This window comes from Dactylosporangium sp. CS-033363 (assembly GCF_050942475.1).
GTDB lineage: Bacteria > Actinomycetota > Actinomycetes > Mycobacteriales > Micromonosporaceae > Dactylosporangium.
Genome location: NZ_CP192032.1, coordinates 7784117 through 8012527 on the forward strand (window position 1 = coordinate 7784117; position 228411 = coordinate 8012527).

Sequence of the window (228411 nt, forward strand, 5' to 3'; positions counted from 1 at the left end):
GTGCCCCTCGGCCACCCCGGCCACCACCACCGGCGGGCGGCGCAGGCCGGCCGCGCGCGCGGGCGTGGTGAGGACGACCGCGGCGGCGCCGTCGGTCTCCAGGCAGCAGTCGTACTTCTGGTACGGGTCGGCGATCATCGGCGCCGCGTGGTACTCCTCGGCCGTCAGCTCCCGGCCGTACATGTAGGCGTCCGGGTTGAGCTGCGCGTGCCGCCGCATGGTGAGCGCGACCGCGGCCAGCTGGTCCTTCGTGGTGCCGTACTCGTGCATGTGCCGGCGCGCCATGACCGCGTACCACTGGGCCGGCCGGGACCAGCCGTACGGGTGCTCCAGCTGGGTGCGGAACTGCTGCCCCGGGATGCCGGGATGGGCCCGGAACACAGCCCGGTCGGCCCGCTGGGCACTGGCGGAGAACACGAGCACATAGCGGGCCGCGCCGGCCGCGAGCGCCAGCGCCGCCTCCTTGAGCGACGCCACCGGATAGGCCCCGCCCATCGGCTTGAACGAGGTGTGCCGCAGCTCGCGGAAGCCGAACGCGGTCGCCACCTCCTCCGCGCTGACCCCCGGCACGTAGGTGTGCACGGCGTCCAGCTCGGCCGCGGGCAGGCCTGCGTCGGCCAGCGCGGCGCCGATCGCCTCCGCCGCCAGGGACTGCGGTGTGCGGCCGCTGCCCCGCCAGGCCGCGGTCTGCCCGATGCCGGCGATCACGGCCGCGCCTGCGATGCCGTCGCCCATGCCGCCTCCTGCGCCTGCCGTGGCCGTGCCGCCGGTTCTTGACCGCCCCGCCGGTTCTTGACCGTCCCGCCGTTTCTTGACCGCCCCGCACGGTTCTTGACCGTGCCGCCGGTCGCACACTACCGTGCAAAGTCTAATCTTGTAAAAGATAGCAAACATCGCAGTTTCCGGGAGCGGCCATGCCGGGCATGATCGATGGCGCCATCCACGTCTGGGATCCGAACCAGAACTCACCGGGCCACAGCGCCCGGGAACTGCTGTCCACGCTGGACGCGGCGGGCGTGCACGGCGCGGTCTGCATCCACTCCCGCCGGGACTCCGGCTACGACCACGGCTGCACGGCGCGGGCCATCCGGGACCACCCGGACCGGCTCACCGGCGTGTGCGTCGTACCCCCGGCGTCGCCGACGGCGCCGCAGGAGCTGCGGGCCTTCGTGGACCGGGGCTTCAAGGGCGTGCGCATCCTGCCGTGGTCGGACCGCGACGGCACGCCGTGGCTGGACGGGCCGGACGGCGACCCGCTGTGGGACGAGGCGGCCCGCCTCGGCGTGCCGGTCGACGTCATCCTGCGCCCGGAGCAGCTCGAGCAGGTCCGGGCCCGGGCCGTGCGCTCGCCGGACGCCACCATGATCATCGACCACATGGCGCTCATCGGCGCCGACGACCCGGCCGACCGGCTCGACCTGCTGGTCAGCTGCGCCGAGCTGCCCAACGTGGTGTGCAAGATGTCGTCGCTCATGCACGCGTCGCGGGAGGACTTCCCGCACCGGGACATCCACCACCTCCTGCGGGCGGTGGTGGACGCCTACGGCCCCGGCCGGGTCATCTACGGCTCGGACTGGCCCAACATGCTCGGCACGTTCCCCTACGACTACGCCATCCGCACCATCGACGAGGCCCTCGGCCTCGGTGCGCACGAGCGCGAACAGCTCTTCGGCGGCACCGCCGCCCGCGTGTGGAAGATCGCCCAGTCCTGAGCCGGACACCCCCGGGCCGCATTCCCCGGCCCCGAACCGGCCGACACCCCATCGAAGGATGAAGACATGAAGCGTACCTGGGCCTCCGCGGCGTTGGCCGTCGCGGTCACGGTCGGCTTGGCCGCCTGCGGGTCGGACTCGGGCGGCGACGCCAAGACCGGCGCCACCGAGGACACCTCGAAGCCCATCACGTTCGGGCTGCTGATCCCGCTGACCAACTCGCTGTCCGACCCGAAGCTGTTCGTCAGCCCCTCCCAGATGGCCGTCGACGAGATCAACGCGGCCGGCGGCATCAAGGGGCACAAGGTGGTGCTGAAGCAGTACGACGCCGACTTCACCACCCAGGGCGCCATCACGGCCATGCAGAAGGCGATCGCCGACAAGGTGGACGCGGTCGTCGGCCTGCCGGTGCCGGACCAGGTGCTCGCCGTGCGGCCGCTGCTGGACCGGGCCAAGATCCCGCTGCTGTTCCTCGGCGGGGGCTACGCGGCCGCCTACGACCCGAACTCCAAGACCGGGGCCAGCGAGTGGTCGTTCCGGGTCGGGCCGCCGAGCGAGCTGACGGTGAGCGCCGGGGTGCAGTACGCCATCAAGACCCTGGGCGCGAAGACCCTCGGGGCCGTCCTGCGCGACGACGCCGCCAAGGGCACGAACGAGAAGGCGGCCAAGGACGCCGCCACCGGGGCCGGCGGCGAGCTCACCGTGTCGCGCACCAACCCGCTCAACTCGACCGACGTCACCACCCAGATCCTGGCCATGAAGGGCGTGAACGCGGTCGTCACCACCGAGTACCAGCCCGGGATCGTGGCCGTGCTCAAGGCGGTGCAGCAGCAGGGCCTGAACATCCCGACGATCGCCGGGCAGACCGGCATGCAGGTGTTCCTGCAGAAGCTGGCGCCCGACCTGGTCAAGAACATGTACAGCGCGGCCCCGTGCAACCTGGCCGACCCCGCGACCGACCGGGCCAAGAAGTGGGTCACCGACTTCCAGGCCAAGTACAACTTCATGCCCGACCCGAACGCGGCCACCGCCTACGACGCCTTCTACCTCTACAAGACCGCGTACGAGGCGGCCAGGTCGAGCAGCTCCGACGACCTGCTGGCGGCGATGGAGAGCGTGGAGTACAAGGGCGGGGTCTGCGTGCCCTACAAGGCCGACAAGCAGCACTTCATGTCCGGCACGGAGGTCGTGATCAGCTTCGCCTCCGGCACGCCGAAGACCGTCGCGACGTACGACTTCCAGCAGCAGTAACCCGGGACCCGCGGCGGGGGCGGCAACGGCGCCGCCCCCGCCGCGAGCAGTCCCACCAGTCCCGCGAGGAGGGCATGCGGCGTGGGTACCTTCGTGAGCGTCTTCGTCTCCGGGGTGGCGCTGGGGTCGATCTCGGCCCTGGTGGCCCTGGGCTTCCTGGTCACCTACAAGGCGACCAGCATCGTCAACTTCGCCCAGGGCGGCATGGTCACCCTCGGCGGCTACCTGGGCTACCTGGCCGTGGTGCAGATCGGGATGCCGTGGTGGATCGGCTATCCGCTCGCGATCGCCGCCATGTTCGCGGTCGGGGTCCTGGTCGAGCGGATCGTCCACGCGCCGCTGCGGCACCGGCCCGAGCTCGTGGTCGTCATCGCCACCCTCGGCGTCGGGCTGGTCATCTCCGCCATCCTGCTGGAGCTGTACGGCACCGAGACCCGCAACCTGCCGGCGCTGCTGGCCGGGCGGGTGGTCCACGTGGCCGGGGCGAACATCGCCGCCTACGACCTCATCGTCATCGGCGTCACGGTCGTCGCCGTCGCCGCGCTGACGCTGCTGTTCAACCGGACCCAGCTGGGCCGGCAGTTCCGGGCCGCCTCGGCCGACCCGGAGGTCGCGCAGCTGCAGGGCATCCCCGTCAAGGCGTTCGGGATGTTCGCGTTCGGCCTGGGCGGGCTGCTGGCCGGCGTGGCCGGGATCATGCTGGCCCCGCGGGCGTCGCTGGACACCGGGTTCGGCTTCACCGCGATGATCACCGCGTTCGCGGCGGCCGTCATCGGCGGGTTCGGCCGCTTCTCCGGCGTCATCGTCGGCGCGCTCGTCCTCGGGCTCGTACAGCAGCTCGGCACCCAGTACATCGCCTACCAGTACGCGGCGGTGTACCCCTTCGCCCTGATGATCCTCATCGTCGCGATCGCACCGCGCGGAGTCCTAGGGAGCACCTCACGTGTCCGTGTCTGAGATCGCCGCGCCCGGGAAGACCACCGGCGTGACGGCCGGCCTCATCTGGCGGCACCGGCGCCGGGCCGACCGCACGCGGCTGGTCCAGATCGCCGTCGTGACCGCCGTGCTCGCCCTGCTGCCGCTGTTCGCCGGCAACGACTACCAGCTGACCGTGCTCGGCCTGCTGCTGATCTACACGATCGCCGGGATCGGCTTCTACGTGATCCTGGGCCTGTCCGGGCAGTTCGCGTTCTCGCACGCGGCCACCATGGGCATCGGGGCCTACTGCGCCGCCTACGCCGCGCGCACCCAGGGCTTCTGGGTGAGCCTGCTCTTCGCCGTCGCGGTCTGCGCGGTGCTGGCCGCGGTCGTGAAGCTGCTGCTGTGGCGGGCCTCCGACTTCTACTTCGGCATCGCCACCCTGGGCCTGGCCTCGGTCACCATCATCACGTTCCGGGCCTGGGAGTCGTTCACCGGCCCGGCCAGCAACGCCGTCATGGTCACGGTCCCGACCGTCTTCGGGGCCGAGGTCACCACGCCCGGCGACTACTACTGGCTGTTCCTGGCCTTCTTCGTGGCGGGCATGCTGGTGGTGCACCGGCTGCGCGCCTCGGCCCTGCACCGCGAGTCGATCGCGGTGCGGGACAAGCCGCTCACCGCGGCCGGCCTGGGCATCCACAACACCCGCAACCAGCTCGTGGTCTTCGTCGTCGGCTCCTGCTACGCGGCCGTGGCCGGCGCCCTCTACGCCCAGAGCCAGGGCTTCATCTCCTCGCCGAGCTTTGACCTCAACCTCGGCATCAACCTGTTCGTGGTGGTCATCGTCGGCGGCATGCAGTCGATGTGGGGCCCGCTGCTCGGCGCCGCCTTCGTCATCGTGCTGCCCGAGCTGATCCGCCCGGCCCAGAACCACCGGCAGCTCATCCTGGCCGCGGTCCTGGTGCTCACCATCGTGCTGCTGCCCGAGGGGCTGATGGGGCTGGCCGCGCCGATCCGGCGCGCCGCCGCCCGGCTCCGGCCGCGCCGCGACCCGGAGGGGGGCCGGCCGTGACCCTGCGACTCGACGACATCCACGTCTCGTTCGGCAACGTCCGCGCGGTCGCCGGGGTCAGCCTGACCCTCGGCGCCGGCGACCGGATGGGCATCATCGGGCCCAACGGCTCCGGCAAGAGCACGCTCATCAACGCGATCAGCGGCATCGTGCGGGCCACCGGGGCGATCGCGGTCGACGGCCACCGGCTGCGCAGCGGCTCGGCCCGCACCGCCGCCCGGCGCGGGGTCGGCCGCACGTACCAGACCCCGCAGACGTTCACCAAGCTCACCCTCATCGAGAACGTCATGCTGGGGGTGCCCACGGCCGAGCGGCGCGGCGGCACCGGCTCCGCCTGGTGGCGGCCCCGGGAGCGGCGGCGCACCGCCGAGGCCCTCGACGTGCTGGTCACCGTCGGCCTCGACGACCTGGCCGAGCAGCCGGCCGCCATCCTCACCTACGGCCAGCAGCAGCGCCTGGCCCTGGCCCGGGCGCTGGCCACCCGGCCCAGGGTGCTGCTGCTGGACGAGCCCGCGGCCGGGCTCAACAGCGCCGAGACCCAGGCCCTCGGCGAGACCCTGCGGGCGGTCAACGCCGGCGGCGTCGCGCTGCTGCTGGTCGAGCACAAGATGGACTTCGTCTCGGCGCTGTGCCCGCGGGTCGCGGTGCTGGCCGGCGGCCGGCTCGTGGCCGACGGGCCGCCCGGGGACGTGCTGTCCCGCCCGGACGTGATCGACGCCTACCTCGGGGTGCCCCATGCTTGACGTCACCGACCTGTCGGTCAGCTACGCCGCCATCACCGCCGTCACCGGCCTGTCCCTGACGGTCGCCGACGGCGAGTGCGTCGCCCTGCTCGGGCCCAACGGGGCCGGCAAGACCTCCACCCTCAAGGCGATCGCCGGCCTCGTCCCGCACACCGGCGCGGTCGCGTTCGCCGGGGCCCCGACCGCCCGGAATTCGACCGCCCGGAATTCGACCGCCCGGAGGCCCGCCGCCCGGATGCCGGCCGACCGGCTGGCCCGGGCCGGGCTGGTGCTGGTCCCGGAGGGCCGGCGGCTCTTCGCCGAGCTGACCGTGCACGAGAACCTCCAGGTCGGCACCACCGCCCGGGGCGGGCGCACGCCGACCTACGACCTCGACGCCGTCTACGAGCTGTTCCCCCAGCTGCAGGCGCTGCGCGGGACCCGCTGCTGGTCGCTGTCCGGCGGCGAGCAGCAGATGGTCGCCATCGGCCGGGCCCTGGTCGCCGCGCCCCGGCTGCTGATGCTCGACGAGCCGAGCCTGGGCCTGTCCCCGCGCAACGTCGGCGTCGTCGCGTCGGCCCTGCGCACGATCAAGGCCACCACGTCGGTACTGCTGGTCGAGCAGAACACCCACGTGGCCCTCGACATCGCCGACCGCATCTACGTCATGGCCCAGGGCGGGGTGCGGATGCAGGGCACGAGCCGGGAGATCGCGGACGACTCGGCGCTGCTGGACGCGTACCTCGGCCAGCGGGTCGCCGCCTCATGACGGCGTTCCCCCGCACCGCGGCCGTGGCCGGCGTCGGCGCCACCGAGCTCTCCCGCGACTCCGGCGTCCCGGTCGCCGCCCTGGCCACCCGGGCCGTGCTGGCCGCGCTGGCCGACGCCGGGATGACGGTGGCCGACGTCGACGCCGTCATCGACTACCAGGTCGGCGACTCCGTCTCGGCGGTCGCGCTGGCCAAGACCCTCGGCGTCGGCGAGTTCGGCTGGGTCGAGGACGTGTGGGGCGGCGGCCAGCACGCCGCCTCCATCCTCGGCCGGGCCGCGATGCTCGTCGACTCCGGTGCGGCGCGGACCGTCGTGGTGTACCGCGCGCTCAACGGCCGCAGCGGCAGGCGCATGGGCCAGGTGGCCGTCGGGCAGCCGGGCGAGGAGCAGTTCTACGGCCTCTACGGCCTGGCCGGCCCGCCCCAGCTGTTCGCGCTGGCGGCCCGCCGGTTCCTGCACGACCGCGGGACGGGCGCCGACGACCTGGCCGCCGTGGCCATCCAGATGCGCACCCACGCCATGGCCAACCCTGGCGCGCTCATGCGCGAGCCGCTGGACCGGGCCGGCTACGACGCCAGCCCGTTCGTCGCCGAGCCGCTGCGCCGCCTCGACTGCTGCCAGGAGACCGACGGCGCCTGCGCGCTGGTCGTGACCGGCCTGGACCGGGCCCGCGGCGGGCCGCACCCGGCGGTGACCATCCGGGCCGTCACCCGCGGCGGCGGCCCCGGATCGTCCACCCAGGACCGGGCGACGGACCTCGGCGCGCTGTTCTCCCGGTACCTCGCCGGGCGGCTGTGGGCGGCGGCCGGCCTCGGCCCCGGGGACATCGACCTGGCGCAGCTGTACGACGCGTACACCTGGGTCGTGCTCGGGCAGCTGGAGGACTTCGGCTTCGCCGAGCGCGGCGGGGCCGGTGACCTGATCCGGGCCGGGGGCGCCACCCACGGCGGCCGGATCCCGCTCAACCTCAACGGCGGGCTGCTGTCCGAGGGGTACGTCCACGGCTTCAACAACGTCGTCGAGGCGGTCCGGCAGCTGCGCCACGAGGCCGCGGGCCGCCAGGTGCGCGACGCGGCCACGGCCCTGGTGACCGGCTTCAGCGGCAGCTTCGGCAGCGCCGCCGTCCTGCAGCGGAGTGACGCATGACCAAGCCCACCCCGAGCCTCGACGGGCCGGCCGCCCGCTACTGGGAGGCCGCCCGGGAGGGCCGCCTCGAGCTGCAGCGGTGCCGGGACTGCCGGCACTGGATCCACTTCCCGGACCTGCGCTGCCCCGCGTGCGGCTCGGCCGAGCTCGGCTTCGAACCGGCGGCCGGCACCGGTGCGGTGGAGACGTTCACCGTCGTGCACCGCGTGTTCGTGCCCGGCTTCGAGCCCGACGCGCCCTACGCCGTGGGCTGGATCGCCCTCGACGAACAGCCGGGCCTGCGCGTCTTCGCCGACCTCACCGGCGTCCGGCCGGAGAACGTCCACATCGGACAGCGGGTCACGGCCTGCTTCACCGAGCGGGCGGGCTGGGGCCTGATGCTGAGCTTCGCGCCCGACCACCCAGGAGAGTCAGCATGACCGATCTCGACCGCCTGTTGCGGCCCCGCGCCATCGCCGTCGTGGGCGCCTCGCCGACGCCGGGCTCGCTGGGCGCGACGGCCCTGGCCACGCTGCGCTCCTACGACTTCCCGGGCGCGCTGTACCCGATCCACCCGGCCCGCGCCGAGGTGTCGGGGCTGCCCGCGTACCCATCGCTGCGCGCGGCCCCGCCCGGCATCGACGTGGCCGTGGTCGCGGTCGCCGCCGAGCGGGTGCCGGGCGTCATCGAGGACTGCGGCGCGGCCGGTGTGCCGTTCGCGGTCGTGCTCACCTCCGGCTTCGGCGAGGTCGGCGGCGACGGCCCGCAGCGGCAGGCCGAGCTGGTCGCCGCGGCCCGGCGGCACGGGGTGCGCCTGGTCGGCCCGAACTCGCTGGGCTTCCTCAACCAGACCGACGGCGTGGCGGCGGGCTTCGGCGTCGGCATGGCGGGCCGCTCCCGCCCCGAGCAGGGCGCCCTGGCCATCGTCAGCCAGAGCGGCGGCATGGGCCTGTCCATCCTCAACCGGGCCACCCTGTCGGGCCTCGGCGTCAGCACGTTCGTGTCGACCGGCAACGAGGCCGACCTGGCCCTGGCCGACTTCGTCGAGGACGCCCTGGAGGCCGGCGACACCCGGGTCATCGTCGCCTACGCCGAGACGGTCCGCCAGGCCGGCCGCCTGGTCGCCGCCGGCCGGCGCGCCGCCGAGGTCCGCAAGCCACTGGTGATCGCGAAGATCGGCGCGACGGAGGCGGGCGGCCGCGCGGTCCGCTCCCACACGGGCTCCCTGGCCGGCGCCGACCGGGTCTTCGACGCCGCGTTCCGCCAGGCCGGCATCGTCCGCGTGCACGACCTCGAGGACATGTTCGACCTGGCCACGTTCCTCCTGCGCGGCCGCGTGCCGACCGGCGACCGGGTCGCCGTGGTCACCCAGTCCGGCGGCGGCGGGGCCTGGCTGGCCGACACCCTCGAGCGCGAGGGCCTGGTCCTGCCCCAGCCCTCGGAGGCGCTCAAGGCGACCCTGCGGGCGTTCGTACCCGACTTCGGCTCGGTCCTCAACCCCGTCGACCTCACCGCGTCGGGCATCTCCGTCGAGGCGTTCGCGTCGGTCATCGGGGCGATGTCGGCCTCGGGCGAGTACGACGCGATCGTCGTCCTCATGCCCCTGCTCGACGTGGCCGAGGAGGCGATCGCGGGCATCGCGGCCGCCACCGAGCTGCCGATCCTCGGGTTCAGCCACTGGCTGCCGACCCCGGCGCTGCGGCCGCGGCTGGGCGCGCTGGCCGTGCCCTACGTGACCAGCCCGGCCCGGGCGGCCCGGGTCCTCGCCGCCGCGCTGGGCGTGGGGCGGGCCTGGCAGGCCCACGCGGCGGCGGCCGCGGACCCGCCCGCGCCGCCGGAGCCGGTGACGGTCGCCGCCACCGGGGCCGAGGCGGCGTCCGACGCGGCGACGTTCGCGCTGCTGAGCGCGGCCGGCCTGGCGATGGCCGACTGGCGCATGGCCGGCTCCCGCACCGAGGCGGTGGCCGCGGCCACCCGGATCGGGTTCCCGGTCGCGATGAAGCTCTCCGCCGACGGGCTGCTGCACAAGAGCGACGTCGGCGGGGTGCGGCTCGGGCTGACCTCGGCCGGCGAGGTCGGGGCGGCCTGGGATGCCCTGGCCGCGGTGGCCGACGGGCTCGGGGTGCCGCGGCGGGCCCTCGTGCAGGCGATGGCGCCGGCCGGGGTGGAGATCATCGTCGGGACCGCGGTCGACCCGATCTTCGGGCCGGTCGTCATGGCCGGCGCCGGCGGGATCCACGCCGAGGTGCTGCGGGACGTGTCGCTGCGGCTGGCCCCGGTCGGCGTCGACGAGGCCCGCGCGATGCTGGGCGAGCTGAAGGTGGCCCCGCTGCTGGCCGGGGCGCGGGGGCGGCCGCCGGCCGACGTCGACGCGCTGGCCGCGGTGGTGTCCCGGCTGTCGGCGGCCGCGGCGGCCTGGCGGGAGACGATCGCCGAGATCGACCTCAACCCGGTCGTCGTGCTGGCCCGGGGCGAGGGCGTCCGCCTGGTCGACGCCGCCCTCGTGGCCCGTGCGCCCTCGGAGCAGACCTCGGAGCAGATCTCAGAGCAGCCTGCGTAGTTCGGCGGTGACCTCGTCGAAGGCCTCGTCCACCACCGGGTGCATGGGCGAGGGCAGGCTCATGAAGCCGTGGAAGGAGTCGGGGTACGTGCGCACGAAGGTGGGCACCCCCGACGCGCGGAGCCGGGCCGCGTAGGCGAGGGCCTCGTCGCGCAGCGGGTCGTACTCCGCGACCGCGATCACCGCCGGCGGCAGCCCGTCCAGCCGCTCGGCCCGGGCCGGTGCCGCGAGGGGGTCGGCGCGCGCGGCGGGGTCCGGCGCGTACTGGTCCCAGTACCACGCCATCGAGGCCGAGTCGACGCCGCAGCCGTCGCAGTCGCGGTAGCTGCCGGTGTCCATGGCCGCGTCCAGCACCGGGTACAGCAGCAGCTGGGCGGCGAGGGCCGGACCGCCGCCGGCGCGGGCCCGCAGTGCGGCCGCGGCGGCCAGGTTGCCGCCCGCGCTGTCCCCGGCCACGGCGAGGCGGGCCGGGTCGACGCCGAGCTGCCCGGCGGAGGCCGCGACCCAGTGCAGCACGGCGCTCACGTCGTCGAGCGCCGCCGGGAAGCGGTCCTCGGGGGCCCGGCGGTAGCCGACCGACACGACGGCGGCCCCGGTCCGGTTGGCCAGGATGCGGCACATCGGGTCGTGCGAGTCGAGGTCGCACAGGACCCAGCCGCCGCCGTGGGCGAACACGACGGCCGGCATGGGCGTCGGCCCGGCGGGACGGTAGAGGCGTACCGGTACACCCGCGGCGGTGGTGTTCCGCACAACGGCCACGTCCTCGACCACCCGCACCTGCCCCGCGCGGCGGTCGTCCGAGGCCTGGCGGGCTCCGGCCGGGCCGAGGACCTGCGGGGGTGGGGCGGCGGCCCGGATGGCGTCGACAATGGCCTGGGACTGCGGTGAGAGCGGCATGGGCGGGTCCTTTCCTAGAGTTTCCAGCCCCCGTCGACGTGCCAGACCTGGCCGGTGACGGCGGCGCCGGCCGGGGACGCCAGCAGGACCGCGACCGGGCCCAGCTCGGCGGCGTCGAGGACGCGGCGCTGGGCGTTCTCCGCCTCGGCCCGCTCCCTGGCCCCCGGTGCGGCCAGGTCGACGCCGGAGGTCGCGGTCCAGCCGGGGCACAGGCAGTTCACGGTGATGCCCTCGGCGCCCGTCGCCTGGGCCAGGGCGCGGGTCAGGCCGGCGAGGCCGTGCTTGGCCGCGGTGTAGCCGAACGACGCTCCGGCGCGCTCGGACAGGCCGGAGCCGATGTTGATGATCCGGCCGTACCGCCGGGCCCGCATGACCGGCAGCGCCGCGCTCGTGGTCCACCAGGCCGTCGTGAGGTTGAGCGTCAGCAGCCGCTCGAAGTCGTCCGGGCCGGTTCCGCCCCGGCCGCCGACGTTGTTGACGAGGATGTCGAGCCGGCCGAAGGTCTCCACCGCCCGCCGTACCGGAAGCCGGGCCTCCTCGCGGTCCAGGGCGTCGGCCACCACCGCCTCGGCGGTGCCGCCCCGGGCCGCGATCGCCGCCGTCACCGCGGTCAGGTCGGCGGCGGTACGGGACGAGACCACGACCGCGGCGCCGGCGGCCGCGAGGGCCTCGGCCAGGGCCCGGCCGATGCCGCGACCGGCGCCGGTGACGACCGCCGTGCGGTGCTCGAGCGGGCCCGCGCTCACGCGAGGGCGTCCCGCAGCAGCGCCCGGGCCGCCTCGGTGCCGTCCAGGGGGCGGTTGACGCGGTCGGTGACCCGCCAGCCGGCGGGGGTGCGGGTCCAGGTCCAGCGGTTGGCGGTGGTGCGCCAGACGCGGTACTCCCCGCTGCCCGGATCGTGCCGCAGCAGCTGCGAGTAGCAGACGCTGACGGCGGTGTCGCCGTCCACGGTGATCCGCGGGGCGCTCACGATGTGCGCGCAGCCGCCCCGGACCAGGCCCTGGTGGGGTTCCGTCCCGACCATGCGGCGCACGCCCTCGGCGCCGTGGAAGACCCCGTCGGTGCCCGCCGGCATGCCCGCCCAGGTGCCGGCGTCGTAGCGGCCGTCCGCGGCCCACAGTCCCGCTGTCACCTCGGCCGAGAGGCTGTCGACCGACGGGCCGTAGGTGGCCATCTGCCGGGCGATGGCCAGCTGGTCCTCCAGGGCGGCCACGCGGGCGGTGAGCGCGTCCAGGCGCGCCTCCAGGCCGGCCGTCCGGCCCTCGTTCTCGTCACTCACATTGACATGATAGCCATCATTAATATGATGACGGAACAACCTACCGGAGGCCCGCGTGAGCTACGACGTCATCGTGATCGGGGCCGGGTTCGCCGGCCTGGCCGCGGCCCACCGGGCCCGGCGCGCGGGCCTGACCGTGCACGGCTTCGAGGCCGGCGACGACGTCGGCGGGACCTGGTACTGGAACCGCTACCCGGGGGCCCGCTGCGACGTGGAGAGCGTCGACTACTCGTACTCCTTCGACGAGGACCTCCAGCAGGAGTGGACCTGGAGCGAGCGGTTCGCGGCCCAGCCGGAGATCCTGGCCTACCTGCGCCACGCCGCCCGGCGCTTCGGCCTCTACGACCTGTTCGAGCTCGCGACGCGGGTCGCGGCGCTGCGGTACACCGGTAGCGCCTGGGACGTCACCACCGCGGACGGCCGGACCGAGCGCGCCCGGTTCGTCATCCTGGCGACCGGGAGCCTGTCGATCCCCAACATCCCCGCGATCCCCGGCGCCGGAGACTTCCGGGGCGAGGTGTACCGCACCGCCCAGTGGCCGGCCGCCCCGGTCGCCTTCGCCGGCAAGCGGGTCGGCATCATCGGCACCGGCTCGTCCGGCATCCAGACCGCGCCCGAGGTGGCCCGGGAGGCGGCCGCGCTCACCGTCTTCCAGCGCACGGCCAACTACAGCATCCCCGCGGTCAGCGCGCCGCTGCCGGCCGAGGAGATTGCCGCGGTCAAGGCCGGCTACGCGGCCCGGCGGGCGCGGACCCGGCGCGGCCTCTACGGCTCGCCCGCCCACGACCCGCACCCGGTCCCGGCCCCGCAGCTGACGCCGGCCGAGGCGACCCGGGTGCTGCAGGAGCGCTGGGCCTACGGCGGCGTGTACTTCGCCCGCACCTTCCTGGACCAGATGTCGGACGCGGCCACGAACCGGATCGCCGGTGAGTTCGTGCAGGGCCAGATCCGCCGGATCGTGCGCGACCCGGCGGTCGCCGAGGACCTGGTGCCGGCCGACCACCCGATCGGCACCAAGCGGATCTGCACCGACTCCGGGTACTTCGAGACGTTCAACCGCCCGAACGTCCGCCTGGTGAACCTGCGCCGCGACCCGATCGAGCGGATCGAGCCCGGCGGCGTGCGGACCGCCACCGGCCTGCACGAGCTGGACGTGCTCATCTGGGCCACCGGCTTCGACGCGTTCACCGGCGCCGCCGCCCGCATGGACATCCGCGGCCGCGACGGCGTGGCGCTGTCGGCGATCTGGTCCGGCGGCCCGCTGACCTACCTGGGCCTGCTCGTCCCCGGCCTGCCGAACCTGGTGCTGCTCAACGGCCCCGGCAGCACCGGACCGCTGGCCAACATGGTGCTCTGCGCCGAGCAGCAGATCGACTGGGTCTTCGACCTGCTCGCCGCGGCCGGCCAGCGCGGGGCAGCGGCGTTCGACGTGGCCCCGGGCGCGGCCGAGCGCTGGTCGGAGGTCGTCGACGAGGCGGCCCGGCGCACGCTGTTCCCGAAGGCGCGCTCGTGGTACCTCGGCTCGAACATCGAGGGCAAGCCGGAGCGCTTCATGCCGTACGCCGGCGGCCTGGGCGCCTACGTGGACCTGTGCGCCGCCGAGGCCGACGCCGGCTACCCCGGCCTGACCTTCGGCTGAGGCCCGCGGCCGGCCGGTTCCCCGGTCATCGGATGAAGGCGCCGATCAGGTAGGCGTTCAGCGCGGCCACCACGGCGGTGACGGCCCACATCAGCAGCGTCGTGCGGCGGCGGTTGGCCATGCTGCCCATGAGCCGGCGGTCGGCGGTGACGAGCGTGAGCGGTACCAGGGCGAAGGGAATGCCGAACGAGAGGACCACCTGCGACAGGATCAGCACCGTGGCCGTGTCGTCGGCGAGGGCGAGGACGGCCAGCGCGGGCACCATCGTCACGGCCCGGCGCAGCAGGAGGTTGATGCGCAGGCCGAGGAAGCCGCTCATGACGACCTGGCCGGCGTAGGTGCCGACGCTGGCCGAGGCGAGGCCCGAGGCGGTCAGGGCGATCGCGAACGCGGCGGCCGCGGCGGGGCCTGCCGCAGTACCGAGGAAGGCGTGAATGTCCTCGAGACCGCCCGGAAGGTCCAGGCCCGGGCGGAAGAACAGGGCCGCGGCCACGCAGAGCATGGACAGGTTCACCAGGCCGGCCGCGCCCAGGCCCAGACCGACGTCGAGGCGGTTGGCGCGCAGGAAGCGCCGGCGCTGCTCCTCGCCGTGCGGGGCCGGGCGGTCCTTGAACAGGGCCGAGTGCAGGTACACCACGTGCGGCATGACCGTCGCCCCGACGATCGCGACCACCAGGGTGGCCTGGTCCGCGCCGGCCACCCGGGGGACCAGGCCGGCGGCGAACCCGGCCGCCGACTGCCCGCCGACGGCCAGCACCTGGAACAGGAAGCCGCCGAGGACGAGCAGCAGCAGGCCCGCGATCGCGGCCTCGAAGCGGCGGTGGCCGCCGCGCTGCAGGGCCAGCACCGCGAAGGCGACGACGGCGGTGAGCAGCCCGGCCGGCAGCAGCGGCAGGCCGAGGAGCAGGTTGAGCCCGACCGCGGCGCCCACGAACTCGGCCAGGTCGGTGGCCATCGCGACCAGCTCGCCCTGCAGCCACAGCACGATCCGGGTGCGGCGGCCGAAGCGGTCGCGGCAGACCTCCGGCAGCGAGCGGCCCGTCGCCAGGCCGACCTTGGCCGCGCAGTACTGCACCAGGATCGCCATGAGGTTGGCCATCACGATGACCCAGACGAACCGGTAGCCGTACTGCGCGCCCCCGGCGAAGTTGCTGGCGAAGTTGCCGGGGTCGACGTACGCGACCGAGGCCACGAACGCCGGCCCGAGCAGCGGCAGCCAGCGTCCGGGCGCGGCTACAGCCGGTACCAACCGCGGGCATTCTCGGCCATGGTCCTGGGCTTCATCGTCTCCGGCAGCGCCGCGAAGAGGTCGGCGGCCCGCTCGTCGTAGCCGTGCGGGTAGTCGGTGGCGTGCATCAGGACGTCGTCGGAGCCGAGCCACTCCAGGCACTGGGCGACCATCTCGACCGGGCCGCCGTCGAACGGGGCGGTGGAGAAGCGGAAGTGCCGGCGGATGACGTCCAGCGGCGCATCGTTGAGCCAGGGCACCTCGCGGCGCAGGCCCTTCCACTCCTTGTTCATCCGCCAGCCCCACAGCGGCAGCCACAGGAAGCCGCCCTCCAGCACGGCACAGCGCAGGTCCGGGACGGCCTGGAACACGCCCTGGCTGACCAGGCTGGTGAGCTGCCCGGCGAAGGACTGCCACTCCGCCGCGTACTCCTCCACGAACCACGACGCCGGCCCGGTCGAGGACGGGTGGCCGTCGGTGGTCCCGCCGTAGTGCAGGCCCGCGACCAGGTCGTGCTCGGCGATCTCGCGCAGCACCGGGTGGTACACCCGCTGCCCCCACGGCGCGTCGTTGCGCACCGGCAGCAGCACCTGGACGAAGCCGGGGTGGTCGCCGACGCGGCGGATCTCGCGGATCATCGCCTCCGGGTCGCGGGCCGGGACCACGAGCGAGGCCCGCAGCCGGGGGTCGCGCTCCAGCCACTCCGCGATGATCCAGTCGTTGAGCGCGCTGACCAGCGCGGCCGCCCAGTCCGGGTGGCGCAGGCCGTCGAGGCCGTAGTAGCAGTTGACGATCGCGTGGTCGACGCCCCACGGGTCGAGCACGTGCTCCTGCAGCAGGGTCACGTCGGACGCGGGCGGCCGGCCCTGCGGGCGGTAGCGGGGGTGGCAGGCGCGCAGCGAGTTCGGCGGGTAGTGGGCCGCGACGACGCCGGTGCCGCGGTAGCCGCGCTCCTTGGTGAAGTCGATCCACATGCGCGACAGGTACGGGTACAGCGCGGCCAGCGACGGCACGTTGGCGTGCACGTCGGCGTCGATCACCGGGCCGTCCCAGGCGACGTCGCGGGCCAGGGTCGGGGTCGTCATCGGGCGGGCCTTTCGCGCTTGGGCCGGACCGGGGCCAGGTCGACCACGAGGTAGTCGTCCTCGACGGTGACCGCGAAGGTCTCGACCGAATAGGGGCCGGGCTCGCGCAGCCGGAATCCGTCCTGGACCAGCCGCGCGTACTCGCCCGGCGTGAACGAGCCGGGCGAGGGCTCGACCTCGACGGCGTACGTGCGGGTGCGCGTGCCGGTCGGGTCGAAGTAGGACTGGCCGGTCGCGATGTCGAACTCCCAGCCGTGCCAGGGGCAGGTGACGTACCGGCGGTCGGCGTCGTAGCTGAACTCCCCCGGCCGCGGCGAGGAGAGCTCGCCGACCAGGACGCCGCGGCACATCTCGGCACCCTTGTGCGGGCAGCTGTTGGGCAGGCCGTAGAACTTCCCGCCGACGTTGAAGATGCCGATCGAGCGCCCGCCCACGGTGACGATCAGGCGCTCGCCGTCGGCCAGGTCGGCGGCGCGGCCCACGACGTACTTCCGGCCGGCGCTCACGGGCGGGCGTAGCCGGTGCCGGGGAGCAGGTCCACGTGGTACAGGTCGCTCGCGTTCTGCCCGAGGATGCGGCGCAGCTGCTCGGGGCCGAGCGTCTTGGGCAGCGCGGCCGGCTCGTCGAAGTCCCAGTGCGGGTAGTCGGAGGAGTACAGCAGGTTGCGGCTCATCCCGGACGCCTCGAACTGGGCCAGGATGTCGTCGAACCACTTGTCGTTCTCCGGCTCCTCCATCGGCTGGGTCGTGTAGTAGACGTGCTCGGCCAGGTACTGCGACGGCAGCCGGTCCAGGTGCGGGACCTCCTGCCGGTGCATCCGGTAGGCGTGGTCGAGGCGCCAGGCGAACGGTACCGCCCACGACCACGCCAGCTCGACCAGCACGATCTTCAGGCGGGGGAACCGGTTGAACACGCCCTCGAAGATCAGGCTGGAGATCAGCGGGAAGTTGAAGAGCGCGAAGTCGCAGTGCTCCTCGAAGTAGAAGTCGGGCGAGCCGGACGGCGTGATGCGGTGCCCGGCCAGCACGTGGAACGCGACCGGCAGGTCGTAGTGCTCGCACGCCTCGTAGATGTCCCAGTAGCTGGGGTGCCCGGCCGGGCGGAGGTTGTCGGGGGCCAGGAAGACCTGCTTCCAGCGGTCGTTGTACTCCCCCATCTCCTCCTTGCAGAAGCGGATCTCCTCGACCGCGGCCGTGGGCAGCTCGTACGGCACCGTGATCGACCCGTACCAGCGGGGGTCGCCGGCCAGCCAGAAGTCGCGGCGGTACTCGTTCATCGCCCGGCAGTACGCCCCGGCCATCTCCGCCGGCTGCCCGCCCGCGCCCGCCATCACGAACCCGGCGATGTCGTTGATCATCGCGCCGCTCATGTCGTACCGGTCCAGCAACTGCTCGGCGGCGAAGGCCGGGTCGCTGCCGGGCGGGCCGCCGTCGGGGGTCTGGGCGTCCCAGCGGCTGGCGAACTCGCGGTGCCGCGGCCGCTCGCCGCGGGCCTTGTGGAACGGGCCGAACTCGCCGACGTAGCGCCGCCACCGCTCCGGCAGGTACGCCACGAGGTCGGGGGCCGGGGCGAAGGTGCGCGGGTGGACGTCGGCGTCGAAGATCCCGTACCTGGTCTCGCCCTCGATCTCCGTCATCATGCCTCCGCCAATCATTTATAAGATAAGCATCATTGATGGCATCGTAGGTCAGCCCGGCGGGGGTGACAAGGCTCGGACCGGCACCGGCTCCCCGGCCCGCAGCAGCAGCCCGGGCTCGAGCTCCTTGAGGTCGGCCACGCCGATGAGGGTCATGACCCGCGCGATCTCCTCGCGCAGGATGCGCACGACGTGCTCGGCGCCCGCGGGCCCGGCCGCGCCGAGGCCGTAGACGTAGGGCCGGCCGATGCACACGGCCTTCGCCCCCAGGCAGAGCGCCTTCACCACGTCGCTGCCGCGGCGGATGCCGCCGTCCAGCAGCACCTCGGCCCGGCCGCCGACCCGGGCCGCGATGGCCGGCAGGGCGTCCAGGGTGGCCACGTCCCCGTCGAGCTGGCGCCCGCCGTGGTTGGACACCACCACCCCGTCGGCGCCGAGATCCACGGCCCGCTCGGCGTCGTCGGCGTCGACCACGCCCTTGATGAACAGCGGCCCCTTCCACTGCTCGCGCACCCAGGCGAAGTCGTCCCAGTTCAGCTCGGCCCGCATCATCCGCAGCTGCGCCCCGACCGAGTCGACCGCGGCCCGCGCGCCCGCCGCCTCGGTCAAATTGCGCAAGGACATTCGCCGGTACCGCATGAAGTTCCACCACCACCGCGGCTTGACGGCCGCGTTCAGCACCCGGCCCGGCGTCATGATCGGCGGGTGGCCCATGCCGAGCCGCTTCTCGACCTCCCGGTTGCCGGGCACGGCCACGTCGACCGTGACGAACATGGCCCCGTAGCCGGCCCGCCGCGCCCGCTCGATCAGCGCCAGGGTCAGGTCGTGCCGGCCGGAGCGGGGATCGGCCCACGGGTAGAGCTGGACGAAGTGGTCGCGCTCGGTGGCCGCGGCGACCTCCTCGAAGGAGTACGTCGACGCGGTACTCACGATCGACACCGTCCCGGCCCGCTCGGCGGCCTGGGCCGCGCCCCGCTCGCCGGTCCAGTGCGACAGGCCGACCGAGCCCAGCGGCGCGAGCAGTACCGGCAGGTCGAGCCGCTGCCCGCCGACGGTGGTCGACAGGTCGGTGGCCTCGTTGCCGGTGAGCACCCGGCGGCGGAAGGCGTACCGGTCGAACGCGGCCCGGTTGGCCAGCAGCGTCTTCTGATCCTCGGCGCCGTGGTCGACGTAGGACCAGACCATGTCGGGGATCCGCCGCCGGGCCAGCCGCCGGTAGTCCTCGACCGTGACCGGCCCGATCCGGTTGGACAGCTGGTACTTGAAGGACGCCACGACAGCCATCCCCTTCTACAGGTCGAGCACCAGGAGCGGGGTGAGCGAGCGCCCGCAGCAGATCATCATCGTGTCGCCGGCCGCCCGCTCCTCGTCCGTGAGCACGGAGTCGCGGTGCAGCGGCAGCCCGTCGAGCACACTGGTCTCACACGTGCCGCAGGTGCCCTCGCGGCAGGAGGTGACGACCTCGACCCCGGCCGCCTCGACCGCCTGCACGATCGACTGCCCGGCCCCGACCGTCACGTCGATGCCGGTGTAGTCCAGCCGCACCACGAAGCTCACGTCCCCGCCCGCCTCCACCGCGCGGGGCCGGAACCGCTCGGTGTGCAGCGCGCCGGGCGGCCACCGTTGCTCGACGGCGGCGATCAGCGGTTCGGGGCCGCAGCAGTACACCCGGAAGCCCTCCCGCGGCTCGCCGAGGGCGGCCTCGAGGTCGATCAGCCCGAACTCGTCCTGCGGCCACAGCGTGACTGTTTTTTCGTCTGTGGGTAGCTCGTCGGTGAACGCCATCCCGGCCGCGCGGCGCCCGCCGTACACCAGCCGCCAACGCCTCCCGCGGGCCGCGACCGCGCGCATCATCGGCAGCAGGGGCGTGATGCCGATGCCGCCGGCGATGAAGAGGTACTCGTCCGCCTCCACCAGCGGGAAATGGTTGCGCGGGCCGCGCACCTGGATGCGGTCCCCCACGGCGAGCGTGTCGTGCACGTAGGCCGAGCCGCCCCGCCCGGCCCGCTCGCGCAGCACCGCGACCCGCCACACCCCCCGGTCCTCGGGGTCGCCGCACAGCGAGAACTGCCGCTCCAGCCCCGGTCGCAGGATCAGGTCGACGTGCGCCCCGGGCGCCCAGGCGGGCAGCTCACCGCCGGCGGCCGCGGTGAGCTCGAGGACGACGACGTCCTCGGCCACCACGGCCTTCACGGCGACAACGGCGTCGAGCTCCACCCCGGGCCCCCTCTCGCTCGCTATCTTTTAAAACATAGCAAGCTTCATAGCGAAGGGCGAGAGCCGACCGGCGTGGTTACGGGGTCAGGTTGTGCCAGCCGGTGGTGGAGCAGCGCTGCCAGCCGGACGTCGTGGAGTTGTTGAAGTAGAGGCTGATGCAGCCGTGCGTGTTGATCTGGGTGCCCGAGGTACCACCGATCACATGGGTGTAGGTGTAGCTGGTGCCCCGGTGGGTCAGGGCCGCCTTGCAGTTGATCGGGTACTGCTTGCTGGACCACGGCGAGGAGCCGGCCTTGTCCAGCTCGGCCCAGACCGTCACCACGCAGTTGGTGGCACTGGTGGCGTTGGCCCCGATCGCCACCGAGGACTGCAGCCAGAAACCGTCGTCCTCGTTGACCAGGGTCCACCGGTCGTAGATGCACAGGCCGATGTAGTTGTTGCTGGCGTAGCTGCCGGCCAGAGCGCCGCACGAGCTGCCTTCGGCCGACGCCGCCGTCGGGGCGAGGAACACCGCGCCGGCCATGGCCAGCAGCACGGCGGCGATCCGGATCGCCATCTTCATGGACATACCTCCACAATCGTCGATTGCCGCGATCCTCGCAGACCGCCCTCGCCCGTGGGGGGCGGGTTTCGGGGATGCTGTGGGGCGTGGAGTACGTGTCCAGAGTGCCGCGACCCCCGCTGGACGGGCTGATCGACGACCTCTACTACCTGGAGGGCTCGCCGCCGTACGCCCGGCTCATGCTCCCGCCCATGCCCGCGGCCCTGCTCATCGTGAACCTCGGCGCGCCCTTCCGCGTCCGCGGCGGTGCCGACCGCGAGGCGGCCGACTACGCCGACGGCTGCGTGGTCTCCATGCCCGCCAGCGCGCTCGAGTTCGGCTACCCGCCGCGGACCAGGTCCGTCGGGGCGCACCTCAAGCCGTGGGGCCTGGCGCCGTTCCTGGCGATGCCCGCGGCCGAGCTGTGCGACCGTCCGGTGACGATCGAGCAGGTCTGGGGCCGCGCCGCCGCCGAAGAGCTGCGCGAGCGGCTGGCCGAGGCCGGCGGACCGTACGAGATGCTGACGCTGTTCGAGGATGCACTGCTGCGGCGGCTGGGCGGGACCGGCGGCCTCGGGCTGGTCCGGCACGCGAGCGGCGTCATCGCGGCGAGCGGCGGCACCGTGGCGATCGGGGGCCTGAGCGTGGCGGCCGGCGTCAGCAGTACCCATATGGTGCAGCGGTTCAAGGAGCTTGTCGGCGTCACGCCGAAGCGGCTGGCGCGGACGCACCGGTTCACCGCCACCGTGTTCGCCATGGACCCCGCCGGGCCCGTCGACTGGGGGGAGCTCGCCGGCAACGCCGGGTACTTCGACCAGGCGCACTTCGGGCACGAGTTCCGGGCGTTCACCGGGCTCACGCCCAGCCGGTACCTCGAGGTCCGGCGGCGGTTCCTGCGCGAGCATCCCGGCCACGTGTTCGACGGGTGGTCGCTGCCCCTCGATTGATTTCTTACAAGAGCGGGCGCTCGCGGAACGCTACGTTGAGGGGCATTCCAGCAGCGAGAGGAGTGCCCCGTGGGCAAGGTGGTCATGTACGGCTCGGTGTCGGTGGACGGCTTCATCGCGGACGCGGACGACCGGCCGGGGCCGCTGTTCGACTGGTTGACCAGTGGTGACGTGCCGTTGGACGACAGCGGTGCGCTGCAGGTGTCGCGGGCTTCCTACGACTACACCAGGCAGTACTGGGACCAGATCGGGGTGACCATCGCCGGCCGGCACGTCTTCGACATGACGGACGGGTGGGACGGGAAGCCGCCGAGCGGGATCGATCACGTGGTGGTCGTGACGCACCGGCCGGCGCCCGAGGGCTGGGACCCGGCGGCGCCGTTCCACTTCGTCGACGGGGTCGAGGCCGCCGTGGCCAGGGCGCAGGAGCTCGCCGGGGACCGGATCGTCGAGGTCGCGGCCGGTGACGTCGGGGGTCAGGTGCTGGCCGCGGGGCTGGTCGACGAGGTGCGCATGGATGTCGTACCCGTCGTGCTCGGGTCCGGCAAGCGCTTCTTCGGGGCCGTCGGCGGGCAGCACCTGCTGGAGGATGCCGACGTGGTTCAGGGCGGCCGGGTTTTGCACCTGCGGTATCGGGTGCGGATCAAAGAATGAGATCGAATACGGGCCGGAGTTTGCGTACTCAGCCCAATTGAGTACGCGGACGCATCCCGCGGGGTTGGCGTGGATTCACACTGTGTGCATCCAACCCGTCCAACCTCGTAGGGGGATGTCGTGCGCAATCTGCGAATCTTGGTATTGATCGTGGCAATCGTTTTTCTGGTGGCCGGTTGTCAGATTCCGGCCAATTCCGGCAAGCCGCTGGCGGCCGATTCAGGAGCCGACAACGGGATCGCCGATCTCCCGGCCGAGCGGATCGCCGAGGCCGCGGTCAGCTCGCTGACCCACAACTACCCGATGCGGATCAAGGGCAGGTTCGCCGATGACAGCGGTGCGGCGGTCCTGACGTTCGACATGGTGCGCAATTTCTCGGACGGCCGCGGCACGGTGCAGGTCGACGGCTACAGCCTGGAGATCATTCGGCTGCGTGGCCACGACTACGCGAAGGCGGACGCCGCATTCTGGATCGCCCGGGGGCCGGCCGAGTTGCAGCATTCGGATGCGGCCGCGCGGGTGGGCGGGAAATGGGTCCGGGGCGAGCTGTACAGCTCGAAGCTCCCGGTCGGAAGATTCCTCGACTTCCACGACAATTTATGGGAAGCGCTGGCGAATGACACGACGTTCACGAAAGGCGAGCGAACCGTCGTGAACGGCGTGCCGGCCATCGCCTGCGCGTCGGGGAACGCCGGCACGATCTACGTCGCGACGCAGGGCGCGCCGAACGTGATCCGCACGGAGTCGCCGGACGGCCGGGCCGTCATCGACTACTCCGAGTACGGCGCGCCGGTGACGATCGAGGAGCCGCCCGCCGACCAGGTCGTCGACCTGTAACCGGGCGCACACCGCACCGCCCGGGCAGCCAGTCGGCCATGTGACACCCTTGGCACGGCGGGGCTGATAGGAACGAATCGGACGTCCCGGCCGGCCGAATGTGATGTTGACGAGCCGGCCTGAGGTGGCGCCGGGCGGGCGGAGGGGGCATCGTCGTGGCTATGAGATCTTCTCACCGTTGGCGGGTGGCGGCGCTGCTGGTCAGTCTCGGGCTGGGCCTGGCGGCCTGTGGCGGGGACTCCAAGCCGGAGGCCTCGTGGTCCGGGGCACCGGCCTCGGCCGAGCCGGGCGGCGGCGGGGCGGGCTCGTCGCCGTCCGTGTCGCCGGCGCCGACCGGGAAGCCGGTGCACGTGCGGCTGTACCAGAGCGACGGCGCGACGTACGGCGTGGGCATGCCGATCATCGCGTACCTCTCGGCGTCCATCACCAGCGCCAAGGACTTCGACGCGGCGACGAAGGTGACCGTCAACGGGGAGGCGGTCGACGGGGCCTGGTACTTCCAGAAGTCCACGATCTACTCCGGCTACCCGATCGAGGCGCACTACCGCCCGAGCGAGTTCTGGCCGGCGCACGCCGAGATCGCGATGAACCTCGACACCAAGGGGAAGTCGGGCGGCACCGGGCTCGTGTACGACAACAGCCTGACGCTCGACATGAAGACCGGGGCGGCGAACATCGGCAAGGTCGACGGGAAGACCCTGCACATGGTCGTGACCTCCGACGGCAAGCAGGTCTTCGACTTCCCGGTGTCGCTGGGCAAGGCGAGCACCCCGACGTTCAACGGCACCAAGGTCGTCATGGAGAAGAAGGCCGTCGAGCACATGGTCGGCGACGGGTACGACGAGCAGGTGCCCTGGTCGGTGCGGGTCACCAACTCCGGCGAGTACGTGCACTCGGCCAGCTGGAACGGCGGCAACATCGGCCAGCGCAGCACCTCGCACGGCTGCACCAACCTGACCGAGGCCAACGCCAAGGCGTACTTCAACTTCGCGCAGGTCGGCGACCCGATCACGTACACCAACACGGGCGGGCCGACGATGCCGACGTGGGACGGGTACGGCGACTGGAACGTGGCCTGGACCACCTGGCAGGGCGGCGGCGCGGTCCCGGCAAACTGACGAAACTTTCGAGAGTTTCATCGGTACCAACTGCCCGTTCCGAGCACCCGCCAGCCCGGAGGCTCTCCTGAGCTGCCAATAAGCAAGGCCAGCCGACGGTACCGTCCGGAAGTTTTCCGGAAATTCTTGTCAGGCTGGCTTCAGCGTGCGCATAATTCGCTCACTCGGCGTTGACCGATATCGATCCGTCGAGCGACCTCGCCCGCCCGATCGAGGAGGAATGCGTGCACAGAACGACCGCAAGGCGGCTGCTCGTCAGCCTGGCCAGTGCCGCCGCGCTGGTGACCGCCTCGGTGTTCGCCGCCGGCACCGCCCATGCCGAGGCCGACCGGACCGTCACCGGCAACACGACCGGCACCCACAACGGCTACTTCTTCTCGTACTGGAAGGACAGCGGCAACGTCACCATGAACCTGGGCGCCGGCGGCAGCTACAGCGTCCAGATGAACGGCATCAACAACTCCGTGGTCGGCAAGGGCTGGAACCCCGGCTCCACCACGCACACCGTCAACTACTCCGGCTCGTTCAACTGCGGCGGCAACTGCTACCTCGCGCTGTACGGCTGGACGACGAATCCGCTCATCGAGTACTACGTCGTGGAGAACTACGGCAACTACAACCCGAGCACCGGCGCGCAACGGCTCGGCTCGGTGACCACCGACGGCTCGACGTACGACATCTACCGCACCCAGCGGGTCAACCAGCCCTCCATCATCGGCACCGCCACGTTCTACCAGTACTGGAGCGTCCGGCAGAGCAAGCGCACCGGCGGCACCATCAACGTGGGCAACCACTTCACCGCCTGGCGCAACGCCGGACTGCAGATCGGCACCCCGAACTACCAGATCATGGCCACCGAGGGCTACCAGAGCAGCGTCAGCTCCAGCATCACCGTCAGCGAGGGCACCGGCGGCGGTGGCGGAGGGGGCGGTGGCGGTGGCGGAGGCACCGGCGGCTGCACGGCCACCCTGTCCGCGGGCCAGCAGTGGAGCGACCGGTACAACCTGAACGTCGCGGTCACCGGCTCGAGCACCTGGACCGTGACGCTCAACCTGCGCTCGCCGTCGGTCGTCAGCTCGACCTGGAACGTCAACGCGACCTGGCCCAGCCAGTACGTGATGGTCGGCAAACCCAACGGCAGCGGCAACACCTTCGGCGTCACCATCATGGCCAACGGTCAATGGACGTGGCCGTCGGTCTCCTGCAGCACCGGCTGACGCCCGGAGCCCCGTGACACGGCGCGGGAGGTGCGGCGACTGGCGGACGCCGCACCTCCCCCGCGCCGCTCGGCGTCCCGGCGCGCGCTGCCCCGCGTGGGAGACTGGAGCGCGGCCGCTGCGAGGCCGGGAGCGAAGGGACGCGATGCATCAGCCAGACGACCGCCGCCGCGATGCGGAACGGACCCGGCGGGAGATTCTCGACGTCGCGACCCAGGAGTTCGCCGACCGCGGCTACGACGGGGCGCGGGTCGACGAGATCGCCGAACGGACCCGGACCACCAAGCGAATGATCTACTACTACTTCGGCGGCAAGCGGCAGCTGTACATCGCGGCGCTCGAACGGTCCTACGCCCGCATCCGCGAGGCCGAGCACCGCGTGAACCTCGACCACCTGGCCCCGGCCGAGGCGATCCGGCGGCTCGCCGAGATCACGTTCGACCACCACGAGGCCAACCCCGACTTCATCCGGCTGGTCAGCATCGAGAACATCCACCGGGGCGAGCACATCGCACAGCTGGAGAGCCTGGCCGCGCTGAACAGCCCGGCGATCCGGCTGATCGAGCAGATCCTCAAGCGCGGCCGCGCCGACGGGGTGTTCCGCGAGGACGTCGACGCGCTCGACGTGCACCTCGCGATCAGCGCCTACTGCTTCTTCCGGATCGCCAACCGGTACACGTTCAACGCCATCTTCGAGCGCGACCCGGTCGACCCGGCCCGCCGCGAGCACTACCGCATGCTGCTCGGCGACATGATCGTGTCGCACCTGCGCCCGGCGGCGGGCTCATAGCGCCAGGGTCAGGCCGTCCGCGGCGATCTCGACCGGCCCGACGGCCCCGCCGTGCGCATACGGGTTGGTGTTGTTGAGGTGCCCGAAGAGGCACCGCGTCCCCGGATGGCGGCGCACCGCCTCGAGCATGCCGGCGATCGGCAGGTGCCCCATCTCCCGCGGCGTGCGCGCGAGCCCGGCCACGCGGGCGGGCTCGTCCGCGGTGGCGAACGTACCGTCCAGCAGCGCCGCATCCGCGCCGGCGAGGAACGCGTCGAACGCCTCGGTCCACTCCGGCAGGCAGGTCGCGTAGACGAACGCCCGGCCGCGCGCGTCGCTCACCCGCAGCGCGCAGACCCGTTCGCCGGCGGGTTCCCCGCGGGCGTACCGGGGCCGTTTGGATCCCACCGCGAGCGCCCGCACGGTCAGGCCGCCGTCGAGGTCGAGCGGCTCCCCCGGCGTCAGGCACCGCACGCGCAGGCTCGTGTACCGGGCCAGGGCCGGCAGCAGCGGCAGGTCGGTGCGCAGCGTGTCGAGCACGGCGCCGGTGCCGCACACCGTCAGCGCGCCGGCCTCGCGGAGCATGAGCAGGCCCGCGGCGTGGTCGAGCTCGGCCGTGGTGAGCACGACACCGCGGACCGGGGTGTCGCGCCGGCCGGGGCCCGGGGCGAGCTCGGGCGCGGCGAGCAGCTGGGCGCGCACGTCCGGCGAGGCGTTCAGCAGGTACCACGCGCTGCCGTCGCCGGTGACCGCCACGCCGTCCTGCGTGCGGTGCACCCCGGTGGCGCGGGCCGTGCGGCAGCCGGCGCAGGCGCAGTTCCACTGGGGCACGCCACCGCCGGCCGCACTGCCGAGAATGCGCACCCTCACCGGGCCCGCCGCGGAACGGGAGCCGGGCACGGGCCGAAGATGCGCACCCTCACCGGGCCCGCCGCGGAACGGGAGCCGGGCGCAGGCCGAAGATGCGCACCCTCACCAGGCCCGCCGCGGAACGGGAGCCGGGCGCGGGCCGAGGATGCGCACCCTCACCGGGTCCGCCGCGGAACGGGGGCCGGGCGCGGGCCGGGCGCCGCGGCGGCCCGGACGGTCGCGTGGTGCGGGGAGAGGCGGCACGCGGGATCGGTCGCCGCCGCGTCGCCGGTGAGCTGGAACGCCTGGCAGCGGCAGCCGCCGAAGTCGACCTCGCGCAGCTCGCAGGTGCGGCAGGGGTCGGGCATCCAGGCGGTACCGCGGAAGGCGTTGAACAGCGCCGAATCCAGCCAGGCGGCGGCGAGCGAGCCGGTGCGCACCGACGGGACGGGCAGGCCCGGCAACTGGGCGGCGGCCGCGCACGGCAGCAGCTCACCGGTCGGCGTGACGACCAGCTGGCGGCTCGCCCAGCCGTGCATGCAGGGCTTCGGGCGGCCGGTGTGGTGGTCCGGCTCGACGTACACGATCTCGACGCGGTCCCCGTAGCGGCGGTGCACGTCGGTGGCCGCCACGCCGGCCGCGGCGACCTGGGCCGGGCTCGGCATGAGGGCGGCCCGGTTGCGCAGGCCCCAGCCGTAGTACTGGGTGTGCGCGAGCTCGAGCCGCTCGGCACCGAGCCCGACGGCCAGCTCGGCGATCCCGGCCAGGCGGTCCACGTTGCCGGCGTGCAGGACGACGTTGACGGACAGCGCGATGCCGGTGTCGCGGACCAGCGCGGCCGCGGCGAGCTTCCGGTCGTGGAAGCGGCCGCCGGCGACCCGGTCCGCGTGGTCCGCCCCGGCGTCCTGGATGGACAGTTGCAGGTGGTCGAGGCCGGCGCCGGCCAGCGCGGCCAGCCGGGCCGCGGACAGCGGGATGCCGCTGGTGATCAGGTTGGTGTACATCCCGAGCCCCCGCGCGTGCGCCAGGATCTCCGGCAGGTCGCGGCGCAGCAGGGGCTCGCCGCCGGAACAGTGCACCTGCAGCACGCCCGCCGCACGGGCCTGGTCGAGCACGCCGAGCCATTCGGCCGTCGTCAGTTCCGCCGTGTACCGCCCGAGCTCGATCGGGTTCGAGCAGTACGTGCACCGCAGCGGGCAGCGGTACGTCAGCTCCGCCACCAGGCCCGTCGGGCGCGGACGGGGCCACGGCGTCCCGGCGGCGCCGCCCGCCGGGGCGCCGCCGGGACGTTCGGGGGTCGCGGGCGGCCCGTCGCCCAGCAACCGGCGCCGCGTCAGGTCGGACAGCAGCGCGTCGACGTCGGCCGCGGCGACGCCGTCGTAGTCCTCGGCGAGCCGCGCGACGATCGCCGCGGCGTCCCGGCGGCCGTCGCAGGCCTGGACCACGTCGGCGGCGACCGGGTCGAGCAGGAGCACGCCCTCCGGGTACAGCAGCGCGTGCTGCCCGCGGACCCGGTCGAGCACGAGCCGCACCCCGCGGCGCAGCGCCGGGGCGCTCATGCCGTCACCCACGCCGCGGCCGCGTAGTCGATGGCGTCGAGCATCGCGCCGAGCACGTCGCACTTGAAGCGCAGCGCGGCCAGGGCGGCCCGCTGCTGCTCGGCGCCGGTGCAGTGGGTGAGCACGAGGTCGAGGGTGCCGGCGCCGTCGTGGCGGGCCACCGGGATGCGGGTCTCGAAGTAGGTGAGGCCGTCCGGCTTGATCCAGTCGTAGTGCCGCTGCCATGCCCGCACCCGCTCGGCCATGTGCTCGGGCGAGAACAGCTCGGTGAGCGCCGCGGCCACGCCCTCGGTCCACGGCCGGGTCCGGCAGAAGTGCAGGTAGCCGTCGACGGCGAAGCGCACGCCGCGCAGCACGTGCCGCTCGTCGAGGACCTCCGCGCGGGACAGCCCGACCGCCTCGGCCAGGATCAGCCACTCGGCCAGCCCGCCCTCGCCGTCGCGCGTGCCGTCGTGGAAGCGCACCCGCGCCAGCCAGTCCCGGCGGACCTCCGGCAGCGGGCACTGGGCGATGACGGCGGCGTTCTTCTGGGCCAGGCAGCGCTGGTAGTACCAGCGGTTCGCCACCCAGGAGCGGATCTCCTCCGGCCGGCCGCGCCCGTCGTGCAGCCGCCGGTGGAACGGGTGCCGGTCCCAGTAGTGCTCGCCGAGACCCCGCAGGGCCTCGGCGAACGCGTCGCGGCTCAGCGGGGCCGGCGCGACCACGGGTCCCCCGCGCCCGTGTACGCCGAGATCTCGGGCCGCGTCTCGAGGCACTCCACCCGCGGTGCGGTCCACGGGCGGCGCGGGCGCGCGGTGGCGGACATGGTGACCACTCCCTTCCTCCGATCCATTCAGCGGTCCGAATGGGCCACTGGATGGACGAACGATATTCCGCCCGGAGGATCGATCGCAACCCCTGAATTCCTTGTTTCCGGATTGGGGCGGGCCTATATTGAGCCAGCCTGATTCGGTACCACAGGTCCGCTAGATGGACCTACCGCCCGACACCCCCCGAAGGAGTACCGGCATGCAGTGGAAACGCCCCGTGCTGCTCGCCGCCCTCGTCGCCGCCGCGACCGCCGTGCTCGGCGTCGTCGCGGTGCTGCCGAGCGCGGCGCAGCCGTCCAGAGACCGCGACACCGGCGCGCGCGAGCTGGGCAGCCCCGACTACGGCGTCTGCCGCGGCACCGACGAGCGCTGCTACCACGACTGGGGCAACTTCGACCCGGCCAAGGGGTACCGCGTGCTGCTGGTGACCCGCACCGCCGGTCCCCGCCACGCCAACCTCGGCCCGGCCCTCGCGCCCGGCCTCAACCCGCCGCTGACCGCCGCCAACGTCGTGCAGAACGGCGTCGTCGCGTTGGGCGGCAAGAACGGGTTCGCGGTCGACTGGACCGAGGACCTCGCCCAGCTGGCGTCGCCGAACCAGCTCTTCCGGTACAACGCCGTGATCTTCTTCAGCACCTCCCGCGACGCCCTGGACGACGCGGCGCAGACGGCGCTGCGGCAGTACATCCGCGGCGGTGGCGGCTTCGTCGGCGTGCACAACGCGTTCGGCACCGAGTACAACTGGCCGTGGTACGAGGGCCTGCTCGGCGGGGCCAACTACTACGACCACGGCCCGGCCCAGCCCGGCACGGTCAAGGTCGTCGACCGGCGGGACGCCTCGACGGCGGGCCTGCCGGAGCGGTGGCAGCTGCGCGACGAGTGGTACAACCTCGTGCCGTACCCGAGCAAGGTCCGCGTCCTGGCCGAGGTGGACGAGAGCACGCTGGCCGAGGGCGTCGAGGGCTCGATGGGCCACCCGGGGCACGGCAAGGACCACCCGGTCGCCTGGTGCCAGTACTACGACGGCGGCCGCGCGTGGCTGACCACGCTCGGCCACGACGCCCTGCTGTTCGGTGACGGCAGCACCTTCCCGGGCGCGCCGCAGTTCCAGCAGATGCTGGTGGGCGGCATCCGCTCGGCCATGGGCGCGGCACCGTTCTGCCGCTGAGGACCGCGCGGGCGGCGGGCACCCGGCCCGCCGCCCGCGCCACCCGTTCACAGCCCGAGGTACACGCGGCGCACCCGCGCGTCGTGGCGCAGCTGCGCCGAGGAGCCGGACATCGCCACCGCGCCGTTCTCCACCACCAGGCAGCTGTCGGTGGCCTCGAACGTCAGCTTCGCGTTCTGCTCGACCAGCAGCATGCTCAGCCCGTCGCGGCCGAGCCGCTGCAGGGCCGCCAGGATCTCCTCGACGAGCTTCGGCGACAGCCCCATCGACGGCTCGTCGAGCAGCAGCAGCCTCGGCTGTGACATGAGGGCCCGGCCGATGGCCAGCATCTGCTGCTGCCCGCCGGACAGCGCGCCCGCGAGCCGCTCGCGCATCTCGCCCAGGACCGGGAAGAGTGCGAACACGTCGTCGAGCTTCCGGCGCGTCTCGCGGTTCCACGGCCGGGCGTAGGCGCCGAGCAACAGGTTCTTCTCCACCGTCAGTCCCGCGAAGACGTGCCGGCCCTCGGGCACGTAGCCGATGCCGTGGCGGACCATGTCGCGCGCCTTCACCCGGGACATGTCGCGACCCTCGACCCGCAGCGCGCCGACCGTGCGGGGCACCAGTCCGAGCACCGCCTTGAGCGTCGAGGTCTTGCCGGCGCCGTTGGCGCCGATGATGCCCAGGCATCCCCCGGCCGGCACGGCGAAGCTCACCGACCGGACCGCGCAGACGCCGCCGTAGTGCACCGTGAGGTCCTCGACCTCCAGGGCCGGTGCGCTCATCGGTTCGCCTCCTCGATGAAGTCCTCGCCGACCGTGTCGGCCATGGAGTCGCCGAGGTACGCCTCGATCACCTGCGGCGCGGTGGCCACCTCGGCGGGGGTACCGTCGGCGATGACCCGGCCGCTCGCGAGCACGGTGACCCGCTCGCACAGCGACATGACCAGGCCCATGTTGTGCTCGATGAGCACCACGGTCACACCGCCGGCGCGGATGGACCGGACGATCTCGCCGAGCTGGCGGACCTCGTCGCCGTTGAGGCCGGCCGCGGGCTCGTCGAGCAGCAGCAGCCGCGGCCGCTGGGCCATCGCCCGGGCGATCTCGACGCGGCGCTGGATGCCGTAGGGCAGGGCGCCCGGCAGCGCGCCGGCGAAGTCGGCCAGACCGAACCGGGCCAGCAGCCCGGCGCCTTCGGCCCGCAGCGCGCGGTCCCGCCGCCACACCCCGAGGGGGCGCAGCAGGTACCGCCAGATGGATCGCGTCCGGGTCTGGTCCAGGGCCACGAGGACGTTCTCCTGGACCGTGAGCGCGCCGAAGAGCCGCAGGTTCTGGAACGTGCGGGCCATCCCGGCGCGGGCCAGGCGATGCGGGCTGGCCCCGGTGACCGGCCGCCCGGCGAACGTCACCCGGCCGGTCGTGGCCTTGTAGAGCCCGGTGACGACGTTGAACAGGGTCGTCTTGCCCGAGCCGTTGGGCCCGACGATGCCGCGGATCTCCCCCGCCGCCACCGTGAACGACACGTCGTCCAGGGCGCGCAGGCCCTTGAACTGCTTGCCGAGGCCGGCGATCTCCAGCAGCGGCGCGCCGTCGCCCGGGACGTCCGCCGCCTCGTACGGCTGGAACGGCCGCAGCTCGTGGCGCGGGCCGGCGCCGCGGCGGCCCAGGCGCTCCCGCAGCCGCCGGGGCAGCCCGGCCAGGCCGGTCGGGGCGAACACGACGACCAGCACGACGATGCTGCCGTAGGCCACCTGCGCGTACGTCGGGTAGTCCACGAGCAGCTCGCGCAGCAGGGACAGCGCGACGGCGCCCGCGACGCAGCCCAGCAGGCTCTGCCGCCCGCCGATGATGACCATCGCGAGCAGCAGGAACATGTTGCCGATGCTGAACGTCTCCGGTGCGACGTAGCGCACCAGGCCGGCATAGAGCACCCCGGCCGTGCCGCCGTACACGCTGGCCAGCAGGAACGCGGTCATCCGCACCATCGGGACCTCGACCCCGACCGCGCCCGCGGCCAGGGGATCGTCGCGCATCGCCCGCATGCGCCGGCCCAGCGGCGTGTGCACGACGAAGATGCCGAAGGCCAGGGCGACCGCGAACACGATGAGCTCGACGTAGTAGAAGAGGTACTCGCTGGTGAGGTCGACGCCCGGCAGGTGCGGCACCGGGATCGCGTTGATGCCCTCGGCGCCCCCGCTGACCTCGGCGTTGGTGACCCAGTTGGTGAAGGCGACGGCGAGGCCGAGCGTGACGATGCCGAGATAGTGCGACTGCACCCGCAGCGCGGGCACGCCGACGAACAGCCCGGTCACCGCGGTCGCCAGCAGCGCCAGCAGGGCGGAGACCCAGAAGCCCAACCCGGCGGAGGTGGTCAGGATGCCCACGGTGTAGGCGCCGACGCCGAAGAACGCGACCTGGGCCAGGTTGACCTGCCCGGCGATGCCCATGGCGAGGCCGAGGCCGACCGCGAGCAGCGCGAAGATGAGCGTGACGTCGACGACGTGGATCGCGTAGGAGTCGACGGTGTACGGCAGCAGCCACAGCACGGCCGCGACCGCGGCGAGGATCGCCAGGCGGCGTTTCATGCCCGGTTCACCGTCCTCTCGCCGAAGACGCCGGTCGGGCGGACCATGATGATGGCCGTGAAGACCAGGAACACGACCAGCTCGGAGTAGCCCTGGAAGTGCCCGGCGGCGAACGCGTCGAGCACCCCGATGGCCAGGCCGCCGACGATGGCGCCGGGGATGCTGCCGAAGCCGCCGAGGATCGCCCCGGCGAAGCCCTTGATGCCCAGCGCCGCGCCCATGGTCGGGTAGACGTACTGCAGCGGCCCGACGAGCCCGCCGGCCAGGGCGGCGAGGGCGGCGCCGATGACGAACGCGACGGAGTTGCTGCGCCCGACGTGGATGCCGACGGCGGTGGCGGCCTCGTGGTCCATGGCGACCGCCTGCATGGCCGTGCCCCGCTTGGTGCGCTGCAGGAACAGCATGAGCAGCAGCATCGCGGCGGCGCCGATGGCGAGCACCAGCAGGTCGTACGTGCGGATCTTCAGGCCGAACACGTCCAGCGGCGGGCTGGAGATGGGGGAGGTCACCGCACGGCCGGTCGCGCCCCAGATCATGATCGCGATGGCGTCCAGGACGATGCCGAAGCCGATCGTGCCGATCAGCATCAGGTCGAAGTCCTTGTTCTCCAAGGGCCGCAGGACGAACTCGATGACGAACCCGACGAGGCCGGTGACCACGATCGCGACGATCATCGCCAGGGCGAAGGGCAGCCGCGCGGACATGTAGAAGGTCGACGCGACGTAGGCGCCGAGCGTCACGACGTTGCCGTGCGCGAAGTTGACGAGGCCCATCGTGCGGTACACGAGCGAGAACCCCATGGCGACGAGGGCGTAGACGGCGCCGAGGCTCAGCCCGCCGATCAAGGTTTGCAGCGTGACTTGCATGGCTCTCCCGATGCCGGAACGGGGCGCCGCGGCTCGGCGGCGCCCCGGTTGATGGGCAGGCTCAGCTTGCGGCCGTCAGTTTGCCGCCGGTGATCACACCGATGGAAGTGGCGAAGATCCCCACCCCGGTGTCGTCGAAGGCGAAGTCGCCCAGCAGCCCCTTGTACTTCGTGGCGCGGATCGCGTCGGCGAGCGCCTTGCCGGTCGCGGCGCCGGACGACTTGAGCGCGGTGAGCACGATCTGGGTGCCGTCGTAGGCCTTCGCCCCGTGCAGCTCCGCGTCCTCGTTGTAGGCGGCCTTGTACGCCGCCGCGAACTTCTTCGACGCGTCGTTGATGTCGTTGCTGAGGTACGGCGAGCTGACGATCGTCCCCTCGACGTTGGCGGCGCCGGCGGTGTTGAGGAACACCGGCGTGCCCTGCGGCGCGGCCCCGGCGAACGGCACCGTGATCCCGAGGTCGCGGGCCTGCTTGACGATCAGGCCGGACTCGACCTCCTCGGCCCCGAGGAAGATCAGTTGCGGGTTCTTGCTGCGGATCGTGGTCAGCGCCGCGGAGAAGTCCTTCTGGTCCGTGGTGACGACCTGGTCCGCCACCGGGGTCACGCCGCGGCTCTGCAGGGCCTTCAGGAACGCGTCGTGCTCGCCCTTGCCGTACGACCCGTTGTTGGTGATCATCGCGATCGTCTTGATGCCCTTGGTGTCCACAATGTACTTCGCGAGGGTCTCGTCGTAGGTGGTGCTGGTCGGGCCGTTGAGGAACAGGAACGGGCTCTTGACCGCCACCAGGCCGGTGGACTGCCCGGAGGTGATGTTGGGAATCGCGGCCTGCTGCAGGATCGGTGCCATCGCGATCGTCACCGCGCTCTCCGCCGTGCCGATCATCGCCACGTAGCCCTCACTGGCGATCTTCCGGGCCAGGTTCGTGCCCACGGTCGGGTCGCCCTGGTCGTCGAAGACGTCCAGCTGGACCTGCCGGCCGTTGACGCCGCCGGCCTTGTTCCACTCCTCGACGGCCAGCTTGGCGCCCTTGAGCTCCCACGCGCCCAGCGAGCTCAGCTGCCCGCTCTGCGCGTCCACCAGCGCGAGCTTGATCGGCCCGGCGGCCGCCTGGCCGCTGCTGTCGTCCTTCTTCTCGCCCGGCGCGCTGCAGGCGGACAGCGCGAGGGCGAGCACGGTGGCACCGGCGAGTCGTCGGATGCGTTGCGGGGTCATGCGCATCACCTCATCAGTTAGTCGAATAGACCGTGATAGATGTCCTTGATGTTCCAGTGCCCGGGGGTCGGCACCGGTTCGTTGACCATCGCCACGTCCAGCACCGCCGGTCGGCGGCGGCGATGGGCGGTGAGCAGCGCGCCGCGCAGGTCGTCGGCCCGCTCGATCTGGTAGCCGTCGGCGCCGCAGGCCCGGCCGAAGGCGGCGAAGTCCGGGCTGTAGGGGTTGCCGTCCGGGTCGGTGAACGCGCAGCCGTACTCCCGGCCGAAGTTGGCCTCCTGCAGGTCGGCGATGGTGCCGTGGGCCCGGTTGTTCATGACCACGAACAGCACGGGCAGGCCCCGCTCGACGGCCAGCGGCACGGCCGGCAGCTGCGCGCTCATCCCGCCGTCGCCCACGAGCGCCACCACGGCCGCGTCGGGCCGGGCGAGCTGCACACCCAGGGCCGCGGCCGGGCCGAACCCCATGGTGGAGGCGCCGCCGGGGGTGATGAACCGGCCCTCGGGCGGCAGCGGGTAGCACTGGGCGACGCCGTTCTTGTTCCAGCCGACGTCGGTGACCAGGACCGTGTCGGGCGGGAGGGTCTCGCGCAGGTCGAGCAGGATCCGCTCGGGGCGCAGCGGGAACTGCCCGCTGCGGCCGCGCTCGGTGCTGCCCTCGAACAGCGCGGTGCGCGCGGCCCGGATCTGCTCGCGCAGCGCCGGGCGGCGGCGCGGCCGCGGATCGGTGTGGCGCACGGCGGCGTCGATGGCCCGCACCGCGTGGGTCGCGTCGGCCACGATGCCGAGCTCCACCGGATAGTTGCGGCCGATCTCGGCCGGGTCGATGTCGATCTGGATCAGCCGGGTCGGCGGCATGCGCCAGGTGTAGGCGGGGTTCCAGGAGCTGGCGTCGGTCTCGGCGAACCGGGTGCCGATGGCCAGCACGACGTCGGCCTCCAGGGCGTAGGTGTTGGTCACCTCGAGGCCCCAGAACCCGGTCATGCCCATGACGAGCGGGTGCCGGTCGGGCAGCGCGCCCTTGGCCATCAGCGAGTGCGCGACCGGGATGTCGAGGTGCTCGACGAGCGAGACCAGCGCGTCCCGGCCCGCCCCGGCCCCGAGGCCGCCGCCGAGGTACACCAGCGGCCGCTCGGCGCCCAGCAGCAGCTCGGCGGCCCGCTGCGCGTCGGCGGGGTCCAGGGCCGGGGCGCTGACCAGCACCGGCAGCGGGTGGGCGACCGGCGCGGGCACCGGGCGGGAGAACAGGTCCATCGGGACGTTGAGCAGCACGGCACCGGGGCGGCCGGCGGTCGCCGTCCAGAACGCGCGCTCGGTGAAGCGGGCCAGGTCCTCGACCCGGTGCACGTGCCAGGCGCGCTTGACGAACGGCCGGTAGATCGCCGTCTGGTCGGCGTCGGCGTGGAGGTTGACCTCCTGGTGCGGGTGCCGGCCGTACATGTAGGACGGCACGTCGCCGGCGATGGTGACCAGCGGGACGGAGTCCAGCGCGGCGGTGGCCACGCCGGTGACCGCGTTCATCATGCCGGGCCCGACGTGGACCAGCAGCACGCCGGCCTTGCCCGAGGCGCGGGCGTAGCCGTCGGCCGCGTGCGCGGCGGCCTGCTCGTGGCGGGCGATGACGAAGTCGATGCGGCTGCGCCCGATCGCGTCGAGCAGGGCGATGTTGGTGTGCCCGCACGTGCCGAAGACGTACTCCACACCGAACGCCTCGAGCTGGGCGACCAGTGCCTCGGCGGCGGTCAGGGTCTTCGTCTCGACGCTCATCGCGGCGCCACCTCCAGGTGCTCGAACGTGATCCAGGTCTTGCCGGGCAGCTCGCGGGCCTGCGCGAACGCGTCCGAGACGCGGGCCAGCGGGAACCGGCCGCGCAGGATGCGCCCGGGGCGCAGCTCGCCGGCGCGGGCCACGGAGGCCGCGAAGTCCCCGGGATGGTCGTAGATCAGGCAGCCGAGCAGCGACAGGCGCCGCTGCACGACGGTGAACGTGGACAGCCGGGCCGGTACCGCGCTCTGCCCGATGAGCACGATCCGGCCGTCGGGCGCGGCCCGCTCCACGGCGGTCTCCAGCGCGGGCGGGGCGCCGGACGTCTCGAACACGACCGGGAAGAGCCCGTCGGCGGGCATCGGGGCGGCGCCGAGCTCGACCGCGGTGGCGAGCCGGCCCTCGTGCGGGTCGACGACGACCGGCACCGCGCCCAGGGCCTGCAGGGCCAGGCAGACCAGCAGGCCCTGGGAGCCGGCCCCGACGACGAGGCAGCGCTCGGCGGGGCGCACGCCGGCCCGGCCGAGGGCGGCCAGCGCGACGGCGAGCGGCTCGACGCAGACCAGGTCCTCGTCGGGCAGGCCGCGCGGGGCGGACCAGGCGAACCGGGCCGGCACGGCGACGAGCTCGCGCAGCACGCCCGGCTCGTTGATGCCCAGGATGCGCCGGTCGGGGCAGACCGCGGTACGGCCCGCGGCACACGCGGGGCAGCGCAGGCACGGGAAGTTCGGCTCGATCGCGACCCGCTCGCCGACCCGCGCCGGGGCGACGTTGGCGCCGACCCGCACGATGTCGCCGATCGCCTCGTGGCCCAGCGCCCACGGCAGGCCCGGCACGGCCCGCTTGCCGTCGAACACGGTGAGGTCGGAGCCGCAGACGCCGACCGCGCGCACGGCGAGCACGACGTCGTCCGGGCCGCAGTCGGGCTCGGGCCAGTCGGCGGCGACCTCGACCACGCCCGGCCCGGTCAGCACGGCGGCCCTCACGGGCGGGTGCCCCAGATCGACAGGCCGCGCAGCAGCAGCGTCTTGACCACGGTGTAGTCCTCGATCATGTGGGCCGGCGACTCGCGGCCGAAGCCGGAGTCCTTGACGCCGCCGAAGGGCACGTGGTCCAGGCGGAAGTTCGAGGAGCCGTTGACGATCAGGCCGCCGACCTCCAGCTCGCGCCAGGCGGCGACGATCCGGCCGATGTCCTGCGTGAACAGGCCGGCCTGCAGGCCGTACCGGCTGCCGTTGCAGGCGGCCAGGACGGCGTCGAAGTCGTCGAAGGGCAGCACGGCCACGAGCGCGCCGAACACCTCGCGGGTGACCACGGCCGCGCCGGGCGGCGGGTCGAGCACGATGGTCGGGGCCAGGGTGGCGCCGTCGCGGGTGCCGCCGAGGGCGATCGTCGCGCCGGCCGCACCCGCCTCGGCCGCCCAGCCGGCGACCCGCGCGGCCGCCTCCTCGTCGACCATGGAGCCCACATCGGTGGCCGGGTCGAGCGGATCGCCGACCTTCAGCGCCGCGACCTCCTTGCCGAACGCGGCGGCGAACTCGTCGAAGCGGGAGCGGTGCACGTACACCCGCTGCACGGATATGCAGCTCTGGCCGGAGTTGGTGTAGCCGGTGCGGGCACACACGGCGGCGGCCTGGGCCACGTCGGCGTCGGCGCAGACGATGGTGGCCGCGTTGCCGCCGAGCTCCAGGACGAGCCGCTTCGCGCCGGCCGCCCGGGCCACGGCCGCGCCGGTCTCGACGCTGCCGGTGAAGCTGACGACGGCGACCTCCGGCGCGGCGCACAGCGCGGCCCCGACGGCCCCGCCGCCGTGCAGCAGCTGCACCGCCTCCGCCGGGGCGCCGGCCTCCAGCAGCAGGGCGACGACCGCCGCGGACACGGCCGGGGCCTGCGGCGGCGCCTTGACGACGGTCGTGTTGCCGGCCGCGAAGGACGCGCCGAGCTTGTGCGCCAGGAGGTTGGCCGGGGCGTTGAACGGGGTGATGGCGAGTGCGACGCCGGCCGGGGCCCGGTAGGTCAGCGCGGTGTTGCCCACGCCCCGGGCCCATCCGGCGACCGGCAGCACGTCCCCGCCGATGCGGCGGGCCTCGGCGGCGCAGATCGCGAACGTGTCGGCGACCCGGTCGATCTCGCCGCCGCCGTCCTTGAGCGGCTTGCCGAGCTCGAGGGCGATCAGCCGGGCCAGGGCGTCGCGGTGGCGGTTCGCGGCCGCGGCGGCCCGTTCGAGGACCTCGGCGCGGGCCGCGGGCGACGTCGCGGCCATCGCCTGCCGCGCGCCGTCGTGGGCGTATCGGACTGCGGTGCGGACCATGTCGTCGTCGGCGGCGACCGCCCGGCTGACCACCCGCCGCACGTACGGCCCGACCCGCTCCACCTGCTCACCCCCGGTTTTCCAGGCGCCCGCGAGCAGGGCCGGGGCGACGGCCGGGGACGGGCCGAGGATGGCGTCCAACATGTTCCACTCCTCGCTGTAAACCACTTAGCGGCACATCTGGACCGCTATGCGGACTGGGTGTAACGTACGGGCGGCCGACGCCGCTGGCAAGAGCCCGAGCGGAGAAAGTTCCGACCGCCGAACCGGGACAATCGACTGCGACCGAGTTGCACCGGGCCGACGCTGATGGAGTGACAGACATGACGAAGGCACCCACCGCCGCGGAGACAGGGGCCGAGAGCGAGTCGCAAGGCGTGCGCAGCGTGCAGCGGGCGCTGGACATCCTGACCCTGCTGACCGACGACCGGCCGCTGGTGTCGATCCGCGACATCGTGGAGGAGACGGGCCTGGCCAAGACCACCGTGATCCGCCTGGTCCAGACCCTCGAGCAGTGCGGCCTGCTGTGGGGCACCGCCGCGGGCTACATGGCCGGCCCCGGGCTGTGGCGCTGGGCCCACCTGGCCAGCCGCAGCTGGGAGCTGCCGCCGGAGACCCAGCGGATGATGCGCGACCTGGCCGCCCGCCGCCGCGAGACGGTCAACGTCTACGTGGCGCGGGACATCCACCGCATCTGCATCGCCCAGCGGGAGAGCCCGCAGCCGCTGCGCCACGTCGTGCACATCGGCGACGAGCTGCCGCTGTGGGCCGGCGCCGCGGCGAAGGTCCTGCTGCGCAACGCCAACGCCGGGCGCCTGCTGCGCGTCGCGCGCAGCTCCCCCTACGGCGAACCGCACACCAAGCGCCTGCAGGAGTGGATCGAGGAGGCCACCCGGCAGGGCTTCGCGGTCAGCCACGGCGAGCGCGAGGAGGGCCTCTCGGCGGTCGCGGTGCCGATCTTCTCCCGCTCGGGCGCCATCGTGGCCGCGCTGTCGCTGAGCGGGCCGACCCTGCGCTTCACCGACGAACACGTCGCCGAGTTCGCCGCGGACCTGCGCGACGTGGCCCAGCGGATGACCGAGCGCGGCTTCGACCACCCGCTGGGCAGCTCGTTGTGAAAGGAGCCCCGCATGCAGGAGCGTCCACTGACGGGCATCCGCGTCCTCGACCTCACCAACGTCCTCGCCGGGCCGTACTGCAGCTACCAGCTCATGCTGCTCGGCGCCGAGGTGGTCAAGGTGGAGGTACCGGGCCGCGGTGACCTCGCCCGGCAGCTCGGCGCCGACCCGGAGCTCAACCGCCGGGGCCTCGGCGCCTCGTTCCTGGCCCAGAACGCGGGCAAGAAGTCGGTGGAGCTCGACCTCAAGGACCCCGCCGGCCGGGCCGTCTTCGAGGAGCTGATCGGCGCGGCCGACGTGCTGCTGGAGAACTTCCGCGCCGGAGTGCTGGCCCGCCTCGGCTACGACTGGCCCCGGCTGCGGGAGCTCAACCCGCGGCTCATCGCGTGCTCCATCACCGGCTTCGGCCAGACCGGCCCGATGAGCCAGGCCCCCGCGTACGACCAGATCATCCAGGGCCTGTCCGGGATGATGAGCGTCACCGGCACGCGCGAGACCGCGCCGCTGCGGGTCGGCTTCCCCGTGTGCGACAGCCTCGGCGGGCTCTCCGCGGCGCTGGCGATCGTCGCGGCCGTCGCCGGGCGGCACCGCAGCGGCGTGGGCTGCCACCTCGACGTGTCGATGCTCGAGGCGTCGATGTCCGCCATGGGCTGGACCGTCTCCAACTACCTCGTGGCCGGGGTCCCGCCCGAGCCGACCGGCGACCAGAACGCCACCGCGGCGCCGTCGGGCACCTTCGACGCCGCCGACGGGCCGCTGAACATCTCGGCGAACCGGCAGGAGCAGTACGAGACGCTGTGCCGCCTCGTGGATCGGCCGGACCTGCTCGCGGACGAGCGGTTCGCCGATCGGGAGGGCCGCAAGGTTCATCGCGCGGCGCTCAACGAGGAGCTCAACCGGGCGCTCGCGCGCCGGCCGGCGGACGAGTGGGAGCGGCTGCTCAACCCGGCCGGCGTGCCCGCGGCGCGGATCCTCACCGTGCCGCAGGCGGCCGAGAGCGAGCAGCTGCGCCACCGCGGCTTCATCACCGAGCTGCCGTTCCCCGACGGCTCCGGCCGGCCCCTGCGCGTGGCCGGCAGCGGGGTGCTCTTCGACGGCGAACCGCTCCGCCCGCACGAGGGCCCGCCGCTGCTGGGCGAGCACAACGCGGCGGTACCCGAACTCCTGGCCGCCTGGCGCGCGGCGGCCGCGATCGCACCCGAAGGAGCCACCGAATGAGCGGCGACAGCGAACGGCCCGACGACGCCGGACTGCGGCAGGAGGTGGCCGACTGGTGGGCCACCTCGGTCTCGCGGATCGAGCCCGGCGTCATCGAGCTGCGCGGGCACCCGATCCAGGAGCTGCTCGGCGCGGCCTCGTTCACCGACGCGATCTGGCTGATGCTGCACGGCGAGCTGCCGGCGCCGCGCCAGGCGGAGCTGCTCGACGCGGCGCTCGTGGGCTGCGTCGACCACGGCCCGCACGCGCCCTCGATCGCCGTGGCGCGGATGACCGCGACCTGCGGCGTGGGGCTCAACAACGCCGTGGCCAGCGGCGTCAACGCGATGGGCGACGTGCACGGCGGCGCCGGCCAGCAGTGCCTGGAGCTGTACGCCGAGATCCTGGCCCGCGTCGACGAGGGAGTGGCGCTCGCCGCGGCGACCCGCGAGACCATCGCCCGCCGGCAGGCGCACAGCAAGTACCTGCCCGGATTCGGCCACCGGTTCCACCCGCGCGACCCGCGCCGCGACCCGCACGTCGCGCTGGTGCGCCGGGCGGTCGACGACGGCGTGGTGGAGGGCCGGTTCCTGGCCGCCGGGCTGGCCGTGGAGGCGGCGATCGCCCCGGTGCCGATGAACATCGACGGCTCGACCGCCATCATCTACGGCGAGCTCGGCTTCCCCGCGCCGCTGGCCCGCGGCCTGTTCGTGTTGGCCCGCACGGTCGGCATCCTCGCCCATGCGTGGGAGGAGATGCAGGGCGGCCGGCGCATCAAGGGGCCGATCCCACCGGGTGTCCGGCCGACCTACCGGCCCCCGACGCCGTTCTGAGCCCGCCGAGGTGCTCGCTGGTGGCGCTGAGCGCGCGCCGGGCGTGCTCCTTGGCGCCGATCTGGGCCACCAGCTCCGCGCGCGGAATCTCCAGCGCGTAGGGGATGCCGGCCGGGAGCGCGTCGAGGATGCCATGGACATCGATGCCGCCTTCGCCGGGAAACAGCCGCTCGAACCGCGCGGTGTGGATGAGTTCGTCGTTGGTCGGCGGCACCGCGGCCGGCGCGTCGCACACGTGGGCGAAGTGGAACCACTCCGCGGGCAGCTGCCGCAGGTCCGCGATGCTCGACCCGGACCGGGCGAAATGCAGCAGGTCGACCAGGATCCCCGCGTTGGGCTGGTCCGCGGCGCGCAGCACCCGCACCGCCTCGCGCAGGTCGGGCGTCTCGGTCCAGGACGGGAACTCCAGGTCGACGGTGAGGCCCAGCGGGCGGGCCAGCTCACACAGCCCGGCGAACCGGGCGATCTTGCGGGCCCGGTCCGGGTCCGGCAGCTGCGTGATGACGTGCCGGGCGCCGAGCTCGGCGCCGGCCTCGAGGAAGCGCAGGCAGTCGCCCGGCGAGCGCTCCGGGCTCATCCGGGCCAGCTCGATGTCGAGCACCTCGACGCCGGTGGCGGCCAGCCGGACCTTGGTGTGCCGCATCAGCGCCGGGTCGGTCGCGAGCGGATAGTGCGGCTCCTGCGGAGTGACCCGGGTCAGCCGCAGCCCCACGTACCGGTACCCGGCCTCGGCGGCGGCCTCGACGAGCTCGGGCGGTGACAGGCTCAGCGCGGTCAGGTGGGCCAGCGAGTACTCGTGCTCGGCGCCCGCCCGGCGCACCGGCACGTCCCGCAGGGCGACCAGGCGGCGTTCCCGGTGGGCGGCCATGCGCACCGGCACGCCGGCCGGGTCCCCGTAGCCGGTGTAGCCGCCGATGCGCTGCACGACGGCGAAGAACAGCCGGGAGCCGAGCATCTCCGTGTAGAAGTGCAGGTACTCGCCGTGCTCGTCGCGGTCGTACAGGATCGAGTGCTCCCGCAGCGCCGCCAGCCGCTCCGGCGGCAGGTCGAGGCGGGCGTCGAGGTCGGCGTAGTAGTTCGCGGGCATCCGCAGCAGCGGGGCGCCGCGCGAGCGCATCGCTGTGGCCGCGGCGATGATGTCCCCGGTGCGGAACGCCACATGCTGCGGGCGGGGCACGGCCGGCGCCCAGTCGCCCCGGCGCAGCGGCGCGGTGTTGAGCGCGACCCGCACGTTGTGCTCGGCGTCGCTGGCCACCCGGCTGCGGATGAGGCCGAACGGCGCCGCGATCTCGGTGGTCTCGGCCGCCTGCAGCCCGAGCACGATGCGGTAGAACACGGCGGCCTCGTCGAAGTCGTCGAGCTCAGCGGTGAGCGAGACGTGGTCGGTGCCGGTGATCAGCCCGTCGTCGCGGACCGCGCGGCCGGTGGGGACGAAGTCCTCCAGCCAGGTGCCGCCCTCGGTGACCGGCGGGACGAGGAAGACCGCGGTGCCGTCCGGCGCGGCCACCGAGACCAGCTCGGCCTCGCCCGGCTCGTAGAGCCGCGGCAGGGCCGGGGCCAGCAGCGCCTCGGCCCGCCGGGCCGCCCCGGTGGGGTCGGCGCTGTCCAGGCCCAGGGCGCAGATCGCCGCGGTGCCGGGTCCGATGGTGCGCTCGGCGCCGGCGTTGAGCAGGACCCGGGCGGCACCGAACTGCCACAGCTCGACCGGCTTGGAGCGGTGCTGGGCCGCGTGCACGAAACCCAGCGCGGCCAGCGCGGCGGCGATCCGCGGCCCGGACACGCCGTCCACGGCGAGCTCGGTGAACGCGTGGCCGCCCAGCCGCGGCGCGCGGGGCAGCCGGGAGAGGTCCAGCCGCTCCCGGGCCGCCGGCGGGCCCGCCGTGCCGACCGCCTCCTGCAGGGCCAGCAGCGAGCGCATGCCGTCGATGGCGGCGTAGCGCGGGTCGGCCTGCCGATAGACGTCGTTGAAGACCTCCAGCGACAGCGGGCCGTCGTAGCCGGTGCTCAGCACGTGGCCGACGAGGCCGATCAGGTCGAAGGAGCCCATGCCGGGGAAGAGCCGGTGGTGGCGGCTCCACTCGACGAGGTCCATGGTGAGCCGCGGGGCGTCGGCCAGCTGCAGGTGGAAGATCCGGTCGCCGGGCACGGCGCGGATCGGCGCCGGGTCCTCGCCGCGGGACAGCACGTGGAAACTGTCGACGCACAACCCCAGCGCGGGGTGCCCGGCCCGGCGCACGATCCGCCAGGCATGACCGACGGTACGCACGAACCGGCCCCACGCCAGCGCCTCGTACGCGATGCGGATCCCGCGCCGCGCGGCCCGCTCGGCCAGCGCGTGCAGCTGCTCGGCGGCGAGGTCGTCGTCGTCGACCGCGTCCGGTGACACCGACGAGGTGGCCAGCATCGTGGTGGCACCGAGCTGCTCCATCAGGTCGAAGGTGCGCTCGACCCGGCGCAGGTTGCCGGCGAAGACGTCCGGCGGGACCGCCTCCAGGTCGCGGACCGGCTGGTACGCCGCGGCGGTGAGCCCGCGCCGCGCGCACTCCGCGCGCACCCGGGCCGGCGACCACGAGGAGGCCACCAGGTCCCGGTCGAAGATCTCCACGCTCTGGAACCGGGCCGCGGCGGCGGCCGCCAGCTTGTCCTCCAGCGTGCCGGACAGGCACACGGTCGCGATGCACATCTCGGCGGAACGCATGGCGGAACGCTCCCAACGGCGCGAGCGAACGTACTAGATAGTTACTTATACTCGCGCACACGCCGCGGCGAAAGACCCGCGATCACGCGGCGCGGCACGGGCCCGGCTCGGCGCGCCCGTGCCGCCCGATGGTCAGTACACCTCGATCTTTCCCGTCGGCCGCGGGCTGAAGCTGTCGTTGAAGAAGTACTCGCCCTGGCGCGTGAACGTGTAGGTCGCCGACTGCCCCGGCTCCAGCCGGAAGTCGAACAGCCCCTCGAAGAACTGCGTGGCGCTGTGGGCGTTGACGTTGTCCGGCGGGTTCACGAACATCACCGTCGTGCCGGCCGGGACCCGCAGGTGCGTCGGGGCCATGGCGTTGACCGCTGTCGACTCCACCGTGCCGACCTGGCCGGTGGTGGCGTTCCAGGTGCGGGCCAGGACGACCTTGTTGCCGACCGCGGCGCCCTCGACCGGGCCGCCGGAGACCGGGCGGCGCACCACCGGCGGCCTGGGCGTCGGCGCCGGCGGCACGATCCCGCCGAGCTTGAACGCCCACAGGAGGTCGCCGCGCGGCGCCGAGTCGCCGTACGGGATGCCGGTGCCGCCCGCGTACACCGCCAGGTACTGCTCCCCGCCGGCCTCGTACATGATCGGGCTGCTGCTGATCGCGGCGCCGCACTGGAAGCGCCACAGCTCCCGGCCGTTCTCGGCGTCGAGGGCGAGCAGGTTGCCGTCGGGCTGGCCGATGAAGGCGACGTTCCCGGCGGTGGTGAGGATGCCATTGCCGTGCGCGAGGGAGTAGGGCATCCGCCGCTTCCAGCGCACGGTGTTGGTACTGACGTCCACCGCGACGACCCCGCCGGTCTGGTACTCCCCCGGCGGCCGCAGCCCGTTGCTGGACTCGGTCAGCGAGTGCGCGGCGGCCACGTAGCCGAACCCGGTGTACACCAGGCCCGTGCTGTGGCTGAAGGACTGCGCGTTCCAGCAGGCGCCGCCGCCGTGACCCGGGGTGGTGAGCACCGGGACGTCCCAGTGCGGGTCGTAGAGCCGGCCCCGCACGTAGTTGGGCACGGCCCGGTTCGGGTCGCCGGGCACGGCCGTGCCCAGCGGCTGGTCGACGACCCGCTGCTCGGTCCACGGCCCCTGGCGCGGGAACGGCTGGGTCGGCCAGGTCTTCTGCCGCGCGTCCTGCGGCACGGGCCGCTCGTCGATGCCGAGCGGCGCCGAGCCGTCGGTGCGATCGAGGATGAAGTACATCCCGGACTTGCTGCCGTACACGACGACCTTGCGCATCCGGCCGCGGATGCGCACGTCCGCCAGTACCGGCGCCATGACGTTGTCCATGTCCCAGATGCCGTGGTGGATGGACTGGAAGTGCCATCGGTACTTCCCCGTCCCGATCTCCAGCGCGACGATCGAACTGGAGAACAGGTTGGCGCCGCCGCGCAGCGAGCCGTCCTGCGACGAGCGGCTGCCCCGGGCGTTGCCGAACGTCCAATAGACGAGCCCGAGCTCCGGGTCGAGCGCGGGGTGCATCCACGGTGTGGCCCCGCCGGTCCGCCAGGAGTCGCCCTCCCACGTGTCGTTGCCGAGCTCGCCGGGGCCGGGCGCGCCCCAGAAGTGCCAGACGAGCTCGCCGTCGGCGGCGTTGACGGCGAGGGCGGCGCCCCGGTCGCCGTCGTGGGTGCCGACGTGCAGCAACCCGTCGTGGTACGTGACGGCGACCTTCTCCATGTTGCCGTAGTCGTTGATCTGCCGTTCCCACACGACCGCGCCGGTCGCCTGGTCGAGGGCGATGAGCCAGTTGCCGGCGCCGTGGGTGAAGACGAGGCCCTGGCCCACGGCGACGCCGCGGCGGGTCAGCGTGCCGCGGGTCTGCGTGTACGTCCACCTCGTCACGCCGGTCACGCCGTCGACCGCGTGCACGTTGCCCGGCGCCGACTCGATGTAGAGCACGCCGTCGACCGCGACCGCGGTGCTCTGGTTGGTGCCGCTGGTCAGGCCGCCCTCGATCCGGTTGACCCAGGCCCCGCCGAGCCGGCGCAGGTTGCCGCGCTGGATACGGGTGAGCGACGAGTAGTTCTGGTTGCCGTAGTTGCCGCCGACCTTGGGAAAGTTCCGGGCCGGCGGCGCGGTGCAGGACGGCGGTACGTGCCCGGCCGGTGCGGCCTCCGCCTCGCCCGCGGCGAGGCCGGCCACCGCCGTGCCGGCCGCCGCGGCCGCCGCGCCCTTGAGCACCGCCCGGCGTTGGATCGCGCCCCCTTGCTGATCTGCCACCTTGCTCCCCCTTCGGGGTCGAAGCCGGGACATCGCGGTGGTGCGGCGGGCACCCGAAGCGGGCCTTGCGAACCTCCGGCTGATCTCAACAGGTCCACCAGGCGGACCATTCGGTCCACGACTAGCGAGATGAATATAGGACCCGGTCACGATGAGGGCAAGGCTCGGCCCGGGGCGCCGTCCGGCGCGCCCGCAGACGCGGTCAGCGGGTGGTGTGCGCGACGATCGCGGCCGCGATGTCGTCCACCGCGAGCACCTGGCTCACCTTCCCGGTGGCGATCGCGGCGGCCGGCATGGCGAAGATCTTCGAGGTGTCCTCGTCCTGGGCCAGGACGGTACCGCCGCAGTGCACCACCGCGCGCACGCCGGCCTGGGCGTCGTGGCCGCCGCCGGTCAGGATCACCGCCAGGGCGCGCGGCCCGCACGTCACGGCCAGGGTCGCGAGCAGCAGGTCGCCGGAGGGCCGGGACGGCGGCAGCGCGCCGGTCTCGATCAGCCCGATCCGGGCGTGGGACGTCACGATCAGGTGCCAGCCCGGCGGCGCCACCAGGACCGCGCCCGGCCGCATCTCCTCGTCGGGCTCGGCCAGGCTCAGCGGCAGGCGGGTCTGCCGGCCCAGGACCTGGGCCAGTTCGCTGACCCGGTGCGGCTCCTGGTGCAGGGCCACGAGCACCGCCGCCGGCAGGTCGGCCGGCAGCGGCTCGAGCACGCGCAGCAGCGCCTCCACGCCGCCGGCCGACGCGATGATCGCCACGACCGGGAAGCCGACCGGGAACGGATCAGCCACCTCGACGCGGATCGGACCGTCCATGCGTTCAGCCTACGGCTGTGCGCGGCAAACAGCGCGGAACCGCTACCCGGCCAGCGAGCGGCGGGCCCGGTCGACGACGTCGTCGATCCAGTGGAAGTACCGGTCGCCGTCGAAGGCGGCCGCGAAGAACTCGCCGTGGCCCTCGATGACGACGAGCTGGTGGTCCCGGTCGCGCATGAGGCCGGCGAACTCGTGGCCGACGGACGCCTCGCCGTACGGCCGGGCGCTCAGCCGGACGCCCGTGGGCAGCCGCGGGTTGTCGGTGATGAGTTCGCGCGCGTGGGTGTGCATGAACGCGCGCATCTCCGGCAGGTGCTGGCGCAGCACCATCAGCTCGACCGAGTCCGCCGACGGCAGGGCCGGGCCGCTGAAGCGCAGCGTGTTGGTCGCCTCGTCGTAGCCGTGCACGAGCAGGATCCGCTCGTCCTCCAGCGGCGCCTTGCGGGTGCGGGTCGCGGTCACCGCGATGCCGTCCTCGTGGCGCAGGGCCAGGCAGCCGTCGTACGGGCCGCGGTGCCACATGCGGTTGGCGGTGAAGCGCGCGGCCGCCGCCTTGAAGAACGGCAGCACGTCGCGGCGCACGGCGTCCGGGACCCGGGACGCGACGCGGTGCGGCCGGTACTTGACCCGCACCGAGTCGGCGACCATCGTCTCCAGCAGCTTGAAGTCGGACACGTGGGTGGCCCCGGCGGTGTCCCGGTCCGGGCGGATGATGTTGAGCCGGTCCCGCGTGGCCGCCTTGGCCTCGTCGATGTGCGCGACGGCGGCGGCCGAGGCCTCCGGCGTGGGGTAGGCGAACGCGATGGTCGCGCGCTCGTACGCGGCGCCGAGCCCGTCGGCCACGCGGCGCAGCACCGCCGGGTCGAGCACGTCGTCCCACACCACGAACAGCAGCCGCCGCGCCGGCTCGCCGCCGGGCGCGGGCGGCTCGCCGGTCACCCGGAACCCGAGCCGCTGCGCCAGTTCGGCCGCCCGCGCGCCGAGCGCACCGCGCAGCCCGCGCCGATCGTGAACCTCCAGATGCACAGTCCAGGCATCCATGCCGCACTCCCCCGTGTTATTTGCCGTTGTACCGTGCGATGCGCGCCGCGATCGCCGGCCCGAACACGGCCATGTCGTACCGGTCGCGCAGGGCGCGAAGGTTCGCGACGAGCGTCGCGTACAGCTCGTCATCGGTGCGCAGCCGCTCCATCGCGGCGCGGACGTCCGCCACGGTGTTCGGCACGGTCAGCCCGATGCCGTGCCGCCGCACGAACGCCGCCACGACGCCGAAGTCCGACACGATCAGCGGCTTGCCGAACAGCAGCGCCTCGCGCAGCCGCATGCTCATGAACAGGTTCAGCTGCAGCACCGGTTCGAACAGCAGGATCAGCGCGCGGCAGCCGGCGAGGATCGGCTGTTTGGCGTGGAAATCCGGGGCGGCACCGTCCACGCCGAGCCGGATGCCGTGCGCGTTTCCCTGCGCGATCCGCTCGGCGATGAGCCGGTGGGCGGCCATACGCGCGTCCGGGTACAGGAATTGGCACTCGACGTCCCGCCCGTCCTTGCGCAGCTGCGCGACGGCGTCCAGGATCAGGTCCACGCCGCCGTAGTGGTTCCACAGGCCGCCGTTCCACAGAAATGTCCCGCTTGCGGCCGGTGGCGCTTCGGCGGACGGCAGGTGGCACCTGCTGTACGAGATGACCGGTAGTGGAAAAATGCGCCCGGACAGCGTGCCGTAGTCGGCCCAGCCCACCTGGAACGTGCTGATCAGCTCGCCCAGCTTGAGCAGTGCCTCCTCCGGCTCGCCGATGATGAAGTCGTCGGCGAGCGCGTTGAACCGGTTGTGCTTGCCGACGACGTCGTGAAAATGCGCGTCGATGCGTGCTGCGGCGCCGAGGGCCTGCACGCGCGGGAACGTCAATTGCTCGACCGGCGTGAGGAACGAGTCGTAGACGAGCGCCTTGCCGGCCGCCTTGAGCCGCTGCACGAGCTCCTCGTCCTCGAGCAGGCAGAAGACGAACACGTTCGCGCACCGCTCGATGTCCGCGTGCGACATGGCGCTCTGGTCGAGCACCGGCACCGGGCAGTCGGTGAAGTCGGTCGGTCCGGGACACACCACCGCCGCTCGTACCCCGAGTTCGCGCAGGGTCATGGCCAGTTCGAGGTACCGGTATCCGGCGCCGTTCTGGAAAAGCCCGACCTGAAAGTGCTCGGCGCACAGAATGGCCACGTCGTACTCGCCCATGCAGCTCCCCCGGTCGCCCGCTTGGCATCGACGAGCTTCACGTCATACTAGCGACCATGCGCTACGACGCGGTGCTGTTCGACCTCGACGACACCCTCACCGTGACGCGCACCGTCAAGTTCGCGATGCACAAGGCGATCGCGCGCGAACGCCACGGCCGGACACTGCTCGATGCGGACATCGACGAGCACTACGACCTTCCGCTCGAGCAGTCGCTGCGCGCCCTGCACGGCGCACCGGACACGCCGGCCGCGGACCTGTTCGCCCTGCTCGACGAGTACCAGCCGCGCTTCCCGCACCGTGCCCACCCCGACGCAGTCACGGTCGTCGACACGCTGCTGGCGGCCGGCCTGGACGTCGGCGTCGTGACCGGCAGCCCCGCGTCGATCGCGCGGCCGGTGCTGTCCGCGCTCGGTTTTCCGGTTGCGCGCATGCTCGGCGTGTACTGCTACAACTCCGCCCATTTGCGCAAGCCCGACCCGGCCGTCTTCGACGAGGCGCGCGCGAGACTGCGCGCCCGGCACCACCCGCGCGAGCCCGCGGTCGTCTACGTCGGCGACGCGCTCGCCGACTACCAGGCCGCGCGTGCGGCGGGCATCGACTTCGTGGGGGTCACCACCGGTACCGTCGACGCCGGCACGTTCCGGGCGGCCGGCGCGACCCGCTGCGTGCCCGGCCTGACCGCCGCCCTGCCCGCCCTCCTGCCCGCCGAGCGGCCCAGGTGAGGCGCCGCGTCGTCATCGCCGGTGGCGGTTTCGCCGGCGTCCGGGCCGCCGTGGACCTCGCCGCCGACGACCGGTTCGCGGTCACGCTCGTCTCGCAGTACAGCCATTTCCGGTACCTCCCGGCGCTGTACAAGACGGCCAAGGGCGGCCGGCGCACCGGGGCGAGCCTGCGCCTGACGGACATCTTCGCCGGCACCGGCGTCGACCTGGTGCAGGCCACGGTGACCGGCCTCGACCGCCCCGGCCGCGCGCTGGAGACCACCGCGGGCCCCCTCGGGTACGACCACCTGGTCCTGGCCCTGGGCTCGGTCCTCGACTACACGGCCGCCCCGGCCATGCGCGACCGCAGCTACCCGGTGAAGACGAACGACGAGATCGCCGCGTTCAAGCACCACCTGCACGAGCGCATCGTGTCCGATCGCGCAGACCTGCGCATCACCATCGTGGGCGGCGGCTCGATCGGCGTCGAGATGGCCGGCGCCCTGCCCGCGTACCTGCGCCGCATCGCGGCGAACCACGGCCTGCCCGAGCCCGCCGCGCGGCTCACCGTCGTCGAGCCGGGCCCCCGGCTGATGCGCTCCCGCCCGCCCGGCCTGTCCCGCGCGGTCACCCGCCGCCTGCGCGACCTGGGCGTCACCCTGCGCGTGGGCGAGCCGATCGAACGCGTCGACGGGCCCACCGTGGTCTGGGCGGCCGCCGTCGTCAACCCGCCGTTCTTCGCGGACAACGGCTTCCCGCTGACCGCCCGCGGCAAGACCGCCGTCAGTCCGTTCCTGGAGGCGGAGCCGGACGTGTACGTCATCGGCGACAACGCCGACACCCACCTGTCCGGCCTGGCCCAGACCGCCCTGCACCACGGCGCCTACGTCGCGGCCGACCTGCGCCGCCGGGCCGCGGGAAGCCCGCGCGTGCCGTACCGGCCGCTGCGCCCGCTCCTGCCCACGACCCTGATCCCGATCGGGCCGGGCTGGGTCGCCGTGCAATGGGGCCGCCTCACCGTCAGCGGCCGCCCGGGCGCGGCCCTGCGCTGGCTCGCCGACCGCCTCACCTTCCGCGACGTCGAATCCTGGCCGAAGGCCGGCGAACGCTGGGTCGAGGCCGGCGAGGACGCCCCGGACTGCGCCGCCTGCCGCTCGCAACGGTGCCGGGTTACCCAGCACTCCGGCGGCGGCGGATGGCGACGGTCAGGCCGGTGGCCGCGGCGGCGGTCAGGATCAGGGTGGCCACGGTGACGGCGCCCCACACCAGGGGCCAGGAGCGGCGGCTCGGGCGCAGCAGCAGGGACGAGTCGTCGTCGCAGTCGACGATGGCGATGAAGATGTCGTCGACGCGGACGGTGCCGACGTAGCGGTAGGTGATGCCGTTGTACGTCACCGTCTCCGCGTCGCCGACGGGGCGGGACGAGCGCCAGTAGGCGAGCTTGGGCGCCTCCTGCTCGCGGATCGCGCAGTTGCTGCGGTTGGGGATGCGGCCCGTCTCGTCGGCGTACAGGGCGTACTCGGTGCTCTTGTTCATGACCCGGCTGACGAGGCCCTTTTCTCTGGTGCCGATGTCCGGCGGGTCGAAGGTGCTGTAGAAGCCCAGCGCGCCGCCCCCGATGGCGCCCACGCAGCAGAGCAGCACCGCCACGAGGACCGGCGGGAGCACGAACCAGTACAGGCGCCGGGACGGGCCACCGGCCGGGACGGGCACCTGCGCCGGCGGCACGAACACCGGCGCCGGGACCGGAGCGGGGGCCGGAGCGCGGCGGCGGCGGATCAGGCCGGCCACCATGACGACGAGGCCGGACAGGGCGATCGCGATGCCCGCGGCGCCCACGGCGCCGAGGTACCACAGCGGCGCGCGGCTCGGGACGACCAGGAACGAGGTCGGGGTGCACTCGACCGACAGGAAGGCCTCGGTGCGGTCGCCGTGCAGGGTGCCGTAGTAGGTGAAGTCGAAGTCGCCGGAGACGCCGCCGTCGCGGGCGTCGAAGTGGGTGATCTTCTCGGGGGCGGTGGCCGGGCGGTCGGCGCGGCTGACCTTCCAGGTGATCTTCTCGTCGTCGGCGTTGTCGCAGTCGATCGAGTCGGCCCAGGTCTCCTCGACCGGCTGGTAGATCCAGTAGTCGTCGCCCTCGTTCATGTCGATGATCGAGTAGCCCTTGTCGCCGATCTCGGAGGCGAGGTCGATGTCCTGGCTCGTGCGCGTCACCGGGCCGAGCAGGACGCCGCCGCCGATGCCGCACACGAGCAGCGAGACGACGAGCAGCAGGCCGCCGATGACGGTGGTGAGCGGGCGACGAGGGCGCATGACCGCGCAACTTAGCATCTTCATGCCCTTATGCAAAAAGACATATGTTGATTCGACCATGCGGTGGGTGGTCCTCTAGTTGCTCGTGCACCTCCACACCCAAGGAGGCTTGATGAGCCGAACCCGGAGGCTCTGCGCTCTGCTGTCCCTCGTCCTGGTGGGCGGCGCCCTCAACGTCGCCGCGGCCGGCCCCGCGGCCGCCGACACCGCCGAGACCGCCTCGCCGTACCTGGTCGACGCGGTCACCACCCTCGAGCAGCGCAACCGGATCGCCGCCGGCGGGGCGTCGATCGACGGCATCGAACACGGCGTCGCCGACATCAGCGCGACGCCGTCCGAGGTCGCGGCGCTGCGCCGGCAGGGCTTCACCGTCACCAAGGCACTGCGGCCCGCGACCCCCGGCGGGCCCGCGACCGTCCAGGACTTCCCGTCGGCCGACTCGGCGTACCACAACTACGCGGAGACGACCGCCGAGCTCAACCAGGCCGTCGCCGACCACCCGGCGATCCTGCGCAAGACCAGCCTCGGCACGTCGTACGAGGGCCGGGACATCCCGGTGATCAAGATCTCGGACAACGTCGCCACCGACGAGGACGAGCCCGAGGTGCTGTACACGGCCCACCAGCACGCCCGCGAGCACCTGACCGTCGAGATGGCGCTGTACCTGATCAAGCAGCTCACCGACAACTACGGCACCGACGCGCGGATCACGAACGTCGTCAACTCCCGCGAGATCTGGATCGTGCCGGACATGAACCCGGACGGCGGGGAGTACGACATCGCCACCGGGGCGTACCGCTCGTGGCGCAAGAACCGCCAGCCGAACGCCGGCAGCAGCAACGTCGGCACCGACCTCAATCGGAACTGGGGGTACAACTGGGGCTGTTGCGGTGGCTCTTCGGGCACCACCAGCTCGGAGACCTATCGCGGGCCGTCGGCGTTCTCGGCGCCCGAGACCCAGCGGGTGCGCGACTTCGTGCTGAGCCGGCGGGTCGGCGGCGTGCAGCAGATCAAGACGCACATCGACTTCCACACGTACGGCAAGCTCGTGCTCTGGCCCTTCGGGTACACCACGGCCAACACCGCGCCCGGCCTGGACGCCGACCAGGAGGCCACCTTCCGCACCCTCGGCGTGCAGATGGCCGGCACCAACGGGTACACGCCCGAACAGGCCAGCGACCTGTACATCACCGACGGTTCCATCGACGACTGGCTGTGGGCGAACCAGGGCGTGTGGTCCTACACGTTCGAGATGTACCCGTCCGGCAGCAGCGGCGGCGGCTTCTACCCGCCGGACGAGGTGATCGCCGCGCAGACCTCCCTCAACCGCGAGGCGAGCCTGCAGATCGCCGAGTACGCCGACTGCCCGTACCGCGTCATCGGCAAGGACGCCCAGTACTGCGGCACCGGCACCGGCACCGTCGTCTGGTCCGACGACTTCGAGACCAGCCGGGGCTGGGTCACCAATCCCGGCGGTACGGACACCGCCACCAGCGGCGCCTGGGAGCGCGGCGACCCCGAGGCGACCGACTCGAGCGGCCCGAAGCAGCTCGGCACCACCGTCAGCGGCTCCAACGACCTGGTGACGGCGCGCCTGGCCGGCACCGGCGCCGGCGCCAACGACGTCGACGGCGGCACGACGAGCGTCCGCTCGCCGAGCATCGCGCTGCCGGCGAGCGGCACGCTGACCCTCAGTTACTCCTGGTACCTGGGGCACGGCAACAACGCCACGTCGGCCGACTTCTTCCGCGTCAGCGTGGTGACCGGCAGCGGTACCACGGTGCTGTTCACCGCGGCCGGCGCCGCCACCGACCGCGACGCCGCGTGGTCGACCGGCAGCGTCAACCTGACCCCGTACGCGGGGCAGAACGTCCAGATCCTCATCGAGGCCGCGGACGCCTCGACCGCCAGCCTCGTCGAGGCCGGCGTCGACAACGTCACCGTCCGGCAGAGCTGAACTTCGCGGAGGGCCCTCGGCTCGGGGGCCCTCCGTGAACCGTTTCGGTCCCTCGGTACGACTATCAGGGTGTGGAAGACGCGCGGACCGACCCGGAGCTGCTGGCCGCGATCGCGGGCGGCGATCGGGAGGCGTTCGCCGAGCTGTACCGGCGGCACCTGCCCTGGCTGCTGGTGCGCCTCGGGCGGCGGTGCTCCTCGCCCGAACTCGTCGACGAGGTCGTGCAGGACACCTTCGTGGCCGTGTGGCGCTCGGCCGGGCGGTGGGACCGCCGCGGCGAGGTCGCCGCGTGGATCTGGGGCATCGGCATCCGGCGACTCGTCGACGCGCTGCGCCGCGGCCGGCCACCCGCCGATGAGCTCATCGAGTTCCCCGGCGTGGAGACGTCGGCCGAGGAGCACGTGCTGCTCGGCGTCCAGTACGGCGACCTCGGCGCGGCCCTCGCGAGCCTGTCCCCCGAGCTGCGGGCCGTCGTGCAGGCGACCGTCCTCGACGGGCTGACCACGCGCGAGGCCGCCCGGCTGCTCGGCATCCCGCCCGGCACGGTCAAGACACGGATGATGCGCGCCCGCGCCCAGTTGCGGGAGCGGCTGACATGACGGGGAGGCTGCGATGACCGACTGGCATTTGGATGCCGAGGGGATCCGCCGGTACGCGCGGGAGCCCGTTCCGGCCACGCTGGCGGCATCCGCGGAGGCGCATCTCATGCACTGCGCCACCTGCCGCGACGCGCTCGCGTCCCATGTGGACCCGCGCCGGGCGGAGGCGATCTGGCGCGAGGTGGCGGACCGGGTGGATGTACCCCGGCGGACGTTCCTCGAAAAGGTGCTGCTCCGGCTCGGCGTCGGCGAGCCCACCGCCCGCCTCGTCGCCGCGACCCCGACGCTGCGCGGGCCGTGGCTGCTCGCGGTCGCCGGGGTGCTCGTGCTCGCCGCGTGGGCCGCCCAGGCCGACCCCCGCCTGCTGGCCATGTTCCTGGTCGCCGCGCCGCTCGGGCCCCTCGCGGGGGTCGGGTTCGCGTTCGCCGGCGGCCTCGACCCGACCCGCGAGATCGGCCTGGCCGCACCGTACTCGGGGCTGCGGCTCCTGCTGATCCGCACCGCCGCCGTGCTGGCCGTCACGGTGCCGATCGTGGCCGCCGCCGGGCTGGCGCTGCCGGGCTCGTCCTGGTCGCCCGTCGCGTGGCTGCTGCCGACCGCCGGGCTGGTCGGCGCCGCGCTGGCGCTGACCCGCCATCTGGCGCCGGCCACCGCCGTCGCCGTCGTATCCGCGGGGTGGGTCCTGCTGACCGCCCCGATCACCGTCGCCGGCCGCCTCGAGCTGGCGTTCGGCATCCCCGCCCAGGCCGGCTGGCTCGCGCTGGCGGTGGCGGGCGGGGTTTGGCTCTGCACCGGACGATTGGAGAGAAGCGCATGATCGCCGTCAATGTCCACGGCGCCACCAGGTCCTTCGGGCGCACCACGGCCCTGGACGGCGTCGACCTGGAGGCCGGCCCGGGGGTGACCGGGCTGCTGGGGCCGAACGGGGCGGGCAAGACGACGCTGCTGCGCATCATCGCGACCGTCCTCGCGCCGGACCGCGGCACCGTGACCCTGCTCGACCGCGACCCGGCACGGCCCGAGGACCGCACCCGCATCCGGCGGCGCCTCGGCTACCTGCCGCAGGACGCCGGCTTCCACCGCGGCTTCACGGTCTTCGAGTTCATCGACTACGTGGCGATCCTCAAGGAGATGACCGACCGGCGCACCCGCCACGACGAGGTCCGCCGGGTGATCGCCCTGACCGGCCTGGACTCGGTGAGCGCCAAGCGCATCCGCGCCCTGTCCGGCGGCATGCGCCGGCGCGCCGGCCTGGCCCAGGCCCTGCTCGGCGACCCGGACCTCCTGGTCCTCGACGAGCCCACGGTCGGCCTCGACCCCGAGCAGCGCCTGCGCTTCCGCGAGATGATCTCGCAGGCCGGCGAGGGCCGCACGGTCGTCCTGTCCACCCACCAGACCGAGGACGTCGCCGCCCTGTGCACCCGGATCTCCGTGATCCACCAGGGCCGTGCGCGCTTCACCGGTACCCCGGCCGAGCTCACCGCCCAGGCCGCCGGTCGCGTGTGGACGGACCCGGCCCGCTCCCCCGCCGCGCTGGCCGCGTGGCGCACGGGCGAGGGCGCGTACCGCAACATCGGCGACCCCCCACCCGGCGCGGACCTGGTCCAGCCGACCCTCGAGGACGCGTACCTGCTGCTGATGGCCCAGTCATGAGGACCCTCGTCCTGCGCGAGGCCCGCCGCTTCGCCCGTCACCCCGCCCTCTGGCCGATCCCCGTCGTCGTCGCGGTCACCTCGGCCCTCGACTCCGCCACCGCCGGGCGCAACGCCGCCTACTGGGTCGGCACGATGTTCACCGCGATCGCGTTCTTCGGCCCCATCTTCGTGCTGTTCGCCGCCAACCTCGTCGCGAGCGGCGCGCGGCGCGGCCACGCGGAGGCGACGCTGGAGGCCACCCCGACCCCGGACCCGGTCCGGACGTGGGCGATGTGTCTCGGCGTCGCCCTGCCGCTGCTGGCGGCCGGCATCCTCGTGACCGCCGCGATGGGCATCGTCGACGCCATATACAGCCTGCACTTGTACGGCCTGGGCGAGCTCGCCCAGTTCCCGCTCGTCCTCACCGGCGCGGGCCTGCTCGGCGTGCTGGGTGCGCGCTGGCTGCCGTTCACCGGCGGCGTGCTGATCGTCTTCGTCGCCGCGACGATCGGGGCGCTGGTGGTGTTCGGCCGGTTCGACGCCGGGCTGTGGTGGATGTGGTGGACCACGGCCGAGCCTCCCGAGGGGAGCCATCCTTCGCCGGGGATCCCATGGCTGCATGCGGTCTACCTGGTTGGCCTGTGCACGTGCGCTTGCGTGGCGGCCGCGTACCGGTTCGAGCGTCCCCGGCTGGTTCGCGTCGGGGGGCCGGTACTCCTGGTCACGCTCGTTGCCGGCTGGCTGCAGCTGCTATGAGGGTGGCGTGGGAGCTGGCGCGGCGGGGGCATCTGGTGCGCAGTGTGCGGCTGGGGCCGTTCGTGCCCGCCGTGGTCACGGTGCTGATCCTGCTGGTGGTGCGCCGCGACGGTACGCCGGACGCGCTGGGCGACCTGCGGCTTGTGGGCCTGCTGCTGGCGCTGGGCAGCGGCTACGTGCTGGACGACGGGGCGGCGGTGACGTTGCAGGCGAGCCCGTACGGCCTGGCGCGCCGCCTCTTCCTGCGCATCGCCCTCGCCGTTGTCGTGGTGGGTCTCCTGTGGACGTTGATGCTCGTGTACCTCGGGCCTTCCTCGGTCGGCGGCGGGGTCACCGTGGAGCTCGGGGCCGGGCTGGTGCTGGGGTGGGCGGTCGCGGTGTGGGGGCGGCGGTTCGGCGTCGACCAGCCGGGGCTCGTCACCTCCCCCGCCCTGCTGGCTTCGCTGTTACTGGCGGCCTCACTGTCGGCGAAGGCGCCGATGCTGGTCGGTCCTGGTCCACTGTGGACCGACGCGCACCAGCGGTGGTCCTGGCTGCTGGGCGGGGCGGCTTGCGTGCTGGTGGCGGGGCTGCGCGATCCGGCCGCACGGTGGCGGGTGACCGGCCGGGTGTAGGCGGCAGCGGACGGTCCTACGAAGTGCGAGTCGGAAGGGCGAAGAGCGACAAGATTCGCAAAGGAGTTTTCGAGCCACTACCTAGTCGCTTCGCTCAGCAGGACACCGCCAGCGGTTATTGAAACCATCGCGGGTCCCACGGTTGCCCGATCGTCAGCTGTGCGGTGGCGTTCGCGTGTAGTACGCGTCCAGGGACTCGGTTTCGCAGTGCCGGCGCTCGCCAACGCCCGGCGGACCGCCGCGGGGTCGTACACCCCGCGGCGGCCACGGAGGACGGCCTCGTCCGTTGCGGTGACCCCGTTCCGGCTTCCGCTCGTGCAAGATCCATTCGTGACCAACGCACGAACCCTCGTCGTTATCGTCCTTGTCGCCGCGCTGTCCGGCTGCGGCACCAGCAGCACCCCGGCGCCCGCACCGGCCGCTGCGACCTCCGGCCAGGCGGCCCCGGCCGCGAGCGCGGCACCGTCCCCGGCGCCGGTCAAGGTGGACGCCAAAGCCGCGGCCGAGGCGCTCGCGGCCGCGGGCCTGCCCGTCACCAACGTCGCGGCGCAGGACGAGAACACCGACCCGAACAACCTGCTCGGCCGGCCCGGCAGCTACGTCTCGCGGGCGTCGTTCGACGTGGCCGGCGGCGACAAGGACGCCGAGCTGTACGGCATCGACCGCGGCGGCGTGATCGAGGTCTTCGCCGACGCAGGCACGGCGCAGGCCAGGTCGAAGTACATCCAGGACACGTTGAAGTCCCTGCAGATGCTCGGCACCGAGTACCACTACCTGAACGGCCCGGTGCTGGTCCGGGTCACCGGCAAGGTGAAGCCGTCGGTAGCCAAGCCCTTCGAGGCAGCAGTCGCCGCGCTCAAGGTGGGCTGACCGTTCGGCAACCGTCCAACTCGCGCCGGTTTCAATAACCGCTGGCGGTGTCCTGCTGAGCGAAGCGACTAGGTAGTGGCTCTAAAACTCTTAGCGAATCGGCCCAAATCATTGTTTTTCCCTCTTAGGAAATCTATCTTGTCGCTCTTCGCCCTTCCGACTCGCATGCAGTAGGACTGTCCGCTGCCACCTCCACCGAAGCAGCGCCCACGTAAAGTTGCCGCCGTGATCGTCGGGGAGCCGGACCGGCCCGTGGCGCCGGATGACTGTGTGGCGCTCGCTGCGGAGCTGGTGGCGCGGCCGTTTCCGGCCGGGCCCAGAGCGGGCCCGACCGCCCACCTCGTGCCCCGTCGTCGCGCTCGAGCAACGGCACCGCGAGGTAGTGGCTGCGCCGGCGGCCGCTTGGGCGAGCCGGCCAGCCACTCGTTCGAGGCGGACTTCGAGCGGATCGTCGGTGGCGAAGCGGTCCCGGCGGTGGTCCAGGACCTCACGTTCTTCTCGTTGGAGCAGCGCGTGTGGCGGCGGGGCGGGCGGTCGGTGTTCGTCGTGCTCGGGCAGTTCGACCCGGTTAGCTGTTCGCGGTGATCGCGATGCGGTGCGCCGCCAGGAAGTCGGGGAGGGTGAGCCAGTCCGGGTTGATGGCGTGCGCCGCGTCCAGGTTGCGCCGGCCCAGGTACGACTCCGGGAACTCGGCGTAGTACTGGAACATGTTGCCCAGCTCCTCCGCGCCCGGGAAGGCAAGGTTCCGGTACTGGTCCGCGGTCGGCGGGCGGTACGCCACCCGCTCGCCGAGGGCCACGCTCAGCGCCGCGGCCATCTCGGCGCCGGTTCGGTATTCGCCGACCACCGGTACCGTGGCGCCGATCGTCGAGGACGGGTCCTGCAGCACCCGGTGCGCGACGCGGCCGATGTCCTCCGACGCGACCCCCGCGATCGGGGTGTCCTCCAGGGGGAGGTGCAGGGCCAGCGTGCCGTCGGGGTCGCGCTGGGGCTGGGTGAGCAGGTTGTCCCAGTAGAAGGACATCAGCAGGTACGTGACGGGCAGGCCGGACTCGGCGAACAGCGCGTCCGCCCGGCCGCCCTTCACGTCGAAGTGGGGTACCCGGTAGCCGTCCTCCAGGAACGGCATGCGCGGGTCCTCGGGCTTGATCGCCTCGCGGGTGTCCTCCAGGGTCGACCACAGGACGTGCCGCAGGCCCGCGGACCGGGCGGCGCCGATGAACGTCTCCACCTCCGTCAGCTCGCGGGCCGGTGAGCGGTGCTCCCAGTACGGGGTGACCAGGAAGGCGCCGTGGGCCCCGTCCAGCGCGCGGCGGAGGCTGGCGCCGTCGGTGAGCGAGGCCTCCACCACCTTGGCGCCGAGGCCGGCCAGGGCCTGCGCCTTGGCCGACCTGGCGTTGCGGGTCACGGCGCGCACGCCGAACTCGCCGCTGGAGAGCAGTTCGCGGGCGACCGCGCCGCCCTGGGTGCCGGTGGCGCCGAGCACGGTGATCACCTTGTCGTGCGGCATGAGGACTCCTAAGCAGCGAGAATGACGGTCTTGCCGGGCAGGGTGCCTGCGGCGGCCTGGGCGTGTACCGCCGGCAGCTCCGCCAGCGCCACCCGCTGGGCGATCTCGACGTGCAGGTCGCCGGCGTCGATCAGGGCGGTCAGGCGGGTCAGCTGCTCGGCGTCGCTGCGGACGAACAGGTCGATCCCGCGTACGCCGCGCCGCTCGTCGCTCGGTGCCGGCATCCACACCGTGGTGTTGACCAGCACGCCGCCCGGGCGGATGAGGTCGAGCAGCGCGGCCAGCCGGTCCGGCTCGATCGGGGCCAGGTTCAGCACGACGTCGACGGCCGGGACGGCGCTCGTGGCGTACGCGACGACCTCGTCGGCGCCGGCCGACGTCGCGCGGGCCTGACTGCGCTCGCCGGCCGCCGCGATCACGTGGGCACCGGCCCGCTTGGCCAGCTGGACCGCGTAGCCGCCGACCGCGCCGCCCGCGCCGTTGATGAGCACACGCATGCCCGCCGTGAGCTTCGCGTGCTCGAACAGGGCCTGGAACGCGGTCAGGCCCACGGCCGGCAGGGCCGCGGCGTCGGGCAGCGGGATGCTCGCCGGGGCCGGGGCCAGGATCTCGGCCGGGGCCACGACGTACTCCGCGGCCGCACCGTCGGCCGCCATCGGCAGGAAGCCGACGACCCGGTCGCCGACCGCGGCGCCGGTGACGCCCTCGCCCAGTTCGGCGACGGTGCCGGAGACGTCGATGCCCGGCGTGTGCGGCAGCGTCACCGGGATCGGGCCCTGCATGAAGCCGCCGCGGATGTTGCCGTCGACCCCGTTGAACGACGTCGCGGCGACCTGGATCAGCACCTGTCCGGCGGCGGGCACGGGACGCTCGACATCCTCGTACCGTAGGACGCCCGGCTCGCCGTACTCGTGGAAACGCACTGCCTTCATCTCGGGACCTCGCCTTTCCGTACCCCTTGTGCTGCGAATTCGAAGCACTTCCCGACCATAGCACGCTACGAATTCGAAGCAAGTGGGTCAGAGGGCCCGGCGGCGTTTGGCGGAGCGCGGCGGCGTGGCGCGCATGTGGTCGCGGACCCGGCCGAGCACGGCCCCGAGCGCGGCGAGGTCGTCGCCGGACATCGACGCGAACAGCAGCTGGTGGACCCGCTCGACGTGCCCCGGCAGCACCTGGGCGACCAGGTTCCGGCCGGCGTCGGTGACGGTCACGATCACGCTGCGCTCGTCGTCGGGCGACGGCGCGCGGGTGATCAGGCCGCGCTTGTCGAGCAGCCCGGCCTGGTAGGTGAGCCCGCTGCGGCTGTACACGACGCCGTCGGCCAGGTCGGTCATCCGCAGCCGCCCGCCGGGCGAGTCGGCCAGGCGGGCCAGGATCTGGAACTGCACCCAGCTCAGGTCACCGTCGGCGCGCAGGTGCTCCTCGACGGCGTACTGCAGGAGGCTGCTCACCTCCATCAGCGCGAAGTAGGCGCCGAGCTGCTCCGAGTTCAGTCCTGGTGACGGGTCGCTCACTCCTCGACCGTACGGTACGGCCTCGGGCTCCATCGTCCGGGCGACACCGCCCGGACCGACGCGCAGACCCCGGCCGCGGCGGGCGCGGCCGGGGAGACGCGGCTACTTGAGGGGCATCGAGAGCGTGGTGACCGGGGCGGGCAGGCGGCCGCCGTCGCCGAGGTAGCGGTTGACCGCCGCGGCGGCCGAGCGGCCCTCGGCGATCGCCCACACGATGAGCGACGGGCCGCGGCGGGCGTCGCCGGCCACGAAGATGCCCGGGGTGGTGGTCTGCCAGTCGTCGTCCGCCTGGATCGTGCCGCGGGCGTTGCGGGTGAGGCCGGCCTGGGCCAGGTGCTCGCCGGGCTGGGTGCCGGCGAAGCCGATCGCGAGCAGGGCCAGGTCGGCCGGGACCTCGCGGACCGTGCCCTCGACCTCGGTCAGCGTGAAGCCGGGGCCGACCAGCACGTCGACCAGCTCGACGGCGCGCAGGTTGCCGTCGTCGTCGCCGATGAAGCGGCGTACCGCGCAGCTGAAGTGCCGCTCGCCGCCCTCCTCGTGGGCCGAGGCGGTGCGCAGGGTGGTGGGCCAGGTCGGCCACGGGTCGCGGGTGCCGTCGCGCTTCGGCGGGGGCAGCGGGGCCACCTCGACCAGGCGCACGCTGGCCGCGCCCTGGCGGTGGGCGGTGCCGAGGCAGTCCGCGGCCGTGTCGCCGCCGCCGACCACGATGACGTGCCGGCCGGCCGCGTCGATGGGCGGGGCGTCGAGCGAGCCGGCGACGACCCGGTTGCTGCCCTCCAGGTACACCATCGCCTGGTGAATCCCGGTGAGGTCCCGGCCCGGCGTGGTGGGGACGTCGCGGGGGTCGAGGGCACCACAGGCCAGTACCACCGCGTCGTATTGCTCTTGCAGTTCCGCCAGCGACACGTCGACGCCAACCGCACAGCCGGTGATGAACTGCACACCCTCGGCGACCATTTGCGCGACGCGGCGGTCGATGTGCGTCTTTTCAAGCTTGAAGTCCGGGATCCCGTACCGCAGGAGGCCGCCAATGGCGTCGCTGCGCTCGTAGACCGTGGTCGCGTGGCCGGCCCGGGCGAGCTGCTGGGCGGCGGCCAGTCCGGCCGGCCCGGAGCCGACGACGGCCACGCTGCGGCCGGAGCGCGCGACGATCGGGAACGGCTCGAGCGGCCCGCGATCGGCCAGCCGGCTGATGATCTCGACCTCGACCTGCTTGATCGTGACCGGGTCGTCGCCGATGCCGAGCACGCAGGCGGCCTCGCACGGCGCCGGGCACAGCCGCCCGGTGAACTCGGGGAAGTTGTTGGTGGCGTGCAGCGCGTCCGCGGCCCGCTCCCAGTCGCCGACCCGCACGAAGTCGTTCCAGTCCGGGATGAGGTTCCCGAGCGGGCAGCCGTTGTGGCAGTACGGCACGCCGCAGTTCATGCACCGGCTGGACTGCTCGTGGATCAGCTGCTCGTCGGCCCGCTGGTAGACGTCACGCCAGTCGGCGACGCGCTCGGCGACGGGGCGCAACAGCGGCAGCTGCCGGCGGTACTTCATGAATCCCATCGGATCGGGCATGGACTGGCCTCCGTGGCGGTCGGTGCAACCAGATCGCGACGGGACAACGTTGGCCCGAAATGTGAGACGGCCGTCCCACGGCCGTGCATGGCACCGTAGCGGAACAGCCCCGGGGCAGCGCAAGGCCCCGGGACAGCCAAATGCGCCACACCCTCAGTCGGGCAGGACGGGCTTCTCCCAGACGGACACGTGCTGGGTGCTCTCGCTCGTGAACGGTTCACGGTGCCAGTTGGCCCACCGGTCGCGCAGGTGCAGCCCGGCCATCTGCGCCATGAGGTCCAGCTCGGCGGGCCAGACGTAGCGGAACGGGATCGACCGGAACCCGCCCCGTCCGTTGACCACCTCGACGTAGTTCGAGCTCATCGCCTGGGTCGCCACGTCGTACAGGTCATAGGCCCAGCGCGTCTCGCTCACGTGGAACGGCACGGCGTCCTGCCCGGGCGGCAACCGCCGCAGATCGGGCATCATGACCTCGATCACGAACCGCCCGCCGGGCTGCAGGTGCGCCGCCACGTTGCGGAAGCAGTCGACCTGCGCCTGCTGCGTCGTCAGGTTCATGATCGTGTTGAACACCAGGTAGGCGAGCGAGAACGCTCCGTCGACCTTCGCCGTGGCGAAGTCGCCGATGGTCACCCCGATCGCGTCGCCGCCGGGCTTCTCGCGCAGCCGGGCGACCATGGCCCGGGACAAGTCGATCCCATGGACCGGGACGCCGCGCGCGGCGAGCGGCAGCGCGATCCGGCCGGTGCCGATGCCGAGCTCCAGGGCCCGCCCACCGTCGGCGAGTTCCACGAGCGTGTCGAGCACCGGTTCGACCACTTCGGGCTCCGCCATGTCCGCCGACGACTCGTCGTACCTGGCCGCGACCCGTTCCCCGAAGTACCCGTCCGCATCGATCACCGCAAGACCCTACCTGGCCCTCAGTCGTAGTGCCGCAGCCGGGGCCACAGCTGCGGCCAGGGTTCCCGCAGGCCGGTGCACACCCAGACGTGCCCGCCGGACTCGATGTTGGGCACGCCGTACGGGTTGGTGATGGTGGCCGCCTCGCGCACGTCGGTGAAGTACCGCGCGAGATAGCCGGCGTACTCCGGGTCGCTCCCGGGCCCCACGGCGACGACCGTCGTGGCCGCGGGGTTGCCCGGCCCCCACCACCACTGGCTGTTGTGCCCGCTGACCGCGGTGGGCAGTCCCCGCCCGAGCTCGTTGACGGCCGCCGCCTCGGCGTAGTTCTCGGTGAAGATCACCGCGCCGGCCCGCTGCTCCGGCGGCAGCGAGGACCAGACCGACCCGACGGTGGCGACGAGCTGCGGCCAGCCGACGGTGTCGGCGAGCGTGTCGTCCATCTTGTGCTCGCGGCCGATCCCGGTGGGCGGCAGGACCGGCAGCAGCAGTACGGCGAACACGGCGGTGCACACCGCGAGCGCCACGCCGACGACGCGCCGGCCGCGGGCGTGCAACCACCCGTCGACGGCCACCGCGCCCGCGGCGAGCAGGTACACGTAGGCGCCCATCAGGTAGTACACCTTCAGGCCCGTGGTGACGGCGTAGAGCGCGAACAGCAGCCCGTAGGCCCAGGCCAGCGCCCTCCACAGTGGACGGCCGCTGCGCCACAGGTGCCACAGGCCGGCGGCCCACACCCAGACCAGCGCGAGGCTCGCCATGAGCAGCTGCCCCACCACCCAGACGGGCGCGTTGCCCAGTCCCCCGTTCTCCCGGTTCAGCTGCCGCGTCATCTCGACGGTCGCCCAGTGGTGCTGCGCCTGCCACCACAGCTCCGGCACCACGAAGGCGGCCGCGATCGCGACCCCGGCGGCGAACCACCGGTTGAGCACCGCCCGCCGCCCGCCGGTGAGGACCACGGCGAGGGCGAAGAACCCGGCCTGGTGGTTGTTCATCAGCCCCAGGCCGGTGACGAGCCCGCCGAGCAGCCACCAGCGCACGTCCCCGGTCCGCCCGATCCGCGCCACGACGAACGCGAGCGCGGCGAGCGCGAGGACGGCGTACGGCGTCGTGTTGGCGACGTGCGAGGCGGCCCAGAGCGCCGGCATCGTGGCCACCCCGACCGCCGCGAACAGCTGCGCTCTGCGCGTCCCGCCGAACTCCCGCGCGGTCAGCCCGCCGATCACGACGGTCGCCCCCGCCGCGAGCGCCGGCCACAGCCGCAGCCCCGGCAGCCACGTCCCGAACAGCTCCAGCGACACCCGCGCCAGCAGCGGCGCGAGCATCGGCTGGTCGACGTACCCGGGCTGCAGATGCCGCGCACAGTCGAGGAAATAGAGCTCGTCGCGCTGGTAGCCGTACCGCGTCGACAGCGCCATCAGCACCGCGAACACGACGCCCCCGACCACGACCACCCGCCGGTCGAACCGCTCGTCCACGGCTCCAGGCTTTCAGCGCCCACCGCCCCGCGCATGCGCCGCGCGACCGATTTCCGGGCCGCGATCGGAGTACGCCGATCGGAGGAGACGCCTCGTCCGCCAGCACGATGCGAGAAGCCGCCGGTGGGCGCGGGGCCCACCGGCGGCTTCGAACTGCTCGCGGGTCAGTAGGTGACCGTGAAGGGCACCTCGACCCGGATCTTCGAGTCGGCGCCGGCCAGCTGGATGCTGGTGGCGCTGCCGGCCACGGCGTTGCCCGGGACGCTGAAGGAAGCGGCCGGGACGATGCCGTCGGCGTTGGCGTGGACGGTCAGCGCGGCGAGGCCGTCGCCGAAGGTGATCGTGACCGTTTCGTTCCGCGCGAAGCCGGAGGCGTCGAGGGTCAGCGCCGTGCCGCGCGGGCCCTCGGTGGCCGACAGGGTGATCTGCGGCTGCGGGCCCATCGCCACCTGCGGGGCGGTGAGCTCGATGGTGGCCGTGGCCGGGGCCTGGGACGTGGCGCCCTCGGCGGTCACCGCGTACAGGCCGGCCGGTGCCGGCGCCGCCAGTGACGTGTGCACGGCGCCGGCCGCGGTGGCCTTGACCGTGGCGTCGCTGCCGGCCAGCTGGACGCGCACCTGCTCGCCGGCGTTGAAGCCGGTGCCGTCCACGGCGATCGTGGAACCGGAGCGCGCCGCCGAGATCGTGGGCTGCTTGCCGCCGCCCCCGACCGTGACGGTGAACGCCGACGTGGTGCTGGAGCGGCTGTCCCAGACCGTGACGTGGGCAGTGAAAGAGCCCTTCACGGTGTACGTGTGCTGGGCCGTGATCGCACCACCGGTACCGATGACGGCGTCTGAAGGAACAGTGCCGTCGCCCCACTGGACGCGGGCGTGGTAGCCGCCCACGCCGCCGGTGACCGTGCCCAGCGCGGCCGTGAACACCGCGCCGGTGGTGGCCGTCTGGTTCCCGGGGGCCGTGGTCGCCAGCGCCGGCGGCGGGGTGCCGTCGTCGGCGATGGCGAACACGTGGATCCGGCCCGCGGAGCCGGGGTCGCCGGACTGCGTGGGCAGGGTCACCGAGACGAGCGTCTTGCCCGCCGGGATCTGGTACGGCGCCGTCGCGAACAGGAACGGCTGCGCCCCGTCGCGGCTGGTGCCGAGCAACCGGTACGCGGTCTTGGCGACCACGACGTTGCCGTAGGACGGCGTGCCGTTCGGGTTGCCGCCCAGCGTCCAGTCGCTGAACTGGATCGGGAGGCTCGCCGTGGTGCCGTCGCTGAACGTCGCCGTGGCGGTCGTGCTCTGGTTGCCCTGGGTGCCGGCGCCGACGAACGAGATGCTCGTGGCGTCCGCGGGCAGGTCGAGCGCGATCGTCCGGCCGTTGCCGGTGGCGTTGTCGGGCTGGCCGCCCGGCGTGTTCGGCAGCGTGAAGTGCAGCGCGGTGCCGGGCACGTCGTGCGAGACGCCCTGGGTGACGCCGCCGGCGGTGAGGGCCGCCCGGGAGTACGCCCAGTTCTTCGCGTCGCAGTTGGCCGCGAGCACGCCCTCGTCGCCGATGCAGACCGAGTCGAAGGCGGCCGTGAGCCCGTTCGCCGGCGCGAAGCCGACGTCGACGCCGACCGTGGCCGAGTCCTGGCTGCTGCCGTCGGTCACCGTGACGGCGGCCTGGTAGTAGCCGGGCTGGGCGTAGGTGTGCGAGCCGGAGACGCTGTAGACGGCCCGCGAGCTCAGCGCGACGGTGCCGGTGGTCGCCGGGGTGCCGTCACCCCAGTCCACGGTCGCCTGGTACGCGGTCGCGGTGCCACCCGTGACCGTGGCGAGGGGTACCGAGACCGCCACCCCGTTCGTCGCGGGCACGGCGGCCGCCGGGGTCACCGTGACGTCGCCGCCGCCGAGTTCGACGTCGCCGCCGCGCAGCAGCTCGATCTCCGCGAGGTTGGTCTGCGCGGCGCCGACGGTCTTGGTGACGACCAGCCGGAACTGGGTGAACTTGCCCGGATTCTTGATCTGGAACGGCCGGGTCTGGTTACGCCAGGTGAACGCCTCGTCCTTGCGGGAGTCCACCGTGCTCCAGCTGACCCCGTCCCGGGAGCCCTGCAGCTTCCAGTCGGCCGGGTCACCGGCATTCGCGCCCGAGGTGATCGTGTACCACGTCGGCTTCTGCTTGCCGCCCCGGTACGCCCAGCTGATCTGCGGCGTCCCGCTCGCGAACGTCATCTGCGTGGCCGACGTGTCGTCGAACAGCTTCGCCGCGTCCTGCCCGCCGGTCGCGGTCGCGGTGCCGAGGCCCGGGCCGGTCGTGTCCTGCAGCGGCTGCGGCGCGTCGTCGCCCTTGGTCAGCGACGGCGGGGCGTCGTTCTTGCCGGTACCCCACGAGGAGGGCTTGTTGCCCATGTCGAAGTCGATCGTCCCGCCCCGCGCGAGGACGGACGAGTCGATCGAGACGTCCTTGAGCTTCTTGCCGTTGACCTTGACGCCCTGGACGTACACGTTGGCCGTGCTGTTGTTCGGGGCGTTGACCACGATGTCGCCGCTCTTGCGGTGCACCGTCATCTTGGTGAACTGCGGCGAGCCGATGGCCCAGTTGGACGAGCCGGCCTGCAGCGGGTAGAGGCCGAGCGAGCTGAGCACGTACCACGACGAGAGCTCGCCGTTGTCCTCGTCGCCCAGGTAGCCCTGGCCGATCTCGCTGCCGACGTAGAGCCGCTGCAGGATCTCCCGCACGATCGCCTGCGTCTTCGCGGGAGCGCCGGCGTAGTCGTACATGTAGGGGATGTGGTGCGAGGGCTGGTTGCTCATCCCGAGCTGGCCCAGGCGCACGGCCCGCGCCTCCAGCATCTCGTGGATGGTGCCGCCGTAGCCACCGGGGTGGTCGGCCTTCTCGGGCGTGGCGAAGAACTCGTCGAGCTTGCGGAGCAGGCCGTCCTGCCCGCCGTACAAGTTGGCCAGGCCCTGCCCGTCCTGCTGCGCCGTGAAGGCGAAGTTCCAGCCGTCGGTCTCGGTGTAGACGCCGCCCCAGTCCAGCGGGTTGCCGTTGAGGAACGTGCCGGACGCGTCGCGGCCCTGGAAGAACTTGCTGCTCGGGTCGAACAGGTTGACGTAGTTGCGGGCCCGCTGGAGGAAGTACTCGGACTCCTCCTTGAGCCGGTCCCGGTCGGCCTTCGGGGTCGACGGGTCCTTGGCCAGGGCGGCGGCCATATTGCCGATGCCGTAGTCGTTGATGTACCCCTCGAGCGCCCACGACACCGACTCGCCGGTCGACGTCGGCGTGTAGCCGAGGAACTGCGAGGTCTGGATGCCCTTGCGACCCACGCCGCTCTGGGCGGACACGACCGTCGCGTCGCGGACCGCCGCGTTGTAGGCGCTCATCGGGTCGGGCAGCTTGACCCCGTTGAGGTACGCCTCGGCGAGGGCCACGTCGGCGCTGGTGCCGGTCATCAGGTCGGCGTAGCCGGGCGAGGACCAGCGGGCGATCCAGCCGCCGTCGCGGTACTGCTGCACGAACCCGTCGGCGATGCGCGCCGCGACGTCCGGGTACAGCAGCGTGTAGGCGGGCCACACGGTGCGGTACGTGTCCCAGAAGCCGTTGTTGACGTAGATGAGCCCGTCGACGACCTTCGCGCCGGTGGTGGTCGCGGTCGACGTGCCGGTCGGCGCCGAGACCGGGCTGGCGTACTGCCAGTGCGGCGCGGCGGCGGTGCCGGTGTTCTCCGACTGCGAGTTCGGGTAGAGGTTGAGGCGGTACAGGTTGGAGTACAGCGTCACCAGCTGCGTCTCGCTCGCGCCCTTGACCTCGACGCGGCCCAGCCGGTCCTGCCACGCCGCGGTCGCCGCCGCGTGGACCTGCTCGAAGCTGCGGCCGGTCACCTCGAGGTCGAGGTTCTTGCGGGCCTGGTCGAGCGAGATGAACGAGGTCGCGATGCGCAGCGTCACCGTGGCGTCGGCCGACGTGTCGAACGTCGCCGCCGAGGCCGCGGTGGCCGTCGGGGCGCGGTCGAAGGTGCCGGCCACGAACATCCGGGAGCGCCCGGCGGACAGGCCGCTGCCGTTGTCGACCCAGCCGGTGTACGTCCCGTCCGTGCCGATGGTGAACGTGCCGTTGTAGAACACCAGGCTGCCGGTGGCCTGCCCGGCCGGGAAGGTGAACTGCATGACGCCGCCGTGGTCGGTCGGCGAGAGCTGCGCGGTGATCCCGTTGCCGGTCTTCACCTGGTAGAAGTCCGGGTGGGCGATCTCGTCGGCGTGGCTGAACGACAGCGCCCGGCTGCTCGGCGCGCCCGTCAGGTTGCCGCCGGCCGCGACCGGCATGACCGACATCTGGTTGCGGTCGCCCATCCACGGGCTCGGCTCGTGCGAGATCGCGAGGCCCTGCAGCGTGGGCAGGTTCGCGCCGTTGTTGGCGCGCTGGTACTCGTACTCCCACGAGTCCGACGTCGCGTTCGTGACGGGCGTGAAGAAGTTGAAGCCGTTCGGTACCGCGGAGATCGGCAGGTTGTTGCCGCGCGAGAACGACCCGGAGGCGTTGGTGCCGCGCCGCGTGTCGACGAAGTTGGTGAGGCTGGCACCGTCGATCGCGGCGGGCGTGCCGGTCACCGTGACGTCGTCGATCCAGCCCTGGAACCGGGTCGCGGCGCTCGCCTGCGGGTCGTCGTACGCGAGCAGGATCCGGTCGATCGTCTTGCCGTTCGCGACCGCGCCGATCTCGGACTGCACCGCGTTCCACTGGTCGGCGTAGAGCACCTTGGAGGCGCCCTGGCCGGCCGCGGTCAGCGCGTAGCCGTGCTGGTCCAGCGGCGAGCGCGCGCTCAGGTACGTGCCGTCGGTGAAGTGCAGGTCGATCGCGGCGTACGTGGACGGGTACTGCGCGTCCTGCCCGGTGTACTCCGGGAAGATCTTGTAGGACAGCCGCGACTTCGGCCCGACCGGGATGTTCACGTCGAACAGCCGGTTCGTCGCGAACGAGCGCCCGTCGGCCTCGGCCCCGCCCGAATACCGCAGCGACGCCAGGCCCGTGAAGCCGGCGTTCGGTTTCATGTTGTACCCGCTGACGGGACCCGCCCCGGCCACGCTGACCATCGGGGTCGCGGGCGGCCGGGTGTCCGTGCCGTCGCTGATGTCCCAGTCGGCCAGCTGGATCAGCGAGTCACCGGAGTTGGCGGTGACGTTCAGCCGGTACCAGCTGTAGGCCGTCGTGTTCGCGAAGCTGTACGTGTTGGTGGCGAACCGTCCGCTGAACGTCTGGCCGGTGCGGCGGTCCAGGTCGGTCCACTGGGCGCCGTCGTTGGACCCCTGGATCGTGAAGTCCTTCGGGTCCCGGCCGGGCGCGTCGCCGCCGGAGGTCATCGCGTACTTCACCACGGCGGCCGGCGCCTTGAGCTGGTAGGCGACCCAGCCGGTGGGGTTGAAGGCGAGCCACTTGGTGGACGGGTTGCCGTCGGCCAGCCGGGCCGCGACCTCGTTCGGCGGGTTCTCGGCGCTGGCGGTGATCGCGGCGACCTGGGCGAGCAGGCTGCCGGGCAGGCCGTTCGGGCTGGACCCGGACAGGTTGCCCTGGATCGGCTTGCCGTCCTTGCCGACCTCGACGGTGGTCGCGGCCGGCTGCGGGTCGGTGGACTCGAAGGATGATCCGAAGTTACCGGGCGGGGCGGCCGCGCTCGCCTGATTGGCGGCGACGAGCAGGCCGATGGGCAGCAGCAGCGCGACTGCCCCGGCTAGCTTTCTCATGCGGGTACTCCACGGGTGATCCACGGGCGCAGGGGACGCCCGGTGGCGAGCGTCAGCCTGTCCCGACCTGACAACGTTGTCAAGATCCATGGGTTTGATCAGCGATTTCTGCCAACGTTGTCAAAGCTCAGCCCCGTACCGCTATCGTCTGTCGCGTGACAAGCGAGTCGGGCCGCACCCGGCGTCCCACCATGGCGGACGTGGCCGCACGGGCCGGCGTGAGCCTGAAGACCGTGTCGCGAGTCGTGAACGACGCCCCGTACGTCCAGCCCGAACTGGCCGAGCGCGTCCTCGCCGCCGTCGCCGAGCTGGGCTTCCGCCGCAACCACCTGGCCAGCTCCCTGCGCTCCGGCCAGGCCACGGCGACGATCGGCCTGCTGATCGAGGAGATCGCCAACCCGTTCTACGCCACCATCGCCGGCACGGCGGCGGAGATCGCCCGCCAGCGCGACACCATGCTCATCATCGCCAGCTCGGAGGAGGACCCGGCCCGCGAGCAGCAGCTCCTGCGCGACCTGTGCGCCCGCAGGGTCGACGGCCTGCTGGTCGTCCCGGCCGGCCACGACCACTCGTTCCTGCGCCCCGAGGTCGAGCTCGGCACCTCGGTGGTCTTCCTGGACCGCCCGCCCGGCAACCTGCGCGCCGACACGGTCCTGCTGGACAACCGCGGCGGCGCCCGCGACGGCGTCCGCCGCCTGGTCGCCGCCGGCCACCGCCGCATCGCCGTCCTGCTCGACTCGATCGGCGTCTACACCATGCGCGAACGCCTCGACGGCGCGCAGGACGCCCTGGTCGAGGCGGGCGCCCCGTACGACGAGACCCTGGTCCGCGACGGCGTCCGCGACCCGGCCGAGGCCGGGCGGGTGGTCGCGTCCCTGCTGGACCAGCCGGACCCGCCGACGGCCTTCTTCAGCCTCAACAACCGCATCACCCTGGGCGTCATCGAGGAACTCCACCGCCGTGGCAGCGACGCGGCCCTGCTGGCCTTCGACGACTTCGAGCTGGCCAGGCTGGTGCCGTACCCGCTGACGGTGATCGCCTACGACAGCCGGGCCCTGGCCCGCACCGCGACGGAGCTGCTGTTCCGCCGCATCGACGGCGACCGCTCCTGGCCGCACACCGTGGTCCTGCCCACCGAATTGGTCTCACGGGGCCTCAGCCGCTGGTGGTGACCACGGGCTTGCCGGTCGCCTCGGCGGCCTGGGTCGGGGTCGGCTCCGGCTCGGTCGTCTCGTCGCCGCCGGTCGCGGTCGGGGTCGCCCCTCCCCCGCCGCCCGCGGTCGTCTGGGTCGCGCCGGGATTGCCCGTCGCGGTCGGGCGGCCGGTCCGCTCGGTCCCGCCGGTGGGCTTCGTGCCGCCGCCCCCGCCACCCTCGGGCGCCGTGCCCACGCCCGACCGGTCCGGGGCGGTGCCGGTCGGCGACGGCGACTGGCCAGGGCCGTTGAAGAGCGAGTCCGAGGTCCCCAGCCACACGACGAGGCCGATCACGACCAGCCCCGCCAGCGCCAGCAGCCACGGCACCATCGGCCGCCGCCGCTCCGGCAGCGGCCCCAGCTCCTCGGTCAGCGTGCCGCCCGTCGCATCCACCGGGGCCGCCACCGGAACCGGCACGGTGGCGATCGCCGCCGGAGCTCCGTAGGACTCGGCGGCGGCCGCCATCGCGGCTGCCGACGGGTACCGGTGCGAAGGGTCCTTCTCCATCGCCGTCGTGATCAGCCGCGCGACCGATGACGGCACGTCCGGCGGCAGCGGCGGCGGGGTGTCCTGCAGGTGGCGCACCGCGATCGCCACCGCGTTGTCCCCCATGAACGGCGGATGCCCGGCCACGCAGTGGTACGCGACGGCCCCGAGCGCGTAGAGGTCCGTGGCCGGCCCGATGGCCTGCTTCGAGACCTGCTCCGGCGCGATGTAGAGGGCCGTCCCCACCACGTCGTTCGTGGCCGTCACCGCGGCGAGGTCCGCCGAGCGGGCCACGCCGAAGTCGACCAGGACCACGGTGCCGTCCGGCTGGACGATGAGGTTGCCCGGCTTCACGTCGCGGTGGACGATGCCCGCCTCGTGGGCGGCCTCCAGGGCGTGCGCGGCCTGCGCCACGATCGACATCGTGGTCGCCGGGTCCAGGCGGCCGGAGGCGGCGATGCGGCGGTCCAGGGGCTGGCCGTCGATGAAGGCCATGACGATGTACGCCGAGCCGTCGCCCGTCTCGCCGTAGTCGTACACCGCGGCGATGCCCGGGTGGCGCAGGGCCGCCATGGCCCGCGCCTCGTGGTGGAAGCGGGTCTGGAACTCGCGGTCGCCGGCCCGGCCGTCGTGCAGCAGCTTCACCGCGACGCGGCGGCCCAGCAGGGTGTCGTCCGCGCGCCAGACCTCGCCCATGCCGCCCGCGGCGATGCGGTCGTCGAGCCGGTAGCGGTCGTTGAGGAGGTCTCCTTGGCTGGCCACGTCAGGTCGTCTACCCATCCAGGCGGGTCGCTATGCACCGCCGGCCGGTACGGCGTCCACCTCCCCGGTGCGGCGCAGCTTCTGCCAGCGCAAACGCCGGCCGGTGACCGCCGTGATCGCCGAGTGCAGCAGCACCAGGTACATCACCTGACGGTACACCAGCTGCTGCAGCGGCAACGTCCACAGTGGACCGAGCTGCTCCCGGTCGAGGCGGAAGGCGAGGATCGCGGTCACGGCGTGCACGACCAGCATGGCGGCCCAGCCGATGGCGGTCTCGGTGCGGTTGAGGAAGAACGTGCCGTACACCGCGAGGATGTCCAGCAGCGGCGCGAGCAGCGGCAGGAGCACGCTGAACAGGGTGATGAACGGCAGGGCGCGGCGGCCGAAGCGGCCGGACGGGCCGGAGTCGCGCACGGCGCCGCGGTGCTTCCAGATCGCCTGCATGGTGCCGTAGCTCCAGCGGTACCGCTGCTTCCACAGCTGCCCCAGCGTGGCCGGCGCCTCCGTGTGGGCGCGGGCGGTCTCCTGGTACACGACCCGCCAGCCGGCCCGGTGCACGGCCATCGTGAGGTCGGTGTCCTCGGCGATCGTGTCGGTGGTCAGGCCGCCGGCGTCGGTGAGGGCCCGCCGGCGGAACGCGCCCAGGGCGCCGGGGATGGTCGGGATGCACCCGAACGTGTCGTACAGGCGGCGGTCGAGATTGAAGCCCATCACGTACTCGATGTGCTGCCACTTGCCGAGCAACCCCCGCCGGTTGCCGACCTTCACGTTGCCGGCGACCGCGCCGACCGTCCCGTCGCCGAACGGCTGGACCAGGCGGTGCACCGAATCCGGCTCGACGACCGTGTCGGCGTCGACCATCACGATCAAGGCGTTGCGGGACAGCGCCACGCCGGTGTTCAGCGCCGTCGCCTTGCCACCCGGCGGGACCCGCACGACGCGCACGTTGCCCAGGCCAAGGGCTTCAACCGCCTCGCTTGTACCGTCTGTGCTCGCATCGTCCACCACGATGACCTCGACCCCGGGGTGGGCCGACAGGGCGAGCGAGCGCACCGCCGGCTCGATGGTCGTGCGCTCGTTGTAGGCCGGCACCACGATCGTCACCGGTTCGGTGACCGGCGGCCCCCAGGACCACGTCACCGACCGCCGGCGGCGGGAGTGGCGCACCGCGAAGAGCAACAGCAGCAGCGCCCGGGCCAGGGTCAGCGCGCCGACCAGGAGCAGCAGGCCCCACAGCACCCACCAGCTCGCGTCGGCCAGCCGGATCGACCAGGCCAGCCCCCGCCCGCGCCAGACCGCGGCGGCGCTCGCGGGCGGGTTGGCCGCCCCGGCCTCGGTCCCGGTGGCCTCGGCGATGGTCGCGAACCGGTACCCCCGCTGCTGCAGTTGCGGGATCAGCCGATCGAGCGCGGCGACGGTCTGCGCGCGGTCGCCGCCCGCGTCGTGGAAGAGCACGACCGCGCCCGACTGACCCTCCGGGGTCGCCGCCCGCACGATCGCGTCCACGCCGGGGCGGGCCCAGTCGCGGCTGTCGAGGTCGTTGAGCACCGTGGTGTACCCCTGGCCGCCCGCCGCCGCGATCGTGTCCCAGTCGCGGTCGTTCAGCGCGTCCGGGACCGACGAGTAGGGTGGGCGGAGCAGGGATGTCGAGCGCCCGGTGGCGTACGAGATGAGCATCTGGGTCTGCGCATGCTCCAGGCGCTGCCGCCAGCCCGGCAGGTCCGCGAGCTGCGGATGGCTGAACGTGTGCGCGCCGATCTGGTGCCCCTCGGCCAGCACGCGCCGGGAGAGCTCCGGGTGCCGGGCCACCTCCGCGCCGATCTCGAAGAACGTCGCGTGCACGCCGTGGCGGCGCAGCACCTGCAGGATCTTCGGCGTCCAGGTCGGGTCGGGGCCGTCGTCGAAGGTCAACGCGACGGTACGGTCCGGCACCCGCACCGACCGCGCCTGTCCCCCGGTCGCGTCGAGAATCGGCCCGCCGTCGCGGATCCCGGCCGGCACCCGGCCCGCGGCCCTATCCCCGGGTCCCTCGTGGTCCGGCGCGAACCCGCTGTTCGTGTACGCCTCGATGAACAGCAACGTGGCGATCAGCGCCAGGGCGAGCACGGCCAGCAGCACCCGCAGCGCCGTACGGCGGCGGCGCACCGCGGGCAGCGAGCTCGTGGTCAGCGGGTCGGGTTCCGGTTGCGCCGCGCGGTAGACGGTCATCGGCAGGCCGCCGGGCTCGCCGCGTTCGTCGTCAGCGTGGCCGGCTGCACGGCGCGGTAGACGGTCATCGGCAGGCCGCCGGGCTCGCCGCGTTCGTCGTCAGCGTGGCCGGCTGCACGGCGCGGTAGACGGTCATCGGCAGGCCGCCGGGCTCGCCGCGTTCGTCGTCAGCGTGGCCGGCTGCACGGCGCGGTAGACGGTCATCGGCAGGCCGCCGGGCTCGCCGCGGTCGTCGTCAGCGTGGCCGGCTGCACGGCGCGGTAGACGGTCATCGGCAGGCCGCCGGGCTCGCCGCGGTCGTCGTCAGCGTGGCCGGCTGCACGGCGCGGTAGACGGTCATCGGCAGGCCGCCGGGCTCGCCGCGGTACCGGGGCAGCGTCCGGCCGGCGGGCGGGTGGAGCCGAGGAACTGGCTCAGCCACAGGGCGACGAGCGCGGCCAGCAGCAGGAGGCCGGCGAGGTACACGATGCGGCGCACCCGTTTGCGGCGGGCACCACTGGGATCGACGAACACCGGTGGCGGGGCCTGCGCCGCGTCGCGCATGACGGTCGTCGGGGCCCGCTCGGGCAGCGGCGCCTTGCCGACGGCCCGCCCGAGCCTGGCGCGACCAATCTTTCGGGTCGTCCCGGGCTGCACAGGCTGGTCCGTCACCGTTCGAACATAGAAGCTCATGCCGAACCTCGCATGATCCGCGGCGGTCGCGGGTAGCCTGATCGTCGATGCGAGCTGCGCGAATCCGGATTGCGGCAATGCTGCTGGCGGTCCTGACGGGGGCCTGCGGGACTTCCGCGTGGCCGGAGCCCGGTCACGGACCGTCGACGATCGCGCTGTCCGAGCGCCAGCGCTACGTCGCCGACGAGCTGGTGAGCCTGTTCGAGCACGGGGGGCCGGAGCCGCAGTACGGCGCGGTCGAGGAGCTGGCGGACGGCCGCGGCCTGACCTGCGGCACGATCGGCTTCACGACCAGCAGCACCGAGGTGCGGGAGATCGTCGAGGTGTACGACGCCGCGGCGCCCGGCAGCCGGCTCGCCCGGCACCTGCCCCGCCTGCGCGAGCTGGCCGACGCGGGCAGCGACGACACCGGCGGGCTGCCCGGGTTCGCCGAGGACTGGCGGGCCGCGGCCGGCGACCCGGCGTTCCGGGCCGAGCAGGACCGGCTGACCGACCGCCTCGCCTTCGACCCGGCGCTCGAGCACGCCCACCGCCTCGGCCTGCGCACGCCGCTCGGGGTGGCGGTGCTGTTCGACAGCGCGGTCCAGCACGGCACGGCCGACGACCCGGACGGCCTGCCGGCGCTGATCGCCCGCGCGACCCAGCGGGCCGGGGGCACACCGGCGGCCGGCGTAGCGGAACCGGCCTGGCTGGTGGCGTTCCTGGACGTGCGGGCCGACACGCTGCGCAACCCGCACGATCGGGACACCCGGGACGCCTGGTCGGAGTCGGTGGACCGGGTCAGCGCCCTGCGCGACCTGGTGAACCGCGCCGCCTACGACCTCGCCGCGCCGCTGGCGGTCACCCTCGACGGCGACGAGTACGACCTGCGTTGATCCGTCCTGTCGGGCGATCGGTCAGAAGTGCCGCGCTTGCAGTACTGCAACCGTCAGCAACCTTGCGAGCACCCTTTTCGCTCCCGCACAGTGACTGTCACCGAGCGTGACTCTGCGGAGTTGCTCGGTGACACACAGTTCGTTGCTTGGAGGTACGTCATGCACAAATGGGTGTTGCGAGGCCTCGTCACCGCGGGCTTCGCGGGCGGAATCTGGCTGTTGAGCGCCGGCGCCGCCCAGGCCTCGGACGCGCCCGGCCTGGGCATCAACCTCCCGGGCCTGGCCTCGATCAACCTGGGCAACACGGGCGCCGCGATCACCGTCCCGGGCGTGGCCAACGTCAACCTGGGCACCACGAACGGCGTCCAGCTCGACGTAACCCTGGGCGGCTCCCCGTCCTCAACCGGCGGCTCGACCACAACCTCGGGCGGCACCACAACCGCCGGCTCCACGACGGGCGGCGGCAGCTCTTCGACCACGGGCGGCGGCACGACCACGACCTCGGGCGGCACCACGACCGGCGGTGGCAGCTCGTCGACCACGGGCGGCGGCACGACCACCACGGGCGGCGGGTCGACCACCACGGGCGGCGGGTCGACCACCACGGGCGGTTCGACGACGACCGGCGGCGGCACTACTACGACGGGCGGCGGCTCCACGACCGGCGGCGGCTCCACGACCGGCGGCGGCACGACGACGACGGCGGGCGGCGGCGGTTCGGCCGGCGGTGGCAATGGTGTCCAGGTCAACCTCGATCTAGGACTCGGCGGTACGCCGGCGTCCAACGGTCAGGGTGGCCTGCAGACCAGCGTCACCGTCGGCGACATCGCCAACGTCAACGCCGGCGTGAACAACTCTGGCGTGCAGGCGACCATCGACGTCGGCGGCACCTCCCCGGCAACCGCCCCGATCAACGTGCTCATCGGCGCCGACCCGACCGGCACCACGGCCGACGTGAACGCCGGCCCCGCGAACGTCAACCTGGACCTCGGCGACACCACAGTGGACGCGGGCGTCACCGTCGACCACCTGGCCGACGTGGACCTGAACGCCGACCTGACCGATCCGTCCCTGGATCTGGCGATCAACCTGGGCGACACGGTGAACGCCGGCGCCACCCTCGACCTCACCGACGGCATCGACGCGGGCGCCACCCTGGAGGTGGGCACCATCGCCACCGTCGACGTCAACGCCGACCTCGACACCGACCCGACCGCCGACCTCGCCATCAACCTCGGCGACACCGTGAACGCCGGCGCCACCCTCGACCTCACCGACGGCATCGACGCCGGCGCAACCCTGGAACTCGGCACCATCGCCACCGTCGACGTCAACACCGACCTCGACACCAACCCCACCCTCTCCCTCGCCGTCGTCCTCCTGCCCACCGGAACGGGAAGTGGCACTGGAACCGGCACTGGCACCGGCACCGGCACTGGCACTGGTACGGGAACTGGCACCGGCACCGGCACCGGCACTGGCACTGGCACTGGCACTGGCACTGGCACTGGCGACGGAACCGGGACGGGAACGGGCACCGGGGACGGAACCGGCGCTGGCGCGGGCAATGGCACCGGCGCGGGCGCTGGCACCGGGGCGGGCGCTGGCACCGGGGCGGGCGCGGGCACCACGAGCGGCACGATCAGCACGGTCGGGCTGACCACCACGACCGCCGGCGTTGCGGATGCGGCCGTCGAGAGCTTGGACGGATCGCTCCCCGTCACCGGCCCCGGCGTGTCGACGATCGCCTTCGCCGGGCTGCTCATGATCGGCCTGGGGCTGCTGCTCTTCCGCCGCCGCCGGCAGTTCTGAGCAGGACGAGCCCGGGTGCGACGCGTGTGCTGCCACGGCCCGCGTCGCGCCCGGGCGACTGAAATTTTCAGGCCGGCCCGCCCCCGCACCGGGGCGGGCCAGGACCGCTTGAACCCTCGTCGCGAAGTCCCCGTACCAGGCGGCGAATCGGGAGAGAAGGAGCGGTCGTATGTCCACAATCGACACTGAACCCCGCCCGCGGCGGCGCTGGCTGCTGCTCGGCGGGCTGGTGGCCCTGCTCACCGTCGGCCTCGGCCTCGGCGTCGCCGCCGCCCAGACGAACACCACCGCGAACGCCGCGCCCGGCAGCATCGAATGCCCGTCGGTCGCCGAGAAGCTCCCCGCGGTACCGGCGCAGGCCCAGGCCGAGGTCGACCGCAACCTCACACTCTTGAACACCCAGGTCGCCGAGGCCAACCAGCGCCTTGCCACCAGCCAGGGCCAAGGCGGGCCGAACTTCGTCCGCAACGCGATCCTCGGGCCGCTGCAGGACAAGCGGGCCGCCACCCTCGACCGCATCGCCATCGCCATCGGCCGGCACGCGGCCAGGCCCACCGGCCTCGAATCCCTCGCGCCCTGCCGGCTCGTGCAAGGCCGGCCGCCCGCCACCGCCGCCGTCCCGGCCCGGACAAGAACCGGCGCGGCGAACAGCACCACCAAGCCGGCCCCGGTCAGGACCACCGCGGAAGCCGCCGGAACCATCGCGTGCCCGTCGGTCGTGGACAAGCTCCCCGCCGTACCGGCGCAGGCGCAGGCCGAGGTGGACCGCAACCTCGCCCTGCTCGACACCCAGATCGCCGAGGCCGAGCAGCGCCTCGCCACCACGCAGGGCCAGGGCGGGCCCAACTTCGTCGACAACGCGATCCTCGGGCCGCTCAAGGACAAGCGGTTCGCCACCATCAACCGGATCGCCACCGCCATCGGGCGGCACGCGGCCCGGCCGGAAGGGCTCGCCGAGTCACTCGCCGCCTGCCGCCTGACCCGCGCCTAGCCGCGGGCCGCCCACATGACCGCGACGGCGGCGGCCGGCTCGCACGGGATCAGCTCCGGGCCTCCCACGTGATCTTCACGACCGCGGTGGCGCCCATCGCCGAAATCGGGGTGTCCGTCGCCATGCGGTAGTTGAAGCGGAAGACGACGCTGCTGCCGACGTTGGCGACGGGCGTCCAGGCGGAGGAGACACTGGTGGTACCAGATGCGCTGTAGGTGTTCTTCGCGGTGAAGTCGGAGAGCATGCGGCCGGCGGTGACCGCCGTGTCCGCCGTGTTGCCGAAGATCGTGGTGGTGCCGCTCAGCCCCGTGCAGGAGGCGCCGTTGCCGAAGATGCCCGTGCCGGTCGCCTTCTCGACGCTCCAGTTGATGTAGGGCGTGGTGCCGCCGCCCCCGCTGCCCGGGGTGTCGGTGGCATCGCCGGTGGCCACGTAGAGCTGGACCGGCGCCGACGGGGTCACGGTGCCGGCCCACGTCACGGTGATGCAACTCGAGCCGGAGTTGCCGGGGACGAGGCCCGAGACGTTGAACATCGCGGTGTTGGTGTCGTTGTCGGTCAGGGCCAGCGCGCCGGTCGTGAACGTGTTGCCCGGGTTGGCCGTCGTGGTGCTGAACGCGGCCGACGAGGCCTGGTACACCGTGATGCTGGACGCGCTGATGGCGGCGGCGACGGCCAGCGCCCCGGCCAGGCGGGCCCGGCGCTTGCGCGGCGACGCGCGGTGGGACGTGATGACCCGCGCCCCGCCGCGTCGCGGGTTCGAGTGCTCCTCCACGGATGCCTCCTTCGGCTACAACCGATTCGGATCGGCCGAAGCGGGGCGGAACTGAGGCCGCGCCACGGGTCCGTCGTGTCGCGCGCACCACAGCAGCGCGAGCATGCCGGCCAGCAGCACGACCCGGACATGATGACCGTCACGCCACCAGAGCGCGGGAAGGCCGATCCAGGGGACGCGCAGCCGCGCCGTGCCGGTCACGTTGCCGGCCGGGACCGGCGTGCTGTCGGCCGCCGCGTTGGCGTCGCCCCGCGTCACCAGCGTGTGGTCGGGCCGGACGGCGACGATGCGGTGCACGAGGTACCGTCCGGGCTGCGCCGGATCCCGGAAGCGGATCACCCGCCCGGGCACGAGGTCGCCCGCCTGGAGCGGCGCGCTGACCACCACGTCGCCCGGCGTGATCGAGGGCTGCATCGAGCCGCTCAGCACGACGGAGGAGGACCAGCCGAGCGCCAGCGGCACCAGCGTCATCGCGAACAGGCACAGCACGAAGCTCAGCACCCCGAGGGCAACGGGCCGGACCAGCGGCCACGGTACCCGGGCCGGGCGGGCATGCAGAGCGGTCATACTCACCAACGTCGGCATCCGAGGCGCCGACTTAAGCCAGGCTGACGTCGTCCGTGTACACGTCGTACGAGGCGGTGCCCGTGCCGATCGACAGCGTCACCGAGGTCGCCGCGCCGGTGCTGAAGGTCACCGTGTACTGGCTCCAGCTGCCCGCGGTACCGCTGCCCTGCACGCTGCCGAGCACGGTCGAGCCGTACAGGCTGGAGCCGCTGATCACCCGCAGCAGCGCGCTCACCGATCCGGTGCCGGGCGCCGTGTACGCCCACGCCGAGAACGTGTAGGTCGTGCCGGCGGCGACGGAGACCGTGGTGTACAACTGCGAACTGATCGGCACCCGAACCGCTCCCGCCCCGGCGTGGACCGGCGTGGACACCGTCGCGACGGCGGACCCGGTGCTGTCGGTGAGCCACGGCGCGGACGTGCCGCCGGTCTCGAATCCGGGGTTGGCGAGCAGGTTCGTGGCGCAGTTCACCGCGACCGTGTTGCTCGCCGCGGCCGACGTCCAGCCGGACAGGTACGAGAACACCTGGTACGTGTACGTCTGCCCGTTCGCCATCCCGGTGTCGGTGGCACTGGTGCCCGCGGCCGCCACGGTGTTCTGGGTCGTGCCGGAGAGCTGGCGCTGCAGCTTGTACCCGGTGGGCGTGGATCCTCCGGAGCCGGCCGTCCAGCTCGCGCCGACGCTCGGCACCCCGCTCGCACACGCCGGGGTGAGGGTCAGCCCGGTCGGCGCGGAGAGCGACCCGGCGGCGAGGCGGTTGCCGGGGTTGGCGCTGCCGCCGGTGAAGGCCGCGTTCGCCGTGCCCCACGGCCGCAGCAGCGCGACGAGGAGCACGGCGACCACGCCGGCCACCGCGCGCCGACGGAGGAGCACGGCGACCACGCCGGCCACCGCGCGCCGATGCCGGGGAGCGACCATGCACCCGACATCGGCAGGCCCGGGCCCGGCCTGAGCAGCCGGGGGAAGACTCACGCGGTGTGCAGCACCGACCGGCCGGACTCGACGACGTAGGACGCCGTCGTCGTCACCGGGGTGTCGCGGACCTCGATGGTGTCCACCGTGCGCGCGTCGGTGCGCCACTCGCGCCGGTCCACGACACAGCGCAGGTAGCCGCGGCGGGAGCCGTCGAAGTACCGGACATGGGGGTTGAGGGTGGGGTTGAGCGCCTTCAGCGGGGCGTCGAAGGCGATCGGGAAGTCGGAGCTGATCGACGTGGCGGTGAACTCGACCGCGACCGGCGCCTGCTCCGGCTTGTCGAAGTCCACCCGCAGCTCGCTCAGCCACGTCGAGTGGATGTCACCGGCCAGGATGACGGGGTTGCGCACCTTGGCGTCGGTCAGGTGCTGCAGCAGCCGGGTGCGCTGCGGGGCGTACCCGTCCCACTGGTCGAGGTTGGCCAGGATCGCCGGCACCCCGCCGGTCGGGTTCGGCAGCTTGATCCGGCTCATCATCACCTGCTGCGCGACGACGTTCCACCGCGCCGGCGAGCGGTCGAGCCCGTCGCGCAGCCACCGCTCCTGGTCCTCGCCGGTGAGCGTGCCGGTGACGTTGGCTGTGCCGGCCTGCGGCAGCCCGAAGTCCCCGGGGAACCCGCCCGGCTGATCGGTCCGGTACTGCCGGGTGTCCAGCACGTTGAACCGCGCCAGCCGCCCGAAGTCGAACCGCCGGAAGATCCGCAGATCCGCGCTGCCCGGCTTCAGGTTGGCCCGGATCGGCATGTGCTCGTAGTAGGCCTGATAGGCCGCGGCCCGCTGCCGCGCGAACTCGGCCGGCGTCTGCCGCTGCGCCCCGGTGTCGTCGATCTCGTCGACCAGCGACGCATAGTTGTTCTCGGTCTCGTGGTCGTCCCACGTGACGATCCACGGAAACTTCGCATGCGCCGCCTGCAGAGCCGGATCGCTCTTGTACTGCGCGTGCCTCGCCCGATAGTCCGCCAGCGTCACGAGCTGGTCGAGCCCGGGCGTCTGCGGCGTGGTGTGGTTCCGATCGGCGAACCGGCTGTGCGGGTCATACTCGTAGATGTAGTCCCCGAGGTGCAGCACCACGTCGAGGTCCTCGGCGGCGACCCCGTTGTAGGCCGGCCAGTACCCGTTCTGCAGGTCCTGGCAGTTCACGATCGCGAACGCCAGCCGGCCCCCGTCCTGCCACGGCGCCGGCGAGGTCTTGGTCCGCCCGACGGGACTGAGCGAGCCGAGCGCCTTGAACCGGTAGCAGTACTCCCGCCCCGGCTGCAGGCCGCACGGGTCGACGTGCACGGAGTACCCGAGCTCGGGCCGCGCCCAGGTCCTCCCGTCCCGCACGACCTTCCGGAACCGCTCGTCGAGCGCGACCTGCCACTCGACCTCGATGGGCTTGTTCGGCAGGCCGGCCTTCATCAGGCGGGTCCACAGGATGACGCTGTCGGGTAAGGGGTCGCCGCTGGCGATGCCGAGGGCGAACGGGGTGCTCGAGGTGTGCGCGGAGGCGTCGGTGCCGGGCAGGAGCACCGCCCCGGCCGTCACCGCCGCCCCGGTGATGACTTGCCGTCGAGTCAGCATGCGCTCACCCTGCCGCCCCCACCCGAACGCGAAACAAACGCCGCCTGCACAGCGCCGGGCGGGAGCGGACCGGGGACTCAGCGCACGGCGGCCGGGCGGGCCACCTCGACCTCGTTGATCTGCTCGCCGGTGAGCACGTCGAAGGCGCGCACCACGGTGCGGTCGGCGTACACGGCGACGGTGAGCACGGACGGCGACTCGGGCCGGTCGGTCGCCGAGTCCTCGTCCCACGGGTCGTCCGGGCTCGGCGCGAACTCCATGGCGAGGGCGCCGGTGTTGACGGCCGTGTACCCGTCCGGATGCCCGCCGGGCGTCACCACGCGGGCCGACCAGTCCCGCCGGTACGGCGACCAGTGCGTGTGCCCGCTGAGGAAGATCACGTTCGGGTACCTCCCGATGATCGCCTCGAGCGCGAAGTCCCGCGGGCCGTTGCCGTACGGGCTGGCGTAGGTGCCAGACACCGACCACGCGAACGGGTAGTGCTTCATGACGAGCACCTGCCGGCCCTGGTGCGCCCAGTACGCGAGGCGGGACGTCAGGAACGCCACCTGCGCGTCGCTGATCTGCTGCTTGTCCTCCTCGGCGACGCCGCTCTCCTCGCCCAGCACGAGCACCGGCACCCCGCCGACGACCTTCTCGTACCACGGCTTGTCGATGCCGGCGCCCCAGCGGTTGGCGAACGTCACGAAGTTGGCCTGCTGCTGCTCGGGCGTCAGGACGCGGCTGCGCCGGTCGTGGTTGCCGATCGCGGGCAGCAGCGTCGGCGGGCGGTGCCGGGCGAGCGCGGCGCTCACCTCGGCGTACTCCTGCACCTGCTGCTCCTGGGTCTCCTCGCGCGGGCCGCTGATGATGTCGCCGGCCAGCAGCAGCGCCTTCGCCCCCGGCGCCTGGCGCTTGAGCAGGTCGAGGGCGGCGTCGGCGTACGGCAGCCCCTCGCCCTGGATGTCGCTGAACACCTGGAACGTCGTCGCGCGGGCGTCGCGGGGCAGTGCGGGCAGCGGCGTGCGCACCACCACGTCGTCGAGCGCCCAGTACAGCTCGGGGCGGCTGCTGCTGTAGGCGAAGCGGAACACGGCGGTGCGGGCGCGGGCCGGCACGTCGACCCGCAGCACCTCCTGCCCGGACATGACGTCGCCGCCGCCGTTGGCGCTGATCCGGGCGGCCGAGTAGCGCAGGATCTCCCGCTCGGCCCCGCCGTCGAAGGCCACGGTCACGCGGCCGACCGCCTTGTGCGCCTGGCGCCACTGCGAGGAGAACACCAGCTCGACGGCGCGCCGGCCGCCGACCGGCACACCGGGGCTGACGAGCGTGCTGGCGACCGTGTGGTCGCCGTCGACGGTGGCGCCCTTGGCCGCGGCGATGCCGTTGTCCGCCACCGCGAGCACGCCGCGGGCCCGCGAGAACTGGTTGCGCTCGTCCAGCGCGGCCGCGGCCGCGAACCAGGCGTCGCGCGGGGTGAAGGTCCAGCCGCGCCAGCCGGCCGCCGGGCCGTCGGTCTGGACGGTCCAGGCGCCGCTCGCGCCGTCGAAGTCGCCACGCCAGACGGTCTGGTGGCCGGTCGGGCCCTGGCCGGACTCGCCGGCCTGGGCAGCTGTGGGAAGGAGGAGGGCGAGCGCCACGACGCCCGCGACGACAACCCGTCGGGTCAGCATGGCGCCCACCATGGCGAGATCGATCGACGTCGGGGTGAACGCCACGCAGGGGCCGGATGTGGAGCAGCGGGTCAGGCGGCGCAGCGGAAGCCGGCGTGGCCCGTGGCGCTGTCCGGGGTGGAGGACGTGCGGGCGGCGACGCGGTAGCGGTTGCAGTACGACTCGTGGCACAGGTACGACCCGCCCCGCATCACCCGCGTCGACCCCTCCGCCGGTCCGGCCGGGTCGTGCCGGGTCGCGTCGGACGGCTCGACGTGCCAGGACGGGCTGAACCAGTCCGCGCACCACTCCCACACGTTGCCCGAGGTGTTGAACAGGCCGTAGCCGTTCGGGCGGTACGCGTCCACGGGCGCGGTGTCCACGTAGCCGTCCGCGGCCGTGTTGCGCCGCGGGAACTCGCCCTGCCAGGTGTTGCAGCGGTGCACGCCCCGCGGGGTGAAGTCGTCGCCCCACGGGAAGCGGGCCTGCTCCAGCCCGCCGCGCGCGGCCTTCTCCCACTCCGCCTCGGTCGGCAGGCGCTTGCCCGCCCACGCGGCGTAACAGGCGGCGTCCGTCCACGACACGTGCACCACCGGGTGGTTGCGCCGGTCGCCGATGCCGGTGCCCGGGCCGGCCGGGTGGCGCCAGTCCGCGCCCTCGACCGGCAGCCACCACGGGGGGACCTGGCCGGGGCGGCCGGCGAGCACGCGCTCGGCCGCCTCGCCCCGGACCAGGAGGTGGAACACGAAGCTCCAGCCGAAGCGCTCGGCCTCGGTGACGTAGCCGGTCTCCTTCACGAACCGCGCGAACTGCGCGTTGGTGACCGCGTGCGGGTCGATGTGGAACGCCGACACGGTCACCTCCCGGACCGGGCCCTCGCCGTCGTCGGGGAAGGCGTCCGGGTCGTCGCCGCCCATGAGGAACGGGCCCTCCGGGATCGCCACCATGCCCTTGAGGATCTCGGCGCGGGTGCGCTCGGGCACGGTGAACGGGATCTCCACGAGAGCGGACTCATGGCCGGAGGACGGTGGGTTGCAGCAGCTCACGCCGACAAACTTACGTCGAACGGCAGCCCGTTGGCCGGGTCGCGGCAGATCTCACGCAGCTGCGCGTACAGCGCCGCCACGACCTCCGGGCGGGCGTCCCACAGGTTGGCCGTCTCGTACGGGTCCACCGAGACGTCGTACAGCTGGCCCTGCGGGTGCGCGGCGTCCCACGGCGGGGCGGCGTGCGCCTTGCCGGTGCCGGTGTCGAACAGGTCGCCGATCGACGGCTCGGAGAAGCCGCCGCCGGAGCCGGCCGAGAAGATCGCCTTCCACCGGCCGGAGCGCAGCGCGAAGCGGCCGCCGAGGCTGTGGTGGACGATCGGGCGGTCCGGGTCGCCCGGCGAGACGCCGGTGAGCAGGGGCAGGATGTCCCGGCCGTCCTCCGCCGAAGCGGCACGCCCGGCGGCCGCGGCCGCGGTCGGCAGGATGTCGGTCAGGCAGATCGGGGCGTCCACCACCCCGCCGGCCGGGATGTGTCCCGGCCAGCGGGCGATGAACGGCTCCCGGTGCCCGCCGTCCCACAGGTCGCCCTTCTGGCCGCGCCAGTCGCCGTTCGGCGAGTGCCGCGAGACATCCCCGTCGTCGGTGAAGTACGTGACGGCGCCGTTGTCGCTGGTGACGATGAACAGCGTGTCGTCCAGCTTGCCGGTGCGCTCCAGCGCGTCGCGCAGCTCGCCCACCGCCCAGTCGACCAGGCACACGCCGTCGGCGCGGTCGCCGAGGCCCGAGCGGCCGCGGATGAAGTCCGGCGGGACGTTGGGCCGGTGCGGGGCGCTCGGCGCGAGGTAGCACAGGAACGGGCCGGTCTGCTCCTCGATGAAGGCGACCGCCGCGCGGGTGAAGGCGACGTCGGCGTCCTCCTCCCGGAACCCGTCGGCCCGCAGGCCGGGGCGCTGCTCGGTGAGGTACACCTCCTTCTCCTTGACCGGCACGCCGACCGTGCGGTCCTGGTCGATGAAGGCGTACGGCGGCATGTCGAGCGAGCCGGCGATGCCGAAGAACCGGTCGAAGCCCAGCTCCGTCGGGCCGCCGGTGACCGGGGCGGTGTAGTCGATGTCCCGGCCGAAGTCGGTCTCGACGTCGTCGTGCAGGCGCGCGCCGGGCGTGAACGCGGAGCGCACCGAGCCGTCCTCGTGCCGCCAGCCCAGGCCCAGGTGCCATTTTCCGAAGGCGCCGCAGGTGTACCCGCCGTCGCGCAGCACACTCGCCAGCGTCGGCCGGTCCGGCTCGATGATGGCGGGCCCGTGCCCCATCAGCACGAAGTTCTTCAGCGGGCCGCGCCAGGCGTACCGGCCGGTCATGAGCGCGTACCGGCTGGGGGTGCAGACCGCCGAGGCGGAGTGGCAGTCGGTGGCGCGCACCCCCTCGGCGGCGAGCCGGTCCACGTGCGGGGTGGGGATCGCCGAGCCGTAGCAGCCCAGGTCCCCCCAGCCCATGTCGTCGGCGAGGACGACCACGATGTTCGTCACGTCCAGCAGCTCCCGTCGGTGCTCTTCACGATCCGGACCGCGTTGGTACTGCCGGAAGCGATGCTGAACCGGCTCGCGTCGGCCTGGCAGGCGCCGTCGGTGTACACGTTGACGAAGTTGATGTTGCGCGCCTTGTGGGTGCTGTCGATGCCCTGCACGATGCTCGGGTACTGGAAGTTCGTCTGCGCCCGGATGTTGCGGAAGATGAGCTGGTCGAGCTCGCCGTAGCCGAGCGCCGGGTCGTACCACTTGTTGTTGTCGACGGCGAGGTAGAACAGCCGCCAGTTGGCGTTCTCGACCCGGATGTTCTCGAACAGGTAGCGGCTCGGCGTGCCCGGCCCGGCGTGCAGGGCGCGGAAGATGCCGGACTTCTGGATCTGGTAGTGCTCGGCGTGGATGACGTCGTTGTCGTAGACGTGGAAGTTGGTCGGGCTGTTCGCGAGGTTCCAGCTGATCATGAACGGGGCGCCGTTCTCCAGCTGCCAGACCGTGTTCTTCCGGGTCACCTGGTCGCCCCAGAACAGCTTGATCGAGTCGTCGTTGGACTTCACGAAGTTGTTCTCGACCAGCGACTTGTTGCCGGCGACCATGCCGTCCGTGCTGTACCACCAGGACATCGTCTTGACGTTCTCGATGGTGGTGTACTGCGCGAGCGCCCGCACGTTGAACCGCGGCGCGTTGACGAACGTGACGCCCTCGACGAGCAGGTTCTGCGACGACTGGTCGGCGATGTCGATCATGCCCGGCTGGTCCTTGTTCAGCTCCTGGTCGCCCAGGTCCATGAACTTGCCGTCGAACACGCCGCGGCCCTTGATGGTGACGTTGCTGACCGGGCCGTTGGCGATGAACGCGCCCTTCACCCAGGCGCCGCCGGCGAGGTAGATCGTCTTGCCGGAGGTGATCGCGTTGCCGGAGCCGATGTCGTGCACGCCGGGGCCGAAGTAGAGCACGTTCGGGTCGCCGGTGGCCGGCGGCACGTCGTTCTCCGGCGGGTTCGCGAAGACGAGCATCGGGTGCAGGATCGGGTTGTGGATGTTCGGCGCGAACTCCACCGAGACGTTCTTCGGGTTCGACATCGTGAACGTGCAGGTGTTGCCGGCGAACGAGGTGGCGATCGCGGCGGACTGGGGCCGCACCTGGCAGCCGGTCAGCCCGCTCTGGCCGACCGCGGTCACCTTGACCGTGACCGAGCCCGCGAACGAGAAGCTCGTCCAGGAGGTGTCGGCCTCGCGGTTGGTGTCGGTCTTGGCGGCCGTCGTCTTGTAGACGAACGACGACTGGTTGTCGACGGTGGCCGTGTACCAGTTGGAGGCGGGGACGCCGGCCGGGCCCGGGTAGAGGCTCAGCGCCGGTCCGGCGCCGGGGGTGATGTCGCCGTAGGGCAGGGTGGCCCGGTGCGCGGCCACGTCGTTCAGGGTCGCCGCGGTCGAGCCGGCGATGCTGTCGGCGATCGAGTCGACGGTACCGATGGATCCGTTGATGTTCGTGACGGCGCCACCGAAGTCGTACTGCTTGCCGGTGTAGGGCGCGCCGTTGGCGGCGGCGGGCGAGGCGGCGACGGCCAGGAGGACCATCGCGAGGCCCGCGACGAAAACCTTACGCATCTGCATCACCCGAATCGAAGCTGGTGCTCGGCGGTGGGGTCCCAGGTGTTGAGCCCCGGCTGCCCGAACGCGGGCGCCAGGACGTAGTGGTCGAAGGTCTCGGCGAGCAGCTCGCGCAGCCGGGCGTGGTGGCGGGCCACCTCGTCGGCGGCGGTCGGGTCGTCGACGAGGTTCTTGAGCTCGTACGGGTCGGCCTCGAGGTCGAAGAACTGCCAGGGCGTGCCGCCCTGGGCGTCGCCGAGGACCGTGTACTTGTACCGGCGGGTCCGGATCCCGCGCCAGGTCTCGGCGTGGAACGGGATGTTCGGGCGCATCTCGGCCACGAACTCCAGGAGCACGCCGTCGCGGTCGAGCGCGTCGGCCTCCCCGCGGGCCAGGGGCGCGAGGTCCCGGCCGGGCTTGGGGTCGCGCGGGGTGATGCCGGCCAGCCCGAGCAGGGTCGGGAACAGGTCCTCGGTGCAGGTCGGCTCGTCGAGCACCCGGCCCCCGCCGCCGACGTTGCCGATGATGAGCGGCGTGCCGATCGACTCCTCCCACGGCCGCTGCTTGGCCAGCTCCCCGTGGCAGCCGAGCAGCTCGCCGTGGTCGGCGGTGAGGGCGATGACCGTGTCGTCGAGCTTGCCGGCCTCGCGCAGCGCCGCCACGAGCCGGCCGATGTTGTCGTCCAGGTTCTCGATCATCGCGTAGTAGACCCGCAGGTCGGCCAGCAGGCCCTCGCCGTGCGGGCCGCGTTTCTTGTACTGCTTGTCCGCCTCCACGTTGTCGCGCAGCGCGATGTCCCGGTCGCGCCAGCGCTCGAGGTACTCCGGCGGCGCGGTGAACAGCGGGTGCGGCGGCTCGACGGACAGCACGGCGGCGAAGGGCTTGTCCCGCTCCGCCGTGGCGTACTCGGCGGCCATCGCGAACAGGTCGTCGGTCTGGTAGCCGGGCAGCTTGCGCATGGTCGGGTCGTCGTGGGTGGAGTACCAGGTGTCGTAGGGGTCGTTGGCGATGTCGAAGCCGGCGAAGTGCCCGAAGCGGCCCTGGAACGGGCGCGGAACCGGGGTCCGGGACGCCTTGACGACGGTGTGGCCCGGGTAGTGGCCGAAGTTGCCGTAAAGGTGCCACTTGCCGAACATCGCCGTGTCGTACCCGTGGTCGTTGAACTCGTCCGCGAGGGTGCGCTCGGCCGGCGACATCCGCCACTCGATCGACGGGATGAAGCGGGTGTGCGCGTACTCCCCCGTCATGAGCGTGAACCGGAACGGCACGCACACCGGGTAGGTCGACGAGGCCTGCTCGAAGCGGGCCCCGGACGCGGCGAGGGCGTCGATGTTGGGCGTGGAGACGTTCGGGTCGCCGTAGCAGCCGAGCGCCTGGCGCCGCAGCTGGTCGGCGATGACGAGGATGACGTTGGTCATTTGAGGCCGCCGGAGGTGAGGCCAGCGACGAAACGGCGCTGGAGCGTGATGAACAGCAGGAGCACCGGGACGAGCATGAACAGCGCGGCCGCGCTGGTGAGGCCCCAGTCGGTGGAGTTCTGGTCCTGGAAGGACAGGAAGCTGGTCGAGATCGGCCGCTTCGTCGGGTCGTGCACGAACGTGATGGCCCAGAAGAACTCGTTCCAGGCCCACAGCCCGACGACGAGCGCCACGGTCATGAAGCCGGGCCAGGCCAGCGGCAGCATCACCTTGCGGGCGATCTGCACCTCGGAGGCGCCGTCCAGCCGGGCCGCCTCGACGAACTCCTTGGGCACCTTGATCAGGAACGAGCGCAGCATCAGCGTCGCGAACGGCGCGTCGGTCGCCCAGTAGATGACCATCAGGCCGAACAGGCTGTCGGTGAGGTGCAGGTCGGCCCAGAGCGAGAACAGCGGGACGACGAACAGCTGCACCGGCATGGTGCTGCCGAGGAACAGGTAGGCCAGCACTCCCCCGCCGCCGGGCACCTCGAGGTGGCTCAGCGCGTAGGCGCCCAGCCCGGCGATGACGCAGGTGCCGAGCACCGCGCCGATCACCAGGATCACGCTGTTGCGCATGGTGGTGCTGAAGTCGCCCTGCGACCAGGCGGTGGCGAAGTTGTCGAAGGTGATCGAGGTCGGCGGGGCCAGCGGGCTGGAGCCGATCTCGGCGTTGTTCTTGAACGCGTTGAACAACATGATCACGAACGGGCCGACGGCGAACAGCGCCAGCACGGTGAGCACGGTGTAGGCCACCGGGTGGCGGCCGCCGGACCGGCGCCGCTTCGGCGCCCGCTCGGCGGTCGGCGTGGACAGCTGCTGCGGTGGTGCGACGGTGGCCGTCACTCCTCCCACCCCTTTCGGCGCAGCCAGGCGTAGCCGGCCAGGACGATGCCGGTGACCGCGGTCATCGACAGCCCGAGCGCGGCGGCGTACCCGGCCGAGTACTGGTTGAACGCCTGGTCGTACATGAGCGTGGAGACCACGTCGGAGGAGTTGGCCGGTCCGCCGTGGGTCATGATGAAGATGTAGTCGAACGCCTTGAGCGACCAGATGACGGTCATCAGCACGATGAACACGAGCGTCGGGCGGATGCCGGGCAGGGTCACCGACTTGAACTGCTGCCAGCGGCCGGCCCCGTCGAGCTTCGCGGCCTCGTAGAGCTGCACGTCGACGTTCTGCATCGCGGCGAAGAAGATGACCGCGAGGAAGCCCCACCAGTGCCAGTCGACGACGAAGTTGACCGCGTACAGGGAGGTCGCCGGGTCGCCGAGCCACGCCTGGTCGAAGCCGAGCTGGGCGGCGATCCCGCTGTTGGGCGACAGCAGCATCTTCCAGATCGCCGCGTTGACCACGGACGCGGTGACGTACGGGATGAAGAACAGCGTGCGGTACACCATCCGGAACCGGCGCACCTGGTTGATGAGGTGCGCGCCGAGTATGCCCAGGGCCATCGGCACGGTCAGGAACAGCACGAACCAGATCGCGTTGTGCAGCAGCGCCTCGTGCACCGCCGGATCGCTGAACGCGCGGGTGTAGTTGTCGAAGCCGATCAGGTTGGCCGGGCCGATGCCGGTCCAGTCGGTGAACGAGTAGTACACCGTGGCGATCGACGGGCCGAGCACGACCAGGATGTTGAGCGCCAGCAGCGGGGCCAGGAACGCCCAGCCGATCAGCGCCCGCCGCCACACCGCCCGGCGCCGGGACGGGCCCGGCGCCGGAGCGGTCAGCGTGGTCACTGCGACGTCCGCGGCATCAGCTGCGGCAGGTTGCCCTGCTGCTTCTCCGCGGTGAACGTGGTGGCGAGCTGCTTGCAGTACTCGGCCGCGGTGATCTTGCCGGTGAGCACCTGCTCCAGGCCCTCGTAGACGTAGACGTCGGACTTCGGCGGCCACCAGGTCCAGGTGACGTACCCGTAGTTGCCGCTGCTGACCGCCTTGTCGACCTCGGTGAGCACGCGGGCCGCGCGCGGGTCGGTCTTCTGCGGGATCTCGTCGGCCTTGAACGTGATCGGGATGTTGTACGTGGCCGGCACGTCGGCCATGCGCTGCAGGGCGGCCGTGCGGTCGCCGTAGTACCAGTTGAGGAAGGCGGCCGCGGCGTCCTGGTTCTTGCTGGCCTGGTTGATGGCGAACGAGCCGCCGATGCCGATCGCGTAGCTGTCCGCCTTGGCCGTCGACGAGAGCGGCGGCATGGCCATCCAGTCCCACTCGTTGGTGTTGTTGCCGGCCTTGCCGAAGAACGCGCCGATGTTGCTCATGTACCACTCGCCCTGCGGGATGGTGGCCACCGTGCCCTTGCCCAGGCCGGCGCCCACCTCGGCGGCCGGCACCGAGAAGTACTTGTCGGCCCCGCCGCCGACCCAGCCCTTGTCGAAGTACGACTTGAGCAGGCTGACGGTGTCCACGAAGACCGGGTCGGAGAACTGGATCTTGCCGGTGAGGGCCTGGTAGACCGCGTCGCCGCCGGCGAAGTTGTTCCAGAACAGGGTCATCAGCCACTCGCCGGCCGCGGTCCAGTCGGTGTTGGACGAGCCGAACGGGATGATGCCCTGGCCCATCGCGTCGGCCGCGAACGCCTCGAGGTCGCTGCGGTTCTTCGGCTGGGTCCAGCCCTTCTGGGTGAAGAGGGTCTTGTTGAAGTACAGCAGCATGGTGTCGACCCGCATCGGCAGCGCGTAGAGCTTGCCGTCGGTGGTGAACGCCTGCACCGCCCAGTCGGTCAGCTTGTCGTTCCAGCCCCACTGCTTGGCGTACGGCGTGAGGTCGGCCAGCAGCCGCGCCTTGCTCCAGGCGATGGTCTGGGTGGCGCTCGGGCCGCGCACGATGTCCGGCCCGGAGCGGGCCTGCAGCGCGGTCTGCACCTGCTGGCGGAGGTCCTGGCCCTTGTAGTAGGTCGTCTTGACGGTGATGTCGGGGTTGGCGGCGTGGAAGGCGCCGATCACCTTCTCGTCGAAGTACTTCTGGTTGGCGTCGCCGGTGATGTCGATCCACAGGCTGATCTCGCCCTTGCCGGTGCCCTTGCCGGCGTCGGCGTCGTCCCCGCACGCGGACAGCAGGCTGGGGACGGCGAGACCGGCCCCGGCGAGCCCGGCGGCGGACAGGAAACGGCGGCGGTTCAACGAAACGGTCATGACGAAACCTCATTCGGGGGTGTGTGCGGAATCGCGGGTGCGATCTCGACCTTCTGGGTGGCGGTGCGGCCCTCGGTGACCAGCAGGGCCACCCCTCCGGCGGGGAGGGAGCCGTCCGTCAGGTCGAACAGGGTGGTGCCGTCGACACCGGCGCGGATGCGGTCGCCGGTGACGGTGATCGTGAGCTGGTAGGTGGTGCCGTAGGACCAGGCGAAGGGCGTCGCGGCGAGCACGGTGCCGCCGCATACCAGCCGGGCGGTATCCAGGCCGGTCAATTCGAGGGCGTAGTACCGCAGCAGGCCCTGGACCCGGGCCGCGAGCCCGGCCGCGGCGGCGAGGTGCGGGGTGACGTCGGCGGTGACCGTGTAGTCGCGCCACTCCTGGCCGCCGGTGACGAGCAGGCCGGTGCCGGCGTTCTGCACGATGCGGAACGGCTCGGGCCAGCGCGCGTCGAAGCGGTCCAGGGCCGGCACCCAGGCGCGCCGCCACATCGTGCCGCCGTCCTCGGGCCGGGTCAGGGTGACGCTCGGCGCGCCGGTCCAGTCGAGGTCGCGCAGCGTGGCGGGGCCGTCGGTGCGCAGCCCGACCGCGACGACCGGCCGGCCGCCGAGGTCCGGCACCGTCCACTCGGCCCGTCCGTCCACGAACGAAGGACCATCCACCGTCTGTACGGTGTCGTCGCCGTCGTAGTACCGCAGCACCAGCCGGGCCGGGCCGTCGGCGTGCGCGACGATCGTCTGCCCGCTGTAGAGCGACGGCGCGGCGACGAGCGCGTAGATCGGCATCTCGCGCGCCTCGGGCGGGATGAACGTCGGGGTGAGCACGGTCGCCGCCCCGCCGACGGCGAGGGCGCCGTCCACGTTGGACACCGCCGTCGTGCCGTCCTCGGCCTGGAAGCCGTGCACCGAGCCCGGCAGCGCGAAGCCGAACCGCGGCCCGGCGGGCAGCGGCGCCTCCCCGTTGCGGATCCGCCCCACGTCGACGAGCGCGAGGGCCTCGCGGGCGGCGTCGGTGACGCAGCCGCCGCCGTCGGCCGCCGGGAGGTACATCCGGTCGGCGACGGGCCCGCGCCAGTCCTGCGCGGCCAGTCCGGCGAGCCCGCCGAACACCCCGCAGATCGCGCCGACGTTGCCGGCGTTGGAGTCGGTGTCCCAGCCGGAGGTGCAGACCACGGTCATCGCCGCGTCGAAGTCGCCGCCGCTGTGCGCGAGGGCGGCCACGACGATCGCGTGGTTGGGCACGACGTGGCAGTTGCCGCCGTAGCGGTGGTAGCCGTACTCGTCGTCGATGCGCTTGCGGGTCGCCTTCCAGTCCCCGTCCCGGGCCCAGTCGCGCACGTCGCGGTGGATGCGGGCGATCAGGCTGTCCGCGGGGACGAGCGCGATCGCGGTGTCCAGCAGCGCGTCCATGTCGGTGGCGGTGAACGCCCCGGCGACGAGCGCGGCGACCACCCGGGCCGCGTGGATCGCCTCGCCGTCGTGGCTGACCCGGGCCGCCCGCTCGGCCAGGTCGGCCGCGCCTGCCGGGTCGCCCGGGCAGGTCATGGCGAAGCCCTCGACGAAGATCTGGGCGCCCACCTGCTCGGCCACGACCAGGCCGTTGCGGGCGATCGAGCCGCTCTCCGGCGGCCTGATGCCGGCCCGCATGCGCAGGTACGCGGTGTGCTCCGTGGAGTTGCCGAGGCCGCCCCACCACAGCACCGAGGTATCGGGCACGATCTGGTCGAGCCAGGTGTCGCCGACGTCGGCGCTGCTCGGGTCCGGCCCGGCCGCGCGCAGGGCCCGCGGGAAGACGAACGTGCCGCTGATGTCGTCGTCGGTGACCAGGAACAGGTGGTGCTTGAGGGCCACGTCGGCGCGGTCGTTGACGTAGTAGGTGACGTCGCCGAGCTCGGCCTGGATCCTGTCGTACGTCCAGCCCTCGTACGGGCGGCCGAGGTAGACGGCGATGATCTTGCCGAGGACGCCGGCGTAGACGCGCTCGGCGTGGTCGGTGGGCAGCTTGGTCATCAGAACGGCACTCCAGCCCGCAGGACGATGTTGGCGTACGGCGTGTCCTCACCGGTGCGCACCACGGCGCGGGCCCGGCCGGTGCGGGCCTTGAGCTCCTCGTGGGACACCAGGTCCAGCGGCACGTCGCCGAGGCTGTCGCGCACGGCGGCGGCGAGCTTCTCGTCGGTCAGCTCCTCGGCCATGGTGGCCGCCTCGACGACCAGTTCGCCGAGGACGGGGCGCAGGACGGTGAGGAAGCCGGGCTCGCCGCGGCTGACGACCAGGTCGATGATCTCGACGCCGGCCGGCACCGGGAGCCCGGGGTCGGCCACGACGAGCAGGTCCCCGTGGCCCATCGCGGCGACCACGGCGAGCAGTCTGGGGTGCCAGAGGCCGGTACCGCGCATCAGGACCACCCCCCGGCCAGCGCCTCGACGGCGGCCCGGTCCGGCAGCGCGGCCTGCGCGCCGAGGCGCCCGGTGGCCAGGGCGCCGGCGGCCGCGCCGGTGCACACCGCGTCGTTCAGGCCGCCGCCGGCCGCGAGCCGGGCCGCGAGCCCGCCGCAGAACGCGTCGCCGGCGCCGGTGGTGTCCACGACGTCGACCGGGAACGCGGGCTGATGCCAGTCGCCGGTGTCGTCGGAGGCGACCGCGCCGTCCGCGCCGAGCGTGATGACGCAGGCGTCCGGGCCCTGCTTGCGCAGCGCGGCGGCGACCGCGAACCAGGCCGCGGGGTCCTCGGGCCTGTGCGGAACCGCGTCGGCCGCCATCGCCAGCGCCTCGGTCTCGTTGACCACGAGCACGTCGACGCGGTCCAGCAGGTCGGCCAGGTCCGGGTCCTCGCCCTCGGGCGACGGGGCCGCGTTGAGCACGACCCGCGCCCCGCCGGCCCGGGCGATGCCGGCCGCGGCGAGGCAGGTGGCGACCGGGATCTCCAGCTGCAGCAGCACCACGTCGCCGGGCTCGACCGCGGCCGGCAGGTCCGCCAGGCCGGCCGGGGCGAAGCGGAAGTTGGCGCCGGAGGAGACGACGATCGTGTTCTCCCCGTCGGCGGCCACGACGATCTGCGCGACGCCGGTGGTGGCGCCGTCCACGGTGGACAGGTGCGCGAGCCCGACGCCCTCGGCGCCGAGTGTGTCGCGCAGCTGGTTGCCGAACGCGTCCGCGCCGACCGCGCCGAACAGCAGCGTCAGCACGCCGAGCCGGGCCGCGGCGACCGCCTGGTTGGCGCCCTTGCCCCCAGGCAGGAGCGCGGACTCGCTGTCCCGCCCGAGTATGGTCTCGCCGGGCCGGGGCAGCCGCCCCACCCGCGAGATGACGTCGACATTCACGCTGCCGACGACGATGACCTTGTTCACGCCCGCCCTCCCTGCTGTTCCTGTGCCTGGTGCTCGCCGGCGGCAACGTCCTCGCCGACCTCGTCCTCGGTGATCTCGTCCTCGGTGATCTGGTCCTCGGTGATCTGGTCCTCGGTGATCTCGCCGCCCGGCGGGTCGGGGCACCCGCAGGAGCCCCGGGCCAGCAGCGTCACCGGGAGCACGGTCAGCGCCGCGGCCTCCGGGTCCCGCTCGGTGTCCATCGCGTCGAGCAGCCGGTCGAGCACGACCCGGCCCATCTCGGCGAACGGCTGCGCCATGGTGGTGAGCGCCGGGGTCGTGTAGGCGGCCGCGGCGATGCCGTCGAACGAGGCCACGGCCACGTCCTCGGGGCAGCGGATGCCCAGCTCCTGCAGCGCGCGCAGGACCCCGACGGCCTGCTCGTCGCTGGCCACGAACACGGCGTCGAACTTCCGCCCGGCCAGCAGCTCGCGGGCGCCGAGGTACCCCGCGCGGCGCCCGAACGCGCCGTGCCAGACCGACATCTCGCTGGGCCGCACGCCCGCCTCGGCGAGCGCGTCGCGCCAGCCGTTGACCCGCTCGTTGGCCGGGACCACGTCCTGCGGCCCGGAGATGCAGGCGACCGACCGGCGCCCGTGCTGCAGCAGGTGCTCGACGGCGGCGCGGGCCCCGGCCCGGTTGTCGGCGAGCACGGCCGGCGCGGCGGCGCCAGGGAGGCGCCGGTCCAGCGTCACGAACGGCACGCCGGACTGCAGCAGCTCCGGCAGGCACCCGGCCGGCCCGTGCGCCGGGACCAGGAACAGCCCGTCGACCTGGCGGGCCAGGAACGTCCGCACGTAGGTGGTCTGGCGCTCGTCGTCCTCGGCCGCGTTGCCCAGCAGCAGCGTGTAGTTCTCGCGGAACGCGGCCTCCTCGATCGCGTGCGCCAGCTGGGCGAAGAACGGGTTGGACGTGTCGGGCACGACCAGCCCGAGCGTCATGGTCCGGTTCGTGCGCAGCGAGCGGGCGATCCCGTTGGGCCGGTAGTTGAGCTGCTCGATGGCGGCGAGCACCCGCGCCTTGGTCTCGGGCGAGACGCCCCGCGGCCCGCCGTTGAGCACATAGCTCACGACGGCCGGGGACGTACCGGCGAGTTTGGCGACATCCGCACGACGCGTGACCACGCATCCTCCAGCTAGCAACCCGTGTTGCAATCGATGTGATTGCGAGCATGTGACGAGGACATTTACTTCAGCAACACGTGTTGATCGGCCGTTACCCGATCGTGATCCACACTGAACAGACGGCACCGCCTTGATCGCACGACGTGACGGCGGCCACATTCGAATGTGACAAATTCCGACCTCCCGACGGGACCGCGGCGGCCCGCCACGACGAAAAGCCGCCGCCCGGTCCGGCCGTGTGGCGCACGGGGGTTCGCCACACTGACCGGACCGGGCGACGGCTCCGGTGATCTGGGACTGCTGGGTTCAGACCGCGGTCGGGCCCTTCCGGGTGAGGCGGTCGTAGAGGTCGGGCCGGCGGTCGCGCAGGAAGGGGCGCTTGCGCCGGGTCGCGGCGATCAGGTCCAGGTCGACCTCCGCCACCGCGAGGCCGTCGGCGTCGTCCTCGGCCTGGGCCAGCACGTCGCCGTCCGGGCCGTAGACGGCGCTGAGGCCGAAGTAGTCCTTGACGCCCTCCTTGCCGACCCGGTTGGAGCAGATCACGAACATGCCGTTGAACACGGCGTGGGCGCGCAGCTCCAGCTGGAAGACCTCGCGCATCGGGGCGCTGGCCGAGGCGACCGGTACGCACAGGACCGAGCCGCCGCGCAGGGCGACGATCCGGCTGAGCTCCGGGAAGTGCCGCTCGTAGCAGATGATGGTGCCGACGCCGGTCTCGCCGGTGTCGACGACCTCGGGCTCGGTGCCGCCCGGCTGGAAGTAGAACTTCTCCGGGAAACCGTTGGAGAAGGGCAGGTGCGACTTGCGGTACGTCGACCTCAGCTCGCCGTTCACGAACGTGCAGGCGGTGTTGTAGTACACGCCGGGGACGTCCGCGGCCTCGAAGACCGACGAGACGACGGTCATGCCGTGCCGGCGGGAGCGCTCGGCGGCCATCCGGTTGGAGGGGCCGTCGAGGGGCTCGGCCAGCGCGAAGTACTCGAGGTCGGGCTCGGGCTGGACGAACGGGACCGCGAAGAGCTCCGGCAGCAGCAGGATGCGGGCACCCCGACCGGCGGCGGCGTCGATGAGGTCGGCGGCGCGCCCGATCGTCTCGGTGCGGTCGTTCGATGCCTGGAGTTGCAGCGCTGCGAGTTTCACGCGAGGACCTTTTCCGAGGGCTGGGTCAGGCCGGTGATCGAAACGCCCGACCTTGTCTTGTACCGCTTGTTCACCGAGATGAGCACCGCCGTGAGGGGCTCGAGCTGGCGGGCCAGCCGCAGCCGTCCCGCGTCGATGCCCCGGCCGCCGGTCACGTCGTGCGCGAGGCCCATGACGAGCTCCTTGGCCTCCCGGTCGTCGCCGCACACCAGGACGTCCTCGTGGCTGAGGTCGGCCTCGGGGTCGAGCAGCAGCGGCGCGGCGAGGTGGTGGAACGCCCCGACCACGGTGGCCGACGGCACGAGCGCGGCGGCCTCCTCGGCGGCGCTGCCCGCGGGCACGTCCAGGCCGAAGGGGCCGTGCTTGTCGAAGCCGAGCGGGTTGACGCAGCCGATGACCACCTTGCCGGCGAGGGCCGGGGCGAGGTCCGCGACGAGCTCGGCGTGGCCGTCGTAGGGCACTGCCAGCAGTACCACCGCGGCGCTTTTGGCAGCGTCCAGGTTGGCCGCCCCGGTGATGCCGGGCTGCCCCAGCTCGGCCGCGGCGGCCGAGGCGCGGGCGGCGTCGCGGGAGCCGAGGATCGCGGTGTGGCCGGCGGTGGCGAGGCGGAAGGCCAGGCCGCGCCCCTGCGGGCCGGTCCCGCCGATGACGGCGATCCTCATGACTTCGCCGCCTGGGCGAGGCGGGTGAGGGTCTGCTCCTTGTCGCCGAGCGTGGAGATGATCGGCACGCGCACGCCGGCCTCGTGGTAGGACATGAGCTTCGCGTACGCGTCGTCGGTCGAGCCGCAGGCGGTGACGTTCTGCACGAGGCTGTTGGGGACGAGCTGCATGGCCCGCTTGATGTCCTCCGGGGTGGCCGGCCAGCCCGCGATCTCCTGCAGCCGGTCGACCAGCTCGCGCTCGACGCCGCAGTGCTCGGCGATGTGCGGCTGCTGGCACAGGTACAGCGTCAGGAACGCCTTGCACGCGTCGATCGCCTCCTGCGGGTCGGCGTCGTTCACGCTGCACGAGACGATCTGGGTCAGGTCGATCGACTGCTTGCCGTCGGTGCGCCTGGCGATGCCGCGCTCGATCGCCGCCCTGGCGCCGACCAGGTAGGACGGCGGCAGCAGGAAGTCCATGTGCACGCCGTCGCTGATCTCGCCGGCCAGCTCGAGCATCTTGGGGCCGACCGCGCCGATGTAGATCGGGATGTCGACGGGCTTGTTCTCGCGGTACATGCTGTCGAAGCGCACGCCGCGCATCTGCACGAACTCGCCCTCGAAGTCGACCATCTCGTTGCGGAAGAACGACTGCAGGACGCCGATGTACTCGCGCATCGAGGCCAGCGGCTTGGTCAGCGGCTGCCCGACCTTGGTCGCGAGCGGCTCCCACCAGGCGCCGATGCCGAGGATGGCCCGGCCCGGGGCCACCTCGTCCAGGGTCTTGAACGTGACGGCCATGAGCGCGGCGTTGCGGCTCTTGTTGTTGACGACGCCGGTGCCGATCTTCACCTGGTTGGTGCGGGCGGCGATGATCGCCGCCGGCACGATGCCGTCGCGGGCGAGCCGCCCCTCGGCGACCCAGACGGACTCGAACCCGTTCTGGTCGGCGAACTCGGCCTGCCAGTAGGTCTGCTCGAGGCTGAGCCGCTCGCCGACGTGGATGCCAAGCGGAAGGTTCATGTGGTGAGACTCCAGTTTCAGAAGAGGTTCGGCCGGCCGCGTTCGATGAACCGGCCCCGGCCCGCCTTGCCGTCGAACGATCCCGAGGCGTCGACGAGGTGGTCGCCCCGCGAGAAGACGTGCACCGGCTTGCCGGTCACCTTCATCCCGTCGTACAGGTTGTAGTCGGTGCGCATGTGCGTGCCCGCGGTGGTGATGACGTGGTCGGCCGCGGGGTCCCACACCACGAGGTCGGCGTCGGCCCCGACGGCCACGATCCCCTTGCGCGGGAACAGGCCGAAGAGCTTGGCCGGCCGGGTGGAGACGAGGTCCACGAACCGGCACGGGTCGATCCGCCCGCTCGCCACCCCGGACTCCCAGAGCACCATGAGCCGGTCCTCGATGCCGGGCACGCCGTTGGGTACCTTCGGGAAGTACCCCGGGCTGCGCAGTTTCTGCGGCGGCAGGTCGTCCGGCTGGTGCATGCAGAAGCCGGCGTGGTCCGTCGCCACGGTGGCCATCGCGCCCGTGACGAGCGCCTTCCACAGGCCCTCCTGGTTGCTGCGCTCGCGGATCGGCGGCGAGCACAGGTAGGCCGCCGCCCGCTCGCCGAGGCCCTCGTAGTCCTCGTAGGCGACCTGGAGGTACTGCGGGCAGGTCTCCGCCCACACCCGCCGCCCATCGGCGCGGGACCGGCTGATCTCCTCGGCCGCCGCGGCGCTGGAGACGTGCACGACGTAGAGCGGCGCCCCGACCGACTCGGCCAGCACGATCGCCCGGTGTACCGCCTCCGCCTCGGAGTCGTGCCCGTGCGCGACGGCGTGGAAGTGCTCGGCCGTCTTGCCGCCGTCGACCAGCCGCTGGGTCTCGCGGGCGACCATGTGCCCGTTCTCCGCGTGCACCATGGGCAGCACGCCGAGCTCGCGGGCGAGGTCGAAGCCCTCCAGCAGCTCGCCGTCGTCGACCATCTGGGTCCCGGGGTACGCCATGAAGAACTTCCAGCTCAGCGCCCCCTCGGCGACCAGGCGGCGCAGGTCGTCGAGGACGTCGGGCTGCTGGTGGCGGGGCGGGACGATGGCGTGCAGGCCGTAGTCGATCACCGAGCGCTCCCCGGCCGCGTCCCGGCGGCGCAGGTACGTGTCGAAGAGCGAGCGGTCCGGCTCCTTCTTGACGAAGTCGAGGATCGACGTCGTCCCGCCGTGGGCCGCGGCGACCGTGCCGGTGTGGAAGTCGTCGGCGGTCCTGGTGGTGAACCCGTCGATCGGGTACTCCAGGTGGGTGTGCGCGTCGATCCCGCCCGGGATGACGAGCATGCCCGTGGCGTCGATGACCCGGTCGGCGGTCCAGTCCGAACCGATACCGAGCGCGACGATCCGCCCGTCGCGCACCAGGACGTCGGCGCGGATGGCCGAGTCGGCGTTGACGACGGTACCGCCGCTGATCAGTGTCGATCCCATGTGCATCTCCTGTGAAGAGCAGGTCAGGCGGTGTGGTGCTCGTCGGCGAGGGCGAGGACCTCGTCGAGCACGCCGAGGGCCAGGTCGATCTCGCCGGCGTCGATCACCAGCGGCGGGGTGAGGCGCAGGACGTTGAAGTTCGCGGTGAGGTACACCCCGCGCTCCATCGCCGCCTTGAGCAGCTTGCCGACGGGAGCCGCGGCGGCCCCCTTGGCGTTGAACGGCACCAGCGGCTCGCGGGTGGCGCGGTTCTTCACCAGTTCCACCCCGTAGAACAGGCCGCGGCCGCGGATGTCGCCGATGCTCGGGTGCGTCTCGGCCAGCTTGGCGAGGCCGGCCCCGAGCCGCTCGCCCATCGCCCGCGAGTTCTCCACGACGCCCTCGTCCTGCATGATCCTGAGCGAGGCCACGCCGGACGCGCAGGCGAGCGGGTGCCCGGCGTAGGTCATGCCGCCCCAGAACATGTTGGTCTTGAGCCACTCGGAGATGCGCGCGCCGACCGTCATCGCGCCGAGCGGGACGTAGCCGGAGTTGAGCCCCTTGGCCGTGATGAGGATGTCCGGCGTGACGTCCCAGTGGTTGCAGGCGAACCACTTGCCGGTGCGCCCGAAGCCCGCCATCACCTCGTCGAAGATGAGGATGATGCCGTACTTGTCGCAGACCTCGCGCAGCGACCTGAGGTACCCGTCCGGCGGGTACAGCAGGCCGTTGGTCCCGGTGACCGGCTCGACGATGACGGCCGCGACGGTCTCGGGGTTCTCGTACTGCAGGATCTCCTCGAGGTGCGGCCCGCCCGAGCAGACCGGGCACGGGTCGGGGTGCCCGGCCGGGCAGCGGTACGTGTACGGGTCCAGCATCCGCACCACGCCGCCGATCCCGGGCTCGGCGGCCCAGCGGCGCGGGTCGCCGGTGAGCGACATCGCGCCGGCGGTGGCGCCGTGGTACGAGCGGTACCGCGCGACGATCTTGCTCCGGCCGGTCACGTGGCGGGCCAGCCGGACCGCGTTCTCGTTGGCCGCCGCGCCGCCGGTGGTGAAGAAGCTCATCTTCAGGTCGCCCGGGGTCAGGTGGGCGATCATCTCGGCCAGCTCGGCCCGCGAGCGCTCGGCGAACCCGGGGCCGATGTAGCACAGCTCCTCGGCCTGGGCCCGGATCGCCTCGACCAGGCGCGGGTGCTGGTGGCCGAGGTTCAGGTTGACCAGCTGCGACTGGAAGTCGAGGTACCTGCGGCCGTCGTAGTCCCAGAACCACGAGCCGGAGCCGCCCGCCACCGGGATCGGGTCGAGCGCGCCCTGCACCGACCAGGAGTGGATCACGTACTCCTTGTCGACCGCCTTGAGGCGCTCGGCCGTCCAGGCGCCGTGCTCGGCCCCGGTCTCAGCGCCGGTCGAGGTCTCGGTGACGGTCATGCGCCGGCCTTGACCTCGGCGCCGAAGGTGGCGAGGCGGGCCAGCGGGCGCCCGGCGTTGGCCGCGGCGCAGATCACGAAGATCTCGCGCGGCCGCGGCACGTCGGCCACCTGCAGGGTCACCGTCTGGTGGTGCGAGCGGGTCTTGCTGTCCAGCTTGTGCTTGAGCGGGATGTCGATCGGGGCGCCGGTGAGGCCGACCTTCTCGGCCGCCGGGAGCAGCTCGGTGCCGCCGGCCGCGGTGCGGAAGACGTTGCCGAAGCGCAGGTTGTGGATGAGCGCCGAGCCGTGCTCGAGCTCGCCGTCGATGCCGACGAGGGCGGCCTTGCCGAACGCCTCGACCTCGGCGCCGAGCAGCTCGACGCAGGCCGGCCCGATCAGGCGGCCGATCTCCTCGCCCAGCTCGTCGGCCAGGGTCACCAGATCCTGCACGTACGTGCTGGGGTAGGGGTTCTCGATGACCGCCCCGACGAACGCGACGCGGTGGCGGGGCTGCACGTCCTGCCCGTTCTCGAGCCAGGTCTCCTCGAGGTGGCGGACGATCTTCCGGACCCTGATCACGATGACTCCTTCGTGGTTCACTCAACGAACCGTTGGTTCAAATCCTGCTGACACCGCGAGAAGGTGTCAATAGTCCTGAGGGGCTTTTAGCGCGCGTACAGGTCGGGGCGGCGATCGGCGAGCGGCTGGTTGAACGGGTTGTCCCGCCGTTCGCCGCGCGTGCCGATGAGGTCGACCTCGGCCGTCACGAGTTCCTCGCGGTCGGCGCTCGCCGGTCCCGCGAGGGGCCAGCCGTCGGGGCCGACGAGCACGGAGCGGCCGACGAACTCCTGGCCGCGCTCCACGCCGATCCGGCTGATCCCGGCCACGAAGCACTGGTTGCTGTGCGCGCCGGTCATGCACATGAGGTGGGCCATCGCCGGGCCGTCGGCGGGCTGGTTCGGCACCGGCACCCAGTTCGACGGCAGGACGACGAGGTCGGCGCCCTGCAGCGCCGCGCTGCGGAACGTCTCCGGGAACCAGGCGTCGTAACAGATCCCGACGCCGATGCGGCCCAGGGGCGTGTCGAACACCGGGAACCCGTCCGTGTTGCGGTCGTAGACCCGTTGCTCGTCGTTCCACAGGTGCGCCTTGCGGAACGTGCCGACGAGGCCGTCCGGCCCGACGAACAAGGCCGAGTTGTAGACCCGGTCGCCGTCGCGTTCCGTCACGCCGCCGACGATCCACAGGTCCAGCTCGGCGGCGAGGGCGGCCCAGCCGGCGGTGGTGGGCCCGCCGGGGATCGGCTCGGCGTAGCGGGCCGCCTCGGCGCGGTCGGCGAACATGTAGCCGGCCGAGGCGGCCTCGGGCAGCACGACGAGCTTCGCCCCGCGGGCGGCCGCCTCACGTATCCAGAACGTCGAGCTCACGAGGTTGGCCGCCACGTCGCCGAGCACCGGCCGCAGCTGGACGCCCGCCAGGACGAACGCCGTCACCAGGCGGCTCGCACGGCCGTGTACTTCACGTTGAGGTACTCGTCGATGCCGGCCTTGCCGCCCTCGCGCCCGAGGCCGGACTGCTTCACCCCGCCGAACGGGGCCGCCGGGTTGGAGATGATGCCCTGGTTGAGCCCGACCATGCCGCTCTCGAGGCGCTCGCTGACCCGCAGGCCGCGGGCGAGGTTCTCGGTGAAGACATAGGAGGCCAGGCCGTACTCCGAGTCGTTGGCCATCCGCACCGCGTCGTCCTCGTCGTCGAAGGCCACGATCGGCGCCACCGGGCCGAAGATCTCCTCGCGGACGGTGCGGGCATCGGCCGGTACACCCGAAAGCACCGTGGGCGCGAAGAAGTGTCCGTCGCCGTCGAGCGCCGCTCCCCCGGTCACGACCGTCGCGCCGGCCGCCGTGGCGTCGGCGACGAGCTCGCCCACCGACTTGACCGCGTTGCCGTCGATCAGCGGGCCGACCTCGGTCGCGGGGTCGAGCCCGTGCCCGACGCGCAGGTCCGCCAGCCGCGCGGCCAGCCCGGCCGTGAACGCCTCGGCGACGGAGCGGTGCACGTAGAAGCGGTTGGCGGCGGTGCACGCCTCGCCGACGTTGCGCATCTTGGCCTGGAACGCGCCCTCGATCGCGAGGTCGAGGTCGGCGTCGGCGAAGACCAGGAACGGCGCGTTGCCGCCCAGCTCCATCGACGTGCGCAGGACCCGGTTCGCGGCCTGGCCCAGCAGCGTGCGGCCGACCTCGGTGGAGCCGGTGAACGAGACCTTGCGCAGCCGGGCGTCGTCGAGCAGGGCCGAGCTGGCCTGGCCGGAGCGCGCCGTGGTGAACACGTTGACCACGCCGCGCGGGACGCCGGCCTCCTCCAGGATGCCGGCCAGGGCGAGCATCGACAGCGGGGTCTGCTTGGCCGGCTTCACCACGACCGTGCAGCCGGCCGCCAGGGCCGGGCCGATCTTGCGGGTGCCCATCGCCATCGGGAAGTTCCACGGGGTGATGAGCAGGCACGGGCCGACCGGCTGGCGCATGACGACCACCCGCGAGCCGCCGCCCGGCGCGGCGAGGTAGCCGCCGTCGATGCGCACGGCCTCCTCGGCGAACCAGCGGAAGAACTCGGCCGCGTAGCTCACCTCGGCCTGCGACTCGGCGAAGGCCTTGCCCATCTCCAGGGTCATCAGCCCGGCGAGGTCGTCGCGGCGGGCGACCATCATGTCGAACGCCCGGCGCAGCACCTCCCCGCGCTCCCGCGGCGCCGTCGCGGCCCAGGCCTCCTGGGCCCGGCTCGCGGCGGCCAGCGCGGCGACGGCGTCCTCGACGGACGCGTCGGCGACCTCGGCGATCGCGGCGCCGGTGGCCGGGTCCTCGACGGCGAGGGTCCGGCCGCCCTGGGCGTCGCGCCACTCGCCGTCGATGAACAGGCCCTTGGGGACCCGGGCGGCCGTCGCGTTCGCCGCGGCCAGCGCCTCGTCCAATCCGCCCATGTTGTGCTTCCTCCTAGGACTGCCGGCCCATTGCGCTCGGCAGGTCGATGTCGGTGTTGGTCAGCAGCTCGCTGAGCTGGCGGGCGGCCTTCATGACCGACTCCGCCACCTCGTCGATGCGGTCGCGGCTGAGCCGGTAGGTGGGGCCGCCGATCCAGACCGCGTAGGGCGTGGTGCCGCGGACGCGCACCGGGGCCGCGACCGAGGCCGCGCCCACCTCCAGCTCGTCGTAGGCGAAGGCGAAGCCCCGGGCCCGGACGGCGGCCAGCGAGCCCATGAACGCGTCGAGGTCGCCGACCTCCGGCGGGGCGTGCTCGGCGAACTCCTCGGCGAAGTCGTCGCGGACCTGCTTCGGGTCGAGCGCCGCGAGCAGGACCTTGCCGGTGGAGGTGGCCCAGACGGGCTGGGTCCGCGGCACCGGCTTGAGGGTCTGGCCGATCAGCGACGGGCCGGGCACCTGGGCCACGACCATCACCTTCGGGGCCAGCAGGACGTCGAAGCCGGCGGTCTCCCGGGTCTCGTTCGCCAGGCTGCGCAGCACCTCGCGCATGTGGCCGTACGCCCCGCCGCCGTCGAGCAGGCCGCCCACGATGGACAGCAGGCCGAGCGACACCCGGTAGCGGCGGGTCACCGGGTCGAGGGTCAGCCAGCTCTCCCGCTCGAGCACCGTCAGCACCCGGTAGCAGGTCGCCTTGGGGATGCCCGCCTCGCGCGCGACCTCGCTCAGGCCCACGCCCTCCGGGTGGGCGGCCACCGCCCGCAGCAGCCAGATGGTGCGCCGGACCAGCCCTGCCTCACCAGACGCCATCGACTTCCTCCGTATTCCGTGTGCCATCGTCAGCGGCAACTGTTGTGCTGCCATCCTGGCAGGCCCACCGGGTCACCGGGGTGCCGGACGGCCGGGTGGCCGTCCGGCATCTCACCTACTTGCCGCCCTCGGTGATGGTCACCGTCTCGGGCTTGTAGGAGCTGCCCGTGACGTCCACGTTCGCGGCCTTGAGCTCGGCCAGCGCCTTGTCGTTGAGGTCGGTGCGGAACGCCGAGCTGTCCGGCTTCTGCTTGAGCACGCCGCCCTTGATGGCGATGTCGATGGTGGAGTCCCACGACTTCTGGTCCATCGCGCCGATGCCGTTCGCCGACGGCCAGATCAGCTTGTTGATCTCGTTGAGCATCCAGGTCTGGTGCCCGGTGCCCAGCGCGCTGCCGTGGTTGAGCACGATGTCGACGCAGCCCTTGAGGTCGTCGCGGCAGGACGCCCAGCCCTGGTACGTCGCCTTCAGGAACTTCACCGCGGTGTCCTGGTTGGCCTGGTCCTTCAGCCAGTCCCCGCGGCTGTAGATGCCGTCCTCGAGGCTGGTGTAGCCGGCGTCCTGCAGGCTGATCGCGGTGAAGTCCGACGGCTGGTACAGCTGGCCGGTCTTGGGGTTCTTGGTCTCCAGCAGCTGCGCGTACTCGTTGTACGTCTTCGCCTGCGCGCTGTCGACCTCGCGCTTGAGCAGCAGCGACATGTCGAACGGCTGCTGGATGATCTGGGTGTCCCTGGTCGGCTCCACGCCGGAACCGCGCATGGCGGCGTACTGCACCAGCTCGTTGCCGTACCCCCAGCTGCCCGTCTTCTTGCCCTTGAGGTCGGCCAGCGTCTTGATGCCGGAGTCGGCCCAGGCGACCTGCAGGTAGGCGCCGCGCTGGAAGACCTGCCCGATGTTCACCAGGTCGGCCCCCTGCTCGCGGGTCGCCATGGTCTTGGTGACGTGGCTGACCGCGAACTCGGCGTTGCCGGAGGAGAGCACCTGCTGCGGCACGATGTTCACGCCGCCCTCCTGGATGCTCACGTCCAGGCAGGCCGCGTCGTAGAAGCCCTTGTCCTTGGCCGCGTAGTAGCCGGCGAACTGGGCCTGGGCGACCCACTGCAGCACGACCCGGACCTTGGTCTTCGACGTGCAGTCCTTGCCGGCGTCCTGGGCGGCCTGGGTGCCGGCGTCGGACATGCCACCACAGGCGGAGGCGAAGAACGCGGTGACCGCGAGCGCGCTGATGGCGCCCGTCACCCGGCGGCGAACGAACATGATGACTCCTACGAGTTCTCTTCGTGCAGGGAGGCGTGCCAGGGCATGAGGAGCCGTTCCAGGAGCGACACGAGCCCGAACATGGCCAGGCCGAGGGCGCTCGCCACGAGGATTCCGGCCCACGCGTACTCGAAGCGGGGCAGTGCCGCCTGGTAGGCGATGTAGACGCCGAGCGCGTTGCTCGGGCCGCCGAAGTACTCGGTCACGATCACGCCGATGACGGCGAGGGTGGAGCCGAGCTTCAGCGCGTTGAACAGGAAGGGCAGGGCGTTGGGCAGCCGCAGCATCAGCGAGACCTGTCGGGGCTTGGCCGCCAGCGACTGCATGACCTCCAGGTGCAGGGGTGATACCTGGAGCAGGCCCCGGGTCGTGTTGACCAGGACGGGGAAGAAGACCATCACGGCGGCGACGCCGGCCTTGGAGACGATGCTGGTGACGCCGAACCAGTTGTTGAAGATCGGGGCCAGGGCCACGATCGGGGCGCAGTTGACGATGACGGCGGCGGTGAGCACCGGGCCCGACAGGCTCGGGAACCGGCTGAGCACCAGGGCCACCACGACGCCCCAGACCACGCCCATGAGCAGGCCGAGCAGCACCGCCAGGACGGTGATCCGGGAGGCCGACATGATGGTGGTGAACTGCTCGGCGAACGCGGCGAGGATCGCGCTCGGCGACGGCACGATGAACGTCGGCACGTCGAAGACGACCACCGCGAGCTGCCACACGCCGAGGATCACCACGGCGGTGACCGCGACCGGCAGATACCTGCCGAGCTGGGTGCGCAGCCTGCTCCCGGCCGACGGGAGCCGCGCGGCCTGGACGCTCATCAGGCGGCCTGCTCGGCGTGCGTGCCGTGCAGCGCCTTGCGGACCTCGGTCACCTTGGTGAAGAACGCCTCGGTGGTACGGGTCTCGGCGGTGCGCGGGTACGGCAGGTCGACGTCGATGCTGTGCGCGACCCGGCCGGGCCGGGCGGTCATGACCACGATCCGCGAGGACAGGAAGACCGCCTCGGAGATGCTGTGCGTCACGAACACGACGGTGGTCCGCGTGTCGGCCCAGATGCGCAGCAGCTCGCCCTGCAGCCGCTCCCGGTTCATCTCGTCGAGCGCGCCCAGCGGCTCGTCCATGAACAGGATCGACGGGTCGGCCGAGAGCGCGCGGGCGATCGCCACCCGCTGCTGCATGCCGCCGGAGAGCTGCCACGGGAAGTGCTTGGCGAAGTCGGCGAGCCGGACCAGCTCCAGCATCTCGTGGGACTTGGCCCGGCGCGCCGCCTTGTCGGCCCCGGCGACCTGCAGCGGCAGCTCCACGTTGCGCTGCACGCTGCGCCAGTCGAACAGGCCGGCCTGCTGGAAGACCATCCCGTAGTCGCGGTCGGCCCGGGCCCGGCGGGGCGTCTTGCCGTTGACCTCGACCGCACCGCTGGTCGGCTCGGTGAGGTCGGCCAGCACGCGCAGCAGGGTGCTCTTGCCGCAGCCGCTCGGGCCCAGCAGCGACACGAACTCGCCGCGCTGGATCTCCAGGTCGATGTCCTGGAGGGCGGTCACCGACTGCTTGCCGCTGTGGAACTCTTTATTGACTCCGCGCACGGAGATGATGGCGGGCTCGGACATCGGCGCCCCTCCTTGTTTGCTTGAACGTTGACGGCGTCAGCGCGCGTGGCGGTGGCGCAGGGCGAAGCGCTCGATGAGGCCCAGCAGCTGCACGAAGACGATGCCGGCGACCGCGGAGACCAGAACGGCGGCGTAGAGCTTCTCCGGCCCGTTCGAGTAGTAGTAGGCGAAGGTGAGGATCGAGCGCCCGATGCCGCGGCCGGTGCCGGCCGACAGTTCGCCGACGATCGCGCCGACGACGCTCGCCGTGGCGGCCAGCCGGAGCCCGGCGAACGCGAACGGCAGGGCGGCCGGGATGCGCAGCCACAGCAGCACCTGGGAGCGTTTCGCCCCGACGCTGTGCATGAGCTCCAGGTGTACCTTCTGCGGCGACTTCAAGCCCCGCAGCGTGTTGATGGTGACGGGGAAGAACGCGAGGTACGCGGCGATGCCGGTGACCGCCATCCACGGCGGGGCCCCGGCCTTGCCGCCCCAGATGACGATCATCGGCGCGATGGCCACCAGCGGCACCGTCTGCGAGGCGACCAGCCAGGGCATCAGGCCCTTGCTCAGCGGTACCACGTGCAGGAACACGATCGCCAGCAGCAGGCCGAGGGCCGAGCCGGCGACCAGCCCGTAGAGGGCCTCGCGCAGGGTCACCGTGGTCTCGCCGAGCAGGTACCCGAACAGCGAGGTCGGATCGCCGCGGCGGGCGGGCTCGATCAGCGAGTGCAGGATCGTACCGATGTGCGGCATCGACAGGTCGTCGGTGGCCACCGGAAACTCGATCGAGGTCCCGGGCACGACGTCGTCGAAGGCCTGGCCCAGCGCCTTGTACCCCTCCCACAGCGCGGCCACCAGCGCGATGACGCCGATGGCGCCGAAGGTGTTGACGGCATGGCGCTTCATGCCGGGTCCGCGCCGGGACCGGGCCTGGTTCACCCGTTCCGTGCGCTTGGCGCGACCCGCCTCGACCGATGTCGCAGGCGGAACGATCTTTGTCGCGGTCATCTGCAGGCACTCTCCGAAAGCTCTCGGGAGCCGTCGTCCGGCGGTTGGGATCACTTAGTGAACCGTTGGATCGGATCACTCAGTGAACTGGTGGTTCACGATAGAGCCGCGACTCCGGCAACGTCAATGGATTCGGACGCCCGGATATCGCGGCCTGCAAACGCCGCCCCGACCGCCGATGACCTGCGGATTTCCCCGTATCTCGGTACGCGTTCCGGCTCAGCCGTTCGGACGGGTCAAGCCTGCCCGACCAAACGATCGTTCGTCTGTCGGGCGCTCAGAGGAAGATCGCGTGCTCCGGCGCGGGCCCGTCGAAGACCGCGTCGCCGTGGAAGGTCGCGTGCCCGGACGGCCCGTCGAGGGAGAACTCGGCCCGCTCGATCCGGCTCCCGGCGAACCGGGTGGTGCCGTGGAACTGGGCCCCGCAGAAGTCCGCGTACGCGGCCGCGCACCCGCCGAGGTCGAGGTCGACCAGGACCGCCGCACACAGGTTCACGTGCAGGCCGGGCCACTCCCGCAGCCGCTCGACGAGCCGCCGCTGCGTCTGGCGGCGGGACTCGTCGGCGCGCAGGTCCCCGAGCGCGGGCGCCCGCAGCAGCGCACACAGCGCGGTGACGACCGCCTGGCGCTCCCCGGGCCGGTCGTCTCGGCCGAGCGGCCCGCCCCGCTCCGGCGCCGTCCAGCCGAGCGGCCAGCCGGAGGGGCCGTCGGCCGTGTCGCCGCTCCAGTGCGCCCCGGACAGCTCGGCCGCCGGGTGGTCGAGCCGGACCCGCCCGCCGAACCGGGCCTCCGCGAGGTCGACACCGGCGGCGAAGCGCGCGTTGTAGAACCAGGCCGGCCCGGCGAACCGCGCGCCGCGGAACGAGACGTCCCCGGCGAAGGAGGCGCCGGCACCGCCCTCCTCCCAGTCCTGGTAGTCCTCGACGAGCACGGCGACCGGCCAGTCCGGATCGGCCGCGTTCGGCTCGCCGAAGGGCACCGGCACCAGGTCCTCGACCGTGTCCCAGCGCTCGTCGTCGTCCCACCACGTTTCGGTACCGCGGCCGAACCACGCCTCGCCGCCGAACTCGGCGCCGCCGAAGTCCGCCCGCCCGCCGAACCAGACCCGCCCGAACGCGGCGGCGTCCTCGAACCGCGCCCCGGCGAAGGAGACGTCCCCGGCGAAGGCGGACCGCTGGAAGCTGACCGGCCCGGCGAACACGGCCCCGTCGAAGCGCGTGGCCCCCTCGAACCGGGTGTCGGCGAACAGGGTCTCCCCGTCGAACCGCCGCCCGCTGAAGTCGCCGCCGGTGACCGTCTGCACCGCGCCAGCCTAGTGGCGCGCCTCCAGCTCGCCGTCGTCGGCTCGAACCGGTCGACCGACAACGTGACCCCGCAGGCCCGGCTACGCCACGAGGTCTTCGCCCCAACGCGGTCACCGTCCAGGCCCTCGACGCAGCCGGGAGCCGCTCGGCGATGTCCAACGCCGACCATGGCGACGGGCTACCTCACGCCGTACCACTGCTGAGGGTCAGGCCAGGAGGGCGGCGGTGCGGCGCAGTTGCCACTGGGCGTGGGGGGCGCCGCCGCCCTCGTGGTCGTTGAAGGGGAAGACGACCATCTCCTTCGGGCCGGCGTAGTGGTTGTAGGCGGCGAAGACCGTCGAGGGCGGGCAGGTCTGGTCCAGCAGGGCGGCCGAGAAGACCGCCGGGGCCGTGGCCCGCGCGGCGAAGTGCAGGCCGTCGAAGTAGCGCAGGGTGGACAGCACCTCGTCGGCGCGGTGGCGCAGGCGGGCGCACAGTTCGGCCACGTCCCGGTACGGCGGCCGCAGCGCCATCCGCACCGCCCGCGGCCAGTGGCACAGGAACGGTACGTCGCACAGCAACGCTGCCACGGCCGGGTCCAGGGCGGCCACCGCGAGGCCGATGCCGCCGCCCTGGCTCACGCCGCCGACGGCGATGCGGGAAGGGTCGACCCACGGCAGGGTGCGGGCCGCCTCGACGCAGCGGACGGCGTCGGTGAAGACGCGGCGGTAGTAGTAGGTCGACGGGTCGCGGCTGCCGTGGGTCACGTGGCCGGACTCGCCGCCGTCGGCCGGGACGACGGGGTCGGGGGTGTCGCTGCCCTGGCCGCGGGCGTCCATCACGATGTGGGCGTAGCCGGCGCTGGCCCACAGCAGGTGCTCGGTGACGCAGCCGCGGCCGCCGCCGTAGCCGACGTACTGCACGAAGCACGGCAACCGGCCCGCGGCGCCGTGCGGGCGGACGAGCCAGGCGTGCACGGGCTGGCCGCCGTACCCCGCGAAGGTCAGGTCGTACGTGTCCACCGTGGACAGTCCGGCGTCGACGTGGTCGCAGGCGACCGCGAGGTCGGGGCGGCGGGCGTCGGCCAGGGTCTGCTTCCAGAACAGGTCGAAGTCGGCCGGCTCGTCGCACGGCGGGCGGTACGTCCACAGCTGCTCGAGCGGCAGGTCGAAAGCGCTCATTTGACGGCCCCGGCCAGCAGGCCCCGCACGAAGTACCGCTGCAGGGTCAGGAAGATGAGCAGCGGGCAGACCATCGAGACGAAGGCGGCCGCGGTCAGCAGCTGCCAGCCCTGGCCGGTGTTGGCGTTGACGAGGTTGCTCACCGCGACCGTGAGCGGGGCGACCTCCGGGTTGCCGCCCAGGAAGATGAGCGCGACGAGCAGGTCGTTCCACACCCACAGGAACTGGAAGATGGCGAACGAGGCCAGCGCGGGGCGGCTCAGCGGCAGGGCGATGCGCACGAAGAGCTGCACCGGGGAGGCGCCGTCCATCTCGGCCGCCTCGAACAGCTCGTTCGGCAGGCTCGCCATGAACCCGCGCAGGAGGTAGATGGCGAACGGCAGCGCGAATCCACAGTGGACCAGCCAGACGCCGGCGAACGTCCCGGCCAGGTGCGTGACGTTGTACAGGCGCAGCACCGGGGCCAGGGCGAGCTGCATCGGGACGACGAGCAGGGCCAGTACCGACGTGAAGGCGAGACGGCGGCCGGCGAAGCGCATCCGGGCGAAGACGAACGCGGCCACCGAGCCGAACGTGGTCATCAGCGACACGGCCGGCAGCGTGATGAGCAGGCTGTTGCCGAACGCCTGGGCCAGGTGGTTCTGGGTGAGCACGGTCGCGTAGTTGTCGAGGTTGAAGTCGCCCGGCGTGAGGAACGCGGCCCACCAGCCGGTGGTCGAGATCGCGTACGGCGGCCGGAACGAGCTCACCAGCAGCCCGGCCAGCGGCACCAGCCAGATCGCGCAGATCAGGGCGAGGGTCAGGTGCAGCGGCACGCGGGCGGGCCACCGGCGCGCGCGGGTGGCCCGCCGCGTGACTTCCGTGCGGGGCCGGGCGGCGAGGTCCCGGCCCGGTTTGACGAGGACGTCCACGGCTCACCCCTCCTCTCGGCGCAGGGCGCGGATGTTGAGCACCAGGACCGGCAGCACGAGCGCCGCGAGCAGCACCGCGACCGCGCTCGCCCGGCCGTAGTCGCCGTTGACGAACAGCTGCCGGTACAGCACGTTGGCGATGACGTCGGTGTGGTAGTTGCCGTTCGTCATCACGTAGACGGCGTCGAAGGCCTTCAGCGCGCCGATGGCCAGCAGGGTCGCCACGACCACGAGCGTGGGGCGCAGGTGGGGCAGCACGACGTACCGGAAGATCTGCAAGGAACCCGCCCCGTCCAGCCGGGCGGCCTCGATCTGGTCGGCCGGGACCTCCTTGAGCGCGGCGGAGATGACGACGGTGGCGAACCCGGTGGTCATCCACACGCCGACCGCGATCAGGGCGGCGTTGTTGGTGTGCGTGTCGACCAGCCAGGGCACCGGGTCGGCGCCGGTCAGGCCGGTCAGCAGGGCGTTGAGCGTGCCGGTCTGCGGGAAGCCGGGGGCCTGGTAGTCGTACATGAACTTCCAGATGACGGCGCCGGCCACGAACGACACCGCGGTCGGCAGCACCACGACGGACTTGGCCGCCACCTCGTAGCGCACCCGGTCGGCCAGCACCGCGATGAGCAGCCCGGCGACCAGGCAGCCGCAGGTGAGCAGGACCAGCCAGAGCGCGTTGTTGCGCAGGGCGTCGAGCAGCTCGTCGCTGCTGAGCATCGCGCGATAGTTGGCCAGCCCGACCCACCGGCGGGAGGTGGCGTCGCGCAGGCTCAGCACGACCGTGTTGATCATCGGGTACACCAGGAAGATCGCCACGAGCGCCAGCGGCGGCAGCAGCCAGGCCCAGGGGCGGGCCCTGCCGCCGGCCGTGACCGGCAGCAGGGCGAGCAGGCGTTCCACCCCGGCGAGGTAGCCGAGCACGGCGAGCGGGGCGCCCGCCGTGACGGCCACCGCGAGGACGAGCGCGGTGGTGGACACGGGATCCACCTCAGCTCGGCTGGTAGGCGGTCTGCCGGGTCTTGTCCAGCCCGGCGAGGATCGCGTCGAGGGATGCGGGCGTCTTCACGTAGTCGAGGACGGCCTTGAAGAACGCGGACTGCATGGCCGGCGGCATGGCGGACTGGGCGGCGTACCGCACGTCGCTCGCCTTGGCGTAGGCCTGGGCCGCCTTCTTCGACAGCGCCGACGGGATCTGGTCGACGCTCACGCTGCGGTTGGCGGGCAGCCACTGGCCGGTCGAACCGACGAGCGCGGCGAACTCGGGCGTGGCGAGGTACCGCATGAACGCCCGCGTCTGCGGCGAGTCCCTGAACGCGCCGAGCATCTCGCCGGAGGTCTCCAGCAGCCCGCCGTTGGCCTGGTCGAGGGCGGGGAAGGTGAAGAAGTCGACGTTGTCCACCGGCTTCACGTCCGGCACGCTCTGGGCCAGGGTGTTGCCGAGCCACTCGGCCTGGGGCGTGAGCTTGCACCGCGGCGGCTTGGCGTAGAGGCCCTGCGGGGCGGTGTTGAAGCTGGTGGTCAGCACGGCCGTCGGGCCGCCCGCGACCATCTTCGGGTCCGCGGCGATCGCCCCGAACCCGGCGAACGCGGCCTTGACCTGCGGGCTGGTCCAGGGGAGCTGGCCCTGCCACCAGTCGTCGTACGGCCCGGTCCCCGACTGGCGCAGCATGAACTGCTCGATCATGGCGGCGCCGAGCCACCCGCTGGCCGCGCCGGACTCGACGCCCAGGCACCACGGCGGGCTGCCCGCGGCCGCCTGGCTCGCGGTCCAGCGCTGCAGGTCGGCCCAGTCGGCGGGCGGCTTGGGGCCGTCGTAGGACTTCGGGTCGTACCAGATGAGGTTCTGCACGGAGGCGTTGTAGAACAGGCCGTAGAGCTTGCCGCCGGTGCTGGCCAGGTCGAGCAGGCCGGCCGGGAAGTCCTTGCGGAGTGCGGCCTGGTCGAGCCAGTCCCCGATCGGCACGAGCCGGCCCTGCTCGGCGAGCTGGCGCAGCTGGCCGGCGCTGGGGTCGGAGACGAGGTCGGGCGCGCGGCCGGCGGCGATGCGGGTCTGCAGCACGGCGGGCAGGTCGGCCGTCGTCTCGTACTTGATCTGCGTGCCGGTGGCGTCCTGGAACGGCTTGAGCGTCGACATGTACTGGTTGAGCTGCTCGCCGCTCAGCAGGCCGAGCAGGTTGAGGGTGCCGCCGAGCTGCTTGCCCTCGGCGGCCTTGGCGGCGGCGTCGCGGGCGGCCTGCACGGCCGCGGGGGCGGCGGAGGCGGGGGCCTCGGTGCTGGGGGCCTTGCTGGTACAGGCGGCGAGGGCGAGCGCGGCGGTGAGGCCGGCGGCGCACATCAGGCGTCTCATGACACCTCCTGAGTCTTCGAAGCACTATTGTCGAAGCACTTCGATCGTGCGTTCCGCCGTAGGGATGAACAAGCCCTCATCCGTGTTCATTCACTGAGGATCACCCGGCCGAGTGATCAACGCCGATGCCGAACCGCTACGATAGAACTTCGATTCTGGAGGATGGATCATGCCCGGACCCGGCCGCGCGACGATCTACGACGTCGCCGCCGCCGTCGGGGTGAGCATCTCCACGGTCTCGCTCTGCATGAACAACCCGGCGAGGGTCCGCCCGGAGACGCTGCGGCAGGTGCTGGACGCGGCCGAGCGGCTCGGGTTCCAGCCCCGCGCCGAGGCGGTCAGCCGGGCGCGGCGGGCCCACGACCGGGTCGGCGTGCTCGCGCCCTTCACGTCCTATCCCTCGTTCGCGCGCCGCCTCAACGGAGTGCTGCGCGCCTACGCGAAGGCGGGCACCGAGATCGTCGTGCACGACCACGACTCGGTCGCCTCCAGCGCGTCGCCGCTGCTGGCCAGCCTGCCGCTGAGCGAGCGGCTGGACGGGCTGATCATCATGGGGGTGCCGCTCACCGCCGAGATCGCCCAGCGCCTGCACCGGCAGCGGTTCAACGTGGTGCTCATCGACGTCGCCGACGAGGCCGCCGAGGAGTTCTCCAGCGTGCGCATCGACGAGGCCGGCGGCGGGGCGATGGCGGCGCGGTTCCTGCTCGACCGCGGCCACCGGCGCTTCGCGTTCATCGGCGAGGAGCAGGCGTCGCAGCAGTACCGCTCACCCTCCGAGCAGCGCTACGAGGGCTTCGCCGGCGCGCTGCGCCGGGCCGGCATTCCGGCGGCGGACGTGGTGAAGCGGGTCGTGCCGCACCGGATGGGCCGGGCCGGGGCCGCCGCGGCCGAGCTGCTGGACTCCCCCGCGCCGCCGACCGCCTTCTTCGCCCACGACGACGTGCTCGCGGGCGGGGTGCTCAGCGCCGCCCAGCGCGCCGGGCGGGCGGTGCCGGAGGAGGTCGCGGTGGTCGGCTTCGACGATCTCGAACTGGCGGAGCAGCTGGGGCTGACGACGGTACGGCTGCCGTTCGAGGAGTCGGGACGGGTCGCGGCCGAGATCCTGGCCGAGCGCCGGCAGGACCCCGGCCGCAGCGTGCGCCAGGTGTTGCTGCGCCTGTCGATCACCGAGCGCAGCTCCGCTTAGCACCTCAGGTGGCGCGGTAGTACCGGCGGACGGCGAGCGGCACCGCCAGCAGCAGGGCGCCCGCGGTCCAGGCCAGGGCCGGCAGCAGCCAGCGCCCGGCGGGCTCGCCCAGCAGCAGGGCCCGGGCCGCGCCGACCACCTGGGAGATCGGCTGGTGCTCGGCGAACCCGCGCAGCCAGGCCGGCATCGAGCCGGTCGGCACCAGGGCGTTGGACGCGAACATCAGCGGGAAGACCCACACGAAGCTCGCCGCCAGGGCCGCCTCGGCGCCGCGGACCATCAGGCCGATCAGGGCGAAGAGCCAGCTCATGGCGAAGCCGAACGCGCACACGAGCGCGAACGCGGCGACCGCGGCCGGGGCGCCGCCGTGCACCCGGAAGCCGATCAGCGCGGCGGTGCCGGTCATGAGCGCGCACACGAACACCGTGCGGCACAGGTCGGCCAGGGTCCGCCCGGCCAGCGCCGCGACCGGGGACATCGGCAGCGAGCGGAACCGCTCCACCGTCCGCGTGCCGAGGTCCGCCGCGATGCCGACCGCGGTCTGGGTGCTGTCCCAGGCCACGGTCTGCACGAGCACGCCGGGCAGGAGATAGTCGACGTACCGGATGCCGGGCGTGTCCACCGCTCCCCCGAAGACCTGTGTGAAGAGCAGGACCAACATCACCGGTTGTACCGTCGACAGCAGCATCAGCTGCGGCTGGCGGATCCAGTGGCGCAGGCTGCGCCCGGTCAGCACGAAGGTGTCGGAGACGGCGCCCGGCAGCGGCGGCGCGAGCGCGCTCATCGCCCCGCCCCCGACCCGGTCAGGGACAGGAACACGTCGTCCAGCGACGGGCGGTGCACCTCGACGCCGACCACGGTCACGTCCGCGTCGTCGAGGCGGCGGACCACCTCGGTCAGGGTCCGCGCCCCGTCCCGCGCGGCCACGCAGACCTCGCGGGCGGCCACGTCGGCCGAGGTGATCGCGACCGCCATCCGCTCCAGCGCGGCCGCCGCGACCGGCACGTCCGCGCCGCACTCCACGCGCACCGAGAGCAGGTCGGCCCCGGCCCGGCGCTTGAGGTCGGCGGCGGCGCCCTCGGCCACGATCCGGCCGTGGTCGACGACCGCGACGCGATCGGCCAGCCGGTCCGCCTCGTCGAGGTACTGCGTGGTCAGCAGCACCGTCGTGCCGTCCCGGACGAGTTCCTCGACCAGCGCCCAGAGCTCGGCCCGGCTGCGCGGGTCGAGTCCCGTGGTGGGCTCGTCCAGGAACAGCACCGGGGCCCGGTTGATCAGCCCGGCGGCGAGGTCGATGCGCCGGCAGGTGCCGCCCGAGTACGTGTGGGCCAGCCGGTCGGCCACCGTGGCGAGCCCGAGCCGGTGCAGCAGCTCGTCGGCCCGCGCGGCCGCCTCGGCCCGCGGCAGGCGGTGCAGCCGGCCGATGAGCACCAGGTTCTCCCGGCCGGTCAGCCGCCCGTCGACCGCCGAGTGCTGGCCGGTCACGCCGATGATCGGGCGGACCCGGCGCGGCTCCCGGGCCACGTCGAAGCCGCCGACCTCGGCCCGCCCGGCGTCGGGGCGGCTCAGCGTGGTGAGGATGCGCACGGTGGTGGTCTTGCCGGCGCCGTTCGGGCCGAGCAGGGCGAGCACGGTGCCCGCGTCCACCCGCAGCTCCAGCCCGTCCAGGGCGGCCTTGCCGGCGTACGCCTTGTGCAGGCCCTCGGCCCGGATCGCGGTCGTCACCCCGGTCACCGGGCGACCGCGGAGTGGGCCGCGACCGGCGCTCCGGCCGCGCTGATGCCCGCCGCGACCGCCTGCATCTGGTCGAGGACGGCCTGGGTGAGCGGTTTGCGGAACAGCGCCAGGTTGTGTTTGATCACCGGCGGCGGCCAGTCCCACCAGCGCAGCGCGAGCAACTGCGCGACCATCGGCTCGGGGAACCGGAAGCGCACCCGGCGGGCCGGGACGCCGACGACCACCTCGTAGGGCGCGACGTCGTGGGTCACGACCGCGCCCGCGCCGACGACCGCGCCGGGGCCGATCGTCACCCCGGCCCGCACGGTCGCGGAGGCGCCGATCCAGGCGTCGGCCCCGACCGGGGTCCGCCCGACCTGCGGCCACGCGCCGTCGCAGAAGCCGAACTCGTGGTTGACCGGGAACACGTGGCTGGTCGGCAGCTCCGGCCAGTGCGGGCTGGCGCCGATGGTCACCTTCTCGGCGATGCCGCAGAACGGCCCGACGTCGGTGTTGAACAGCGAGGCGAAGCGGCCGACGATCGAGTACGGCCCGATGGTGCTGCACCAGACGAGCCCGTACTCCATGACGAGCGCGTGGTGCTCGACCGAGGAGTCCTTGAGCTTGAGGTGGTTGAGGCTGACGGTCGCACCGCGGGCCCGGGCCCGCAGGATCGCGAGCACGTTCTCCGGCGAGTAGGCGCGCGGCCAGGCGTTGACCGTCCTGGGCATGTCCGGCGTGATGAACATCAGGGTCCTTCCCATGGTTGCCGACAGCGGACGCATATCGACAAGGGTCGAACGTAGGCTCGGCCGGTTCTGTTGTCATCGTGCAAGCGATCGAATCGCCGTTCCCCCGCGCGACGGAACGGCTCAGACGAGGTCGTTCTGATAGGCGAACGCGGTCAGCTGCACCCGGTCGCGCAGCTCCAGCTTGGCCAGGATGCGCGAGACGTGGGTCTTGATGGTCGACTCGGCGAGCATGAGCTCCAGGGCGATCTCGGCGTTGGAGCGCCCGTCGGCGACCAGCCGCAGCACCCCGACCTCGCGCTCGCTGAGCAGCTTGGCGTCCGGCCCGGCCCGGTGCCGCGGCGCCGCGCGGGCCTCGCGGTAGCTGTCCAGCAGCCGCCGCGCGACGGCCGGGGACAGCCACGCCTGGCCGGCCGCGACCGCGCGCACGGCCGCGAGCAGGCTGGAGGAGTGCTCGTCCTTGAGCAGGTACCCGGAGACGCCGGCCCGGATCGACTGGTCGAGCTCGTCGGGGTCGACGGCGTCGGCGAGCACGATCACGCCGGGCTCGCGGCCGCGGGCGTTGCGCCGCAGCACTTCGCGGTGCATCACCGACCCGTCGAGCGCCCCCGGCCAGACGTCGATGAGCAGCACGTCGACGGGCTCCCGGCGCAGGGTCGCGGCGGCCGCCCGGCGGGTGCCGACGACGTCCACGAGCTCGATGTCCGGCTCGGCCCGGACCACCGCCCGCAGGCCGTCGCCGAACAGCGAGGAGGCGGACAGCAGCAGGATCCGTAACAGCGGCGGCGCTGCGCGCTCGCCCTCGAACCCGTCGAAGCCCTCGCCGTCGCCGTCGTCGCCGTCGACCCACCTCCAGTCGTGCGCGTCGATGGTTTCACTGCGATTCACCCACAGCAGTCTCGTCCGTCACGCGGAGTCGTCAAGTCGAGGCAGGCGGTGTGAGCACGGCTTTTGCGAATTATGCACAACCGAGATGCAATTTGCAGGTCAGGTTGGCACACCCTCAGCCGGGGTTCCGCGTCCCGTACCGCGCGACCGCCGCCCGCAGCTCAGGGGACGTGACGACCGACGCGGCCTGGGCCCACGACTCGGCCTCGACCACGGTCCCGAGGTCCGCCTCCGTCGCCAGCCCGACGGTGCGCTTGATGGCACCCAGCAGCGCGCGCGGCAGGTGCGCGTGACGCTCCGCGAGTTCCATCGCGGCCGCGAGCGGGTCCGTCTCGATGCGCAGCACGATGCCGAGCTCGAGCGCCTCGTCCGCGCCGAGCGTCCCGCCGTCGAGGATCAGCGCGAGCGCCCGCTGCCGCCCGAGCGCGCGGACCAGGAACGACGTGCACCCGCCGCCGGGATGCAGGCCGAGCTTCGTGAACGTCACGCCGAACGTGGCAGCGGGCGCGGCGATGCGCAGGTCGCAGCAGAAGGCGAGGTTCAGCCCGGCCCCGATCGCCGGCCCGTTGACGGCCGCGATGGTCAGGATCGGCAGCCGCCCGATGCGCAGGAAGCTCTCGTACACGTCCAGCAGCCGGTCCCGCACCTCGGCGACGGGCCGGTCGACCTGCCCGAACGTGGCCGGCAGGTCGGCCCCGGCGCAGAAGGCCGGCCCGTTGCCGGTGACCACGAGCACCCGGGCGCCGGCGTCCTCGGCCACGGCGCGCACCGCGTCGGTGAGCCCGGCGACCACCCCGGCGCTGAGGGCGTTGCGCTTGCCGGGCTCGTCCAGGGTCAGCACCCGCACCCCTTCGGCCGGGCCGGCCTCGAGCCGCACACTCGTCATCGCCCCATCCTCTCCTGCGCGGCCAGGACGGGCCACGGATCCGGGCCGATCGCCGCCGCGAGGCGGGCCGCCCAGTACTCCTCCCCGCCGAACTCGTCGCGCCAGGACCACAGCCGGGTGGTGTACCGGTGCAGGGGATGCTCCCGGGTCACCCCGATGGCCCCGTGGACCTGGTGGGCGATCCGCGCGCCGGCCGTAGCCGCGACCCCGGCCTGCACCTTGGCGGCGGCGACCGGGATGAGGGCTCCACCGGGCCACGCGTCGACGGCGGCCGCGACCGCGCCCTCGGTGGCGGCGACCTCGCCGGCGAGCACCGCGACCTGCTGGCGGACGGCGTCCAGCTTGCCGATCGGGCGGCCGAACTGGACCCGCTCCCGGGCGTAGCGCAGGGTCAGGTCGAGCACGGCGCGCAGCGCGGCGGCGATCTGGACGCTGCGCAGGAGCGCCCCCCGCAGTTCCAGCTCGTCCGGCACCGGGGCGGCGGCGACATCCACCTCGTCGCGAGGCTCCCCGGCCAGGTTCGTTCGAGGTGTCACCCGGTACGAGCCGGCCTGCAACAGCGTGCCGTCGGCCAGGATCAGGTGAGTGGCGGTCCGCGCCCACGGGACCGCGGCCGGGTCGAGGACGGCGGCGACCGGCCCGTCCGGCAGGCGCACCCCGGCGCGGTCGGCGAGGTAGCCGGCCAGCACCGCCTGCTCGGGGACGTGGGTCGGGACCGCGTGCGCGGCCAGGACGGCGGCGATCGTCAGGGCGTCGCGCAGGTCGCCCTCCCCGGCGTACCCGACGCGGGTCAGGCCGGCCGTGGTCAGCGCGGCCAGGACCCGGGCGGGGTCGTCGGCGTGGTCGGTGCAGATGCGCCGCACGAGGTCGGCCAGGTCGTCCGTCACCGGGGGCTCCTCACATGCCCAGGGCGCGGGCGACCAGCCCGCGCAGCACTTCGCTGGTCCCGCCGCGCAGGGTGAACCCGGGCGCGTGCAGCTGGGCCTCGGCGAGCAGCCGGTCGTACTCCGCCGCCGCGTCCGGGCCGGGCCGCGCGGGCCGCCACCGCCGGGCCTCGTCGACGATGTCGTTCTCGAGGCGGGTGCCCATGTCCTTGACCAGCGCGGTGGTGACCGCGGACGGGGTCTCGCCGGCGTCGACGGAGCGGGCCACGCCGGTCGACAGCCGCCGCAGCACCAGCAGCCTCGCGTACAGCCGGCCCAGCGGCGCCCGCAGGTCGGGGCGGTCGGCGGCGTGCCGGGCCATGGCGGCCAGCAGGCCGAAGACCGACAGGTACCGCTCCGGCCCGCTGCGCTCATACGCCAGTTCGGCCATCACCTGCCGCCAGCCTTCACCGGGGGTACCGACGACGCTTGTGTCCGGCACGTAGACGTCCTCGAGCACGACCTCGTTGAAGTGGTGCCCGCCGTCCAGGGACAGGATCGGGTGGACGGTGACGCCGGGCGCGCGCAGGTCGACGATGAGCTGGGTCAGGCCCGCGTGGCGGCGGTCGGGGTCGCGGTCGGCCGTGCGGACCAGGGCGAGCAGCAGGTCGGCGCCGTGGGCGTTGCTGGTCCAGACCTTGGTGCCGGTGACCCGCCAGCCGCCGCCGGCGGGGACGGCGCGGGTGCGCACCGAGGCCAGGTCGGAGCCGGTGTCGGGCTCGCTCATGCCGATCGCGAAGTACAGCTCGCCGCGGGCCATCGGCGGGAGCAGCCGGGCGCGCTGGTCCGGCGAGCCGTGCCGCAGCAGGGAGGGGCCGACCTGGCGGTCGGCGAACCAGTGCGCGGCGACCGGGGCGCCGGCGGCGAGCAGCTCCTCGATGACCGCCTGCCGGTCGAGGTTGGACGCCTCCCGGCCGCCGTACTCCTTCGGCCACGTCATGCCGATCCAGCCGCGGGCGCCGAGCTCGCGGGACATCCGCGGGTCGAAGCCGCTCAGCCAGCTGTCGCCGTGCGGCTCGTACAGTCCGTCAGATCGCGCCCCGGCCAGGAAGGCGCGGACGCGGAGCCGCTCGTCCTGCATCGCCTACCGCGCCGGGAGCCGGGTCGCGCCGTCGAGGCGGACGACCTCGCCGTTGAGCACCCGCACGCGCAGGCAGGTGAGCACGAACTCGGCCAGTTCGCCCGGGTCGGCCAGCCGCTTCGGGAAGACCGGCAGCGCGGTGAGCCGCTCGCGCAGCGCCTCCGGCATGCCGGCCAGCATCGGGGTGTCCACGATGCCGGGGCACAGCGCCAGCACGCGGATGCCGAGCGGGCCGAGCTCCCGGGCCAGCGGCAGGGTCATGGCGGCGATCGCGCCCTTGGTCGCGGCGTACGCGGACTGCCCGATCTGCCCCTCGTAGGCGGCGATCGAGCTGAGGTTGATGACGACGCCGCGCTCGCCGTCCGGGCCGGGTTCGTTGCCGGCCATCGCGGCGACGCAGTGGCGCAGCACATCGTAGAGGCCGACCAGGTTGACCGCGACCACCGACCGGAACGGGTCCAGCGCACGCAGCTCGCCGGACCGGCCGCGCACCGGGGTCGGGGTGGCCACGCCCGCGCAGCTGACGAGCGCGTCGAGGCCGCCGAGCGCGCGGCGGGCCCCGGCCACGGCGGCGGCGACGGAGGCCTCGTCGGTGACGTCGCAGCCGATCAGCGTGCCGCCCTCCGGCAGCGCGCCGGCGGCGGCCGCGGCGGGCAGGTCGAGCGCGGCCACCCGGGCTCCCTCGGCGAGCAGCCGGCGGGCCACCGCGTTGCCGATGCCGGAGGCGCCACCCGTGACGACCACCCGGGCCTGTGTTACGTCCACGTGTCCCGTCCTTTACATCGTCATCAAATGACTCTTGCTACTCAGGCATATTAGTCGCATGATTAGCCCACTTGGCTAGCCCTGGACCTTCACCCGGAGGTGACGGTGCACGCTCTGACCGAAGAGGCCCTCAAACGCCGGCTCGCGGCGCGCGGGGTACGAGTGCCGCGGTTCGCGGTGCTGACCGCGGCCGACGCTCCACTCCCCGACTTCGCCCAGCGCCCGACGATGGTCAAGGCCCTGGTGCCGCTGACCGACCGCGCCCGCCGCGGCCTGGTCGTGCGGGCCGCCGACGAGGCCGCCGCCCGCGCCGCCGCCGCGCGGATGCTCGGCTCCACTGTGGACGGACATCGGGTCGGGCGGGTGCTGGTCGAGCAGGCGGCGGCCGACGGGGCCGAGCACTACCTGGCGGCCGGGTTCGACTACGGGCGCGGCGAGCCGGTGCTGCTCTTCGGCGCGGGCGGCTCGGGCATCGAGGGCCGGGCGGAACAGCCGCGGCGCATCCCGTTCGCGCTCGACGAGCAGCCCGCGTTCGGCGAGCTGCCGGAGCCGCTGCGCGCGGTCGCCGTCGCGCTGGCCGACGAGTTCCGGGCGTTGCGGGCCAAGCTCGTCGAGCTCAATCCGGTGCGGGTGCATGCCGACGGCAGCGCCACCGTGCTGGACGCGAAGGCCGCGCTCGATCCGTCGGTACCGGCGCCGGACGACGCCATCGCCGCCGGCGGCACCGACCCGCACGACGAGCGCCTGCAGGAGCTCGCGCGGTCCCTGCCCGGCGGCACCGAGGTGCGCTTCGGCCGCCTCGACGGCACGGTCGGGCTGATCAGCGCGGGCGGCGGGGTGCTCGCCATCGTGCACGACGCGCTGCGCCGGGAGGGCCTGCGCCCGGCCAACTTCTCCGACGTCTCGGGCGGCAGCAGCACCACCGAGCTGCTCGCCGCCGTGGCCCGCGAGGTGCTCGCGCTGCGGCCGGAGGCGATCCTCATCGTCACCGGCATCACGTCGAGCATCTCGGTGACCCGGTTCGCCGACGCCATGGTCGAGGCGCTCAAGCCCGTGGTGGACCTGCCCGACGCCGAGCAGCCGACGATCGTGGCGCGGATGGCCGGGCCGGACGAGGAGATCGCCGCGCAGACGATGGCCGCGCTCCCCCACTGCACCAGCGTCGGCCGGGACACCGCCGTCGACGAGGCGGTGGCCGTCCTGGCCGCGCGGACGAGGGCGAGGCGGGCGGCATGACGATCCTGCTGGACCGCGGCACCCGGGTGTGCGTCGTCGGCGTCACCGGCGGGCGGGCGCGGGCCGACACCGAGCTGAACCTGGCCTACGGCACCACGATCGTGTGCGGGGTCGCGCCGGGCCGGGGCGGGCAGAACATCGCCGGCGTGCCCGTCTACGACACCTGCGGCGCGGCCGCGGCCGAGCACGCGATCGACGCGGTGATCGCCTACCTGCCGCCGCGGGCGTACCGGGCGGCGATGGCGGACGTGCTGGCGGTACGGCCGGGGTGGGTGCACGTGGTCACCGAGGGCATCCCGCTGCACGACAACGTCGCCGTGCTCACCGAGGCGCGGCGGGCCGGGGTCCGGCTGATCGGGCCGAACACCAGCGGCATCATCAGCCCGGGGCGGGCCAAGGTCGGCTTCATGGCCCACGCCAGCTGGCTGATGAGCCCCGGCCGGCTGGTGGTGCTGTCCCGCTCGGGCGGCTTCACGCACGACCTCGCGTACCTGCTGAGCCGGTCCGGCTTCGGGATCAGCACGGCGGTCGGCATCGGCGGCGACGCCGTGGCCGGCTCGTCGTTCGCGGACTTCGTCGCGCTCGCCGAGGACGACCCGGAGACCGACGCCGTGGTGCTCTACGGCGAGGCGGGCCCGGCCATCGAGCGCGAGGTCGCCGACGGTGTCCGCAGTGGACGGTTCCGCAAGCCGGTGGTCGCGCTCGTCGCCGGGGACTTCCTGGAGGACCACGCGCACGGCGCGGTGTTCGGCCACGCGGGCGCGTTCCTGGAGGGCCCGGAGACCACCGCCACGGCGAAACGCGAGGCGCTGCGCGCGGGCGGCGTGCACGTGGCGACCGCCATCGACGACATTCCGCACCTGCTCGCCGCGGCGGGCGTGCCCGCCACCGGCACCGCGAGCAGGCCATGACGACTGGAGGTGACGCAACGCCCATGAGCACCACGACCGTGTCGCAGAACAGCAAGGCCCCGGCGGGCCCGGACGGCCGCCCGGTCCACATCTCGTTCCGGGACGTCGGCATCGTCTTCCCGACCGGCACCCGCGCGCTGGGCGGGGTGACGCTGGACGTCTACGAGGGCGAGTTCCTGGCCGTCGTGGGACCCAGCGGGTGCGGGAAGTCCACGCTGCTGAACCTGGCCGCCGGGCTCATGGCGCCGACGGTGGGGCAGGTGGAGTACCTCGGCGCCCCCGTGCGCGGGCCGAACCGCCGCGTCGGGTACGTCACGCAGAAGGACCAGCTGCTGCCCTGGCGCACGGTCGAGAAGAACATCATGCTGCCGCTGGAGTTCCGCGGGACCTCCCGGGCCGAGGCGAAGCAGCGCGCGGCCGCGGTCATCGAGCAGGTCGGCCTGCAGGGCTTCGAGAAGTCCTACCCCGGCCAGCTCTCCGGCGGCATGCTCAAGCGGGCGTCGCTGGCCCGCACGATGGCCTACTCGCCGCAGACCTACCTCATGGACGAGCCCTTCGCGAGCCTCGACGCGCAGCTGCGCATGGTGATGCAGGACGAGATCCTGCGCATCTGGCGGGAGACCGGCAGCACGTTCGTCTTCGTCACCCACGACCTGGCCGAGGCGATCACGCTCGCCGACCGGATCGTGGTCATCACCTCCCGGCCGGGCGTGGTCAAGATGGTGACCGACGTCCACCTCGGCCGGCCCCGCAGCGCGATCACGGCGCACGAGTCGCCGGAGTTCTCCGGCCTGCTGTCCCGGCTGTGGCAGGCCCTCGACCACCCGGCCGACGAGGTGACGGCATGAGCGCGGGCACGTTGACGGAGACCGCGGCCCAGCTCGACGCCGAGATCGCCGAGGTCGAGCGCCGGATCCGGCAGCGCAACCGGCGGACCACCCGGCTGATCTGGCTGGCCCAGCTCGCCATCGTGGTGGTCGGGCTGGCGCTGTGGGAGGTGCTGTCCAGGACGTTCGGCTGGGACTTCTGGGTCTCCAGCCCGTCCGGGGTCTGGGAGCAGCTCGTCGCCTGGGCGCAGACCGAGGAGCTGTGGACCGGGCTGCGGGCGACGCTGACCGTGACCATCCTCGGCTTCGTGCCCGGCGCCCTGGCCGGCGCGCTGATCGGCTTCCTGTTCGGCTGGTTCCGCACTCTCGGGCGGATCTTCGAGCCGTTCGTGCTGGCCTTCTACACCCTGCCCAAGATCGCCCTGGCCCCGCTGTTCATCCTGTGGTTCGGCATCGACGTGCTGCCCAAGGTGGTCCTCGCCGCGGTGCTGGTCTTCTTCCTCGTCTTCTTCACCACCTTCCAGGGCGCCAAGACGGTCGACCGCTCAATGCTCGAGATGGGCTACCTGATGGGCGGCGGCAAGCTCGCCGTCTTCCGCAAGATCGTCGTGCCGACCTCGTGGGTCTGGGTCTTCTCCGGGTTCAAGATCTCGCTGCCGTACGCCCTGATCGGCGCCGTCGTCGGCGAGTTCATGGCGGCCACGGAGGGCATCGGCTTCATGATCAAGAATGCGACCAACGAGTTCAACACGGCCGGGGTCTTTGCCGGCCTGGTGGTGCTCATGATCGTCGCGATCATCCTGACCCAGGCCCTGCGCCTGGTCGAACACAAGCTCCTGCACTGGAACGACGGGAGCTGACATTTCCGCCGCCGGCCGGTTCGGCCGCGGCACGGGGGCCAACACCAATCGCTCGTCATTCGCTGGACGGCCATGGGGCCGCCCGGGAGGTTCGTGATGTCGCACACCCCTGGACACCGCACATTAGCCCGGATCCTCACCAGCACCGCGGCCGCCGCCCTGGCCCTGGTGCTCACCGCCTGCGGCGGCACCGACGACCAGCCGGCCGCGGCCGGGTCGGGCGACGCCCTCACCAAGCTCGACCTGACCTTCACCGTCTCCTCGACCAGCCTCGCCCACCAGCTCATCTACGCCGCCCGCGACGGCGGGTACCTCGAGAAGTACAACATCAACGCCAAGTTCGTGACCGCGGACTCCTCGTCGGTGGCGATGGCCGCGCTGGCCTCGGGCTCGGCCCAGGTCGCGTTCGTCGGGCGGGTCGACCCGCTGCTCACCACCGCCCAGGGCAAGAAGATGGTGTACATCTACAAGCACTCGACCGGCTTCCTGACCAACGTCACCGTGTCGAAGGCGTTCGCCGACAAGCACCCCGGCTACGAGTCGATGTCCCTCGACGACCGGCTCAAGGCGCTCAACGGCGCGACGATCGCCCAGGCCTCGGCCAACGGCGTGCTCACCCGGGTCCTCGACTCGGCCATGAAGGGCGTCGGCGCGGCCACCAAGAACACCTACATCGCCACCAACACGATGACCACGGCCCTGGCCCGCGGCTCGGTCGACGGCTACATGGCCCCGTCGCCGTTCCAGGAGACCTCGGTCCAGGCCAAGCAGGGCGTCACCTGGATCAAGGGCACCGACCTGCCGGACTCCGGCGGCGAGAGCATCGTGCAGGGCGCGACCGCGGTCAGCGAGGACTACCTCAAGTCCAACCGGGCCAACGTCGTGCGCGTGATCGCCGCGCTGCAGGCCACCGCCGAGGGCATGAAGGCCGACCCGGACAAGGCGAAGAAGATCGCCCAGGAGCGGCTCAAGACCACCGATCCCGCCATCTTCGACGTCATGTGGCCGGCCGCCTACACCTGCATCATCGGGCCGCTGCAGTACCCGATCTCGGCCGACGACATCACCTTCATGATCAAGCACGACGCGGCCGACACCGCGGCCGCCCAGAGCCTGGACCCGGCCGCCCAGATCGCCCCGGCGGACGTGGTGGCCGACGCCAAGGCGCTCGCGCAGCGCATCGGCCACTGACCGTACTGACACACGAAGGCGGCGACGCGTGAACCTGGACGACGCACCCGAACAAGCGGCGCTGCGCGCGGAGGTCCGGGCCTGGCTGGCGGCGAACGCGGAACCTCGCGTCCGCACCAGCCTGGACCGGGCCGAGTCCCCCGCGGACATCGCGCGGGGCCGGGCCTGGCAGCGGGCCAAGCACGAGGCCGGCTGGGCCGGGCTGACCTGGCCGGAGCGCTTCGGCGGGGCCGGCCGCCCGCTCATCGACCAGATCGTCTGGGACCAGGAGGCGGCCGAGTTCGACGTGCCCGAGGAGACCTTCATCGTCTCCACGATGCTCGCCGGGCCGACCCTGGTCGACGCCGGCGACGAGGGCCAGCAGGCCCGGCACCTGCCGCCGATGCTCGACGGCCGGGCGGTGTGGTGCCAGCTGTTCAGCGAGCCGTCGGCCGGCTCCGACCTGGCCGGGGTCAGCACCCGGGCGGTCAAGGTCGACGGCGGCTGGCGGGTCAGCGGGCAGAAGGTGTGGAACTCCGGCGCCCACTACGCCGACTGGGGCCTGCTGCTGGCCCGCACCGACCCGGCCGCGGCCAAGCACGCGGGCCTGAGCTACCTCCTGCTCGACATGCGCAGCCCGGGCGTCACCACCCGGCCGATCCGCCAGATCACCGGGGCCCGGCACTTCAACGAGGTCTTCCTCGACGACGTGTTCGTCCCCGGCGCCGAGCTCGTCGGGCAACCGGGCGACGGCTGGCGGATCGCCCGGATCACGCTGGCCCACGAGCGGGAGGGCCTCGCCGTGCGGCGCCGGGTCGACCTGGCCGCGTTCCTGGAGCTGGCGGGAGCGGCCACAGTGGACGGTGAGCCGGCCGCCGGGCGGGCCGACGTGCGCCAGGAGGTCGCCGAGATCTGGCTGCGGGCGCAGGCCCTGCAGCTGCTCAACTACCGGGTGCTCACCTCCATCGCCCGGGGGAGGTCGCCGGGGGCGGAGGGCTCGGTCGGCAAGCTGCTCGGCGCCGCCCTGATCAACCGGGTGGGCCGGCTCTCGGTGGCCCTGCAGGGCCCCGAGGGGCTGCTCGACGGGGCCGACGCCCACGACGGCGGCCGCTCGCAGTACGCGTTCCTGGACGCGGTCGCCCGCCGGATCGCCGGCGGCAGCGACGAAATCCAGCGGGACATCATCAGCGAGCGGGTGCTCGGTCTGCCACGGAGGTCGCAGTGAAGGATCAGGTGGTACTCGTCACGGGCGCGGGGCGCGGCATCGGCCGCGGCATCGCCCTCGAACTGGCCGCGGCCGGGGCCCGGGTCGTGGTCAACGACCTCGGCGGCGACCCGGGCGGCGGGGGCGCCGACGCCGGCCCGGCGCAGTCCACAGTGGACGAGATCGTGGCCGGCGGCGGCACCGCCGTCGCCAACGGCGGCGACATCGGCGACCACGGCGCCGCCCGCGAGCTCGTCGAGCAGGCCGTGTCCGCGTACGGGCGGCTCGACGCGGTGGTCAACAGCGCCGGCATCCTGCGCGACCGGATCTTCCACCGGATGAGCGAGGCCGACTGGGACAGCGTGATCCGGGTCCACCTCAAGGGCTCGTTCAACGTCAGCCGGGCCGCCGCCGAGCACTTCCGGGCCCAGGGCAGCGGCGTGTTCGTGCACATGACGTCCACGGCCGGGCTGATCGGCAACTTCGGCCAGGCCAACTACTCGGCGGCCAAGCTGGGCATCGTCGGGCTGTCCCGGTCCATCGCGCTGGACATGGCCCGGTACGGCGTCCGCTCCAACGCCATCGCCCCGTTCGCCTGGAGCCGGCTCATCGGCACCCTCCCCGAGGGCACGCCGGAGGAGCAGGCCCGGGTGGCGAAGTTCCGCGCGATGCGGGCCGAGCTCGTGGCGCCGCTGGTGCGCTTCCTGCTCGGCCCGGACGCCGCCGAGGTGACCGGGCAGATCTTCGTGGTCCGGCGCAACGAGATCTTCCTGATGAGCCAGCCGCGGCCGATCCGCTCCATCCACCACAGCGAGGGCTGGGACCAGGAGCGGCTCCGCCAGCACCTGGTGCCGTCGTTCCGGACCAGCTTCGCGCCGCTGGAGCGCTCCGGCGACGTGTTCTCGTGGGACCCGATCTGAGGCGGCCGGCATGACCATCGACCCCGACACGCTGCTCGGCTGGGAGTTCCCGGTCCTGGAGCAGGCCTACGACGAGCGCGACGCGATCCTCTACGCCCTCGGCGTCGGGCTCGGCACCGACCCGACCGACGAGCGCCAGCTGCGCTACCTCTACGAGGACGGCCTGCGGGTCTTCCCGACCATGGGGCTCGTCCTGGGCCACCCCGGCCCCTGGTACCGCGACCCGCGCGCCGGCGTGGACTGGGTCCGCGTCGTGCACGGCGAGCAGGAGCTGACCGTGCACGCCCCGCTGCTGCCGCGCGACCGGATCCGCTGCCACACCAGGGTCACCGGCGTGGTCGACAAGGGCCCGGACCGCGGCGCCCTCGTGTTCTGGCAGCGCGAGGTGTCCCGGGCCGGGACCGGCGAGCCGCTGTGCACCCTCGCGTCCACGCTGGTCTGCCGGGCCGACGGCGGATTCGGCGGCCCGGCCGGCCCGGTGAGGCCGCGGCCCACGGTGCCCGACGGGCCGGCCGCGCAGACCTGCGACCTGGTCACCTCGCCCCGCGCCGGGCTCATCTACCGGCTCAGCGGCGACCTGAACCCGCTGCACGCCGACCCGGCGGTGGCCCGCGCGGCCGGCTTCGACCGGCCGATCCTGCACGGGCTGGGCACGCTCGGCGTGGCCGCCCACGCGGTCCTGCGGGCCTGCCTGGACTACGAGCCGGAGCTGCGCGGGCTGTCGGCCCGCTTCTCCGCCCCGATGTTCCCCGGCGAGACGGTCCGCACCGAGCTCTGGCCCCTCGACGACGGGGTCGCGTTCCGCTGCACCAGCCTGGAGCGCGGCGCGGTCGTCATCGACGGCGGCCGGGCCGAGCTGGGGAAGGTGCCGGCATGACGGGCTACGAGCACCTGCACTACGCGGTCGCCGGCGGGGTGGCGACGATCCGGCTGGACCGGACGGCGAAGCTCAACGCGCTCACCTCCGCCATGGCCGACGAGCAGCTGCCGGAGCTGTGCCGGCGGGCCACCGCCGATCCCGCGGTACGGGTGGTCGTGCTCACCGGCACCGGCCGGGCCTTCTGCTCCGGGGCCGACCTGGTGCAGCGCATCGACGAGGTGACCACCGGCGCCGACGCCACCCGCCTGGAGCAGCCCCTCGCGAACTTCGTGCGGGCCGTGTGGGAGCTGCCCAAGCCGGTGATCGCCGCGGTCAACGGGGTCGCGGCCGGCGGCGGGATGTCCCTGGCCGCCGTGGCCGACTTCCGGGTCGTGGCCGAGTCGGCGCGGTTCGTCCCGGCGTTCGTCCGGCGGGGGCTCATGCCCGACGGCGGCCTGACGTACACGCTGCCGCTGCTCGTCGGCCGCTCCGCCGCGGCGCGCATCCTCATGCTCGGCACCCCCGTCGACCCGGCCACGGCGCTGCGGCTCGGCCTGGCCGACGAGGTCGCCCCGGACGCGGAGCTGGACCAGGCGGTCGCCGACCTCGCCGGGCAGCTCGCCGCCGGGCCGGCCGTCGCGCTGTCGTTCACCAAGCGGGCCGTCCAGCGGGCGGCCGCGAGCAGCCTCACCCAGCAGCTCGAGTTCGAGAGCTGGGGGCAGCGGGTCTGCCTCGGCACCCGCGACTTCGCCGAGGGCCGGGCCGCGTTCGCCGAGCACCGGGCACCACAGTTCGAGGGGCACTGATGACCTACACCGACATCCTCTTCGGTACCGCCGGCGGGGTCGCCACCATCACCATCAACCGGCCCGAGGCGCTCAACGCGCTGCGGCTGGAGACCATCGACGAGCTGACGAGCGCGGTGCTGGCCGCCGACGCCGACCCGGAGATCGGGGTGGTCGTGCTGCGCGGCGCGGGCGGCCGGGCGTTCTGCGTCGGCGGCGACCAGAAGGTCATGGTCTCCACGCTCAACCGGGCCGGCTGGTACGTCCTCGCGGGCAGGCTGCGCGACCTGTTCGCCGCCGTGCGCCGGTGCGGCAAGCCGGTCATCGCCGCCGTCGAGGGCTGGTGCATCGGCGGCGGCCACGAGCTGCACTGCTTCTGCGACCTGACGATCGCCACCGAGTCGTCCCGCTTCGGCCAGGTCGGCGCCCGGGTCGGCGGCGCGCCCGTCTTCGCCACCCGGCTGCTGCCCCGCCTCATCGGCGAGAAGCGGGCCCGGGAGGTGCTGTTCCTGTGCGAGCAGTACACCGCGGCCGAGGCCCTGCAGTTCGGGCTGGTCAACCGGGTCGTGCCGGACGGCGAGCTGGACGCGGCGGTCGCGCGGATGTGCGCCGACCTGCTCGCCAAGAGCCCGAGCGTGCTGCGCGCCCTGAAGCTCGGGGTCAACGTCGACGACGTGCTCTCCGACGCCTTCCTGCCGCTGCTCGTCGAGTCCCTCGCGGACTTCTTCGGCTCGGCCGAGCAGCGCGAGGCCACCGGCGCCTACGCCGAAAAACGCGCACCCGACTTCTCGCCCTTCCGGAGGTCACCGTCATGACACGTCCGACCGGACCCCTGGCCGGCCTCAAGGTGCTCGCCTTCGAGCACGCCTGGGCCGCCCCCTACGGCACGATGATGCTCGCCGACATGGGCGCCGACGTGGCCAAGGTCGAGCAGCCCGGGCTCGGCGACCACGTGCGCGCCTGGACCCGCAACGACCTGCAGGGGCTCAGCCCGCACTTCCTGTCGGTGAACCGCAACAAACGCTCGATCGTGATCGACCTGAAGTCCGGCGAGGGCCTGGCCCGGGCCCGGGACCTCGCCCGGCGGGCCGACGTGGTGGTGGAGAACTTCTCCCCCGGCACCCTCGCCCGCCTCGGCCTGGGCTACGACGCGGTCCGCAGGGACAACCCCGCCGTCGTGTACTGCTCGGTCAGCGGCTTCGGCACCTCCGGCCCGTACCGCGACCGGCGCGCCTACGACCTGCTCGTGCAGGCCGAGGGCGGGCTGATGTCGGTGACCGGCGAGAGCCCCGAGCGGCTGGCCAAGGTCGGCGTGCCGGTGGTCGACATCATGGCCGCGATGGTCGCCGCGTTCGCCGTGGTCTGCGCGGTCCGCGAGCGCGAGCAGCACGGCAGGGGCCGGCACATCGACGTGGCCATGCTCGACGTGGCCGCCTCCGTGATGGCGTTCAACGTGTTCAGCCACGCCATCTCCGGCGAGGTGCCGCGACCGCTCGGCACCGCGCATCCGCTGCTGGCCCCGTACGAGATCTACGCGACCCGCACCGGCCCGGTCGCCATCGCCATCCTCACCGAGGCGCACTGGGCCACCTTCTGCGGCGTCATCCAGCGGCCCGACCTGCAGGCCCGGCCCGACTTCGCGACGGCCCCGATGCGGGTGGAGAACCGGGACCGGCTCAACGCCGAGCTGCGCCCGGTGCTGGACGCTTGGGACCAGACCGAGCTGATCGACACCCTGGCCCGGCACGGGCTCGCCTGCGCGCACGTGAACGACGTGCCGGCCATCGTCGGGCACCCGCAGCTGGCCCACCGCGGCTTCTTCGCCGACTGGGAGATGGCCGGGCACCGGATGGCCGCCCCCGGCGCACCCTGGCGGGCCACCGCGGCGCCGGGCCCGACCCCGCCGGCCGACGACCGGCTGCCGGCCGAGAAGCCCGGCGCGGACACCGACGAGGTGCTGCGGGACTGGGGCGTGGCATGACGGGCATCGTCGCGTACGGCGCGTACCTCCCCCGGCACCGCCTGGACGCCGCCGAGGCCGGATCGGGCCGCGGGGAGCGCCGGGTCGCCGCGTTCGACGAGGATCCGCTGACCATGGCGGTCGAGGCGGCGCGGTCCGTCCGGCGGCTCGGGCTGCAGCCGGAGAGCCTGACGTTCAGCAGCACCGCCCCGCCGTACCTGGGCAAGAACAACGCCTCCGCCGCGCACGCCGCGCTGGGGCTGCCCGAGCACACCGCCGCCTACGACCTCGGCGGGTCGTACCGCTCGGCGCTGGGGGTGCTCGCAGGCAGTACAAACGGCGCCCTGGTCCTGGCTTCTGACGTCACGCTCGGACGGCCGGGCGGGGCCGACGAGTTCGAGCGGGGCGACGCCGCCGCCGCGTTCCTGCTCGGCCCGGACGAGGCCGCGGCCGCCACGATCGAGGAGCACGCCGGGGCGACCGAGGAGCTGATGGACCACTGGCGGGCCCCGGAGGCCGCGGCGGCCGCCCAGTGGGAGGAGCGGTTCGCCGCCGACGCCTACCTGCCGCTGCTGGAGCGCACCCTGGCCCGGCTGCGCACCACCGCCGCCGACCACGTCGTCGTCTCCTCCCCCGGCGCCCGCACCGCCAAGGCCGCCGCCAAGCGCCTGGCCAAGTTCGGGACCGTCGCCGCGCTGCCCGGCGTCGGCCACGCGGGCGCCGCCGACCCGCTGCTGCGCCTGGCCGCGGTCCTGGACCGGGCCCGGCCCGGCGAGACGATCCTGCTGGTCAGCCTGGCCGACGGGTGCGACGCCGTCGTCCTGCGCTGCACCGAGCGGCTCGCCGCCGGGCGGGCCACGCCGGCCGTGGCCGAGCAGCTCGCGGCCGCGCGCCCCGTCCGGTACCTCGACTACCTGCGCTGGCGCGGCCTGCTCGACCGGGCCGGCCCCCGCCGCCCCGACCCGGCCGTGGCCAGCGCCCCGGCCAGCGCCCGCAACCGCGGCTGGAAGTTCGCCCTGCAGGCATCGCGGTGCGGCGCGTGCGGCGCCGTCCAGGCCCCGCCCCAGCGGGTCTGCGTGCGGTGCGCGGCCGTCGACCGGGGCAAGCCGGAGCCGCTCGCCGACGCCGGCGGGACGATCGCCACGTTCAGCGTCGACCGGCTCGCGTTCAGCCTCAACCCGCCCGTGGTCGCCGCGGTCGTCGACTTCGACGGCGGCGGGCGCCTCGAGATGGAGCTCACCGACGCCGACGTGACCCGGCTGCGGGTCGGCGGCCGGGTCCGGATGGTGTTCCGCCGCCGGCACTCCAGCGGCGGGGTCCACAACTACGCCTGGAAGGCCACACAGGATGACTAGCCGCGGGATCCGGGACAAGGTCGCGATCGTCGGGATGGGCTGCACCCGCTTCGGCGAGCTGTGGGAACGCTCCACCGGCGACCTGCTCGTCGAGGCGGCCACCGGCTGCCTCGACAGCGCCGGGGTGCAACCGTCCGATGTGGACGCGTACTGGCTCGGCACGATGGACTCCGGCTACGCCGGGCTCACCCTGTCCACCGCGCTCAAGACCGACTACCGGCCGGTCACCCGGGTCGAGAACCTGTGCGCGACCGGCTCGGAGGCGCTGCGCAACGCCTGCTACGCGGTGGCCTCCGGCGCCTACGACACCGCGATGGCGATCGGCGTGGAGAAGCTCAAGGACTCCGGCTACTCCGGGCTGGTCCGCCGCGACCCGCCCGACGACGGCTCGGCCGTGGAGACCAGCGCCCCGGCCGCGTTCTCCTACCTCGCCCCGGCCTACGCCGCCGCGTACGGCCTCGACGACGCCACCATGCGCAAGGTGCTCACCCACATCGCGGTGAAGAACCACGCCAACGGGGCGCTCAACCCGCGGGCCCAGTTCCGCACCCCGGTCACCGCCGCCACCGTGGACAACGCGCCGCTGGTGGCCGGCAGCCTCGGGGTGTTCGACTGCTCCGGCGTGGCCGACGGCGCCGCCGCCGCGCTCGTCGTGCGGGCCGAGGACGCGCACAAGTACACCGCCGACCCGCTCTACGTGAAGGCCCTGGCGGTCGCCAGCGGCCGGGGCGACGCCGCCCTGGACGACCGGGTCTCGTTCACCTCGTTCCCGGAGGTGGTGCGCTGCGCCGAGGACGCCTACCGGCAGGCCGGGATCACCGACCCGCGGACCCAGCTCTCCCTCGCCGAGGTGCACGACTGCTTCACCCCGACCGAGCTGGTGCTCATGGAGGACCTCGGCTTCTCGGCCCGCGGTGAGGGCTGGCGGGACGTGCTCGACGGGGCGTTCGACCGCGACGGCCGGCTGCCGGTCAACGTCGACGGCGGGCTCAAGGCGTTCGGGCACCCGGTCGGCGCCAGCGGGCTGCGGATGCTCTTCGAGTGCTGGCTGCAAATGCGCGGCGAGGCCGGGGAGCGGCAGCTGGCCAGACCCGGGCTCGGCCTGACCCACAACCTGGGCGGCCGGCCGGGCAAGTGCGTCTCGTTCATCGGCATCGTGGGGAGCGAACTCTCGTGAGTGCACAGCGTGTTGCGGTGGTCACCGGGGCCGGCAACGGGATCGGGGCCGAGGTGGCGACCGCCCTGGCCGCGGACGGGTTCGCCGTCGTGGTGGCCGACCTCGGGGCCGACCTGGCCGGCACCACCCGCGACGAGGCCGCCGCCACCCGCACCGTCGAGCGCATCCGCGCGGCCGGCGGCACGGCGACGGCCGCGTTCGCCGACGTCGGCGACTTCGAGCAGGCCAGGGGCATCATCGACACCGCCGTCGGCGAGTTCGGCCGGCTCGACGTGCTCATCAACGCGGCCGGCATCGTCCGCGACAAGATGATCTTCAACCTGGGCGAGGACGAGTGGGACGCGGTCATCCGGGTCCACCTCAAGGGCGCCTACAACACCGCCCACCACGCCTCGCGCTGGTGGCGGGCGAACCGGGGCGGCGACTACCGGCTCATCAACATCGTCTCCGGGGCGGGCATGTTCGGCGCGCCCGGCCAGCCGAACTACGCGGCGGCCAAGATGGGCGTCCTCGGCCTGACGCTGTCCTGCGCCAACGCCCTCAAGCGCTACGGGGTGACCTCGGTCGCCGTCTGGCCCAGCGCCACGACCCGGATGACCTCGACGGTACCGGCCGATCGCGCGGGCCAGCTCGGCCTGCGCGTCGACGACGAGATGGATCCGGCGAACGTGGCCCCCGGACTGGTGTATCTGGCCCGGCCGGACCGCGCCTGGCTCAACGGGCAGACCGTCGGGTTTCGCGGGTACCGCCTGGTGCTCTACTCCGGGTTCGAGGTCAGCCGGGAGATCGTCGGGACCGCGCCCTGGACCGCCGACAGCGCCGCCACGGCCATCGAGCAGACCTTCCGCCCGGCCATCGAGCGCCGCGGCCTCTTCGACGCGCAGGCGAGCTGATGGCCCGCGCCGCCGCCGTCGTCGGCATCTACGAGCACCCGGACCGGCTCTGCCCGAACCACAGCGCGATGCAGCTGCAGGCGATCGCCGCCCGCGGGGCGCTGCGCGACGCCGGGCTCAGACCGTCCGATGTGGACGCGCTGTTCGACGCGCTCGACGGCGGGCTGTCCAGCCGGCTGGCGATGGCGGAGTACCTCGGGCTGCGGCCGTACGTCATCGACACGACCATGGTCGGCGGGGCGTCGTTCGAGTTCCACGTCGCCCACGCCCGCAACGCGATCCTGGCCGGCAAGTGCGACGTGGCCCTGCTGACCTACGGCGCGGTCAACCGCAGCGCGGCGAAGCGGATCGGCACCGGCGCCCCGCCCTCCTACGGCGGGGAGAACCCGGCCGAGAACATGGAGGCGCCGTGGGGCACCACGCTCATCGCCAACTACGCGATGGTCGCCATGCGGCACATGCACCAGTACGGCACCACCGAGGCGCAACTGGCCGAGATCGCGGTCGCCACCCGGGCCCACGCGGTGCGCAACCCGGACGCGGTGGCGGCGATGAAGGCGCTCAAGTTCGCCGACACCGACGAGCTCACCGTGGCCGACGTGCTCGCCTCCCCCGTCGTGGCCGACCCGCTGCACAAGTTCGAGTGCTGCATGGTCTCCGACGGGGCCGGCGCGATCGTGCTGGCCGCCGACCACGTGGCGGCCGGCACCCGCAAGCCGCCCGTCTGGGTGCTCGGGACGGGTGAGGCGGTGAAGTACACGACGAACGACGGCGACCTGACGCGAACCGCGGCCGCGCAGTCCGGCCCGGCCGCCTTCGCCGAGGCCGGGGTCACACCGTCCGATGTGGACATCGCGATGATCTACGACTCGTTCACCATCACCGTGCTGACCGTCCTGGAGGACCTCGGCTTCTGCGCCAAGGGCGAGGGCGGCGCCTACGCCGAGGGCGGGCGGCTGCGCTTCGACCGGCCGGGCGGCCCGGCGCTCAACACCGACGGCGGCGGGCTGTTCTCCAACCATCCCGGCATGCGCGGGATCTTCCTGCTCATCGAGGCGGTACGGCAGCTGCGCGGCGAGTCCACGGCCCAGGTCCCCGGCGCCGCCCTGGCCGTCGCGCACGGGAACGGCGGGATGCTGGCCAGCCGGCACGCGGGCGGCACCGTGGTGCTCGGGAAGGAGCGGGGATGAGCGACTTCGCCGACGGGCTGGTGCCCGCGCCGATCGACCGGGACACCGAGCCGTTCTGGCTGGCGGCCCTCGATCGGCGGCTCACGTACCAGACCTGCGACGACTGCGGGCACGTGGTCTTCTTCCCGCGGCGGCACTGCCCGTCCTGCCTGTCTCCGGAGCTCTCGTGGCACGACTCGGCGGGCCGGGGGTCGGTGTACACGTACTCGATCGTGCGGGCCAGCCGGGATCCGCGGTTCGTGGAGCGGGTGCCGTACTGCGTGGCCTGGATCGACCTGGCCGAGGGGTTCCGGATGATGTCCAACGTCGTGGACACCGCGGACGTCCGGGTCGGGATGGCGGTCGAGGTGGCGTGGCGGCGGTCCGGGTCCTGGCTGCTGCCGGTCTTCGCTCCGGTCGGGGGCGGCGATGGGTGAGCCGCTGGCTTCCTTGGAGCTGGTCGTCGACGCGGTGAAGGTGCGGGAGCTGGCGCATGCGCTGCGGGCCGATCCGGCCGTGGTGCCGCCCACGTACTCCGTCGTCGCCGCGTTCTCCGGGCGGTCGCCGAACGAGTACATCATCGCGGCCGCCGGGCTCGATCAGCGGCGGGTGCTGCTGGGCGAGATGGCCTGGACGTTTTTTCATGAGGTGCGCCTTGGCCAGGTGTTGCACGGGACCGTTGAGCTGCTCTCGCGCACTTCGCGGACCGGGCGGCGGGGCGGCACCATGGTCCTCGCCCATGGTGTGACGACCTGGCGGGACGCCTCTGGCTCCGTGGTGCAGCGCTGCGAGGCGACGCTCATCGAGCCTGCGGCGTCAGCTTCGCGCGCCGCCGTCGTGGCCGACATTTCGAACAATTCGGATGGGCTGCGGCTCTCCCGGACGGACATCGTGCGGTATGCGGGAGCCGCCGGGGACTTCAACCCCGTGCACCACGACGAGCCCTATGCGGCCGGACTCGGGTATCCGAGCGTGTTCGCGATGGGGCTGCTGCCCGGCGGGATCCTGGCCGCCGAGGCGGTCGCGCTGCTGAGTCCGGCCGCCGCCGGCCGCGTGGCGATCCGGTTCGGCGGGATCACCTGGCCTGACGTGCCGTACCGGCGAAGGGTCCTGGATCTTCCGGACGGCGGCGTCGAGCTCTCGCTGCTCGCGCCCGACGGCTCGCAGGTGGTGCGGGTGCAGGCGGTTCCCCGTGGATCGGAGGGTTCCTGATGGATTTCGCGTACTCCGAGGAGCAGGAGGCCTGGCGGGAGACGGTCGCCGCGTTCCTGGACAAGCACGCCGCGCTCGCCGTCACCCGGGAGGACGGGTTCGACTCCGGCGAGCTGTGGCGGCGGATGGGCGCGCTGGGCCTGCACGGGCTGCACATCGCCGAGCAGGACGGCGGCCAGGGCTTCGGGCTCGAGGAGCTGGCCATCGTGGCCGAGGAGATGGGGGCGCGGGTCCTCGGCTCGCCCTATCTCGCCTCGACCGGGCTGACCGGCACGCTGCTGAGCCGCCTGTCGTCGGACCTGCTCCCCTGGGTTGCCGGCGGGGAGCGGATCGCCACGACGGCGCTGTGGGAGCCGGGGCACGGCTGGGCCGACGACGCCGGCGGGGTGACGGGCCTGCCGCTCAACGGGACCAAGGTGCTCGTGCCGTTCGGGTCCGCGGCCGACGTGGTGGTGGTCAGTTGCCGCCTCGACGGGGAGCTCGCGCTGGCCGCGGTCGACGCCTCCGACGTGACCTGGTCCCCCGTGACGAGTCTCGACCTGACCGCGCGGTACGCGACCCTCGAACTGCGGGACGCCCCGGCCACCGTCCTCGCCACCGGTGCCGCCGCGCGGGCGGCGCTCGACCGGGCCACCGAGGTCATGCGGACGCTGCTCGCGGCCGAGATGATCGGCGGGGCGCGGGCGTGCCTGAGCGCGGCGGTGGCGTACGCGAAGGAACGCCACCAGTTCGGCAAGCCGATCGGCTCGTTCCAGGCGATCAAGCACCTGTGCGCCGACATGCTCGCCGAGCTCGAACTGGCCCGCTCGGCCACGCTCTTCGCGGTCTGGGCGGTGCAGGCCGGCGACCCGCGCGCCGCGATGGCGGTCAGCGCGGCCAAGGCCCTCGCGGGTGAGGCGTACCTGTTCATCGCCGACGCCGCCCTGCACGTGCACGGCGGCATGGGCTTCACCTGGGAGCACGAGGCCCACCTGCACCTGCGCCGGGCCCGTTCGTCGAGCCTGCTGTTCGGCGACGCCCGGCACCACCGCGAGCGCTTCCTGCGGCTGGCCGGCTTCGGCCCCGGAACTGCTGCGGCAAGTCCAGAACCCCTCACCTCGAAAGGAACCCCGTGACCACACTCACGCCCGCCGAGCTCACCCCAGCCATCGAGGGCCAGTACTTCAGCCCCAAGATGCAGTGGTGGTGCGCCCACGCCGACCTCGTCGACAGCGACGGCACCGACTGGTCGTTCTACTTCTGGCCGGCGCTCGGCTCGCTGGACGAGGCCTGGATCGCCACCCTGTACACGGGCGACGAGGTCGTCGACCTCACCGAGATCCACCTGCCCCTCGGCTCGCTCAAGGCGGCCCGCGAGGGGGTGGACGTGACGTTCGGCTCGCAGTACATCCGCGGCACCTATCCCGACTACGAGATCTCCGTCGAGGGCGAGCACAACGGCGAGCCGGTGTCGCTGCGGCTGTCGATGAAGGCGAACATGCCGGCCTTCACCGCGATCCCCAACCTGCGCGGCATCACCTGGCACTACGTCCCCCAGTTCGAGGTCACCGGCGCGGTCAGCCGGGCCGGCACGACGAAGGACGTCACCGGCCGGGGGTACCTCGAGCGCCGCCGCGGCCGCTTCTGGGCCCCCGGCGTGGCCCGCGGCATCTGGGAGAGCATCCCGGCCGCCTCCTCCGGCGGCCTGAGCGTGCCGCTGTTCTACAAGGTGTGGCGCGACGACGGCTCGATCCAGCTGCAGACCCTGACCTTCACCGTCGACGGCAAGGAACTGGTCGACTTCGGCGACGTCGAGGTCGATATCCTGGAGACGGCGAAGCTGCCCGGGTTCGAGGACATCGACCACCCGATGCGGTTCCGCCTACGGGCCGAGGGCGACGGTGGCCAGGCAGAGCTGGAAGTCGTCAGATCACCGCACCGACTTATGATGCGGAACTACTTCATCGACCCGGATCCGGATGCGGCGTTCGCAGGCTTCTACGGACCGGGGCAGACGACCGGCACCATCACGTATCGGGGAGAGACTCACGTTGTCCAGAGCCGGAGCTTCGGAAGTGCCCTTTTCTTCAGCCGCCGCTCCCGCTGAGCCCCGCCGTCCGGCCCCGCGCACGGGGCCGGACCCCGCGGTGCGGCTCGACCGGGACCGCCGCCCCCCGAAGGCGTCGGTGATGGTCGCCGCCCAGCTCCGGGCCCAGATCCTCGGCCACGGCCTCACCCCCGGCAGCCCCCTGCCCTCCGAGGCCCAGCTGATCAACGACACCGGCCTCGGCCGCGCCACGATCCGCGAGGCCCTACGCCTGCTGGAGGCCGAGGGCCTCATCGCCATCAAGCGCGGCCCGCAGGGCGGCGTGACGGTACGCCGCCCCGACCTGTCCGGCCTGAGCCGCTCCCTGGCCCCGTTCCTCACCCTGTCCGAGGCCCCCCTGCGCGACCTGTTCGTCTTCCGCAAGGCCGTCGAACCCCAGGCCGCGTCCCTGGCCGCCGCGAACGCCTCCGACGCCCAGCGCGAGCGGCTGCTGCAGCTGGCGGGCCACGACCCGCACGCGGGGTACGCGAACGAGATCGCCTTCCACCAGCTCGTGGCCGAATGCGCGGGCAACGAACTGATGCGCGTCCTGCTGGTCGTCCCGTACGACCTGCTGCGCCTGCACCTGGACGTGGAGGACATCTCGTCGGACGACGTCTCGGAGGCCAACGGCGCGCATGCGGCGATCGCGAAGTTCATCGCCGCGGGCGACGAGCCCCGCGCCGGCCGGGCGATGCTCAAGCACCTGGAGAGCTTCGAGGACATGATGCAGCGGCACAACCGCCTCGACCAGCCGATCGTCCCGCGCGAACGCTGGCTGCGCGACCCGGGCACCCTCCAGGCCGCCTTCTTCGGCGACTACGGCGACGACTGAGCTGTGTTGCCGCGGGCTCACCACCACCGAAGGCCCTCGAGCAGCCGGAGCAGTCGCGCGAACGGCTCCGGCGAGGGCGTCAGGAGCACCGCCGCGACCAGGACCAGAACCGTGATCAGAACCACGGCGACCCATACGTTGATATGCAGATCAAGTCCGCGCGTATTTCCTGATTTCCTGCGCCTCGGGTCTGCCACTTCGGCCGCCCTTCGTCGTTTGCATGGATGACGTCGCCCGCTCAACGAGCCGGCCGGCGGGAAAACACCCCGCCGGACAAATGCGGACAGCGTTGTAAAACGGGACAGTTTTGGACACGAAATGTGTCGCCGGAGAGCCGGTCCGCCTCGTTGAGCCAGTTCGTCGAACACTCGCGCATCGGACCGGAGGAGGGGGCGGGTGGCATCGAAGCATGCCGGCGAACAACCGCCCGGCGTGGAGCTCATGGGGAAGATCAAGCGGCTCTACCTCGACGCGAACAGCCCGTCCACGCGGGTGCTGGAGAAGTGCATGGACCAGATCCAGCGGGACTGGAAGTCCTCTCGCGGCCGGCATTCCCGTCCGTGGCACAGCGGCGGGCCGATCGCGATGGGCAAGTCCTCGATCAATGCGCTCCTGAACGGCGGCACGATTCCCACGACGTGGGGAAAGGTGCAATGTCTCGTCTATGCCCTCGGCGTCGGCGATCCGGCCGTCGAGGAGGACCTGTGCCGGCTCTGGCGACTGTGGCTGGAGGGCCGCCGGCCGCGCCCGGATGCCGCTGAGGCCGAGGTCACCGCGGAGCACGGCGCGGCGGTCTCGCGGGCCGTCGCCCTGCAGGGGCTGCGCCGGCAGGTCGTCGAGGTGGCCCGCGCCGGCGGCGCACGTGGCTGGGAGCACGGCGTGCATCGGCTCGTCGAACTGGAGCGGGACCTCGGCGACGACCTGGCGGCCGAGCCGGCGCTCGCCGCCCTGCTGCTGATCGCCCGGGCCGACCTGCAGGTGCTCGGTGGCGACTGGCCGGGCGCGCGCGGAAGCCTCGCCGCGCTCGGGCGCGTGCCGGAGGCCGAGCTCGCGACGGCCGGCACCGACCACTGCGGGGTCCGGATCCGCCAGGCGCTGATCTGCGTGGCCGCGCGGCAGCACGACGAGGCCCGGCACCTGGCCGGGAAGGTCCGGGCGCTCGGCCTGCCGGAGCACCGGTGGGACGAGACCGGCGTCCTCGACCGGCTGGTCGCGCTCGCGAACCGGACCGACCGGCCGGGCGGGGTCCGGGTGCAGCAGGTGCCGCCGGCGTGCACGGCCGCCGGCGCGATCGACTGGGTCGCGATCGACAGCGTCGGCGACTTCGCCGCGTTCACGGCCGGCCTGGTGCTCGGCGCCGACGCGCATCGGCGGCGGAGCGGGGAGGGTTCGGAGCTCGCCCTGGTCGCGATGCTCAACCTGAGCCTGGCGCAGCGGGCGGTGCCCGAGTGGGCCGACTGGTTCGAGGACGGGCGCCGGGCGCTGCTGCGGGCGGTGCACGGCGCCGCGGACGGACGGCCCGCCGTCGGCGAGATCTGGCGCTGCGCGCTGTCGCACCTCGGCCTGCCGGCCCCGGCCCGCGTGGCCGAACTGCGCAACCTGCGCGACCACCTGGACGGCTGCGGGCGGCTCCAGGCGTGCCACGCGGTGTGGCACGAGCTCGTCCTCGAACTGGAACGCGCCGGCGAGCGCGCGACGGCCGACGCCGAACGGCTCGGGCTGCTGACCGCGATCAAGCGCACCCAGGTCGGGTGCCGGCAGCTGGCGGCGAAGCTGAACCGCCCGGCGCCGGGCAGCCCGGCCCGGGTCCCGGCGGGCTGAGCAGCGCCCTCGGCACGGGCGTACGATCATGGACGGCCGCCACCGACCGGTTGGACCTCACCGTGGATCGCCGCAGCGTCTGGGAGCTCGTGGTCGCGGGCCGTGCCGGGGCCGTGACGGTTGCCGAGATCCGGTGCCCGGCGGGGGCCTGCTATCGGCCGATGCGCCTGGTGCGGCTGGTGCGCCCCGACGACCGTGAGCTGTACGAGATCGACGTGCTCGTCGCCGGCCACGTCGTCGTGGAGCAGCTGGGCCGCCGGGCGCTGCTGGGCCCCGGCGACATCGGCTTCGTCGACCCGGCCCGCCCCGTGCGGTACCGGCACGACGGCACGCGGCACGTCACCGTGCTGTTCCCGCGCCGGATGCTCCCGCTGGGCCCCGGCGCGGCGGCCGCCCTGCTCGGCACCCGCCTGCCCGGCGACCACGGCGTCGGCGCGCTGCTGTCCACGATGGCCCGCCAGCTCCCGAGGCACCTCGACGACCTGCACGGCGACGCGGCCCGGCTCGGGGCCGCGCTCGTCGACCTCGTGGCCATGGCCCTGCGCGCCGAACTGACCGGCGGCGAGCCGAGCGCGCCCGGCGGCACCGCCGAGGCCCTGCTCGGCGACGTCTACGCGTTCATCGACACCCACCTCGGCGAGCGCGACCTCGACCCGCCGCTGATCGCCGCCGCCCACCACGTCTCGCTGCGGTACCTCCACAAGCTCTTCCAGTCCCAGGGCACCACGGTCGCCGGCTGGGTCCGCCGGCGCCGCCTGGAGCGCTGCCGCTCCGACCTGCTCGACCCGGGCCTGCGCGGGCTGACGGTGGGGGCCGTCGCGGCGCGCTGGGGCCTGCCGAACGCCGCCCACTTCAGCCGCGCGTTCAAGGCCGAGTTCGGGGTGGCCCCGGCGCAGTACCGCGAGATCGCCCTCAGCGGGTGCGAACCCATCGCGCCGCCGGAACCGGCCCGTGCACCCGCGCCCGAAGCGGATCGGCCGGGTCGTAGCTGACCGTCACCAGCTCGCCCGCGACCCCTTCGCCCGGCGACGAGGTCTCGGTGAGCACCCGCCGGTCGCCGGGGACGTCGAAGCAGACGACGGGGAACGGGCGGTACCGACGGCGAATTCGGGCCGGCCCGCGCAGGCGCACCGCCGTCACCAGCGCCGTGGCCTCGGCCTCCCCCGCCGCCCCCATCGGCGGCGCCGGCGCCCGCACGACCGACTCACTCACCACGTCGACATCGACCGGCGCGAACGTGTTCAGCGCCGCCATGAGCCGCGGCCCAGCGATCCGCCCGGGCTCGAAGTGCCCGACGACGTGCGGATCCCCGGGCCGCGCGGGGTCGTAGATCACGCCGGGGACGCCCCGCGGCAGAGGCACCCCGTCGCGGAGACAGAGCCCGATGTCGGTACCCCCACCGAGCACCAGCCGCCGGATCGACTCCCACGGCACCGCGGCCCTCCCGATCCGCACCCCGGCCGTCTCGATCACGAGCGCGGGCGCCAGGCGGCCGCGGCGCCCGACGTACACCGCCGCGAGGCCGAACAGCACCGCGATCCCGCCGATGAGCACCGGATCGCCGCCGTCGCCCGCCGCGAAGCTGAGGACGGCCGCCGCGACCAGCAGCACCGGCGTGAGCCGCCGCCCCAACGCCCGCCACCGCCGCCCAGGACTGGCCGGCACGACGTACCGCTGCTGCTTCATGTTCTTGATGCTCACCCCGGCCGCCGCCGGCGCTGCCAGGCGGCGCCCGACCGGTGCACGGCGGGAGCACGGGCGTGCACGGACCGGCAAGCCCGTGCCGTTGGGGTGCCTGCACCCGGTCGTGCGCGGAGGGGGCACGCCGCCCCCTCCGCGCTGGGCGGTCAGTAGCCGATCGCCGCGGCCGCGGTGTTCTTGAGCTCGGTGGCCGTGGAGGCGGCGGCATACAGGTTGGCGGCGGCGCGCGGCGTCGAGCGGAACAGGATGCCGTACAGCGTCACGGCGTCCATGTAGATCGCGGCGTCGTTCGGGTGCTTGCCGTCGGCCACGATCAGGTACGACGTGCCGTGGGCCGCGATCTCCGTCTCGAACGTCTCGCTGATCGGGGCCAGCAGGTTCGGCGTCGCGAAGCTCGTCGACAGCGCGGCGTAGTTGGTGTCGATCGCCGTCACGTTGGCGGCGCGCGACGGGAACGGAGCCGGGTCGACGAGGGCCCAGTTCTTGAACAGCACCACCTTGCCGCCCGGCTTCAGCGAGCGGACGAGCGCCGGGCCGTACGTGGTGAGCAGCGTCGACCTGGCCGAGTCGGGGCTGGTCGCGACCAGGGTGCTGTACTCCTGCAGGACGATGTAGTCGTACTTCGTCGCGCCGCTCAGGGCGGTCGCGACCTCGCCGCCGTTCCAGGTCTGCTGCAGCGTGTTGCCGAAGTGGATGACCTCGGTGACGGTCAGCGCGCGGCCGGCCGACGTCGCCAGGTGCTTGACCACCGCGGGCGTGTCCTCGCCCGTGGCGGCGGTCGGCGTGCCGATCAGGCTGTTGCCCACGAACAGGACGCTCAGCGCGGGCTGGGTCACCGCCGTCGCGGAGACGGTGAAGTGCAAGGTCAAGGGCGCGCCGATGGTACCGCCGGCAGCGTTCGCCGCCCCGTACGGCTGGACGGTCAGGGTGTAGGTGTCGGCGGCGACGAGCAGCGGGCAGTCGACGTAGTCGTTGCACAGGAAGTACGGCGCGGTGTTCTCGGTGCGCGAGTAGGACGTGCCCTTGGCGCCCGTCAGGGTGAACGCCACGCTGCCCGCCGACGTGCCGGCGGCCAGGGTCGCCTGCAGGCTCAGGTTGCGGTTGGCCAGCCTGGTCAGGTCGATGACGTCGCCCTCGACGAGCGGGCTGAGGCCCAGGATCGGCTTGTGGGTCGCGTCGTTCACCACCGCGACGCTGTTGACCGCCGTGGCCGTGCCGGTCGCGGCCGGGCCGTAGACCTGGAACTCCCACATCGAGTACCCGTACGCGGGCAGGGCGCGGGTGGTCAGGTCCAGTTTCACGTAGCGGGCGGTGCCGGCGACGGTCAGGCTCTGCTGGCCGCCGGTGCCGGTCGTGGTCTGGTACGCCGTGGTCCACGCCGTGCCGTTGGTCGACAGGGAGACGGTGAAGGCCTTGGCGTACGCGTTCTCCCAGGTGATGGCGACGCGGTTCACGGTCTGGGCCGACCCGAGGTCGACCTGGAACCACGCCGTGGCCGTGAACGCGCTGGCCCAGCGGGTGCCGGTGTTGCCGTCGACGGCGTTCCCGGGCGGCAGCCCGGCACTCTCGTTCGACGACGCGGTGGCCGGCTTGTTCAGGGACAACACGGTGTCGGTGGCCGCACCGGCACTCGGCGCGACCACGGCGACCCAGGTCGCGAGCACGACGAGCAGCCCGGCGGCGGCGGTCGCGACACGGCTGGCGGACAGTGTCATGACAACTCCTCGAAGGGGGTTCGGAGAGCGCTCTCTCCGCCGCTGAGTGTCACGATCCGCACGAAACCGCGTCAAGGGGGAGAGCGCTCTCCACAATGAACAAAAGTCGGCAGCGCTCCAGCAGCGCCGCCGCCACGGCCGCACCGCCTGCCACTGATCGGTCACTGCGGCAGGGGCACGCCGAGGACGAGGGCGGCGCGGCGGGCGGTGAGTTCGTCCACCTCGACGAGTTCCTGGCCGGGGCCCGTGATCCGCAGTTCGCGCCAGGCGCCGATCGCCGTCGGTTCGCTGTAGCCGCGCTCGGCCGCGAACAGGACGTACCAGGTCGAGGCGCTCGGCGCCGGCAGCTCGAACGGCAGCGGTTCCGAAGCGGCGCGGGTCAGCCACAGCGACTCCGGGGACGGCTCCCACGGCAGGCCGAGGGCGGGGACGCCGATCGCCAGGCTGGGCGCGTCCGGGACCACGTAGCGGTACTGCAAGCCGTCCACAGCCCCGCCCGCCGCCTCCAGCGCGCCGAGGATCGTGGTCACGGCGGCGCGGCGGGCGGGTTCGCTGTCCTTCGCGTACGTCTCGCGGGCCAGGATGCCGCCGTCGCCCCAGGCCTCGCCCATCTGCTCGCGCTCGTTCCAGTGCTGGAAGTAGGCGCCGCGGGTGCCGTCGGTCAGGTTGAGCGGGACCCGGCGCAGCAGCTGCGGCAGCCAGGTGGTCAGGCGGTCGGCGAGCTCGGCCCAGTCCGCCGGGGGCGGGGTCGGCGTGTTCGGTCGCATCCGCTTGCCCGGGGCGCGGCGCCAGCAGGCCAGGGAGGCGCCGTTGACGTCCCACGTGACGCTGATCAGGTGGCCCTCGCGGTGCCAGTAGCTGCCCTCCCAGCTGGGCAGGCCGGCCATCTCGGTGTCGGGCGGGCCGCCGAGGTGCGCGGCGATCGCGTCGCGGGTGCGGCGGTAGAGGTCCTGGCGCAGCCACATCGGCGGGGCGTCGCCGCGGTGGTCGGCGGGGTACCAGAAGTGCAGGTCGATCTCCAGCCGATTGACCTCCGCCGGGTTGTCGGCCTGAACGTTGGGCCACCAGCTGCGCGGGGACCGCTCCGCGTACTTGCCGCTCGGGCGCCGCCAGCCGCCGCGCTCGGCCGCCTCGGCCAGGGTGAACGGGGTCTCCCAGGGCAGCGCGGTCACCTCGTCCAGCCAGGCGCGGACGTCCGCGGCGGGGCGGGTGTCCCAGTAGTCGTCGTCGAACAGCTGATCCTCGGTGCCGGCCATCGCGCCAGCCTAGAGGTCGGATTCGCGTCCGTGGGGGCGGCCGGACGGCACCCTGAAGTGGCCCTCGCCTTCCACCGCGTGGTGAACCTGACCGCCCCGCCGGAGCGGCTGTTCGCCCTGGCTTTGCTGCGTCGGGTGCGCTGCGTGACCCCCGGCACGGGGTCGCATCGAAGCGAATGAACCCGTAGCCTCGGCCGCGTGAGCATCTCCGGAAGAGCGCAGGTTCCCGGTGGAGGCAATACCGGTAAAGCGCCGGTGAGCGGCCGGGCAACGGTCGGCAGCGCCGCCGTCGGCAGCGCCTCGGTGGTCGGCAGCGCCGCTGTAGGCAGCGCCTCGGTCGGCAGCGCCGCGGTCGGGAGTGCCTCGGTGACCGGGCGCGCCGCTGTCGGGGGAGCACCAAGAACCGGCGGACCCGGACCCGGCCCCGGACCCGGCAAGGGCGGGCGCCATCCCGTGGCAAGAGCGAAGAAACGCCGGCGAAGAAACATCCTCATCGCCTCGATCGCCGCGTTCATCATGATCGCCGGCGTCGGCATGGTCGCCGGGACGTACTACTTCGACCAGGTCGCGCTGCCGGACGACATCACGCTGGACCAGTCGACCACGATCTTCTACAGCGACGGGCAGACCCCGATGGCGCGCATCGGGGAGAACCGCACGGTGCTGCCGTTCGACCAGATCCCCAAGGACATGCAGCACGCGATCGTGGCCGCCGAGGACAACACGTTCTACACGAACGACGGCGTGGACTACAAGGGCGTCGTGCGGGCCGCCTGGAACAACGTGAGCGGCGGGGACCGGCAGGGCGCGTCCACGATCAGCCAGCAGTACGCGCGGCGCTGGGCCGAGCTCGAGGGCGTCACCTACGCCCGCAAGGTGCGCGAGGCCGTCATCGCGCTCAAGCTCAACCAGCAGTACTCCAAGGACGAGATCATGGCGATGTACCTCAACATCGTCTACTTCGGCCGCGGCGCCTACGGGATCGAGGCGGCGTCCCAGGCGTACTTCGCCAAGCCCGCCAAGGACCTCAAGACCAACGAGGCCATGCTGCTGGCCTGCCTCGTCAAGGACCCCGAGGGCGGCGGCAAGGGCAGCCCCTACGACCCCAACATCGACAAGGCGTCGGCCGAGAAGCGGTTCAACTACGTGCGCGACCAGATGATCGGCCTGAACTTCGTGCCCGCGGCCGAGGCGGCCGAGCGGATGAAGTTCCCGGACAACGTGATCACCCCGGCGGCGGCACGGGAGCGCTCGGCCGCCGCGCAGAACCTCGGCAAGCCCGAGGGCCTGATCGTGCACCACGTGCTCGGCGAGGTGGCGACGCTGACCGACCCGCGCACCGGGCAGCTGCTCTACGAGGACGTCGACAACGCGGGCAAGAAGAACTTCTCCAAGGTCACCAACGGCGGGCTGAAGATCGTCTCCACGATCGACAAGGACATGCAGCCGATCGCGGTGCGCGAGGCCAGCCGCAACAAGGACTCGAACATGAACAACCAGCCCGCCAACCTGCAGGCCGCGCTGGTGGCCGTGGAGCCGGGCAACGGCGGGGTCAAGGCGTACTACGGCGGCGACTCCGGCAACGGCTGCGACTACGCGAGCTACTACATCGACCCGGTGCTCGGCAAGGGCGGCGAGAGCTGCGGCGGCGGGCACCCGCCGGGGTCCACGTTCAAGGTGTACACCCTGGCGACCGCGCTCATGGCCGGCTACTCCATCGACTCGATGTGGAACGGCATCCCGCAGGACTTCCCGGGCCGTACCGCCGCCAAGAAGAACCAGGTCAAGAACGCGACGGAGGGCGTCGAGCCGAGGTGCAAGTCCGGCTCCGGCGCGTGGTGCACGCTGGAGGAGATCACCGTCCAGTCGCTCAACGTGCCGTTCTACGCGATCGCACTGCAGCTCGGGCCGGCCAAGGTGATCAACACGGCGCGCGCGGCCGGCATCCGGGACATGTGGGCGACCGAGGACGGCAAGGACGGGCCGCAGCGCAAGGACCTCACCAAGCTCAAGGGCGAGGACGTGGTGCCGAAGTTCTTCCAGGAGGAGGTCGGCTTCGGCCAGTACCCGATCACGGTCCTCGACCACGCCGGCGGCCTGGCCACCTTCGCGGCCCGCGGCACCTCGGTCCGGACGCACTTCCTCAAGGAGATCTGGCAGGGCGGGAAGAAGACCTACGGCGAGGTCATCAAGCCGCAGCGGATCCCGGGCTTCACCGAGCAGATGGCCGACAACATGGCCAAGGTGCTGCAGGGCGTGCCCGAGCACTACGGGCTGCGCTCGGCCAAGGGCTACCAGCTCGCCGGCAAGACCGGCACCTGGCAGCTGGGCAACACCACGGCCAACGCGCACGCCTGGATGGGCGGGTACGTGCCCTACGACCCGGGCAAGAAGTCGCCCGGCCTGGCCGCCGCGGTGTGGGTCGGCAACCAGAAGGACGAACAGCCGATCAAGGACAAGAACGGGGCCAACATCATCGGCGGCAAGCTGCCCGGCCCGATCTGGCGCGACTTCCTCAACGACGCCCTGGCCAAGGTGAACATGCCGAAGGTCAAGTTCCAGAACTCGCCGCTGACCGGGAACAAGGACGTCGGCACGGGCATCTCGCCGCAGCCGAGCACGGATCCCGGGTTCCCGCCGGGGCCCGGTGGCGGGCCGGGCGGCGGCGGGCAGGGCGGCGGGCCGGGACCCGGCAACACCGTCACCACGGTCCCGACCCGGCGCCGCTGACGTCACGCCCCGACTGGCCGCGGCACTCGCCACAGCGCCGCGGCCAGGGCGATCAGCCAGACGCACCACAGCACGTACCCGGCGAAGTTGGTCATGCTCGCGAAGGCCAGGCCGAGCGGGATCAGCACGCCGGTGGCGATCAGGGCCGCGGCCGCGTAGCCGGCGTACGCGAGCCACCGCCACGACGCCACCGCCCGCACGACGAGCACGGTGAAGGCGGCGGTCAGCGCGTAGCCGACGGTCTCCCCCAGCACCTCGCCCAGCCAGAAGTGCAGCTGCTCGAAGCGGTGCGTGTCGCCGGCGGCGCTGATCGACGGTACGAACAGGACCCAGCGGGACAGGCCGATCGCCTGCACCGCGGCGGCCGCGACGCCGAGGCCCGCGATCCACGCGCCGAGCCGCCCGCCCGCCCGCCGCCCGAGCGCGATGCCGATCGGGGCGAGCAGGACCGCCCCGACCACCAGGACGAGGAACCAGCCCACGACGGCCGGCTGATGCTCGCGGTACAGGCTGAGAATGTCGGCCGTCGGTTCCTTGAGGATCTGCGGGTATTCGAACACCGACCCGAGGGCGGTGAACCCGGCGATGGCGAGCGCGGCCGCGGCGGCCATGGCGAGGGCGGTCATCCGGTTGGTCATGAGGTCTCCTGGGTCCGGGCCCGGAACCACGCGACGGTGGCGTCCAGGGCGTCGTCGAGGGGGGTGGCGAGATTGCCGAACGCGGCGCGGAACCTGGAGTCGTCGACGACCCAGCGGCCGGTGAACTGGTAGAGCGTGTGCCGGTACTCGCGCAGGTCGGGCGAGAAGAGCCCGAGCAGGGCGAGCGCGACCGGGCCGGCGGCGACGGTACGGCCGCGGGCTCCTGCGCTTGTAAAGACGTGCTCGACGATCTGGCGGGTGGTGCGGGTCTCGGCGATCGGCAGGTGCCAGACCGCGCCGGCCGCCTCCGGGTGCGTGCCCAGGGCGACGAGTCCCGCGGCCACGTCCGGCGTGTAGGAGTAGCTGTGCGGCCGGTCCGGGTTCCCCATCACCTGGACCGTCCGGCCGGCCAGGGCACTGGCGAAGACGTTCGCGCCGAGCGCCGAGACCGTCGTGCCGGGCCCGAAGTAGTCCGACGCGCGCCCGATCGCGACCGCGACCCGCCCGGCCGCGTGCGCCGCGAGCAGCTCCTCGGTCATCGCGGCCCGGGTCGCCGCCTTGGCCGAGGTCGGGTTGGCCGGCAGCGACTCGGCGAGGTCGCGGTCGCCGGGCGGCCCGTACGCGTACAGGTTCTCCAGCACCACCAGCCGCGCCCCGGCCGCCTCCGCGCCGGCGAGCACGCCCCGCTGCAGCGGCGGGAACTGCTCGGGCCAGCGGGCGTAGCTGGTGGCGTTGAGGCAGCAGTACACCGCGTCGGCGCCCTTGCCGACCCGCCGGGTGAACTCCGGATCGGTGGCGTCTCCGCCGACCACCTCGGCGCCGGGGAGCGCGCCGCGGCCGCTGCGGTTGACCGCCACCACCTCGGCGCCGTCGCGCACCAGGCGCTCGGCGACCAGCCGGCCGATCTGGCCGGTGCCGAAGACGACGTGCCGGCTCATCGGCGGGCCCCGATCCAGGCGGCGAGCACGCTGTCCGGGTGCTCGGCGAGGTGGTCGCGGACGAAGGCGTCGCAGCGCTCGGCGTCGCCGTCGAGGTGGGCGCGGGCGATCGCGACCAGCTGCCGCTCGCGGGTGGTGGTCGCGGCCGCCGCGGCGCGGGTCAGCAGGTCGCCGGGTTCGGCCGCCAGCAGGGCCGCCACCACCAGCAGGGCCGGGGCGTCGGCGGCGGCGAGGCGGTGCAGCGCGGTCTCGGTGTCGTCGGGCGTGTCGTCGGGCATGGCGCTACTGTCGCGGAGGCCGCTGACGATGCGCTGACGCCCGGTTGACGCTGCCGTAGGCTGCGGCAATGCTGACCGTCGCGGTGCTCGGGCCGGTCGAGGCCCGCCGGGACGGGGAGCGGCTGGCGGTCCCGTCGGGCAAGACCACGGAGCTGCTCGTGCGGCTCGCGTTCGACGCCGGGCGGCCGGTGCGCGCCGAGCGGCTCCTCGACGAGCTGTGGGGCGGCGCCCGGACCGCCCGCAACACCCTGCAGGCCAAGGTCTCCCAGCTGCGCCGGGCGCTCGGCGACGCGGAGGCGGTGGCGAGCGGGCCGGACGGGTACACGCTGCGCATCGACCCCGACGGCGTCGACGCGCTGCGGGCCGTGCGGCTGGCCGACGCCGCGGGCGAGGCCCGGCGCGCCGGCGACCACGCGGCCGCCCACGCTCTCGCCGCCGAGGCCCTGGCGCTGTTCCGGGGCGAGCTCGACGGCGGCGACTGGATCGAGCCGCACCGGGTGCGCCTGGAGGAGGTGCGGCTCGGGCTGCTCGAGGACTCCTGCGCGGCCCGCGTCGAGGCCGGCACCGGCGGCGGCGAGCTGATCGGCGAGCTGGAGGCGCTGGTCCGCGACCACCCGCTGCGGGAGGGGCTGTGGCACTCGCTGGTCACGGCGCTGTACCGGGCGGGCCGCCAGGCCGACGCGCTCGCCGCCTGCGCGCGGGCGCGCACCGTCCTCGCCGACGAGCTCGGCCTCGACCCCGGCCCCGCCCTGCAGGCCCTGGAGGCGCGCATCCTGCAGCGCCCGTCGATCGGCAACCTGCCCGGCTTCGCCGCGCCGCTGGTCGGGCGGGCCGCGGACCTCGAAGCGCTGGCCGGCCTGGTGCGCGACCGGCGCCTCGTGACGGTCACCGGGACCGCGGGCGTCGGCAAGACCCGCCTGGCGATCGAGCTGGCCCGCGGCCTGGCCGCACCGGGCGGCGTCTGGCTCGTCCGGCTCGACGCCATCGACGATGCCGCGTTCGTACCGCACGTGGTCGCCGAAACCCTGCACGTCCCCGGCGGCGGGGCGGCCCTGGCCGAGCGCCTGGCCGCCGCCGAGACCGTCCTGGTGCTGGACAACTGCGAGCACGTGGCCGGCGCGGTCGCGGCGCTCGCCGCCCGGCTCCTGGACGCCGCGCCCCGGCTGCGGGTGCTCGCCACCAGCCAGGTCCCGCTCGGGCTGGACGGCGAGGCGCTCTACGTGCTCGAACCGTTCCCCCTGGCCGACTCGGTCGCGCTGTTCGCCGCCCGGGCCGCCGAGATCCGCCACCGGTTCGTCCTGGACCCCGCGACCGAGCAGGTCGTGGCCGAGGTGTGCCGGTCCCTGGACGGCCTGCCCCTCGCCATCGAGCTGGCGGCGGCGCGGGTCCGCTCGCTGTCGGTCCAGGAGATCGCCCGCCGCCTCGGCGACCGCTTCACGCTGCTGCGCGACCCCACCGGCCGCCGCCGCGCGCTCGCCGCCGCCATCACCTGGAGCTACGACCTGCTCTTCCCCGACGACCAGCGCGGCCTGTGGGCGCTCGCCGCGTTTCCCGGCGGGGCTCCCCTGCCCGGCGCGGAGCGTGTGCTGGTGGCCTTGGGAGTTCCCCCCGCAGCGGTACTCGATGTGGCCGATCGCCTCGTCGACCGCTCCCTGGCCACGCCCGAGATCGCCGCCGGCGGGGCGGTGCGCTACCGGCTCCTGGACAGCATCCGCACGTTCGCCCTCGACCGCCTGCAGGAGTCCGGCGCGGCGGCGGACGCCCAGCGGGCCCAGGCCGCCTGGTACGCCGAGACGGCCGCCTGGTGCGCCGCCACCGTCCGCGGCGCCGGCCAGCCCGACTGCGCCGCGTTCGTCCGGGCCGAGCGGGCCAACATCGACGCCGCGCTGGCCTGGTGCGCCGAGCACGACCCGCCGCTCGGCGCGCGGATCGCCAACGGCTTCGGCTGGACCTGGGTGGTCCTCGGCGACGGCGTGGCGGGCGCCGCCCGGGTCCGCGCCGCCCTCGTTCCCGACCCCCGCGAGCGGGCGACTGGGCTGCTGCTGGCCGGCTGGCTGGAGGCGTCCGCCGGGGACGTGGCGCGGGCCGCGGCGGATCTCGACGAGGCTTTCGTGCTCGCCGCCGACCTGGACGACGACCGGTTGCGCGCCGACGTCGAGCGGCACCGCGCGTTCCTGCACATCCAGGAGGGCCGCCCGCACGACGTGCTCGAGGCGGCGGAGGCGAGCCTGATCGAGTACCGGCGGCTCGGCCTGGCCTGGGAGACCGCGGCGAGCCTGCTGCTGGCCGAGTACGGCTCGATCATGCTCGGCGACACGGCCGGCGCGGCCCGGGCGGCCGGCGAGGCGGCGGCGCTGCTGGCCCCGATCGGCGACCCGTGGGGCACGCTGCACGCCGAGGCGATGCTGGGCGCGATCGCGCACGCCGAGCTCCGCTTCGCCGACGCCGCGGGCGCGCTGACCCGGGCCGCCGACGCCGCGGACCTGCTCGGCTTCCTCGGCCAGGCGGCGCTGCACCTGACCACGCTCGGGCGGGTCCAGCACCGGGCCGGCGACCCCACGGCCGCGACCGCCACCCTGCACCGGGCCATCGCGGCCGCCAACACCAGTGGCGACCTGCGCATCACGGCCACCGCCCGGCTGCACCTGGCCCGCATCCTGCGGACGTCCGGCTCTCGTGCCGAGGCCCGGGAACTGCTGCGGCAGAACGACCTCTGGTACCGCGCCGCGGGTGGCGGCGACGGGGCCCTGCTGACCCGCTGCCTGCTCGCCGGCTCGGTGCCCGAACTCGAGGCCGTCCTCGCGGAGGCCCGGGCCGCCGGCGACCGGGAGACGCAGGTGCACGCCCTCGACGCCCTCGCCCGGCGGGCCGAGGCCGACGCCCTCGCCGTGACCATCCCGCACCTGCTCGACGAGGCCGACCGGCTCAGGGCAGTTTGATCAGATCCGCCAGGACCGCGCCGTCGTCGGGCAGGCGGTGCGGCGCGGGGCTGTCGTAGACCACCAGGAGCCGGCGGTGCTCGGGCGGGCCGACCAGCGCGATGCCCTCGGCGTGGTCGTCGCCCTCGCCGTAGGGCAGGTCGAGCTCGCGGTGCAGCTGGTCGCCCCGCACCACCTGCGGGGCGGCGGCGCGGGCGGCGTGGTGCCAGCGGTACAGGCGGACCGGGCCGTCCAGGTCCATCGACGGGCCGGCGAGCAGCAGCAGGTCGTCGCCGTCCGGGCACATGTCGCGGATGCCGAGGCCGCCGAGGGCGAGGACGTGCTTGCGGTACCGGCGGCCGTCCTCGAACGGCCGCAGGCGCAGGCGCTGGGGCTCGTCCGGGTTGGTGTAGGGCCGCAGCTCCAGCACGATCGCCCAGCCGCGCAGCACCGGACCCCGCAGGCCGAGGTAGACGCGCTCGCCGTGGACCGCGATGCCCTCGATGTCCAGGCCGTTGTCCTTGCCGGGGATGGCCAGGAACGGGGCGAGATGCGGGTCGTCGGCCAGTTCGGCGCGCAGGTTGTCCGGTCCGCTCAGGATCGCCGCGTGGTGCGGGCCCTCTTCGGTGAGCATGGACGGTACCGGCGAAGGAACCCCGTCGATGTCGGCGATCGGCAGCCGGACCAGGATCTGCCGGTTGTCCTGCCCCTCGACCCGGCCGAGCCGTTTGAGCGGCTTCGGGCCGGCGTGGTGGGCTTTGATCTGCTTGCGGCGCAGGCTGTGCGAGCCGATCGCCCACAGGAACGGCCCGGAGCGGGCCAGCCCCTCGATGTCCGCCTCCTCGTCGGCGTCGGCGCCCGGCAGCGGCACCAGGTCGGCCAGCCGGAAGCTCGTCTCGCCGGTGTACTCCCGCGGCTCGGCGGGGTCGTCGGCCACCAGTCGCTCGACGGTCGCCGTCTCGTCGCCGGCCACCCAGAGCACCGGCCCGTCGGCGCGCACGGCCGAGAGATTGGTGTGGGTGGTGGCGGCGCGGGAGTGCTCGCCGAGGTACAGCCGCACGGTTCGTTCGACAGTCACGCCACCCATCGTGACAGCCCGGCGACATAGGGATGATCACGTACGGGAACACCCTCGCCTTTCGGAACCCGGCCGGAAAGGGTTTCGCGTTGGGTGACGGCTCTGGTCGCATATCCACATTCCCCGACCAGGGAGGTTTTGTGGGACGCACGAGTAGCATCACCCGCGCCGCGGTGCTGACCGCGACGCTGACGTTGACCGCGGCGAGTCTGGTGGGCACACCGGCGAACGCGGAGGGTACGGCGACGACCGAGTACACGGTCGTGGCCAATGACAACGTCTCGGCCGCCGACGCCACCGCCGCCATTTCCCGGGCCGGCGGCAAGGTGACCGGCAGCAACGAGGCCGTGGGCATGTACACGGTGGTCGCGCCGCAGGCCGGCTTCGTCGAGAAGGCCTCGGCGCAGAGCGGTCTCGTCGGGGCGACGCACAAGACGGCCATCGGCAAGGCTCCGAAGAAGGAGCAGGCCGGCGACGTCGAGCGCGAGGCCCAGCAGGCCGCCAAGGAGGCCCGCAAGCACGGCGGCGGCGGCAAGCCGGCCACGGCCGGCATGGACCCGCTGGACGACAAGCTGTGGGGCCTCACCACCGTCCGGTCCGACAAGGCCCGGAAGGTCAACGCGGGCGACAAGCGCGTGACCGTCGGCATTCTCGACACCGGTGTGGACGCGTCGAACCCCGACATCGCCCCGAACTTCAACTGGGCGCTGTCGAAGAACTTCGCCAAGGACATGCCGGACATCGACGGCCCGTGTGAGGTCGCGAGCTGCCTCGACCCGGTCGGCACCGACGACGGCGGCCACGGCACGCACGTCGCCGGCACGATCGGCGCGGCGGCCAACGGCCTCGGCGTCTCGGGTGTCGCCCCGAACGTGTCGCTGGTCGAGCTCAAGGGCGGCCAGGACTCCGGGTACTTCTTCCTGGAGCCCACCGTCAACGCGCTCGTCCACGCGGCCAACAACGGCATCGACGTGGTCAACATGTCCTTCTACGTCGACCCGTGGCTGTTCAACTGCGTCGCCAACCCGGCCGACTCCCCGGCCGCGCAGGCGGAGCAGCGCACCACCATCAAGGCGATGTTCCGCGCCCTGACCTACGCCCACAACAAGGGCGTGACGCTCGTCAGCGCGCTGGGCAACAACCACGATGACAAGGGCAAGCCGCGCCCGGACATCTCCAGCCCGGACTACCCGGCCGACGTCGCCTACGAGCGGCCGGTCGACAACAGCACGTGCTGGGACCTGCCGACGGAGGGCCCCTTCGTCATCAGCGTGACCGCGCTCGGCCCGTCGCTGAACAAGTCCGACTACTCCGACTACGGGGTGGAGCGGGCCACCGTCTCGGCCCCCGGCGGCTACTTCCGGGACGGCCTGGGCACGGACACCTATCGGACCGTGGGCAACGAGATCCTGTCCACGTACCCGAAGAAGGTGCTGCAGGAAGAGGGTTCGGTCGATGAGGCGGGCAACGTCCTGCCGGAGTTCGCCGACTCCGTCTTCAAGCAGTGCAACGCGGTCGGCCAGTGCGGGTACTACACCTACCTGCAGGGCACCTCGATGGCCTCCCCGCACGCCGCGGGCGTGGCCGCGCTGATCGTGAGCGCGCACGGCCAACGCGAGGGGCGCAACGGCTTCGGCCTGGAGCCCTGGAAGGTCGAGTACATCCTGACGACCACGGCAGCGGAGCACGCGTGCCCGACGCCGCGGCTGGTCTCGTACGTCGACGTGGGGCGCGACCCCGAGTTCGACGCGTACTGCGAGGGCAGCAAGCAGTTCAACGGTTTCTACGGCCACGGCATCGTGGATGCCTACGCCGCCGTCACCGCGCACATGTGGTGGGAGCGCCACTAAGCACCGCCCCTGGAGCCGGGGCCGCCCTTCGGGGTGGCCCCGGCTCCGCCGTTTCCGGGGCCGTCCTCATGCTCCGCGCCCCTCGGCATCGGGGCCCGGGCCGGTGAGGTGGGCGCGGACGGTCCGCGTCGTCGGGTGCTCCGGGCCACACGCTCGCTCCAGGACCGGCAGCAACGCCGCAAACTGGTCCCGGGCCGCCGCCGCATCTCCCGCCACGCCCGTCCAGTGGGCAACGTTGGCGCGGACGGCCAACGTGTCCGGGTGCTCCGGGCCGGACACCCGCTCCCGCACCACCAGCAACGCCGCAAACTGGTCCCGGGCCGCCGCCGCATCGCCCGCGTCTCCCGTCCAGTTGGCAAGGTTGCCACGGTGGTTCAGCGTGTCTGGGTGCTCCGGGCCGGAGACCCGCTCCCGCGCCGGCAGCAACGCCGCATATTGATCCCGGGCCGCCACTGCATCTCCAGTCGCGCCCGTCCAGTAGGCGAGGTTGCCGCGGACCGTCAGCGTGTCCGCATGCTCGGTGCCGAACACTCGCTCCAGGACCGGCAACAACGCCAGATAGCGGTCCCGGGCCGCCGTCGCGTCGCCCGCAAATCCCGTCCAGAAGGCGAGGTTGGCGCGGGCCGTCAGCGTGTCGCTGTGCTCTCGGCCGGACACCCGCTCCCGCACCGGCAGCAGCGCCGCAAACTGGTCCCGGGCCGCCGCCGCATCTCCCGCGTCTCCCGTCGAGTTGGCGAGGGTGGCGCGGGCGTTCAGCGTGTCAGGGTGCTCGGGGCCGAGCGTGGCGTGGTGGGCGTCGCTGATGATCTGCCCCACCCGGCAGGCGGTGCTGTAGTCCCCGGCGTGCTCCAGCGACAGGGCCAGCCGCCGCATCGGGTCGCCGAGCAGGTCGGCGACCAGCAGCGCGTGCGGCAGTAATGCCAGACAGGCCGGCCAGGTGTCGCGGACGATCACGTCGGCGGGGACGGCGGCCTGCACCAACGCTGCCGCGGCCGCCCGCCACGCCGCTCGTCGAGGCTCGTGCAGTTCGTCCAGCGTCACCGCTTGGACCAGGCGGTGGACGGACACGACGCCGCTCGGCGGGCCGATCAGGCTGTTCCGGCGCAGGCCCGCCACCGCGTCGTCCAGGCCGAAGCGGCCCTGCAGCCACTCGAGTTCGGCCCGGACCGCACCTGGAACGGCGGCCGGGAGCGGCCCGGCCAGCAGCAGCCGGAACGGGATGTCCTCCGGGGCCAGGCACGACAGCAGCCGCAGCAACGCGATCGACCCCGGGCTCGTCTTCGCCAGGTCGTCGAACGCCAGCCGCCACGTCGCGACCACCGGCAGCCGGTGCGCGGTCGGGGCACCCCGTGTCAGCAGCCCGGCCCGGTCCTGCTCGAGCAATGCGAGGTATTCGGCCAGGGTCCGCCCGGTGGAGACCACGAACGCCCCCGCCTGCGCCAAGGCCAGCGGCAACTCGCCCAGTTGGGCCGCAATCGCCCGGGCGGAGGTGACGTCGTACTCTCTGGCCTGGTTGAGGAGGAACTGCGCTGCCACTGCCGGGCTCAGCCCGCCGACCTCGACCGCCTGCAGGGCCGGCCAGTGCCCGTCCTGGGTCGTGACCAGGACATCACCGGCGCCGTGCGGGGGCAGCCACGTTCGAATCGCCGCGTGGTCCCGCACATTGTCGAAGATCAGCAACCATCGTCCCGGCTGCCGCGCCAGCGCTCCATGGACCCGGGCCACCGGATCAGCTTGTTCCAGCAGCCCGGTCGGGTCGAGCAGCTCGGCCAGCTCGTGAAACTGGGCCAGCAGGGCCGTCGCATCTTCAGCGTGGAACATCCACACCAGCGCATATCCGCGCAGCGTCCGGTAGGCGTACTCCAGCGCCGTCGTCGTCTTGCCCACGCCGCCCAGACCGCACAGCGCCACCGGCACTGGACCGGCGACTCCGTCGAACCGGGTTGCGATCTCGGCCAGCAGCTCGTCCCGGCCCACCACCTGCGCCGGCCGTGGATCCAGGCGCAGCGGCGCTCCGGCGGCCGTCCGCCGCTGATACACCACGGAGCCGACCGCGACACCGCCGCGATCAGCCGCAATCACGGCCGTATCCGGTCGTGGCCTGGGTACAACCCCGGGAACGGTCAGACCTCGCCCGTTCCCGGCGACGTAGGGTGCGCGGTCGTCGTCACCGGCCCCTGGATCGTGCCGGCCGCGACGCCGCCGTACGCCGCCTGTACGTGTACATCCCGGCCCGCCGCCAGCGCGGAACCTGATGCCGACACCGCACCGCCGCCGTCGGGGGTCAGCAGGTCACGCAAGGCGGCCGCGGCCTCAGGGTCGGCCCGCAGCAAGTCCTTGAGCCGCACCGCCCACGCCCCGGTCACCTCGGCCTCGCCGCCGGGACGCAGCCCGGCCGCGTCCTCGTCGAGGGTTTCCAGTGCCGCCTGCTCCGCGCGGGCGTCGCCGCGGCCGAGCAACCGTGCCACCCCGGCCCGCACCGCCTGCCAGCCGTCCTTTGCCATCGCCCCGACCAGTGCCGTCGCCGCGCTCGACGCCAGGGCCACCAGCTCCGCATCCATCACCACAACGTAGTCAGGTCCGCCAAACGTGTGACGCCGTCGACCGGGTACGACTCCGCGCCGTTCGGGCCCCGCGTTCCGCCCTTGTACCGTGGGCCCATCGACATCCGTACGCCGGGCGATCCGATCCGCGTCGCCACCGCCGATGGGCCGGCCTGGGTCGTGCGCCGCCGCGCCGACGTGGTGGCGGCGCTGAGCTCGCCGCAGCTGTCCGCCTGTCCCCGCCACGCGCGCGGGGACGACTACCGCGGCTACGACCTGCCGCCGGCGTTCCGCGAGAACATCATCAGCGCCGAGCCGGACGACCATCGGCGGCTGCGGCGGCTCATCGCGCCGCGAATGGACGAGGCCGCCGCCCGCCGGGCGCGACCCCTGTTCCGCGCCGCCGCCGAGACGACCCTCGCCGAACTGCCGGAGCGCTTCGACCTGGTACGCGACTTCGCCGGCCCGTACGTCGCCGCCGCCACTGCAGCGTGGCTGGGACTGGCCGAACCTCTCCGCGAGCGGTACCTGGCCTGGGCGGGCGACCTGCTGCGCAGCGAGCGGGGCCGGGACACCCTGCCGGCGATGGTCGCGCTCGTCGAGGACATCGACCTCGCCCTCGGGCCGATGAGCCCCGGCGAGACCAGCGCGATGACCTTCTACCTGCTGTTCGTGTGGTACGAGATCTGCGTGAACGCCGTCGCCGCCGCGCTGCTCACCGGGGACCCGGACGAGGCCCTGCGCCGCCACACCCCGCAGACCACAGCGTTCCGCCGGTTCGCCATCGAGGACCTGGGCGACATCGAGCAGGGCCAGACCGTCCTGCTCTCCCTCGCCGCCGCCAGCGCGGATTCACCCGGCGGCCATGTCGCGTTCGGGCACGGCCCGCACCGGTGTCCGGGGCAGGCGATCGCCCTCGCCATGATGCGCGAGGCAATCACCGCCGGCAAAGGTGGAATCGAGGTGCGGACCGTGCACGCGCGGTGGGTCGCAGGTCTGCGTACCTACGGGCCCCGCGACATCGAGGGCCGCAAGCGCGCTGTGTAGGCTCGCGCCCCGTGGAATGGAGTCGGGTGGCGGCCGCTTGCCGGGCGCTCGTTGCCGCGCCGTGGTTCAACGCCGCCTCGTTCGCCGTCATTGTGCTCAATGCGGCCACGTTGGGGCTCGAAACGTACCACGGCGTCGTCGATCGGGCCGGGAACGTCTTTCACGTGCTGGAGTACGGCTTCCTGGCCTGTTTCTCCATCGAGCTGCTGATCCGGTTCGGGGCGAACGTCAAGGGCTTCACCCGCGACAAGTGGAACCTGTTCGATCTCGCGATCATCCTGGCGCCGCTGGTCCCGGGCGTGCGTGAGAACGTGACGCTGCTGCGGCTGTTGCGGCTCGCTCGGATCGTGCGGGCGTTCCGGCTGTTCCCGAGCCTGCGGATCATCCTCATCGGCATCAAGCGGAGCCTGCCGGGGCTCGGCAGCTTCCTGCTCATCACGCTGCTCGTGCTCTACGGGTACGCGATGGTCGGCTGGATGCTGTTCGGGGCCGCCTACCCGGAGCAGTACGGGACCGTCGGGCAGGCCATGCTGAGCCTGTTCCTGCTGCTGTCCCTCGACGGGATCACCGACACGCTGCGGGCCGGGCGGGAGGTCACGGAGTGGGGCGTCCTGTACTACCTGTCGTACATGATCGCCGCCTCGTACCTGCTCACCAACCTGCTCGTCGGGGTCGTGCTCAACGCGCTGCAGGAGGCGCACCAGGCGGAGAAGCAGCCGGTCCGGGACGGGATGGAGCAGCGGCTCGCGGTGCTGCGGGCGGCGCTGGAGGACCTGGAGCGCGAGTACGCCGAGTCCCGCGGGCGCGAACCGGTCGAGGCCTCGTCCCGCTAGGGAGACGAGGCCCCGGGGCCGGAACCGCTACGCGTAGGTTTCGAACTCGGCGACCCTTGGGGCGGCCGTGGCGCTGGTGATGTCGAGCGTGACCTTCTTCAGCGACGTCCGCGTGAACGTGACGGTGCCGATGCCGGTGCCCGAGGCCAGGACGGCTCCGGTGTCGGCGTTCAGCAGCCGCCAGTTGCGGATGTTGCCGGTCGCGCCCGAGGCCTCGCGGATCGTGACGCGGGAGATCGACGTGGCCGAGCTCCACTTGACCGAGATCTGGCCGGTGGTGCCGCTCGGGGACCAGTACGTGCCGGTGTTGCCGTCCACGACGTTGCCGTAGCTGGTGCCGCTGGCCTTGCTCGAGCCGTCCGCGCCGGCGCCGATGCTCAGGTTGGTGCCGCCGCTCGTAGGCGAGGGGGTGGTCGGTTGCGGCGTGGTCGGCCGGGCCGACGTGGGCGTGGCCGTCGTGCCGCCGGTCGGGCTGGTCGGCGTGCAGCTGCCGTTCGAGACCTGCAGGCCCGTGCCGGCGCCGGCCGTGCGGGACACGACGTCCGGGACGCAGGACGCCGGGTCGAGGGCGTAGGAGTACGGGATGCTGATGCTCGTGTTCGACGTCGGGTTGGGGCCGGCCGGGTGGTTCTCGGTGCCGGGCGCGCTCCAGGTGACGTTGTCGAAGATGTTGCCGCTGACCTGCCAGGAGCCCATCAGGTCGGTGTAGAACGTGCCGAGCACGTCGGCGGAGTTCTTGAAGTAGTTGTTGTCGACCTTGGCCTTGCCGCCGTCGCGCGGGTTGATGCCGGACTTGGTCAACCCGAGGTAGTAGTTGTTGTAGATGTGCGCGGTGGCCGCCCGCAGCAGCGGCGTGCGGGAGTCGATGTTCTGGTACAGGTTGTGGTGGAACGTCACCGGCCCGTTGCCCGTGTCGCTGTCGCTGGAGCCGATCAGCCCGCCGCGGCCGGAGTTGCGCAGCGTGTTGTACGAGACGGTCACGTAGTTCGTGCCGGCCTTCATGTCGACGAGCGAGTCGTAGCCCTGGTCCTCGCCGCCGGACGCGTACAGCGTGTTGTGGTCGATCCAGACGTTGCTGACCGAACTCTCCATGCCGATCGCGTCGCCGCCGTTGGAGGTGGGCGAGCCGGACTTCTTCACGTTCCGCACGGTGACGTTCTGGATGATGATGTTCCGCGAGTTGCGGATGTGGATGCCCAGCTGGTCGAAGATCGCGCCGCCGCCGACGCCGATGATCGTGACGTTGCTGATGTCCTTGAGCTCGATCACGTCGGCGGCGGTGTTGCAGCTGCCGGAGACCTTGCTGGTGTTGCCGTGGTTGATGGTGCCCTCGACCTGGATGACGATCGGGGTGCTGTTGCTGGCCCGGCCGCACAGGGCCTGGTGGATGGCGGTACCGGTGGTGGCCCTCACGACCTGCCCGCCCGCGCCGCCCGTGGTGCCGCCGTTCTGCGTGGCGTAGCCGGTCACGCCGCCGGTCGCGGCCGACGCCTCGGGCATCGCCTGCACCACGACGACCCCGACGCCGACCGCCATCGCGGACAGCACCGGCAGGAGTCGCCATGCGACTGCTCGCCTCATCCTCGCCTCACCTTCGTCTGCAGCGCCATGGGGTGCCCGGCGAGCCGTTGGCGGCGGCCGCTAGGAAAGCGCTTTCCTGACGCCGGAGCATAGGACGGTGTCTATAGACGGGCAAGCAGTGTCCGGATTTGAAGGCATTTCCGGCCTGAAATTTTCATGCAACTAGTTGCAGTGGCGCCTCAGCCAAGCGCCCGCGAGGACCAGTGCCAGCCCGGTCAGGACCAGGTGCATCAGCGCCAGTCCGGTCACCGGCAGGGTGCCCGACGGAGCGGGCGGGCTGGTCACCGCGGCCGCCGGGGCCACGGTCAGCGCGAGCTTCAGCGCGTGCTGCGCCCCGTTCGCATCGGTGCCCACCGCCACGAAGGAGTGCTCACCCGCGGGCAGGTCCGCCGGTACCGTCACCGGCACCGAGAACGACCCGCTCGCGTCCGCCGTCACCGTCGTCAGGACCGTCGGGGCCGAGTAGATCGTGACGGTGACCGTGGAGTACGGCGCGAATCCGGTCCCGGTGATCACGATCCGCTTGCCGACCTCGATGGAGGAGATCGGCCCCTGATCCGTGACGAGCGTCAGGTTCGTGTCGGGCACGGTCGCGGGCGGCGCCGGCGTCGTCGGCGCCACGCTCGTCGAGGGCGCGCTGGCCGGGGAGTCGCCGCCGTGCACGCCCTTCGCGACGACGGTCACGGTGTACTGCCTGCCGCCCTCCGCCCCCAGCACGCAGCTCGTGTCCGCGGCACTGGACGTCTCGCACGTGGCCGGTCCGGGCGAGGCCGTCGCGACGTACCCGGCGATCCCCGACCCCGGCGCGCCCGCCGTCCACGACACCGTGATCGAGGCGACGCCCGCCACCGCGGTCACGCTCGCCGGCGCACCCGGTGCCACCCCGGGCGTCACGGTCGCCGAGGCGCTCGAAACGGAGTCCCCGGCCGGCGAGTGCGCGACCACGGTCACCGTGTAGGCGGTGCCGTTGGTCAGCCCGCCGACCGTGCACGTGGTCCCGGCCGACGAGCAGGTCGCCCCGCCCGGCTGCAGGGTCGCCGTGTAGCCGGTGATCCCCGCGGCCGGCGCCGGCGCCACCCACGTCACCACCGCGCCCCGGTCGGCCGCCGTCACGCCCGGGCTGGCCGGCGGGTTCGCCGCGGCCAGCGCCACCACCGGGTCCGACGCCCCGGACTGCGCGCTCTCGACGCCGTTGCGAAGCGCCGAGACCCTGAAGGTGTACTGGCTGCCGGCCGTCAACCCCGCAACCGTGCACGGCGACCCGGGACAGTCCACCGTGGACCCGCCGGAGACGTACACGCGGTACGAGTCGACGGTCCCCGGCGGGGCGGTCCAGGCGACCGACACGGTCCCCGAGCCGTTGACGGCCACGGCCCCGACGACCGGCGCGGCGGGCGCGGCCACGGCGACCACCGCGGTCGACGGCGCGGACGCGGTACCGTCGCCGGCCGGGTTGAGCGCCGTGACCCGGAAGCGATAGGAGCCGCCCGCGGTCAGCCCGCTCACCGTGCACGCCATCCCCGAACAGTCCCCGGTGGACACGACCGTCCACGCGCCACCGTCCACCGAGGACTCGACCCGATACCCGGTGACCGGTCCGCTCGGCACGGTCCACGTCAGGCGCAGCGCCCGGTCCCCGCCGACCGTCGCGACCGGGGTGCCGGGCGCGCCCGGGCTGGCCACCGCGACCGTCGCGGCCGACGGGGCCGAGGCGGTACCAGAGCCGGCTTGGTTCTGGGCAGTGACCCGGAAGCGGTAGGAGACCCCGGCGGTCAGCCCACTCACCGTGCACGACAGGCCCGAGGGCGCGGCGCAGTCCCCAGTGGACACTGCGGAGAAGCCGCCGTCGTCGGCCGATACCTCGACCCGGTAGCCCGTCGCTCCCGCCGGCGCCGCCCACGTCAGGGTCACCGCGCGGTCGCCGCCCACCACCGCGGCCGGCTGGGCCGGAGCGGCGGGCGGGTCCAGCGCGGTCACGGCGGCCGACGCCGTGGACGCCGCTCCCTCAAGGCCGCCGCGCAGCGCGGACACGGTGAAGGTGTAGTCGGTTCCGGCGGTCAGCCCGCTCACCGTGCACGGCGAGGCGGGACAGTCCACCGTGGACCCGCCGGGCGACACGTGGACGCGGTAGGAGTCGACGGTGCCGGGCGGGGCGGTCCACGTCACCGAGACGGATCCCGGCCCGTTCACCGTGGCCGCGGCGACGGTCGGGGCGTCCGGAGCAGCAAGGGCCACCACCGCGGTCGACGGCGCCGACGCGGTTCCCGGCCCGGCGGCGTTGCGGGCCGTGACCCGGAACCGGTACGAGCCGCCGCCCGTCAGCCCGCCCACCGTGCACGACAGCCCGGTCGGCGCCGCGCACGGGCCGGCCGCCACGACCGTCCACGCGCCACTGTCCACCGAGGACTCGACCTGGTACCCGGTGACCGGCGGGGCCGGCGCCGCCCAGGTCAGCTGCAGCGACCGGTCGCCCGCCACCGTCGCCGCCGGGGTGCCCGGCGCGGGCGGCACGTCGATCGCGGTGACCGCGGCCGCGGGGCCGGACGGCGCGCCCTCCAGCCCGCCGGCGACCGCCGTGACCGTGAACGTGTACGACTGGCCGGGGGTCAGCCCGCTCACCGTGCACGGCGAGGACGGGCAGGTGACGGGTGAGCCCGTGCCGTACACCGTGAAGGAATCGATCGTGCCGGGCGGGGCGGTCCACGTCACCGCGACCGAGTTCGGCCCGTTCACGGTGGCCGTGCCGATGGTGGGCGCGGCCGGCGGCATGGTCACGGTGACCGCGCCGGACTGCGCCTGGCCGTCCACGGTGGCCTGCACCGAGCCGGCCCCGGCCGACGTGCCGGTGAACGTGGCCGTGGCGGTGGCGGCCGGCTGGATGCTCGTCTGCTGGTCCGACAGCGTGCCGCCGGTCGCCGACCAGGTCACCGGGCGCCCGGCGAGCGCGCCGAGCTGCCCGGGCGAGACGCTCGCGCCGGCCGAGTCGGTCAGGAAGCTCGCCGTGGCCGTCGACGTCTCGCCGCCGAGGATCGACGTGGGGACCAGCGCGACGCCGAGCTGCAGCCGGGGCGTCGCGTTCAGGGTGCCGCCCGCGCCGACCACCGCGTCGCAGCCCGAGCCGCCGCCCGGACCGGCGTTGCAGCCCCACCAGTCGCGGGTGGCGGCGAGCGTGCCCCCGGCGAGCTGGATGCCGGGCGAGTTGCCGGTGATGCGGCTGTACGTCACGCTCGCACTCACCGCCGTGTAGAGCGCGCCGCCGAGGCCCAGCGCACCGCCGGTACCGGATGCGGTGTTGGCGGTGAACGTGCTGCGGGTGAACAGCGGGGCGCCCGACTGGACATAGACCGCCCCGCCGCGGGCGTCGGCTCCGGGGCCCGAGCCGGTCGCGGTGTTCGCGTCGAACGTGGTGTCGGTGACCTCCATCGCGCCACCGGCGACGTCGGCGCGCAGGGCGAGCGCGGCCCCGCCGTTGGCAGCGGCCCCCGGCCCGGTCGGGCTGACGTTCGCCATCGTGTTGGCGCGGAACACGGTGCGGGCGATGGCGAGGTTCTCGGCGGCGTGCTGGGCGGAGAAGTACACGCCGCCGCCCGCGCTGCTGCCGGCCGCGTTGCCGGTGAACGTGCAGTCCTGCACCGAGAGGCTGCCGCCGGCCATGGCCACCCCGCCGCCGGGCGCGTTCGTGCGGCTGGCCGAGACGTCGTTGGTGTTGCCGCTGACCCGGCAGTCCGACAGGCTGAGCGAGTCCGGGGTGGCCGCGCGGGGCGCCCCGGCGAGGATGCCGCCGCCGCCCTTGCCGTCGGACGGCCGGCCGTTGCGCACGGTCAGGCCGGACATCGTCACGTGGACGTCGCCCGCCTCGCTCGGGTCGAGGCTGAAGACCCGGTCGGTCCCGCCGCCGTCCACAATGGTCGATCCGGCCCCGTCGCCGGTCACGGTCAGGTGCACCGCCCCCGCGCCGCCGTCGACGAGCAAAGAACCGAGGCTCAGCGTGTACGTCCCGGCCGGCACCGTGACCGCGCCCGTCCCCGCGTTGCGGGCCCGGCACAGCGCCTCGCGCAGCGACAGCAGCCCGTCGGAGCCGGTTCCGGTCGTCACCGCCGCGTTCGCGCAGGCGCCGAGGTCGTCGACGTCGAGCGTCGTGGTCACCGCGTGCGTGTCGGCGTACGCCGGGCGGGCGAACGCGACCCCGGCGACGGCGGCGAGCACGACGGCCACCGAGGCGCGGCCGAGCCGCTCCACCCTGGTCCTCATGGTCCAGAATCTAGCTGATTCGCGTACGTTCGGTGCTAATCTGCGCACGCTGGGTAACCAAGGAGGGAGCGCCGATGGTGTCGCGCCGAGAGACGCTCGTGGCCGGGGTGGGTGCCGTCGCCGGGATCGCGCTCGTGGCCCGGGCGAGCCTGCCGCCGCTGAGCCGGGCCCGCTTCGCGCCGCTGACCGGGCAGGCGCTGGAGCTGGAGGCGGTGGACGGCTCGGGCGGGCGGCACGCCGTGACGCTGGAGGACGTGCCGGGCACCGAGCGCTCGTTCGCGCTGCGCTTCGCCGCGGCCGCGGAGGTGCCGGAGGGCACGTACCGGCTGCGCCACCCCGACCTCGCGCCGGTCGACCTGTTCGTCGCCCCGATCGGCCCGACCCCGGGGCGCCTCGAGGCCGTCGTGAACCGCGGCGCGGCATGAGCGGTCCGGAGCGGAGTGGAGGGGCCGCTCATCAGGGAGCACAGGTCCTCGTGCCGGCGCCGGAGCCTGCGGAGGTGCCGGCATGAGCGCGCTGACGGTCCGTCCCGCCGCGGCGGGCGACGACGCCTTCCTGCGGGCCGTGTACGCGGCGGCCCGGGCCGAGGAGGTCGCCGGCTTCGGCTGGGCGGAGGAGCAGGCGCAGGCGTTTCTGGCGATGCAGTACGAGGCGCAGCGCCGGCACTACCGCTCGGCCTGGCCGCGGGCCGTGGACGGGATCGTGGAGGCGGCCGGGGAACCGGTCGGCCGGCTGTACGTGGACCGCGGCGCCGCGGCCGTCACCGTGCTGGACATCGCGCTGCTGCCGGGCACCCGCGGGTCCGGGATCGGCACGGTGCTGCTGCGGGGGCTGCAGGCCGAGGCGGCCGCCCTGGACGTTCCGGTGGAGTTGCAGGTGGTGCCGGGCAATCGGGCCGTGCGCTGGTACGGTCGGCTGGGCTTTCGCAGTACCGAATCCGGCTCTTCTGCTTCTGGAGAACGGATCGCGATGCGCTGGCGGCCGCCCGGGCACGCCGAGTGGGCCGCCGCCGTGGGCGTCCCCGGCACCCTCGCGGGCGTCCGGGCGCTGCCCGCCGAGTGCTCCCCGGCGCTGCGGCTCGGACCGTTCGAGCAGTTCAGCGTGGCGCTGCGGGTGCCGGCGGACGCGGCCTTCGCCCAGGGCACGCACCGCTTCGAGCACCCCGCGTTGGGCGCGCTCGACCTGTTCGTGGTGCCCTCCGCCCGCACCGGCGACGACCTCACGCTGACCGTCGCGTTCGCCCGCACGGTGGCGTCGTGAGCACCCCGTTCGTCGGCTTCGCCCGAAGGGTGGCGTCGTGAGCACGCCGTTCGTCGGCGAGGTCCGCATGTTCTGCGGCAACTTCGCCCCGGCCGGCTGGACCGACTGCGACGGCTCCCTGCTGGACATCGCCGAGGAGGAGCTGCTGTTCAACCTCATCGGCACCACGTACGGCGGGGACGGGATCACCACCTTCGCCGTGCCCGACCTGCGCGGGCGGGCCCCGGTGCACTGGGGCAGCGGCCCCGGCCTGTCGGCGTGGATCCTGGGCCAGCTCAGCGGCGCGGAGACGGTCACGCTGACCCAGGCGAACCTGCCCGCGCACGGCCACCAGCCGATCGGCTCGGCCGCCCCCGGCACCGCCGACAGCCCGTCCGGCGCCGTGTGGGCCACGGTGCCCGACACCCCGTACGCGTCCGCCCCGGCGAGCCGGGTCCCGATGCACGCGGCCGCCCTGACCCCGACCGGCGGCGGCCAGCCGCACGAGAACCGCCCGCCGTTCCTCGCCGTCCGGTTCATCATCAGCCGGAACGGCATCTACCCGAGCCCGTCCTAGGAGCGAGCGTGACGGAACCATTCATGGGCGAGATCCGGCTCTTCGCCATGGACTTCGCGCCGAAGGGCTGGGCGATGTGCAACGGCCAGATCCTGCCGATCGCCCAGAACGCCGCGCTGTTCTCGATCCTGGGCGCGGTCTACGGCGGCAACGGCAGCACCACCTTCGCCCTGCCCGACCTGCGCGGCCGCCTGCCCGTCCACACCGGACCGTCCACTGTGCTCGGCCAGACCGGCGGCAGCGAGACGGTCACCCTCACCACCACGCACCTGCCGCCCCACACCCACGTCCCGCGGGCCGCCGCCACCGGCTCGTCCAACGTGCCGACGAGCAACGTGTGGGCCCCGTTCGCGGGCGGCTACGCCGGCACCCCCACCGCCGCCATGGCCGCCGCGTGCGTCACGAGCACCGGCGACGGCCAGCCCCACCAGAACCAGAGCCCGGCCCTGGCGCTGTCCTTCGCGATCGCGCTGCTCGGCACCCTCCCGACCCGACCGTGAGGTTCCCGCGATGTCCACACCGTTCATCGGCGAGATCCGCATCTTCGCGGGCAACTTCGCCCCGACCGGCTGGGCGCTGTGCAACGGCCAGCTCATCCCGGTCAGCCAGAACGTCTCGCTCTTCGCCGTCCTCGGCACCGCGTACGGCGGCAACGGCACCACGAACTTCGCCCTGCCCGACCTGCGCGGCGCGACGGTGTTCAGCCAGGGCGACGGCAACGGCCTGACCCCGTACGAACTGGGCGAGACGGGCGGCGCCGCGGCCGTGACCCTGCTCCCGGCCGAGATGCCGGCGCACGCCCACACCGCCCAGGCCGCTCCGGTCCGCGGCGACCGCAACAACCCCGCGGCCGCCACCTGGGCCGAGGCGGGCCTGGGCCGGGTGGCGGACCTCAACTACGCGGCGGCCCCGGACAGCACGGCGATGTCGCCGGCGGCACTGACGCCGACCGGGGGCGGGCAGGCGCACGACAACTGGCCGCCGTACCTGACGCTGACGTTCATCGTGGCCCTGAGCGGCGCCTTCCCGACCCGCCCCTGAGCACCGGCCCTGGCCGGCCGTGTCGACCAGGACCCGCAGTAGCGCCGAGCTTACTCAATGCGATCGATGGCCGGAAGTCGCCCGAGCGCGTTGCTGCGGCCGGGTCAGGCGCGGGCGGTGCCCAGGGCGGTCTGGATGGCCTTGACCAGCACCGCGACGACCAACGCGACCGAAGGCCGGATAGAAGACTCCTCCATGCTCACCGTCCCCGTGAAGCCGGCGTGGTCGGAGATCTTCTCCAGCTGGGCGTGGGCCGCCGCCGCGTCCGGGCCCGACAGGCCCAGAGTCGGCTCCATGCGCACCGCGCCGATCAACGTCGCCAAGGCGGCCGTGCGCTCGTCCGGCTGGTCGTCGCCGATCAGGGCGCGGCTCAAGCGGTCGCGGACGTCGGCCTCGACTGAAGGGTCGATGGTCGGGTAGCGGTGGAGGTGGTTGAAGCCGTCGGCCATCGTTTCGTCGACGTCGCAGATGATGTTGCGGGCGCACAGGTCCGACAGGACGCGGTCGCGCAGGCCGTGGCGGAGGCGTTGCAGCCAGGAGGCCGGGGAGTGCGGGGAGTCGGCGGCCAGGCGGGCCAGGACGGCGTCGGCGATGGGTTCGCCGGTCGGGGCTGCGTTCGTGGCCGCCAGCGTGCCCCCTACGTAGGCGATGCGGCCCGCCAGCGCCAGGTCGACCAGCACGGCGGCGGCCATGCCCAGGTCGAGGCCGATCGTCGAGCCGGTCGCGCGACCTGACTCGTTATCGTAGGCGAGCAGGAGTAATTCCTCGGCCAACGCAACTGAACCCATGACCGGACGTTAGCGCGTGCCCGCCAGGGGTCAAGTCCCCCGAACCGGCCATCCACACGCCCAAATATCCGATAAATCGGATATTTCGCGCTAAGCCCGCCAGCCAGCCGGCGTCCGGGTCCAGCGGTGGCGGCGCCAGGGGTGGCGGGGGGCCATGCCCAGCGCCGGGAGGCGGACCGTGAAGGTGGCGCCGCGACCCGGCGAGCCGGAGGCCGTGATCGAGCCGCCGTGGCCGGTGACCACCTCGCGGATCAGGGCCAGGCCGAGGCCGTGGCGGCGCTCCCCCGCGCCCGCGCCGCGGTGGAAGCGGTCGAAGATCCGCTCGGCGTCGGCCTGGTCGAAGCCCGCGCCGGTGTCGCGGACCACCACCTCGGCTTCGTCGGTACGCCGCACCGTCACCGCGATCCGCCCGCCCGCCGGCAGGTGGGCCAGCGCGTTGGCCAGCAGTTCGCTGAGGACCCGCCGCAGGGCCGACTCGATCCCGGCCACGAGCAGCGGGCCGCCCGGCGTCGCCAGGGTGATGGTCTGGCCCTGCTCGGCGGCCAGGTCGGACTCGGCGGCCACCGCGTCGGTGGCCAGGGCGGTGAGGTCCACCGGGCCGACGGCGGGCAGGCCGTCGGGGGCGGCGGACAGGCGGGCCGACAGCAGGAGCTCGTCCACGATCTCGCCGAGCCGGCGGGTCGAGGCGACCAGGCGCACCAGGTCGCGGGCGTCCGGCGGGCGGGCGGCGACCCGGCGGGCCAGCAGCTGGGCGCGGGTGTGCACCTGGGCGATCGGGGTGCGCAGCTCGTGGCTGGCGTCGGCGACGAAGCGGCGCTGCCGGGCCAGGGCCTCGACCAGCGGGGCGACCGCGTGCCGGCCGACCAGCACGCCCGTGATCACGGCGGCGAGGAGGCCGACCAGCGCGGCCAGGGTGAAGGCGAAGAGCAGGTGGCGGCGGTCGGAGAGCTGGAAGCGCGCGTCGAAGACGACCTGGACGACGCGGTCGCCCTGGCGCTCGGTGTGCACGTAGTACCGGGTGCCGTCGCGGGTCAGGCGGGAGTCGTGGGGGCGGCCGGTCGCGGCGACCAGCTCGGCGTCGGCGCGCACCGGCAGGCCCGGCGGGGGCGGGGTGTTGGCGCCGACGAAGGAGCCGTGCTCGTACCAGAAGACCCAGCTGCACGCCGGTGGGCCCGGCACCGTGCCGTTGGCCGCGCCCCAGGCCAGTTCGCGCTGGATGGTCGCCTCCTGGCCGCGGACCAGCACCGCGTACGAGATGCCGCCCGCGAGGGCCAGCAGCGCCGTGATGGCCAGGCCGACCCCGAGACCGAGCCGCAGCCGCGCCCGCCGGACGAGGTCCGCCTCGGAGACATTCACAGGACGCCCAGCCGGTACCCGAGGCCGTGCACCGTTCGCACGACCGGGCGGCCGAGCTTGCGGCGCAGGTAGTACACGTAGGTGTCGACGATCGACGCCGCCGCGGCCTCGTCGAAGACCCGCCGGCGCAGCTCCGCGCGGGAGTGCACGGTGCTCGGGCGGGCCGCGAGGACGCGCAGCAGCTCGAACTCCCGGGCCGACAGGGCGACCCGGGTGCCGTCGGGCAGCACGGCGTCGCGGGCGACCAGGTCGAGCCGGCCGCCGCCGAGGCGCAGCGACTCCGAGGGGGCGGGCACCCGCCGGACCAGGGCGCGGATGCGGGCGGTGAGCTCGTCGAGGTCGAACGGCTTGACGAGGTAGTCGTCGGCCCCGGCGTCGAGCCCGGCGATGCGGTCGCCGACGGTGCCCAGGGCGGTGAGCATGAGCGCGCGGGCCGGGATCGCCCGCGAGCGCAGCCGGGCCACGAGGTCGAGGCCGTCGAGGGCGGGCAGGAGGCGGTCGATGACCATCACGTCGTACCGCCGCGTCAAGCCCAAGTGCAGCCCCCGCTGGCCGTCGTGCGCCCGGTCGACGACGTAGCCCTCGTCGACCAGCGTCTCGGTCACCATCGCACTGAGCTCCTCATCGTCCTCGACGACCAGGAGCCGCGGGGGTTCCACGGCGCGCACACCATGACAATGGCACTGCTAGGGCACCGCAGGAGAGTGATGGATGTCTCTATCTGCGGGTTCCGGAAGGCTTGCGGAAAGCGGGGAGCGCCGTTCGATCCAGCTCAGCAGGGGCGTCGTCATGATCGTGGTGACCAGCGCGACGAGCACCAGGACCGTGAAAAGTGCAGGGCCCACGATGCCCGCCTCGAGGCCGACGTTGAGCGCGATGAGCTGCATGAGGCCCCGCGCGTTCATGAGCGCGCCGATGCGCAGGGCCACGCCGTTGGGCTCGCCGCGCACCCGGGCCGCGGCCCAGCAGGCGCCGAACTTGCCGGCGATGGCCACGACCACGCAGGCCACCGCGAACAGCAGCACGGCCGGGTCGCCGAGCAGGCCGAACTCGGTGCGCAGGCCGGAGTAGGTGAAGAACAGCGGCAGGAAGACGGTGGCGGCGACCGGGGTGAGGGTCTCGACGATCCGGTCGGTGCGCTCGGTGTGCGGCATGATCACGCCGACCGCGAAGGCGCCGAAGACCGCGTACAGGCCGATCACGTCGGTGTACCAGGCGATGAGGAACAGCAGCACGACCGTGCCGAGCAGCCGGCCCCGCTCGCCGAGGCGCTCGCTGCCCATCAGCGCGTCGCCGGTGCGCCGCCCGCCGAACCACAGCACCAGGCCGAAGAGCAGCGCGCCGCCGGCGGTCAGGACGGCCGGGCCGGGCTCGCCCGAGGCGAAGGCCAGCACGACGGCGAGCATGATCCACGCGGCCATGTCGTCCAGCGCGCCGCTGGCCAGCGAGAGCGAGCCGTACCGGGTGCCGGACAGCCCCCGCTCGGTGATGATCCGGGCGAGCATCGGAAACGCCGTGATGGCCAGGGCCACCCCCACGAAGGCGGCCGTGACGGGCAGCGGCGTGCCCTCCTTCTGCACCGGGGCGAGGCCGTCGGTGACGTACACCAGCGCGACCCCCAGCAGCAGGGGCGCGCCGACCCCGGCGACCGAGACGGTGCTCGCGGTGCCGGCGACGCCGGTGATGCGGTGCCCGGTGAACGCGTACCCGGCCTGGAACATGAACAGCACCAGCCCGATCTGCCCGACGACGTACAGCACGGGCAGCAGCGGCGCCGGGAACAGCCAGTGCTCGACGCCGGGCAGCAGCAGGCCCAGCAGCGACGGGCCGAGCAGCACGCCGGCCAGCATCTCGCTGACCACGGCGGGCTGACCGGCCTTGCCGAGCAGCCAGGACACGCCCTTGCAGAAGATCAGGATGACCCCGACGGCGATGAAGAAGGCGGGCGCGAGCTCGGTTGGCTTCACCGGTTGACCTCCTCGAAGTAGCCGGCGCACAGCCGCTGGCGGCGGGCGTCGATGACCATGTACGTGCCGCAGACGAGCTGGGCCAGCGCCCGCCCCACCCCGGCCCAGCGGTCCCGGAACCCCTGCGCGGCCAGCCGGAGCCGGCCCGGGGCGGGCGCGCCGGCCGGGGTCAGATAGGCGGGGCCGCGGCTGGGCAGCGAGCGGGTGTGGGCGGCGGCGGAGGCGACCCCGTACCGGCGCAGGACCTCACGGGTGCAGGCCCGCAGCATCACGGGGGCGGCGCCGCGGGCCGGGCAGGCGCGGTTGGCGACCACGCCGTAGGGGATGAAGTGCGCGTCGCGCCGCGCGAGGGTGAGCCAGCGGCCGGGGTCGAACGCGTCGTCGGCGGCCGGGCCGGTGCGCTGGTAGGCGAGGTAGTTGAACAGCAGCACGGACCCGGCCGGCAGGGTGACCCGCTCGTCGACGACGATCGGGGCCGAGGTGATCCGGTGCGCGATGCCGAACAGCGGGTGCACGCGCAGGGTCTCGTCGATCGCCCGGTCCAGGGCGGCATCGTCGTCCGGAGGAACCGGGCAGGACGCGACGCTCAGCAGCACGTGCGCCATCGCCTCGGACATCTGCACGACGGCGGTGTTGAAGAACGCGCCCTGCAGGTACCACGCCGTCTCCAATGCGGAGCAGCCGGGCAGCTGCACGGGACACGTCCCCGAAGCAATCCGGCCGAGCAGATACCGCGTCAGCCGGTCGCGGCGGGACATGTGGCGCAGGGAGGTGCCCTTGAGCGCCGTCACGACGTCGTCGGCGTTGGCCACGATGAGGTCGCGCGCGCCGGGCGGGCACGGCTCGGCGAACACCAGCTCGTAGTACACCTCGGCCCAGATCGGCATCATGAGGTCCCGCAGTCGCACGTGGACGGTGCGGCCGGGCGGCAGCGCGTCGAGCCGGCGCAGGGTCGCCGCGGTCGCCAGTTCGTCGGAGCGGGCGTGCGGCACGGCGAGGACCTGGCGGGTGGTGCGGGCGACCTGCCGGTACCGCTCCCCCGGCTCCAGATGTTCCTGGTGCATCTGCGGCCCGGGCGCGAGCCAGTACCAGAACAGGTCGGAGAGCCCGGCCCCGCGGCTGCGCCCGTCCGCCGCCGGATCGGAGTAGACGCGCTCGAAGTGCTCGGCCCCGACCAGCGGCCCCGGCACCGCGATGCCCTCCTCGCCGTTGACCCGCCGGAAGATCCACTCCCGCAGCCGCACGACGACGGCGGGCAGCCACCGCGGGACCGTCCACACCAGACAGACCGCCGCCGCGAGGAGGAGCCAGGTCATCGCCACGCCACCAGGTCGGGCGTGACGTCGGCCGGGCGGCGGGCGCCGACGAGCGCGAGGGCCCGATCGAGGTCGTCCTCCAGAAGCGACAGCACATCTTGTACTCCCCGTGCCCCGTCGACCGCGAGCCCCCACAACACCGGCCGGCCGACGAGGACCCCATCGGCCCCGAGCGCGAGCGCGGCCACGATGTCGGCCCCGCAGCGGATCCCGCCGTCGACGAGGACCGGCAGCCGCCCGCCGACCGCCTTCGCGACCGCCGGCAGCGCGTCGATGCTCGCGATCGCCCCGTCGAGCTGGCGGCCGCCGTGGTTGGAGACCAGCAGCCCGGAGACCCCGTGCTCGACGGCCAGTTCGGCGTCGGCCGGGTGCAGGACGCCCTTGAGCACGATCGGCAGCCCGGTGATCCCGCGCAGCCAGTCGATGCCGTCCCAGCCGAGCCGCGCGTCCATCGCGATGGCGCGCACCGCCCCGGTCGCGTCGCGCATGTTCTCGCAGACCAGCCCGGTCGGCAGGTCGTGGAACCCGTGCCGGTGGTCGCGCTCGCGCCGGCCGAACACCGGCGAGTCGGCGGTCACCACGAGCGCCCGGCACCCCGCCGCCTCGACCCGGCGCACGAGGGCGGCGGTGAACTCGCGATCTGGCTGCACGTACAGCTGAAACCACCACGCCCCCGCCTCCGCCGCGATCGCCTCGACCGGCATCGTGGCCGCCATGCTGACGACGAGGACGCTCCCGGCCGCCGCGGCGCCCCGGGCGGTCGCCAGCTCGCCGTCGGGATGGGCGAGGCGGTGGAACGCGGTCGGGGCGACCAGGATCGGCGCGGCCAGCTCGGTGCCGAACAGGGTGGTGCGCAGGTCCCGCGGGCCGGTCGCGCGCAGCACCCGCGGCACGAGCCGGATCCGCTCGAACGCCTCCTCGTTGCCGTGCACGGTCCGCTCGGCGCCGGCCCCGCCCGCGTAGAAGTCCCAGTGCGCGGGTTCGAGCCGGGCGCGGGCCCGGGCGCGCAGGTCAGCGAACATCGAGCTGCCGGCCGACGAACTCCGCCAGGGGCCGCACGTGGACGTCGGGCCGGTTCCACTGGTTCTCCAGGTTCTCGGCCAGGTGGTGCACGGCCGCCACCGCCCCGCCCCGGTGCACCCGGACGACGGGGTGCAGGTACGCGGCGTCGTGCGCCTGCCCGACGGTGTCCTGGGCGATCCGGCTCACGCTGATGTCGAACGGGTCCACCTTGTCGTGGTCCGGCCCGTACTCCAAGGTGGTCACGAACGCCAGCGGCAGCGCCCCGAGACCCCCGTCGCGCAGGTAGTCGACCGGCACCTCCTCCACATAGGACACCTGCTCGCCGTCGACGATGACGACGTCGCCGAGGAAGCCGAACTGCTGCCACAGCGCCGAGGTACGGTTCACCCGCGCGACGATGGCGTCGGCGATCGCCTCCGGGGTCGCCTTCAGCGTCACGGCCGGCCACGGCGTCTCGTGGTGGCGGGACTCCAGGATGCGGTGCAGGGCGCGCACGCCGTACCGGAAACCGTGAATGAAGCCGTTGGTGGACTTCTTGAAGTCGCGCGGCTGCGTGATGGTGCCGGCGAAGTAGAGCCCGGGCACGTTCGCCGACTCGAACGCCGACGTCTGCGCCGGGAACCGGTCCTTGATGACCAGTTCCGGCCGGGCGGACTCGTCGAAGACGGACGCGTCGAAGCGGAAGCCGGTGCAGGCCAGGACCCGGTCGTAGTACAGCTCCTTCACCACCTCGTTGGCGCGGGAGAAGGCGAACGCGACGCGGAATCCGGTGCCGTCGCGCTCGATCCGCCGCACGTGCCCGTCGAGGATCGCGTTGGAGGACTTCAGCTGGTACGTGTCCAGGAAGTTGTTGTTCACCGCCCGCAGATGCCCGACGTAGTGGGTGCGCCAGGCCATGCGCACCGAACTCGGCCCGGCGACGTGGATGACCGCCGTGGTCTCCATGAGCGCGTCGGCGGTCTCGAACGCGGAGTTGCCCTTGCCGATGATGAGCACCCGCTGGTCGAGGAAGTCCCGCGGCTCCACGGACATGTCGGCATAGTTTTCGGCGAGCTCGTACCCCTCGATGTCCGGCTCGTACGGCTTCGAGACCCCCGTGGCGACGATGATGTGGCGGGCGGCAAAGCGCCCCGCCGAACTGTCCACTGTGAACCCGTCGGCGTCGCGGGCGACCCGCGTGACGCGCGCGCCATAGGTGACGTTCAGCCGCAATCGCGTGACGAAGTCGGCCAGGTACTGGAGCATCACGTCGGCCTGCGGGAAGTACCGCTCGGTGTAGCGGGTGAACAGCAGGGACGGGTCGTCGCTCAGCAGCGAGTTCCAGTCCACCCGCAGGTTCAGCTCGGGGTCGTCGGTGCCGGTGTGCGGCTTGTTGATGGAGATCAGCTGCCGGTGCCGGGGGAAGCGGGCGAAGAACGCGCCCGGCCGGTCGGTCCCCTCCAGCACCAGGTAGTCGCGGCGGCCCTCGGCCTGCAGCAGCGCGGCGAGCTGCAGCCCGGCCGGGCCGGCCCCGATGATCAGGTAGTCGAGCACAGCGGTCACCCTTCCTCGACGACGTCCGCGGCACGCCGCACGTCGTCCTCCAACGGCCGGTCCGGGTCGATCGGGGGTATCGCGGCCACGAGCGCGTCGAGCAGGGCCGTGTTTGCCGGGGCGGTCGGGCGGCGGGCGCCGACGTGCACCGCCTGCCGCAGCCCCAGCGCGAGCGAGCCGACGATGACGCGCAGCAGCCGCGCCTGGTCCAGGGCCCGCAGCGCGGCCTGGTTGCCCAGCGGGATGACGTCCTGGTTGTGCAGGTTCGTCGGCAGGCTCTGCATGCTGGCCGGCAGCGCGTCGCGGCGGATCTCGGCGATCAGCGCGGTCGAGGCGAGCTGCACGCCCTGCAGGCCGTGCTGCCGCCCGGGCCCGGCGGCCAGCATCGGCGGGAGGCCGGTGTTGCGGGCCGGGTCGACGAGCAGGTCGAGCTGGCGCTCGGCGAGGTTGCCGACCTGCGCGATGACCATCGACAGCACGTCGGCGGCGAACGCGGCGGGCTGGCCGAAGAAGTTGCCGCCGTGCACGACCGCGTCGTCGTCCGGGAAGAACAGCGGGTTGTCGCTGACCCCGCCGAGGTCGGCCGCGACGACGCCGTCCGCGTACCGCAGCGCGTCCTCGGCCGCGCCCAGCAGCTGCGGGGCGCAGCGGATGCTGTACGGCTCCTGCAGCGGGCGCTTGCCGGACGGGGTCAGGCCGGCGGCGAACCCGCGCATCGTCGCGCCGACGGCGATGGCGCCCGGGTGGCCGTACAACCGCAGCAGGCGCGGGTCGAGGAACTGCGGGTCGCTGCCGAGCAGGTCGGCGAGCAGGCAGGTGAGCCGCTGCACGGCCCGGTGGGATGCGCGGGCCCGGTCCAGGGCGAGGGCGGTGGCGGCGGTGGTGAGCGAGGTGCCGTTGACGAGCGCGAGGGCGTCGCGGCCGTCCAGCGGCAGCGGCTCCAGCCCGGCCGCCCGCAGCGCCTCGGCGGCGGGCATCCGTTCGGACGCGAACCAGGCATGGCCGCGGCCGCGCAGGGCCTGGGCGGCGGCGCCGAGCGGGATCAGGTCGCCGCTGGCCCCGACCGAGCCGTAGCGGGGCATCACCGGCGTGAACGTGGTGCCGAGCATGGCGGCGAGGGCGTCGATGACGTGCGGCGACACCCCGGACGCGCCGCGGGCCAGGGACCAGACCCGCACGAGCACGGTGGCCCGGGCGACGTGCGGGTCGATGTCGGGGCCGTGCCCGGCGCCGAGGTGGGCGAGCGTGTTGTCGGCCTGGTCGCGCAGGTCGGCGCGGCCGGCGTAGCCGACGAGCGCGCCGAAGCCGGTGGTGCTGCCGTACACCGCGCGGTCGTCGCCGAGCACCTTGGACAGGAAGCTGCGCGCCGCCCCGACCCGGTCGCGCACCGCCGCCCCGGCCGTGACCCGGATCGGGTCGCGGGCGGCGAGCAGGTCCGCGATCCGCAGCGGCGCCGCGAGGTCAACCTCTGGCGTCATGGGAGGCGACGCTAGAGCCCGATTCTCAGAGCGTTCTGAGATCGGCTCGTTACGGTGCGCCGCATGACGCTGGACTACCTCATCATCGGCGCCGGCCCGGCCGGGCTGCAGCTGGCCGCCCTGCTGGAGCGCGACGGCCGCGACTACCTGGTGCTCGAGGCCGGCCCGGCGCCGGGGACGTTCTTCGCCACCTACCCGCGGCACCGCACCCTGATCTCGATCAACAAGGTCTGGACCGGCTCCGAGGACCCGGAGTTCAACCTGCGCTCCGACTGGAACTCGCTGCTGAGCGACGACGAGTCGCTGCTGTTCAAGCACTACAGCCGCCGGTACTTCCCGCACGCCGACGACCTCGTCCGCTACCTCGCCGACTTCGCGGCGCGGCTCGGGCTTCGCGTACGGTACGACACCAGGGTCTCGAACATCTCGTTCGCGAATGGACTGTTCGATGTGGACGGACTCGCGGCCCGGCGGGTGGTCGTGGCCACCGGCGTCTCCCAGCTGCACGTCCCGCCGATCCCGGGCGCGGAGCTCGCCGAGCGCTACGACACCGTCAGCGTCGACCCCGAGGACTTCACCAACCAGCGGGTGCTCATCATCGGCAAGGGCAACTCCGCCTTCGAGACCGCCGACGCGCTCGTGGAGACGGCCGCCGTCATCCACGTCGCCGGGCCGCACGCGATCCGGCTGGCCTGGCAGACCCACTACGTCGGGCACCTGCGGGCGGTGAACAACAACTTCCTGGACACGTACCAGCTCAAGAGCCAGAACGCGGTGCTGGACGGCACGGTCGAGCGCATCGAGCGCCGCGCGGAGGGCGGGTTCCGGATCGACTTCCGCTACGCGCGCACGGTGGAGCGGCTGCGGCGGCTGGAGTACGACCGGATCATCCTCGCCACCGGCTTCCGCTTCGACGCCTCCATCTTCGCCGCGTCGGCCCGGCCGCGGCTGGTCATCGACGACCGGTTCCCGGAGCAGACGCCGGCGTTCGAGTCGGTCAACGTGCCCGGGCTCTACTTTGCCGGGACCCTGACCCAGCAACGCGACTTCAAGAGGTCCACGAACGGCTTCATTCACGGTTTCCGGTACGGCGTGCGCGCCCTGCACCGCATCCTCGGCGTCCGCCACCACGGCGCGCCGTGGCCGTCGGTCGCGGTCGAGCCCTCGCCGGACGGGATCGCCGACGCCATCGTCGCGCGCATCAACCGCACCTCGGCGCTGTGGCAGCAGTTCGCCGTCCTCGCGGACGTGGTGCTGCCCGACGGCACGTACTACGAGGAGGTGCCGGTGGCGTTCCTGCGCGACGGCGGGCTCGGGGACGTGCCGCTGGCGTTCGTCACCACGCTGGAGTACGGGCCGGACCACGACACCGTGGACCCGTTCGACATCACGGTCCCCCGCATCGCGGAGAACGACGCGGCGGCCGCGCACGACGCCAGCTACCTGCACCCGGTGGTGCGCGTCCACCGCGGGGCGCAGGTCGTGGCGGAGCACCATCTGGCCGAGAACCTGGAGAACCACTGGGACCTGCCGGCGGTACACCGGGAGCCGTTGTCGCTCTTTCTCAAGGGAATCCTCGCCGATGCCGGCTGAGGAGACCTGGCCGCAGCCCGTGCTCGACCTGCTGGCGACCGGCGACGACCGGCCCGTGTTCGAGGACGGCGACCGGGTGACGACCGCGGCCGGGATGGCGGCGCTGGTGCGGCGGATCGTCGCCGGGCTGCGGGCGGCGGGGGCCGGGCCGGGCACCGCGGTGGCGTTGACGCTCGGGGTGACGGCGGAGGCGTTCGCCGCCAACCTGGCCGCGTTCGCGGTCGGGGCGATGGTGTCGGGGCGGCCCGTGCCCGGGGCGCTGGTGGTCGACGAGGACCGGCTGGCCGCGCTGCTCGCCGGCCCCGACGGCGGCGCGCCGCTGGTGGCCGCGGGCCGGCCCGGCGACGTGGCCCGGCTGATCTGGACGAGCGGCAGCACCGGGCGGCCGAAGGGGTGCGCGCAGACGTACGCGGCGATGAGTGCGGCGTGGGCGCCGTACCCGGACCGGTGGCCGCCGGCGATCGCGGAGCTGGCCCCGCGCCTGCGCCGCCAGCTCGTCTTCGGGTCGCTGTCGAGTCAGGTCATGCTGGAGTACGGCGTGCTGGCCCTCGCCTCCGGCGGCACCCTCGTCGCGGCGCGCCCGCCGGGATTCCCGGACATGGTGCCCCGGCACCGCGCGACCGGGAGCGTCATCACCGTCGGCAAGCTGCATCAGCTGGTGCACGCGCAGCGGACGGCGCCGGCCGACCTGTCGTCGCTGCGGGCGCTCATGGTGTCCGGGTCGCCGCTCGAACCGGCCCGGCTCGCCGAGGCCCTCGACGTGCTGGGGCCGATCGTGTTTCACGGGTACGGGCAGACCGAGACCGGCATGATCGCGATGGCCACCCCGGCCGAGATGCTCGGCGACCCGCGGGTCCTCGCCTCGGTCGGACGGCCGCCGGCCACGCACGAACTGTCCATCCGGGACGGTGAGCTGTTCGTGCGCACGGCCGCCCAGGCCTCGTTCTACTGGGAAGAACCGGCCGAGACGGCGGACGTGTTCCAGGACGGCTGGGTGCGGACCCGGGATCTGGCCACTGTGGACGGCCGCGGGTACCTGCGGCTGATGGGGCGCGTGCGGGACGTCGTCATCGTGAACGCCGAGCTGGTCTACGCGGGGGCGGTGGAGCGGGTGCTCGGCTCGGATCCCGCGGTGGCCGAGGCGTACGTGGTGGCGCGGCCGTCGCTCGACACGGGCGAGGCGGTGCACGCGTTCGTGGTACCGGCGACGGGGTCGGATCCGGATATTTCGCATTTGCGGAGCCTGGTCGGTTCCGTGCTCGGCGAGGTCGCGGTGCCCCGGACCGTCACGGTCATCGCCGCCGCGCCGCTCGCGCCCAGCGGGAAGCCCGACAAAAATTTGCTGTAGCGCAATCGTCCGTGTTACCCGGAAGGATTCGGCCGGTCGGACCCCAGAACCGGCCGTGCCGACCATGCCACGCAGCGTTCTGCCTGGATAGCGTGATCGCCGCATCCGTGCACCTGTGGACCACTGCGAGAGGCGGCACCATGACTCAGGGTACGTTCAACACCGGCGAGATCAGCGCGCACGCGAGCCTCACCCGGCAGCGGGCCGAGGAACTGCAGCAGGCGGTCGCCAACCTGCGCAGCGCGGCGCAGCAGCTCCAGGCGGTGTGGACCGGCCCCGGCGCGCAGTCCTTCCAGGGCACGCGGGAGCAGTGGGAGCGGGCGGTGGTGCCGCTGCAGGAGAGCCTCGCCAGCATGGGCCAGGCGCTGAACCAGGCCAGCCAGAGCTACGAGAGCAACGAGAACACCATCAGCCGCGCGTTCGGCAAGTAACCGCACCGCATGGCAGTCAGCGGCAGTTTCGACACGGGCGCCCTGCGCGACGGCGCGAGCCGGCTCGCCACCGCGGCCGACCTGCTCCGCCGCCTGCGCGCCGACCTGCGCCCGGACGGCTTCCCGGACCCGGTCTACGGCGCCGTCCACACCCTCGGCAAGCGCGGCGGCAACCTGATCGGCGACATCGCCGACGACACCGCGGGCCTGCGCCAGCAGCTCGAACAGACGGCGGAGTGCTACGAGGCGCTGGAGGGCTCGCTGGCCGCACGGTTCGGCGGCACCCAATGACCTCGGCCGCCCTGCGCACCACGACGGTCCTGCGCGGCGGCGACCCCGCGCCCGGCGACGGGTGGGCCGTCCAGGCGGTCGTCCGCCAGCTGCGCGACACGGTCACCGCGGTCCAGTCCGCCTCGGCCGTGCTGGCCGGCATCGGCACCGACCGCGACGTGTGGACGGGCCCGGCCGCGGACGCCTTCGCCCCGCGCAAGGAGGACCTGTCCCGCCGGCTGGCCACGGCCGGCCGCGCGTACGGCCGCGCCGCCGACGCCCTCGAACGCTGGTCGCGCCGCCTGTCCGAGCTGCAGACCGAGGCGGCCGAGGTGGCGGCCCAGGCCCGCCGGGCGCACGACGAGCACCAGGCCGAACAGGCCCGGCTGGCCGCCTGCTCCCCCGGCCCGCCGCCGGTCGTCCCGCCGGGCCCGCCACCGGCGGTGGCCGCCCTGCAGCGCCGGCACGACGCGATCGCCGCCGACGCCGCCCGCGACCGCAAGGCCTGCGCCGACGAGATCGACGCCGCCGCGGCAGAACTCGGCGGCAGCGGCGGTGGGTTCGCCGAGCTCATCAAGGGCGTCCTGGTGCACGGCCCGGCCATCCTGCACGCCATCCGCGACGTGCTCGGCTTCGCCGCCCTGATCTGCTCGGTCGTGCCGTTCCTGATGCCGCTCGCCCCGATCGTCGACAGCCTCTACCTGGGCTTCGCCCTGCTCGCGCTGGTCGTCGACGTGGTGGCGCTGGAGACCGGCCACGGCAGCGGCAACGACGTCAAGGACTCGGCCATCGCGCTCGGCCTCGGCGTGTTCGGCAAGCTCGGCACGGTGGCCGCGCACGGCGCGCGCACGGCCGGCAAGCTCGAGGCCGCGGGAGAGGCCGCGGCGAACTCGGCCAAGCTGGGCGGCAAGGTGGCCCCGATCCTGTCGAACCTGGGCATGGCCGAGAAGGCCGCCGAGACCTCCATCAAGGCCGGGGTCGCCGCCGACCGCGCGACCGCCTACGGGGAGAAGGCGGCCGAGCTCGCCAAGGACACCACGAAGACCGGCGTCCTCACCGGCGCCGCGCGCGAGGTGCTCCACCCGATCGCCGCGGGCCGCGAGGCCAAGGCGGTCCAGGACCTCGTCAAGGAGTCCACCGCCTACGGCCGCCTGCCGCTGCTGGAGCGCTGGGTGCCGGACGGCCACCGCGTCCCCGCGCTCGTCGGGCTGGTTCCCGAGGCCGCCGACAAGCTCAAGACCGTCACCGAGATCCCCAAGACCTTCGGCGAGGAGGTCCCGGAGGCGTATCGGGAGATCCAGGACTGGATCGGGAACGAGGTGCAGGGCGATGACGTGGTCGAGAATTCGGGCGGCCTCCGGCGCTGACGGCAACGGGGTCTCGCTCGAACTGCCGCCCGGCTGGTGGGCCCTCCCGCTGGCCGCGACGGACCTGGACGAGCGGATCGCCGCCCTCGTCGCCCAGCAGGCGGAGGGCCTGCCCGAGCCGGTCGGGGCGGAGCTGACGGCCGAGTTCGAGCGGATGACCTCGACCGCCCGCACCGCCGGCGCGGTCCTGCTCGCCGGTGGTGCCGCGGCCGCCGGCGACGACGGGCGGATCGTGGTGGCCTCGCTCCTCGTCGCCCCGTACGAGGCCTATCGCGGCGCCGACCGTCCCGGCTGGTCGCAGGGGCCGTCGGCGCGAGTGGCGCTGCCGGCCGGGACGGCGGTCCGGCACACCTGGCTCGGCACCGGGGCCAGTCCGCTGGGGCCGGTGCGGCAGCTCGACGTGGAGTACGTCATCGCGCCGCCCGCTCCCCCGTCGTGGGTGCTCGCGTTCCGCACGCCCGCGCTCCGGCATGTCGTGATGCTGCTGGCCGCCTTCGACGCGATCGCCGGCACCATGCGTCCCGAAGGTGCCGCCGAACCCGCGCCGGTGTTCGGCTGAGGCCTCAGCCGGCCTCGGCGATCAGGGCGGTCGCGGTACCGGTCCACGCCGGGGCCAGCGCCAGCAGGCGGTCCGCGTTCGGCTGCGGCATCGCGTTGAACGGGGCCAGCTCCGCCACCAGCGCGCGCAGCCGGTCCACCCCCACCGGCAGCGGGCCCGCCAGCCGGTCCACCACGCCCAGCAGCTCGTTCATGCGGCCCTCCCGGCGCGGCAGGGCGTCCACGTCCGCCGCCGTCACCAGCGGGACCTGGACCGGGAGCGGCTCGCGGCGGCGCAGCAGGATGCCGCGGCCCGGGATGTCGCGGCCGACGTAGGCCTCGGGCAGGTGGCGTACCGCGCCGAACAGGAACGCCCGCGGCTGGCGGGGACCGGTCAGCAGCCCCACGCCCGCCCGGCCCGACTCGGCCAGGATCGAGCCGTGCGGGGGGCCGCCGAACGCGTCCAGGTCGGCGGCGACAAGTGCGCCGACGCCCGGCTCGCCCGACTCGAAGACCTGTTCGCGCAGGACCCGGGCCACGTCGGGGCCCTGGAGGCGGTCGGCGTCGTCGATCAGCACGACGTACGGGCCGCTGGGGACCGTGGCCAGGGCCAGCTGGACGTGGCGCTCGGTCGGGGTCGGGGCCAGCAGGGCCACCGCGACGCCCGCCACGTTGTCGGCCAGCAAGCGCAGCGGCGAGGTGCGGTTGGGGGCGATTACGACGACCGGCACCCCGCGGGCGATCAGGTCCAGGCCCGCGGCCAGCAGCGCCGTCGACTTGCCGCTGCCCGGTTCGCCGGCCACGAAGACGCCCGGGCCGTCCGACAGGCGGGCGCCGAGGAGGGTCAGCTCGTCGCCGCCGGCGCCGAGGAACACCTCGCTGCGGTCCCGCGGCAGCGCACGCGCATCCGCAAGAGGCAGGCGCGACGGCAAGGCGTCGATGCGCCACGGTCCACCTTGGACAGACGCATGAGCGGGCGCGGGGGGCAGGCGGTACGCGATCTGCATGGTCCGGTACGGCGCGGTCAGGCGGATCGCCTGGCCCGGCCGCGGGTCCGCCGGGCGCAGCGCCGCCGGGACGCCGACGGCGTTGTAGTCGTCCTGGTCGAACGACAGCGCGATGCGGTCCGTGGCGGCGCTGTTGAGCATCGGGTGGCGGGTCAGCATCCGCGCGGTGCCGGTCATCGCGACGTGGACGCCCGCCGCGGCGCCCTTCTGGAAGATGTGGGTCAGCTGGTCCACCGGGGCGCGGTTGTTCAGCTCGCCGAAGACCCGCTCCCAGGTGTCGAAGTCGTCGATGAGCAGCACCGTGCGGGCCCTGCGGGGCGGCTCGTCGACGAGGCGCTCCAGGCGGTCCAGCAGCCGCGCGCCGCGGTCGAGCTCGTCGCGGGTGACGTACGCCCCGCAGTGCGGCAGGTCGCGCAGGTCGGCGAGGCGGCCGCCGCAGTCGATGACGTACAGGTGCAGCTCGTCGGGGCGGCTCGCGGCCACCGACGCGGCCAGGGCGCGCAGGAGCGCGGTGCGGCCGGAGCGGGGGCGGCCGGCGGCCAGGAGGTGTCCGGACTCCAGGTGCCACGCGGCCACGGGCTGCTCGCGTTCGGCCACCCAGTCCTCGCGGGCATAGGACAGTACACCCGCGGCGGAAGGCGGCAGGTCCAGCTCGTCGGGCAGGGGTGGGAGCCACGGGGCCTGGGTGCGGGTGAACCCCTCCAGCTCGGCGGCGTCGCGGATGGCGGCGGCCAGCACGTTGACGTCCTTGGCGGCCGACGCGGCGGCGAGCTCCGGCGGCCGGCCCAGCTCGGCCAGGGCGGCCCGCACGATGCGCACGTCGGCGGCGGCGCGGCGGGTGCTGCCGCCGACGAACGCGGTCTGCAGCATGGTCAGGCCGGCGGTGTCGCCGCGCTGGAGCAGGGCGCGGCCGGGCACGGCGATCGCCTCGGCGGCCGGGGAGCCGACGACGTCGGTGGAGTGCTCGGCGTCCAGGTGCAGGGCGACCCGGATGTTGACGTTGGGGCGGATCTCCGTCGGGACGATGCCGCGCGGGGTCTGGGTGCCGATCACGAGGTGCAGTCCGAGGGAGCGGCCCTGGGTGGCGACGGTCGTGAGGCGCTTGAGGATGTCGTCGGGCAGGTCGTCGCGCAGGATCGAGAACTCGTCGATCACGACGAACATGCGCGGCAGGGACTTCGGGGCGCCGTCGGGCAGGGTGCCGTCGTCGGCCTTTCGCTGGTACTCCGAGAGCCCCTCGATCCGCAGCTCGCTCAGCAGCTGCTGGCGCCGCCGGATCTCGCCGGCCAGGGAGTCGATGGCCCGCATGACCTTCGGGCCGTCCAGGTTGGTGATCATGTCGAGCACGTGCGGGAGGCCCTCGAACGGCTGGAACGCCGCGCCGCCCTTGAAGTCGACGAGGATGAAGCCGAGCTCGTCGGGGCGGTTGGCCAGGGCCAGCGCGGCGACGAGGGTCTGCAGGAGGGCGGACTTGCCGTACCCGGTGGACCCGGCCACCAGCGCGTGCGGGCCGCTGCCGACGAGGTCGACGACGAGCGGGCCCTCGCCGGTGGCGCCGAGCGGGACGGCGGTGCGCCGCGGCTCCCGCCGCCAGCGCTGCACGATCGCGGCCGGGTCGGCCGACATGCCGGGCAGGTCGAGCAGGGCGACCGAGGCGGGCAGCCCGGCCGCGCCGGCGCGGGCGTCGGGGTCGGCGAGCGGGGCGAGGGCGCGGGCGGCGGCGGTGGCGATCGCCGGGGACGCCAGGTCGGCCAGGACGCCGCTCAGGTCCGGCTCGGCCGGGCGGCGCACGGTGAGCCGGGGCTCGCGCTGGTCGAGCTCGACGGTGATCGGGCAGCGCGACGGCAGGGCGCCGACGGCGATGACGTGCACGCCGCGCTCGGGGCCGGCCCGCAGGAGGTCGGCCAGGCCGGCCACGTCGTGCTCGGCCACGCCGTCGACCACGAGCAGCCAGCGCGGGCCACCGGCGGCCAGCGCGGCGCGGACGGTGTCGACCAGCGCGGCCAGGGTCTCCTCGCCGGCGGCGACAGTGGCCAGGGCGGCGGTACCCCGCACATGCGGCAGCCACCGCAGGAAGTCCCACCCGGCCGCGGCGTCGTCCGGCAGCCGCCGGGCCAGCAGCGCGATGCGCAGGTCGGCCGGGCCGCTCTGCACCGCCGCCTGCAGGACGAGGGACCGGGCCAGGGCGCGGGCGGCGGCGGGCGGCCCGGCCACGCCGACGGTCCCGGCCGTGCCGAGCGACGCGGTGACCGGCACCCCGCGCAGCGTCGGCGGGGCGGCCCGGTCCCGCTCCGGGGCGGGATCGGTCAGGGCGACCGCGCTGGGCAGGTCGGCGACGCCGAGGCGCAGCCGCAGGAAGTCCTCGTGGCCGGGGCGGCGCTGCCAGAGCCGGCCGTCGAAGCGCTGGGCGACGGCGAGCACCTCGGCCAGGTCCGGGGCCTGCTCGAGGCTGGCCCGGCGCTCGGCCGCGGCGAGCTCGCCGAGGCGGGTCAGGCCCGCGGCCCGGGCGGCGGCGTACTCGCGGCCGGCCCTGCGCTGCTTGCGCCGCCCGCCGAACGCGCCGGCCAGGGTCGAGGCGAGCAGCGTGACGGTGCTGGCCCCGGAGAGGATCAGGAAGCTGACGTTGTGCCAGACGAGGTACGCGACCGCGCCGAGCACGAGGCCGGAGGCGGCGGTCCAGCCGAGGCCGGTGGCGGCCTTCGACGGCTCCGGGGGCGGCTCCGGCAGGGTCACCGCGCCGGGGTCGGCGGGCCGGTCGTAGCGCTGCTGGCGGTCCAGGCGCAGGGTGCCGTCCGGCATCGGGATGAGCACCGCGGGCGGCCGGGGCGGGCCCGGGTCGTGCACGGTGAGCAGGTCGTCCCCGATCCGCACGAGGGTGCCGGGCGGGGCCGGACGGGTGTCGCCGCCGCGCAGGAGGGCGTCGCCGACCAGGGTGTGGTTGCTGGAGTGCTCGTCGGTGACGTCGGCGCCGCCGGCGGTACCCACGAAGACCGCATGCCGCTCGCTCGCCGCCACGGTGGAGAGCCGCAGGCCCCGGTCCTCGCCCCGGCCCACGGTGAGCACCGCGCCGGGCGGCAGCGGGGCGCTCACCCCGGCGTCGGGCCCGCTCACGACACGGACGCTGCGCCCGTCCCAACGCGGCGCCGGCGAAGAACCGGGCCCGAACGACACGATCGCGCCCGCGCGCAGCCCGGCCTCGGCCAGGGTGGCCTGCGGCGGGCAGGGGCCGGCCGGCCCGTGCAGCACCGCCCGGCCGTCGGCGCCGAGAAACGCCCCGAGCGCGGCCGCGAGCTGGTCGACGGTGGCGCCCTCCCGCGCCTCGACGTGCAGGTCGGCCTCCCGGCCGGCGATCGAGACGGTGATCGGCAGCCACATGATGGTCGGTCAACTCCTGACGGCTCGCGCGCGTTTGCCGTACAGCAATAATCGCAACACGGCCCCCGGCACAACCGGTTCGGACGCAAACGAGCCGTTCGGCTGCCGCACATCGACTGTCCTGACGGGCGGACCTGGCCCCGCGAAGTCCGAACGGACCATGACGTTCCGCCCTGTACTGCGGATACGTTCGCCCGGCGATCGTTGCCGGAGGGGGTTTCGCGGGTGCTGCGCGTGTGGCGGGCCGTCAGGTCGATGGGACGCGGACGGGTCGTCGTCGCCGCGTGGTGCGTGCTCGGGCTCGCCGCGGCGGGGCTCGTCGTCGCGGCCGGGACCGGCTACCAGGCGCCCCTGTCCGGGCTGCGCAAGGCCGGGCACTGGGTGTTCGACACGGCGGCCGGGGCCGCGTTTCACATCGACGGGCCGACGAAGAACCTGGACGCCAAGATCGGCGGCTTCCCGGGGGCGAACCACCTGCCGGGGTTCACGATCCAGGGCTCCTCGAAGGGGTACGTCGTGCACGGCCGCACGATCGACGTGTTCGACACCCCGACGCTCAGCGTGAACACCTCGATCCCGATGACCGTGGACGAGCAGCCGGTCGGCCTGGAGGTCAACGGCGGCCCGTACCTGGTCTACCGGGCCACCGGCACCGCCGTCCGGCTCGACGTCCCGCCGCTGGTCATCCAGCTCGGCGGGCCGGTCGCCGACCCGGTCGCGACCGAGGACGGCACCGTCTGGCTGCGCCGCACCGACTCCGGCGCGCTGTGCCACATCGCCCCGGGCGCGTCCGGCATCGCCTGCGCGGGCAACGTCCCCGACGGCCACACCGGCGCGCTCGCGGTCATCTCCGGGCACGCCTCGTTCGTCGACGCCACCGACGCCACCGTGCGCCCGGTCGGCCCCGACGGGCTCGGCCCGGCCAAGGCCCTCGGCGTGGCCGTCCCCGCGGGCGCCACGCTCGGCAACGCCGACGTCGACGGCCGGCTCCCGATCGTCGACAAGGGGCGCCCCCAGCTGCTCCTGGCGGACGTCACGAGCGGTGGGGCGCCGGTGGCCGTACCCCTGGCCGCCGGCGACTACGGCCAGGTCGCGGTCGGCGAGGGCACGGTCGCCGTGGTCAACGCCACCACCGGCGAGGTGCTCACGTTCGACGCCAAGGGCAACCCGAAGGCCAAGCTCCCGGTCCCCGGCGGGGCCAAGGGCGTGCAGATCACCAAGGGCCAGGACCAGCGGCTGTACGTCGACACCGCCAACGGCACGCACACGCTCGTCGTCGACCACGACGGGTCGGTGACCGCGGTGCCGATCGGCGGCTCCCAGCTGCCGCAGGCCAACCCGACCCCGTCGACCCCGGCCGCCCCGCCCGCCACCCAGCCGGCGACCACCAAGACGGCCCCGCCGCCGACCACCACCAAGAAGGCCGCGCCGGGCGCCCCCGGTGCCGTGAACGCGCGCCCCGGCAACGGCCAGGCCCAGCTCAGCTGGGGCGCGGCCGCGGCCAACGGGGACGCGGTCCAGGCGTACACGGTGGCGTGGCGCGGCGACGACGGCAGCACCGGCACCGCCGACGTGCCCGGCAACCGGCTCACCACCGACCTGACCGGCCTGCGCAACGGCGTCACCTACACGGCCACCGTCACCGCCCGCAACGGCGTCGGCACCGGCCCGGCGGCCACCTCGGCCCCGTTCAAGCCGAGCTCGGAGGTGCCGGGCGCGCCGGGCGGGGTCAGGGCCAGCGCGGCCGCCGCCGACGGCTCGGTCGCGGTCAGCTGGGACGCCGCCAACGGCCAGGGCCACACCATCACCCGCTACGACGTCACCGCGACCGGCAGCGACGGCAGCACCGCCCCGGCCGGCACGGCCACCGGGACCACGGCCACGGTGAACGGGCTGACCCTCGGCGTCACGTACCAGTTCACCGTCACCGCCACCAACGACCTCGGCACCACCGGCCCGGCCTCGGCGGCCGGCGGCGGCGCGACCCCGTTCAAGGCGGCGGCCGCGCCCGGCGGGGTCAAGGCGGCCGTGCGCGACGGCGGGGCCACGCTGAGCTGGAACGCGCCGAACCTCAACGGCGGCACGCTGGACCACTACGTCGTCACCGCGACCGGCCGGCCCGACCAGGACGTCACCGCCGGGCCGGTCTCGTTCGACGGCCTGGCCAACGGCACCGCCTACACGTTCACCGTCAAGGCGGTCACCAAGGGCAAGGAGGGCGGCGGTACCCGCGACGGCGCGACCGGTACCGCCGCCGGCACGCCGGGCCGGACCGCGACCGCCGACGTGACCGGCGTCAGCCTCTCCGGCGACCGGCAGGCCACGGTGAACCTGAACGTGAACCTGTACAACTCCGGCGCCGGCACCTGCCAGCTCGTCTTCAACGGCGCGCTGCGCTGGTCGGGCGGGTGCGCGGGCTCGGTCGTGGTCGGCGGGCTGTCCTACAGCACCACCTACGACGTGTACGCGCAGGTCGTCAACGCCTACGGCACCGGCCCCGCCGGCGCGCACGGCAGCGTGCGGACCAACGACGCGCCCCCGCCGGCCACGATCTCGGTGTCGAAGGGCGGCCGGTACAGCGGCTCGGCGTGCACCAGCTCGTCCTGCGCCTACCTGACCGTGACGCTGGCGAACTTCGCGGCGAACACGAAGTACAGCGTCATCTGCACCTCCGGCGGCCCGGCGGGCGGCTCCGGCGACTACTACCAGTACGACGTCACCACGAACGGCTCGGGGGCGAGCACCTCCAGCACCTGCTTCTACGGGTACCCGGGCCAGCAGGTCTGGGCGCACGTGGTGAGCGGCCCCACGTCCAACACCCTGACCTGGTAAGGCAGCGACATGATCCCCGCGCAGCACATCGCCGAGCTCTACCGGCGCATCGCCTCGAACATCGAGCACGTCGTGCACGGCAAGCCGGGCGTGCTCCGGCTCGTCGTCACGTCCCTGTTCGCCGAGGGCCACCTGCTCATCGAGGACCTGCCGGGGCTGGGCAAGACGACCATCGCCCGCTCCCTGGCGCGCTGCGTCGGCGGGCTGGCCCAGCGGGTGCAGTTCACGCCCGACCTGCTGCCCAGCGACATCACCGGCGTCATGGTGTTCAACCAGCAGTCGGGGACGTTCGAGTTCCACCACGGGCCGGTCTTCGCCAACGTACTGCTCGCCGACGAGGTCAACCGGGGCACGCCGAAGGTGCAGTCGGCGCTGCTGGAGGCGATGGCCGAGCGCAGCGTGACGGTGGACAAGCGCACCCATCAGCTGCCCCGGCCGTTCATGGTGATCGCCACGCAGAACCCGATGGAGCTCGACGGGACGTACCGGCTGCCGGAGGCGCAGCTGGACCGGTTCATGATGCGCATCGAGATCGGCTACCCGGACCACGACGCCGAGGTCCGCGCGATCCAGGGCGACGCCCGCGGGGTCAGCCCGGACGAGCTGCCGGCCCTGGTCGAGCCGCAGGAGCTGCGGCAGATCATCCAGTCGGTGAGCGGGCTGCACGCCGACCCGGAGATCTGCTCGTACGCGGTCCGCCTGGCCGCGGCCACCCGCACCCACCGCGACGTGCGCTACGGGGCCAGCCCGCGCGGCAGCATCGCGCTGGTGCGGGCGGCGCGGGCGTGGGCGGCGACGGCCGGGCGGGACTTCGTCAACGTCGACGACCTCAAGGAGCTGGCGGTGCCGGTGCTCGCCCACCGGATCGTGCTCACGCCGCAGGCCGAGCTGGGCGGGCAGACCCCGGCCGGGGTGGTCATGGAGGCGCTGCAGACCGTCGGCGTGCCGGTGGTCCGCGCGTGAGCAAGGCGCTGACCCGGCGGGGCTGGGCGCTGCTCGCGGCCGGGATCGCGCTGTACGGGCTCGGCGAGCTCCTCGGCCACCCCGTGCTGCGCGCCCTGGCCGCCGTCGCCGTCGCGGTCGTCGCGGTCAGCGCGGCCCTCGGGGCCCGGCGGCTCCCGCTGCACGCCGAGCGGAGCCTGGAGCGCGGCCGGGTCATGCGCGGCCGGCCGGTGCCGGTGCGGCTCACCGTCACCAACTCCGGCCGCTGGTGGACCCCGCGCTTCGACGGCGTCGACGGCGGCCCGGTCACCGTGCCCGCCCTGCGCCCGCGCCGCTCGGCCGCCGTGGACTACACCGTCGTCCCGCAGCGCCGCGGCGAGCTGCACCTCGGGCCGCTGCGGGTGGCCCAGCGCGACCCGCTCGGGCTGACCGACCGGCAGCGCGACACCGGCGGGGTGACGAGCCTGTGGGTGTACCCGCGGGTGCACCCGGCCGCCCCGCCCGGCTCCGGCAACCGGCGCGGCGTGCTGCCCGGCGGCGCCGGCGGCGGCTGGCTGCGCGGGGCCGAGGAGCTGCGGGCCCTGCGCGAGTACGTGCCCGGCGACGAGCTGCGCCACGTGCACTGGAAGGCGACCGCGGTGACCGGCGGGCTGATGGTCCGCGACCTGTTCGACCCGCCGTCGCCCGACCTGCTGGTCCTGCTCGACACCCGCCCCGAGGCGCTGTCCCCCGACGCGTTCGAGGAGGCGGTCGACTTCGCCGCGTCGATCCTGACCGCCGCCACGAACGCCGGGCACCGCGCCCGGCTGCGCACCACCGACGGCCTCGACGCGCGCGGCGCCTTCCTCGAGGCGCTGTGCGCGGTCCGGCAGCTGCCCGGCGCGGCCGCGCACCAGCCGCACCCGGGCACGGTCGTCTACGTCACCGGCCCGGCGGTCGCCGACCTGGGCTGGCTGAGCGCCTCCGGCCGCGGCGTGGTCGCCGCCGTCACCCCCGGCGCGTTCGGCCCCGCGGACCCGGGCGTCCTGGCCCTGGCCGGAGCCGACGCCGCGGCCCTGACCGCGCGGTGGAACGCGGCGGCCCGATGAGCGTCCTGAGGGCGCGGCTGTGCGGGTTCGTGCTGGCATGCGGTACCGCTGCCGGGGCCTTGTATTTCGCTCCTGTCTTCGGCGTCGCGGCGCTGCTGCCCTCGCTCGGCGCGGTCGTGGTGGCCGCCGTGCTGGGCGACGCCGTGCCGCGCCTCGCCCCGGTCCGCCCGCTGCTCATCGTCGCCCTCGGCGCGGTCGCGGCCGTCGTGGTCACCGGCGTCGCGGACCCCCTCGCGGCCGCCCGCGACGGCTGGGTGCGCACCGCCCAGGCGACCTGGCCGGTGCGCGACCGCCCCGACCTCATGCTGTTCGTGCCGCTGCTGGCGCTGCTCGCCGCCGCCCTCGCGATCGAGCTGCTGCGCCGGGCCCGCTCGCCGCTGCCGGCCCTGATCCCCGCGCTCGTCCCGCTCGCCGTGGCCCAGCTCTACTCCCCCGCCACGGGCGCGGCCGCGGTCGGCGCCGCCCTCGGGTTCGCCGCCTTCGCCGCCCTGACCGTGGCCCTGCACGGCGGGGCCCGCATCGCGCCCGCGCGGGTCGCGCTGACGGCGGCGGTCGTGGTCGTGGCGGCGGTACCGCTGGGCCTCGGCGCGACCGCGTGGAGCGCCCTGGACCGGTCCCCCGACGTGGTGCGCGCCGAGCCCTCGGCCGCCCCCGCGCGGGCCGCGAGCCCCCTGGACGAGCTGCCCGGCCTGCTCGCCCACCCGGAGCAGGTGGCGTTCCGGGTCCGCACCGACGAGACCGGCGGGCGCTGGACCCTGGCCGTGTACGACGGCTTCGACGGCGACACCTGGAGCAGCTCGGCGCTGTACCAGCCGCTCGGCGGCCCGCTCGCCGCCGACCCGGCCGTCACCCGCCCGCTGCGCCTCGGCCGGGCCCGCGTCGAGCCGGTGTCGATCGCCGGCCCGTGGCTGCCCAGCCGCGCCCGCCCGGTGACCGTGGCCGGCGCCGAGGTGCTGGTCGACCCGCCCTCGGGCACCCTGGTCAGCGGCGCGCCGGTCGCGGGTTACGACCTGACCTGGTCCGCGCCCGACCTGCGCGGCGACGAGGACGCCCCGCTCGACGCGTCCGGCGCGGGCCTGGCCCTGACCAACCCGCCGACGGCGATGGCGGACCTCGCGCGGACCGCGGTCGACGGCGATCCCCCGTCCTTCCGCGCGGCGCTGAAGCTCGAGAGCTACCTGCGCACCACCTACAAGGTCGCGGCGGGCGCGGGGATGCCGACCGGGCACGGGTACGGTCAGCTGCAGCACTTCCTCTTCGTCACCAAGCGCGGCACCAGCGAGCAGTTCGCGGCCTCCTACGTGGTCCTCGCCCGGCTGCTGGGCATCCCGGCCCGGCTCGCCGTCGGCTTCCGCCAGCCCGCGGCGGCGAGCGGGATGACGGCGGTCCGCGGCGCCGACGCCCTGGCCTGGCCCGAGGTCGCGGTGGCCGGCTACGGCTGGGTCCCGCTCGACCCGACCGGCGTGACGGGCACCAACGCCAGCCCCGGCCCGCTCGCCGACGGCGGCAGCAAACCCCCGAGCATCTCGGCCGAGCCGACCCTGTCCGTCGCCCCGCCGTCCACGCCCGCCTCCTCGTCCGCGGGTGTACCGCCGGTGCCCGCCTCCTCGCCGCCGCTCGCCCTCGTCGCCGGGGGCGGCGTGGCCGGGCTCGCGGTCCTGTGGCTGGCCGGCATTCCCGGTGCGAAGCTGGTCCGCTCCCGCCGCCGCCGCTCGGGCCCGCCGGCGCGCGCGGTGGTCGGCGCCTGGCACGAGGCCCGCGACCGCCTCGACGACCACGGGGTGCGCCCGGGCTCGGCGATGACGATCCGCGACCTGGCCGGGCGTGCGGGTGCCGATGTGGCGCCCGCGCTGCTCCGGCTGGCCGGGCACGTCGACCGCGCCCGCTGGTCCGGCGCCGGGGTGACCCCGGCCGAGGCGGACTCGGCGTGGCACGAGACCGGCGCCGTGTCCCGCGCCCTGCGCGCCCGCGGCCTGCGGTCCCGCCTGCGGGCGGCCCTGTCGCCCAGGACCCTGCGCCGCCGCTGAGCTCCGCAATTCGCCCGGAGGAATCTCGCGCAGGCGATTGACAAAATATTCTTTTACGTAAAGACTCGTTTTTGCCATGAGAGACATCGTCTACCTCGATCGGATCGAGCAGGCCGAGGCCCTGCTCAAGCCGCAGCGGATCGACGTGCTGCGGCAGCTCGCCGAGCCCCGGTCGTGCACCGAGGTCGCGGCCGAGCTCGACCAGACCCCGCAGCGGGTCTACTACCACGTCAAGCGGCTGCTCGACGCCGGCCTCGTCGGCCAGGTCGCGGAGCGGCGGGTGCGCGGCATCCACGAGGGCATCTACCAGGCGACCGGGCGGGCCTACTGGCTCTCGCCGCGGCTGGTCGGGCGGATCGGCCTGCGCCAGAGCCGCGACCAGCTCAGCCTCGGCTACCTGGTCGACCTGATGGAGGACGTGCAGGCGGACATCGCCGCGCTCGACCTCGCCCGGCCCGACCTGCCCTCGATCGGGGTGGCCGGGGAGATCCGGGTCCGCCCCGAGCAGCGCAAGGCCTTCCTCGACGAGTTGCAGCACACCCTGCAGGACCTGTTCACCCGCTACGGCGGGGCCGAGGGCGACGCGTTCCGACTGGCCGTCGCCTGTTACCCCAAGGGAGATTCCGATGCACGAGCCTGACTTCCTGCTGCGCGCCACCATCGCGGCCCCGGCCAAGGCGGTCTACGAGGCGCTCACCGACCCGGCGGCGCTGCGGGTCTGGCTGGCCGAGCACGCCGAGGTCGAGCTGCCCGCGCGGTACGCGTTCTGGGGCCGCTTCACCCCCGACGGCGCCGAGCCGCACCAGCGCCTCCTGCACGCCGACGAGCGCACGATCAGCTTCGCCTGGACCGTCGAGGGCCACGAGACCACCGTCGAGTTCCAGCTCGACGAGGACGGCGACGGCACCGTGCTCACGCTGAGCCAGGCCGACCTGCCGAGCTTCGAGGACGTGCTGGCCGACCGGGCCGGCGCGTTCGGGGCCACCTCGACGTTCTGGTCCCTGGCCGTGGCCAACCTGGCCGACTACCTCGCGGGCCGGCCGCTGACCCCGATGGTCGACTTCACCTCGCCCGAGCTGCGCGCCGAGGTGGTCATCGACGCCACGCCGGAGGCCGTCTTCGACTCGCTGGTCAACCCGGGCCAGGTCGGCCGCTGGATGGGCGCGAAGGTCGACATCGAGCCGTGGGCGGGCGGCCGCTACGCGATGGGCGGCTTCGACCTCGACCCGGGCGGCATCACGTTCGCCGAGTTCGAGCCGGGCCGCAAGGCGACCCTGCGCTTCGCCGACGGGCTGCTGAGCAGCTGGGAGCTGGAGGGCTCGGCCGGCGGCACCCGGATCACGTTCGTGCAGAGCGGCTTCGACGCGACGAACCCGCCGTACCCGGGCTGGGCCGGCTGGCTCTCCGGGGTCGCCGACCTGCGCGCCTTCCACGAGCTGCCGGGCTGGCGTCCGGGCTGGCGCAAGATGGCGATCGCCGGCGTCCCGGCGGGTTTCGAGCCGGACCACGAGGCCTAGAAGCGGCTCAGAACTTGCAGACGGCGCCGCGGATGCCCTTCACGGCGCTGGTGCTGGCGGTGCGGCCGCCGGTGCCCAACACCTGGAAGCAGTACTGCACGCCGGCCTTCACCGGCGCCTGGTACGTGGTGGCCTGGCCGACCAGCTTGCGCTGCGGGGACGCGGCGCCCGCCTCGGCCACGGCCACGGCGTAGGTCAGGTTGGCCGGCCCGGTCCAGGTCAGCGTCACGGTCTCGCCGTTGTCGACCGGCTCGGCCAGTTCGATGACGCCGGCCCCGGTCGCCGGGCCGGTCGGCGCCGCGCTGCGGGCCGCCTGCGCGGACGGTTCGGTGGCGGGGTCGCCGCCGCGGTTGCCCAGCAGGTAGATGCCGCCGGTGAGCAGCAGCGCGGCCGGGACGGCGATCGCCACCGCGAGCAGCCAACGGGGGCGGCGGCGCTCGCCGGCGGCGGCCGGCTCGGGTTCGGGGGCGGTCAGCGGGCGGTACTCGGTGCTGCCCGCCGGTGGCACTGTCTTCTGCTCGACGTTCGGCTCGGCTTTTTGCGCGCTTTGTTGCCACGCCGCCGGGGACGCTTGTTCGCTTTGTTGCCAAGCCGCCGGGGACAGGGCCAGCAGCGCCTCGCCCGCGTTGGCGCCGCGGCGGGCCGGGTCGGGGTCGAGGAGCCGGCGGACCGCCTCGGCCAGTCGCGGCGGGACGTCGGCGGGCAGCGCCGAACCCGGCGGCGAGCCGGCGAGCGCGTAGTGGAGGGTGGCACCCAGGCCGTAGAGGTCGGCCGCGACCGGGTCGCCCGCCTGCCCGGCCAGCCGCTCGGGCGCGGAGAAGCCGGGCGAGACCGCGACCATCCCGGCGGCGTCGGCCGCGCCGAAGTCCGCGAGGACCGCCTGGCGCTTCTTCGTGATGAGCACGTTGGCCGGCTTCACGTCGCGGTGGTACGCCCCGTTGGAGTGCGCGTAGTGCAGGCCCTGCGCGATCTGGTAGCCGAACGCCGCCGCGGCCGCCGGGTCCAGCCGCCCGCGCCGGTCCACCTCCTGCTGGAGGGTCGACTCGCAGAGCTCCATCACCAGGTAGGGCCGCCCGTCGGGCAGCACCCCGGACGCCGGGTCGGTCCACAGCACGCCCGGCCCGCCCCGCAGCCGGCCCAGGATCTCGCGCTCGGCCAGGAACGCGGCGTGCGCCACGGCGTCGGTGACCGGCCGGGCGAGCACCTTCACGGCCACGTGCCGCTCGCCGCCGCGCTGGTAGGCCCGGTAGACGGTCGCCGTGCCGCCCTGGCCGATCGGTTCCAGGTGTTCGAGGCCGGGAATGGCGGGCGTACCGAGATCCACCCCGCCACCCTAGTGGCGGCCCCGCCCGGGCCACTTCATTGCTTCCGGGCAAACTGTTCAGCTTTTCGGTGGATGCAGCCTTTTCGGTGGATGAGTCCCATCGAAGTCTGTCGAATCAGCGGAGCCGATTCCGGCTGCCCGCGCACTAGCGTCCGGACTGTGCACGCCTCGCAGTTCGTGGTGGTCGGATCCGGGCTCATCGCGCTCGTGATCTCGGTGATCCTGTGGCCGGTCGTGGGGTACGCGATCACGGTCGTGCACGAGGGCGGCCACGCGCTGGCGGCGTCCATGATGGGCGGCACGGTGACGTCGCTGACCGTGGGCCCCGGGCACAACGGCGAGACCCGGGCCAAGGGCCTCGGGCCGCTCGGTGCGTTCGTGTTCCTGCTCGGCGGCTACGTCGGGCCGTCGGTGTTCGGGGCGGCCGGGGCGATGCTGCTGACCCGGGACCACGTGCGCATGGTCCTGTGGCTGAGCGTGTTCTTCCTCCTGCTGGCCCTGCTCGCCTCGGCCAACTACGTCGCCCGGGCCGCGATCGTCCTCGTCGGGGCGCTGATCGTGCTGGTGATCCGCAGGGCGAGCGACGGGCAGGAGGTCTTCTTCGCGTACACGTGGATCTGGTTCCTGCTCTTCGGCGGTTTCGGCCACGTGCTGGTGCTCCAGCAGGTCCGCAGCGCCGGCGGCGACACCATGACGGACGCCTACCAGCTGCGCAGGATGACGTTCCTGCCCGCCTCGCTGTTCTCGGGCGTCTTCTGGCTGTTCAGCGCGGCCGCCCTGGTCTTCGGCGCGGTGGTGATGCTGCACCTGTACCACCCGCACCTCGCGTGACCTCGGACGGCTCTGGTCCTGGTTACGGACGGTTCGGCGGTACCGCCGGGTTGCCGATCTCGGGTAGTGTGCGCGAGGCATTCGGCGAGAGGACGAGGGACCATGACGCAGAACGGGATGCGACAGTACGACGACCGCATGGGTGGCCCCGGCGTCCTCCAGCAGCCTGGTGAGATGCCCCCGGGCATCGCCGGCGACCAGGCCAAGGCGCTCGCGGTGCTCACCATGGCGCAGCGCACGGCCGAGGAGCACATCAACACGGCGATCGCCGAGGCCGACCAGATCCAGGCCCAGGCGCACGCCAACGCCTCCCAGATCATCTCCGACGCGCAGGCCCAGGCGGGCGCGCTGCGCGACGAGGCCGAGAAGATCCTCAGCCGGGCCCGGACCGCGGCCGAAAAGATCGCGCGGGAGGCCGAGGCCTACGCGGCCGACACCGAGCGCAACGCCGGCGAGGTGCTCGCCGACGCCCAGGCGCGGGCCGAGGACATCGTGCGCGAGTCGCAGGAGAGCGCGTACGACATCAAGCAGCGCGCCGAGCAGATCTACGAGGACGTCGTGGGCGGCCTCACCTCGAAGCGGCAGGCGCTGCAGGGCCAGATCGAGGCCCTGGAGCGCTTCGACCAGGAGTACCGCAGCCGGCTGACCTCGTTCATGCAGCAGCAGATGCGCGCCCTCTGGGTGGGCCAGCCGCAGGTGAACGGGCCGCAGGAGTTCCAGGAGGGCAACGCCGTGGCCGGCGAGCTGCTCCCGGCCCAGCGCACCGCGCACGAGGACGAGCGCGACCCGCAACCGGCGGAGTAAGGCGTTTTCTCAGGAAACACCGGCTAGCGTCCGCCGGGTGGAGCGGATCGAATGCCAGTGGTGCCGGCTGCAGAATGCGCCCGGCGCCACGTCCTGCCTGACGTGCGGCGCGCCGCTCGACGTCGCGAACCTGGTGAGCGACTCGGGCTGGCGCGAGGCGCCGCGGCTGCGGGACATGACCGAGTTCCGGTTCTCGAACTCGGTCGCCCAGGTCGAGGGCGAGCTCGTCCCGGTCATCGACATGGCCCTCGCGCCCGGTGACGCCGTGTACTTCGAGCACCACGTCCTGCTCTGGAAGGACGAGCAGACGCCGGTGACCGCGATGCCCACCGGCGGCGGCATGCGGCGCGTGTTCGGCGGGATGCCGTTCGTGCTGACCCTCGCGCACGGGCCCGGCCGGGTCGCGTTCTCCCGCGACTCCCCCGGCGAGCTCGTCGTGCTCCCGCTGCACCCCGGCATGGAGCTCGACGTGCGCGGCCACGCGTTCCTGCTCGCCACGCACACCATCGGCTACGACTTCATCCGCATCCAGGGCCTGGCCAACGTGCTGCACGGCGGGAACGGGATGTACCTGGACCGGTTCGTGACCCAGGCCGCGCCGGGGCTCTTGGTCCTGCACGGGTACGGCAACGTCTTCGAGCGCTACCTGCGCCCCGGCGAGAAGATCCTGGTCGAGCCGGGCGGGTTCCTGTACAAGGACGCCTCCGTCGGCATGCAGGCGGTGCAGATGCCGGTGAAGACCGGGCTGATGCGCCGCGGCATGTACCTCGCGGAGATGACCGGCCCCGGCCGCGTCGGCATCCAGTCCATGTACGTGCACCACCACGCGGAGTGATGCCACGATGACGACTCCCGAGGGCTGGACCGTCTGCCGGTACTGCCGCATGCCCCACCCGCCCGCCGGCCCGTCCTGCCCGAGCTGCGGCGCCGCGCTCGACATCCGGCAGGTCGTGACCCGGTCCGGCTGGATCGAGCAGCCGCCGATCAAGGACCTGGCGCGCATCCAGTTCGGCCAGTCGCGCGTGCAGATCGAGGGCAAGTACGTCCCGGTCGCCGACTTCACGCTGTCGGGCCAGGAGTGGATCTACTTCGCGCACCACGCGCTGCTGTGGACCGAGCCCGGCGTGCAGCTGGGCAACACCTCCCTCGCCGGCGGCTGGAACCGGATGCTGGCCGGGCTGCCGCTGATCATGGTGGAGGCGCGCGGGCCGGGCCGGGTGGCGCTCTCCGGCGACCGGCCGGGCGAGCTCATCGCGCTGCCCCTGGCGCCCGGGCGGCACGTGTGGACCCGCGAGCACCGGTTCCTGACCGCGACCGGGAACATCACGTACACGTGGCAGCCGACCGGCGTCTGGTACGACACCGGCACCGGCGACGACCGCGAGACCCACTACCCGCTGGGGCAGTTCGGCGACCTGTTCACCGCCCAGCAGGGGCCGGGGCTTTTGCTGCTGCACTCGCCGGGCAACACGTTCCTGCGCGACCTGGCCCCGGGCGAGACGATCCTCGTGCAGCCGGGGGCGCTGCTGTACCGCGACGTCTCCGTCCAGGCCCACCTGCACCTGGAGTACCCGCGGGGCAACCAGCGCATCTCCTGGCGCTCGTCGTTCAGCCAGCGCAACGTGTGGCTGCGGCTGATCGGCCCCGGCCGCGTCGCGGTGTCCTCCGTCTTCCACCACACCAGCGCGGAGACCATCACGCGCAATTCCGCGGCCACCGTGCAGCGCTGGTAAGTTTCAGAGGAACTTGACAACCGTCTATATGTACGGCTCGAATGTGTGAGCGCTCACATTCGAGGAGATACCGCCATGTCCCTGCGCTTGTGGCTTGCCGCGGCCGTCGCCGCGGCCGCCTTCGTCGCCGTCGTCCCCGCCGCGAACGCCGCCACCTACCCGAATCCCGGCGTCGTGACCGGGAACACCGGCGCCCACGACCCCTCCGCCGTGAAGACGCCGGCGGGCGGGTACATCGTGGCGTACACCGGCAGCAACATTCAGCTCAAGACCTCGTCCGACCGCACCGCCTGGCGCAACGCCGGCGCCGCGTTCCCGGGCGGCGCGTCGTGGACCCTGCCGTACACCGGCGGCGGCAACCAGCTGTGGGCGCCGGACATCTCGTACCACAACGGGCTCTACTGGATGTACTACGCCGCCTCCACGTTCGGCTCCAGCCACTCGGCGATCTTCCTGGCCACCAGCACCACCGGCGGGTCCGGCTCGTGGACCAACCGGGGCCTGGTCATCGAGACCACCTCATCGAGCAACTACAACGCGATCGACCCGAATCTCACGATCGACGCGACCGGCGGCTGGTGGCTGTCGTTCGGCTCCTTCTGGACCGGGATCAAGCTCGTCAAGCTCAACCCGTCCACCGGCCTCAGAGCCGATTCCACGGTACGGTCCATCGCCCAGCGCACCGGCTCGTCCACGGCCATCGAGGCGCCGTACATCGTCCGGCACGGCTCGTACTACTACCTGTGGGTCTCGTTCGACCTGTGCTGCCGGGGCGCGTCGAGCACGTACCGGATCATGGTCGGGCGGGCTTCGAGCGTCACCGGGCCGTACACCGACAGAAACGGCGTCGCGATGACCTCCGGCGGCGGGACGGAGATGCTCGCGACCCACGGCAGCATCCACGGCCCCGGCCACCAGGCGGTGCTCGCCGACAACGACGGCGACGTGCTGTTCTACCACTACTACGCCAACAGCGGCGCGTCCTACCTGGGCATCAACCGCATCGCGTACGACGGCGCCGGCTGGCCGTACGTGTTCTGACCCTTGCGCACGGCTCGGGCCGGTTCTACGGTCGCGGCATGTCGCTCTTGACCGATCTGGTGGCGGCCGTCTCGGACGGCTCGATCGAGGTCGTCGACCTCACCGCACCGCTCAGCGGGGACACGCCGATCCTGCAACTGCCCGAGCCGTTCGGCAACACGTGGCGCTTCGAGTTCGAGGAGATCAGCCGGTACGACGACCGCGGCCCGGCCTGGTACTGGAACAACTTCCGCTCCGGCGAGCACACCGGCACCCACTTCGACGCGCCGATCCACTGGGTCACCGGGCGCGACGGCGAGGACGTGGCCCAGGTGCCCGCCCGGAAGCTGTTCGCGGAGGCCGTCGTGATCGACAGGGCCGACCGGGCCGCCGCCGACCCCGGCTACCTGCTCGAGATCGACGACGTGCGGGCCTGGGAGGCCGAGCACGGGCCGCTGCCGTCCGGCGGCTGGCTGCTCTTCCGCACCGGCTGGGACGCCCGCGGCGACGACGACGCCGCGTACCTCAACGCCGGCAACACCCCCGGCATCTCCCCCGAGTGCGCGAAGTGGCTCGCGACCGAGACCCCGATCCTCGGCCTCGGCGTGGAGACCGTCGGCACCGACGCGGGCGCCGCGCACTCCTTCGACCCGCCGTTCCCGTGCCACTCGTTCCTGCTCGGCGCCGGGAAGTACGGCCTGACCCAGCTGCGCAACCTGGACCGCCTCCCGGCCCGGGGCGCGGTCGTGGTGGCCGGCCCGCTGCCGATCGTGCGCGGCTCCGGCAGCCCGGCCCGCGTGCTCGCCCTGGTCGAGCGCTGAGGTGCTGGTCGCCGAGGCCGTCGGCCGGGCCCTGGCCGCGACCGGGGTCGAGCACTTTTTCGGGGTGGTCGGCTCCGGCAACTTCCACCTGACCAACGCGCTGGTCGCGGCGGGCGCCCGGTTCGTCGCGGCCCGGCACGAGGGCGGCGCGGCGGTCATGGCCGACGCGTACGCCCGCACCTCCGGCAAGCTCGGCGTGCTCACCCTGCACCAGGGCCCGGGCGTGACCAACGCGCTGACCGGCATCGCCGAGGCGGCCAAGAGCCGGACGCCGATGGTGGTGCTCGCGGCCGACACCGGGGCTGCCGGGGCGCGCTCGAACTTCCGCCTCGACCAGGCCGCGCTGGCGGCGGGGATCGGCGCGGTCCACGAGCGCGCCGCCACCCCGGCGTCGGCGGTTTCGGACGTGCTGCGGGCCGTGCGCCGGGCCCGCACCTCGCGGCGGACCGTTCTGGTCAGTCTGCCACTGGACGTGCAAGCCGCCGTTTTCAGCGGCGATCTTGCTGTTCCTTCTTCGCCGGCTGCTGTACAAATGCCGGATTTGGCGGCTTTAGCGGCTCTGGCTTCGCTGCTGGCGAGCGCTCGCCGCCCGGTTTTCATCGCCGGACGCGGTGCACGTGGGGCCGCGGCCGCCATCTCCGCCCTGGCCGACCGGTGCGGGGCACTGCTCGCCACGTCCGCCGTGGCGCGGGGGCTGTTCAACGGCTCGCCGTGGTACCTCGACGTGGCCGGCGGATTCGCCTCCCCGGCCGCCGCCGCACGCATCGCGGAGGCGGACGCGGTCGTGGCGTGGGGCTGCTCGCTGAACATGTGGACCACCCGCCACGGCGCGCTCCTGGGCCCGGATGCGGCGGTGGCGCAGGTCGACGTCGACCCGGACGCCCTGCACACCGGCCTCGGCGTCCTGGGCGACGCGGCCGCGACGGCCACCGCGGTGCTGGACCTGGTGGCGCCCTCCCAGGGCTACCGGACCGCGCCGCTGCCGAGCGTGCGCTGGCGGGACGTGCCGTTCGACGACCTGTCCGGCGACGGCCGCATCGACCCGCGCGCGCTGTCCATCGCGCTCGACGACCTGCTCCCCGCGGAGCGCACGGTCAGCGTCGACTCCGGCAACTTCATGGGGTACCCGTCGATGTACCTCGCGGTGCCCGACGAGGCCGGCTTCTGCTTCACCCAGGCGTTCCAGTCGATCGGCCTCGGCCTCGCGACCGCGATCGGCGCCGCCGTGGCCCGCCCGGACCGCCTGCCGGTGGCCGCACTCGGCGACGGCGGCTTCCTGATGGGCATCGCGGAGCTGGAGACCGTCGTGCGGCTGGGGCTGCCGATGGTGATCGTGGTGTACGACGACGCCGCGTACGGCGCGGAGGTGCACCACTTCGCCGGCCAGGACCTGTCCACCGTGACGTTCCCGGACACGGACCTGGCCGCGATCGCCCGCGGCTACGGCTGCGCCGGCGTGGTGGTCCGGACCCCGGCGGATCTAGGTGCGGTCCGCGACTGGCTCGGCGGCCCCCGCGATCGCCCCCTGCTCATCGACGCCAAGGTTTCCGCTGCCCGCGGCTCCTGGTGGCTCGAGGAGGCCTTCCGGGGTCACTGACGGCTTGTCCCGGAACACCCACCAGCGGGACAGGCTGTAGGTGAACACGGCCACGAGCCCGGCCGCGATGAGCCGCGAGACCCGCACGTCCAGGCCCAGCTCGTACAGCCCGGACGACACCCCGACGGTGATGAGATAGTCACCGACGGCCACCGCCGCGTACCGCAGCACCTGCTTGCCCACGGGCGCGTGCGACCGGAAGTTCACCGTCCGGTTGAGCACGAAGTTGAGCGCGAACGCGGTGAGGTACGCGATCGACACCGCCACCGGAATCGGCAGGTGCGTCGTGTGCCGCAGCAGCACGAGCAGCGCCAGGTCCACCGAGAAGGTGAACCCGCCGAGAATGGCGAACCCGGCCAGCTCGCGCGGGAGGATTTTCCTGAGCCGCGGCGGCAGGCGATCCACCCACCCGGTCAGGAACTGGCCGGCGCGCTCCGCTGCGGTCATGGTGGTCATCCTGCCCTACGCGTCTTAAGCCCCGGCGGAGACCCCGCGAACACTCCCGGCGCGTACCGTCGGGTTCATGACGACGGTACTGGTGACGGGCGGCACCAGCGGCCTCGGCCGGGCGATGGCGGTCGCCCTGGCCGCCACCGGCGCGAGGGTGGCCCTGACCAGCCGCGACCCGTCCCGCGCCGCCGCGGTGGCGGCTTCAATTCCGGGCGCGATCGGCCTCGGGCTGGACGTCCGCTCGTCGGCGGCGGCCGCGGTGGACGAGGCCTGGTCCCGCCTGGGTGGCGTGGACCTGCTGGTCAACAACGCGGGCATCGGCATGCGCACCGTCAACCCGGCGTTCATGACCGACCCCCAGCCCTTCTGGCAGGTCTCCCCCGACGGCTTCCGAGCGGTGATCGACACCAACCTGACCGGCTACTTCCTGGTGGCCCGCGAGGTGGTCCCCCGCATGCTGACCGCGGGCGCGGGCCGGATCGTCAACATCGCCGTGAACGAGTCCACGATGACGAGGGCCGGCTTCACCCCGTACGGCCCGTCGAGGGCGGGCAGCGAGTCCCTGTCCCGCATCATGGCCGCCGACCTGCGCGGTTCGCCGGTGACGGTCAACCTGCTGCTCCCGGGCGGCGCCACGGCCACGGGCATGGTCCCGCCGGGCACGCAGGCCCCGCTGCTCTCCCCCGACATCATGGGCCCCCCGATCGTGTGGCTCGCCTCGGACGCGGCCGCGGGCGTCCACGACCAGCGCATCGTGGCCACGGAGTTCGGCACCTGGCTGGCCGCGCGCGGCACAGATTCGGGAGTTGACCAGCCCGGTCCGGGTCTACCGTGAGCTGAGCAACACCAGCCGAGGGGGCCAGAGATGACCGACGCCGACATTCCCTACGTAGTCGAACACGACACCAACTACGACGGCCACGACGAGTGGCTCAGCGTCGACTCCAACGCCGACGGCCGCGACGACGTCTACCAGTACGACCTGGACGGCGACGGCAACCTCGACAACCAGGCCTGGGACAGCAACCACGACGGCACCATCGACGCCCGCGGCTACGACCAGGACCACGACGGGCGCATGGAACAGATCAAGTACGACACCGACAAGGACGGCAAGGCCGACCTGCTGCAGGTGGACACCGACGGCGACGGCTACCTGGACCGCCTGTACACCGACACCAACCACGACGGGCAGTACGACCGGGTGGACGCCATCCACGCCCAGGACCCGAAGATGACCCACTACACGGACCACTACACGAATGGCGCCCACTACAACGGCTGACGCGCCCGGCCCGCTCTTCGGCGCAATGCTGCGCTCCCGGGTCGGCCCGCTCCTGCGCAACGCCGGCTTCACGGGCACGGCCCCGACCTGGTGCCTGCGCTCAGCCTTGGGCGACTACGCGGTGGTGAACTTCGCCCGCTCACGCTGGAACACCGCGGACGAGGTGCGCTTCGACGTGAACCTGGGACTGGCACCGCGGGCGTGGTGGTCCTTCTCCACCCGGTTCCTGCTGGACCGCGCTCCGAAGACGCCCCGCGTGCACGACGGGCTGTTCGACAAGCGCTGCCACCCGGAGCGCCGCTACCCGGACTGGCGGCACCCGGTCCTGGGGCGCGACGGCTGGGTTGTGCGGGACGCCGCCTCGGCTGAGGTGTGCGCGGAGGTGCTGTGCGACGAGCTGACCTCGGTCGTGATCCCGGAGCTGCTCGCCCTTCAGGACCGCGCGACCCTCATCGCGACGCTCCGCGCGGAGGCGGACGACTGGGGCGTGGCCGCGTGGTACCGGCTGCCCCGGAAGGTCGCTGTCGCCCTGGTCATGGTGGACGATGGCCCGAGCCCGGACATCGCCGAGGCGATCCACATCGTCCGCAGTCTGCCCGCCGGCCGATTCGAGGCCCGGGACGCGCTCCTGGACGTGCTGATTCACGCTCAGACGCCGAACAGCGTCACCTGAACACCCGCGGCGCACCGTGGCGGCCGTGGGTGGTCAGAAGATCGTCGCCCGCATGGACGGCAAGCTCCGGAACCGTTGGGAGTGGACTCGGCCCCCGAACCCACGGGGCGCGGGGGCCGGAGCGTCAGCCGATGTAGACCACCTCGACGCCGTTCGTCGACGGGACGAGGCCTGAGGCGAAGTTCCGCTGCACCTGCGCCGCCTCCGCCGAGCTCGGGTTGGCGTTGGTGCAGGAGACCGGCGCGCTGGAGCCCGACATCAGGTCGCTGCACAAGCCCGTGCGGTTGTCCGGCAGGCCCAGGATGTGGCCGAACTCGTGGGTGGCGATGCGCAGGCGGTAGTAGCCCTCGTTCACCGCCTCGCGGCCCATGTACCAGCGGCCGTTTCCAAGGGAGGTGGTGTACGTGCGGGGCCAGCCGTTGTCGGCGTACACGCGGATGTTCGGGGTGCGGCCGGCCGGGGCCTTCACCAGGCGGACGTTCGTCACCTTGGTGTTCCACAGGCTCGCGGCCTGGTCGACGACCGACACGAACTCCTGGGCCGTGCTCGAATCGTAGTACAGCGTGCGGGTCGCGGCGTACGCCTGACCGCCCGCCACCAACTGCACGCCCACCAGGGCGAACACGGTCAGTAGCGCGGCGGCCAGCCTGCGTCGGAGCATCGGGGTACCTCCTCAGGAAAGGGGAACCCGCCAACGCTATTCCGAAATCGACATATTTACATACATCACAAAGAATCCATAGCGCCTACTCGCGCCAACCCGACAGTTCGATGCCCTTCGCGGTCTCCACCCGGTAGCCCAGGCGGACGACGTAGGACTGGCCCTCCGGCAGGGCTACGCGCCATGTCAGGACACCCAGGTCCGTTCGCTCCGCGGGGGCCGGGTCGATGGCCGTCTCGCGGACCGCGATGCCGTCGTGGCGGCTCACCGGGAGCTGGTCGAGCACCGTCAGGCGGATCTCGCGGCCGGTGTAGTTGGCGATCGTCGTGCGGTATTCGACCTCGCGGCGGCGGGTCGAGCCGAGCGTGGCCTTCGTGGCCGTGCGCTTGGTCAGTTCGCGTTCCACCCGGACCCGGTCGTCCAGGCCCAGCGCCAGCTCCAGCTCCTCGCCCGGCGCCCACGTGGCCAGGGCGGTCCGGCTCACGAAGTCGGCCTCGTGGAAGACCGCGGCGGGACCGGGCGGGAAGGTGTGCGCGGACGAGTTCGTCGCAAGGGCCCGCAGGTGTACGTCAGTGCTGCCCGCCGGCGCCGTGACGTAATCGAGGTGCGCGGCGAGGTCCAGCACGGCGATCGTCGCGCGGGCGGTGGTGCCGTCGGCGGGGACGGCCACGGCGCGCGCCGGGCGGTACGTGGCCGCCGTCGCGCCCTCCTCCACCCGGGCCTGGCTCTGCTGCATCGGCGCGGCGAGGTCGAAGGCCACTTCAGCCATCATCGGGGCGGCAGCCATGGGGGCCGCGCCCGGCGCCGGGGGTGCGCCGCCGAATGCGCGCGAGGCGTAGACGGGCGGCGGCGGGGGCAGCAGCGGGTCGAGGTACCACGGCGAAAGTTCTGGAACCGAGGCACTGCCGGTGGTGCGGGCGGTGGACAGCGCCAGCTCGCACTCCGGCCAGTCCTCGCCGGTGCGCTGCTCGACCAGGCCGAACCAGCTCAGCTGCAGGGTGTCGCCGGTCAGCCGGACGTCGTACGTCGAGCGCCAGCCAGCGTCCGGGACCTGGTACGACACGTCCAGCTCGACGGCCCCCGGCGTGGCGACGGCGAGGGTGATCACGGCGTAGCGCGCGTCGGGTTCGCGCTTGCCCGACAGGTCGCGCAGCTGGCGGTCCAGCGCCGCGATGCGGTCCGTCACCTCGGTGCGCCGGCGTTGCAAGTCTCGCAGGCCGGACAGTACCGTGGCCAGCTCGTCACCCATCGTGGCCGAGAACGCGGTGACCGACTCGGCCTGCGCGTCGCCGCCGGCCAGGGCGCGGGCGTAGGCGCCGGTGGCGCGCTCGCCGAGCGCGACGAGGAAGGCCTGGCGCTGCCGCAGTACCGTCTCCGCGTCGTCAAGCCCGTCACTCTCCGCGCTGAGGCGGCGGCGCTCCTCGGTCACCCCGGCGACGGTCGCGTCGGACGGCTTGTCGCGCCGGCGCAGGACGAGGTCCACGCCGAGCACGGTCGCGGGTCCGCGCCCGCTGACCCGGATCGAGTCGCCGTCGAGCCCCATCGGCAGCGGCCCGACCTCGACGGCCTGCTCACCGGCCTCGAGGCTGGTCCGCCCGCGGCGCGTGACCCGGGCCTGCGTGGGGTACACGGTCACCGCGACGATGGCGGCGTCGATCGAGTTCTGCACGCAGCGCACGGTAACGCATAAGCTCAACGGCCGTGGCGTACTGGGAGACCGTCGGCGCGACGAAGACCTTCACGCACCCGCTCAACCTCGGCTGGCTCGCCGAGGTCCCGCACAGTGCGCGCATCCTGGACTACGGCTGCGGCTACGGCCGCACGATGGCCGAGCTGACGGCGGCCGGCTTCACGTCCGTCGCCGGCGCCGACGTCTCCGCCGCGCTGCTGGCCCGCGGCCGCACTCTGCACCCAGGTCTCCGGTTCGACGTTATGGCAACCCCGCCGCTCGTACCGCACGAGCCCGCCACCTTCGACGCGGTGCTGCTCTTCGCCGTGCTCACCTGCGTCCCGGCCGACCAGGACCAACAGGCCCTCATCGCCGAGGTCCGCCGGGTCCTCAAACCTGGCGGCCTGCTCTACGTAAGTGACCTCCTGCGCCACGGCGACGAGTCCCGCTACTCCCCCGACGGCGTCTTCACCACGAGCGACGGCGCGCGGTGCCGCCACCACGACCGGCCGGCCCTGCACCGCCTCCTGGCGGACTTCACGCTGCGCCGCGAGGAGGAGCTGACGGTCACGACCATGAACGGCCACGAGGCGCGCGGCGTGCAGCTCCTCGCTCAGTACGGCCCGACCCCGTAACCCGACGCCGCCCGCACCGCCGACGCGAAGTACGTGACCCCGCCGCTCGTACAGTTGCCGCTCCCCCCGGACGTCATGCCGTAGCCGACGGTCCCGGCGAACAGGGGTCCGCCGCTGTCCCCGGGCTCGCTGCAGACGGTGGTGCGGATCAGCCCGTACACCGTGCCGTCGGCGTAGTTGACCGTCGCATTGAGCGCGGTGACCCGCCCGGTGTGCACGCCCGCGGTGCCCCCGACCCGGGTGACCGTCTGCCCCACGACCGGCGTCCCGAAGCTCTTGATCGGCGCGAGCGTCCCGTTGTGCAGATTGATCGCACTGGGCTTGGCGATCGTCGTGTTCGTGTAGTGCACGAGCGCGTAGTCGTAGGACACGTTCTTCGTGGCCACGGTGCCGAGCACGACCGTGTGGGCGGCGTCGGAGTACACCGTGGACCCGACCGCCCCGACACAGTGCGCCGAGGTCAGGAAGTAGTAGTCGGGCAGCGACCGCGCGTTGAACCCGATGAGGCACCGCCCACCGGCCGCCCCGAAGAACGGATCGGCCCCGGCGATGTGCTTGCGCAGCGTTCCCGGCTCGCGGACCACGGTGCCCCCGGCCCGCCGCACCGCGCGGGTGAGCGCATCGGCCGACCGCACGGTGTCATCGACGCTCACCACGAGCCGCCCGCCGGCCGGGTCGTGCCACCACGCGGTACCGGCGGCATGCTCGAACGCGGTGACACCGGGCGAGGCATCGGCCGCGGCGGACCCGAACGCAAGCACGATGAGCAGTACCAGAGCACGCATCGCAGACCTCCAACGATGGACGTCGATGGCTCAGGATACCCTCTCGTTGCTGCGGGCCGCTACGAACGTCAGCAGGAGCATCGAGGCAAGCCAGGTCAGCGGCAGCGCCAGGGTCACCGGCCAGTTCGGCAGCGGGAGGTCCGGAAGCTCGTTGGCGGCGCCGAAGATCGGCAACGACCAGCCCGTCAGGCGCCAGACCGCCAAGGCCGCCAGCAGTCCCAGCACGCCGGAAGCCAGGACCAGAGCCGGATAGGTCCACAGCGCGGCGCGGCGGAGGGAGCCGCGGCTCAGACCCTGCGCTCGCAGTACCGAGGCATCCGCGGCGCGCGACGAGCGGTCCACGGCGGCGATCATCGTGATGCCGCCCGCGGCCAGGAGCACGGCCAGGGCGCCGGTCAGCAGGTGGAACCACAGGGCCAGGGCCGGGCCCTCGCCGTCCAACCTGGTCCGGACCGAGGCGATGTCGCGGTCCGCGGTCACGATCAGGCCCTGCTTGGCCAGGCGGGCCAGGGCGTCGGACGGGGCCGCGGCGCTGAGCCAGACCTCCGGCAGGGTGGCCGCGCCGCCGTCCGAGGAGACGCGGTCCGCGTACTCCAGGTCGACCAGCGCGCCGAACGAGCCCACCCGCGGCAGGGCGACCGCGCGGCCCGCCGGGCGGACGTCCGTCGGGCGGCCGTCGACGCCGGCGACCTGGGCCGGGAGGGGCACCGTCGACACGGCCGGCAGCGGGTACGGGGCGTCGGCCGGCTGGAACCATGCGCCGTCGGTCAGGACGCCGCGGACGGCGAAGCGCAGGCCCTCGCCGGTCGCGGTCAGGGTGCCGCCCGTCGCCCGCCAGTGGGCCGCGTCGGTCAGGTCGGCGGCCGGGGCGGACAGGCCGCGCAGGGTGACGGTGGCGTCGATCGCGGCGCCGCCGATGCGGTCGGAGCTCAGGCGCAGCGCGGCCAGGCGGCAGCCGTCGGTGCAGACGTCGTCGGTGTGGTGCAGCGTGTACTGCCCGTCGTTCACGGTCCCCAGGTCCGCGACGGCCGATCCGCGGCCGGTGACCGACTCCAGGACCGCCTTCACGCGCACCGGCTCCCGGCCGGTGCTGGTCACGTCGACGTCGAAGGTGAACGTGCGGCCGTCCAGGATCACCGGGTCGCGGGCCGGCGGGTGGAGCAGGGCGGGCAGGCGGGCCGGGTCCAGAGCACCGTACTGCGGCAGCCACGGCACCACCGCCGGCAGCCGGGCGGTGTCCACGGCGAGCTTGGCCGGCTCGCCCGGAGCGCCGGCGGGCAGGCGCGCGGCGGCCATCGCCCAGCTGCCCTTGGGATCCGCCTGGCGTACCGCATGCAGCAACTGCTGCCGCGTCACCGGCCCGACCTCGAGGACCCGCGCGGCACCCGTGCCGATCCGGGCGGCCAGGTCGCGGTCCTGGGCGGCGACGTCGGTGGCGCTCACGGCGTACCCGAGGACGGCCATGGCGGTGATGAGCAGCAGCAGCATCCGCTGGGCGGCCGGGCGGCGACCGGCCTGCAGGGCGGCGAGCGCCAGCCCGAGGCGGCCGCGGCGCAGCCCCCACCGGCCCAGCGCGCGGGCGGCCGGGGCGAGCAGCCGGGCGCAGGCGACGGCGAGGGCGGCGATGCACAGCGCGGGCGCGAGCAGCCCGACCCCTTCGAGGCGGCCGTCGCTGGTGAACAGCTGGACGAGGGCGCCGGCGGCGAGTACCGCCACGACCACCGCCGACCGCCAGCCGAGCCGGCTCCGGATCCGCACCCGGCGCAGCAGGTCGACGACCGGGCCGGCGAGGTGGCGGCGCTGGGCGACCACGGCGACCGCGATCGCGCCGAGGGCGGTGAGCGCGGCCAGGCCCAGGCCGGCGGACACGTCGAAGGCGGCGAAGCCGACGCCGGGCATCCGCCAGCCGATCAACGCGGCCACGACCAGGCGGCCGCCGATCAGGCCCGCGACCGACCCGGCCAGGATCGCGGCGACGGACTCGCCGATGGCCAGCAGCAGCCGCAGCCACCAGCGGGTGCCGCGCAGCGCGACCACGGCCAGCTCCGGGCGGCGGCCCTCGGCGCCGTAGTCGACCGCGAGGTACACGGCGAGGTAGGCGAGCAGCAGCAGCGGCACGGCGCCCGCGGGGACGCTGCGGCGGGCCAGGTCGCGGCTCTGCTCGACGCGGTCGATCAGGCCCGGCATCTGCGTGGTGACCCGGTAGTCGCCGCCGACGGACTTGGCCCGCTGCTGGAGCTGGGTCACGCGGTCGCGCAGCGGGCCGATCGCGTCGAACACGGCCGGGTCGGCGGTCGCGTCGAGGGAGACCGTCGCGTGGTACGGCTGGAGCCGCTCGATGGTCGCCGCATTCGTGAAGACCGGCTCGGCGCGGCGGCCGGTGGCGTCGGCGGCGAAGTAGTCGTGGCTGCCCCAGTACTGGTCCTGCGGCGCGGCCGGCCGGTACACGCCGGCCACCACGACCTCGTTCGGCGGGCCGTCGGCCACGAACTTGGCCGGGCCGCTGAGCGAGGACTCGATCCGGGCGAACGTGATGACGACCCGCGAACCCGCTCCCAGCTTCAACCGCTCCGCGGCCTGCTCGCCGAGCAGGATCTCGCCCGCGCCGAGCACGCAGCGGCCGGCGACCATCTCCAGGTGGGCGCACGCGTCCTGGCGGAACACGACCCGCGAGCCGCCGTCGCCGCCGGGCTCGAGGCCGATGACGGGGAACTGCACGCCGTACACGTGGGCGAAGCCGGGCTGGTCGAGCAGGGCGCCGGCGACGCTGTCGAAGTCGATGCTGGACGCGGTGCCGCGCACGTCGGCCTCGGAGGTCACGGTGATCGCCCGCTCGCCGGGGGCGGCCGCGGCGACCTCGCCCCGGGCCACGGCCAGGTCGACGGCGGCCAGGTAGGCGGGCACGGCCACGGTCGCGCCGACCGCCAGCATCGCGAGCAGCACCAGGGTGATCGCCTGGCCGCGGCGGGTCCGGAGCATGGCCAGAACCAAGGAGATCATGTTTCGGTACCCCGTGCGGTGAGCGCGGCCAGCCCGGACACGGCGACCAGCAGGATCAGGGCGGCGAGCCCGGCCGCGGCGAGCGCGCCCGGCCGCAGGGCGGGCGGCGGCGCGGTCAGCCGCCAGTCGTCGACGAACGCGGCCACCGGGGCGTCGATCAGCCAGCCGGCGAACCCGGCCGCGAGCACCCCGCCGAGCGCGCCGAGCACGAGCAGCGCGGCCTGCCCGCCGGCGGCGGCGGTCCGGGTGGCGCGGGCGGGCACGCCCTGCACGCGCATGGCCCGCACCTCGGCCGCGCGGACCCGCCGCTCGACCGACACCGCGGCCGCGGCGGCGACGGCGGCCAGCAGCAGCCCGGCGACCGCGGACAGCAGCCGGAACCGGGCGGCGAACGCGGTGCCCTGCTCGGCCAGGCGGGCGGTGTGCTCGGCGGCGGTCTCGGTGCGGAGGACCTCGACCCCGGCCGCGGCGAGCCGGTCGGCGATGGCCGCCGCCCGGGCCGGGCCGACGGACGCGGCCAGCCACACCTGCAGCGTGCCCGGGTTGCCGGGGACGGGCAGCGCGCGGGCGACCGCGTCGAGGTCGACGACCAGCCCGGCCCGGCCGAGCACGGGCACGACGTCGCGGCGGGCCACGATCCGCACCGGCTGCGGGGGCGAGCCGAACGGGGTCACCGTCGGCTCGGCCGAGCCCCAGTCCCGCGGCGGGTCCCCGGCGAACACGGCCGGGATCGGCAGCGCGCCGTCGACGAGGTACGCGCGGTTGTCCGGCCGCGCCTGCGAGGTGCCGTCCTGCGGAGGCGGCGGCACGCTGAGCGTCAGCGCGCCCTTGTCCGGGGCGACCACGAGTCCGGGGCCGGTGAGCACCGCGCGCCAGCGGCCCGGGTCGCCGAGGTGGCCGGCGTCGAGCACGAGCGCGGCGGGGCCGACCTGGCGCAGCGACCGTACCGTCAAACTCGACGACGCCGCGGGTGCCGCCGGCTTGCCGTCCTCGTCGGTGGGCCCGACCAGCGCCAGCCCGACGATCCGGCAGCCTGGCGCCCCGCAGCCGGCCAGCGGCGCGCTCGCCTCGCCGTCGCCGGGCGCGAACGGGCCGAGGGTGACGGCGACGGCCGCGCCGGTGCTCGCGTTGGCCAGCTGCACGATCAGGCGCAGCGGCCCGGGCGAGTCGTTGCGCACGGCCAGGGTCAGCCCGGTCCCGTCCACTGTGGATGAACTGGTGGCCCGGGCGGCGGTGAGGGCGGTGGCCACGTCGGGCGGCAGCGCGGCGGCCCCGGCGGTGACGGCCGCGAGCCGGGCCGCGTCGACCGCGAGGACCGGCGGCGAGACGGTGTCGTCCAGCGCCACCGCCATGGCCTCCCTGCCCCCGGGATCCGCCTCGTGTACCGCATGCAGCAGTGCCGTCTGGGTGTCCGCCCGCACCGTGAGGACGCGCGCGGCGCCCAGCTCGACGGCGGTGCGATCGGCCCGCGCGTCGCGCCCGGCCAGCAGGTCCCCGCCGGCCAGCCCGAGCAGCGCCACCGCCACGGCGACCAGGGCGAAGATGCGGTGGATGCCGGGGCGGCGGTGGTACTGCAGCGCGGCGAGCGCCCACGGCACCCGCCCGGCCCGCAGCGCCCCGCGGCCGGCCCGCCCGGCGAGGGCCGTCACGACCCGGGCGAGCAGCGCGGCGGCGGCCAGGGCCAGCAGGACCGGCGCGACGATGGCGAGCCCGGACGGTACACCCGCGGGCTCCTGGGAACGCACCTGCATCAGGGCCGCGGCGGCTCCGGCCACGAGCAGGAGATCGAACAGGGCCGCCCCGCGCCGCCCGGCGGAGGGGGCCCGGCGCAGCAGCTCGGCGACCGGGGTCCGCAGCAGCGGCAGGTCGGCCAGCACGAGCAGGAGCAGCCCGGCGGCGAGCGCGACGGCGGCGGCGGCCCCGGCCGCGGCGAACGCCTCCGCGGGCGCGGGCCCACCGGCCGCGGCCCGGGCCGACGCCCAGCCCAGCACCAGCCCGAACGGCACCGCGGCGAGCATCGGCAGCAGCTGCTGCCAGACGGTGAGCCGGGCGGTCCGCGAGCGGGTCGCGCCGCGCAGCTTCAGCAGGGCGTAGTCGGGGCGGCGGTCCTGCGCGGTGTACCGGCCGACGATCCCGAGCGCGAGCGCGCACAGCACGAGCGCCTGGACCCAGCCGGCGAGGACCCCGCGCCGGGTCGCCGCCCGGTCCCCGGCCACCTGCGCGAGGAGCTCGTCGGGCGGCCCGTCGTACCCGAACCCGGCCGTCTGCAGCGCGTAGGTGAGGTCGTCGACGCCGTCCTCCAGCAGCACCCGCGGCGCCTGCGTGGTGTAGACGGCGGTCGGCGCGGCGAGCAGCCCGGTGAACGAGCCGATCGGCACGAACACCGGGTCGGTCGTCTCCTCCCCCGCCGCGATCCGCCCGGGCGTGAACGCGGGGTCGGCCCACCAGGCACTGCCCGGCTCGTCCCGCTCGTACACCCCGGTGACCTTGATCGTCAGCGGCGGCGCGGTCCCGGCCTGCTGCGCGACGAGCTCGAGGGTGTCGCCCGCCCCGACCTGCAGCACCTTCGCGGCGGCGCGGCTGACGACCGCCTCCCCGGGCGCGGCCGGGCAGGCGCCGTCGATGCGCATGTGGTCGCAGGCCTGCTCGCGGTACGCGATCGGCACCATCTTCCCGATCCCGTCGACCCGCGCGACCAGCGTCTGCGTCAGCCCGAGCGTGACCGGCCCCTCCGGCGCCGGCAGCACGTCCTCGGCCGCCGCCCGGAACTGCCCGAGCGCCGCCGCCGGATCGGACCCGGTCCCCACGGGCCGCCGCACCGACAGCAGCCGATCCGCCGGCGAGGTCCGGGCCACGTCGGCCGCGCTGGTCCGCTCGGCCGCCGCCGCGTCGAACAACGGCCCGGCGGCGGCGACCCCCACGAACAGCGCGGCGAGCGCGAACACGGCGAGGCTCTGCGCTCCCCTGCGGCGAAGAGCGCCGATCACCAGTCGCAGCATCGCGCGATGGTACCTAGATTATTGAGAGAGCGCTCTCCCCAAGAATTTCTTGAGGATGGGGAGGACACGTTCGGCCTGCATGGCCCCCATGTGATCGAGCCCGTCGAGGATGTGCACCTCCCAGCCCGTGGATTCGAGCTCCGCCCTGTGGTCCCGGACGGCCCGCGCGAGGTCGATGGTGGTGCCGCCCCACCGCTCGTCGTAGGTGATCGAGTCTTCGCCGCCCATGATGCACAGCCGCGGGCAGGTGACGTGGACCCGCTCGTCGAAGTCCTGCAGCCCCTCGTACAGCGTCACGAACTGCCGCGTCGCCGCCTCGGACAGCGTGAACTCGGCATCGGCCCAGGCGTCCCCGGTCTGTGCTTTCGTCTCCGGCGGATCGACCGCCATCGCATGAGCCGCGGTCGTGATCTTCAGCATCCCGGCATACGGCGCCCCGAGCGGCGGCCAGCCCCCCATCGCGAGCGCCGTCACCCGGTCCGTCCGCGCCGCGAGCTGCAACCCGCTGAGGGCCGTCCAGCTGTACCCGTAGAACGCGAACTGTTCCGATCCGGTCGCATCGGCCACGGCGAGCATGTCGGCGGCGACGTTCGCGGCGGTGAGGGTGTCCGGCTTCGGTACCGCGAGCACGTGCCCCTCGTAATCGAACGCGACCACCCGGAACGCGCCTTTGAGCCCGTCGATCAGCTGCCGCCCGAGCGCCGGATCGGCCCCCCACTGCCGCAGCTCCTCGGCCCGCGCCCCCTCGACCGGCACCGGATTGACCGGCAGCAGCACGGTCGGCCCGTCGCCCTCGACCGTGACTTCGATGGTGTTCCCGTCGTGCAGGCGTACTACCATGACCTCAACCGTATCGTTGAACCTCCTTGTGAGGCTTTTCCCTCCGTGGCTTGGATTCGCTGTGCCAAAGTTTCAAAGGCCGGTAGACCTGGCCCGGGAGCACGGAATCTCCCCGCAGTCGGTGCGCAACTACGAGGCCGACGGCATCCTCCCTCCGGCCGTGCGCAGCGAGTCGGGGTATCGCCGGTACACGGAGGTGCACGCGGCCGCCTTGCGCGCCTTCCTGGCCCTGATCCCGGGCCACGGCCACGCAGTCGCGGGCGACGTCATGCGCCTGGTGGCCGCGGGCTCGACCGACGCTGCCCTGCGCGTCCTGGACGCGAGCCACGCCCAGCTGCTGCGCGACCGCGAGATCCTGGACGGCGTGGCCTCGGCCGCGTCGATCCTGGCCGGCCCTGTGCCCGCCCCATCGGCTTCGGCGGCGGGGCCGCTGCCGATCGGCGCCCTGGCCCACCGGTTGGGCGTCAAACCGGCCACCCTGCGCAAATGGGAACGGGCGGGCATCCTGACCCCGGCCCGCGTGACCGGCCAGCGCGTCTACGGCCCGCCGGACGTCCGCGACGCCGAACTGGCCCACCTGCTCCGCCGCGGCGGCTACCTGCTGGCCCACATCGCCACGGTGGTGGCCCAGGTCCGCGCCGCCGGCGGCCCCTCGGCCCTGGCCGAAACCCTGGCGACGTGGCAGTCCCGCCAGGCTTCACGAGCCCGCTCGATGCTGACGGCCGCGGCCAGGCTGGACGAGTACCTGCTCGTTCGGACCCGAACCTGCTCGTTCGGACCCGAACATAAAGGAGTCCGGCATCCACGGGGGAAGATGCCGGACTCATAGATCATGTTAGCTGCAACCCGCCCCGCGCGCCAGCGTTGCGCCCCGACGGTCACACACTTGTCATCTTTTGCGGTCAGCGCCCCTGGAGCCGGCGGACGAGCTCGACGTACTGCCGCTGCGCCTCTTCCCGATCGGTCCCGGCCACGTTCTTCCACGCGTCGAACTTGGCCCGCCCGGTGAGATCGAACATCCCGGGCCGACTCCCGCTGGCGTCGCCCTGGGTCCCCTGCTTGTACAGCGCGTAGAGCTTCAGCAACACATCGTTGCCGGGCCGCGCCCCAAGCTTCTTCACGTCGACCTGCGCCTGCGCAAACTCCTCGCCCACGGACATGCCCAGACCCTATCCCCTGCGCCGACCGGCCGCCCGGGACCGGCACGCTGGTGCGATGTCACCGTTTTCCGGGCCGCGGATCAGCCTCGACCTCCGCTGCGACACCACCGCCGGAGACCTCGGCCCGGTCCTGACGACCTGGTTCGAGCGCAGCCTCCACGACATCGCCGCCCCCTTGCACGAACGACTGCTGGCCCGAACCGCCGAGCCCGCCGACGTACCGGTGGCCCGCGGCGTCTTCGGCGGCCCGCCGGGCGAGGTCTGGGCCGGCCTCTGCAGCGAGAACCTGGGGTACGTCGCCTACTCCACCGGCCGCTACGCCCAGTTCCGCCGCGACGTGGCCGCCGGCGTCGACAACCTCAGACTGGACATCGGCTCGGTCGCCCCGCTGATCCTGCCGCCGGAGATGCTGGAGGCGGGAATCGACTGGCCGGTGACCTACGAACTGCAGCCGGACCGTCTCACCCTCACGTTCATTCGCGACGACGACGGAACGGGCTGGTTCACCCTGGACGTGGACCCGAAGCTGATCGCCCCGGGCAGCGCCGGTGCAGCAGCCCTGTCGACCATGATCGCCGCGGCCGCCGACCAGTTCCCGATCATCACCGGCCACGCCCACCTGAACATGCCGGACCTGGACGAGTCAGCGCGCGGGGAGCAGCGGCTCTGGATCGCCTTCGTCGACGCCGAGACCGGCGACCGCTTCGGCGGCCACGCGGCACTGGCCGCGACCGGCCTGTTCACCGGCATCGAACGGTCGGCGCACGGCGGGTACATCCTCAAGACCTCTCCGCACGCGCAAGACCTCCTGACGAAACCCGGCGACCGCGGCGCTTTCCGTTGGTGGGCTTCGCTGGGTCGTCCCGTCGAGGGCTCGTAGGCGCCGACCAGCTTAGCCGGGGCGGGCGCAAGCTGCCGAGTTTCTGCCGCATCCGTTGCATGGCCAGGGAAACCGGCGCGTGGTCGCGGCTTAGCCGGGACTTCGGTGGGCCTCAATACATTTTGCGCAGTGACTTTCACCGACCGTCGGGCGCCTGCGGGACGCTGTCGATGGGGAAACGGGGTATCCCATGAACGTGCAACGAACTGTCGGCGGGCGGGTGCGGCGGCTCGCCGTGCTGGCCGCTACGGCGCTCGCGCTGACCGGTGGCGGGCTGGCGGTGTCCGCGTCGCCGGCGGCTGCCGCGTCCGGGTGTTCCGGGAACGGGCCGGTCGTGCAGGACTGGTGGAACCCGCCGCGGGCGACGAAGTACTGCAACGCCTACCGCTCCGGCTACGTCTACGCGATCGCCTCGCAGGGCGAGCTGTCCGGCTACCTGTACGCCGGCACGAGCTGGTTCGTCTGCCAGCTCACCGGCGGCGAGAACCCGGCCGTCGGCAGCGCCCACAACAACTGGTGGCTCTACACCCAGGGCGACACCG

202 protein-coding genes (2 of these 202 only partly in view) are annotated in these 228411 nt (G+C 73.3%); 93 read left to right on the top strand and 109 right to left on the bottom strand.

Annotation, left to right across the window (positions count from 1 at the left end; all coding sequences use genetic code 11):
• On the bottom strand, window positions 1-735 hold the 5' portion of the coding sequence (locus ACQPZ4_RS36085; protein ID WP_433045971.1) for a thiolase C-terminal domain-containing protein. Its footprint begins 429 nt before the window's first position; only the first 735 of its 1164 coding nucleotides appear in the window; the start codon lies at window positions 733-735; the stop codon falls past the left edge of the window.
• A gap of 188 nt (window positions 736-923) precedes the next feature.
• Between ACQPZ4_RS36085 and ACQPZ4_RS36090 the strand changes: the two genes are divergently transcribed.
• The 9 genes from ACQPZ4_RS36090 (at window position 924) to ACQPZ4_RS36130 (ending at window position 10131) form a co-directional block, all read left to right on the top strand.
• Window positions 924-1712: an amidohydrolase family protein gene (locus ACQPZ4_RS36090; protein WP_433045974.1), complete on the top strand. Its 789-nt coding sequence runs from the start codon at window positions 924-926 to the stop codon at window positions 1710-1712.
• 66 nt (window positions 1713-1778) lie between these two features.
• Complete coding sequence (locus ACQPZ4_RS36095) at window positions 1779-2963, top strand: ABC transporter substrate-binding protein (protein WP_433045977.1); 1185 nt, start codon at window positions 1779-1781, stop codon at window positions 2961-2963.
• Window positions 2964-3044: 81 nt separating this feature from the next.
• A complete protein-coding gene (locus tag ACQPZ4_RS36100; RefSeq protein WP_433045980.1) occupies window positions 3045-3920 on the top strand; it encodes a branched-chain amino acid ABC transporter permease in 876 nt (291 codons plus the stop codon).
• Window positions 3907-4953 (top strand): branched-chain amino acid ABC transporter permease, encoded by a 1047-nt coding sequence (locus ACQPZ4_RS36105; protein WP_433045983.1) that lies wholly within the window; start codon window positions 3907-3909, stop codon window positions 4951-4953. The genes ACQPZ4_RS36100 and ACQPZ4_RS36105 overlap by 14 nt, the downstream gene beginning before the upstream one ends.
• On the top strand, window positions 4950-5696 hold the full coding sequence (locus ACQPZ4_RS36110; protein ID WP_433045986.1) for an ABC transporter ATP-binding protein: 747 nt from the start codon (window positions 4950-4952) through the stop codon (window positions 5694-5696). Before ACQPZ4_RS36105 ends, ACQPZ4_RS36110 begins: the two co-directional genes overlap by 4 nt.
• Window positions 5689-6444 (top strand): ABC transporter ATP-binding protein, encoded by a 756-nt coding sequence (locus ACQPZ4_RS36115; RefSeq protein ID WP_433045989.1) that lies wholly within the window; start codon window positions 5689-5691, stop codon window positions 6442-6444. Before ACQPZ4_RS36110 ends, ACQPZ4_RS36115 begins: the two co-directional genes overlap by 8 nt.
• Entirely contained in the window at window positions 6441-7592 is a 1152-nt protein-coding gene (locus ACQPZ4_RS36120) for a thiolase C-terminal domain-containing protein (RefSeq protein WP_433045992.1), read from the top strand. Before ACQPZ4_RS36115 ends, ACQPZ4_RS36120 begins: the two co-directional genes overlap by 4 nt.
• Complete coding sequence (locus ACQPZ4_RS36125; RefSeq protein ID WP_433045995.1) at window positions 7589-8011, top strand: Zn-ribbon domain-containing OB-fold protein; 423 nt, start codon at window positions 7589-7591, stop codon at window positions 8009-8011. The genes ACQPZ4_RS36120 and ACQPZ4_RS36125 overlap by 4 nt, the downstream gene beginning before the upstream one ends.
• Complete coding sequence (locus ACQPZ4_RS36130) at window positions 8008-10131, top strand: acetate--CoA ligase family protein (RefSeq protein ID WP_433045998.1); 2124 nt, start codon at window positions 8008-8010, stop codon at window positions 10129-10131. Before ACQPZ4_RS36125 ends, ACQPZ4_RS36130 begins: the two co-directional genes overlap by 4 nt.
• On the opposite strand, the gene ACQPZ4_RS36135 is transcribed toward ACQPZ4_RS36130, so the two are convergent.
• From ACQPZ4_RS36135 to ACQPZ4_RS36145, 3 genes are read right to left on the bottom strand one after another with little or no spacing between them, the layout of a single operon-like run.
• Entirely contained in the window at window positions 10114-11028 is a 915-nt protein-coding gene (locus ACQPZ4_RS36135) for an alpha/beta hydrolase (RefSeq protein ID WP_433046001.1), read from the bottom strand. The two genes, ACQPZ4_RS36130 and ACQPZ4_RS36135, sit on opposite strands and share 18 nt — an antisense overlap.
• A gap of 14 nt (window positions 11029-11042) precedes the next feature.
• Window positions 11043-11774, bottom strand: coding sequence for an SDR family NAD(P)-dependent oxidoreductase (locus ACQPZ4_RS36140; protein ID WP_433046004.1), 732 nt, complete (start codon window positions 11772-11774; stop codon window positions 11043-11045).
• Window positions 11771-12307 (bottom strand): nuclear transport factor 2 family protein, encoded by a 537-nt coding sequence (locus ACQPZ4_RS36145; RefSeq protein ID WP_433046007.1) that lies wholly within the window; start codon window positions 12305-12307, stop codon window positions 11771-11773. Before ACQPZ4_RS36145 ends, ACQPZ4_RS36140 begins: the two co-directional genes overlap by 4 nt.
• A gap of 55 nt (window positions 12308-12362) precedes the next feature.
• On the opposite strand from ACQPZ4_RS36145, the gene ACQPZ4_RS36150 reads away from it, so the two are divergent.
• Window positions 12363-13946, top strand: coding sequence for a flavin-containing monooxygenase (locus tag ACQPZ4_RS36150; protein WP_433046010.1), 1584 nt, complete (start codon window positions 12363-12365; stop codon window positions 13944-13946).
• A 25-nt stretch (window positions 13947-13971) separates the two neighbouring features.
• Here ACQPZ4_RS36150 and ACQPZ4_RS36155 read toward each other — a convergent pair whose 3' ends face one another.
• The 7 genes from ACQPZ4_RS36155 to ACQPZ4_RS36185 all read right to left on the bottom strand — a co-directional run bounded on the left by ACQPZ4_RS36155 (window position 13972) and on the right by ACQPZ4_RS36185 (window position 20674).
• Window positions 13972-15195: an Nramp family divalent metal transporter gene (locus tag ACQPZ4_RS36155; protein ID WP_433046013.1), complete on the bottom strand. Its 1224-nt coding sequence runs from the start codon at window positions 15193-15195 to the stop codon at window positions 13972-13974.
• Window positions 15180-16259, bottom strand: coding sequence for an amidohydrolase family protein (locus tag ACQPZ4_RS36160; protein ID WP_433046016.1), 1080 nt, complete (start codon window positions 16257-16259; stop codon window positions 15180-15182). Before ACQPZ4_RS36160 ends, ACQPZ4_RS36155 begins: the two co-directional genes overlap by 16 nt.
• A complete protein-coding gene (locus tag ACQPZ4_RS36165; RefSeq protein ID WP_433046019.1) occupies window positions 16256-16765 on the bottom strand; it encodes a Rieske (2Fe-2S) protein in 510 nt (169 codons plus the stop codon). The genes ACQPZ4_RS36160 and ACQPZ4_RS36165 overlap by 4 nt, the downstream gene beginning before the upstream one ends.
• Window positions 16762-17898, bottom strand: coding sequence for an amidohydrolase family protein (locus tag ACQPZ4_RS36170; RefSeq protein WP_433046022.1), 1137 nt, complete (start codon window positions 17896-17898; stop codon window positions 16762-16764). The genes ACQPZ4_RS36165 and ACQPZ4_RS36170 overlap by 4 nt, the downstream gene beginning before the upstream one ends.
• Before the next feature lie 48 nt (window positions 17899-17946).
• Complete coding sequence (locus ACQPZ4_RS36175) at window positions 17947-19170, bottom strand: alpha-hydroxy acid oxidase (protein WP_433046025.1); 1224 nt, start codon at window positions 19168-19170, stop codon at window positions 17947-17949.
• A gap of 15 nt (window positions 19171-19185) precedes the next feature.
• Complete coding sequence (locus ACQPZ4_RS36180; RefSeq protein WP_433046028.1) at window positions 19186-20112, bottom strand: PDR/VanB family oxidoreductase; 927 nt, start codon at window positions 20110-20112, stop codon at window positions 19186-19188.
• A 76-nt stretch (window positions 20113-20188) separates the two neighbouring features.
• Entirely contained in the window at window positions 20189-20674 is a 486-nt protein-coding gene (locus ACQPZ4_RS36185; RefSeq protein WP_433046031.1) for a hypothetical protein, read from the bottom strand.
• Window positions 20675-20697: 23 nt separating this feature from the next.
• Between ACQPZ4_RS36185 and ACQPZ4_RS36190 the strand changes: the two genes are divergently transcribed.
• The 6 genes from ACQPZ4_RS36190 to ACQPZ4_RS36215 all read left to right on the top strand — a co-directional run bounded on the left by ACQPZ4_RS36190 (window position 20698) and on the right by ACQPZ4_RS36215 (window position 26216).
• Complete coding sequence (locus tag ACQPZ4_RS36190) at window positions 20698-21600, top strand: helix-turn-helix domain-containing protein (protein ID WP_433046034.1); 903 nt, start codon at window positions 20698-20700, stop codon at window positions 21598-21600.
• A 69-nt stretch (window positions 21601-21669) separates the two neighbouring features.
• Complete coding sequence (locus ACQPZ4_RS36195; RefSeq protein ID WP_433046037.1) at window positions 21670-22254, top strand: dihydrofolate reductase family protein; 585 nt, start codon at window positions 21670-21672, stop codon at window positions 22252-22254.
• Between the two features lie 120 nt (window positions 22255-22374).
• Window positions 22375-23091 carry a hypothetical protein gene (locus tag ACQPZ4_RS36200; protein ID WP_433046040.1) on the top strand — a complete coding sequence of 239 codons (717 nt, stop codon included), beginning with the start codon at window positions 22375-22377 and terminating at the stop codon, window positions 23089-23091.
• A gap of 185 nt (window positions 23092-23276) precedes the next feature.
• The gene (locus tag ACQPZ4_RS36205; RefSeq protein ID WP_433046043.1) at window positions 23277-24209 is read left to right on the top strand and encodes a L,D-transpeptidase; all 933 of its coding nucleotides are present in this window, start codon (window positions 23277-23279) and stop codon (window positions 24207-24209) included.
• A gap of 224 nt (window positions 24210-24433) precedes the next feature.
• Entirely contained in the window at window positions 24434-25426 is a 993-nt protein-coding gene (locus ACQPZ4_RS36210; RefSeq protein ID WP_433046046.1) for a glycoside hydrolase family 11 protein, read from the top strand.
• 145 nt (window positions 25427-25571) lie between these two features.
• On the top strand, window positions 25572-26216 hold the full coding sequence (locus ACQPZ4_RS36215) for a TetR/AcrR family transcriptional regulator (RefSeq protein ID WP_433046049.1): 645 nt from the start codon (window positions 25572-25574) through the stop codon (window positions 26214-26216).
• Here the strand turns inward: ACQPZ4_RS36215 and pqqB are convergent.
• The 4 genes from pqqB to ACQPZ4_RS36235 all read right to left on the bottom strand — a co-directional run bounded on the left by pqqB (window position 26211) and on the right by ACQPZ4_RS36235 (window position 29408).
• Window positions 26211-27065: a pyrroloquinoline quinone biosynthesis protein PqqB gene (gene pqqB, locus ACQPZ4_RS36220; protein ID WP_433046052.1), complete on the bottom strand. Its 855-nt coding sequence runs from the start codon at window positions 27063-27065 to the stop codon at window positions 26211-26213. The genes ACQPZ4_RS36215 and pqqB overlap by 6 nt on opposite strands.
• A 155-nt stretch (window positions 27066-27220) precedes the next feature.
• Window positions 27221-28603, bottom strand: coding sequence for a pyrroloquinoline quinone biosynthesis protein PqqE (pqqE, locus tag ACQPZ4_RS36225; protein ID WP_433046055.1), 1383 nt, complete (start codon window positions 28601-28603; stop codon window positions 27221-27223).
• Entirely contained in the window at window positions 28600-29307 is a 708-nt protein-coding gene (pqqC, locus tag ACQPZ4_RS36230; RefSeq protein ID WP_433046058.1) for a pyrroloquinoline-quinone synthase PqqC, read from the bottom strand. The genes pqqE and pqqC overlap by 4 nt, the downstream gene beginning before the upstream one ends.
• A complete protein-coding gene (locus ACQPZ4_RS36235) occupies window positions 29286-29408 on the bottom strand; it encodes a hypothetical protein (protein ID WP_433046061.1) in 123 nt (40 codons plus the stop codon). The genes pqqC and ACQPZ4_RS36235 overlap by 22 nt, the downstream gene beginning before the upstream one ends.
• A gap of 203 nt (window positions 29409-29611) precedes the next feature.
• Here ACQPZ4_RS36235 and ACQPZ4_RS36240 point away from each other — a divergent pair, with 203 nt between their 5' ends.
• A complete protein-coding gene (locus ACQPZ4_RS36240) occupies window positions 29612-30580 on the top strand; it encodes a ThuA domain-containing protein (RefSeq protein ID WP_433046064.1) in 969 nt (322 codons plus the stop codon).
• Between the two features lie 47 nt (window positions 30581-30627).
• Here ACQPZ4_RS36240 and ACQPZ4_RS36245 read toward each other — a convergent pair whose 3' ends face one another.
• The 7 genes from ACQPZ4_RS36245 to ACQPZ4_RS36275 form a co-directional block, all read right to left on the bottom strand.
• Window positions 30628-31344 (bottom strand): ABC transporter ATP-binding protein, encoded by a 717-nt coding sequence (locus ACQPZ4_RS36245; protein ID WP_433046066.1) that lies wholly within the window; start codon window positions 31342-31344, stop codon window positions 30628-30630.
• The gene (locus tag ACQPZ4_RS36250) at window positions 31341-33143 is read right to left on the bottom strand and encodes a branched-chain amino acid ABC transporter ATP-binding protein/permease (RefSeq protein ID WP_433046069.1); all 1803 of its coding nucleotides are present in this window, start codon (window positions 33141-33143) and stop codon (window positions 31341-31343) included. Before ACQPZ4_RS36250 ends, ACQPZ4_RS36245 begins: the two co-directional genes overlap by 4 nt.
• Window positions 33140-34009, bottom strand: a complete 870-nt coding sequence (locus ACQPZ4_RS36255) for a branched-chain amino acid ABC transporter permease (protein WP_433046072.1) — start codon at window positions 34007-34009, stop codon at window positions 33140-33142. The genes ACQPZ4_RS36250 and ACQPZ4_RS36255 overlap by 4 nt, the downstream gene beginning before the upstream one ends.
• A gap of 61 nt (window positions 34010-34070) precedes the next feature.
• On the bottom strand, window positions 34071-35222 hold the full coding sequence (locus ACQPZ4_RS36260) for an ABC transporter substrate-binding protein (protein ID WP_433046075.1): 1152 nt from the start codon (window positions 35220-35222) through the stop codon (window positions 34071-34073).
• A 17-nt stretch (window positions 35223-35239) separates the two neighbouring features.
• Window positions 35240-36988: a thiamine pyrophosphate-binding protein gene (locus ACQPZ4_RS36265; protein WP_433046078.1), complete on the bottom strand. Its 1749-nt coding sequence runs from the start codon at window positions 36986-36988 to the stop codon at window positions 35240-35242.
• The gene (locus ACQPZ4_RS36270; RefSeq protein ID WP_433046081.1) at window positions 36985-37971 is read right to left on the bottom strand and encodes a zinc-dependent alcohol dehydrogenase; all 987 of its coding nucleotides are present in this window, start codon (window positions 37969-37971) and stop codon (window positions 36985-36987) included. Before ACQPZ4_RS36270 ends, ACQPZ4_RS36265 begins: the two co-directional genes overlap by 4 nt.
• Window positions 37968-39440 (bottom strand): aldehyde dehydrogenase family protein, encoded by a 1473-nt coding sequence (locus ACQPZ4_RS36275; protein WP_433046084.1) that lies wholly within the window; start codon window positions 39438-39440, stop codon window positions 37968-37970. Before ACQPZ4_RS36275 ends, ACQPZ4_RS36270 begins: the two co-directional genes overlap by 4 nt.
• Before the next feature lie 179 nt (window positions 39441-39619).
• Here ACQPZ4_RS36275 and ACQPZ4_RS36280 point away from each other — a divergent pair, with 179 nt between their 5' ends.
• The 3 genes from ACQPZ4_RS36280 to ACQPZ4_RS36290 are packed head-to-tail and all read left to right on the top strand — an operon-like array spanning window position 39620 to window position 42444.
• Window positions 39620-40414 carry an IclR family transcriptional regulator gene (locus ACQPZ4_RS36280; protein ID WP_433046087.1) on the top strand — a complete coding sequence of 265 codons (795 nt, stop codon included), beginning with the start codon at window positions 39620-39622 and terminating at the stop codon, window positions 40412-40414.
• Between the two features lie 12 nt (window positions 40415-40426).
• Entirely contained in the window at window positions 40427-41632 is a 1206-nt protein-coding gene (locus tag ACQPZ4_RS36285; protein ID WP_433046090.1) for a CaiB/BaiF CoA transferase family protein, read from the top strand.
• Complete coding sequence (locus ACQPZ4_RS36290; protein ID WP_433046093.1) at window positions 41629-42444, top strand: citryl-CoA lyase; 816 nt, start codon at window positions 41629-41631, stop codon at window positions 42442-42444. The genes ACQPZ4_RS36285 and ACQPZ4_RS36290 overlap by 4 nt, the downstream gene beginning before the upstream one ends.
• Here ACQPZ4_RS36290 and ACQPZ4_RS36295 read toward each other — a convergent pair.
• The 5 genes from ACQPZ4_RS36295 to ACQPZ4_RS36315 all read right to left on the bottom strand — a co-directional run bounded on the left by ACQPZ4_RS36295 (window position 42386) and on the right by ACQPZ4_RS36315 (window position 50439).
• A complete protein-coding gene (locus ACQPZ4_RS36295) occupies window positions 42386-45142 on the bottom strand; it encodes a TIM barrel protein (RefSeq protein WP_433046096.1) in 2757 nt (918 codons plus the stop codon). The two genes, ACQPZ4_RS36290 and ACQPZ4_RS36295, sit on opposite strands and share 59 nt — an antisense overlap.
• Before the next feature lie 132 nt (window positions 45143-45274).
• A complete protein-coding gene (locus ACQPZ4_RS36300) occupies window positions 45275-47401 on the bottom strand; it encodes a PQQ-binding-like beta-propeller repeat protein (RefSeq protein WP_433046099.1) in 2127 nt (708 codons plus the stop codon).
• Between the two features lie 202 nt (window positions 47402-47603).
• Window positions 47604-48212, bottom strand: a complete 609-nt coding sequence (locus ACQPZ4_RS36305) for a chemotaxis protein CheB (RefSeq protein WP_433046102.1) — start codon at window positions 48210-48212, stop codon at window positions 47604-47606.
• Between the two features lie 42 nt (window positions 48213-48254).
• A complete protein-coding gene (locus tag ACQPZ4_RS36310) occupies window positions 48255-49253 on the bottom strand; it encodes a hypothetical protein (RefSeq protein WP_433046105.1) in 999 nt (332 codons plus the stop codon).
• Window positions 49254-49269: 16 nt separating this feature from the next.
• Complete coding sequence (locus ACQPZ4_RS36315; RefSeq protein WP_433046108.1) at window positions 49270-50439, bottom strand: hypothetical protein; 1170 nt, start codon at window positions 50437-50439, stop codon at window positions 49270-49272.
• A gap of 56 nt (window positions 50440-50495) precedes the next feature.
• Here ACQPZ4_RS36315 and ACQPZ4_RS36320 point away from each other — a divergent pair, with 56 nt between their 5' ends.
• On the top strand, window positions 50496-51164 hold the full coding sequence (locus ACQPZ4_RS36320) for an HAD family hydrolase (RefSeq protein ID WP_433046111.1): 669 nt from the start codon (window positions 50496-50498) through the stop codon (window positions 51162-51164).
• Window positions 51161-52396, top strand: coding sequence for an NAD(P)/FAD-dependent oxidoreductase (locus tag ACQPZ4_RS36325; protein WP_433046114.1), 1236 nt, complete (start codon window positions 51161-51163; stop codon window positions 52394-52396). The genes ACQPZ4_RS36320 and ACQPZ4_RS36325 overlap by 4 nt, the downstream gene beginning before the upstream one ends.
• Here the strand turns inward: ACQPZ4_RS36325 and ACQPZ4_RS36330 are convergent.
• Window positions 52314-53456 (bottom strand): hypothetical protein, encoded by a 1143-nt coding sequence (locus ACQPZ4_RS36330; protein WP_433046117.1) that lies wholly within the window; start codon window positions 53454-53456, stop codon window positions 52314-52316. The two genes, ACQPZ4_RS36325 and ACQPZ4_RS36330, sit on opposite strands and share 83 nt — an antisense overlap.
• A 109-nt stretch (window positions 53457-53565) precedes the next feature.
• Between ACQPZ4_RS36330 and ACQPZ4_RS36335 the strand changes: the two genes are divergently transcribed.
• From ACQPZ4_RS36335 to ACQPZ4_RS36370, 8 genes are all read left to right on the top strand, one after another.
• Complete coding sequence (locus ACQPZ4_RS36335) at window positions 53566-55413, top strand: M14 family zinc carboxypeptidase (protein ID WP_433046120.1); 1848 nt, start codon at window positions 53566-53568, stop codon at window positions 55411-55413.
• 71 nt (window positions 55414-55484) lie between these two features.
• A complete protein-coding gene (locus ACQPZ4_RS36340) occupies window positions 55485-56012 on the top strand; it encodes an RNA polymerase sigma factor (RefSeq protein WP_433046123.1) in 528 nt (175 codons plus the stop codon).
• A gap of 13 nt (window positions 56013-56025) precedes the next feature.
• Entirely contained in the window at window positions 56026-56829 is an 804-nt protein-coding gene (locus tag ACQPZ4_RS36345; protein WP_433046126.1) for a hypothetical protein, read from the top strand.
• Window positions 56826-57665, top strand: a complete 840-nt coding sequence (locus ACQPZ4_RS36350; RefSeq protein ID WP_433046129.1) for an ABC transporter ATP-binding protein — start codon at window positions 56826-56828, stop codon at window positions 57663-57665. Before ACQPZ4_RS36345 ends, ACQPZ4_RS36350 begins: the two co-directional genes overlap by 4 nt.
• Window positions 57662-58402, top strand: a complete 741-nt coding sequence (locus tag ACQPZ4_RS36355; RefSeq protein ID WP_433046132.1) for a hypothetical protein — start codon at window positions 57662-57664, stop codon at window positions 58400-58402. Before ACQPZ4_RS36350 ends, ACQPZ4_RS36355 begins: the two co-directional genes overlap by 4 nt.
• Window positions 58399-59016 (top strand): hypothetical protein, encoded by a 618-nt coding sequence (locus ACQPZ4_RS36360; RefSeq protein ID WP_433046135.1) that lies wholly within the window; start codon window positions 58399-58401, stop codon window positions 59014-59016. Before ACQPZ4_RS36355 ends, ACQPZ4_RS36360 begins: the two co-directional genes overlap by 4 nt.
• Before the next feature lie 330 nt (window positions 59017-59346).
• The gene (locus tag ACQPZ4_RS36365; protein WP_433046138.1) at window positions 59347-59886 is read left to right on the top strand and encodes a hypothetical protein; all 540 of its coding nucleotides are present in this window, start codon (window positions 59347-59349) and stop codon (window positions 59884-59886) included.
• 225 nt (window positions 59887-60111) lie between these two features.
• Entirely contained in the window at window positions 60112-60471 is a 360-nt protein-coding gene (locus ACQPZ4_RS36370; RefSeq protein WP_433046141.1) for a hypothetical protein, read from the top strand.
• On the opposite strand, the gene ACQPZ4_RS36375 is transcribed toward ACQPZ4_RS36370, so the two are convergent.
• The 7 genes from ACQPZ4_RS36375 to ACQPZ4_RS36405 all read right to left on the bottom strand — a co-directional run bounded on the left by ACQPZ4_RS36375 (window position 60455) and on the right by ACQPZ4_RS36405 (window position 72556).
• Entirely contained in the window at window positions 60455-61396 is a 942-nt protein-coding gene (locus tag ACQPZ4_RS36375) for an NmrA/HSCARG family protein (protein WP_433046143.1), read from the bottom strand. The two genes, ACQPZ4_RS36370 and ACQPZ4_RS36375, sit on opposite strands and share 17 nt — an antisense overlap.
• 8 nt (window positions 61397-61404) lie before the next feature.
• The gene (locus ACQPZ4_RS36380; RefSeq protein ID WP_433046146.1) at window positions 61405-62328 is read right to left on the bottom strand and encodes an NADP-dependent oxidoreductase; all 924 of its coding nucleotides are present in this window, start codon (window positions 62326-62328) and stop codon (window positions 61405-61407) included.
• A gap of 87 nt (window positions 62329-62415) precedes the next feature.
• Window positions 62416-62910: a MarR family winged helix-turn-helix transcriptional regulator gene (locus ACQPZ4_RS36385; protein WP_433046149.1), complete on the bottom strand. Its 495-nt coding sequence runs from the start codon at window positions 62908-62910 to the stop codon at window positions 62416-62418.
• A 102-nt stretch (window positions 62911-63012) separates the two neighbouring features.
• Window positions 63013-64473 carry a glutamate synthase subunit beta gene (locus tag ACQPZ4_RS36390; RefSeq protein WP_433046152.1) on the bottom strand — a complete coding sequence of 487 codons (1461 nt, stop codon included), beginning with the start codon at window positions 64471-64473 and terminating at the stop codon, window positions 63013-63015.
• Between the two features lie 153 nt (window positions 64474-64626).
• Window positions 64627-65373, bottom strand: a complete 747-nt coding sequence (locus ACQPZ4_RS36395; RefSeq protein WP_433046155.1) for a class I SAM-dependent DNA methyltransferase — start codon at window positions 65371-65373, stop codon at window positions 64627-64629.
• 20 nt (window positions 65374-65393) lie between these two features.
• The gene (locus ACQPZ4_RS36400; RefSeq protein ID WP_433046158.1) at window positions 65394-66851 is read right to left on the bottom strand and encodes an ArnT family glycosyltransferase; all 1458 of its coding nucleotides are present in this window, start codon (window positions 66849-66851) and stop codon (window positions 65394-65396) included.
• 164 nt (window positions 66852-67015) lie between these two features.
• A complete protein-coding gene (locus ACQPZ4_RS36405) occupies window positions 67016-72556 on the bottom strand; it encodes a GH92 family glycosyl hydrolase (protein ID WP_433046161.1) in 5541 nt (1846 codons plus the stop codon).
• 191 nt (window positions 72557-72747) lie between these two features.
• On the opposite strand from ACQPZ4_RS36405, the gene ACQPZ4_RS36410 reads away from it, so the two are divergent.
• Window positions 72748-73728, top strand: a complete 981-nt coding sequence (locus tag ACQPZ4_RS36410) for a LacI family DNA-binding transcriptional regulator (protein ID WP_433066816.1) — start codon at window positions 72748-72750, stop codon at window positions 73726-73728.
• On the opposite strand, the gene ACQPZ4_RS36415 is transcribed toward ACQPZ4_RS36410, so the two are convergent.
• From ACQPZ4_RS36415 to ACQPZ4_RS36425, 3 genes are all read right to left on the bottom strand, one after another.
• Entirely contained in the window at window positions 73712-74998 is a 1287-nt protein-coding gene (locus ACQPZ4_RS36415) for a protein kinase domain-containing protein (protein WP_433046164.1), read from the bottom strand. The genes ACQPZ4_RS36410 and ACQPZ4_RS36415 overlap by 17 nt on opposite strands.
• A 30-nt stretch (window positions 74999-75028) precedes the next feature.
• Window positions 75029-77206 (bottom strand): bifunctional polysaccharide deacetylase/glycosyltransferase family 2 protein, encoded by a 2178-nt coding sequence (locus ACQPZ4_RS36420; RefSeq protein ID WP_433046167.1) that lies wholly within the window; start codon window positions 77204-77206, stop codon window positions 75029-75031.
• A 336-nt stretch (window positions 77207-77542) separates the two neighbouring features.
• A complete protein-coding gene (locus tag ACQPZ4_RS36425; RefSeq protein ID WP_433046170.1) occupies window positions 77543-77857 on the bottom strand; it encodes a hypothetical protein in 315 nt (104 codons plus the stop codon).
• A gap of 68 nt (window positions 77858-77925) precedes the next feature.
• Here ACQPZ4_RS36425 and ACQPZ4_RS36430 point away from each other — a divergent pair, with 68 nt between their 5' ends.
• The 3 genes from ACQPZ4_RS36430 (at window position 77926) to ACQPZ4_RS36440 (ending at window position 81556) form a co-directional block, all read left to right on the top strand.
• Window positions 77926-78753 (top strand): chitosanase, encoded by an 828-nt coding sequence (locus tag ACQPZ4_RS36430; protein WP_433046173.1) that lies wholly within the window; start codon window positions 77926-77928, stop codon window positions 78751-78753.
• Between the two features lie 159 nt (window positions 78754-78912).
• Entirely contained in the window at window positions 78913-80565 is a 1653-nt protein-coding gene (locus tag ACQPZ4_RS36435; protein WP_433046176.1) for a hypothetical protein, read from the top strand.
• Between the two features lie 169 nt (window positions 80566-80734).
• Window positions 80735-81556, top strand: a complete 822-nt coding sequence (locus ACQPZ4_RS36440) for a hypothetical protein (protein ID WP_433046178.1) — start codon at window positions 80735-80737, stop codon at window positions 81554-81556.
• A 49-nt stretch (window positions 81557-81605) separates the two neighbouring features.
• Here the strand turns inward: ACQPZ4_RS36440 and ACQPZ4_RS36445 are convergent, their stop codons facing one another.
• The 34 genes from ACQPZ4_RS36445 to ACQPZ4_RS36610 all read right to left on the bottom strand — a co-directional run bounded on the left by ACQPZ4_RS36445 (window position 81606) and on the right by ACQPZ4_RS36610 (window position 119240).
• Window positions 81606-82328, bottom strand: a complete 723-nt coding sequence (locus ACQPZ4_RS36445; RefSeq protein WP_433046181.1) for a hypothetical protein — start codon at window positions 82326-82328, stop codon at window positions 81606-81608.
• A 15-nt stretch (window positions 82329-82343) separates the two neighbouring features.
• The gene (locus tag ACQPZ4_RS36450; protein WP_433046184.1) at window positions 82344-82895 is read right to left on the bottom strand and encodes a signal peptidase I; all 552 of its coding nucleotides are present in this window, start codon (window positions 82893-82895) and stop codon (window positions 82344-82346) included.
• 31 nt (window positions 82896-82926) lie between these two features.
• On the bottom strand, window positions 82927-83769 hold the full coding sequence (locus ACQPZ4_RS36455) for a carbohydrate binding domain-containing protein (protein ID WP_433046187.1): 843 nt from the start codon (window positions 83767-83769) through the stop codon (window positions 82927-82929).
• A 95-nt stretch (window positions 83770-83864) separates the two neighbouring features.
• Window positions 83865-85433: an alkaline phosphatase D family protein gene (locus ACQPZ4_RS36460; protein ID WP_433046190.1), complete on the bottom strand. Its 1569-nt coding sequence runs from the start codon at window positions 85431-85433 to the stop codon at window positions 83865-83867.
• Between the two features lie 77 nt (window positions 85434-85510).
• Entirely contained in the window at window positions 85511-87085 is a 1575-nt protein-coding gene (locus ACQPZ4_RS36465; RefSeq protein ID WP_433046193.1) for a metallophosphoesterase family protein, read from the bottom strand.
• Between the two features lie 71 nt (window positions 87086-87156).
• Entirely contained in the window at window positions 87157-88110 is a 954-nt protein-coding gene (locus tag ACQPZ4_RS36470) for a formylglycine-generating enzyme family protein (protein WP_433046196.1), read from the bottom strand.
• Window positions 88107-89579 (bottom strand): sulfatase family protein, encoded by a 1473-nt coding sequence (locus ACQPZ4_RS36475; RefSeq protein ID WP_433046199.1) that lies wholly within the window; start codon window positions 89577-89579, stop codon window positions 88107-88109. Before ACQPZ4_RS36475 ends, ACQPZ4_RS36470 begins: the two co-directional genes overlap by 4 nt.
• A complete protein-coding gene (locus ACQPZ4_RS36480; protein ID WP_433046202.1) occupies window positions 89576-91183 on the bottom strand; it encodes a hypothetical protein in 1608 nt (535 codons plus the stop codon). Before ACQPZ4_RS36480 ends, ACQPZ4_RS36475 begins: the two co-directional genes overlap by 4 nt.
• A gap of 5 nt (window positions 91184-91188) precedes the next feature.
• A complete protein-coding gene (locus tag ACQPZ4_RS36485; RefSeq protein ID WP_433046205.1) occupies window positions 91189-92583 on the bottom strand; it encodes a sulfatase family protein in 1395 nt (464 codons plus the stop codon).
• The gene (locus tag ACQPZ4_RS36490; protein WP_433046208.1) at window positions 92580-93467 is read right to left on the bottom strand and encodes a carbohydrate ABC transporter permease; all 888 of its coding nucleotides are present in this window, start codon (window positions 93465-93467) and stop codon (window positions 92580-92582) included. The genes ACQPZ4_RS36485 and ACQPZ4_RS36490 overlap by 4 nt, the downstream gene beginning before the upstream one ends.
• Complete coding sequence (locus ACQPZ4_RS36495) at window positions 93464-94360, bottom strand: carbohydrate ABC transporter permease (RefSeq protein ID WP_433046211.1); 897 nt, start codon at window positions 94358-94360, stop codon at window positions 93464-93466. Before ACQPZ4_RS36495 ends, ACQPZ4_RS36490 begins: the two co-directional genes overlap by 4 nt.
• Window positions 94357-95754, bottom strand: a complete 1398-nt coding sequence (locus ACQPZ4_RS36500; protein WP_433046214.1) for an ABC transporter substrate-binding protein — start codon at window positions 95752-95754, stop codon at window positions 94357-94359. Before ACQPZ4_RS36500 ends, ACQPZ4_RS36495 begins: the two co-directional genes overlap by 4 nt.
• Window positions 95751-97763, bottom strand: a complete 2013-nt coding sequence (locus ACQPZ4_RS36505) for an ADP-ribosylglycohydrolase family protein (RefSeq protein ID WP_433046217.1) — start codon at window positions 97761-97763, stop codon at window positions 95751-95753. Before ACQPZ4_RS36505 ends, ACQPZ4_RS36500 begins: the two co-directional genes overlap by 4 nt.
• Complete coding sequence (gene rbsD, locus ACQPZ4_RS36510; protein ID WP_433046220.1) at window positions 97763-98152, bottom strand: D-ribose pyranase; 390 nt, start codon at window positions 98150-98152, stop codon at window positions 97763-97765. The genes ACQPZ4_RS36505 and rbsD overlap by 1 nt, the downstream gene beginning before the upstream one ends.
• Window positions 98152-99102: a ribokinase gene (locus ACQPZ4_RS36515; protein ID WP_433046223.1), complete on the bottom strand. Its 951-nt coding sequence runs from the start codon at window positions 99100-99102 to the stop codon at window positions 98152-98154. The genes rbsD and ACQPZ4_RS36515 overlap by 1 nt, the downstream gene beginning before the upstream one ends.
• Window positions 99099-100244: a LacI family DNA-binding transcriptional regulator gene (locus ACQPZ4_RS36520; RefSeq protein WP_433046226.1), complete on the bottom strand. Its 1146-nt coding sequence runs from the start codon at window positions 100242-100244 to the stop codon at window positions 99099-99101. Before ACQPZ4_RS36520 ends, ACQPZ4_RS36515 begins: the two co-directional genes overlap by 4 nt.
• Window positions 100245-100550: 306 nt before the next feature.
• Window positions 100551-101384: a carbon-nitrogen hydrolase family protein gene (locus ACQPZ4_RS36525; protein ID WP_433046229.1), complete on the bottom strand. Its 834-nt coding sequence runs from the start codon at window positions 101382-101384 to the stop codon at window positions 100551-100553.
• On the bottom strand, window positions 101381-102046 hold the full coding sequence (npdG, locus tag ACQPZ4_RS36530; RefSeq protein ID WP_433046232.1) for an NADPH-dependent F420 reductase: 666 nt from the start codon (window positions 102044-102046) through the stop codon (window positions 101381-101383). Before npdG ends, ACQPZ4_RS36525 begins: the two co-directional genes overlap by 4 nt.
• Window positions 102043-103050, bottom strand: coding sequence for an LLM class flavin-dependent oxidoreductase (locus tag ACQPZ4_RS36535; protein ID WP_433046235.1), 1008 nt, complete (start codon window positions 103048-103050; stop codon window positions 102043-102045). The genes npdG and ACQPZ4_RS36535 overlap by 4 nt, the downstream gene beginning before the upstream one ends.
• A 17-nt stretch (window positions 103051-103067) precedes the next feature.
• Complete coding sequence (hydA, locus tag ACQPZ4_RS36540) at window positions 103068-104486, bottom strand: dihydropyrimidinase (protein WP_433046237.1); 1419 nt, start codon at window positions 104484-104486, stop codon at window positions 103068-103070.
• 23 nt (window positions 104487-104509) lie between these two features.
• Window positions 104510-105895 carry an aminotransferase class III-fold pyridoxal phosphate-dependent enzyme gene (locus tag ACQPZ4_RS36545; protein ID WP_433046240.1) on the bottom strand — a complete coding sequence of 462 codons (1386 nt, stop codon included), beginning with the start codon at window positions 105893-105895 and terminating at the stop codon, window positions 104510-104512.
• A complete protein-coding gene (locus tag ACQPZ4_RS36550) occupies window positions 105892-106455 on the bottom strand; it encodes an amino acid synthesis family protein (RefSeq protein WP_433046243.1) in 564 nt (187 codons plus the stop codon). Before ACQPZ4_RS36550 ends, ACQPZ4_RS36545 begins: the two co-directional genes overlap by 4 nt.
• An 86-nt stretch (window positions 106456-106541) precedes the next feature.
• Complete coding sequence (locus ACQPZ4_RS36555) at window positions 106542-107369, bottom strand: nitrilase family protein (RefSeq protein ID WP_433046246.1); 828 nt, start codon at window positions 107367-107369, stop codon at window positions 106542-106544.
• Window positions 107366-108850: an NAD-dependent succinate-semialdehyde dehydrogenase gene (locus tag ACQPZ4_RS36560; RefSeq protein ID WP_433046249.1), complete on the bottom strand. Its 1485-nt coding sequence runs from the start codon at window positions 108848-108850 to the stop codon at window positions 107366-107368. Before ACQPZ4_RS36560 ends, ACQPZ4_RS36555 begins: the two co-directional genes overlap by 4 nt.
• 13 nt (window positions 108851-108863) lie before the next feature.
• Window positions 108864-109658, bottom strand: a complete 795-nt coding sequence (locus ACQPZ4_RS36565) for an IclR family transcriptional regulator (RefSeq protein ID WP_433046252.1) — start codon at window positions 109656-109658, stop codon at window positions 108864-108866.
• Between the two features lie 115 nt (window positions 109659-109773).
• Window positions 109774-110916 carry an ABC transporter substrate-binding protein gene (locus ACQPZ4_RS36570; protein ID WP_433046255.1) on the bottom strand — a complete coding sequence of 381 codons (1143 nt, stop codon included), beginning with the start codon at window positions 110914-110916 and terminating at the stop codon, window positions 109774-109776.
• Between the two features lie 8 nt (window positions 110917-110924).
• Window positions 110925-111743 carry an ABC transporter permease gene (locus tag ACQPZ4_RS36575; protein ID WP_433046258.1) on the bottom strand — a complete coding sequence of 273 codons (819 nt, stop codon included), beginning with the start codon at window positions 111741-111743 and terminating at the stop codon, window positions 110925-110927.
• Entirely contained in the window at window positions 111743-112507 is a 765-nt protein-coding gene (locus ACQPZ4_RS36580) for an ABC transporter ATP-binding protein (protein WP_433046261.1), read from the bottom strand. Before ACQPZ4_RS36580 ends, ACQPZ4_RS36575 begins: the two co-directional genes overlap by 1 nt.
• Before the next feature lie 60 nt (window positions 112508-112567).
• Window positions 112568-113419, bottom strand: a complete 852-nt coding sequence (locus ACQPZ4_RS36585) for an ABC transporter permease (protein ID WP_433046263.1) — start codon at window positions 113417-113419, stop codon at window positions 112568-112570.
• Between the two features lie 379 nt (window positions 113420-113798).
• Entirely contained in the window at window positions 113799-114824 is a 1026-nt protein-coding gene (locus ACQPZ4_RS36590; RefSeq protein ID WP_433046266.1) for a pentapeptide repeat-containing protein, read from the bottom strand.
• A 207-nt stretch (window positions 114825-115031) separates the two neighbouring features.
• The gene (locus ACQPZ4_RS36595; protein WP_433046269.1) at window positions 115032-115985 is read right to left on the bottom strand and encodes an acetylxylan esterase; all 954 of its coding nucleotides are present in this window, start codon (window positions 115983-115985) and stop codon (window positions 115032-115034) included.
• Window positions 115982-116896, bottom strand: coding sequence for a carbohydrate ABC transporter permease (locus ACQPZ4_RS36600; RefSeq protein WP_433046272.1), 915 nt, complete (start codon window positions 116894-116896; stop codon window positions 115982-115984). Before ACQPZ4_RS36600 ends, ACQPZ4_RS36595 begins: the two co-directional genes overlap by 4 nt.
• Before the next feature lie 3 nt (window positions 116897-116899).
• Complete coding sequence (locus ACQPZ4_RS36605) at window positions 116900-117871, bottom strand: carbohydrate ABC transporter permease (RefSeq protein WP_433046275.1); 972 nt, start codon at window positions 117869-117871, stop codon at window positions 116900-116902.
• A gap of 10 nt (window positions 117872-117881) precedes the next feature.
• Entirely contained in the window at window positions 117882-119240 is a 1359-nt protein-coding gene (locus ACQPZ4_RS36610) for an ABC transporter substrate-binding protein (RefSeq protein ID WP_433046278.1), read from the bottom strand.
• Between the two features lie 169 nt (window positions 119241-119409).
• Between ACQPZ4_RS36610 and ACQPZ4_RS36615 the strand changes: the two genes are divergently transcribed.
• The gene (locus ACQPZ4_RS36615) at window positions 119410-120426 is read left to right on the top strand and encodes a LacI family DNA-binding transcriptional regulator (protein ID WP_433046281.1); all 1017 of its coding nucleotides are present in this window, start codon (window positions 119410-119412) and stop codon (window positions 120424-120426) included.
• A gap of 4 nt (window positions 120427-120430) precedes the next feature.
• On the opposite strand, the gene ACQPZ4_RS36620 is transcribed toward ACQPZ4_RS36615, so the two are convergent.
• The 8 genes from ACQPZ4_RS36620 to ACQPZ4_RS36655 form a co-directional block, all read right to left on the bottom strand.
• Window positions 120431-121210 carry an ABC transporter permease gene (locus ACQPZ4_RS36620; protein WP_433046284.1) on the bottom strand — a complete coding sequence of 260 codons (780 nt, stop codon included), beginning with the start codon at window positions 121208-121210 and terminating at the stop codon, window positions 120431-120433.
• Window positions 121207-122151, bottom strand: a complete 945-nt coding sequence (locus ACQPZ4_RS36625) for an ATP-binding cassette domain-containing protein (protein WP_433066818.1) — start codon at window positions 122149-122151, stop codon at window positions 121207-121209. The genes ACQPZ4_RS36620 and ACQPZ4_RS36625 overlap by 4 nt, the downstream gene beginning before the upstream one ends.
• A gap of 5 nt (window positions 122152-122156) precedes the next feature.
• A complete protein-coding gene (locus ACQPZ4_RS36630) occupies window positions 122157-122906 on the bottom strand; it encodes a DapH/DapD/GlmU-related protein (protein ID WP_433046287.1) in 750 nt (249 codons plus the stop codon).
• A 108-nt stretch (window positions 122907-123014) separates the two neighbouring features.
• Window positions 123015-123779: a LuxR C-terminal-related transcriptional regulator gene (locus ACQPZ4_RS36635; protein ID WP_433046290.1), complete on the bottom strand. Its 765-nt coding sequence runs from the start codon at window positions 123777-123779 to the stop codon at window positions 123015-123017.
• Window positions 123780-123894: 115 nt separating this feature from the next.
• Entirely contained in the window at window positions 123895-124665 is a 771-nt protein-coding gene (locus ACQPZ4_RS36640; RefSeq protein ID WP_433046293.1) for an enoyl-CoA hydratase-related protein, read from the bottom strand.
• Window positions 124662-125552: an acyl-CoA dehydrogenase family protein gene (locus tag ACQPZ4_RS36645; RefSeq protein ID WP_433046296.1), complete on the bottom strand. Its 891-nt coding sequence runs from the start codon at window positions 125550-125552 to the stop codon at window positions 124662-124664. Before ACQPZ4_RS36645 ends, ACQPZ4_RS36640 begins: the two co-directional genes overlap by 4 nt.
• Window positions 125553-125562: 10 nt before the next feature.
• Entirely contained in the window at window positions 125563-126669 is a 1107-nt protein-coding gene (locus ACQPZ4_RS36650; RefSeq protein WP_433046299.1) for an acyl-CoA dehydrogenase family protein, read from the bottom strand.
• A 3-nt stretch (window positions 126670-126672) separates the two neighbouring features.
• Window positions 126673-127434 carry an SDR family NAD(P)-dependent oxidoreductase gene (locus ACQPZ4_RS36655; protein ID WP_433046302.1) on the bottom strand — a complete coding sequence of 254 codons (762 nt, stop codon included), beginning with the start codon at window positions 127432-127434 and terminating at the stop codon, window positions 126673-126675.
• 99 nt (window positions 127435-127533) lie between these two features.
• Between ACQPZ4_RS36655 and ACQPZ4_RS36660 the strand changes: the two genes are divergently transcribed.
• From ACQPZ4_RS36660 to ACQPZ4_RS36765, 22 genes are all read left to right on the top strand, one after another.
• Window positions 127534-128670 carry an ATP-grasp domain-containing protein gene (locus ACQPZ4_RS36660; protein ID WP_433046305.1) on the top strand — a complete coding sequence of 379 codons (1137 nt, stop codon included), beginning with the start codon at window positions 127534-127536 and terminating at the stop codon, window positions 128668-128670.
• Window positions 128667-129581, top strand: coding sequence for a succinate--CoA ligase subunit alpha (locus ACQPZ4_RS36665; RefSeq protein ID WP_433046308.1), 915 nt, complete (start codon window positions 128667-128669; stop codon window positions 129579-129581). Before ACQPZ4_RS36660 ends, ACQPZ4_RS36665 begins: the two co-directional genes overlap by 4 nt.
• Before the next feature lie 23 nt (window positions 129582-129604).
• Window positions 129605-130429: an ABC transporter ATP-binding protein gene (locus ACQPZ4_RS36670; protein ID WP_433046311.1), complete on the top strand. Its 825-nt coding sequence runs from the start codon at window positions 129605-129607 to the stop codon at window positions 130427-130429.
• Window positions 130426-131268, top strand: a complete 843-nt coding sequence (locus ACQPZ4_RS36675; protein ID WP_433046314.1) for an ABC transporter permease — start codon at window positions 130426-130428, stop codon at window positions 131266-131268. The genes ACQPZ4_RS36670 and ACQPZ4_RS36675 overlap by 4 nt, the downstream gene beginning before the upstream one ends.
• Before the next feature lie 96 nt (window positions 131269-131364).
• Window positions 131365-132459, top strand: a complete 1095-nt coding sequence (locus ACQPZ4_RS36680; RefSeq protein WP_433046317.1) for an ABC transporter substrate-binding protein — start codon at window positions 131365-131367, stop codon at window positions 132457-132459.
• Window positions 132460-132487: 28 nt separating this feature from the next.
• A complete protein-coding gene (locus ACQPZ4_RS36685; RefSeq protein WP_433046320.1) occupies window positions 132488-133663 on the top strand; it encodes an acyl-CoA dehydrogenase family protein in 1176 nt (391 codons plus the stop codon).
• Complete coding sequence (locus ACQPZ4_RS36690; RefSeq protein ID WP_433046323.1) at window positions 133660-134562, top strand: SDR family NAD(P)-dependent oxidoreductase; 903 nt, start codon at window positions 133660-133662, stop codon at window positions 134560-134562. The genes ACQPZ4_RS36685 and ACQPZ4_RS36690 overlap by 4 nt, the downstream gene beginning before the upstream one ends.
• A 10-nt stretch (window positions 134563-134572) precedes the next feature.
• Window positions 134573-135439: a MaoC/PaaZ C-terminal domain-containing protein gene (locus ACQPZ4_RS36695; protein ID WP_433046326.1), complete on the top strand. Its 867-nt coding sequence runs from the start codon at window positions 134573-134575 to the stop codon at window positions 135437-135439.
• On the top strand, window positions 135436-136227 hold the full coding sequence (locus tag ACQPZ4_RS36700) for an enoyl-CoA hydratase/isomerase family protein (protein WP_433046329.1): 792 nt from the start codon (window positions 135436-135438) through the stop codon (window positions 136225-136227). The genes ACQPZ4_RS36695 and ACQPZ4_RS36700 overlap by 4 nt, the downstream gene beginning before the upstream one ends.
• Window positions 136227-137021: an enoyl-CoA hydratase-related protein gene (locus ACQPZ4_RS36705; RefSeq protein ID WP_433046332.1), complete on the top strand. Its 795-nt coding sequence runs from the start codon at window positions 136227-136229 to the stop codon at window positions 137019-137021. The genes ACQPZ4_RS36700 and ACQPZ4_RS36705 overlap by 1 nt, the downstream gene beginning before the upstream one ends.
• Window positions 137018-138187 carry a CaiB/BaiF CoA transferase family protein gene (locus ACQPZ4_RS36710; protein ID WP_433046335.1) on the top strand — a complete coding sequence of 390 codons (1170 nt, stop codon included), beginning with the start codon at window positions 137018-137020 and terminating at the stop codon, window positions 138185-138187. Before ACQPZ4_RS36705 ends, ACQPZ4_RS36710 begins: the two co-directional genes overlap by 4 nt.
• Window positions 138184-139521 carry an OB-fold domain-containing protein gene (locus ACQPZ4_RS36715; protein ID WP_433046338.1) on the top strand — a complete coding sequence of 446 codons (1338 nt, stop codon included), beginning with the start codon at window positions 138184-138186 and terminating at the stop codon, window positions 139519-139521. Before ACQPZ4_RS36710 ends, ACQPZ4_RS36715 begins: the two co-directional genes overlap by 4 nt.
• Complete coding sequence (locus tag ACQPZ4_RS36720) at window positions 139514-140698, top strand: acetyl-CoA acetyltransferase (protein WP_433046341.1); 1185 nt, start codon at window positions 139514-139516, stop codon at window positions 140696-140698. The genes ACQPZ4_RS36715 and ACQPZ4_RS36720 overlap by 8 nt, the downstream gene beginning before the upstream one ends.
• On the top strand, window positions 140695-141591 hold the full coding sequence (locus ACQPZ4_RS36725) for an SDR family NAD(P)-dependent oxidoreductase (protein ID WP_433046344.1): 897 nt from the start codon (window positions 140695-140697) through the stop codon (window positions 141589-141591). Before ACQPZ4_RS36720 ends, ACQPZ4_RS36725 begins: the two co-directional genes overlap by 4 nt.
• Entirely contained in the window at window positions 141591-142781 is a 1191-nt protein-coding gene (locus ACQPZ4_RS36730) for a thiolase C-terminal domain-containing protein (protein WP_433046347.1), read from the top strand. The genes ACQPZ4_RS36725 and ACQPZ4_RS36730 overlap by 1 nt, the downstream gene beginning before the upstream one ends.
• A complete protein-coding gene (locus ACQPZ4_RS36735) occupies window positions 142778-143197 on the top strand; it encodes a Zn-ribbon domain-containing OB-fold protein (RefSeq protein WP_433046350.1) in 420 nt (139 codons plus the stop codon). The genes ACQPZ4_RS36730 and ACQPZ4_RS36735 overlap by 4 nt, the downstream gene beginning before the upstream one ends.
• Window positions 143190-143972 carry an FAS1-like dehydratase domain-containing protein gene (locus ACQPZ4_RS36740; RefSeq protein ID WP_433046353.1) on the top strand — a complete coding sequence of 261 codons (783 nt, stop codon included), beginning with the start codon at window positions 143190-143192 and terminating at the stop codon, window positions 143970-143972. Before ACQPZ4_RS36735 ends, ACQPZ4_RS36740 begins: the two co-directional genes overlap by 8 nt.
• Window positions 143972-145087, top strand: a complete 1116-nt coding sequence (locus ACQPZ4_RS36745; protein ID WP_433046356.1) for an acyl-CoA dehydrogenase family protein — start codon at window positions 143972-143974, stop codon at window positions 145085-145087. Before ACQPZ4_RS36740 ends, ACQPZ4_RS36745 begins: the two co-directional genes overlap by 1 nt.
• Complete coding sequence (locus ACQPZ4_RS36750; RefSeq protein ID WP_433046358.1) at window positions 145084-146058, top strand: hypothetical protein; 975 nt, start codon at window positions 145084-145086, stop codon at window positions 146056-146058. Before ACQPZ4_RS36745 ends, ACQPZ4_RS36750 begins: the two co-directional genes overlap by 4 nt.
• A 40-nt stretch (window positions 146059-146098) precedes the next feature.
• A complete protein-coding gene (locus ACQPZ4_RS36755) occupies window positions 146099-146872 on the top strand; it encodes a FadR/GntR family transcriptional regulator (protein WP_433046361.1) in 774 nt (257 codons plus the stop codon).
• Window positions 146873-147268: 396 nt separating this feature from the next.
• The gene (locus tag ACQPZ4_RS36760; protein ID WP_433046364.1) at window positions 147269-148693 is read left to right on the top strand and encodes a hypothetical protein; all 1425 of its coding nucleotides are present in this window, start codon (window positions 147269-147271) and stop codon (window positions 148691-148693) included.
• Window positions 148694-148755: 62 nt separating this feature from the next.
• The gene (locus ACQPZ4_RS36765) at window positions 148756-149685 is read left to right on the top strand and encodes a helix-turn-helix domain-containing protein (RefSeq protein ID WP_433046367.1); all 930 of its coding nucleotides are present in this window, start codon (window positions 148756-148758) and stop codon (window positions 149683-149685) included.
• Here the strand turns inward: ACQPZ4_RS36765 and ACQPZ4_RS36770 are convergent.
• The 3 genes from ACQPZ4_RS36770 to ACQPZ4_RS36780 all read right to left on the bottom strand — a co-directional run bounded on the left by ACQPZ4_RS36770 (window position 149606) and on the right by ACQPZ4_RS36780 (window position 153365).
• A complete protein-coding gene (locus ACQPZ4_RS36770; protein WP_433046370.1) occupies window positions 149606-150379 on the bottom strand; it encodes a hypothetical protein in 774 nt (257 codons plus the stop codon). The two genes, ACQPZ4_RS36765 and ACQPZ4_RS36770, sit on opposite strands and share 80 nt — an antisense overlap.
• Before the next feature lie 161 nt (window positions 150380-150540).
• Complete coding sequence (locus tag ACQPZ4_RS36775) at window positions 150541-152109, bottom strand: discoidin domain-containing protein (RefSeq protein WP_433046373.1); 1569 nt, start codon at window positions 152107-152109, stop codon at window positions 150541-150543.
• A gap of 161 nt (window positions 152110-152270) precedes the next feature.
• Complete coding sequence (locus tag ACQPZ4_RS36780) at window positions 152271-153365, bottom strand: hypothetical protein (protein WP_433046376.1); 1095 nt, start codon at window positions 153363-153365, stop codon at window positions 152271-152273.
• A gap of 453 nt (window positions 153366-153818) precedes the next feature.
• Between ACQPZ4_RS36780 and ACQPZ4_RS36785 the strand changes: the two genes are divergently transcribed.
• Entirely contained in the window at window positions 153819-156095 is a 2277-nt protein-coding gene (locus ACQPZ4_RS36785) for a transglycosylase domain-containing protein (protein ID WP_433046379.1), read from the top strand.
• A 2-nt stretch (window positions 156096-156097) separates the two neighbouring features.
• On the opposite strand, the gene ACQPZ4_RS36790 is transcribed toward ACQPZ4_RS36785, so the two are convergent.
• From ACQPZ4_RS36790 to ACQPZ4_RS36800, 3 genes are read right to left on the bottom strand one after another with little or no spacing between them, the layout of a single operon-like run.
• A complete protein-coding gene (locus ACQPZ4_RS36790; protein WP_433046382.1) occupies window positions 156098-156733 on the bottom strand; it encodes a DUF4386 family protein in 636 nt (211 codons plus the stop codon).
• Window positions 156730-157671 (bottom strand): NAD-dependent epimerase/dehydratase family protein, encoded by a 942-nt coding sequence (locus ACQPZ4_RS36795; protein WP_433046385.1) that lies wholly within the window; start codon window positions 157669-157671, stop codon window positions 156730-156732. The genes ACQPZ4_RS36790 and ACQPZ4_RS36795 overlap by 4 nt, the downstream gene beginning before the upstream one ends.
• Complete coding sequence (locus tag ACQPZ4_RS36800) at window positions 157668-157949, bottom strand: hypothetical protein (RefSeq protein ID WP_433046387.1); 282 nt, start codon at window positions 157947-157949, stop codon at window positions 157668-157670. Before ACQPZ4_RS36800 ends, ACQPZ4_RS36795 begins: the two co-directional genes overlap by 4 nt.
• Before the next feature lie 68 nt (window positions 157950-158017).
• Here ACQPZ4_RS36800 and ACQPZ4_RS36805 point away from each other — a divergent pair, with 68 nt between their 5' ends.
• Window positions 158018-160888, top strand: a complete 2871-nt coding sequence (locus ACQPZ4_RS36805) for a BTAD domain-containing putative transcriptional regulator (RefSeq protein WP_433046390.1) — start codon at window positions 158018-158020, stop codon at window positions 160886-160888.
• Here ACQPZ4_RS36805 and ACQPZ4_RS36810 read toward each other — a convergent pair.
• The gene (locus ACQPZ4_RS36810; RefSeq protein WP_433046393.1) at window positions 160875-161954 is read right to left on the bottom strand and encodes a DUF3616 domain-containing protein; all 1080 of its coding nucleotides are present in this window, start codon (window positions 161952-161954) and stop codon (window positions 160875-160877) included. The two genes, ACQPZ4_RS36805 and ACQPZ4_RS36810, sit on opposite strands and share 14 nt — an antisense overlap.
• Before the next feature lie 131 nt (window positions 161955-162085).
• Here ACQPZ4_RS36810 and ACQPZ4_RS36815 point away from each other — a divergent pair, with 131 nt between their 5' ends.
• Window positions 162086-163795, top strand: coding sequence for a S8 family serine peptidase (locus tag ACQPZ4_RS36815; RefSeq protein ID WP_433046396.1), 1710 nt, complete (start codon window positions 162086-162088; stop codon window positions 163793-163795).
• 66 nt (window positions 163796-163861) lie between these two features.
• Here ACQPZ4_RS36815 and ACQPZ4_RS36820 read toward each other — a convergent pair whose 3' ends face one another.
• Together ACQPZ4_RS36820 and ACQPZ4_RS36825 are read right to left on the bottom strand one after the other, a co-directional pair.
• Window positions 163862-165877 carry a tetratricopeptide repeat protein gene (locus ACQPZ4_RS36820; RefSeq protein ID WP_433046399.1) on the bottom strand — a complete coding sequence of 672 codons (2016 nt, stop codon included), beginning with the start codon at window positions 165875-165877 and terminating at the stop codon, window positions 163862-163864.
• Between the two features lie 41 nt (window positions 165878-165918).
• A complete protein-coding gene (locus ACQPZ4_RS36825; protein WP_433046402.1) occupies window positions 165919-166356 on the bottom strand; it encodes a hypothetical protein in 438 nt (145 codons plus the stop codon).
• An 84-nt stretch (window positions 166357-166440) separates the two neighbouring features.
• Here ACQPZ4_RS36825 and ACQPZ4_RS36830 point away from each other — a divergent pair, with 84 nt between their 5' ends.
• Together ACQPZ4_RS36830 and ACQPZ4_RS36835 are read left to right on the top strand one after the other, a co-directional pair.
• The gene (locus ACQPZ4_RS36830; RefSeq protein ID WP_433046405.1) at window positions 166441-167385 is read left to right on the top strand and encodes a hypothetical protein; all 945 of its coding nucleotides are present in this window, start codon (window positions 166441-166443) and stop codon (window positions 167383-167385) included.
• 11 nt (window positions 167386-167396) lie between these two features.
• Window positions 167397-168218, top strand: coding sequence for an ion transporter (locus tag ACQPZ4_RS36835; protein WP_433046408.1), 822 nt, complete (start codon window positions 167397-167399; stop codon window positions 168216-168218).
• Between the two features lie 27 nt (window positions 168219-168245).
• Here ACQPZ4_RS36835 and ACQPZ4_RS36840 read toward each other — a convergent pair whose 3' ends face one another.
• Both ACQPZ4_RS36840 and ACQPZ4_RS36845 read right to left on the bottom strand, forming a co-directional pair.
• Entirely contained in the window at window positions 168246-169799 is a 1554-nt protein-coding gene (locus tag ACQPZ4_RS36840; protein ID WP_433046410.1) for a pectate lyase family protein, read from the bottom strand.
• A gap of 162 nt (window positions 169800-169961) precedes the next feature.
• Window positions 169962-174050 (bottom strand): fibronectin type III domain-containing protein, encoded by a 4089-nt coding sequence (locus ACQPZ4_RS36845; protein WP_433046412.1) that lies wholly within the window; start codon window positions 174048-174050, stop codon window positions 169962-169964.
• Window positions 174051-174124: 74 nt separating this feature from the next.
• Here ACQPZ4_RS36845 and ACQPZ4_RS36850 point away from each other — a divergent pair, with 74 nt between their 5' ends.
• The 5 genes from ACQPZ4_RS36850 to ACQPZ4_RS36870 all read left to right on the top strand — a co-directional run bounded on the left by ACQPZ4_RS36850 (window position 174125) and on the right by ACQPZ4_RS36870 (window position 176907).
• Window positions 174125-174475: a DUF6916 family protein gene (locus ACQPZ4_RS36850; protein ID WP_433046415.1), complete on the top strand. Its 351-nt coding sequence runs from the start codon at window positions 174125-174127 to the stop codon at window positions 174473-174475.
• A gap of 82 nt (window positions 174476-174557) precedes the next feature.
• Complete coding sequence (locus ACQPZ4_RS36855) at window positions 174558-175310, top strand: N-acetyltransferase family protein (RefSeq protein WP_433046418.1); 753 nt, start codon at window positions 174558-174560, stop codon at window positions 175308-175310.
• Between the two features lie 37 nt (window positions 175311-175347).
• Complete coding sequence (locus ACQPZ4_RS36860) at window positions 175348-175866, top strand: phage tail protein (protein WP_433046421.1); 519 nt, start codon at window positions 175348-175350, stop codon at window positions 175864-175866.
• Between the two features lie 8 nt (window positions 175867-175874).
• On the top strand, window positions 175875-176366 hold the full coding sequence (locus tag ACQPZ4_RS36865; RefSeq protein ID WP_433046424.1) for a phage tail protein: 492 nt from the start codon (window positions 175875-175877) through the stop codon (window positions 176364-176366).
• Window positions 176367-176376: 10 nt separating this feature from the next.
• On the top strand, window positions 176377-176907 hold the full coding sequence (locus tag ACQPZ4_RS36870) for a phage tail protein (protein WP_433046427.1): 531 nt from the start codon (window positions 176377-176379) through the stop codon (window positions 176905-176907).
• Between the two features lie 104 nt (window positions 176908-177011).
• On the opposite strand, the gene ACQPZ4_RS36875 is transcribed toward ACQPZ4_RS36870, so the two are convergent.
• From ACQPZ4_RS36875 to ACQPZ4_RS36910, 8 genes are all read right to left on the bottom strand, one after another.
• A complete protein-coding gene (locus ACQPZ4_RS36875; RefSeq protein ID WP_433046430.1) occupies window positions 177012-177695 on the bottom strand; it encodes a GOLPH3/VPS74 family protein in 684 nt (227 codons plus the stop codon).
• Between the two features lie 90 nt (window positions 177696-177785).
• Window positions 177786-179051 carry a sensor histidine kinase gene (locus tag ACQPZ4_RS36880; protein ID WP_433046433.1) on the bottom strand — a complete coding sequence of 422 codons (1266 nt, stop codon included), beginning with the start codon at window positions 179049-179051 and terminating at the stop codon, window positions 177786-177788.
• Entirely contained in the window at window positions 179048-179710 is a 663-nt protein-coding gene (locus tag ACQPZ4_RS36885) for a response regulator transcription factor (RefSeq protein WP_433046436.1), read from the bottom strand. Before ACQPZ4_RS36885 ends, ACQPZ4_RS36880 begins: the two co-directional genes overlap by 4 nt.
• 27 nt (window positions 179711-179737) lie before the next feature.
• Window positions 179738-181018 (bottom strand): cation:proton antiporter, encoded by a 1281-nt coding sequence (locus ACQPZ4_RS36890; RefSeq protein WP_433046439.1) that lies wholly within the window; start codon window positions 181016-181018, stop codon window positions 179738-179740.
• Entirely contained in the window at window positions 181015-182334 is a 1320-nt protein-coding gene (locus ACQPZ4_RS36895) for a cytochrome P450 (RefSeq protein ID WP_433046442.1), read from the bottom strand. Before ACQPZ4_RS36895 ends, ACQPZ4_RS36890 begins: the two co-directional genes overlap by 4 nt.
• Window positions 182331-183356, bottom strand: coding sequence for an alpha-hydroxy acid oxidase (locus ACQPZ4_RS36900; RefSeq protein ID WP_433046445.1), 1026 nt, complete (start codon window positions 183354-183356; stop codon window positions 182331-182333). The genes ACQPZ4_RS36895 and ACQPZ4_RS36900 overlap by 4 nt, the downstream gene beginning before the upstream one ends.
• Window positions 183346-184890: an NAD(P)-binding domain-containing protein gene (locus tag ACQPZ4_RS36905; RefSeq protein ID WP_433046448.1), complete on the bottom strand. Its 1545-nt coding sequence runs from the start codon at window positions 184888-184890 to the stop codon at window positions 183346-183348. The genes ACQPZ4_RS36900 and ACQPZ4_RS36905 overlap by 11 nt, the downstream gene beginning before the upstream one ends.
• A gap of 5 nt (window positions 184891-184895) precedes the next feature.
• Window positions 184896-186368 carry an HAL/PAL/TAL family ammonia-lyase gene (locus tag ACQPZ4_RS36910; RefSeq protein ID WP_433046451.1) on the bottom strand — a complete coding sequence of 491 codons (1473 nt, stop codon included), beginning with the start codon at window positions 186366-186368 and terminating at the stop codon, window positions 184896-184898.
• Window positions 186369-186431: 63 nt separating this feature from the next.
• Here ACQPZ4_RS36910 and ACQPZ4_RS36915 point away from each other — a divergent pair, with 63 nt between their 5' ends.
• The 6 genes from ACQPZ4_RS36915 to ACQPZ4_RS36940 all read left to right on the top strand — a co-directional run bounded on the left by ACQPZ4_RS36915 (window position 186432) and on the right by ACQPZ4_RS36940 (window position 191936).
• Complete coding sequence (locus tag ACQPZ4_RS36915; RefSeq protein ID WP_433046454.1) at window positions 186432-187961, top strand: NAD(P)-binding domain-containing protein; 1530 nt, start codon at window positions 186432-186434, stop codon at window positions 187959-187961.
• Window positions 187951-189309, top strand: a complete 1359-nt coding sequence (locus ACQPZ4_RS36920; RefSeq protein WP_433046457.1) for a class I adenylate-forming enzyme family protein — start codon at window positions 187951-187953, stop codon at window positions 189307-189309. The genes ACQPZ4_RS36915 and ACQPZ4_RS36920 overlap by 11 nt, the downstream gene beginning before the upstream one ends.
• A gap of 140 nt (window positions 189310-189449) precedes the next feature.
• Window positions 189450-189740, top strand: a complete 291-nt coding sequence (locus ACQPZ4_RS36925) for a WXG100 family type VII secretion target (protein ID WP_433046460.1) — start codon at window positions 189450-189452, stop codon at window positions 189738-189740.
• A gap of 9 nt (window positions 189741-189749) precedes the next feature.
• Complete coding sequence (locus ACQPZ4_RS36930) at window positions 189750-190031, top strand: hypothetical protein (protein WP_433046463.1); 282 nt, start codon at window positions 189750-189752, stop codon at window positions 190029-190031.
• Window positions 190028-191377, top strand: a complete 1350-nt coding sequence (locus tag ACQPZ4_RS36935; RefSeq protein WP_433046466.1) for a putative T7SS-secreted protein — start codon at window positions 190028-190030, stop codon at window positions 191375-191377. Before ACQPZ4_RS36930 ends, ACQPZ4_RS36935 begins: the two co-directional genes overlap by 4 nt.
• Window positions 191340-191936 carry a hypothetical protein gene (locus ACQPZ4_RS36940; protein ID WP_433046469.1) on the top strand — a complete coding sequence of 199 codons (597 nt, stop codon included), beginning with the start codon at window positions 191340-191342 and terminating at the stop codon, window positions 191934-191936. Before ACQPZ4_RS36935 ends, ACQPZ4_RS36940 begins: the two co-directional genes overlap by 38 nt.
• A 4-nt stretch (window positions 191937-191940) precedes the next feature.
• Here the strand turns inward: ACQPZ4_RS36940 and ACQPZ4_RS36945 are convergent, their stop codons facing one another.
• Window positions 191941-196296 (bottom strand): FtsK/SpoIIIE domain-containing protein, encoded by a 4356-nt coding sequence (locus tag ACQPZ4_RS36945; RefSeq protein ID WP_433046472.1) that lies wholly within the window; start codon window positions 196294-196296, stop codon window positions 191941-191943.
• A 255-nt stretch (window positions 196297-196551) separates the two neighbouring features.
• Here ACQPZ4_RS36945 and ACQPZ4_RS36950 point away from each other — a divergent pair, with 255 nt between their 5' ends.
• From ACQPZ4_RS36950 to ACQPZ4_RS36975, 6 genes are all read left to right on the top strand, one after another.
• A complete protein-coding gene (locus ACQPZ4_RS36950) occupies window positions 196552-199128 on the top strand; it encodes a fibronectin type III domain-containing protein (RefSeq protein ID WP_433046474.1) in 2577 nt (858 codons plus the stop codon).
• A gap of 9 nt (window positions 199129-199137) precedes the next feature.
• On the top strand, window positions 199138-200091 hold the full coding sequence (locus ACQPZ4_RS36955; RefSeq protein WP_433046477.1) for an AAA family ATPase: 954 nt from the start codon (window positions 199138-199140) through the stop codon (window positions 200089-200091).
• The gene (locus ACQPZ4_RS36960; protein ID WP_433046480.1) at window positions 200088-201158 is read left to right on the top strand and encodes a DUF58 domain-containing protein; all 1071 of its coding nucleotides are present in this window, start codon (window positions 200088-200090) and stop codon (window positions 201156-201158) included. The genes ACQPZ4_RS36955 and ACQPZ4_RS36960 overlap by 4 nt, the downstream gene beginning before the upstream one ends.
• Window positions 201155-203185, top strand: a complete 2031-nt coding sequence (locus ACQPZ4_RS36965; RefSeq protein WP_433046483.1) for a transglutaminase domain-containing protein — start codon at window positions 201155-201157, stop codon at window positions 203183-203185. The genes ACQPZ4_RS36960 and ACQPZ4_RS36965 overlap by 4 nt, the downstream gene beginning before the upstream one ends.
• A 76-nt stretch (window positions 203186-203261) precedes the next feature.
• Window positions 203262-203825, top strand: a complete 564-nt coding sequence (locus tag ACQPZ4_RS36970) for an ArsR/SmtB family transcription factor (protein ID WP_433046486.1) — start codon at window positions 203262-203264, stop codon at window positions 203823-203825.
• The gene (locus ACQPZ4_RS36975; protein ID WP_433046489.1) at window positions 203812-204702 is read left to right on the top strand and encodes an SRPBCC domain-containing protein; all 891 of its coding nucleotides are present in this window, start codon (window positions 203812-203814) and stop codon (window positions 204700-204702) included. Before ACQPZ4_RS36970 ends, ACQPZ4_RS36975 begins: the two co-directional genes overlap by 14 nt.
• Window positions 204703-204709: 7 nt before the next feature.
• Here ACQPZ4_RS36975 and ACQPZ4_RS36980 read toward each other — a convergent pair whose 3' ends face one another.
• Complete coding sequence (locus tag ACQPZ4_RS36980; RefSeq protein ID WP_433046492.1) at window positions 204710-206026, bottom strand: protein kinase domain-containing protein; 1317 nt, start codon at window positions 206024-206026, stop codon at window positions 204710-204712.
• Window positions 206027-206185: 159 nt separating this feature from the next.
• Here ACQPZ4_RS36980 and ACQPZ4_RS36985 point away from each other — a divergent pair, with 159 nt between their 5' ends.
• The 7 genes from ACQPZ4_RS36985 (at window position 206186) to ACQPZ4_RS37015 (ending at window position 212832) form a co-directional block, all read left to right on the top strand.
• Entirely contained in the window at window positions 206186-206857 is a 672-nt protein-coding gene (locus ACQPZ4_RS36985; protein WP_433046495.1) for a M50 family metallopeptidase, read from the top strand.
• Window positions 206858-206959: 102 nt separating this feature from the next.
• Window positions 206960-207661 (top strand): hypothetical protein, encoded by a 702-nt coding sequence (locus ACQPZ4_RS36990; RefSeq protein ID WP_433046498.1) that lies wholly within the window; start codon window positions 206960-206962, stop codon window positions 207659-207661.
• Between the two features lie 37 nt (window positions 207662-207698).
• A complete protein-coding gene (locus ACQPZ4_RS36995; protein WP_433046501.1) occupies window positions 207699-208496 on the top strand; it encodes an AIM24 family protein in 798 nt (265 codons plus the stop codon).
• Between the two features lie 7 nt (window positions 208497-208503).
• On the top strand, window positions 208504-209394 hold the full coding sequence (locus tag ACQPZ4_RS37000) for an AIM24 family protein (protein ID WP_433046503.1): 891 nt from the start codon (window positions 208504-208506) through the stop codon (window positions 209392-209394).
• A gap of 75 nt (window positions 209395-209469) precedes the next feature.
• Entirely contained in the window at window positions 209470-210435 is a 966-nt protein-coding gene (locus ACQPZ4_RS37005; protein WP_433046506.1) for an arabinan endo-1,5-alpha-L-arabinosidase, read from the top strand.
• A gap of 38 nt (window positions 210436-210473) precedes the next feature.
• Window positions 210474-211235 carry a cyclase family protein gene (locus ACQPZ4_RS37010; RefSeq protein WP_433046509.1) on the top strand — a complete coding sequence of 254 codons (762 nt, stop codon included), beginning with the start codon at window positions 210474-210476 and terminating at the stop codon, window positions 211233-211235.
• 1 nt (window position 211236) lies between these two features.
• A complete protein-coding gene (locus ACQPZ4_RS37015) occupies window positions 211237-212832 on the top strand; it encodes a thiamine pyrophosphate-binding protein (RefSeq protein WP_433046512.1) in 1596 nt (531 codons plus the stop codon).
• Here ACQPZ4_RS37015 and ACQPZ4_RS37020 read toward each other — a convergent pair.
• Window positions 212716-213279: a GtrA family protein gene (locus ACQPZ4_RS37020; RefSeq protein ID WP_433046515.1), complete on the bottom strand. Its 564-nt coding sequence runs from the start codon at window positions 213277-213279 to the stop codon at window positions 212716-212718. The genes ACQPZ4_RS37015 and ACQPZ4_RS37020 overlap by 117 nt on opposite strands.
• A gap of 76 nt (window positions 213280-213355) precedes the next feature.
• Between ACQPZ4_RS37020 and ACQPZ4_RS37025 the strand changes: the two genes are divergently transcribed.
• Genes ACQPZ4_RS37025 through ACQPZ4_RS37035 form a run of 3 tightly spaced genes read left to right on the top strand, consistent with a single transcriptional unit; the run spans window position 213356 to window position 215240 of the window.
• Complete coding sequence (locus tag ACQPZ4_RS37025) at window positions 213356-214117, top strand: SDR family NAD(P)-dependent oxidoreductase (RefSeq protein ID WP_433046518.1); 762 nt, start codon at window positions 213356-213358, stop codon at window positions 214115-214117.
• Between the two features lie 30 nt (window positions 214118-214147).
• Window positions 214148-214567 carry a hypothetical protein gene (locus tag ACQPZ4_RS37030; protein ID WP_433046521.1) on the top strand — a complete coding sequence of 140 codons (420 nt, stop codon included), beginning with the start codon at window positions 214148-214150 and terminating at the stop codon, window positions 214565-214567.
• Window positions 214568-214592: 25 nt separating this feature from the next.
• The gene (locus tag ACQPZ4_RS37035) at window positions 214593-215240 is read left to right on the top strand and encodes a DUF4304 domain-containing protein (protein WP_433046524.1); all 648 of its coding nucleotides are present in this window, start codon (window positions 214593-214595) and stop codon (window positions 215238-215240) included.
• A 124-nt stretch (window positions 215241-215364) separates the two neighbouring features.
• Here ACQPZ4_RS37035 and ACQPZ4_RS37040 read toward each other — a convergent pair whose 3' ends face one another.
• Window positions 215365-215901, bottom strand: coding sequence for a snapalysin family zinc-dependent metalloprotease (locus ACQPZ4_RS37040; protein WP_433046527.1), 537 nt, complete (start codon window positions 215899-215901; stop codon window positions 215365-215367).
• Between the two features lie 85 nt (window positions 215902-215986).
• On the bottom strand, window positions 215987-217570 hold the full coding sequence (locus tag ACQPZ4_RS37045) for a mucoidy inhibitor MuiA family protein (protein WP_433046530.1): 1584 nt from the start codon (window positions 217568-217570) through the stop codon (window positions 215987-215989).
• Window positions 217571-217602: 32 nt separating this feature from the next.
• On the opposite strand from ACQPZ4_RS37045, the gene ACQPZ4_RS37050 reads away from it, so the two are divergent.
• The gene (locus ACQPZ4_RS37050) at window positions 217603-218205 is read left to right on the top strand and encodes a class I SAM-dependent methyltransferase (RefSeq protein WP_433046532.1); all 603 of its coding nucleotides are present in this window, start codon (window positions 217603-217605) and stop codon (window positions 218203-218205) included.
• Here the strand turns inward: ACQPZ4_RS37050 and ACQPZ4_RS37055 are convergent.
• From ACQPZ4_RS37055 to ACQPZ4_RS37070, 4 genes are read right to left on the bottom strand one after another with little or no spacing between them, the layout of a single operon-like run.
• The gene (locus ACQPZ4_RS37055) at window positions 218184-218990 is read right to left on the bottom strand and encodes a S1 family peptidase (protein ID WP_433046534.1); all 807 of its coding nucleotides are present in this window, start codon (window positions 218988-218990) and stop codon (window positions 218184-218186) included. The genes ACQPZ4_RS37050 and ACQPZ4_RS37055 overlap by 22 nt on opposite strands.
• A 30-nt stretch (window positions 218991-219020) precedes the next feature.
• A complete protein-coding gene (locus tag ACQPZ4_RS37060; RefSeq protein ID WP_433046536.1) occupies window positions 219021-221990 on the bottom strand; it encodes a hypothetical protein in 2970 nt (989 codons plus the stop codon).
• Window positions 221987-224989 carry an FtsX-like permease family protein gene (locus ACQPZ4_RS37065; RefSeq protein ID WP_433046539.1) on the bottom strand — a complete coding sequence of 1001 codons (3003 nt, stop codon included), beginning with the start codon at window positions 224987-224989 and terminating at the stop codon, window positions 221987-221989. Before ACQPZ4_RS37065 ends, ACQPZ4_RS37060 begins: the two co-directional genes overlap by 4 nt.
• Window positions 224990-225007: 18 nt before the next feature.
• Window positions 225008-225766 (bottom strand): alpha/beta fold hydrolase, encoded by a 759-nt coding sequence (locus ACQPZ4_RS37070; protein WP_433046542.1) that lies wholly within the window; start codon window positions 225764-225766, stop codon window positions 225008-225010.
• Window positions 225767-225950: 184 nt separating this feature from the next.
• On the opposite strand from ACQPZ4_RS37070, the gene ACQPZ4_RS37075 reads away from it, so the two are divergent.
• Window positions 225951-226658, top strand: a complete 708-nt coding sequence (locus tag ACQPZ4_RS37075; protein ID WP_433046545.1) for a TioE family transcriptional regulator — start codon at window positions 225951-225953, stop codon at window positions 226656-226658.
• A 73-nt stretch (window positions 226659-226731) separates the two neighbouring features.
• Here ACQPZ4_RS37075 and ACQPZ4_RS37080 read toward each other — a convergent pair whose 3' ends face one another.
• On the bottom strand, window positions 226732-226989 hold the full coding sequence (locus ACQPZ4_RS37080; protein ID WP_433046548.1) for an acyl-CoA-binding protein: 258 nt from the start codon (window positions 226987-226989) through the stop codon (window positions 226732-226734).
• A gap of 55 nt (window positions 226990-227044) precedes the next feature.
• On the opposite strand from ACQPZ4_RS37080, the gene ACQPZ4_RS37085 reads away from it, so the two are divergent.
• Both ACQPZ4_RS37085 and ACQPZ4_RS37090 read left to right on the top strand, forming a co-directional pair.
• Complete coding sequence (locus ACQPZ4_RS37085; RefSeq protein WP_433046550.1) at window positions 227045-227869, top strand: hypothetical protein; 825 nt, start codon at window positions 227045-227047, stop codon at window positions 227867-227869.
• Between the two features lie 196 nt (window positions 227870-228065).
• Window positions 228066-228411, top strand: partial view of a hypothetical protein gene (locus tag ACQPZ4_RS37090; protein WP_433046553.1) — the 5' portion only. It continues 92 nt past the right edge of the window; only the first 346 of its 438 coding nucleotides appear in the window; its start codon is at window positions 228066-228068; its stop codon lies off the right edge, out of view.

Bases quoted from the DNA above. Each gene is read 5' to 3' on its own strand.
- ACQPZ4_RS36650 (WP_433046299.1), bottom strand. From the start codon at position 126,669: ATGCAGGACGAGCGGCTCCGCGTCCGCGCCTTCCTGGCCGGGGCGCGA.
- ACQPZ4_RS36410 (WP_433066816.1), top strand. From the start codon at position 72,748: ATGGCGGACGTGGCCGCACGGGCCGGCGTGAGCCTGAAGACCGTGTCG.
- ACQPZ4_RS36125 (WP_433045995.1), top strand. From the start codon at position 7,589: ATGACCAAGCCCACCCCGAGCCTCGACGGGCCGGCCGCCCGCTACTGG.
- ACQPZ4_RS36575 (WP_433046258.1), bottom strand. From the start codon at position 111,743: ATGAGCGTCCAGGCCGCGCGGCTCCCGTCGGCCGGGAGCAGGCTGCGC.
- hydA (WP_433046237.1), bottom strand. From the start codon at position 104,486: ATGGGATCGACACTGATCAGCGGCGGTACCGTCGTCAACGCCGACTCG.
- ACQPZ4_RS36375 (WP_433046143.1), bottom strand. From the start codon at position 61,396: ATGCCGCACGACAAGGTGATCACCGTGCTCGGCGCCACCGGCACCCAG.
- ACQPZ4_RS36430 (WP_433046173.1), top strand. From the start codon at position 77,926: ATGCGAGCTGCGCGAATCCGGATTGCGGCAATGCTGCTGGCGGTCCTG.
- ACQPZ4_RS37085 (WP_433046550.1), top strand. From the start codon at position 227,045: ATGTCACCGTTTTCCGGGCCGCGGATCAGCCTCGACCTCCGCTGCGAC.
- ACQPZ4_RS36915 (WP_433046454.1), top strand. From the start codon at position 186,432: ATGACGCTGGACTACCTCATCATCGGCGCCGGCCCGGCCGGGCTGCAG.
- ACQPZ4_RS36265 (WP_433046078.1), bottom strand. From the start codon at position 36,988: ATGAGCGTCGAGACGAAGACCCTGACCGCCGCCGAGGCACTGGTCGCC.
- ACQPZ4_RS36715 (WP_433046338.1), top strand. From the start codon at position 138,184: ATGACGGGCATCGTCGCGTACGGCGCGTACCTCCCCCGGCACCGCCTG.
- ACQPZ4_RS36420 (WP_433046167.1), bottom strand. From the start codon at position 77,206: ATGACCGTCTACCGCGCGGCGCAACCGGAACCCGACCCGCTGACCACG.
- ACQPZ4_RS36700 (WP_433046329.1), top strand. From the start codon at position 135,436: ATGACGGGCTACGAGCACCTGCACTACGCGGTCGCCGGCGGGGTGGCG.
- ACQPZ4_RS36535 (WP_433046235.1), bottom strand. From the start codon at position 103,050: ATGAACCTTCCGCTTGGCATCCACGTCGGCGAGCGGCTCAGCCTCGAG.
- pqqE (WP_433046055.1), bottom strand. From the start codon at position 28,603: ATGAGCGCCCCGGCGCTGCGCCGCGGGGTGCGGCTCGTGCTCGACCGG.
- ACQPZ4_RS36730 (WP_433046347.1), top strand. From the start codon at position 141,591: ATGGCCCGCGCCGCCGCCGTCGTCGGCATCTACGAGCACCCGGACCGG.
- ACQPZ4_RS36845 (WP_433046412.1), bottom strand. From the start codon at position 174,050: ATGAGGACCAGGGTGGAGCGGCTCGGCCGCGCCTCGGTGGCCGTCGTG.
- ACQPZ4_RS36485 (WP_433046205.1), bottom strand. From the start codon at position 92,583: ATGACCAACGTCATCCTCGTCATCGCCGACCAGCTGCGGCGCCAGGCG.
- npdG (WP_433046232.1), bottom strand. From the start codon at position 102,046: ATGAGGATCGCCGTCATCGGCGGGACCGGCCCGCAGGGGCGCGGCCTG.
- ACQPZ4_RS36450 (WP_433046184.1), bottom strand. From the start codon at position 82,895: ATGACCGCTCTGCATGCCCGCCCGGCCCGGGTACCGTGGCCGCTGGTC.
- ACQPZ4_RS37010 (WP_433046509.1), top strand. From the start codon at position 210,474: ATGTCGCTCTTGACCGATCTGGTGGCGGCCGTCTCGGACGGCTCGATC.
- ACQPZ4_RS36480 (WP_433046202.1), bottom strand. From the start codon at position 91,183: ATGCGTAAGGTTTTCGTCGCGGGCCTCGCGATGGTCCTCCTGGCCGTC.
- ACQPZ4_RS36615 (WP_433046281.1), top strand. From the start codon at position 119,410: ATGCCCGGACCCGGCCGCGCGACGATCTACGACGTCGCCGCCGCCGTC.
- ACQPZ4_RS36505 (WP_433046217.1), bottom strand. From the start codon at position 97,763: ATGACCAAGCTGCCCACCGACCACGCCGAGCGCGTCTACGCCGGCGTC.
- ACQPZ4_RS36130 (WP_433045998.1), top strand. From the start codon at position 8,008: ATGACCGATCTCGACCGCCTGTTGCGGCCCCGCGCCATCGCCGTCGTG.
- ACQPZ4_RS36945 (WP_433046472.1), bottom strand. From the start codon at position 196,296: ATGTGGCTGCCGATCACCGTCTCGATCGCCGGCCGGGAGGCCGACCTG.
- ACQPZ4_RS36255 (WP_433046072.1), bottom strand. From the start codon at position 34,009: ATGCAAGTCACGCTGCAAACCTTGATCGGCGGGCTGAGCCTCGGCGCC.
- ACQPZ4_RS36740 (WP_433046353.1), top strand. From the start codon at position 143,190: ATGGGTGAGCCGCTGGCTTCCTTGGAGCTGGTCGTCGACGCGGTGAAG.
- ACQPZ4_RS36920 (WP_433046457.1), top strand. From the start codon at position 187,951: ATGCCGGCTGAGGAGACCTGGCCGCAGCCCGTGCTCGACCTGCTGGCG.
- ACQPZ4_RS36295 (WP_433046096.1), bottom strand. From the start codon at position 45,142: ATGCGTTCCGCCGAGATGTGCATCGCGACCGTGTGCCTGTCCGGCACG.
- ACQPZ4_RS36460 (WP_433046190.1), bottom strand. From the start codon at position 85,433: ATGCTGACTCGACGGCAAGTCATCACCGGGGCGGCGGTGACGGCCGGG.
- ACQPZ4_RS36355 (WP_433046132.1), top strand. From the start codon at position 57,662: ATGAGGACCCTCGTCCTGCGCGAGGCCCGCCGCTTCGCCCGTCACCCC.
- ACQPZ4_RS36935 (WP_433046466.1), top strand. From the start codon at position 190,028: ATGACCTCGGCCGCCCTGCGCACCACGACGGTCCTGCGCGGCGGCGAC.
- ACQPZ4_RS36900 (WP_433046445.1), bottom strand. From the start codon at position 183,356: ATGTTCGCTGACCTGCGCGCCCGGGCCCGCGCCCGGCTCGAACCCGCG.
- ACQPZ4_RS36405 (WP_433046161.1), bottom strand. From the start codon at position 72,556: ATGAGAAAGCTAGCCGGGGCAGTCGCGCTGCTGCTGCCCATCGGCCTG.
- ACQPZ4_RS36185 (WP_433046031.1), bottom strand. From the start codon at position 20,674: ATGAAGATGGCGATCCGGATCGCCGCCGTGCTGCTGGCCATGGCCGGC.
- ACQPZ4_RS36735 (WP_433046350.1), top strand. From the start codon at position 142,778: ATGAGCGACTTCGCCGACGGGCTGGTGCCCGCGCCGATCGACCGGGAC.
- ACQPZ4_RS36665 (WP_433046308.1), top strand. From the start codon at position 128,667: ATGACGATCCTGCTGGACCGCGGCACCCGGGTGTGCGTCGTCGGCGTC.
- ACQPZ4_RS36135 (WP_433046001.1), bottom strand. From the start codon at position 11,028: ATGCCGCTCTCACCGCAGTCCCAGGCCATTGTCGACGCCATCCGGGCC.
- ACQPZ4_RS36090 (WP_433045974.1), top strand. From the start codon at position 924: ATGATCGATGGCGCCATCCACGTCTGGGATCCGAACCAGAACTCACCG.
- rbsD (WP_433046220.1), bottom strand. From the start codon at position 98,152: ATGCGCGGTACCGGCCTCTGGCACCCCAGACTGCTCGCCGTGGTCGCC.
- ACQPZ4_RS36965 (WP_433046483.1), top strand. From the start codon at position 201,155: ATGAGCGTCCTGAGGGCGCGGCTGTGCGGGTTCGTGCTGGCATGCGGT.
- ACQPZ4_RS36435 (WP_433046176.1), top strand. From the start codon at position 78,913: ATGCACAAATGGGTGTTGCGAGGCCTCGTCACCGCGGGCTTCGCGGGC.
- ACQPZ4_RS36280 (WP_433046087.1), top strand. From the start codon at position 39,620: ATGACGAAGGCACCCACCGCCGCGGAGACAGGGGCCGAGAGCGAGTCG.
- ACQPZ4_RS36245 (WP_433046066.1), bottom strand. From the start codon at position 31,344: ATGAGCGCACCGGCCCTGGAGGTCGAGGACCTCACGGTGCACTACGGC.
- ACQPZ4_RS36345 (WP_433046126.1), top strand. From the start codon at position 56,026: ATGACCGACTGGCATTTGGATGCCGAGGGGATCCGCCGGTACGCGCGG.
- ACQPZ4_RS36990 (WP_433046498.1), top strand. From the start codon at position 206,960: ATGACGCAGAACGGGATGCGACAGTACGACGACCGCATGGGTGGCCCC.
- ACQPZ4_RS36975 (WP_433046489.1), top strand. From the start codon at position 203,812: ATGCACGAGCCTGACTTCCTGCTGCGCGCCACCATCGCGGCCCCGGCC.
- ACQPZ4_RS37065 (WP_433046539.1), bottom strand. From the start codon at position 224,989: ATGCTGCGACTGGTGATCGGCGCTCTTCGCCGCAGGGGAGCGCAGAGC.
- ACQPZ4_RS36320 (WP_433046111.1), top strand. From the start codon at position 50,496: ATGCGCTACGACGCGGTGCTGTTCGACCTCGACGACACCCTCACCGTG.
- ACQPZ4_RS37000 (WP_433046503.1), top strand. From the start codon at position 208,504: ATGACGACTCCCGAGGGCTGGACCGTCTGCCGGTACTGCCGCATGCCC.
- ACQPZ4_RS36585 (WP_433046263.1), bottom strand. From the start codon at position 113,419: ATGAAGCGCCATGCCGTCAACACCTTCGGCGCCATCGGCGTCATCGCG.
- ACQPZ4_RS36310 (WP_433046105.1), bottom strand. From the start codon at position 49,253: ATGGATGCCTGGACTGTGCATCTGGAGGTTCACGATCGGCGCGGGCTG.
- ACQPZ4_RS36800 (WP_433046387.1), bottom strand. From the start codon at position 157,949: ATGCCCGACGACACGCCCGACGACACCGAGACCGCGCTGCACCGCCTC.
- ACQPZ4_RS36970 (WP_433046486.1), top strand. From the start codon at position 203,262: ATGAGAGACATCGTCTACCTCGATCGGATCGAGCAGGCCGAGGCCCTG.
- ACQPZ4_RS36275 (WP_433046084.1), bottom strand. From the start codon at position 39,440: ATGTTGGACGCCATCCTCGGCCCGTCCCCGGCCGTCGCCCCGGCCCTG.
- ACQPZ4_RS36670 (WP_433046311.1), top strand. From the start codon at position 129,605: ATGAGCACCACGACCGTGTCGCAGAACAGCAAGGCCCCGGCGGGCCCG.
- ACQPZ4_RS36710 (WP_433046335.1), top strand. From the start codon at position 137,018: ATGACACGTCCGACCGGACCCCTGGCCGGCCTCAAGGTGCTCGCCTTC.
- ACQPZ4_RS36610 (WP_433046278.1), bottom strand. From the start codon at position 119,240: ATGAGACGCCTGATGTGCGCCGCCGGCCTCACCGCCGCGCTCGCCCTC.
- ACQPZ4_RS36910 (WP_433046451.1), bottom strand. From the start codon at position 186,368: ATGACGCCAGAGGTTGACCTCGCGGCGCCGCTGCGGATCGCGGACCTG.
- ACQPZ4_RS37080 (WP_433046548.1), bottom strand. From the start codon at position 226,989: ATGTCCGTGGGCGAGGAGTTTGCGCAGGCGCAGGTCGACGTGAAGAAG.
- ACQPZ4_RS36215 (WP_433046049.1), top strand. From the start codon at position 25,572: ATGCATCAGCCAGACGACCGCCGCCGCGATGCGGAACGGACCCGGCGG.
- ACQPZ4_RS36250 (WP_433046069.1), bottom strand. From the start codon at position 33,143: ATGAAACGCCGCCTGGCGATCCTCGCCGCGGTCGCGGCCGTGCTGTGG.
- ACQPZ4_RS37040 (WP_433046527.1), bottom strand. From the start codon at position 215,901: ATGCTCCGACGCAGGCTGGCCGCCGCGCTACTGACCGTGTTCGCCCTG.
- ACQPZ4_RS36570 (WP_433046255.1), bottom strand. From the start codon at position 110,916: ATGTTCGTTCGCCGCCGGGTGACGGGCGCCATCAGCGCGCTCGCGGTC.
- ACQPZ4_RS36940 (WP_433046469.1), top strand. From the start codon at position 191,340: ATGACGTGGTCGAGAATTCGGGCGGCCTCCGGCGCTGACGGCAACGGG.
- ACQPZ4_RS36560 (WP_433046249.1), bottom strand. From the start codon at position 108,850: ATGGGCGGATTGGACGAGGCGCTGGCCGCGGCGAACGCGACGGCCGCC.
- ACQPZ4_RS36925 (WP_433046460.1), top strand. From the start codon at position 189,450: ATGACTCAGGGTACGTTCAACACCGGCGAGATCAGCGCGCACGCGAGC.
- ACQPZ4_RS36170 (WP_433046022.1), bottom strand. From the start codon at position 17,898: ATGATGACGGAGATCGAGGGCGAGACCAGGTACGGGATCTTCGACGCC.
- ACQPZ4_RS36545 (WP_433046240.1), bottom strand. From the start codon at position 105,895: ATGACCGTCACCGAGACCTCGACCGGCGCTGAGACCGGGGCCGAGCAC.
- ACQPZ4_RS36285 (WP_433046090.1), top strand. From the start codon at position 40,427: ATGCAGGAGCGTCCACTGACGGGCATCCGCGTCCTCGACCTCACCAAC.
- ACQPZ4_RS36350 (WP_433046129.1), top strand. From the start codon at position 56,826: ATGATCGCCGTCAATGTCCACGGCGCCACCAGGTCCTTCGGGCGCACC.
- ACQPZ4_RS36500 (WP_433046214.1), bottom strand. From the start codon at position 95,754: ATGACCGTTTCGTTGAACCGCCGCCGTTTCCTGTCCGCCGCCGGGCTC.
- ACQPZ4_RS36810 (WP_433046393.1), bottom strand. From the start codon at position 161,954: ATGGGTGGCGTGACTGTCGAACGAACCGTGCGGCTGTACCTCGGCGAG.
- ACQPZ4_RS36160 (WP_433046016.1), bottom strand. From the start codon at position 16,259: ATGACGACCCCGACCCTGGCCCGCGACGTCGCCTGGGACGGCCCGGTG.
- ACQPZ4_RS36330 (WP_433046117.1), bottom strand. From the start codon at position 53,456: ATGCGCCCTCGTCGCCCGCTCACCACCGTCATCGGCGGCCTGCTGCTC.
- ACQPZ4_RS36695 (WP_433046326.1), top strand. From the start codon at position 134,573: ATGACCATCGACCCCGACACGCTGCTCGGCTGGGAGTTCCCGGTCCTG.
- ACQPZ4_RS36235 (WP_433046061.1), bottom strand. From the start codon at position 29,408: ATGTCCGCCACCGCGCGCCCGCGCCGCCCGTGGACCGCACCGCGGGTG.
- ACQPZ4_RS37020 (WP_433046515.1), bottom strand. From the start codon at position 213,279: ATGACCGCAGCGGAGCGCGCCGGCCAGTTCCTGACCGGGTGGGTGGAT.
- ACQPZ4_RS36465 (WP_433046193.1), bottom strand. From the start codon at position 87,085: ATGCTGACCCGACGGGTTGTCGTCGCGGGCGTCGTGGCGCTCGCCCTC.
- ACQPZ4_RS36440 (WP_433046178.1), top strand. From the start codon at position 80,735: ATGTCCACAATCGACACTGAACCCCGCCCGCGGCGGCGCTGGCTGCTG.
- ACQPZ4_RS36745 (WP_433046356.1), top strand. From the start codon at position 143,972: ATGGATTTCGCGTACTCCGAGGAGCAGGAGGCCTGGCGGGAGACGGTC.
- ACQPZ4_RS36870 (WP_433046427.1), top strand. From the start codon at position 176,377: ATGTCCACACCGTTCATCGGCGAGATCCGCATCTTCGCGGGCAACTTC.
- ACQPZ4_RS36390 (WP_433046152.1), bottom strand. From the start codon at position 64,473: ATGCCCGATCCGATGGGATTCATGAAGTACCGCCGGCAGCTGCCGCTG.
- ACQPZ4_RS37025 (WP_433046518.1), top strand. From the start codon at position 213,356: ATGACGACGGTACTGGTGACGGGCGGCACCAGCGGCCTCGGCCGGGCG.
- ACQPZ4_RS36855 (WP_433046418.1), top strand. From the start codon at position 174,558: ATGAGCGCGCTGACGGTCCGTCCCGCCGCGGCGGGCGACGACGCCTTC.
- ACQPZ4_RS36380 (WP_433046146.1), bottom strand. From the start codon at position 62,328: ATGAAGGCAGTGCGTTTCCACGAGTACGGCGAGCCGGGCGTCCTACGG.
- ACQPZ4_RS36675 (WP_433046314.1), top strand. From the start codon at position 130,426: ATGAGCGCGGGCACGTTGACGGAGACCGCGGCCCAGCTCGACGCCGAG.
- ACQPZ4_RS36240 (WP_433046064.1), top strand. From the start codon at position 29,612: ATGCAGTGGAAACGCCCCGTGCTGCTCGCCGCCCTCGTCGCCGCCGCG.
- ACQPZ4_RS36950 (WP_433046474.1), top strand. From the start codon at position 196,552: ATGGGACGCGGACGGGTCGTCGTCGCCGCGTGGTGCGTGCTCGGGCTC.
- ACQPZ4_RS37055 (WP_433046534.1), bottom strand. From the start codon at position 218,990: ATGCGTGCTCTGGTACTGCTCATCGTGCTTGCGTTCGGGTCCGCCGCG.
- ACQPZ4_RS36775 (WP_433046373.1), bottom strand. From the start codon at position 152,109: ATGACACTGTCCGCCAGCCGTGTCGCGACCGCCGCCGCCGGGCTGCTC.
- ACQPZ4_RS36360 (WP_433046135.1), top strand. From the start codon at position 58,399: ATGAGGGTGGCGTGGGAGCTGGCGCGGCGGGGGCATCTGGTGCGCAGT.
- ACQPZ4_RS36955 (WP_433046477.1), top strand. From the start codon at position 199,138: ATGATCCCCGCGCAGCACATCGCCGAGCTCTACCGGCGCATCGCCTCG.
- ACQPZ4_RS36680 (WP_433046317.1), top strand. From the start codon at position 131,365: ATGTCGCACACCCCTGGACACCGCACATTAGCCCGGATCCTCACCAGC.
- ACQPZ4_RS36875 (WP_433046430.1), bottom strand. From the start codon at position 177,695: ATGGGTTCAGTTGCGTTGGCCGAGGAATTACTCCTGCTCGCCTACGAT.
- ACQPZ4_RS36930 (WP_433046463.1), top strand. From the start codon at position 189,750: ATGGCAGTCAGCGGCAGTTTCGACACGGGCGCCCTGCGCGACGGCGCG.
- ACQPZ4_RS36620 (WP_433046284.1), bottom strand. From the start codon at position 121,210: ATGAGCGCGCTCGCGCCGCCGCTGCCGGGCGCCGTCTCCGACACCTTC.
- ACQPZ4_RS37005 (WP_433046506.1), top strand. From the start codon at position 209,470: ATGTCCCTGCGCTTGTGGCTTGCCGCGGCCGTCGCCGCGGCCGCCTTC.
- ACQPZ4_RS36840 (WP_433046410.1), bottom strand. From the start codon at position 169,799: ATGAGGCGAGCAGTCGCATGGCGACTCCTGCCGGTGCTGTCCGCGATG.
- ACQPZ4_RS36850 (WP_433046415.1), top strand. From the start codon at position 174,125: ATGGTGTCGCGCCGAGAGACGCTCGTGGCCGGGGTGGGTGCCGTCGCC.
- ACQPZ4_RS36895 (WP_433046442.1), bottom strand. From the start codon at position 182,334: ATGACCTGGCTCCTCCTCGCGGCGGCGGTCTGTCTGGTGTGGACGGTC.
- ACQPZ4_RS37035 (WP_433046524.1), top strand. From the start codon at position 214,593: ATGCTGCGCTCCCGGGTCGGCCCGCTCCTGCGCAACGCCGGCTTCACG.
- ACQPZ4_RS36115 (WP_433045989.1), top strand. From the start codon at position 5,689: ATGCTTGACGTCACCGACCTGTCGGTCAGCTACGCCGCCATCACCGCC.
- ACQPZ4_RS36790 (WP_433046382.1), bottom strand. From the start codon at position 156,733: ATGACCAACCGGATGACCGCCCTCGCCATGGCCGCCGCGGCCGCGCTC.
- ACQPZ4_RS36290 (WP_433046093.1), top strand. From the start codon at position 41,629: ATGAGCGGCGACAGCGAACGGCCCGACGACGCCGGACTGCGGCAGGAG.
- ACQPZ4_RS36770 (WP_433046370.1), bottom strand. From the start codon at position 150,379: ATGAAGCAGCAGCGGTACGTCGTGCCGGCCAGTCCTGGGCGGCGGTGG.
- ACQPZ4_RS36720 (WP_433046341.1), top strand. From the start codon at position 139,514: ATGACTAGCCGCGGGATCCGGGACAAGGTCGCGATCGTCGGGATGGGC.
- ACQPZ4_RS36705 (WP_433046332.1), top strand. From the start codon at position 136,227: ATGACCTACACCGACATCCTCTTCGGTACCGCCGGCGGGGTCGCCACC.
- ACQPZ4_RS36825 (WP_433046402.1), bottom strand. From the start codon at position 166,356: ATGGATGCGGAGCTGGTGGCCCTGGCGTCGAGCGCGGCGACGGCACTG.
- ACQPZ4_RS36315 (WP_433046108.1), bottom strand. From the start codon at position 50,439: ATGGGCGAGTACGACGTGGCCATTCTGTGCGCCGAGCACTTTCAGGTC.
- ACQPZ4_RS36640 (WP_433046293.1), bottom strand. From the start codon at position 124,665: ATGACGAGTGTGCGGCTCGAGGCCGGCCCGGCCGAAGGGGTGCGGGTG.
- ACQPZ4_RS36260 (WP_433046075.1), bottom strand. From the start codon at position 35,222: ATGACCCCGCAACGCATCCGACGACTCGCCGGTGCCACCGTGCTCGCC.
- ACQPZ4_RS37060 (WP_433046536.1), bottom strand. From the start codon at position 221,990: ATGATCTCCTTGGTTCTGGCCATGCTCCGGACCCGCCGCGGCCAGGCG.
- ACQPZ4_RS36780 (WP_433046376.1), bottom strand. From the start codon at position 153,365: ATGGCCGGCACCGAGGATCAGCTGTTCGACGACGACTACTGGGACACC.
- ACQPZ4_RS36630 (WP_433046287.1), bottom strand. From the start codon at position 122,906: ATGGGAAGGACCCTGATGTTCATCACGCCGGACATGCCCAGGACGGTC.
- ACQPZ4_RS36565 (WP_433046252.1), bottom strand. From the start codon at position 109,658: ATGGCGTCTGGTGAGGCAGGGCTGGTCCGGCGCACCATCTGGCTGCTG.
- ACQPZ4_RS37030 (WP_433046521.1), top strand. From the start codon at position 214,148: ATGACCGACGCCGACATTCCCTACGTAGTCGAACACGACACCAACTAC.
- ACQPZ4_RS36805 (WP_433046390.1), top strand. From the start codon at position 158,018: ATGCTGACCGTCGCGGTGCTCGGGCCGGTCGAGGCCCGCCGGGACGGG.
- ACQPZ4_RS36305 (WP_433046102.1), bottom strand. From the start codon at position 48,212: ATGGACGGTCCGATCCGCGTCGAGGTGGCTGATCCGTTCCCGGTCGGC.
- ACQPZ4_RS36120 (WP_433045992.1), top strand. From the start codon at position 6,441: ATGACGGCGTTCCCCCGCACCGCGGCCGTGGCCGGCGTCGGCGCCACC.
- ACQPZ4_RS36595 (WP_433046269.1), bottom strand. From the start codon at position 115,985: ATGAGCGCTTTCGACCTGCCGCTCGAGCAGCTGTGGACGTACCGCCCG.
- ACQPZ4_RS36095 (WP_433045977.1), top strand. From the start codon at position 1,779: ATGAAGCGTACCTGGGCCTCCGCGGCGTTGGCCGTCGCGGTCACGGTC.
- ACQPZ4_RS36795 (WP_433046385.1), bottom strand. From the start codon at position 157,671: ATGAGCCGGCACGTCGTCTTCGGCACCGGCCAGATCGGCCGGCTGGTC.